Below are 230,686 nucleotides of genomic sequence, written 5' to 3' on the forward strand. Positions count from 1 at the left end.
TGTGATTGTGGATTCTGTTGCTGCTCTTGTGCCAAAGGCAGAGATTGATGGTGATATGGGTGATTCTCATATGGGATTGCAGGCGAGATTGATGAGTCAGGGATTGAGAAAGCTGACAGGAATTATGGCAAAGAGCAATTGCACAGTGATTTTTATTAACCAGTTGAGAGAAAAGATTGGCATTGTGTTTGGAAATCCAGAGACAACTACAGGTGGACGTGCACTGAAGTTCTATGCATCTGTTCGTATGGAAGTTCGAAGGGCAGAGGCTTTAAAGAATAGTGGTGAGGTTGTTGGAAATCGAGTAAAGGTAAAAGTGGTCAAGAATAAGATTGCACCGCCATTTCGTGAGGCAGAATTTGATATTATGTTCGGAAAGGGAATTTCTAGAGAGGGAGATATTCTCGATCTTGCAGCGGCAGAGGACATTATTGATAAGAGTGGTGCTTGGTATGCCTATCAGGGAAGTAAGATTGGTCAGGGAAGAGAAAATGCTAAGCAGTTTTTGCGTGAGCATCCAGAGATTATGGCTGAGGTTGAGACTAAGGTGCGTGCTGCCCATGGACTTGAAGATGATGTCAAGGTTGTAAAAGAAGTACAAGAAGAGACTAAAGAATAATGTTGATTACGCAGATTATTCCGATAGACAAGCGACGCAGTAAGATTTGTGCGGACCAGGATACCTTTGCACTCTATCGGGGGGAGATTTTTCGACTTGGAATTAAGGAGAATGAAGAGTTAAGCGATGAAGATTATGCAATCAAGGTGTATCCTATTTTAAAAAAGCGGGCGAGAGAGAGAATTGTCTACATTTTAAAGGACAGGGATAAGACCGAGGCGGAATTGCGAGGAAAGTTAAGGGATGGTTACTATCCAAACGAAGTGATTGATGAGACTATCGATTGGGCAAAGAAACTCCACTATATTGATGATACACGCTATGTGGACTTTTATATTCGCTCAAATGGAGAAAGAAAGAGTAGAAAGAGGATGATGTATGATCTTCGACAAAAAGGAATATCGCCAGAACTTTTGGAGGAATTTTTATCTTTAGAGAGTGTAGATGAAAGAGGTCAAATTCTTCGATTCCTAGAAAAAAAGAAGTATGATCGACAAAATAGTGATTGGCAACAAAAGAGAAAATTGGTGCAATCGCTCGTGGCTAAGGGATATTCCTATGATGTGATTCTTTCCTGCATGGATGAATAGGGCTTGGCTTTGGTGAAAGTGATTGAAGTTTATTGCAATTTAGGGCATTTTCTGATAAAATTTAAATGTTGTAATCGTACAATGAAAATTTAATAGGGAGGTGCTCCTGTGTCACAAGGTATTATTTTTTTAATTGCAGTTATCCTTACAGCAGTTATTGTGGCGCCTCTGAGTTGGAAAATGGCAATATCACATCGAAAGAAGACTTATGAAGATAAGATCGGTTCGGCAGAAGTCAAGTCCAGAGAAATTATAGAGGAAGCCTTAAAAACAGCGGAGACAAAGAAGCGCGAAGCTCTCTTAGAAGCAAAAGAAGAGTCACTGAAGACGAAGAATGAGCTTGATAAGGAAGTCAAAGAGAGAAGAGCAGAACTGCAGCGTTATGAAAAGAGAGTCTTAATCAAGGAAGAAAACATTGACAAGAAACAGGAAACATTGGAGAAGAAGGAAGAGGCCATAATTGCAAAGGAGGAAAAGCTGAGCGAAAAAAATCGCAAAGTAGAGGAACTCCTAGAGCAGGGTCAGGCAGAACTAGAGAGGATTTCTGGCTTGACTACAGAGGATGCAAAGAAATTTCTCTTGCAATCAGTGGAAGATGACATCAAGCATGACAAGGCAAAGTTAATTAAGGAGCTAGAAAATTCGGCTAAGGAAGAGGCTGAGCGAAAGGCAAAGGATTACATTGTCACAGCTATCCAAAAGTGTGCAGCAGATCATGTGGCAGAGACAACGGTTTCTGTTGTTCAACTGCCAAATGACGAGATGAAGGGAAGGATTATTGGTCGAGAAGGACGCAATATTCGCACATTGGAGCAGATGACAGGGGTAGAATTGATTATTGATGATACGCCAGAAGCTGTGGTTTTGTCAGGATTTGATCCAGTTAGACGAGAAGTAGCTAGAATTGCACTGGAGAGATTGATTGTGGATGGGCGAATTCATCCAGCCAGAATCGAAGAGATGGTGGAAAAGGCACAGAAGGAAGTCGATGTGGTGATGAGACAGGCAGGAGAAGTGGCTACCATGAAAGTGGGTGTGCATGGACTTCATCCAGAACTTGTCAAATTGGTTGGTCGTATGAAGTTTAGAACAAGTTTTGGACAAAATGCTTTACAACATTCGATTGAGGTGGCTGAACTGACAGGACTTTTGGCCGCAGAAGTTGGTGTGGATGTTCGTATGGCCAAGAGAGCAGGGCTTTTACATGATATTGGAAAGGCAATTGACCACGAAGTTGAAGGTTCACATGTGCAATTGGGTTCAGATATTTGTCGAAAGTACAAAGAATCTGCAATTGTGATCAATGCTGTAGAATCACATCATGGGGATGTGGAAGCTGACAACTTGATTTCTTGTTTGGTACAAGCGGCAGATACAATTTCGGCTGCAAGACCTGGTGCAAGAAGAGAAACTTTGGAAAATTATACGACGCGCTTGACACAACTGGAAGAGATTACAAACTCATTTGAAGGTGTGGATAAGTCGTTTGCCATACAAGCAGGACGTGAGGTGCGCATTATGGTTATGCCAGAGAAGGTGTCAGAAGATGATATGGTGATTTTGGCTCATGATGTGGCAAAACGCATTGAGGAAGAGATGCAATATCCAGGACAGATTAAAGTCAATGTCATTCGAGAATCAAGAGTGCAAGATATTGCAAAATAGAAAAGAGGGAGAGTTTTCAAGTTTTGGCTTGAAAACTCTCCCTTTATTTCTGACTTCACAAAAGAGATTTTATTGAAGGACAGATTCCACTCTCTCTTCCACATTTCGATCAAAATTGATGACACTGTGGTCATATGGATTGTTGAGTAGTGGAGAGTGGAGCATAAAATCTGCAGAGGCCTTGTTGATGGCCATCGGAATATCATAGACCTGAGCGATGCGAAGGAGAGCCTTGACATCTGGGTCATGTGGTTGTGCTTCAAGTGGATCAGAGAAAAAGACAACAAAATTAATCTTTCCCTCAACAATCTTTGCTCCTACTTGTTGGTCTCCTCCGAGCGGACCACTATTGTAGCCTTTGACAGGAAGACCTGTTTTGGCAGAGACAAGTCGAGCAGTTGTTCCTGTTCCACACAAGAAGTGTTTGCTCAAAATCTCCTTGTTGGAATTGCACCAATCAATCAATTCTGCCTTTTTGCCATCATGGGCGATGAGAGCGATGGTCTTTTGCTCAGGAATTGTGAAAGTAATAAATTCATTTTTTACAGCCATAAAATACCTCCAAATAAATATAATCTTTCCCTATTGTATCATATTATTAGAGAATAGGTAGAAAAATTGGTTGTCGTTTTCTAAAAATAGTGTATTTTATGAAGCCACAATCGAGTAAAATTTGAGCAACATCATCAAAGTGATGGCCGATATATTCTGGTTGATGGGCATCACTGCCAATGGTCACCATAGTTCCTCCGAGTTCCTTGTATCGACGAATAATATCGGGATGAGGATTTGGCACTCCCAACTGATACTTGTAGCCTGCACTATTGATTTCAAGAGCCTTTCGCTTTTTAATCAATGCCTTTAATAGCGGATCGATATATTCGGCAAAGGCAGCGTAGGAATAGTTGGCATTTTTATTTGGACCATATCGCACGATATAGTCGAGGTGACCAAAGCTATCAAAGTCATCGAGTAAAAGGATTCTCTGTGTAGAAATATCAAAGTAATGTGCGTAGCAATCTTCCTCTCGATGTCCTTGATAGAAGGAAGGATAGTAGAGATCTTGGCGATCAATAAAGTGGCTTGATCCGATGATGTAATCAAAACAGCCGGCATAGTTTTTAGAAAACTCGTCATAATAATCTCTTAGATGCAATTGCAACCCCTGTTCGATACCAATAAGTAATTCAATATCCTTGCGGTATTCGATTTGGAGAGTTTGCATAGCGAGTAAATAGCGCTCGACATCGAGCAAAAAAGTCATTCCCTCTTCATTGATGGCATCATAGTCATTGTGATCTGTGATGCAAATCCTTTCCATGCCAAGAGAGATTGCTCGCTCGATCTGTGCTCTTGGTGGAGTTGTGGAATCAGAAGAGAAATGTGTGTGAATGTGACAATCGTTTAACATATTAAACTCTCCTTATTTGAAATGATATATAAATTATAATAAATAATGTTGAAAAAAGATATAGGTCTATGTTAGAATGCGAATTAGACGGGTAAAAACCTGATCAAAAAAGGAAGAGGAAAAAGAAAAGAGATGGATGTTAAAAACATTGCAAATCTATTTGGGTTTGTGGGCGGTCTGGGTATGTTCTTGTATGGTATGCATATCATGTCAGAAGGTATACAAAAGACAGCTGGAGGAAAGATGCAGCAATTCCTCGGTATGCTGACAAACAATCGCTTGATGGCCATCGGTCTGGGGGCATTGATTACAGCAATTATCCATAGTTCTGGAGCAACAACAGTTATGGTTGTTGGATTTGTGAATGCAGGAATTTTGACATTGACACAGGCTGTGGGTGTCATTATGGGTGCAAACATTGGTACAACGATTACAGCGTGGTTGGTGTCAATGAGCCAGATGGGGGATTCTTTGGCGATTTTGACGCCAGAATTTGATGCACCATTACTTATTGGTGTTGGTGCAATGCTTATCTTGTTTGCCAAGTCAGAGAAAAAGCACTTGATTGGAGAGATTGTCATTGGTGTTGGATTTTTGTTCTTGGGATTAAAGTATATGTCAAGTTCGATCAGTCCATATGCACAGCTTCCCATTTTTTCACAGGCATTTGCCATTCTTGGAAAGAATCCAATTTTTGGTATTTTGGCTGGTGCCATTGTTACGGCACTCTTACAAAGTTCATCGGCATCGGTTGGTATTTTGCAGACTTTGGCCCTCAATGGTGTGGTCAATATGAGTTCAGCCATTTATATTACTTTGGGACAAAATATCGGTACCTGTGTGACTGCCTTGATTTCCAGTGTGGGAAGTTCAAGGACAGCAAAGAGAGCCGCAGTGCTTCATTTTTTATTTAATACATTGGGTGCCGTGGTCTTTGGAATTGGCGGATTTATCTTCTTTAACATTAATAAAAAGTTTGCGACCAGCAATATGACAGCAGTGGATATTTCTATTTTCCATACTCTATTTAATTCGACGATGACCTTAATTTTACTTCCATTTGTCAATCAGTTGGTCAGTCTTTCCGGTGTATTTGTCAAGGGAACAGACGAGATTGCAGAACAAGGTGCTACAGTGGAGTCACCAGTGGATGCCATCAGGCAATTTGATCAGCGTATCTTTGAAACACCAGCATTTGCACTTGAGGCAGCTACATTGGAGATCATCCATATGGGTCATATTACACTGGAAAACACAAGGACAGCCATTGATGCTGTTTTGACAGGAGATAAGGAAAAGATTGCGAAGGTGTTTACGGTAGAAAAGACCATCAATGAAATGGAAGAAGTTTTAATTGAATATTTGATTAAGGTCGATAATCTTCCGCTTGGCGAGCATCAAAAGTTAGTCGTCAATGATTTGTTTTATACCGTCAGTGACATTGAACGGGTGGGCGATCACGCAGAAAATCTGGTTGAAAATATGCAGTACTTGGAAGAGAAAAAACTTCAATTCTCCGAAGTAGCAGTCGAAGATTTAAAGAGAATTTCTGAGAAAGTCTACAAGGCACTGGAGGCAGCCATTGATGCGAGAAGGAACCCGAATATGGATGATGTTCGAAAGGTGAACGAACTAGAAGATCAGGTTGATAATCTGGAAGACGAATTGAGAGAAAAGCACATTGACAGGTTGTCAAAGAAGCAATGTAAAACAGAGGCAGGAGTGATTTTCCTTGATATTGTGAGCAATTTAGAGAGAATGTCAGATCATGCTTCCAACTTGGCAGGCTATATTGCAAAGGAATTATAAGATGAAAAATAGAGAACTTTGTATTTTACATGAGGTGAGAAAAAAATACAGAGGGAGCAAAGAGGCAGCGATAGAGTCTGCCTCTTTCGCTATCCAAAGCGGAGAAATTCTTGGCATTTTGGGAGAGAATGGTGCAGGAAAGAGCACGCTTTTGTCCTTGATTGCGAGGACACAAAAATTTGATGGGGGAAGTATTGAGTATAGGAAGGATGTAAAGAAAAGGCTTTCCTATCTTCCACAGGAATTATCATTGTATCAGGAATTGACAGGAAGAGAAAATATGACTTTTTGGGGGCTTTTAGAGAAGATGAATGGATCTCAGATCAAGGTAGAGAGTGAATCTTTACTAAAAGAACTTGGACTGCTAGAAAAGATTGACAAAAGAGTACAGACCTATTCGGGAGGAATGAAGAGAAGACTGCATTTGGCCACAGCACTGTTGGGAAAGCCGTCACTTTTACTTTTGGATGAACCATTTGTTGGGGCAGATGAAGTTTCCATTGAGCAAATGATAAAAATTTTAAAGGTAAGACGAGATGAGGGTGTTGGCATTGTCTTGATTAGTCATCAGAAGGAGATTGTAGATACTTTAGTTGATCGAAGAATTTATATCAAGAAAGGGAGGATGATGGATGCAGGGCTTTAGAGCAATGCTCTATAAGGATATTCAAATTCTTGTTCGACCGTGGAATCTTTTATTGATCTTTTTGCCCATTTTCTTATTTTTGAGTATGCAAGTGATGAGTGAAAAGGTGGTAGAGGATGGTCTTGCAAAGCCATTTGCAGTTGGAGTCAGAGATCAGGATCAGACAATGATGTCCAAAACGCTAATTAAGCAAATGAAGGATGTTGAACTTTTCTCATCAATAGAAGAAATTGGAGAAGAGGAAGATAATGAAGAGGCATTTCAGCGAGAAATAGCAGCTGTATTTACGATCCCAAAAGACTTTTTCTATGATGCCTATTACTTTCAGGCCAAGCCGGTGGAAGTAGTCAGTAACATCAACATGCCTGTGCAGAGCGAAATTTTTACCTCTATTTTTAGCTCCATTATGAATATTATGCAGACAGATCAGGCAGTGGCCAGAGCGGTGCATAATTTTACAGGGCAAAGTGATGAAAAGATGTATGAAAATGCCTCACTTCAATTATTGTCCGATGCCCTTGGTCGCCAGAGCATTTTCAAAGATACAGCACAAAAGTATGTTCAGGGACAGAGTGCTAGGGTATTGGCAACGGTGCTATTTTTGAGTGCATTTTTATCAGCTCTTGCGATTGCAAGAAATATTCCAAGAGAAATTAACCAATGGATACTCGTCCGCTATCAGGTAAGAGGGGGGAAAATAGGAGCATTTTTTTTATCAAAAATTGTGGTGCTTTTTCTCTGTGCACTTCCTGTGATGTTCTATGTCTCTATTTTCTTTCAAAAACTCCTTCTGCTCTATTTTATCAGTTTGCTATCTAGTTTTATCTTTTTGGCAGGGATATCTGTCTTTTGTAAAAAAGATGTACAAAAGATAGGAAATATGTTGGCTTTACTTTTGTTAGTCAGTGGAGGAACACTTTGGGGAAAGTTTCGAATTCCGTTTCATCCGATTTATGCTTTTATGGCGATGGACGGCACACAGATGAAGGAAAGGTGGATTTTATATCTACCAGCACTGGGGATGATGCTTCTTGGAATATTACTTTTTGGAATTTATTTTTTTGTGGGAAGAAGGAAAGAAAGAGAACATAGGTCAAGTCATTTTTTGTGGGAAATTCGACTTCTTCGCCTAGTTGGTTCAAGAATTTGGCTGGTGATTTGGATTTTAGTGGCAGCGACATTTGGACTAGTGATCAAACAGGTAAATCGCCCCTTAAGCCAGAAAATAAAACTCTATGTAGTCAATGAAAGTGGAGATGAAAAGAGCAGGGAATTATGGGAAGAGTTACAAAAAAATCAGGAATTGGAGTTGATTCAAAAGAAGGAAAATCAGGCTAAAATCGGTGTTTTATTTGGAGAAGCAGAGGGGATGTTTGTCCTTAGAAAGAATGATTATGAGTATATAGGGGTGAGTGGTGGTTTTTCTCAAGAAGCCATTAGGGAAATTATTGCAGGGAAAGTGATTGCCATGCGAAGTAAATATGGGGCAAAAGGGATGGCAGAAAAGATTCTAAAGAGAAAGCTTACAGAGGATGAGAGTCAGGAGCTACTTTTTCGCATAAATCAAGAATTTTCTAATGCTACACCACTATATTCTTTAAAGAACTATCAGGGAGCTACACAGAGGGAAATATTTTCACCAAACGCACTGGCCATTGTGGCAATGGAAATTTTGTTTTTGAGTTTTTCTCTTTCCTTGGCTGCACAGGATCAAGAGGAGATGGATGTACAAAGGCGCCTTTCGATCAGAAAGAGAAGAAAGCATCGGATGAGTATTTTATGTGTGATGGCAAGTTTTTCATTTTTGATTGGTCTAGAAACTATGGTGATTGGAAGTAGTGGACAGGAGAAAATTTTAGCATTGGTATGCTTCTCGCTGTGGGCAACAGGCTTTAGTGCACTACTTTCTATGCTCTTTTCCTATGCCATTGGATTGGAAGGAATGCTGCTCTATTTTGTGTTACTGTTGTGCCTATGGAGTGGTTGTTTTGTGGATATTTCTCATGTTTCCAGAACATTTTCAACAATTTCTCAATATTTGCCGATGGGAATGATATGGGCAAGTCGTACATCTTATTGGCAGTATGCACTTATTTGTGTGCAAATTCTAGTATTTTTCCTTGGCTATATGATAAAGTCTTCGAAAAATAAGTAAAAAAGTAGGGAGATATACGAGGAAAAACTAGTTAATATCACGATAAAATGTGGAAACATAAAATGTATACACATTTTGTGTGGAGATATCAGTCAAAAATGGGTGGAATAGAGACTTGATTGACTAAAAAATGACGAAATAGAAAAAAACAGAGATGGAAGAAGGTACTTGCAATTTTGTATCATTTTGAGTACAATAATAGACGAGATGAAAACTTACATTTCTTACAGGAGGAGTTAATATGTCAGTTAAAGTAGCAATTAATGGTTTTGGACGCATTGGTCGTCTCGCATTTAGACAGATGTTCGAGGCAGATGGTTATGAGGTAGTAGCAATCAATGATCTTACAGATCCTAAGATGCTTGCACACCTTTTGAAGTATGATACAGCACAGGGTGGTTTCTGTGGAAAGATCGGTGAGGGCCTTCATACTGTTGAGGCTGGTGAGGATTCCATCACTGTTGATGGCAAGAAGATTACAATCTACAAAGAGGCAGATGCTTCTAAGCTTCCTTGGGGACAGATTGGAGTAGATGTTGTACTTGAGTGTACAGGATTCTACACATCAAAGGCAAAGTCACAGGCACATATTGATGCAGGTGCTAAGAAGGTTGTTATTTCAGCTCCAGCTGGAAATGATCTTCCAACTGTTGTATTCTCCGTAAATGAGAACACATTGACAAAGGACGATACAATTATCTCTGCTGCATCTTGTACAACAAACTGCCTTGCACCAATGGCAAATGCATTGAACAAGCTTGCACCAATCCAGAGTGGTATCATGAGCACAATTCATGCTTACACAGGTGACCAGATGATCCTTGACGGACCACACAGAAAGGGTGACTTGAGAAGAGCAAGAGCAGGTGCTGCAAATATCGTTCCTAACTCAACAGGTGCTGCTAAGGCTATTGGCCTTGTAATTCCAGAGCTCAACGGCAAGCTCATCGGATCTGCACAGAGAGTTCCAGTTCCAACAGGATCTACAACAATTCTTACAGCTGTTGTTAAGAAGGCTGGCCTTACAAAGGAGATGATCAATGAGGCTATGAAGGCATCTGCTTCAGAGTCATTTGGTTACAACGAGGATCAGATCGTTTCATCTGATGTTATTGGAATGAAGTATGGTTCACTCTTTGATGCAACTCAGACAATGGTAGCTGAATTGGGCGATGACTTATATCAGGTACAGGTTGTTTCATGGTATGACAACGAGAATTCTTACACATCACAGATGGTAAGAACAATCAAGTACTTTGCTGAATTGAACTAATTTATCAGAGACCAAAGAGGTCCGGTCCTAGGACCGGACCTCTTTTTTTGAAGAATGTAAATAAAGGAGAGCTCTATGTTAAACAAGAAGACAGTAGATGATTTAAAGGATATCAAGGGAAAGAAAGTATTGGTGCGTTGCGACTTTAATGTTCCATTGAAGGACGGCGTGATTCAAAACTATAATCGTATTGATGGTGCAATTCCTACATTGAAGAAGTTATTGGATGGCGGTGCAAAGTTGATTCTTTGTTCACATCTTGGTAAGCCAAAGGGAGAGCCTGTAAAGGATTTAAGTCTTGCACCAGTTGCACCAGCTCTTTCAGAGCGTCTTGGTGTTGAAGTAAAGTTTGTTTCTGATCCACAGGTAACAGGTCCAGAGACAAAGGCATTGGCTGACAGCTTAAAGGATGGAGAGGTTCTTTTATTAGAGAACACAAGATATAGAGCAGAAGAGACAAAGTATGGCAAGGACGAGAAGGCTGAGCAATATGCTAAGGAGCTTGCAGATCTTTGTGATGGCATCTTTGTTGACGATGCATTTGGTACAGCACACAGAGCACATTGCTCAAATGTTGGTGTAACAAAGTATTGCAAGGAAAATGTTGTTGGCTACTTGATGGAAAAGGAAATTAAGTTCCTTGGACAGGCTGTAGAGAATCCAGTTCGCCCATTTGTTGCCATCCTTGGTGGTGCAAAGGTTTCTGATAAGATCAATGTCATTAACAACCTTCTTGATAAGGTAGATACTTTGATTATCGGTGGTGGTATGGCTTATACATTCTTAAAGGCACAGGGTCAGGAGATTGGAAATTCTCTCTGTGAGGAAGACAAGCTTGACTATGCACTTGAGATGATAAAGAAGGCTAAGGAGAAGAATGTAAAGCTTCTTTTGCCAGTAGATCATGTTGAGGGCAAGGAATTTTCAAATGATACAGAGCGCAAGGTTGTCGATGTGATCGATGCAGGATTCTCAGGATTTGATATTGGACCAAAGACTATTGCAGCTTACAAGGAAGCACTTGTGGGTGCAAAGACTGTTGTATGGAATGGACCAATGGGCGTATTTGAGTTTGAGAACTTTGCACAGGGTACATTGGAAATTTGCAAGGCTGTTGCTGAGCTTAGCGATGCAACAACAGTTATTGGCGGTGGAGATTCTGTCAATGCTGTAAAGCGTCTTGGATTTGCTGATAAGATGACACACATTTCAACTGGTGGTGGTGCGAGCCTTGAGTTCTTAGAGGGCAAGGAGCTTCCAGGTGTAGCTGCAGCAGATAATAGATAATCAATAGAGGTTAATGAACAAAGGAGATAGATCGATCATGTCTAGAAGAAAGATTATTGCAGGAAACTGGAAGATGAATAAGACACCTTCAGAGGCTGTTGCACTTGTGGAGGAGTTAAAGCCACTTGTACAAAATCCAGATGTTGATGTTGTATTTTGTGTTCCAGCGATTGACTTGATTCCAGTAATTGAGGCAACAAAGGGGAGCAATATTGCAGTTGGTGCTGAGAATATGTACTTTGAGGATGCTGGTGCATATACAGGTGAGATTTCACCAAAGATGCTCACCGATGTTGGTGTAAAGTATGTCATCATTGGTCACTCTGAGAGAAGAGAATACTTTGCAGAGACAGATGAGACAGTAAATAAGAAGGTGTTAAAGGCCTTTGAAGTGGGCATTACACCAATTGTCTGCTGTGGTGAAACATTGGCTCAGAGAGAGCAGGGAATCACAATTGACTGGATTCGCCAGCAGATTAAGATTGCCTTCCAGAATGTAACCGCTGATCAGGCAAAGACAGCAGTTATTGCCTATGAGCCAATTTGGGCTATTGGAACAGGTAAGACAGCGACAACAGCACAGGCACAGGAAGTATGTGCGGCCATCCGTGCTTGCATTGGTGAGGTCTATGATGAGGCAACAGCACAGGCTATTCGCATCCAATATGGCGGATCAGTTGGTGCAGCAAATGCAGCAGAGCTCTTTGCACAGGCGGACATCGACGGAGGTCTCGTTGGTGGTGCAAGCTTAAAGCCAGATTTTGGTAAGATTGTCAACTACTAGAATTGAGTGATGTTTAAATAAATAGATGAGGGAAGTTTTCAAGGATGAGCTTGGAAACTTCCTTTTATTGTATTTTAAAGAGAAAGAGGCTATGAATTTTCCATAGCCTCTTATCATTTATAGCATTATTGTATGGTTACAATTTCATTGTGGTGCACATGGGTAAACATGGTGTTCTTTCGCAATTCATCTGCAATGGCCTCGAGTTCTTGAGCGGTCTTTACATCAGAAAATTCAACCGTATAAGTGTTGATGGAAAGAATATGCGTTACTACTTTTCCATTATATGGAGCAAGTAGTTTGCTGACTTGTTCCTCACTCACATCAGCATTGGCATCGAGGAGCAGTTGATTGACAATAAATTTTGCTCCTGTTTTTGCATCTGTGGCGATTTTATTTGTAAGTGTGGACTTTGTATCTGCGGGTGCTACTTGTTGTACACTTGGCAAATGACTGCTGTAGCCAATATCGGTTCTTTGTTGTAGGTTTCCATTAATGATCCAGCGTCCCTGAGCATCAACAAAATGTCCATCTGGAGTTTTTTTCTTGGTGTCAGTGTGAAGTTTTCCACTGGCATCGAAGTAGTAGCAATAGCCATCAATCCACTGCCAGCCAATGAGTTTCTTTCCAAAGCTACCATCATGCTTGGTGCTAAGGAAATAGCGTGCGTTGTTTAAATCTAGCCAACCATAGTCCATCTGTCCTGTGGACTCATTGAAGTGAAAGTCATCATGCCAGCCCTTGGCTAAGCTGCCATCAGGAAGCTGAAAAGTCCAAGTTGTGGCATTGATACTCTTCCAAATGCCCTTAGAAGATGTCGATTGTGCTGTAGTTGTTGCTGTTGTAGTAGTAGTCGTGTTTTTTGTCGTTGCTTTTGCCTTTCCTTTTTGACTTGGGGCAATGGGGGCAACAGCAGAAGTTTCTTTGAGAGCAGGTCCCTTAAAAGAAACAATATTGCCCGGTCGCTTTGTTGCGGCGAGGACAACACCTGAAGTTGTCACAGAGATTGCCATGACAAGAGTAATGGATAATAATTTTTTACATTGCATTTTTATTCCCCCAATCTAACATATCTATACCATCTCAATTTCCAAATATCTCTCATCACAAGTATAACACAATCTTAATAAAAAAGTCTATTGACAAAATAAAAGAATAGTGATTTAATAAAAAAAAGTTATAATACTAATGAAACCGTTGAAGTGGAGATAAAAACATTTGTGCGCTCACAGAGAGTCTGGGTAGCTGAGAACCAGATAGAAATGCAGTTTGTTAAATGGACCACGGAGGGCATGGTCAAAGGCATTGCTGAGTATTCCATGACGCAGATGCATGCGTAAGTTGCAGAGGATATGTTGGTATCCGATAAGGGCGTATATGAAAATATACGAAGCAAGGTGGCACCGCGAGGAAATGTTGACTCGTCCTTGATAGTTTTTGACTATCGGGACGAGTTTTTTTATTGGAGGAAGAAGATGAATTATAATATTAGCTTAGAAAGAGCAAGGGAAATTGCAAGACAAGAAAAGTATAAAAAGATTCCACTGGCAACAGAAATTTTATCGGATGTTCAAACACCAATTTCTCTACTCAAGATTTTAAAGAATGTGAGCAAGCACTGTTATTTGTTGGAGTCAGCCGAGCAGGACGAACGCTGGGGAAGGTATAGCTTTTTGGGATATGACCCAAAGTTAGAAATTAGTGCGACAAAGGATAAATTGCGAATCGTCACGGACACCATAAGGGAATTTACTTGTAAGGATCCAGCTGTTGAAATTCGAAAAATTATAGAGGAAAATCAAAGTCCAAAATTTGACCATCTTCCGCCATTTACAGGTGGTCTGGTAGGCTATTTTTCCTATGATTTTATTCAATATAGTGAGCCAAACTTAAAACTTGATGCCAAGGATGCAGAAGGGTTTAAGGATGTGGATTTGATGTTGTTTGATAAGGTGATTGCCTATGATAACTACAGGCAAAAGATTGTGCTGATTGTCAACATTTCTACAAAAGATATTGATACAAGTTATATTGCTGGACAAAAAGAATTACAAAAAATGATAACATTAATTCAGACAGGAAACCAGAAGAAAGAAAAGTCTGGAAAGATCACTTCAGATTTTCAGTATTTGTTTGACAAAGAACAATATTGCCATATGGTGGAGAAGGCAAAGCACTATATTCATGAGGGAGATATTTTCCAGGTGGTCTTATCTAATCGAATGACAGCCGACTTTGAGGGAAGCTTACTTGGAACCTATCGTGCACTTCGCACCTTAAATCCATCACCCTATATGTTTTATTTTTCAAGTGATGACATCGAGATTGCGGGAGCATCTCCAGAAACTCTAGTAAAACTTGAGGATGGCGTCTTGCAGACTTTTCCACTAGCTGGAACAAGACCGAGGGGAAAAGATGCCGAGGAAGATGCAAGATTAAAACAAGAACTTCTCGCTGATGAAAAGGAGAGGGCAGAACACAATATGCTCGTTGACCTTGGAAGAAATGATATTGGAAAGTTGAGTAAATTTGGCACAGTAGAAGTGGAAAAGTATATGTGCATCGAGAAGTTTTCTCATGTAATGCACATCGGATCCACGGTGAGGGGAGAAATTCGAGAGGATAAGGATGCATGTGATGCGGTTGCCTCTGTTTTGCCAGCGGGAACACTTTCGGGGGCACCAAAGTTTAGAGCCTGTGAAATTATCAATGAGCTTGAAGATGATAAGAGAGGAATTTATGGTGGTGCCATTGGATATATTGATTTTACAGGGAATTTGGATACCTGTATTGCCATTCGCATTGCCTACAAGAAAAATGGCAAGGTGATGGTTCGCTCAGGAGCAGGAATTGTAGCGGATTCTGATCCAAATAAGGAATATCAAGAATGCATCAATAAGGCAAAGGCTGTAGTGAGAGCCTTAGAAATTGCAGCAGAGGAGGAGTACTAGAGTGATTTTACTAATTGATAATTATGACAGTTTTTCGTATAATTTATACCAATTGATTGGAAAGATCAATCCAGATATCCGTGTGATTCGAAATGATGAATACTGTGTATCTGAAATTGAGAGGATGAAGCCAGAGTATATTATTATTTCGCCAGGACCAAAGGCACCAGCACAAGCAGGAGTTTCGATGGAGGTCATTGAAAAATTGGGAAAACAAATTCCAATTCTTGGCATTTGCCTTGGGCATCAGGCAATCTGCCAAGTCTTTGGGGCAACGGTTTCCTATGCCAAGGAATTAATGCATGGAAAACAATCTATGGCAAAAGTTGATCACAACAGTAAGTTATTTGTAGGACTACCTGATGAAATTGCAGTGGCAAGATATCACTCTCTGGCAGCACTTCCTGAGACGATGCCGAAGTGCTTAAAAGTGACAGCAAAGACCGAAGATGGAGAGATTATGGCTGTGGAGCATGAGAAGTACCCAATTTATGGAATGCAATTTCATCCAGAGTCAATTTTGACACCAGAAGGCGAAAATATTTTAAAGAATTTCTTTACAAATGTGAGATAGGAGGCGGTATTGATGATCGGTGAGGCGATTAAAAAATTAGTACAGAGACAGAATTTAAGCTATGATGAGGCAGTGGCCTGCATGGATGAAATTATGTCAGGAAATACAGACCCCATTCAGACTTCGGCATTTTTGACGGCCTTATCTATGAAGGGAGAGACGATTGAAGAGATTACGGCCTGTGCGGTGGGAATGCGGGCTCATTGCAAGAAGTTGGAAAATGCCATGGATGTTCTAGAGATTGTGGGAACTGGTGGAGATGGCTCAAATTCATTTAATATTTCGACGACATCGGCTATCGTTGTGGCAGCAGCAGGTGTTCCTATTGCAAAGCATGGCAATCGCTCAGCTTCTTCAAAGTCAGGAGCAGCCGATTGTTTGGAGGCTTTGGGGGTAAATATTGTATTGGAGCCAGAAAAGGCGAAGGAACTATTGGAAAAAATCAATATTTGCTTTTTATTTGCACAAAATTATCATCAGTCAATGAAGTATGTGGCCCCAGTGAGAAAAATCTTGGGGATTAAAACAGTGTTTAATCTTTTGGGACCACTTACAAATCCAGCGGGGGCCAATATGCAACTTTTGGGTGTCTATGATGAATCACTGGTAAGACCAATGGCGGAAGTTTTGATGAAGCTTGGTGTCAAGAGAGGAATGGTTGTCTATGGTCAGGAGAGGCTGGATGAAATTTCTGTAACTGCACCGACAACAATTTGTGATTTTACTGATGGAACGATCAAGGAATATGTGATTGAGCCAGAGAATTTTGGCATAGAGCGTTGCAAAAAGGAAGATATTTTGGGTGGAGAAGCAGCAGAAAATGCAAAAATTACCTTAGAGATTTTAAATGGTGAACTTGGAGCAAAGAGAAATGCTGTGTTAATGAATGCAGGAGCAGGACTCTATGTTGCAGGAAAGGTAAAGAGCATTGCTGATGGAATTGCACTGGCAGCCGAGACCATTGATAGCAAAAAGGCAAAGAAAAAATTGGAAGAGTTTATTGCTCTTTCCAATGCATAGGTGGATAAAATGATATTAGATGAATTGTCAAATTATGCGAGAGAGAGGGTAGCTCTTGCAAAGGAGAAGGAGTGCTTAGAAAGCATAAAAAAGCGGGCAATGGAGACAAAAAAGGGAGAACATCGCTTTTTTGCTGCCTTAGAAAAAGAAAATTTGCGTTTCATATGTGAAGTCAAGAAGGCATCACCATCTAAGGGGATTATCTCTGAAGATTTTCCTTATTTAGAGATTGCTAAAGCTTATGAAAAGGCGGGAGCAGATGCCATTTCTGTTCTCACAGAACCAAAGTGGTTTCTTGGAAGTGATGAAATTTTTAAAGAAATCAGAAAAAATGTGTCAACTCCAATGATTCGAAAAGATTTTACAGTAGATGAGTATCAAATCTATGAAGCAAAGCTAATGGGAGCAGATGCAGTGCTTCTCATTTGTGCGATATTGGATACAAAGACAATCAAGGACTATATTCAAATTTGTGATGAATTGGGATTAGATGCTTTGGTAGAGACACATAATGAAGAGGAAATTGCATCGGCACTAGAAGCAGGGGCAAGAATAATTGGTGTCAATAATCGAAATTTAAAGGATTTTAGTGTTGATTTTTCCAATGCCAGCCGATTGAGAGAAAAGATTCCAAGTGATATACTCTTTGTCTGTGAAAGTGGTGTAAAGGATGGAAAAGATATCGAAGTGATTGCCAAGATGGGAGCAGATGCTGCATTGATTGGAGAGACCTTGATGCGAGCAGAGGATAAGAAAACTTTGTTGCAGCAATTTTTTGAGGCGGCTGGACGATGACAAAGATCAAGATTTGTGGATTATCACGGAGAGAAGACATTGAATCTGTCAATATGGTGAGTCCAGATTATATTGGCTTTATTATGGGCTTTCCAAAGAGTCATCGAAATATTACCATCGAGAGAGCAAAGACCTTGAGGGCTGGATTAAAAGAGGAAATTCAGGTTGTGGGTGTATTTGTTGATGCAGAGATTTCTATGATTGTCGATGCCTGTGCCCAAAAGGTGATTGATATTATTCAACTCCATGGCAGGGAAGATATTCGCTATATTGAACGATTAAAGGCCGTGCTTGCATCGGTGGAAGTTCAGGCAAAGATCATCAAGGCCATTCAGGTAAAATCAAAGGAAGATTTAACATTGATAAAAGAAGTGCCAGCGGATATGATTTTACTTGATGCAGGGATGGGCGATGGAAAGCTATTTTCACAAGAACAAATGGAGCTTTTAAAGTCAGTAAATCGAGACTATTTTTTAGCGGGTGGATTAAATCCAGAAAATGTCTCTGAGCTACTTGAAAGTTTACATCCCTTTGGGGTGGATGTCTCCAGTGGTGTGGAGACAGAAAAGAAAAAGGACAGAAAAAAAATAAGAAGATTTGTACAAAATGTTCGCGACTATGACGAACACAGATAGGAGGAAAAATGGGAGAGAATGGAAGATTTGGTGTACATGGTGGACAGTACATTCCAGAAATTTTGATGAATGCAGTTGTGGAATTAGAGGAAAATTATAATCGATATAAAAATGATCCAGAATTTAATGCAGAACTCACAGCGTTGTTGAATAATTATGCAGGCCGCCCATCGAGACTCTATTTTGCAAAACATATGACAGAGGATCTTGGCGGTGCAAAGATTTATTTAAAGAGAGAGGATTTAAATCACACAGGAGCACATAAAATTAACAATGTCCTCGGTCAGGCCCTTCTTGCAAAGAAAATGGGAAAGACAAGATTGATTGCAGAGACAGGTGCGGGTCAGCACGGCGTAGCTACGGCGACGGCAGCGGCTTTGATGGGGATGGAATGCGAAATCTTTATGGGAAAGGAAGATACTGATCGACAGGCACTCAATGTGTATCGAATGAGATTACTTGGAGCAAAGGTCAATGCAGTTACTGATGGAACAGCAACATTAAAGGATGCCGTGTCCGCCTGCATGAGAGAGTGGACGAATCGTGTGGAGGATACCCATTATGTTCTTGGATCAGTTATGGGACCACATCCATTTCCAGTGATTGTTCGAGATTTTCAGGCTATTATTTCAAAGGAGATTAAGGAGCAAATCTTAGAGGCTGAGCATCGACTTCCTGATGTTGTGCTCGCCTGTGTGGGCGGAGGATCCAATGCCATTGGAACATTTTATCATTTTATTGAGGACAAGGATGTCAAATTAATTGGCTGTGAGGCAGCAGGAAGAGGAATTGATACCTTTGAAACTGCAGCTACCATCAATACAGGTCGGCTGGGCATTTTTCATGGAATGAAGTCCTATTTTTGTCAGGACGACAATGGTGGAATTGCACCAGTGTATTCAATTTCTGCAGGATTAGATTATCCTGGTATTGGACCAGAGCATGCTTACTTGCATGATATTGACAGAGCACAATATGTGGGTGTTACAGATGATGAGGCTGTGGAGGCATTTGAATATCTTTCACGCATCGAAGGTATTATTCCAGCGATTGAGAGTGCTCATGCAGTGGCTCATGCGATGAAGATTGCACCAAAGATGGACAAGGATCAGATTATGGTCATTACCATTTCAGGGCGAGGAGATAAAGACTGTGCAGCGATTGCAAGATATAGAGGGGAGAATATCAATGAGTAAGATTGCAAAAGTATTTGAAAATGGCAAGGCATTTATTCCATTTATTACTTGTGGGGATCCAGATTTGGAGACAACAGAGCAGATTGTGTATGCGATGGAAAGAGCAGGGGCAGATATGATTGAGCTTGGAATTCCATTTTCTGATCCAACAGCAGAAGGACCTGTCATTATGCAGGCGGATCTGCGGGCACTTTCTACAGGAGCAACGACAAATAAGGTTTTTGAAATGGTGGAAAGAATTCGAAAGAACACACAAATACCAATTTGTTTCATGACCTATGCCAATGTGGTCTATTCCCATGGCATTGAAAAGTTTGTAAAGGAAGCAGCAGCTCTTGGCATTGATGGACTGATTTTGCCTGATGTTTCCTTTGAAGAAAGTCATGAGTTTTCTGATTATTGTGATCAATATGGCATTGACTACATCAGCTTTGTGGCACCAACATCAGGGGAAAGAATTGATCACATTGTAGAGAATGCAAAAGGATTTATTTATTGTGTTTCTTCTATGGGGGTGACAGGAACAAGAGCACAGATTACGACAGATATCAAACACTTGGTGGAGAGCATTAAGAAAGTGAAGGATATTCCTGTAGCCATTGGTTTTGGTATTTCCAATCCAGAACAAGCTAGTCAGATGGCCGCAGTCTCTGATGGTGTTATCGTGGGGTCAGCCATTGTAAAAATTTGTGCAGAGTATGGCAAGGAAAGTGTAGGAAAGATTGAAGACTTTGTTAGAAGTATGAAGAATGTAATTTCAAAGGGATAAGTATGGAAAATAAAAAGCAAATATTATTGGTCAATGACCTTGCTGGCTATGGAAAGGTTGCACTTTCTGCGATGATGCCTATATTTTCTCATATGGGTTTTGAAATCTTTACGCTTCCCACAGCCTTAGTGAGCAATACTTTAGATTATGGAAAATTTGAAATTCTTGACACAAAAGATTATATTGCGAAAACGATTCAAATTTGGAGAGAGCTTCAATTTTCCTTTCAATCTATTTCCATTGGATTTATTGCCTCAGATGAAGAGGCAGAAATTTTAGCGAATTTTTGTTCCGAACAAAAGAAGAAAAACACCTTTATTTTCGTTGATCCTATTATGGGAGATGATGGTCATCTATATAATGGGATTTCTGAGGAAGCAGTGAAAAATCGAAAAAGATTACTGACCTATGCCGATTTAGTAAAGCCAAATTATACCGAGGCTTGCCTTTTGACAGGAATGGAATACAAAAAAGAGGGTGTCAAAGAGAAGGAATGGAATGAGCTATTAAAGAAGGTTCAGGGAGAAAGGAATACTTCTGTTGTCATTACTTCTGTGCCAGTGGAAGGAAAGAAGTGTTGTATTGGTTTTGACAGAGAAAATGGAGAAAAGTTTTGTCTAGAGTATGACGAGCTGGATGTTCGTTTTCCAGGAACAGGAGATATTTTTTCTGCAATTTTGCTTGGTGGAATTTTGCAGGGGCAATCGCTTTGTCATGCAACAGCACAGGCAATGAAAATTGTCAAAGAGATGATAGAAAAGAATATTGAAAATATTGATAAGTATCGAGGAATTCCAGTAGAGCAATATCTCGATTTAATATAGTAATGGCAGTATGCACACATTTACTGACTTCCTCATCTCTTTGTGCACCAAATCGTTGGGAAATAATGACAGAGAAACCGGAGGAAATTCCAACAAAAAGGTTAATTAAGGTTCCTGTTGTACCTCCGACAGCAGCAAGTGCCTCCTTACTGACATAGCGTCCAACAACCATAGCATCTGCTGTGTTATAGAGTTGTTGGAAAAAGGACAAACAAAATGGGAAAGAAAAAGAAGAGTAATTGTCTGCCGATTGGGCCTTCAGTGATAGAATTGTTTTTTGTTTCCATTTATCTACCCCTTTCAAAAATTATTTTCTGTTATTATAACACAAATAATTAGACAATGGGTATTGACAATGCAAATCAATGGTATTAGTCTTAAGTTAGATTAGACTAACTAACAGTGGGATTAGTAGGCAAAATGATGGATTGAAGAGAGACTGTCTCATTGGGAGGCAGTCTTTATTTGATGTAACTTTTGTAGGCAAAGAAAGGAGTTCATATATGGGAGATGGAAAAAAGACAACCTCTATGGCGTGGCTTCTTGGGCAGATTGGAGGGCATAAGAGAGAGTATGTTTGGAGTGTGATTTTGGAAATTGTTGGTGTAGGGTTTTCAATTGTTCCTTATTTTTTCGCAATTAAGGTGATAAATGGATTTATGAGGGGAGAGAAAAATATAGGTTTTTATTTGCGATATTCTATTTTTATGGCGATATTTTGGTCAGGTCGGGTATTGTTTCATACGTTATCTACATCGACAAGTCACAGAGCAACCTTTGCTGTATTAGGTGAGATGAGAAAAAGATGTATTGAAAAGTTAGCACATATGCCACTCGGAGTGGTGTTAGATAGAGGCACAGGATCATTAAAAAATATCTTGATTGAGAGATATGAAATTAGAAAATGGATATGACACGATGGCAGGCTCCAGTCATCTTTCTGGTGGAGAAAAACAGCGTATTTGTATTGCTAGGGCAATGTTAAAGGCAGCTCCTATCGTTATTTTAGATGAAGCCACTGCCTATACTGACCAAGAAAATGAAGCAATAATTCAACGAGGAGTATCTAAGTTAACAGAAAAAAAGGCATTGATTGTCATTACACATCGTCTATCTACTATAGTGGACACAGACAAAATTTATGTTATTAGAAAGGGAGAGATTGAGGAAAGCGGCACACACAGTGAACTGTTAAAGCATCATGGTCTGTATGAAAGTATGTGGAAGGCCCATATGGAGGTGAAAGATAATGCTTGAAACAATTGGAAATTTTATTCAATTTTGCAATGAAGAAAATCAAAAAAAGCTCAAAAATTCTATTTTTTTGGGTATAGTTAAGGCCATGTTTGATGCACTTAAAATACCTGCAATTGCCTGTATGATTCGAGCATTGATAAGAGGTAAGGTGGAGACACAGGATAGTTTACTTAGCTTTGGCATAATGTCATTGTAAACCATTGGTTCTGGACTTGTGCAATCAAAGAGTATGTTATTGCAGACAGAGGCTGGATATGATGGCTGTGCAAAGAAGAGGATTGAGATTGCAGAGTATATGCGATATATGCCAATGGGATATTTTAATACGGCGTTTTCTTGATTTTTGTATCTTATAACAGTATAATCTATATTGTAAATCAGTCCTATCTAGGTTATAAATACATTACAATTAGATACAAATAATCATTCGGTATTCATGTTACATTATCATCTTATCCTGTGTATCAAATACCGTCATAAAGTGATTGACGATACTATCTCTAACCGTCTGAAAGAGATATTTGTAAAGATTGCTCCTGCATACAACATTATGTTGGAAGAATGGAATCATGATATAGATCATGTTCACATTCTATTCAGAGGGCACCCAAATACCGAAATGAGTAAATTTATCAACACTTATAAATCCGCAAGCAGCCGTATCATAAAGAAAGAATTTTCTACAATACGCCAATCTCTTTGGAAAGAGATGTTCTGGTCACAGAGCTTTTGTCTGCTAACCACAGGCAATGCTACTGTAGATATGATCAAACAATACATTCAATCACAGGGTAGTAAAGATGGCAAACAAAGCAATGAAGTACAGAGTACATCCTACCTCAAGGCGATCCTTTTTTTTACTACTTCAATCTCAGCTTTCATTGCCGCAATTTCTGCTCTTAGTCTGATTAACTCTTCGCGTTCTGATTCAGTTAAAGGCTTGGGCTCAATCGTTTTCTTTTTCATATCAGGGTTCTTGCTCTTGCGACCTTTCTTTTTATTTACAAGACCATTGTAACCTAATTCTTTGTATTTGCGAACCCATGTATATAGCATTCCATCGCTGATACCCGCAGAAATAGCAACTGAATTGTTAGATTGTCCTGCTAATACTTTAGCAACTAATTCATATTTCGCTTCAGGGGTCCACACTTTGTTATTACCTAAGTGCTTTAAAGCGTCTGGTCCATTTTGTTCTCCGATACGAACCCAGTATCAAATCATTTTACGAAATCTTGTTGTTTTTATCCCTTCTGGTGTTTCAGGCCAGATTCCTTGTCGATATAGCTCGATACACTCTAACTTATACTCATGACTGTAACGCATGAAAAATACCCTCCTTACTGGGTGTCCAGTAAAGAGGGTACATATCATCATGCGAAAGGTCCTATTTTTGTGGTAAAATTAACTTGCAATGAAAACTTTACACAGTACTTATTGTAATTCAAAACAAGGATATTTACCACTGTTTCTTTCAGATTGTTTGGATCTGCAGGATCCTGTTTTAACATTTGACAGATTGATGGGAGGAATCGATTTAAACAAGTATCTGACGGATATTCCGGAGTACACAACCGGACGACGCAGATATCATCCGGTCAACATGTTAAAAACAGTACTTTTCGGATTTATGACTAGCGGTTACTGCTCTCTGAGAAAACTGGAAGACAACTGCAAAGTTAATATCAGGTTCATGTATCTCATGGATCACCGGACTCCATCATACAGAACCTTTGGATATTTCATCAATAAAATACTTAAAGATAAGATTGAAAATATTTTTAACGATATCAATCATGCTATCTTTAACGAGGAGCATGTAGATCTGCAACATCTCTACATTGACGGCTCCAAGTTTGAAGCAAACGCAAACAAGTATACCTGGGTATGGAAGAAGACTACCGAAAAGTTTCGTTACAAGCTTTACGAAAAAATCACTGCGGAGATTGAGGAAATTAATACAGAAATTGCATGGAGTGGGGTGCAGATCACAACAAACACAGAGTATGTACCGGATTATCTGAATGAAATCGTTGAGCAGCTGGTACTTTTATGGGAACTGGATACCAGTACATTTGTTTACGGAAGCGGAAAGCGAAAATCCAAAGAACAGCGTCATTATGAACACTTGACTACTTTCTGTCAGAAACTTCAAGAATACATACAAAAAATTGAAATCTGTGGTCCTGACAGAAACAGTTACTCTAAAACAGATACCTCCGCTACCTTTATGCGTATCAAAAAGGATTACATGGGCAATGATCAGCTTCTGCTGGCATATAATGTACAGATTGGTGTAGCGGATGAATATATTGCAGTTGTTGACGTGAACCATTATCGTTCGGATATGGATTGCTTTGTTCCTTTGATGGAGCACTTCAAACAAACTTATGGATTCTATCCCAAATATCCTGTGGCAGATGCCGGATATGGCTCATACAACAATTATATTTTCTGTGAACAGAACGGAATTGAAAAGTATATGAAATTTCCAATGTTTAAAAAGGAAACTAAGGATCGGAAATATCATGAAGATCCATTTCGTGCAGTTAATTTCAGAATTGATGAGCAAGGAGTCATGAGATGTCCTAACGATAAAGCATTCCGTTTTTTATGCAGGAAAAATGTGAGGGGAAATCAGTACGGGCGCAAGGAAGAACTGTATGAATGCGAAGACTGTAGCGGATGTCCATATGTAAAGAAATGTAAGAAGACAGATAAGAATCGAACCGTTCGGATCAATAAGGAACTAACTTCCATGCACCGGGAAGTAATCGAAAACCTGGAAAGTATCCACGGTGCGTTATTACGAATGAACTGTTCGACACAAGCAGAAGGCACTTTCGGAATTATGAAAAACGACCGTTGGTACAAGAGAATTGTCCGAAAAGGTATTCATTCAGTCAAACTGGAAGTTTTACTCGTGGCGATAGGCCATAATTTATATAAATATCAGAAAAAAAAGATGAGAAACAGAACTGCCGCATAGATTCAAAAAAGAATTTCTATGGGGTAGGGGGGAGTGCGCTTTTTTTGCGTATGATTTCAGTCATTTATACACAATAATTGCAAAAAGGGGATGCGAAAAAACTCAATAGAGTTTTTTCACATCCCCAAATTTATTATCTGCTCTGTGTCCAAACACCGCTTCCGTCTACATAGTAACGGTTGTTGTCAACCCACTGGCTTGTAAGCATCTTACCGAGATTGCTTCCGTCTTCTTTGCTGAGCCAGTACCACTTGCCTGAATAAGGGCTCTTTAACCAACCGGTCATCATATAACCTCTGTTGTCGAAGTAGTACCAGTTACCGTTAATCTGCTGCCAGTTGTTTATAGTATAGCTTCTGTCGGCATTTATATACCACCAGCCTACATTGTCCTTTAACCAAGCACCTGTGCTGTTTGAGCTTGCACCGTTAGGACCTGCGTTACCGCCGTTATTGTTGTTACTCTGTCCGCCGAGATTTGATAAGATATCGTCATCTACATCAAATTCATCAGACTCTGTCCAGTTACCCTTAGTACCGTTGCTTGCAACTGCACGAATCTTTACAGTGTAGCTTCCCTTGCCGTTCTCACGGATCTTGCTGCGGAAATCATAGCTTGTTCCTGATGTTGTTACATTATCTTTGATTGAATTGTTACGGTACAGCTTTACTTCGTACTTGCTTGCATAGTCGGCCTTGTCCCAAGATATGATAGGGCTGTCATCGTCACCCCAGTTGATATCGCTTACTTCAAGTGCGCCGTTGTCACCTGCGCTTGTCTTTGGAAGTGTAACTGTTACAGACATGCTTGTTCCGCTTGCAGAAATCTTTGATATTGTAGCGCCCTTGCCTGTTTTATCGTTAAGACTGATATTGCCGTTTGGTGTACCCTTGAAAGTATAGTCCCTTAGACTTAATTTTATCTTACTTAATTGTAACTAAAATTGAATATCTTCAGAAAATGCAGAATAAATTTTGAAGATTTACAGAATATTACTTACAGTAGGAACTTTTATCATAATTATTACAAGTATTAAATATATAAGAGATTATACTTTATTTTATAAAAAATATATCGGTACTTGATTTACTTCTAAAAATGAGGTATAAATATAAAAGTAGTTAGGCAATCCTAATTATAAAAATAAAATAACCTAATTCATTAGGAGGGTATAATATGTTTAAAAGGAATTTGAGTATACTTATTGCAGCCGCAGGAATGGCTTTATCACTTTGTGCATGTGCAGGAGGGAAAACTTCAGATACTCAGACTACTGCACAAAATACAGAGTCAAAGTCAATGGAGGAAACATCAAAAGCAGGTAGTGATACCATGAATAAGAAGAATGTGGTTGTTACAACTTCATTTTTACAGGATATGGTAGAACAACTTGCAGGTGATACCGTTAATGTAGAGCTTATAATACCTGCCGGAGAGGATCCGCATTTATATGTTGCAAAGCCTGAGGACTATACAAAACTTAGTTCTTCAGAACTTACACTTTATCATGGACTTCATTTTGAAGGTAAAATGGTGGAGGCACTTGAAGCTAAAGGCGAGGCTGTGAGCAGAAATTTTCCGAAAGATCGCATAGGGACAATGGATGAAGACGGACAAGTTATTACAGATCCACATTTCTGGTTTGATATAGGACTTTATAAGATGGCTGTAGAAGCTGCAGGCGAATCACTTGAAAATTTGAATCCTGAATATAAGGATAAGTATGAAGAGAATAAGACAAAGTATTTGGAGGAACTTACAAAGCTTGATGAGTATGTAAAGGAGAATATTTCTTCAATACCTAAGGAGAGCAGATATTTGATTACACCTCATGATGCATTTAATTATTTCTCAAGAGCATATGATATAGAAGTAAAAGCACCTCAAGGTGTAAGCACCGAATCGGAGGTGGCAAATCAGGATATACAAGAAACAATAGATTTTATAGTGGAACATAAAATAAAAGCTATATTTGCAGAATCTACAACAGATCCTGCACGTATGGAAAAGTTAAGAGAAGGTGCAGCTGCAAAGGGAGCGGATGTAAAAATCGTAAGCGGTGAAGGAAATGAGTTGTTCTCAGACTCTTTGGCGCCAAAGGGTGAAGACGGAGATACATATATTGATATGTACAAGCATAATGTAAAACTTATTACCGATAATTTAAAATAGTACCTTTGAGGTTTGATATGGAAAAAGTATTGATACATTTGGAAGACTTTACAATGGCATATACGGATATTCCTGTAATATGGGATATGGATCTTGATATTTATGAGGGTAGTATTACTGCAATAATAGGGCCAAACGGCGCCGGTAAATCCACCTTGATGAAGGGAATACTTGGGCTTATGAAGCCTATTTCAGGTAAAGTAAGTATTATGGGTAAGTCTTACAAGGAGGTATATAAGCAGATTGCTTATATACCTCAGACCACCACGGTAAACTGGAATTTTCCCACTACAGTAATTGATGTGGTGACAATGGGAAGATATGCGGGACTTGGCTTATTTAAAAGAGTAAATGCTTCTGAAAAAGAAAAAGCTTTGGAAGCATTGAAAAAAATGAAAATGGAAGATTTTGCATCCAGACAGATTTCAGAACTTTCAGGGGGACAAAAACAAAGGGTATTCATAGCAAGGGCAATTGCTCAGAACGCTCTTATTTACTTTATGGATGAACCGCTTGCAGGAGTTGATAAGAAAACAGAGAATATAATTATAGAAACAATGAGGGAGTTTAAAAAAGAGGGGAAGACCATTATAGCGGTACACCATGATTTAAACACCCTATGCGAATATTTCGATCATGTAATTATGGTTAATAAGCAGCTTATAGCAAGCGGAAGGACCGAGGAAACCTTTGTAAAAGAGAATATAGATGCGACATATGGGGAGTAGGCTATGAATATAAGTATTATTACACAGTATTCGTTTATTGTGGTTGCGATAGGAACAATGCTGCTTGCCATGGCAACAGGTATAGTCGGAACGATAAGTATTTTAAAGGGGCAAAGTCTGATAGGTGATGCTGTAGGTCATGCATCACTTCCCGGAATAATTCTGGCATTTATGATATCCGGAAGAAAAAGTTCTCTTATTTTAATATTCGGTGCAATAGTGGCAGGTATAGTCGCTTTTATACTGATACAGATTATTGCGGAAGGCTCAAAGATAGAAGCGGACACCGCAATGGCTGTCATTTTATCTGCCATGTTCGGTATGGGTATGGTATTAAAAAGTTATATACAGGGTAATCCGAAATATCAGGGAGCTTCACAGTCGGGACTTGCCAGTTATATATTCGGTCAGGCGGCATATATACTAAGGGAGGATGTTTATATAATACTCGCTGTATCTGTCATATCTCTTGCCTTATTTATAGTCTTTTACAAAGAGATAAAGGTATATGTCTTTGATATGGTTTATGCATATACAATAGGGATAAATTCAAGGCTTACCTCTCTTCTTATAATGATAATAACCATGATTTTGATTGCGGCAGGTCTAAAGGCGGTGGGTGCCATTCTTATAAGCAGTATGCTTATAACACCTGCGGTTACAGGTTTGCAATGGAGTAAAAGTTATGAGAAAGTCTTAGTGATTGCGGCGGTAACAGGAGCCGTATCTGCCTTTTTGGGTACTTTTATAAGCAGTGCGGTGAAGGGATTTTCCACAGGACCAAGCATTATACTTATTATGTCTGTCATTGCTCTCTTTTCTGTATTGTTTGCACCGAGAGGTATTGTGAGAATGCTTTTAAATATTAGGAAGATGAGGGTAGGGAAATGATTGAATCTTTGTATATTCTTATAATAACCTCACTTGCCTGTGCTGTTTTGGGAGTGTTTTTAGTGTTAAGAAGACTTTCAATGGTTTCTGATGCAATCTCACATTCCGTACTCCTTGGAATAGTTATAGGATATTTTGTTACTAAAGATATAGGGAGTGTTTTATTAATAATAGGAGCAAGTCTTTTCGGTGTTTTAACGACTGTTTGTATAGAGTTACTGATAAAAAGTAAAAGAGTGACGGAAGATGCTTCTGTAGGTATAATTTTTCCGCTGTTTTTTTCGATAGCCGTTATACTTATTACAAGATATGCAAGAAATGTACATCTGGATACTGAGGTGGTTTTGATTGGAGAAATTATACTGGCTCCACTTCATAGAATAAATTTCCTTGGATTAAGCCTTCCAAAGGCTTTGATACAGATGAGTTTTGTACTTTTGATAAATATTGTATTTATAGCGGTTTTTTTTAGAAAACTGAAAATAAGTTCATTTGATCCTGTATATGCCGGAGTGGCCGGTATTGCAGGTGCAGGTCTTTATTATGTTTTTATGGCTTTGGTTTCATTTACTGCAGTTTCTGCGTTTGAGTCGGTAGGTGCGATACTTACAATATCCTTTTTTATTTCACCGGCTGCAAGTGCATATCTGATTTCAAAGGACCTTAAAATAACAATATTTTTGGCAGCTGTATATGCAGTAGTTAATTCTTGCATTGGTTATTTTCTTGCTGTAAAATTTAATGTATCCATGTCGGGAATGTGTGCTTTGGTTTCAGGATTAACATTTATGATAACCATTGCAGTATATCCAGGTGGAATCATTACTAAGATTATAAGATACATCAAAAACAAAAATCGTTTCAGTAGGGAACTTTTGATTTTACACATAGATAATCATACAGGAAAGAAAAATGCTCTTGGTGAATTGGGATACAGTACAATCAGAGAGCATATTGCCTGGTCTGACAGTAAGCTCAAATATGTTTTGGACAAGCTGATAAAAAAGGGATATGTTTATCGTGCAAAAGAAAGAGGTGTATATTCCCTGACTGAAACGGGTAAAAAATTAAGTGATGATATAAGAAAACATTACGGACTCAGAGTAAGGGAAAATGATATGGCTAAGATAGACACCGGTAGAGATGATTATATTTCAGCAATTTATGAGCTTATTGAAAAAAAGGAAATTGCAACAAATAAAAAGATCTCGGAGATTTTGGGAGTAAAGGCTGCATCTGTAAGTGAGATGTTAAAAAAACTGGTAGAAGAGGGTGAAGTATATACTGAGAACAAGTCGATTCTTTTGACGGAAACAGGTAAAATGAGGGCCAGAGCATTACTGACAAAGCATAGATTGTGGGAATTGTTTCTGGTGGAATATCTGGGTTATTCATGGCAGGATGTCCATGAGGATGCAAAAGCTTTGGAGTATGTCACTTCAAACGGACTAAAGGACAGACTGAATGAATTTCTAAATAAACCTATGCACTGCCCACACGGAAATGAAATATACGAAAATCATCCGGAGACCGATAAATTAAAAAAGCTTTCGGAGGTATCAAAGGGTATTTCCTGCCGACTACATAAAGTTGAAGATGACAGGGATTTGATTGAATATCTGGAAGAAAAAAAGATTGCTTTAGGAGATGAATTTGTGGTAAAGGATATCGATGATTTTGACGATTCGATACTTGTAAGCTCTGCAAGTGAAGATAAGCATATTGCGGGGAAAGCGGCAGTAAGGATGATGGTTGAAATTATTTAATAAAAAGGGGCTGTGAAAAAACTCGATTGAGTTTTTTCACACCCCCTTTTAGGTGTTGATTTTTAGCCATTTTTGTAGTCCACTAAATTTATGCATATAGAAAATAAAGAATAGTGAACTTGTTGTCCAAGAGATTGGATAAGAGGCAATGACCGTTGTGATACTTTGGTGTGTTGGGAAGAAAATGACAAGCCAAAGTATACGAAGCATACATACACCAATTCCTGTGATGACCATAGGAATCCAGCAATCGCCAACGCTGCGAAGTGATCCTGAATAAATCTCAACAAAGACATAGGTAACAAACAAGCTGGCAATATGATGCAAGATATAATTTCCTTGGTGAATAACTTCTTGGTCTTTGGTAAACAGGGAAAAGATATGGCTTCCAAAGAGAAAGAGCAATACACTGATCGAAATGGTCATCACAAAACTAATGAAAAGTGACCAGCGAATACCTTTTTTCACACGATCTGCTTTTCCAGCTCCAAAATTTTGTCCAACGAAGGTTGTGGTGGAAATACCCATAGCCTGAATGGACATCCAAAAGATGGTATCAATTTTTCCATATACTGTCCAAGCTGCAATGGTGTCTGTGCCCAGGGCATTGACATAGGCTTGGATAATAATATTCGAGATGGTATACATCATGGATTGGAGCCCAGCCGCTAGACCGATGTAGACCATTTGTTTTAGAGGCTCGATGTAAATGCGAAGCTTTAGAATATGCAGTTGATAGGAGGTCTTAGTGGTCAAAAGCACAAAAATGACAAGGACGGCACTGACCAATTGAGACACAATAGTGGCAATGGCTGCACCTGCAACTCCAATTTTCAATATGCCGACCAAAAGAATGTCTAATAAAATATTGGTAAATGTCGATGCAATTAAAAAGTAAAGTGGTCGCCTAGAATCACCAATAGCACGCAAAATCGCAGCTCCCATATTGTAAACAAGATTGGCTGTCATTCCCATAAAATAAATTTGCAAATAAATTTTAGCTAGTGGAAAGATATCCTCTGGCACATTCATTAAACTTAGTGCCAATGGGGAGAGAATATAGCCGATGACGGAAAGCAAAAGACCAGTGATAATGGAGAAAGTAATGGCAGTATGCACACATTGACTGACTTCCTCATCTCTTTGTGCACCAAATCGTTGGGAAATAATGACAGAGAAACCGGAGGAAATTCCAACAAAAAATCCAACAAAAAGGTTAATTAAGGTTCCTGTTGTACCTCCGACAGCAGCAAGTGCCTCCTTACTGACATAGCGTCCAACAACCATAGCATCTGCTGTGTTATAGAGTTGTTGGAAAAAGGAGCCAAACAAAATGGGAAAGAAAAAGAAGAGTAATTGTCTGCCGATTGGGCCTTCAGTGATAGAATTGTTTTTTGTTTCCATTTATCTACCCCTTTCAAAAATTATTTTCTGTTATTATAACACAAATAATTAGACAATGGGTATTGACAATGCAAATCAATGGTATTAGTCTTAAGTTAGATTAGACTAACTAACAGTGGGATTAGTAGGCAAAATGATGGATTGAAGAGAGACTGTCTCATTGGGAGGCAGTCTTTATTTGATGTAACTTTTGTAGGCAAAGAAAGACTAACTATTAAAAGTCAAGCCCTAAAATGATATTTTTTAAATAAAGTACAGAAATGTATTTTAGATATATTCGGAATACAGTTAGAGCTCCTTGCACTTTGAAAACTGCATGACAAAAAGAGCATCATGATAGGTGCATGAAAAAGGAGTATTGAATTAGAGTTAATTAAGCTACTTTAATGTATTGCTGATTCGATTTTACAAGATGATAAATAACTCGAACCAGTTTTTTGACGGCATGAGATATTGCAACATTATAATGCTTGCCTTCAGCTCGTTTCTTGGTAAGGTACCTGGCAAATGTCGAATCCCAGTGGCAAACATACTTGGCAGCATTGTACAGAGCATATCGTAAGTATTTGGAACCTCGTTTTTCCATGTGGGAGTATGCTGAGTCAAGCTGCCCTGATTGATATGTTGATGGTGAAAATCCGGAATAAGCCAAGATTTTATCAGGAGAATCAAACCGACTGAAGTCGCCAATCTCGGCAATGATCATAGCGCCCATACGATAGTTGATACCTGGAATACTGAGAATTGGAGAATTAATTTCATCCATGATAATTTTGATTTCATTTTCGATTTCATCAATCTCAGAAGCAAGTTCCAGTATCAACTTGATGGTGTGTTTTAGTTCAAGAGATTTGGCTGGCATATTTGAGCCGATAGAAGCCCTTGCAGCTTCCCTGAAAGTTATGGCGGTATCTTTACCATATCGACCTTTAGATGCATCTGAAAGAAGATTTGTAAGTCTGGTAAGATGTGCACCAGCTACATATTTAGCCCCGGGAAATTCAGAAAGCAATGCATAAATGGATGTCATATGAAGTGTTGGTACAAGTTTTTCTAATTCAGGAAATAAGATACAGACCAGTCTTGAAACGGAAGTTTTTAGTTTGGCACGTTCTTTTACCTTATCAAAACGATAACGAGTTAATGACTTTAATTCTTCGTTGTGGTAAGATGTATCTGAGTAGGACTTCAAGTTCACATCAGACATGAGCATGTAAGCAATCGTGCGGGCATCTACTTTATCCGTTTTCGTGAGTCTAAGGCTTAGACTTTTTCTGTACAGATTTGTATGTAACGGATTGATGACATAGGTGGTCAGACCTTTATCAATGAGATAACCTAAAAGATTGTAATTATAGTGTCCGGTAGCTTCCAGTCCTACTTTTACTTTTGTTATATCTTCCATAACAGATTCTATTCTTTGGTAAAGGTCATTGAAACCATCTTGACTGTTAGAAATGGTAAAAGCTTTAAATAATACTTCTCCATTAGAGTTTGTGATAAAGCAATCATGCTTATCCTTAGCGACATCAATTCCTACATAAATCATAATAATCTCCTTTAAAATGTATTTGATACTGTTTTAGAACCACAGGGACTCCTTGCGATTGTAGCCTCGTTCTAAATAAACCGTCATGCGGTATCTAACTGATTAACAAATGAGCAAAGAGACTGTGGTTGGGGCCTTTCTAAAACCATCAAGTGGTAGGAGTAAATAACCAATCCACAGTATCTTATATATCATAGTCGAACCTACGGAAGAGGTAAAGAAAAGACTATGACTTAATAGTTATAAAGACCTTGGAGAGGGTCTCTAAAAACTACTACTATATAATACGAGGAGTTCATATATGGGCGATGGAAAAAAGACAACCTCTATGGCGTGGCTTCTTGGGCAGATTGGAGGGCATAAGAGAGAGTATGTTTGGAGTGTGATTTTGGCAATTGTTGGTGTAGGGTTTTCAATTGTTCCTTATTTTTTCGCAATTAAGGTGATAAACGGATTTATGAGGGGAGAGAAAAATATAGGTTTTTATTTGCGATATTCTGTTTTTATGGCGATATTTTGGTCAGGTCGGGTATTGTTTCATGCGTTATCTACATCGACAAGTCACAGAGCAACCTTTGCTGTATTAGGTGAGATGAGAAAAAGATGCATTGAAAAGTTAGCACATATGCCACTCGGAGTGGTGTTAGATAGAGGCACAGGATCATTAAAAAATATCTTGATTGAAAGAATTGATAGCATTGAAACAACGCTGGCTCATATTGTACCAGAGGTGACAGCAAATCTTTTGATTCCATTTGCTGTTTTAATTTATATCTTTATCATTGACTGGCGAATGGGATTAGCCAGTCTACTGACAATCCCTATTGGAATGGTTTGTTATAGTTTTATGATTGCAGGGAGTGATAAGTTTTATCAAAAGACAGTAGAAGCGACAAAGGCATTAAATGACACGGCTGTGGAGTATATTCATGGAATTCAAGTTATTAAAGTTTTTGGAAAGACAAAATCTAGTTATGAGCGATTTTCACAGGATGCCTATAATGCCGCACATAGTTTTATTGATTGGATGTATGTTAGCATTTTTCCGATGACATTGATGTTAGTCATTATGCCAGCGACAATGCTTAGTGTACTTCCTATTGGAGGAATCTTGGTTAAATTGGGAAGTTTGAGCTCAGTAAATTTTATCTCTATTATTATTCTTTCTGTAGGTCTCATTACTCCCCTGATTACCGCAGCAAGTTATAGCGATGATATTAGCAAAATGGGCACGATTTTAGAAGAAGTGAGAGATATTTTAGAGGCTGAGGAAATGGAAAGACCATTGCAGAGGGTGGAGATCAAGAGGCGAAATATAGCATTGAAAAATGTTCATTTTCGTTATAAGGACAAGGAGGTATTGCATGGGATATCGATGGATATTCCAGAAGGAAGTTTCATTGCATTGGTCGGACCAAGTGGCAGTGGAAAGAGCACCATTGCTCGCTTAATTGCTTCTCTTTGGGACATCAATGAGGGAAAAATTGAGCTTGGAGGAATGGATATCCGACAAATACCACAAAAAATTTATGCGGATCAGATTGCCTATGTTTCACAGGACAATTATTTATTTAACATGACAGTTCGGGAAAATATACGTCTTGGAAGACAAAGTGCTACAGATGAAGAAGTAGAGGAGGTGGCAAAAAAATCAGGTTGTCATGATTTTATTATAAAATTAGAAAATGGATATGACACGATGGCAGGTTCCAGTCATCTTTCTGGTGGGGAAAAACAGCGTATTTGTATTGCTAGGGCAATGTTAAAGGCAGCTCCTATCGTTATTTTAGATGAAGCCACTGCCTATACTGATCCAGAAAATGAAGCAATAATTCAACGAGCAGTATCTAAGTTAACAGAAAAAAAGACATTGATTGTCATTGCACATCGTCTATCTACGATAGTGGACGCAGACAAAATTTATGTTATTAGAAAGGGAGAGATTGAGGAAAGCGGCACACACAGTGAACTGTTAAAGCATCATGGTCTGTATGAAAGTATGTGGAAGGCCCATATGGAGGTGAAAGATAATGCTTGAAACAATTGGAAAGTTTATTCAATTTTGCAATGAAGAAAATCAAAAAAAGCTAAAAAATTCTATTTTGTTGGGTGTAGTTAAGGCTATGTTTGATGCACTTAAAATACCTGCAATTGCCTGTATGATTCGAGCATTGATAAGAGGTAAGGTAGAGACACAGGATATTTTACTTAGCTTTGGCATAATGTTATTGTCAACCATTGGTTCTGGACTTGTGCAATCAAAGAGTATGTTATTGCAGACAGAGGCTGGGTATGATGGCTGTGCAAAGAAGAGGATTGAGATTGCAGAGCATATGCGATATATGCCAATGGGATATTTCAATAAGAAATCTTTGGGACAGATTATTTCAGTTACCACCAATGGGATGGAAACCTTGGAATCGGTAGCGGTCCGAGTGGTTATGATGGTCTGTGAAGGATTATTGACAACATCGCTGATTATTGTGATGCTATTTTTCTTTGATTGGCGTATTGCCCTTGTTCTCTTGTTTGGATTTCTTCTTTTTTTATATGGCAATCGGATTTTGCAAAAATCTTCAAAGAAGATATCGAACCAAAAAGTGAATGCTGATGAGAAATTAGTGGAAAAAGTGCTAGAATATTTGCAGGGAATGGCTGAAGTCAAAGCATATCATTTGACAGGGAAAAAATGTGGGGAATTAAATGATGCCATTCAAAGAAATGTAGAGATCAATACGGATATGGAGATGACCTTGATTCCTATGATGACATTGCAGAGTTTGATTGCCAAATTAATGGGGGTGGTGATCATTGTGTTGGTCTGTATTTTTTATTGTGAAGGGACAATGAGTGCATTAAATGCAATAACAATGGTTATTGCTGCGTTTATTATCTATACTAGTCTGGAGACCGCAGGAAATTATTCTGCGTTGATAAGAGTTATCGACATCTATGTCCAGCGAGCACAAGAAATTTTAGATACTCCACAGATGAATATTTCGGGCGATTTTCTTGTGCCAAGAACTTGTGATTTATCGACATCAAATATTGAATTTTCTTATGGAGAGAAAAAGGTTATTTGCGGAATTTCTGTCGATATTCCAGAGAAAAAGATGACAGCTATTGTAGGACCTTCGGGAGGTGGAAAGACAACCTTGATTAATTTACTAGCAAGGTTTTGGGATGTGCATCGAGGAAAGGTTACGCTGGGAGGAGTAGATGTCAAAGACTATGATATGGATGCTTTGATGAAAAATTTTTCTTTTGTCTTTCAGAATGTGGTACTGTTTCACGATACAATAGCCAATAATATTCGCTTTGGACGACCAGAAGCTTTGATGGAAGAAGTAATTTGTGTGGCAAAAAAGGCATGTTGTCATGATTTTATTATGTCACTTCCAAAGGGATATGAGATGGTGATTGGTGAAGGTGGAGCTTCTTTGTCAGGTGGAGAAAAGCAAAGAATTTCTATTGCTAGAGCGATGATGAAGGATGCACCAGTAATATTTCTGGATGAGGCCACGGCCAATGTCGATCCAGAAAACGAAAATGAATTGATGAGAGCCATTCAAGAGTTGACGAAGAACAAGACAGTAATTATTATCGCTCATCGCTTAAAGACGGTAAAATATGCAGATCAGATTCTTGTGGTGGAGAATGGAAAGATTGTGCAATGTGGAACACATACTCAGTTAATGAAAGAGGAGGGACTTTATAAAAAGTTTATTGGAGAGAGAAGGGAAGCTGCAAGTTGGAGAGTGAAAAGTACCTAGGAGAAAATTTTTCACAGAAATGTGGGGAATAATTATCTGAAAACAATATATTTTTCACACAATAGAGAAAAATTATAGAAAAATAAAGTTAAAATTACAGAAAAATATATTGACAAAGAGGGAAAATATGTTATAATGAAGTCACAAGGAAGAGATAGATAAATATAAGGAGGTACAGTCCGATGGGAACATAAACTAGCTATAAAAATTACCAACAAGCGATAGAACATGTAAACAGTAAGTTTTTAAATCATGGAATATCAAAGTGTTAATCTTTCATATGAAAGTTAAATTATAGATTTTATCTGGACACAGGTCTATCTGACAAGGTTTCTACTGTTACATCCGCCTTATCTCAGACAGGAGAATAGGGTTGATATGATACAACATAGAAAGTCAAACAGATAGAAGTCACAAAGTGATGGCGTGCAACGATTGGTTAGAAAGCTTGTGGTAAATGTACAACTGAATAGAGGCGGTTTCAAAATGAAGGAAAGCAGAGGTAATGCAATTTGATGGAACCAGAGATAGTATAGAAGGGGCTATGAATCAGGTACAGATTGATAGCCCCTTCTTTTTGCTGTCTGGATGTGGTAAGATAGGGATATCTTTGCGAAATTTAGAGAAAAATAGAGAGGAAGAAGGATGGAAGACAAAGATAAGGATCAATATGAAAAGATATGTTATGTCTGCCGAAGACCAGAGAGTGTGACAGGCCCATTGGTATCTTTACCTGGAAATATCGATATTTGTCACGACTGTATGCAAAAGGCATTTAACTCTATTGGTGATGGCAATTTAGGGAACTTAGATATAAGTAAGATTCAGGGAATGCCATTTATGAATATGAATTTGTCAGATTTAGGAAATTTGGGAAATCTTCCGCCAATGATGGATATTCCAGACAAGAAGAGAGTGAAGAAGAGAGAAAAGAGGGATACCCCAATTTTTACAATGAAGGATATTCCAGCACCCCATAAGATTAAGGAAATGCTCGATCAATATGTTATTGGGCAGGATCAGGCAAAGAAGGTAATGGCCGTTGCTGTCTATAACCACTATAAAAGAGTGTTCTTAGATACATCAAAGGGGCAGGAAGGCGAAGCAAAGATTGAAAAGTCTAATATTTTAATGATTGGACCAACAGGAAGTGGAAAGACATATTTGGTAAAGACCTTAGCTAAGCTACTCAATGTTCCATTGGCCATTGCTGATGCGACATCGTTGACGGAAGCTGGATATATTGGAGATGATATTGAGAGTGTCATCTCCAAATTATTGATGGCAGCAGACAATGATGTGGAGCGTGCAGAATGTGGTATTGTGTTTATCGACGAAATTGATAAGATTGCGAAGAAGAAAAATGTCAATACAAGGGATGTCAGTGGTGAGAGTGTTCAGCAGGAGTTATTAAAATTACTTGAGGGAAGCAAGGTGGAAGTTCCCGTGGGATCCAATCAAAAAAATGCTTTATCTCCACTGACAACAGTGAATACAGATAATATTTTATTTATTTGTGGCGGTGCCTTTCCAGATTTAGACAATATTATCAAGGAGAGATTGCATCAAAAATCCAGTATGGGCTTTAATGCACAGTTGAAGGATGAATATGACGATGAGAAAGACATTCTTCGCTATGTGACGAATGAAGATATTCGAAAGTTTGGTATGATTCCAGAGTTTTTGGGAAGGCTTCCCATTATTGTAACTTTGTCAAGACTTTCAGAAGAGGAAATGGTTCGTGTATTGAAGGAGCCGAAAAATGCCATTTTAAAGCAGTATCAAAGGCTTTTGGCTCTCGATGAGGTAAAGCTTGATTTTACAGATGATGCATTGCTTTGGATTGCAAGAGAGGCACAGAAAAAGAAGACAGGTGCAAGAGCACTTCGCTCAATTATCGAGGAGTTTATGCTCGACATTATGTATGAGATTCCAAAGGATACAAGTATTGGGGCCGTGACCATTACAAGGGATTATTTGGAGAAAAAGGGAGGACCTCACATTCGCATCCGTGGGGAAGAGGAAAGATGATTTGGGCATGGATTTCTTTTGTAGGGGCCTTTTTAGACCTGAGCATTAAACAGGGGATTGAGCGATTGCCCAAGGAGGATTATCCAGCACCATTGAGTGGGAGTGGTGGAATGATTCGCATTCATCAGTTCCATAACCTGGGGCTGCCATTTGGGCATATGCAAGGAAGAGATCGCTTTGTGAAGTATTTGCCACTGATGATGGGAAGTTTGATCCTTGGAAAACTTTCTCTACTCTTGCCACAGAAGGGAAAGAAATTAGAAAAAATTGCATTTTCCAGTTTACTTGCTGGAGCGATGAGTAATTTGACGGATCGCTTTGGAAGGGGATATGTTGTGGATTATTTTAGCGTGGAAATTGGACCGCTAAAAAAGATTATTTTTAATATTGGAGATATATTTGTTTTTATTGGTTCTATACTATTTGTAATCAATAATTTCGTTTTTGGAGGAAAGAAAAAAAGATGAGTAGTTCGGACATAGTGCAGTTTGTCGTGTTGATATTATTGCTATTGACATCAGCATTTTTTTCATCATCGGAGACGGCACTAGCAACAGCCAACAAAATAAAATTGCGCAGTATGGCAGAACATGGAAATAAGTCGGCAGCTTTGGCGATCAAGGTCACTGGAGAGTCCGATAAGATGCTTTCGGCCATCCTCATTGGAAACAATGTGGCAAATTTGACAGCATCTTCTTTGGTGACCACCTTGACAATTAAAGTTGTAGGCAACCGTCTTGTTGGAATTGCAACGGGAATTTTAACAATTGCTATTTTGATTTTTGGAGAGATTATACCAAAGACCTTGGCGGCAAGAAATGCGGAGACAATAGCTCTTCTTTTTGTAAAGCCGATTTACCTTTTGATGACCGTCCTCACACCTGTGATTTTTTTAGTCAATAAGGCAGCAGCGTTGATCTTTTTACTTTTGGGTATGGATTCGTCAACAAAATCGGAAGCGATGACAGAGGAGGAAATTCGTACGATTGTCGATGTTGGTCACGAAGAGGGAATTATTGAAAATGAAGAGCGAAAGATGATCAATAATGTGTTTGACTTTGCGGCAACTGTGGTCAGGGATATTATGATTCCAAGAATTGACATGACATTTATTGATGTCAATTTAAGTTATGAAGAAGTCATAGAAATCTTTAAAAATGATATGTTTACAAGAATGCCTGTATATGAGGAGTCCACGGATAATGTCATTGGCATTATCAATATCAAGGACTTATTGCTTGTCGAAGACAAGGAAAAATTTCAGATTAAAGATTATATTCGTCAGCCACTGTACACCTATGAGTACAAAAAAGTTGCAGAATTGATGGCCGAGATGAGAAAGACCTTCAGCAATATTGTGATTGTACTTGACGAATATGGTGTGACAGCGGGAATGTTGACGATTGAGGATATGCTTGAGGAAATTGTCGGGGATATTCGAGATGAATATGACGAAGAGGAAGATGAAAATTTAGTCAAATTAGGAAAGGGAGACTATCTCATTGAGGGATCAATGCGAATTGACGACTTAAATGACAAGATTGGCACGCAATTGACTTCACAAGAATATGAGTCAATCGGTGGATTAGTGATGGAAATTCTTGGAAAAGTGCCCAAAGAAAAAGATGCCATAGAAGTTGAGGGCATTCGCATTAGTGTGGAAAAGATGGACAAGGCAAGAATTGAGACCGTTCGCTTGACACTTCCAAAAAAGTTGTAAAGACCATAAGAATATGTTATAATTTCAAAAATATGTTTTGTGGAAAGGAGAGTTTACTATGAAGCACGTTAAAACTTTAAATGAGAAGACTTTAAAAGAAAGCTTAAAGCGTGGCGGATGTGGTGAGTGCCAGACATCTTGTCAATCAGCTTGCAAGACTTCCTGCACTGTGGGAAATCAAGGCTGCGAGAATCCAGACAGATAGTCAAAAGGTAACATTGATTGGTGTAAGCCAAGGCGTTGGAGTCCCCTACAGTCAAGTCGATTGTAGGGGGTTTTTCTTTTCAAAGTAATAGAAATAAGGGGAAAAATAGTGATTCATCAGTATATTAATAATGGATATCATATTATTTTAGATGTCAATTCAGGCTCTGTGCATGTGGCAGATCCCATCTTATATGATGCTGTGGCGATTGCAGAGCCAGTGATTGGTGAGATGGAAAAGCCAGAAAAAATCAGCAAAGAGGCTGTTGCAACCATTTGTGAGGAATTGACAAAAAAGGGGTATCCGCAAAAAGAAATAGAAGAAACTTTGTTAGATATGCAGGAATTAATTGATGCAGAAGAGCTCTTTACTCAGGATACTTATGAAAGTTATGTGAGAGATTTTAAGGCAAGAAAGACCGTAGTTAAGGCACTGTGCTTGCATATTGCTCATGATTGTAACTTGGCTTGTAAGTATTGCTTTGCAGAGGAGGGGGAGTATCACGGACGACGTGCATTGATGAGCTTTGAGGTGGGAAAGAAGGCACTTGACTTTTTGGTTGCCAATTCTGGAAATCGAAGAAATCTAGAAGTGGATTTCTTTGGTGGAGAACCATTGATGAATTGGTCTGTAGTAAAGCAATTAGTGGAGTATGGTCGTTCTCTAGAGGAAGCAAATAACAAGAAGTTTCGCTTTACATTGACTACCAATGGAATGCTACTCAACGATGAAGTTATCGAATTTTGTAATCGAGAGATGGCCAATGTTGTGTTGAGCTTGGATGGAAGAAAAGAAATTAATGATATGATGCGCCCAACTAGGGGAGGCAAAGGAAGTTATGATGTCATTGTTCCAAAATTTCAAAAGTTTGCAAAGAGCAGAGGAACCAAAGATTACTATATTCGTGGAACATTTACAAAAAATAATTTGGAATTTTCAAAGGATGTTCTTCACTTTGCAGACCTTGGATTTAAACAGACCAGTATGGAGCCAGTAGTTGGAGCAGAAGACGAACCCTATGCCATTCAATGGGAAGATGTTCCAAAGATTAAAGAAGAATACGACAAGCTGGCCGTGGAGTATGTCAAGAGAAAGAAGGAGGGAAGAGGATTTAATTTCTTCCACTTTAATATTGATCTTACACAGGGACCATGTGTGGCTAAGAGATTATCAGGCTGTGGTTCAGGAACAGAGTATCTTGCAGTGACACCTTGGGGAGATCTCTATCCATGTCACCAATTTGTTGGTCACGAGGAATTCTTACTTGGAAATGTGGATACTGGTGTGGTAAAGACAGAAATTCGAGATGAATTTAAACTTTGTAATGTCTATGCAAAGCCAAAATGCAAGGATTGCTATGCTAGATTTTATTGTAGTGGAGGTTGTGCAGCAAATTCCAACAATTTCCATGGAAATATCACCGATGTCTATGATATTGGTTGCGAATTACAAAAAAAGCGTATTGAATGTGCCATTATGATTAAGGCTGCCATGGCAGATGAGGCATAAGAGTACAAAAGGAGAAAAAATGAAAAGCAAAAAGTCAAAGGGATGGCTGGGGCTATTGATTGTCCTGATTGCTTTGGTTGGTTTTACCTATCTAGCAATCACTTCGGCCAAGCAGATTAAGTTAGGACTCGATCTTGCAGGTGGTGTGAGTATCACTTATCAGGCGAAGGATGAACATCCAAAGCTTGAGGATATGAAGGACACAGTGTATAAATTGCACCAGAGAGTTACACAATATTCGACAGAGGCAGAGGTCTATTTGGAGGGAGATCGAAGAATTAATATCGATATCCCAGGAGTATCCAATGCAGATGCCATTTTGGAAGAACTTGGAAAGCCAGGTTCATTGGTATTTCAAGGACCAGATGGAAAGACGATTTTGACAGGTGATCAGGTGGCCAGTGCAAAGGCCGTGATTGGTGAAGAAAATGGTCAAAAAAAATACTATGTTGCGTTGACTTTTACAGATGAGGCTTCAAAGATATTTGCTGATGTCACAGCGGCAAATGTTGGAAAGCAGATTTCCATTGTCTATGATGGAAAAGTAGTTTCTAGTCCAGTGGTTCGAGAGGCCATCACAGGTGGACAGTGCAGTATTGATGGAATGAAGGACAACACAGAGGCTGAAAATTTAGCTTCTACAATTCGAATTGGTTCTCTTTCTGTAGAGCTTGAGGAGTTGCGCAGCAATGTTGTCGGAGCAAAGCTCGGTCAAGAAGCCATTGCCACAAGTTTAAAGGCAGGAGCGATTGGATTTGGAATTTTGACGGTGTTTATGATTGCCCTCTATTTACTTCCAGGTGTGGCTGCAATTTTGGCATTGATTTTATATGTGGATTTGACCGTATGCTTGATTGCAGCATTTGAGATTACCTTGACCTTGCCTGGAATTGCAGGTGTTATTCTTGCGGTCGGAATGGCCGTGGATGCCAATGTCATTATCTTTACTCGTATTAAGGAAGAAATCGGGCTTGGTCATAGCACAAAGCAGGCCATTAATGCAGGATTTCAAAAGGCCTTGTCTGCGATTGTCGATGGAAATGTGACCACGATTATTGCAGCGGTGGTGCTCTATTTAAGAGGCTCAGGTACAGTCAAAGGATTTGCTTCCACATTGGCACTGGGTATTATTTTGTCTATGATTACCGCACTCTTTGTGACCAGATTTATTATAAATTGCTTCTACAGTATTGGACTTGAGGGCGAGAAATTATATGGCAAGAAGGTCGATAAAAAGCCAATTCAATTTCTTCAAAAGAGAAAGATTTTCTTTGTTATCTCGGCGATTATGATTGTCATTGGCATTGTTGGAATGGGAATGAACAAATCAAAGATTGGAGATATCTTTAATTATGGACTTGATTTTAAGGGTGGTACATCGACCAATGTCACATTTAATGAAGATATGAGTCTCGAGGATATTTCTTCCAAGGTTGTTCCTGTGGTAGAGAGTGTGACAAAGGATGCCTCTACGCAGACACAAAAAGTTCAGGGAACGAATCAAGTGATTATTAAGACAAGAACGCTAAGCAAGGATGAAAGAGAACAATTAAATCAAAGCCTTGTTTCTAAGTTTGGAGTAGATGAGAGTAAGATTACAGCCGAGAGTATCTCTGGTGCAGTCAGTGCAGAGATGAGAATGGATGCCATCTGGGCAACCATTATTGCGACGGTATTGATGCTATTCTATATTTGGTTTAGATTTAGAGATATCCGATTTGCAGCAAGTTCAGTATTTGCATTAATTCATGATGTCCTTGTATTGATTGCCTGCTATGCGGTCTTTAGATGGAGTGTTGGTTCAACCTTTATTGCCTGTATCTTGACCATTGTTGGATATTCCATCAATGCGACCATTGTTATCTTTGACCGTATTCGTGAGAATATGAAGATATTGTCAAAGAAGACAAGTAAGGAAGATATTTTAAATACCAGCATTACACAGACATTGACAAGAAGTATCAATACTTCTTTGACCACTTTTATTATGGTATTTGTGCTCTATATTCTTGGTGTATCTTCTATTCGAGAGTTTGCATTGCCGATTATGGTGGGTGTTGTCTGTGGTACTTACTCTTCGGTTTGCCTTGCTTCAGCATTTTGGTATATTTTAAGTGGAAAGGGCAAAAAGAAGGGCAAGGAGGCCTAGATTTTTATGAAATATGAGGTATTGCACACGGACGGTCGTGCAAAGAGAGCACAGATGGAGACCGTGCATGGAACGATACAGACTCCTGTGTTTATGAATGTTGGAACAGTTGCTGCAATTAAGGGAGCTGTTTCCACTGATGATTTGCAGGAAATTGGCACACAGGTACAGCTTTCCAACACTTATCATCTCCATGTGCGAACGGGAGATGAACTCATTAAGGAATTTGGCGGATTGCATAAGTTTATGCATTGGGACAAGCCGATTTTAACAGATTCTGGTGGTTTTCAAGTTTATTCCCTTGCAGGAATGAGAAAAATTAAGGAAGAGGGGGTGACTTTTCATTCCCACATCGACGGTCATAAGATTTTTATGGGACCAGAGGAGAGTATGCAAATTCAATCCAATTTGGGTTCGACGATTGCAATGGCCTTTGATGAATGCCCACCAGCACTTGCAGATAGAAAGTATATCGAACATTCTGTGGCAAGGACGACAAGATGGCTAAGGCGCTGTAAGAGTGAGATGGCTAGATTAAATTCTTTGGATGATACAGTAAACAAGGAGCAACTTTTATTTGGGATCAATCAAGGTGGAGTAGTGGATGATATTCGCATTCAGCACGCCAAAGAAATTTCTGAGCTTGATCTTGATGGCTATGCAGTTGGTGGCTTGGCCGTTGGCGAGAGCCATGAGCAAATGTATCATATTTTAGATGTGGTGGTTCCTCATCTTCCAAAACATAAGCCAACCTATTTGATGGGAGTGGGCACACCAATCAATATATTGGAGGCTGTGGATCGAGGAATTGATTTCTTTGACTGTGTGTATCCTTCAAGAAACGGCAGACATGGTCATGTGTATACAAATAAAGGAAAAGTCAACTTATTTAATAAAAAACATGAATTAGATCCTCGACCAATAGAAGAGGGCTGTCAATGTCCAGCCTGTCGCTCGTATTCAAGAGCCTATATTCGCCATTTATTAAAGGCTGGAGAGATGTTGGGAATGAGGCTATGTGTATTGCATAATTTGTATTTTTATAATACAATGATGAGTGAAATTCGAGGTGCCATTGAGAAGGGTTGCTATGCAGAGTACAAGGCAGCCAAGATTGCTGGTATAGAAGGTAAAAATTAAGACTTGGGAGGAACAAATGGTAAATTTAGGAGCAGTGGTTGCAGCAGCAGGTGGCAAGGGGGGCACACTCATTATTGTTGCCTATGTCATTATCTTTGCAGCAATGATTTACTTTATGTCTTATCGTCCACAGAAGAAGGAAAAGAAGAGAATGGACGAGATGATGTCTACCCTTGCTGTTGGTGATTCTGTATTGACTTCATCAGGATTTTATGGTGTTGTCATTGATATTACAGAGGATACAGTGATTGTAGAGTTTGGAAATAACAAAAATTGTAGAATTCCTATGCAAAAAGCTGCGATTGTGCAGATTGAAAAGCCAGAATAAGAGTAAAAGGGTGGCAAAACTAGTTGTTTTTGCCATCCTTTTTATGATTTAGTGGGGAGTGTGAGCAGATGATTTTTATTATTTTAGGACTATTGATTGGTGCAATTGTCGGTGTGATTGACACTGTGTTTGGAAGAGTTTTACTTTGGATTGGTGATTTTCGCAATCTCCATTTAAATGAACTCCTTCCTTTTTTGGGGATTGTTGGAATAGGTATTGTGGTTGGATATCAAAAATTTGCGGGAAAAGCAGCTAGGGGGATGACACAGGTATTTATGGTCTCACAAGAGAGTGAGGAAAATATTCCGTTGCGATTAATTCCTTTTGTGACAGTGGCGACATGGCTGACCCATCTTTTTGGAGGAAGCGCGGGAAGAGAAGGTGTTGCAGTACAAATTGGAGCGACGATGGCACATCGCTTTCAAGCTTGGATACCTGAGAAAAGTAAAAAAAAGAGTGGACAAATTCTTCTAGTGACAGGTGTGGCAGCAGGCTTTGGTGGTCTATTTGGAACACCAATTGCAGCAACATTTTTTGGACTAGAACTATTTGCACAGGGGCAATTGGAATTAGAGGCAGCGTTGCCTGCACTAGTGGCCGCATTTACGGCGAGTCAAGTGAGTGCACAGCTAGGGTTAGAAAAATTTGAGCACAATGTGGATGTGGCTGTTGCGATGACACCAAAGAATTTAATTTTTTTGATGATTGCAGGAATTTTGTTTGGTCTTGTTGGAAATCTTTTTATTTATTTACAAAAGAAGACAAAAGCTCTTGCGGGAGAATCTATCAAAAATCCCTATCTTCGAGTATTTGTTGTCGGCGTTGCATTAAGTTTTATTATTTTTTTGTTGCACCATGGTCGCTATGCAGGGCTTGGAACAAATTTGATTTCAGAAAGCCTTGGAGGAAAGCCGATGTATACCTATGATTGGCTGTTGAAGCTACTCCTTACTGTGGTGACATTGAGTGTTGGTTTTCAGGGGGGAGAGGTGACACCACTTTTTGCTATTGGCTCTTCGTTTGGCTGGTTACTTTCTAGTTTTATACCCTTGCCAGGTCAGCTTTTAATGGGGGCGGGATATATGGCGGTCTTTGGAAGTGCGACAAATACTTTGTTGGCTCCCATTTTTATCGGTGGAGAGGTATTTGGTTATCAAAACATTCCCTATTTTGTTATTGTGATGTTATTTGCCTATTTTATTAATCGAAGAGCTTCCATTTATGGATTGCAAAGAGTTGTAAAATAGAGTGATATCTAAAAAGTGGATGTGAAATCAGATTTCACATCCACTTTTTATTATATATGGTTTAGCGAGAGCCAAATAACTGTGTCCAATACACGCCATTGCTATTCTTTACATAGCCGATACCAATTTGTGTGACATTTGGATTTTCAATATTTGCCTTATGTGTTGGGCTATTTAACCAAGAATTCATTACAGCTTCTGGTGTAGGCTGATTGTAGGCGAGATTCTCACCGTAGCTGAGCCAGTGGTAGCCATTGTTCTCAAGGAATGTACCAAGGCCATTGGGATCACTTGCCGTATGAGCAACACCAGGAACGGAATGGCTGAAATTTGTGGTGATGTGCTCAGCCCTTTTTGCTGCGATTTGAGAAAGGGTATTATCGACGGTCAGTGCAGATAATCCCTTGCTCTGGCGATATTGATTGACGAGGTCAACAACACGCTGTGCATAGGAGGAAGAATCCTGTGGATTGGTTGCTGGTTGATTTGTTTTTGGTGAACCATCCCATATACCATTAGAATTTACCCTGTAGCCATCAGGGGTAATGCCGTTGACGAGCAACTGACCGTTTGACTGCAAGTAGTAGGAACTTCCATTCACGCTCACCCAACCGGTCTTCATCTCACCAGTGGATGGATCAAGATAGTACCACATGCTGTCGACATCCTGGAACCAACCTGTATTCATCGTTCCTGTCTTGTCAAAATGATACCATGTGGCAGGTGAAGTCACACCATTTTTTACTGTATAAGTGGCTTCCCAAGTATTGATGGCCTTGACACCATGGTCATCAGTAAAAGTTCTACGACCTCCTTCATTGTGCCAAGTATAGGCATGGCTGGAAAAAGCAGATACAGAAAGAACTGCAGAACCTACGAGCAATGTTCCCAAAATTTTATTCAATTTACGCATAACTACTCCCTTCACTCTCAAAAACAATCCCTATATTCTAACATTTAAACATCACTTGATGTAACCACATTATAGTATAGTTTGAGAAAAAAGTAAATAGATTATTTTAAATTAAATTGCATTCAATTTAAGACATTTTTGAGCAATTATTACTTAGAAATCGCTAATTATTACATTAAGCCCAATATTGAATTTAATCGTGCTATAATTTGTAGGATGTCAGCAGATGAATATCTAATATTGAAACATATTCTTACTAAATTTCCAATCTATTTCTTCTTTTTTCTTTCTTCATCTGCTGGCATTTTACTTGTATTTATGACATTGATATGCTACAATGCAAATATTGCAAAGAAATACAGATTGAATTTGGGAGGTATAGGTAGAATGTTGCATACAATTTTGGCGATCTTGTTCTGCATAGTATGTATTGTATTCTCCGCTCTTGTGTTATCTCAGGAGGGCAATGAGCAGGGGCTCGGTGGCTCTGTTGGAGGAATGGGCGATACATATTGGAGTAAAAATAAGGGACGTTCAGCAGAGGGCTGGAAGGAAAAAGGTGCATTGTTTTGTGCAGTTGCCTTTTTGGTTCTTGCGTTTCTTTTGAATTTAGTTTAATAGCAAACAAGAAAGCACTCTTATACTTAAGAGTGCTTTCTTTCTACCTGTTTACCAAGATAGAGAGGAAATATGGACGAAAATAAATTAGAAAAAAGGAAAAGAGTTATCTTAGACCTTCTTGCAGATCCAATGTATAAGCCAATGAAATTAAAGGAATTGGCCATATTTTTGGATATTCCCAAGGAGAGCAGAAGAGAACTTAAAGAGGTTTTGGATTGTCTTTTAGAAGAAGGATTGGTGAGTGTGTCAACCAAAGGTAAGTTCACCCTGCCAAAAATTTTGCACTATGTGGGCATCTATTTGGCCAATGCTAGAGGCTTTGGATTTGTACAAATTGAGGGAAGGGAAGAGGACATTTTTATTCCTGAAGGATGTGCAATGGATGCACTGCATGGCGACAAAGTACGCATTGTTGTGGATCAGCAGATAAGAGGAATGCGAGCAGAAGGCCATGTGGTTGAAATTTTAGACCATGCCAATAAGACAGTGGTTGGATTTTATAGAAAAAATAAAAAATTTGGTTTTGTATTGCCAGATAATCAAAAAATCTTGAGCGATATCTTTATTCCCGATGGACAGGACATGGGAGCGGTGTCAGGACATAAGGTTGTGGTTGAGGTCACCCATTTTTTTGAAGGAAAGAGGAGAAAACCAGAGGGAAGAATTATTGAGATCTTAGGTCATGCCAATGATCCAGGTGTGGATATTCTCTCCATTGTCAAGATGCTTCACTTGCCAGAACAATTTTCAGAGGAAGTGATGGAAGAAGTTGCCAACATTCCTGAAGAGGTGACGGAAAAGGAAAAGCGAACTCGCTTAGATCTTCGAGATAAGATGACGGTGACGATTGATGGAGAGGATGCAAAGGATCTGGATGATGCCATTACGCTTGAAAGAGATGGAGAAAATTGGCGATTGGGCGTACACATTGCAGATGTCAGCCACTATGTAAGGGAAAACACAGCACTGGATAGAGAAGCTTTTGCGAGGGGAACCAGCATTTATTTGGTTGATCGGGTGATTCCAATGCTACCGCATCGCCTTTCCAATGGCATTTGTTCCCTAAATGAGGGGGTTGATCGCTTGGCACTTTCTTGCATTATGGATATCAATCATCGAGGAGAGATTATTGGACATCAAATTGCAGAGACACTCATTCGAGTCAATCATCGGATGAGTTATACAGAGGTCAATGCCATGATTACACATCACGACCAAGATACGATAGAAAAGTATGCAGAATGTGTGGAAATGTTTGAAAAGATGAAGGAACTCGCCGATCTTATTCGAAAGAAGAGAGTGGAGCGAGGATCAATTGATTTTGACTTTCCTGAGTGCAAGATTCTTCTCGATGAAAAGGGGAGCCCAATAGAAATTAAGGCCTATGAGCGAAATGCTGCAAATATGTTGATTGAAGATTTTATGCTTGCCGCAAATGAGACTGTGGCCGAGGAATATTATTGGTTGGAGTTGCCATTTTTATATCGTGTGCACGACACACCAGATCCAGAAAAAATTCAACAGTTAGCTACATTTATTCAAAACTTTGGGTATACTCTTCATGCGAAGAACAAAGAAGTACATCCAAAAGAAGTGCAAAAATTGTTGGCTAAGATTGCCGGTGAGGAAGTGGAGATGATGATTAGTCGTGTGACCTTAAGAAGTATGAAGCAGGCGAGGTATCAAACAGAGTGCACAGGCCATTTTGGATTAGCTGCAAAGTACTACACACATTTTACCTCTCCCATTCGACGCTATCCAGACTTACAAATTCATCGCATTATCAAAGAAAATTTGGCGGGGAAGTTAAATCAAAGCCGTCAAAAGCATTACAGTGAACATTTGGAAGAGGTAGCTGTGCAAACCTCCGTACTTGAGCGGAGGGCACAGGAAGCAGAGCGAGAGACAATCAAGTATAAAAAATGTGAGTATATGCAAAAGTATATTGGACAAGTCTTTGATGGAATTATTTGTGGGGTTACAAGATATGGATTGTATGTGGAACTTCCGAATACAGTGGAGGGGCTTGTTCACATTCAGGCGATGTGGCAGGATTATTTTGTCTATGTCGAGGAGCGACATATGCTGATTGGAGAGACAACCAATATAAAGTATACCTTGGGACAGAGGGTAAAAGTGAGAGTGATGGCAGTTGATCGGTTGATGGGCACCATAGATTTTCGATTAGAAATGGAAGGGGAAGAAGACGAATGGCTGATGGAGTAAAGGTGATTGCGAATAATAAGAAGGCGTATTTTGATTACTTTATTTTAGATAAATATGAGACAGGAATTGAACTATTTGGCACAGAAGTTAAATCCATTCGTCTCGGACAGTGCTCCATAAAGGAAAGTTGGATTCGCATTGAGCGAGGGGAACTCTATATTATGGGAATGTACATCAATCCCTATGAGAAGGGAAATATCTTTAATAAGGATCCACTTCGAGTGAAGAAACTTTTGATGCACAAGAGAGAAATTGAAAAGCTTTCATCAAAGCTTCAAGAAAAGGGACTCACTCTTGTGCCATTACAGGTCTATTTAAAGGGAAGATTGGTCAAGGTGGAGATTGGTATGGCTAGGGGCAAGAAAAACTACGACAAACGAGATACCATGGCGAAGAAGGATCAAAAGAGAGAAATGGACAAGGCACTCAAGCAAAGAATGCGAGATGTATAGATTGATGTCGTAGGATATGGAATTTTGTGGGAAAGATAAAAAAGTCTTTCCCATTTTTAAAAAGTATGTTACTATAGATACTACTATATACGATGGATATGTAGTTACCGAAGTACTCTGAATTTAGGGGATGTACCGGTTTCGACAGGGATCATGCAGCTGGTGAAGCTATCCGCATGCGATGCGTTAAATGGCAAAATTAAATTAAACGCTGAAGATAATTTAGCATACGCTGCCTAAGTGCAGCTGTCAGCCTTAGAGCACTCACACTTTAAGAATCTGGCATCGACTTTGTGAGAAACGGTATATGTTAAGCTTTGCGCATATAGCCGTATGATGAAGCTACTAAAGTCCTGAGGGTGTTCGTTCTCGCAGGGCGGAGGGAATGTCAAAGAACGAACTATGATAGTAGAAGAACAGGGAATTGGTTTTTGGACACGGGTTCGACTCCCGTCATCTCCACGCTAGAGGTCATGCAGATTATGATTTCGATGGAGAAAGAATTGACCAAAGAAGAAAATGGCGTGGGCTAAGGGGCTTACGCTTTTTTCTTTGTATTGATCGATACAGAAATGTGTTGTAATTTCGTAAGAAATGGGGGAATAGCTATGGTCATCTTGGAAAAAGGTCAAAAGGTAAACTTGAAATAATGCTACCGCAATCCCACTAGCTTTAGATGGTGGGTTAAGGTAGCAAAAAATAGATATTTGTGATACAATAACTAGCGTTATGGGAGTATGGAAATCAAAGAATAGACACAAATATTTATTACAGTATCATATTATTTTTTGTATGTATGTATAGAAAAAAGCTTTTAGTATCAAAAGAAATATAAGATTATATAAAACAATTTTCTTATGAGATATGCACAAAGAGTAATATAATCATAAAATATATGGAAACAGACAAAGACCATATACACTATATGATAGAAACTGAGCCTACAATATCCATAAGTAAAGTGGTTAATCTAATTAAGAGTTATACAACATATCATATATGGAAAAAGCATACAGAATATCTTAAGAATCATTTTGGAAAGAACATACATTTTGGACGGATGGATATTTTGCTTGTAGCGTAGGCAATGTTTCTGAAGAAATGTTAAAGCAATATATAGAAAATCAAGGGTAGAAAGGCGGGTAAGCTTAATGTTAAAGGCATATAGATATCGGATTTATCCAAACAAAGAGCAAGAAATACAGTTAGCAAAGACATTTGGCTGTTGTCGTTTTGTATATAATCAAACCCTTGCGTACAGAAAAGATGCTTATGAAAAAGAAAAAAAGTCTGTCAGTAAGACAGATTGTAATAATTATTGCAATAGAGAGCTGAAAAAAGCTTATGAATGGCTAAAAGAAGTAGATAAATTTGCTTTAACAAATGCAATTTATAATATGGATAGTGCTTATCAAAAGTTTTTCAAAGAACATGCAGGTTATCCAAAGTTTAAGAGTAAGCACAGTAATCGTAAATCATATACAACCAATTTTACAAATGGGAATATAACTGTAGATTTTGATAGAGGAAGAATAAAGCTGCCAAAATTAAAAAGGGTAAAAATAAAATTACATAGAAAATTTTCAGGTCGGATAAAAACAGCAACTATATCTAAGGTACCAAGTGGCAAGTACTATGTGTCTGTTCTTGTAGAAACTGAACATAGTCCACTTGTAAAGACAAACGGACAAATAGGATTGGATTTAGGAATAAAAGATTTATGTATCACATCAGATGGGAAGAAATATGAAAATCCGAAGACAATTAAAAAATATGAGAAAAAGCTTACAAAATTACAAAGACAATTAGCAAATAAAACAAAGGGGAGTAGGAACTATCAGAAAAAAAGGAAACAAATAGCACTATGCCATGAGAAAATAGCTAATACAAGAAAAGATTATCTGCATAAGATTTCAAGCGAAATTATAAACGAAAACCAAGTGATAGTTTCGGAAAACTTACAGATAAAAAATATGGTGAAAAATCATAATTTAGCGAAAACTATAAGCGATGTATCGTGGTATGAGCTGACAAGACAACTGGAATATAAGTCAAAATGGAATGGTAGAAATTATATTAAGATAGATACATTTTATGCAAGTAGCCAGCTATGTTTTAGTTGTGGATATAAAAATACAAATGTAAAAGATCTAAAAGTAAGAGATTGGATGTGTCCTTTCTGCAATACAAAACACGATAGAGATATCAATGCGGCAAAAAATATATTGGCAGAAGGATTAAGACAAGTAGTATAAGAAAAAACAATAGGGCAGGGACTGCCCGAATTAACGCCTGTGGAGATAGTAGGTTGCGAGGTCAGCGAAGCAGGAAGCCCATAGGCTTTAGACTATGGGTAGTTCACAAAGTCACAAGGTGGATTGGGCGAGATTCTAATTAATCTAAATTGGAATGCTAGACCAGTTTCGACAGCAAAAAAGCAGGGATTTTTTTCTCGCCTATTTGGAGAAGGGGAAGGTGGGGGGATTGATTTGGATCTCGGCTGTTTGTGGGAATTAAAAGATGGAAGCAAGGGAAGTGTTCAAGCTCTTGGAAAAAATTTTGGAAATCTTAATTCGGCTCCTTTTGTTGCTCTAGATGGTGATGACCGAACGGGGGAAAATAGTGCGGGAGAGAACTTGAGGATCAATGGAAACCAGCTGTCAAAGATAAAGAGGATTTTAGTTTACACCTTTATTTATGAAGGTGTAGCTAATTGGAAGCAGGCGGATGGAGTGGTTACGATTAAATATCCAAAGGCAGAGGATATCGTGGTAAAGATGAATGAATATGACACCAATAAGACGATGTGCGGACTGGTTTTATTGGAGAACTTAAATAATGAAACTTTTAGTGTGGAGAGAGTCGTTCAGTTTTATTCCGGTCACAGAAGTTTGGACGAGGCATTCCACTGGGGACTTCGTTGGGTAGCAGGAAAAAAAGATTAAATAAAAATCGCCATCACATAGGAAACGCTGATGTGATGGCGATTTCGTTATAGATTGGAAAGGTCATTCCTGTCTTTGAAAGCAAGAAGGAGATAATGGTTCCAATATCCATAGCCAGACAGAGCTGATAGACTGCTGGGGCATACATAGAAACTTCTCTTCTGTGTTTTACTTCTTCTTCGATCAGCATAGAATCATCTTCATAAACAGCTGTTTTAGTCAAATCCTTTTTCTTAATCAAATTATTGGCAAGTGGTCCGCCCATCAATGAACCCGCCACAAGACCAAAGGTTGCTGCCACAGCGGCTAGAGATGATTCCACCGACCACTGCTACAGGGATGCAAAATGTTGTTAAAAATGTAAACTTTTCCTTTAAGAGTACACCGACAAATAAGGCCAGTACAGCAAGTGCTACAGTCTGATACATATCGAGATAGATATTTTATAAAACTGTCAAGTTTGGTCATTGACAGTAAAAGAGAGGTAAAGTAATATAGCCAAAGAAATAAAAAGAATAAGGGGGAAGATATGACACATGATATGACTAAGGGAAATCCCTTGCAGTTAATTTTGCGATTTACGATACCTGTGTTTTTTGGCAATCTTTTTCAGCAAGTGTATAACCTGGCGGATGCACTCATTGCAGGGCGCTATATTGGAGTCAATGCACTGGCGGCCATTGGAAGTACAGGTTCCTTGATTTTTTTTGTGCTTGGTTGGCTGACAGGACTAACAAGTGGATTTGCAATTTTAGTTGCCCAAAGTTTTGGCGCACAGGATATGAAGAGGCTTCGCCACTATTTGGCTATGAGTATTTATCTCATTGGAGCAATGGTACTGGTGATGACAGTAGGGCTAACCTTAGTCAATGTTCCCATTTTGCGATTGATGAATACACCCGAAAATATTTTGCCCGATACTGCTGCTTATATGCATGTAATCTATTTGGGTTTGATTGCCACGGCGGCCTATGATGGACTTGCTGCTGTACTTCGTGCAGTGGGAGATAGTCGTTCACCTCTTTATTTTTTGGTTATTTCAGCAGTTATTAATGTTGTTTTAGACATTGTATTTGTATTGCAATTTCATACAGGCGTGGTGGGTTGCGCCTATGCGACAGTGATTTCGCAGGGAATTTCTGCACTCCTTTGTTTAATCTATATGATAAAAAAATATGAGATTTTGCATTTACATCGAGAAGATATGAAATTTTCATGGTACTCTGCAGTTCAAATGCTCAATTTAGGTGTGCCAATGGGATTACAATTTTCCATCACAGCGATTGGTACAATTATTGTACAGGGAGCCATTAATGTCTTTGGTGAGGCACATATTGCGGGATTTTCTGCAGCGAATAAGGTACAAAATGTCTGCACGACAATGTTTGCAGCCTTTGGAGCAACGATTGCCACCTATACGGGACAAAATTTAGGTGCAGGAAGAATGGACAGAGTGAGAGAGGGAGTAAAGGTGACGCTAAAGACATTGCTTGTTTTTTCTGTTGTCATTGCCATCATCATTTCCGTCTTTGGTGTGCAGATTGCGAGATTATTTGTTGGAGGATTAGATACAGAGGTTCTAGGGGCAGCAAGAAACTACTTCCAAGCAGTGATCTGGTTTTATCCATTTCTTGCCTGCATCTTTTTATATCGAAATACCTTGCAGGGATTGGGATATGGTCTTGTACCGATGCTTGGTGGTGTGTCAGAGCTTTTTGCCAGAGGAATGGTTGTAGTTGTTTTGGCAAGGTTTGGAAAATTTTTCCTTGTCTGTTTGGCTGATCCAGCTGCTTGGATATTTGCACTATTGCCAATTGTTCCATACTATTACTATATCAGTAAAAAAGTATTGACAAACGAATATAAATAGGTATAAAGTACTACTATTAAAGCACCGCAGTGATGGGGTGCTTTACCATTTTAGAAGTAAAGGAGAAAAATGATGAGCATTAGAATTGGTATCATGGGTTATGGTAACCTTGGAAGAGGTATTGAGTGTGCGATTAAGCAGAATCCAGATATGGAACTGAAGGCAGTATTTACAAGAAGAGACCCAAAGACAGTAAAGATTTTGACAGAGGGTGTCAATGTATATCCAGCAGCCGAGGCCGTAGCACACAAAGACGAGGTTGATGTTTTGATCCTTTGCGGTGGTAGTGCGACAGATTTGCCAACACAGACACCAGAGTTTGCAAAGAACTTCAATGTCATTGATAGTTTCGATACTCATGCAAGAATTCCAGAGCACTTTGCAAATGTTGATGCAGCAGCAAAGGCGAGTGGAAAGATTGCAATTATTTCTATTGGATGGGATCCAGGTATGTTCTCACTCAATCGTCTCTATGCAAATGCTGTATTGCCAAATGGAAAGGATTACACATTCTGGGGCAAGGGCGTTAGTCAGGGACATTCCGATGCAATCCGAAGAGTGGAGGGCGTCTTAGATGCAAGACAGTATACTATTCCTGTTGAGTCAGCACTTGAGGCAGTGAGAAATGGAGAGAATCCAGAGCTGACAACAAGACAAAAGCACACAAGGGAGTGTTTTGTTGTTGCAGCTGAGGGCGCAGATCTTGCAAAGATTGAAAATGAAATCAAGACAATGCCTAACTACTTCTCTGATTATGATACAACCGTACATTTCATTTCTCAGGAAGAGTTAGATAGAGATCACAAGGGAATTCCACATGGTGGTTTTGTATTCAGAAGTGGCAAGACGGGCTGGAACAATGAAAACTCACATATTATTGAATACAGATTAAAGCTTGATTCCAATCCAGAGTTTACAACATCTGTTCTTGTAGCTTATGCTAGAGCAGCATATAAGTTAGCTAAGGAAGGACAGACTGGTTGCAAGACAATCTTTGATATTGCACCAGCATATCTTGTCAATATGAGTGCTGAGGATATGCGAGCACATTTATTATAATTTTTTATTGAATAGGAAATGGCATATGTCTTGTACATGTGCCATTTTTTATGAAATTTATTTTGTTTTGGAGGAAGAAGGATGCGAAGACATTTGTCGCAGGGACAATTCATTGCGATTGGCTTTATCTTGATGATATTGATTGGGGCCATACTTCTAGATACCCCGATGGCCTCGAGGTCTGGACAGAGCATTGGATTTTTGAGTGCACTTTTTACAGCTACAAGTGCGAGCTGTGTGACAGGATTGGTTGTGGCAGATACAGCGACGCAGTGGACGCTGTTTGGTCAGATTGTTGTTTTAATTTTGATTCAAATCGGAGGACTTGGATTTATCAGTATTGGTGTGTTCTTTTCCATTATATTGCGAAGAAAAATAGGACTGAGAGAGCGTGGTCTAATGATGGAGAGTACCAATGCATTACAGCTTGGTGGAATTGTAAAATTTGCCAGAAGAATTGTGGCAGGAACAGCCATCGTCGAGGGCGTTGGAGCATTGCTCTTGATGATTCGCTTTATTCCAGAATTTGGTATTTTAAAGGGAATATGGTATGGAATTTTTCACTCCGTATCCGCTTTTTGTAATGGTGGATTTGACCTCATGGGTGCAAAATATGGAAAATATTCTTCTCTGGTTGCCTATTATGATGACCCATTAGTCAATATTGTGATTATGTCTCTGATTGTGATTGGCGGTATTGGCTTTGTTGTATGGGGAGATTTATTAAAAAATCGCTGGCATTTTAAGAAGTATTTGTTACATACAAAGATTGTATTATTGATGAGTACCATTTTAATCTTTGGTGGGGCTTTGCTCTTTTATTGGGCGGAAAGAAATGGTGTGCTCAAGGGAATGAGTGTGTCAGGACAGATTTTATCCAGCCTCTTTGCATCAGTTACGGCAAGAACGGCAGGATTTAATACAGTGGATACAGCAGCAATGTCAGGAGCTTCAAAGTTATTGACAACAGCATTGATGTTTATTGGTGGAAGTCCAGGTTCTACCGCAGGTGGTATTAAAACAACCACGCTCTTTGTACTTTTGATGGGCGTAAAGAAAAATGTGACAGGTGCCTATGGTATTCAGGCATTTGGAAAGCGCTTAGAGGATGATGCTTTGGCAACAGCAAGTATTATTGCGACCTTAAATATGGGGATTACCATTATCACCATCTTTATTGTGATGGGAATGCAACCATTTGCCATGCAGGATGTCGTGTTTGAAGCGTTTTCTGCCAGTGGAACTGTAGGAATTACAGCGGGAATTACAAGAGATTTAAATACAGTGTCTAGGATACTGATGATTATGTTGATGTATCTTGGAAGAGTGGGAAGTCTCTCCTTTGCTTTGGCTTTTATGGAGAGTAAGAAAAAGCCAAAGGTGATGTTGCCAAAGGAATCAATTAGTATAGGTTAGGAGAAGAAAAATGAAATCAATTTTAATCATTGGAATGGGAAGATTTGGTCGCCATCTCTGTAAGGAATTGGCAGAGCTTGGCAATCAAATTATGATCGTTGACCAGGAAGAAGATCGATTAGAGGGAATGTTTCCCTATGTCGTCAGTGCAAAAATTGGAGATTGTACCAATGAAGATGTTTTAAAGAGTTTGGGCATTGGAAATTTTGATATTGTTTTTGTCTGCATTGGAACAAATTTTCAAAGTTCTCTGGAGACTACCTCTTTAGTTAAGGAATTGGGGGCTAAGTATGTGGTGAGTAAGGCCAATCGAGATATCCATGCAAAGTTCTTACTAAAAAATGGTGCGGATGAGGTGATTTATCCAGATAGAGATATTGCAGAAAAAGTGGCCGTAAGTTATAGTTCAGATAGTATCTTTGACTATATTGAGTTGACCGATGAGTTTTCTATCTATGAAATTGCTCCGCTGCCAAAGTGGGTTGGCAAGACATTGAGAGATTTGGACTTGAGAAACACCTATAGTATCTCTGTGTTGGGAACAAAGCAAGGAGAGTATATGAAATTGATGCCACATGCAGACTATACAATCGACGGTCGGGCACATCTGATGGTCATTGGAAGAAAGAAAGACATTGATCGCATTGTAAAGGAGTTAGAGAAGTAGATGATTCGAGCATGTATTTTTGATTTGGATGGCACACTTTTGGATACCTTACATGCATTAAAAGAGACCATTAGTTTGACAATGGAACATTTGGGCTATCAAGCGATTGATGAGGAGCACACAAAGATTTTTGTGGGAGAGGGATATCAAAAATTTATTCAAAATGCATTGATCTACTCAGGAGATACTGAGTGTACACATCAAGAGGAGGCAGAAAAGTTTTATCTGGAAACTTTTGAGAAAACTTGCTTAGATGGGGTAAAGCCCTATGATGGAGTGGTTGAAGCTTTAAAAAAGTTAAAGGAAAAGGGAATACTTCTTGGGGTATTATCAAATAAGTCACAAGACCGTGCAGAGGACAATATCTACTCCCAATTTGGAAAAGATCTCTTTGATCTTGTCTATGGAGAAAGAGAGGGTATTCCCAAAAAGCCAGATCCCACAGCTCTTCTTGCAATGCTTAAGGAGTTGAATGTCTGTCCAGAGGAATGTATGTATTTTGGTGATACTTCGACAGATATGCAGACAGGAAGGGCAGCAAAAGTCCATACTGTGGGTGTATTATGGGGATTTCGAGATAGAAAGGAGCTAGAAAGTTTTTCACCAGAAAAGCTTTTGTCACATCCGTCAGAAATAGGAGAATGACAATGAATAGAGAAAAAGGACCTGTGATAAAGTTTCACAAGTCCTTCTTCTTTTTATAGAAATGATTTTAGTGCTGGATTTGGATTCGCAATGGAGTAATAAAATCCAATCGTTCGGTTGGGAATCGAATGTGGAAGGCGAATTTCAACGAGAGAACCTTGATTTAATTCGTCTTCAACAAATTCTCGAATGACACAGCCGATACCAATGCCAATCTTTGTAAACTCAATGAGAAGCTCCATGTTGGTCACTTCTAATAGCTGATGTGGAGAAATATTATGATTGAGCAAATATTCATCAATATATCTTCTGGTTGTGTTTTTTTTGTCTAACATCATGATATTTCCAACAAGAAGAGGATCGCATTCAATGCTCTCACGTAAATATAAGTGGTTGAGATATTCAGGAGAGGCCACAAAGGTGTCATGAATATCCATTAGTGGGGCAAATGCAAAATTTTTCTTGTTATTTGGCTGGACAACAAGCCCAAGGTCCAAGAGCCCATTGTCTACCATATTGACAGTTTGTGCTGTCGGTTGTGAGGCAATATTGACCATAATATGGGGATAGTTAGCGACAAAATCCTTTAATTTGGGAAGTAGTGTATATTTACACAATGTATTGCTTACACCAATTTTTATTTTTCCGATATGAAAATCCTTAATTCTTCGCAATTGTTGTTCACCAATACTGATAGAATGAAATGCATCTGAGATGTGATTGTAGAGCATTTGTCCTTCCATCGTCAAAGTGACACCTCTAGAGTTGCGCACAAAGAGGGTTACATTTAGGCTTTCCTCGAGCTTAGAAATTGATTTTGAAATTGCGGGCTGGCTGATATAGAGGCCTTTTGCTGCACGAGAGATATTTCCTGCTTTGGCAACTTCATAAAAAATTTTATATTGTGATAAATGTTGTTCCATGTAGCCTCCTTTCATTCTGAATATATATTATATCATTAGTTATAACATAAGGGAATAGAATAATGCGACAGAATATGTAACAATTTGGCTTAAATATAAAGTATCACTAAATATATTAAGAAAATATTTCAAAAATTATGTTATTTATTACAAATATAATTCAAAATATTGACATTCTGTAAAAAGCTCATTTATAATACATCTGGCATCACGGCACGAGCCGAGAAAAGAGGAGTATGTTATGTTAAAGTTAAAATCACTTTTGAAAATGAAGGATATGGACAAAGGTGAAAAAAAGTCGAACTTGAGTAAGCACACCATCAAGGTACTAGTGGGATTTTCTGTAGCTTTAGTTATGGGCATTTATACCAATGTGGGTATTCACCCAAGTGATCAGGTGGGGGCAAGTCTCAATGTCGATGCAGCAACAATAACAGCCCCAGCAAATGCTGATGTTGTTAATGAAGTGGATAAGAAGCAGGAAGATGAAGTTGCCAAATCGATTAGTGATGAGGATTACAACAATCTGTGCCGCATTGTGGAATCAGAATCTGGTGACAGCGATGTAGAAGGAAGAATGTTGGTGGCCAATGTGGTTTTTAACCGCGTAGCGAATGCTGAATTTCCAAACACCATTTCTGGTGTAATTTTGATGAAGGGACAATTTTCGCCAGTGAGCAATGGCTCATTTTATCGAGTAAAGGTTTCGCAAAAGACCATTACTGCTGTGAACAGGGTGTTAGCTGGTGAAGACATTTCACAGGGAGCTTTGTACTTTATGAATAGAGCAGGCTCATCAAAGAAAAATATCCGCTGGTTTGATAGTCATTTGACTTATTTATTTAAACATGGCGGACATGAATTTTTCAAGTAATAGAGGCAAAACCAAATAACGCAGACAGATGGCATACGAAATATTTTGTTTTGTATGCCATCTGTGCTATACTGAATCAAAAATAAGGAGTTGCCTATGAAACATATATTTTTTGATTTGGATGGGACATTAGTGGAATCGGCCTTGGGGATTACCAAGGCGGTGCAAAGGGCATTGGCTCATTTTGGGATTGTGGAGAAAAACTTAGAAAATCTTGAAGTTTTTATTGGTCCACCATTATTTGATAGCTTTCAGAAATATTATCACTTTTCTAAGGAGCAATATGACACAGCCATTGATATTTTTCACGATTACTATCATTCCGTTGGAATTTTTGAATGTAAATTATATGACGGGATAGAGGATGTATTGAGGGAATTAGTGGAAAATGGGAAAAAACTATATGTTGCCTCGTCAAAGCCTGAGGAACAGGCAAGAAAAGTGATCACCCATTTTGGGCTGGATGACTATTTTGTTTTTGTCGGTGGAGCAGATGGCGACCATGGCACAAAAAGGTCGACAAAGGCTGCAGTGATTGAATATGTAATGAGAGAAAACCATTTATCTAATCAAAAGGATATTGCTATGGTAGGAGATCGGTGCCATGATGTGTTGGGAGCAAGAGAAAATCATTTGCCCTGTGTGGGGGTTCTCTATGGATATGGAAATCAAAGAGAGCTTGAACAGGCGAAGGCAACAGTGATTGTTCGTTCACCAGAGCAGATCCCCGCAGCATTGTGTCAATTGTAAATATGCACAAGAGCTTTACTAAAAATCCCAATCGGTGTATACTAAACTTACGACAGATCGAAGGAGACGGAGGTAATAGGATGATTGAACTGGGATATACCAAAAGAAATCTTTTGACATCACTTTGTGAAGGTAGTGATGAACCATTGATTAAGGCCGCTATGGAAGATGCTGTGGGACGTGCGTGGGTGGCTGAGATGGACGAACCAAAATTTTGTGTCATCAAGGTTGGAAATTTTATCTATCTGATTGGTCTGCCACCAAAGGGAAGAAAGGCATTGGACCTTCGCAGCATTTTGCTTCGTGAGTGCAATAATGCCTATATTGTTCCAGAGAATGACCATTGGAAGCACTGGTTGGAGGATAATTTAAATTGCAATTATCGTATGGTAAGTCGCTATACAGTAAAGCGAGAAAAAAATAGCTGTGACCAATCAGCACTCAAGGAATGGATTGAGGCCATTGGAGCAGAGTATAAGTTGAGAAAACTGGATAGGACAGCATTTAAAAAGATTGCAGCCAATGAATGGAGCAGTGATTTTACCTGTAATTGTGATGAGGAAGAATTTTTCTTAAATGGCACAGGGTATGTTGTATATTTGGACAAGGAGATTGTCAGTGGTTGCAGTGTCTATGGATTTAGTGAGGGAAAGGTGGAAGTGACCATCGCCACAAAGCTTGGACACAAGCGAAAGGGATTGGCCATTGCAGCGGCTGCAAGATATATGCTTGATTGTGCTCGTGAGGATCGCTATCCACTTTGGGATACAGGATCGGTGCACTCCATTGAGCTTGCAGAGAAGTTGGGTTTTGTTGCTGATGGGGAGTATCAAGTTTTCCAGATTGCTGTGGATGATGACTTTTAGACTAAAAAGGGCTTGAAAAAGCAAAAAGAAAAAGATATAATGTCTGTGTAAGTACAGGAGAGTAATTCCTGGGGTGAACGACAATCTTATCAATTTTGATCCTACATATTGATTAATGGGATTCCAAAGAACTACAATGGATGTCAGGCCTCAATGGTTTAGTGGAAGGCAGATATTGTGGTGAGGTAACCCACCTAGCACAGCTAGGCGTCAATACATAAGACCGTCATTCTGGGGTTATTCACATAAATAAGACAAAAGCAGCGAGTAATCGCTGCTTTTCTTTCTAGGAGTGAAGAAGATTGAAAGATGAGTTTAAGCCATATTTTTATTGGGGAATGACAGCACTGGGTGTGATTGGTGCGGCTATTGGTATTTCTTTTATTGCCTTGCATGCAAGGGATATCTTTAGTATAGTGAAAAAAATTGCTTCGATTTTAACTCCGATTATCTATGGTGCAGTTTTGGCCTTTTTGATGACAGGACCTTATAATTTTTTTGTGGCATTTTTAAATCGTCATCTCAAAAAGGCAATAAAAAATCAAAAGTTAGCAAAAAAGATTTCAACGGGCATGGCCACTTTTTTATGTGTTATCTTAGTTATTGCTATCATTTCTTTGTTGGTGATGATGATTTTGCCACAGATGATTTCCAATGTAAGTGATATGCTCAATTCATTGCCAAAAGATTTAGCGAGCTTTGAGCCATCATTTTTAGAGCGATTTAAGCACTATCCTGTGGTGGATAAAAACTATGAAAGTGTAAAACTTAGTGTAATTAATTGGTTCAACCAATCCATTGTGCCAAATATCAACAAATATATTGTGGGATTTTCATCGGGCGTGATTACAGCATTTCATATGATTATCAATTTTTTGATTGGTTTGATGGTTATGGTCTATTTGCTCAATATGAAGGAGATTTTAGCTGCACAGGTCAAAAAGATTTGTTACAGTATATTGGAAGTAAAGAAAGCCAATCGGTTGCTTGAGGAGACAAGATATATTCGAAAGGTTTTTTCACAATTTATTGTGGGGAAGATTATTGATTCTTTGATTATTGGTATAATCAATTATGTGTTTATGCTCATTATTCATATGCCTTATGCACTCTTAATTAGTGTGGTTGTGGGCGTGACCAATGTAATTCCATTTTTTGGCCCATTTATTGGTGCGATTCCAAGTGCATTTATTTTACTATTGGTTTCACCAATTTCTTGTCTGGAGTTTTTAATTTGGATTTTAATACTGCAACAGGTCGATGGCAATATTATTGGACCAAAGATTCTTGGACAGACTACGGGGCTGGCAAGTTTTTGGGTGCTCTTTTCCATCTTGCTTTTTGGTGGATTATTTGGCATTGTTGGTATGGTGATTGGTGTGCCGACATGGGCTGTCATTTATCGTTTGACCAAGGAGAGAGTCAACATTAAATTGGGAAAGAAAAAGCTCTCTGTGGACAGCAAGGATTATTGGGGACTTCAAGGTATTGATGAAGAAAATGGGGAGTATATCAGGGAAATCAAAAAAGATTAGATACTTGCAAAACTAGTTTGACTAGGATATAATATCCTAGATATTTTGCAAACAATGAAAGGTGGTCAAAAATGACATTATTGGAGAACTGGAGAAATCTAGCTTATGGCGATGGAACCAATGATAAAGATAAAGAGACTTTGTGGACAAACTACTTCATGGTAGAGAAGGGGATCTATGAGCAAATCCTTAGCAATCCTAAGGAGAAGATTACTTGTACAGTGAAAGAGCTCGCAGAAAAATTCCATACGGATGTACAGACAATTACAGGATTTTTGGATGGCATCAATGAGTCTTTGACAGAGGAAAATCCAATTGAGACAATGGATGAGAATACCACAGTTAATATTGAGATTGTTCCGGAAAAACTCTACTACAACATGGTAGAGGCTAAGGCAGAGTGGTTATATAATCTTCCACAATGGGATAACATTCTCGATGCAGAAAAGAGAAAAGAAATTTACCATGCACAAAAGATCAGTGGTACTGTTGTAAAGCCAAAGAAGATTGGACGCAACGACCCTTGCCCATGTGGTAGTGGAAAGAAGTATAAGCATTGCTGTGGAAAGAATGCATAATGAGTAGAGCTGCCTTTCGTTAGAGAAAGGTAGCTTTCTTTTATTCTATGTGAGGTGATTTATGGGTTCGTATGAAGAATTTGCCTGGGTCTATGACGAATTTATGGACAATGTTCCCTATGAGAAGTGGTGTGATCAGATTTGTTCCGTTTTAAAAAGAGAGGGAATTGAAAGTGGCATTGTGGCAGATTTAGGTTGTGGAACGGGAGAGTTGACAGAATTATTGGCTAAGCAAGGGTATGACATGATTGGCATCGACAATGCACAGGAGATGCTCAATGTGGCGATGGAAAAGCGTTATGTGTCTGGGCTTGATATTCTCTATCTTTTGCAGGATATGCGTTCTTTTGAACTTTATGGAACTTGTCGAGCCATAATTAGTCGATGTGATAGTATCAATTACATCACAAGTTATGAAGACCTTGTTCAGGTTTTTCGTCTAGTTAATAATTATCTTGACCCCAAGGGACTCTTTATTTTTGATTGTAATTCACCATATAAATATAGAGAAGTTCTTGGCGAGACGACCATTGCAGAAAATCGTGAAAATGGAAGCTTTATTTGGGAAAATTCTTATGATGAACAGAGTCATATCAATGAATATGACCTTACACTCTATATTCAGAATGAGGATGGACAGCAATATAGGCGATATGAGGAGACCCATTTGCAGCGTGCATATACCATAGGGGAAATCAAGCAGGCCGCAAAAGAGGCAGGATTAGTTTTTCAATTTTTAGTTGATGCAGATACAGACAATGAGGTGACGAGACATACAGAGCGATATTTATTTTGTATGCAGGAGAATGGAAAGTAGGAAGTAAAATGAAGGATTATATTGTAAAAGCAACAGCGGCACAGGGAATGATCCGTGCCTTTGCGTGCACATCAAAGGATACCGTGGAGAAGGCAAGAGCTTCTCATGGAACAAGTCCTGTGGTCACAGCTGCACTTGGAAGACTTTTGAGTGCAGGGGCGATGATGGGCAGTATGATGAAGGATGAAAAAGATTTATTGACACTAAAGATTCAGGGAAATGGACTGATGCAGGGAGCAGTGGTAACTGCTGATTGCAATGGAAATGTCAAGGGATATCCATTTGAGCCAGTAGTTATGATTCCAGCCAATGACAAGGGGAAATTAGATGTTGCTGGAGCTATTGGTATTGGAATTTTGAGTGTGATTTCTGATATAGGCTTAAAAGAACCTTATGTCGGTCAGGTTGAGTTGATTTCAGGGGAAATTGCAGAGGATATCACCTACTACTATGCGACGAGTGAGCAGACTCCATCGAGTGTGTCTCTGGGTGTATTGATGACAAAGGAAAATACAGTAGATAGTGCAGGTGGCTTTATTATTCAATTGATGCCACATTGTCCTGAGGAGTTGATTGTAAAGTTAGAGGAAAAATTAGCACATATTGAGCCGATGACGACAATGTTACACAAGGGGATGACACCAGAGGATGTCTTGAGAGAACTTCTTAACGATATGGACTTAGAAATTAATGAAAAAATCGACATGCAATTCCATTGCAATTGCACAAAGGAGAGAGTGGAAAAGGCCTTGATTAGTGTGGGCAGGAAGGAATTGCAGGAAATGATTGATGATAAAAAGCCAATTGAGGTAAAATGTCATTTCTGCAATAAGGCGTATCATTTCTCTGTACATGAATTGGAGGAGATGTTAGAAAGAGCATCGAACGAATAGAAATGAGAGATAAGCAGGGGTGTGGTTTCACACCCCTGTATGTATTATAAAATGAAAAGTTGAGGTAATCTACTTATGCAATATGCCAATATATTTAAGCATCTAAGGACCATCACCGAGCATAAACTTGCAGTGATGGAGCTTTGTTTTCGAGTTGGGCTGATTAAGCAGGGCCTATTACATGATCTAAGTAAGTATTCGCCAGAAGAATTTATTACAGGAATTTATTTTTATCAAGGGACAAGAAGCCCAAATGCCGCAGAAAAAATGGTCAGAGGGTATTCGGTGGCTTGGTTACATCACAAAGGTAGGAATAAGCATCACTTTGAATATTGGATTGACTATGCAATTGATCCGACAGAAGGATTGGTGGGAATGAAAATGCCCCTTCGCTATGTATTGGAGATGTGCTGTGATCGCATTGCTGCATCCAAAGTCTACAACAAGGGACATTACACAACGGATATTCCATGGAATTATTATCAAAGAACAGAAAAATTATTGTTGATTCATCCAGATACCAAGAAATTGTTGGAGAAAATATTGTTGATCAACAAGGACCAGGGGGAGGAGCGAGCCATTGCATTTATGCGTTGGATGTTGCGTCATCCAGAACGCTACTAATTAGAGATGGATTCTATTTTGAAGAGAGGAAGAATATGATTTCATATATCAAAGGAAAATTAATGCAGGTGGCACAAAACTTTGTCGTTGTGGATCATCAGGGGATGGGAATTTCTGTCTTTGTACCAACATCAATGATGGCAAGACTTTCTCCAGTGGGAGAGGAGATTTTTTTACATACCTATTTTCGCGTAGGTGAGGATGGTATGCAACTTTATGGTTTTTTGGAGGATAAAGATCTGGAGATATTTAAGCAGTTGATTACAGTCAGTGGAATTGGACCAAAGGGAGCTTTGGGAGTGCTTTCTGCTCTATCTTCTGATGACCTTCGCATTGCTATTTTATCAGGCGATGCAAAAGCGATTGCCAAGGCTCCAGGTGTGGGAATAAAGACGGCACAGCGAGTCATTATTGATTTAAAAGAAAAAGTAAAATTTGAGGATGGAAATTATCTCGCCAATGACAAGGAAGAAAAAAATAGTGTAAGTGCAGATGCCATTTCGGCCTTGGTTTCTCTTGGATATTCGTTGAGCGATGCGACGAGAGCAGTGCATTGTGTAGCAAAAACAAAAGAGATGAAAGTAGAGGATGTGATTAAAATGGCACTGCGCAATTTAATCGGATAGGAGGGGAAGATGGAAAGAAGAGTGATTCAGACAGAGCTTGTGGCTCAAGAGCAACAATTAGAAAGTAGTTTGCGTCCACAGCTTTTGGATGAATATATTGGTCAAGAAAAGATTAAGTCAACGATTAAAATTTACATTGAGGCGGCCAAGCAAAGAGGAGAGAGTCTTGACCATGTCCTCTTTTATGGACCACCGGGACTTGGTAAGACAACATTGAGCACAATTATTGCCAATGAAATGGGGGTCAATTTAAAAATCACTTCTGGACCAGCAATTGAAAAGCCAGGGGATATGGCGGCAATTCTGAATAGTTTGCAGGAAAATGATGTACTTTTTGTTGATGAGATTCATCGCCTAAATCGCCAAGTGGAGGAGATTCTCTATCCTGCAATGGAGGATTTTGCCATCGACATTATGATTGGAAAGGAAGTGAACGCAAGGAGTATCCGCCTAGATTTGCCAAAATTTACTTTAATTGGAGCAACAACAAGGGCGGGGCTTTTAACTGGACCACTAAGAGACCGCTTTGGCGTAGTGCAAAAATTAGAGTTCTATCAAGTTGATGAACTTCAGAGTATTATTCTGCGTTCGGCAAATGTTTTGGGTGTGGAGATTGGTCAAGAGGGGGCCTTGGAGTTGGCAAGAAGAAGCCGTGGAACGCCAAGACTGGCCAATCGCCTGTTAAAGCGAGTGAGAGACTTTGCACAGGTTAAGTATGATGGAAAAATCACAAAGGAAGTCGCAGATTTTGCACTGGATGTCTTAGAGGTGGATAGACTTGGTCTCGATCAAAATGATCGGGCGATTTTGCTGACACTGATTGAAAAATTTTCTGGTGGCCCTGTGGGATTAGAGACTTTGGCAGCAGCACTTGGAGAGGACAGTGCGACCTTAGAAGATGTCTATGAGCCCTATTTATTGATGAATGGCTTGATCAATCGAACGCCAAGAGGGCGAGTGGCCACAGAAAATGCATATCGGCACTTGGGATTACAAAAGTAGAAAGTGGGAATTATGGAAATAGAAGTACTTGCACCAGCAGGTTCATATGAAAGTTTGGTTGCCGCAGTCAATGCGGGGGCAGATGCCATCTATATTGGTGGCGAAAAGTTTGGGGCACGAGCTTATGCAGATAATCCGAAAGAAGATGAGTTACTAAAGGGCATTACCTATGCTCATCACTTTGGTGTGCGTGTGTATATGACGGTCAATACATTATTAAAAGAGAATGAGATGAAAGAGCTCTATGACTATCTTCTTCCCTATTATCGGGCAGGACTAGATGCCGTCATTGTTCAGGATATGGGGGTGTTTCATTTTGTGCATCAATATTTTCAAAATATGGATATTCACATCAGCACGCAGGTAAGCATTACAGGGCCTGAGTCAGTCAAGCAGTTGCAGGCAATGGGAGCAACAAGAGTTGTGCCGGCGAGAGAACTCTCTCTTGCAGAAATTGCAGCCATTGATGCCACAGGGGATATTGAAATCGAGTGTTTTGTCCATGGAGCACTTTGCTATGCCTACTCTGGACAATGTCTGATGAGTTCATTGATTGGCGGAAGGAGTGGAAATCGAGGGCGCTGTGCACAAACTTGCCGCCTGCCCTATAGCCTTTACAATGAAAAGGGAGAAGAAATTAGCAAAAATGGGAAAAATCATCTGCTTAGTTGCAAGGATTTATGCAGCCTAGATATTTTGCCAGACTTAATTGAAGCAGGGGTTGATTCGCTAAAAATTGAGGGAAGAATGAAATCGCCAAGGTATACAGCGGGTGTTGTACGTATTTGGCGAAAGTATGTGGATCTTTATAAGAAGGTTGGAAAAAAGGGATATCAAGTTGAGCCAAGTGATCGAAGGGAATTGCTCGATTTGTTTGACCGAGGCGGACAGACGGATGGTTATTATACTAAGCACAATGGAAAAGATATGATCGCTTTTGGAGAAAAGCCAAAAAAGAGAGAGGTCAATGAAAAACTGTTTGATTTTCTTGATAAAACTTATGTGGAAACACAGAAAAAACACGATTTAGTGGGAAAATTAAGGGTACATACTCAAATGCCGATGATATTGGAACTAAGTTGTGATAAAGCCGTGGTCTGTGTACAGGGAGCGATTCCTGATGTAGCAAAAAGTCGCTCGGCAACGGTGGAAGAGGTCAAAAAGCAAATTCAAAAGATGGGTGGGACATGGTATCAACTCAAAGATTTGGAAGTAGAATTAGACGATGGTTTATTTATTCCTGTAAAAGCTTTAAATGACTTAAGAAGAGAGGCTATTGCAGTATTAGATGAAAAGATTTTGTCTCCATATTATCGAGAGGTAGAGCTACCTTATACTAGAAATATTGAGGAAAAGAAAAAAGCAGAGAAAGAGGAGAAAAAGCCATTTCTTCATGTTGTATGTGAGACAAAAGAGCAACTTCAGGCAATAGCTGAGTGTTCATCAAATCATTTGATGGTAGAGGAAATTAGTTTTGAAGCAGATACTATCGCAGCGAGTGATTGGAAGAATACAGTTGATAATCTCCATCAAAAAGGTTATCGTGTCAACTTATACTTGCCTCATATTTTTAGGTTAGAAGCAAAGCAGTTTTTTAATGAGCATGAAAAGGAATTCGTTGAGGCAGGATTTGATGCACTGATGATTCGCTCCCTAGAAGAAGTGGGCTATGTGGAAGGGATCTTTAAAAAGTATCAAGAAAAGAGACCAAAATTTCTTTTTGACTATACAATGTACAATTATAATCATGAGGCAGCAGATACTTTGAATTTATTGGGGGCAGACAAAGAGACTTTGCCAGTGGAATTTAACCTAAAGGAATTAAAGAAGATGGATTGTGCAGGCAAGGAATTGCTTGTCTATGGACGAATACCTATGATGGTCAGTGCACAATGTTTAAAGAAAAATACTTTGGGCTGTGATCACAAGATGAGTCTATTGACATTACAAGATCGATATAAAAAGGATATGCCGGTAAAAAATCGCTGTACATTTTGTTATAATAGCATCTACAACGCACAGCCATTGTCAACCATTGGCTTGGTCACAGAGATTTCTAACCTAGGTGTCGAGAGTTATCGCCTGTGGTTTACGACAGAAAAAAAGGATGAAGTGCGAAAGATTGTGGACTGCTATGTGGATGTCTATCTTCAAAATCAAAGAAGGGAAGAACCGATCAAAGATTTTACAAGAGGGCATTTTAAGCGAGGAATAGAATAGATGGGTAAGGCTTGATTTCAATTTTTTTATAGGCTATACTATGCTAGTAAAAAACACTTAAACAGGAGGGATTGCAGTGATTGAGGCAACGAGCTGTGGCGGTGTGGTTATTTTTCGAGGAAAGATTCTTGTATTGTATAAAAACTATAAAAATCGATATGAGGGCTGGGTATTGCCAAAAGGAACGGTTGAAAAAGGTGAAACCTATGAAGAGACTGCACTAAGGGAAGTTAAAGAAGAGACTGGCGTGGAGGCCAAAATTGTGGACTACATAGGCAGGAGTCAATATACCTTTAATGTACAAGAGGGTGTGGTGAGCAAGGAAGTACATTGGTATTTGATGTTGGCCGATAGTTATTATAGTAAACCACAAAGGGAGGAGTTTTTTGTTGACTCGGGATATTATAAATATTATGAGGCATATCATCTTCTAAAATTTGCCAATGAAAAATTAATGTTGAGCAAGGCTTATGAGATGTATCAGGTATTCAAAAAGAGTGGAACCTGGAGAGCATAGAAAATGGAGGATTAGTGTGATTGAATTAGAGCGTACATCCGTATTTAATTTAGAAAATGCAATGCGCGGAGCAAGAAATCCAATGAATTCTTGGAATCGAATGGACAGCTACTATGATGAAAATCATGAGTATGTTTTAGGACCGAATGATTTGTCCTTGGCTACGAGACTGAGAAAGGCGGGATCTGATCACAGAAAATTTATTCGTCAAATTATGGTGTCTGTTGACATTACAGCACCACTGTATTGGTGGAAAGAATATGATACTTATAAGGTGGCCACAGTGGCCAATTCTACTTCGACCATGCACAAAATTCATGCAAAGTCATTTGAGCTTGATGATTTTTCACATGATCATTTGAGCGAAAATGGGTTAAGGGTATTGAATTTGATTATTGCGAACTTGGAGGAGATTCGTCTTCGCTATGTTGAAAGCAAAAATAGGGAAGATTGGTATGATATGATTCAACTTTTGCCATCGAGTTACAATCAAATGCGAACTTGTACGCTCAACTATGAGACATTGGTGAATATTTACTATGCGAGAAGAAATCACAAATTGGAAGAATGGCATCATTTTTGTGATTGGATTGGTAAATTACCTTATGCAAAAGAGTTGATTATTGCGGAAGAAGGTCAGTAAAAGATGAATGAAAAAGTAAAAAAGACAATCAAAGAGTATGCAATTATTACAGTGAGTATTTTATTGATGGCTGTTGGTGTGTATTTTTTTAAGTTTCCAAATAATTTTTCATTTGGTGGTGTGACAGGATATTCAAAGATTGTCAGCAAGTTAACGCCATTGTCAGCATCTCGCTTTACCATGATTACCAATATTGTGTTATTGGTTGTTGGATTTTTGATGGTGGGAAGGTCATTTGGAATTAAAACTGTATATGCCAGTGTTGTATTTTCTTATGCACTGGATTTGATGGAGCGATATATCCCTCTGCACACACCAGTGACAAACCAACCATTGTTGGAATTGGTATTTGCCATCTTTATTCCAGGGGTTGCGACGGCAATTTTATTTAATATTGGTGCATCGAGTGGTGGAACCGATATTATTGCATTGATTTTAAAGAAATATACGAGTTTTAACATTGGAACAGTGCTATTGATTGTTGATCTTGTGGCTGTTTTGCTTGCTTTCTTTATCTTTGATATTCAAACGGGACTTTTTTCTTTGCTGGGTCTGTTGGCCAAATCATTGGTAATTGATGATGTTATTGAAAGCATTAATATGTGTAAGTGTTTTACCATTATTTGTGAAAATCCAGAGCCAATTTGTAAGTATATTATTGAAGAATTACATCGTTCGGCGACAACTTATAATGCAGAGGGGGCTTATGCTCACCACAAGAAAAAGATTATTTTGGCGACAATGAACAGTGCACAGGCATTGAAGTTGAGAAATTATATTCGAATTACAGAACCTCATGCCTTTATGATTATCACAAAATCGAGTGAGATTATTGGCAAAGGATTTTTAAATCGTTAGAGGAAATAGAAAGGAAGAGTGAATGAATAATAAAAATGACAAGAACTCCGGCGGACGAGTCGGACAACAACTGGTCATTCTTATGATTGCAATTATTTTATCCGTGGTGGTATTTTCATTGCTGTCTGGAAGATTGAAATCAAGAAGTACCAAGGAAATTTCCTATACAGAATTTATGCAAATGGTAGATGATGGAAAAGTGGAGTCTGCAGTGATTACAGACAGTCAAATTGAAATTAAGGCGAAGCCAAAGTTGACAGATTATTCTTCATCGACCATTTATACAACGGTACGTATGGAAAATGATTTGGATTTGATTAATCGCTTGTACAAGGCTGGCGTCGTTGCAAAACGAAGAAGAAATGACACAGTATCTTTGATGATGTCCTTTGCCAGCATGGTTCTTCCGATTGTTTTGATGTTTCTCTTTATTAATTTTATGATGAGGAGAGTAGGCGGCGGTGGAGTGATGGGTGTTGGAAAAAACAATGCCAAAGTCTATGTGCAAAAGGAGACAGGCATCCGCTTTAAGGATGTTGCGGGAGAAGATGAGGCGAAGGAATCGCTGACAGAGATCGTCGATTTCTTACACAATCCGGAACGCTTTACAAAGATTGGAGCGAAGTTACCAAAGGGAGCCCTACTTGTGGGGCCTCCAGGAACAGGTAAGACCTTGCTTGCAAAGGCTGTTGCCGGAGAAGCCAATGTGCCATTTTTCTCTCTCAGTGGTTCGGATTTTGTGGAGATGTTTGTCGGTGTGGGTGCTTCAAGAGTAAGAGATTTATTTCGACAGGCACAAGAAGCAGCACCATGTATTATCTTTATTGATGAGATTGATGCCATTGGTAAGAGCAGAGATTCTCGCTATGGCGGTGGAAATGACGAGAGAGAACAGACACTCAATCAGCTTCTTTCGGAAATGGATGGATTTGATTCTTCAAAGGGGCTTTTGGTGCTTGGGGCAACAAACCGACCAGAAATTCTTGATCCAGCCCTTCTTCGTCCAGGCCGATTTGACCGAAGAGTTGTGGTGGAGAGACCAGATTTAAAGGGTAGAGTTGCGATTTTAAAAGTCCATTCAAAAAATGTATTGATGGATGACAGTGTGGATTTAGAGGCTGTTGGTTTGGCAACGAGTGGAGCAGTTGGATCGGAGTTAGCTAACATGATCAACGAGGCAGCAATTCTTGCAGTAAAGCATGGAAGAAAGGCGGTTTGCCAGAATGATCTCTTGGAATCTGTCGAGGTTGTCTTGGTGGGTAAGGAGAAAAAGGATCGAGTGATGAATCAAAAGGAGAGAACCATTGTCTCCTATCACGAGGTTGGTCACGCCTTGATTTCTGCTCTGCAAAAAAATTCTGAGCCCGTACAAAAGATTACCATTGTGCCAAGAACAATGGGAGCCCTTGGTTATGTGATGTATGTTCCTGAGGAGGAGACCTATCTAAAGTCAAAGAGCGAGTTAGAAGATATGTTAGTCAGTGTCTTTGGCGGAAGAGCAGCGGAAGAAGTGGTATTTGGAAATGTCACAACGGGAGCTTCCAATGATATTGAAAAGGCAACTTCCATTGCAAGAGCTATGGTCACACAGTATGGTATGAGCGAAAAGTTTGGTCTCATTGGGCTTGAGCGAGTGCAGGATCAATATTTGTCAGGTCACACCGTAATGAATTGTGGCGAGGCGACAGCAGCGGAAGTAGATAAGGAAGTAATGCGTATCCTAAAGGAGGCCTATGCAAAGGCGGTGGCCATATTGCGAGAAAATCGAGAAGTCATGGACAAGATTGCAGAATTTTTAATTAAGAAAGAAACGATTACTGGCAAGGAGTTTATGGAGATTTTGCGGGAAGAAAAAAAGGATATGCCTGATCCAATCAAACCAGTAAAAGCAATACTTGTATAAAAATATAAAGAACTTCATTTCAATAGAAGAAATGGAGTTTTTTTATTGTGAGATATGCTATAATAATATGGAAAAATATTAAAATTGGAGGTCAATTTATGAACAGAGCGTGGTGGAAAGAGAGCGTAGTCTATCAAATTTATCCAAGAAGCTTTTGCGACAGCAATGGAGATGGCATTGGGGATATTCGAGGCATTACAGGAAAGCTCGATTATCTAAAGGAGCTTGGTATTGATGTCATCTGGCTCTCTCCTGTGTACAAATCACCAAATGATGATAATGGTTATGATATCAGTGACTATGAGGACATAATGGATGACTTTGGAACGATGGATGACTTTGACCATATGCTAGCTGAGGCACACAAAAGGGGAATTAAGATTGTGATGGATTTAGTGGTCAATCACACTTCAGATGAGCACAAGTGGTTTATCGAGAGTCGATCCTCTCTCGATAATCCAAAGAGAGATTACTACATTTGGAGAGAGGGAAAAGACGGTCACGAACCAAACAATTGGGGATCTTTCTTTTCAGGTTCAGCTTGGGAATATGATGAGAAGACAAAGATGTATTATTTGCATTTGTTTTCAAAGAAGCAGCCAGATTTAAATTGGGAAAATGAAAAGGTAAGAGATGAAGTCTTTGGGATGATGACAAGATGGCTAGAAAAAGGGATTGATGGATTTCGAATGGATGTCATCAGTTTGATTTCTAAACCAGATGGATTGCCAGACAGTAAGGTCGTTGGACTTTATGGAGACAGTGGTATTTGTGCCAACGGACCGAGAGTTCATGAGTACCTGAAAGAGATGAACCAGAGAGTATTGTCGAAGTTTGACATAATGACGGTGGGAGAGACTGCGGGTGTGAACGTGGAAGAAGCAAAAAAATATGCATCATCAGATGGATCAGAGTTAAATATGGTCTTTCAATTTGAGCATGTGGGACTTGATGACGGAAAAGATTTTAAGTGGTCCACAAGACCTATGCCATTGATTCCACTCAAGAAAAATTTGACCAAGTGGCAGTTGGGACTGCAAAATGTGGCATGGAATAGTTTGTACTTTTGTAATCATGACCAACCAAGAATTGTTTCAAGACTTGGTGATACTCGACCAGAATACAGAGAAAAGTCAGCCAAGTGTATTGCGACAGTCCTCCATATGATGCAGGGAACACCATATATTTATCAGGGTGAGGAGCTTGGAATGACGAATACGGTGTTTAACGGGGTTGAGGACTTTCGAGATATTGAGTCAATCAATGCCTATAAAGAATTGATTGCATCAGGTCGCTATACAAAAGAAGAGCTATTTCCTGCAATTGCCCATAAAAGTAGAGACAATGCCCGCACGCCGATGCCATGGAATGATGGGGAAAATGCTGGCTTTACCACAGGAACGCCTTGGATTCCACTCAATCCAAACTTTAAGGAAATCAATGTTCAGGAGCAATTGAGTAGATCAGATTCTGTGTTCCATTACTATCAAAAATTAATTTCTATTCGAAAGACCAATGATATTGTTGTCTATGGCGATTATCATCTGTTGTGTGAGGATGATGAAACCATCTTTGCTTACACGAGGACATTGGGCAATGAGCAGTTATTGGTGGTTTGCAATTTCTCCACAGAAGATAGAAAATTTGATTTTGGTCAATTCGCACAAGATAATGTTAAAATTTTAATTTCCAATAGCAGTATAGACCCTAGAAAAAGCGGAGTAATGTCTGCTTATGGAGCAATTGTTCTAAAAATAGATTAATTTTCTGTAAAAGATAATTGAAAGTGCATAGAAAATGTGATAGAATTGTGTCTATAAAGAGGGATCTGAAAAATCATCGATCAGACAGGAGGAAATTATGAAAAAAAGATGGTTGGGAGTCGCATTGAGTGCAGTGATGACCGTTGGTCTACTGGCAGGTTGCGGCGGAAAGACAGACAGCACACCAACAGGTAGTGCAGGTTCTTCAAGTGCAGACACAAGCGCAGCGGGAAAGACGGATAATAAGACGGATAATAAGACGGCAAGCTCGACAGGACTTCGCTTGATTAACGGAAAGATTGAGATTGACAAGCAATTGAAAGAAGTTGCTGAGCTGTTTAAGAAGGAGACTGGTCAGGAAGTTACCATTGAATCCCTCGGTGGTGGTGTGGATATTCAGGGGCAGATTAAGAGCTATAAAGCTGCCGACAATATGCCAGACATTTTTGTTATTGGTGGCGATGGCGACTACGCAAACTGGACAGATATGGTTGCTGATTTGAGTGATTCTGAGTTTGCAAAGAATACAGATTTTGCTTACAAAGACAAGACAACGGGTAAAGTTGTTGGTTTCCCATATGCAGTAGAAGGATATGGTATCACATATAATGCTGATATTCTTGAGAAGGCAGGCATTGATCCAAAGACATTGGTTAACTACGATGCATTTAAGGCCGCATTTGAAAAGATTGATGGAATGAAAGATCAACTTGGCATTCAGGCTGTTGCTTCTGTAGCGGCAGAGTCTGGACAGATGTATTGGTCCACAGGAAATCATTTGTTCGGATATTATTACACTGGTGGTCTTCAAAGAGGAGACAACAAGTACTTTGATATGGCGATGAAGGGAGAGCTTGACAAGGACCGACTGGGTGAGTTTGCCGATATGACAGGACTGTTATTTAAGTATGCAGACCCTCAAGTTTTGATTTCAGGAACCTATGATGATCAATTAGCTCTTTGGGCTAAGGGAAAGACCGCTTTTATCACACAGGGAAATTGGGTTGATCCATCTTTGAAAGATTACAATGCAACATTTAAGGTAGGTATTGCACCACTTGCATTTACAAAGACCGATATGACAAGTATCTTGGCAGATTGTCCATCTTGGTGGTGTGTATATAAGGACAGCAAGAACTTAGATGCAGCAAAGAAGTTCCTCGATTTCGTGGCAACAAATGAGGATGCACAAAAGATTCTTGTTGAAGAGGCTGGTATGATTTCACCATATAAGAATAGTAAGGTGGAGCCAAAGACACCACTTGCTATGGATGTAAAGAAGTATGTTGATGAAGGAAAGACATCTTCTTGGGCTTGGTCGAATATGCCAGAAGGTCTTGCACAGAATGCCATTGGATTGGTATTTGAGTCCTATGCAAAGGGCGATATTACAAGAGATCAATTTGTTGAGATGATGCAGACAACAATTGCAGACTATGTGAAGAATAAAAAGAACTAAGTAGGCAAGATGGAGCAAGGGGTGGCTGTGAAAGGTCACCCCTTTTGTATGCCAAAATATTTGGAAAGGAGCAAACACAAACATGAATACAAAGAGTCCAAAATTTTTATCCATGGCATTGATTGTTGTGGGAATTATTTTTACAGTATATGCGCTTGTGTTAGATTTTACGAAAGCAACGGGAGAGTGGAGAGGATATGCACTCATCATTGGAATTTTACTCATTTTATTTGGGATTTTTAAGATGCCAGGTAAAAATCATACACGGATTGTCAAAATTCTTTTCCTGTTTCCGATGATATTTACTTTTGCAGTCACTGTTATTATTCCATTTTTATTGGGAATTTTTTATTCCTTTACTGATTGGAACGGAATTCAATTCAATAAATTTGTGGGATTAGCTAATTATGTCACGATGTTTAAGCAGCAAGATTATCTTTATTCTTTCTTGATCACTGTGATTTACACTGTAATCAATATCATTTTGGTGAATGTTGTAGGATTTGCACTTGCTCTATTGTGTACATCAAAGATTAAGGGAACATCTTTTCTTCGTTCGGCCTATTTCTTGCCAAACTTAATTGGTGGTTTGGTACTTGGCTATGTATGGCAATTTATTTTTAATAAAGTATTTACGGTCATTTTTGCAGGCTCAGCTTCAATGCTGACCAATGCCAATACAGCACTTCTTGCGATTTTAATTGTGAATACTTGGCAATATGCAGGTTATATTATGTTGATCTATTTGACAGGATTACAAACTGTGCCAAGGGATGTCATTGAAGCAGCAGGTGTGGATGGAGCTAGTCCAGTGACGACTCTATTTAAGATTAAGATGCCAATGATTGCCAATACATTTACAGTTTGTATCTTTTTAACTTTGGTCAATTCCTTTAAGCAGTTTGATCTAAACCTTGCCATTACCAATGGTGCCCCAAGCCGTATTATGGGAGCAAAGATTATTCAAGCGACAGAGCTTTTGGCCTTAAATATTTACAATACAGCAATTCGAAAGAACAATTATGCCCTTGGTCAGACAAAGGCCGTGATATTCTTTATTATTTTGGCAGTTGTGTCACTTACACAGGTAGCCATCAGCAAGAGAAGAGAGGTGGAATTATAGTATGAAAGCAGAAAAAAATCGAAATTTGATTGGTACCATTGTTGGCTTTGTCATTGCCATTCTTGTTCTTTGCCCATTTTTCTTAGTTGTCATCAACTCTGCGAAGACAAGTGCAGACATTGTTGTCAGTCCAATTGCCCTTCCAAAGCATTGGGGACAGATGATGGATAATTTTAAAGGTGTAATCAATAACACAAATTTTAGTTATTGGAGTTCATTTAAGAGTTCTTTGATTATCACCATCATTTCGCTTATCCTCTTGACACTATTTTCTTCTATGGCTGCTTGGGTACTCAGTCGTCATCACAAAGAGGGTTGGTCCAATGTAATCTTTATGATGTTTGTTGCTGCAATGGTTATTCCATTTCAGGTAGTTATGCTTCCGATTTTGACTGTATTTAGAAATATTGGAAATTTTACAGGAATTCAAATGCTTTCTAGTTATAAGGGAGTCATCTTTGCGTATCTTGGATTTGGTGGTTCAATGTCTATCTTTGTGTTACATGGCTTTATTAAGGGAATTCCAAGGGAGCTAGAGGAGGCAGCATGGATTGACGGTTGTTCACCAGAGGGTACATTTTTTAGAATTATTATGCCACTTCTTCGCCCAGTGCAGATGACGGTTCTTATTTTGAATGGACTTTGGATTTGGAATGATTATCTTCTTCCATCCATTATGCTCGGACTTAATGGAAAAATTAAGACATTGCCAATTGCGGTGAGTAGCTTTGTTGGATCCTATGTAAAACAATGGGATTTGATTTTGAGTGCAGCGTTCCTTGCAATGATACCGATTGTTATTTTGTTCTTAATTGCACAAAAACAGATTATTCAAGGCATGGTTGATGGCGCAATTAAATAATAAAAAATGGGAGTTTTCAAGTGAGTGACTTGAAACTCCCATTTTGTTTGTCAATTACAAAAGAAGAACAACGGCTTGATAGCCCTCTAGACAAATTTCATCAGAAGTCATAGTAAGGTCGTTTACATTGTTAAGAAGAACCTGTTTTGGCTGACTTGGCAATTTTACTGTCTTTTTAGCTGTCTGGAAATTTCCGAGAACAAGGAGAGTTTCCGTTTCGCCCTTTCGATAAAAGGCCATCAATTTTGGCTCCTCCACTAGGTAAGGGATGACTTCACCGTAAACTACGACATCCTGGTGCTCTGGGTCTTTGCGAAGCTGGATTAATTTCTTGTAGTAAGAAAAGAGAGAATTGGGGTCATTGACCTGGCTCTTGGCATTGATTTCTTTGTAGTTTGGATTTAAAGTTAACCAAGGTTTTCCAGTGGTAAATCCTGCGTTCTCAGAATCATCCCACTGAAATGGTGTTCTTGCATTGTCACGACTGTATTTTTTGACAATGGCAAAGGCCTCCTCTTCAGACAAACCTTCTTCTAGTGCAACACGATATTGGTCACGGCTGGAGATATCATCAATCTGGTCAATGGAAGTGAAATTGACATTTTCCATTCCAATTTCTTGACCTTGATAGATAAAAGGAAGTCCACGCAACATCAACTGCATGGTTGCAAGGAACTTTTTGCTGGTGTCGGAGCACTCGCCCTCTGGAATATAGCGACTGACACCACGAGGCTCGTCATGATTTTCAATAATTGTAGAAATCATACCGATATCCCCAATGCGTTTTTGAGTCTTAAAACAACATTTCTTGTAGTCATCTGGTGTAATCGGCTGTTTTTTATACCAGCCACGACCATTCTCACCAAAAGAAGCACTTTCAAAGTCAAACATAGTGGAAAAATATCCGTCATCGCCAATAAAGAGTGGAATCTCTTCTTCCCGTTCATTAAACACTTCGCCGGCGGTAAAGGCATCATGTGGAGCAAAAGTTTTATTTTTTAATTCGGTCAAGAAGTCTCCAAGACCGATGGTATCTTCCAACATTTTTGTACAATTGGTCAAACCGTCATTTCGATCAGGGGCGTAGGAGAATTTGGTAAATGGCAATGCCTTTTTAATATTGATAATGGCATCAATTCGAAATCCTCCCAATCCTCTGTCGAGCCACCAATTGACCATCGTGTAAATTTCTTCTCTGAGCTTTGGATTTTCCCAGTTTAAGTCGGGTTGTTTTTTGTGGAACAGGTGCAAGTAATATTTATCTGTGCCTGGAATTTTTTCCCATACACTGCCACCAAAGTAGGAACGCCAGTTGTTTGGCTCATGGCCATCAACAGCATCTTCAATATAAAAATAGGAAGCATATTCACCTGTTGGATCAGCAATGGCCTTTTTAAACCACTCGTGCTCATCAGAACAGTGATTGATCACTAAGTCCATAAGGATGTACATATCCCTTTCTTTTGCTTTGGCGATGAGCTCATCCATATCTTCCATAGTTCCAAAGCGAGGGTCGATATTGTAGTAATCAGAAATATCATAGCCTTGATCGGCTAGAGGAGAACAATAACATGGAGATAGCCATATAATGTCCACTCCAAGATCCTTTAGGTAATCCAATTTTTCAATAATTCCTCTTAAATCACCGATACCATTTCCTGTTGTGTCCTTGAAACTTTTTGGATAAATTTGATAGGCCACTTTTTGGTGCCACCACTTCTTTTTCATAAAATAAATCCTTTCGATATGATATTTGTAGTAACTTGACTGTAACATAATCACTGTGCAAATACAATCAAAATATAATCCCTCTAGGGGGTTAACAAGCCTATTTTTTTTGTTTATAATTAGCCCTGTATATAGAATATACCGAAAGTAGAATAGATAGAAAGGTAAAATGAGAAAGGAGGCTTCCAATGGCAGAAAACCAAAGTAGTAATAGCGATGCAGTGAATGCACTCGAAGAGAACAAAAAAGTAGAGCGCAGGGAGCGAGAAAAATTAGAGCGAGAATATGTAGAACGAGAACAGATAGAAAATACGGAGAATGAGGAAAATGGGCGAAATGAACTTCCAGAGGAGAGCCGACCAAATCTCAATGAATTGTTTGAATCTGTTTCAAATACAGATAGTGGTGAAAAGGAAGAAGAGAAAGAAGAAGAGGAAGATAGTGATGAGCTGGAGCATTTGATTGATGAGGGAAATCAGCAAGATATTGATGATTACTATGAGGATATGCAACCAGCTGACTTTGCAGAAGAAGTCGATGATCTTGATGATGAAGATATCAAAAAATTACAAGATCTTCTCGACATCGATCAATTGGCTGAACTTATGGAAGAGGCCGACGATGATTTGCGTCAAAGAATTGCGAGATTATTAAAAGATGAAGTCCTTTTGAAGATTTTTGAAAAGATGTCAAAGGACGATATTGTGGATATTCTCGGAGATATGGAGACGGGAAGAAGAAAGCGTATTCTTAACCAAATGAAATCGGGTGATCGAAGAATTATTCACACTCTATTACAATATCCCGATGATTCAGCTGGTGGAATTATGACCACAGAGTACATTGCACTTCGCGAAGATAGAACATGTGCGGAGGCATTGGATATTATTCGAGATATTGGACCAAAGACAGAGGTTATTGAGGAAATTTTTATTACAGATGAGCATCGCAAATTAGTCGGATATGTCGATTTGCGAGACTTACTTAGTGCTCCAAGAAATACAAAGCTTCGGGAAATTATGGATGATCAAGTGGTTTCTGTCGAGCCAGAGACCGATCAGGAGGAAGTTGCACAAATTGTATCAAAGTATGACTTACAGGCTGTGCCCGTAGTGAGCAAAAAGGCAATGATTTTGGGCATTATTACGGTCGATGATATTATTGATGTCCTTCAGGAAGAGCATGATGAGGATATTGCCCATTTGGGTGGTGTATCAGCAGAGGAAGGAATGGATACAAAATGGATAGACTCTGTTCGGCTTCGCCTTCCTTGGTTGGTAATCAACCTCCTAACGGCTTTTCTTGCCTCATTTACCGTAAAGATATTTGAGGGGACCATTGCAAAGGCCGTGGCTTTGTCCGCAACCATGACGATTGTATCGGGAATGGGTGGCAATGCAGGAACACAGACGATGTCCATTTTGGTGAGAGAGCTGGCCAGTGGCAGCTTGAATTTTAAAGAAGATTGGCGTGCGCTGATGAAGGAAATTTTACTTGGCGTTGTTGATGGTGCAGCCATTGGTCTGATCACAGGTGTTGTCGTTGCTATTTTCTATGGCAATGTCTATCTTGGACTCATTATTTTTTTGGCAATGATTGGAAACTTAGTTGTAGCAGGTATTTTTGGATTTGCTGTTCCCGTTGTTCTTGACCATTTTAAAATTGATCCAGCCCTAGCTTCTTCCATTTTTGTCACGACAGCAACAGATGTCTTAGGATTTTTTATTTTTCTTGGACTAGCAAGTTTGTTTTTGGCAAAGTTAATATAGAAATCGTGTAGTAGAAAGTAGCTGTCGAGAGATAGCTACTTTTTGATTAACACAAAATTAAAAAGGAAAAAAATAAAAACTTATTGGCTTTCAATTGTAAAAGAGTTAGGATGAAGGTGTGAGGAATATCACATCTTGAATCATATCTTAGAGGAATGTAAAAGTTTAGTTTTGCATTGTAATTCGAATCGTACCAGAGTGGAATGTCAATAAATAAGAATTCATTGGATAAGGAGGGAATATTGTGAAATATGTTGTCAAGTTGCGATTGGAACAGCCAAATTTTAAGTCAGATTATAGGAGGACGGTGATTAGTTTTTTTAAGTATGCCATTTCGAAATATATGGATGGTGAGTTTTATGATTTTCTCTATAATAGTGGAGCAAATCAAAAGTCATTGGTTTGGTCTATTCGCTTTGCAGAGCCAAAATTTTTAGGAGAAAATATGGAGCTTGGCGGGACAGAGGTAGAGATGACATTGAAAATGTCTGATGCTCAGACTGCACTTGTCTATTATTCTGCACTGTTAGAGATGAAAGGAAAGGCCTTTCCAGTTGGGGAAGGAAATGCTTTGACTTTAGAGCAAATCAAAATGGTTAGAGAGGAAAAAATTACTCAGCCATTTGCCATGTTTAAGGTATTGTCTCCAATCTGTTTAAAGGAGAGAGAAGAGAAAGAACAGTATTTATCTGTCGAGGATGAGAACTTTTTGGAGGAAATGAAAAGAAAGTTGAGGGAGAGTTTGCCACAACTTTCAAAGGAGATTGAAGAACTTAAGGGTGATTTTAGAGGGTTGAGAAAAACAATAGTGCGTGCATATGGGATGAAAATTCCAGCGAGCGTGGGAACTTTTGCACTGGCAGGGGATGTTCAAATATTGCAATATATTTTAAGTTCAGGAGTGGGATCAAAGAGAAATTCGGGATTTGGATTAGTTGAGTTTGTGATGTAGGGAGGTGAATTTGTGATTGAAATCGGTGACTATGAGATTGAGGGGGAGGCTTTTAACCGCAAGTTAGTGCCAACAGATTGGAGATATGCGGCGGCAGCAGTGGGCATGATTCGATTTTTTCGCCAAGCAAAGTTTCCTTATAAAAAGCAGGGAAGGAAATTATATTATCGCTATGAGGACATTTATCCAGAGGATGAATTGGATCAGAAGTTTTTGCTATTTGTCGAAGATTATTTGAAAGATAATATGCATCATTGTCAGATAGAATATAAGTTAAAAAGGCTAAATGATGTGACAGGTGAACAAAGAGATGCACTGTTGAAAGAGATAAATGACAAGCTAAAGGCCAATACAATATTAAAAAAGATATTTGCTGGAATGGAGTGCAATGGTGAGAATGGGGAAATCATTCAAAGGCGGATTGAAGAGCATCGGCTGGAGCTCATTCGGCAGACTTTTGCGAATGCAAAAGTTGGAGGGTATAGTCAATTTTCTGATGCAAATAAATTGAGAAGTGCACCAGCAGCAACTTGTCGATTAAGTGGCTTCGCTGTTGATGGGGGAAGAAAAACAAAGGCTCTGGGATTTTGCTTTGATAAGGATACTTTTCAAGGTAAGGATGAAGTGGAATTTGACTTTGTTATGTTTGGATTTACAAAGGGAGCAGAAGCAGTATTTATTAATGACAATATTTCGATAGAAAAGTTACTAAATACCAATAATGCTTTACAAACATTCTTGTCCGAAAAGCAGGGGGAGCGAGCAAATTGGGATGCTATGTTTTATAACTATATGGAGACGATGCCTTTTCTTGCCTATGATGTGGAAGTCATTAAAAAAGCATTTAATACAGGCTATTTTGAGACGATTTTTCTTCGAGAGAGCAGATTACATATCTTCCGAGAGATAGAGGAAAAGTGGAAGAATAGAGATTTTTCTTTAGATGCTGCCCTCTATCGTTGGGTTAAGGTGGATCAAGATAGTTCCATAAACATTATGCATGAAGTGACAATGGCCATTTTAAACAATCAAAATTTGGATGACTTGATCGAAAAGTTATTCTTTCTCAATGCAGGGCATGGAATATTGAGAACTTTGATTGAGGTCAATGACATTATGTACAAAATGGATAGGAGATTGGAGGAAGCTATGGAAGAGAAAGTTAGTCTAAAGGGGACATTTGCAGCTGCCAACGCAGTGGTGAAGTATTTTGAGTCGGCTGGAAATAAAAATAAGATTAAGAACTACCGACAAAAGTTATCTAGCGTGCTTGTGGCAAAGGACTATGATCGCTTTATAGAGATTATGTTGCAACTGTCGTCATATACCGACATTTCATTTCGTTTTTTGCACTATTTGATTCAAGATTTTGAATCAAATAAAAACTTAGCTTATAATTTTGTGAATCAGCTTGTAGTTTCAAAAGATGAGAACAAGGAAGAGGGAGGTAAGAAGGATGAAGAATAAGGCACTTACATTGACCGTCATTGCAAACATGACATCAAACTATGGAGAGGGTTTGGGAAATATTGGCGTTGTACAAAAGATTTATCGCTCAGGAAAAACCTATTCCATTCGATCGAGAGAAAGCTTGAAGAATGCGATTATGTTACAGAGTGGTTTGTATGATGATTTAGGGGTGATTGTTGCTGGAGATGGAAAAGTGGCACAAAAGGCTGTATCAGAGGAAGCGAATGCGTCAAATCAGAGAGCCTTAGAAGGAGGCTATATGAATACAGTTCCGACAACGAAAATTAGGAAGAGTTCCTTCTATTTGACAGACGCCATTTCTTTTGTTCCGTTTATCAATACGACTCGATTTCATAATAACTTATTCCAGGCAAAGACTTATGCAGAAGGCGATGAAAATAAGTTAAAGGCTGGATTGATGCCTTATCAGTATGAGTACGAAAAAGCATTAAAGTGCTATAGTATGACTATTGACTTAGATAAAGTGGGCGTGGATGAAAACTATGGCGAAGAGGCAGACAATACGGAAAAAATCTATCGAGTAAGGGCATTATTAGATGCAGTGAAAAACCTCAGCTTGGTTGTCAAGGGAAATATGGACAATGCAGAACCGCTCTTTGTTGTAGGAGGAATTGGAGAGCGAAAGCCCCATTATTTTGAGAATGCAATTCATATGACTGGGAATAAGCTAAAAATTGGGAAAGACTTGAAGGAAAAGTTAAAAGAAGGGTATAGAGCTGGTCTATTGGAAGGAAATACTTTTGAGAATGAAGAGGAAATCATTCAAGAGTTAGAGCCTGTTTCCGTTGTAGAATTTTTTGAAAAGTTGAAAGATGAGGTGGATGCATATTATGAAGGTGCTCAGAATTAAACTGAGGCAGAGTCAAGCATCTTATGCAAAGGAAGAAACAGTCAAAAATAGAATGACCTATCCTCTTCCAGCATATTCAACCATTATTGGAGCTTTGCATGCGGCATGCGGATATGACCATTATCATCAAATGGACATTTCAGTTCAGGGAAAATTTGAAAGTATGCAAAGAAAACTTCAGGTCAATTATACGCTGTTAAATCATTTAGAGGATGACCGAAGCACTTTAATTTGGCTAGAAAATTCGAATGCTTTGAGCAATGGCTACATTGAGGTTGCAAAGGCATTAAAGAAGCAGGGAAATAGCTTTAGAAAAGGAATTACCATACAGATAGCTAGAGAAGATAAGATTCAAGAGTACAGGGCAATAAAAGATCGGGATGATCAACTCAAAAAGATGGAAAAGGAAGAGATTTGTCCCATTGAAGATCTTTGGAAAGCTGAGAAAAAGAGATTAAAGCAGGCAATAAAAGATGCAGGGAAAAAAACAGAGGAGGGGATGGAGCTTATTAAGCGACTCGATGCAGGAGAAGAAAGAGTTAAAAAACTTCGTGCTGATTTTAAGGAGAAACGAGAGAGAGAGGTGGTAGAACCATTGAGCCATTTTGGCACATTGACTAAGGGAGTAAGTTATCAGGAAGTACTTTCAGATGTCGAATTAGTGATTCATGTGCACGCAGATGAAGAGGTTATGCAGGATATTTTGAAACATAAATTTGACCTTGTGGCTTTAGGTAGAAGTGAAGATTTTATCGAATTGGAAGAGATAAAAGAGGTGGAGCTGACAAGAGACATTGATCAAGAATATACTTTGCAAAATGGCTATAGTATGTATGTCAATTATGAACGGATTGATGAAGGAACTTATTTTATTAAAGACAGCAGGAAAAAAATGGGGCGTGAATTGAGTATACAGGGCACACTCTATGAGATATCAAAGAATTATGAAATTCAAGATAAGAAGAGGGTATTTCAAAAAATCTCTTGTCTGTATACATCGACAGTGGCGATTGACAGCGACTCAACAGATGCATGGTTTGATCGAGATGGGGGCTATATTGTAGATTTAAACTAGGAGGTAGAAGAAGATGAGCAAGCAGTTAGAGATTCCAGAGTATTATAAAAATTATTTGGCCAAGGAAGATGAGACCTTGTATGAGCATACAGCAGAGCTCTTAGAATGCTTAGGTGAGCTTTCAAAGTTTTCGGATATCAAAAATTTATGGCTTGTGGAACTTAGCTGCTTGTATCATGATGTGGGAAAAATCAATGCCCTATTTCAAAATCGCTTGAATGCACATAAAAAATTTGATGCAACAAAGGAAGTAGGGCACAATATTTTATCTGCAATTTTAGCGAAAGCATTGTTACAGGATGTAGACAAAGAGCAGATGCGAAAGGTCATCTATGCTATCTTAAATCATCATCATTATGTGGATAATTTTGGTGAACTTGAAGATAAACAGTTACTAATAAAAGAAAATTTAGAGACGGTTCCTTGCACTATTTTGCCACAATCAAGTAGAGACAAAGATTTATCTAAAAGCATTGGCGGGAGAGAAGCCAATGCTTTAAAGAAGTTGGAAGAAGATATTGATAGTCAATTAATTAAAGGATTTTTGCATAAGTGTGACTATAGTGCAAGTGCACATGAAGTCATTGAGATTCCCAATGTAGACTTGGATCAACGAATGGAAAGATATTGGGATAGAAAAGAGTATATTCCCAATGATATGCAAAAATTTGCAAGGGACAATAGAGATAGGCATTTGATTTTAATTGGTTCAACGGGATTGGGAAAGACAGAAGCTTCATTGATGTGGCTTGGAAATCAAAAGGGATTTTATGTATTGCCTCTGAGGAGTGCGATTAATGCAATGTATGAGCGAGTGAAGAGAGACTTTTATCCAATGGATTATTCTTCTCATTTGGGACTTTTGCATAGTGAAGCAAGGAGTGTCTATTTTAAAAACTTAGAAGAGAAAGTTCAAAAAGTTGGAGAAAAAGAACAACAAGAATTTTGGAATTATTATGGAACGACAAAATCCATGGCACTTCCTGTGACCATTACGACACCGGATCAAATTTTTCGCTTTGCATTTAAATATCCTGCCTATGAATTAATGCTGGCGACTTGCAGTTATTCTAAGATAATTATTGATGAGATCCAAGCCTATTCTCCAGATATTTTGGCCACATTGATTTATAGTTTACAATGGATTGATAAAGTTGGAGGGAAGTTTATTCTTACAACAGCTACGCTTCCTCCATTTATCAAGAGTTGGCTGGAAAAGTATATGGGAAAGTCGATCGTTGAAAAAGAGTTTTTGAAAGAGGAGATTAGACATCATGTGCAGTTGTGTGATCGAGAGATAGCGACAGAAGATATTTTTGAGTTTATTGATGTGAATAGAGGTAGAGAAAGTTTAAAAATATTAGTGGTTGTCAATACCGTTCGCACAGCACAAAGAATCTACAAAGAACTAAGAGAAAATATAGGGGATGATATTGTAGTTAAAGTATTGCATTCTCGCTTTACAGTACAAGACAGAAATTTAAAAGAAGAAGAAATTCTAAATGATGGAGCGACAGCTTGTAAAAAGAAAGTGATATGGGTAGCAACTCAAGTTGTCGAAGCAAGCTTAGATATTGATTTTGATGTTTTATTTACAGAGCTTTCTGATTTGAGCGGATTGTTTCAGAGATTGGGGCGCTGTAATCGAAAGGGAAAGAAGTCTATAGATGCAGAAAATGTGTTTGTCTATACAGTGATACCAAGAGCGTTGTATCGAAAATCTTCAGAAAAAAATTCATACATAAAGAAGGGATTGATCTTTGAATCTCTTTTTGAACTGAGTAAGACAGCTTTGCATAATTGGAGTGATGGCCGTATAGATGGGATGATGTCAGAAAAGGATAAAAACAGGATGATTTCCACATATTTTACGCTGGATAAATTGAAAGAATATGAGGAAAGATATCCAGATTCATCCTATATAAGAGAGTTTGAAGATGCTTATCGGGGATTAGAAAGTTTAAGAACAGGTCAGTTGACACTAGATGAGGCAACGAAATCGTTTCGAAATATTACTTCTATTTCCGTGATTCCAACGAAAATCTATTTGGAGAAGTCGGAAGAGTTTGCAAAAATTAGAGATGATATGGAAATGATTATTCAAGATAAGCAAAACAGAGAAGAAAATAAGTTCAAGATGCTTCAACTTCAAAATCAGCTCAATCAATATACCTTGACTGTGGATATGAGTTATAAAATGTATATTCAGTTTCAGTCTCCATTGCAATTTGGCTATGAAAAATTCTATTTGATCAATGCTTCTTATGACAAGAATATTGGATTGTTGAGAGAAAATGAGGAGAGTGGTCTTTTACAATGGTAGATGAGAAAATCACAGGATTGATGGTCTATTATTACTTTGTTTGCAAGAAAAAATTATGGTTGTTCGGCAATGGTCTTGAGATGGAGGAAGAAAGTGAACTTGTGCATATGGGAAAAGTAATTGATGAGACAAGTTACCAGTCAGAGAGAAAGCATATTATGATCAATGAAGAGATTAATATTGACTTTATTGAAAATGCAGGAGTCATTCATGAAATTAAGAAGAGTAGAAAAGTTGAGCAGGCATCCATATGGCAGGTAAAGTATTATTTGTACTATTTAAAAAATAGAGGTGTAGTTGATGTTTTAGCAAAGCTCGATTATCCCTTAATCAAAAAGACAGAGGAGATTTTGCTATCAGAAAGTGATGAGGCACAGATAATAGAAATATTAAGAGACATTGCAAGGATTATTTCAAGTCCGACTGTTCCAGAAGGACAACAAGGTAGGATTTGCAAAAAATGTGCATATTTTGATTTGTGTAAGTTGTAAATAGGGTGATGGGGGAGTGTGGATGAAGAATAGTTTATATATTTATCAAAATGGAGAATTGAGTAGGAAAGATAACACGATAAGATTTACAAGCATAGATGGAACAAAAAGGGATATGCCCATCAATAGTATCTCAGAAATTTATTTTTTTGGAGAGAATACATTCAACACAAAATTAATTACTTTTTTAGCACAGAATAATATAATAGCTCATTTTTTTAATTACTATAGTTTTTATGTGGCGAGCTTGGTGCCTAAGGAAAATAAAGTGGCAGGGAAATTATTGGTACAGCAGGTTGAACATTATATAGATGCCCAAAAGCGTCTGGAGATTGCAAAGAAATTTGTGAAGGCAGCAGGAAACAATATATATAGAAACTTGAGGTATTACAATGGACGAGGTAAAGAAGTCAAGAAAACTATGGATGAGATTGAGTATTTGCTCCGACAAATTAATGAGGCAATGAGCATTCCAGAATTAATGGGCGTGGAGGGAAATATTCATAAGCTCTATTACAGAGAATGGAATACAATTATCAATCAAGAGATAGATTTTCAGACACGAGTGAGGCGTCCACCCGATAACATGATTAACACTTTGATTTCTTATCTCAATTCGCTGGTATATACGACAGTACTAGGAGAAATTTATAAAACACAGCTAAATCCGACAATTAGTTATTTGCACGAACCGGGTACTAGTAGGTTTTCGTTGAGTTTAGATATTGCCGAGATATTCAAGCCATTAATAGCAGACAGATTAGTTTTTTCTCTCTTGAATAGAAATCAAATTCAAGAGAAACATTTTACCAAAGATTTAAATTATTTGCATTTGTCTGAAATGGGATCAAAAATCATACTGGCAGAATATGATAAGCGTTTGAAGCAAACCATTCAGCATAAGGATTTAGAGCGAGAAGTTAGTTATCGCTATTTGATGCGCTTAGAGTGCTACAAATTAATCAAACATTTGTATGGCGAAAAGGAATATAATCCATTTGTGATGTGGTGGTAAGGAATTTAGAGTATGTATGTAATTTTAGTATATGATATTAGCACAGAAGGAAATGGTCAGAAAAGATGGAATCGAGTATTTAAATTGTGTAAGCAAAATTTGATTCATATTCAAAAATCTGTTTTTGAGGGAGAGATTACAGAAGCAAACTTATATAAGTTGAAGAAGGATATCGAAGGAGAGATTGATGAAAGTACAGATTCTGTGGTTATTTTTAAGAGCAGAGATCAACGATGGTTAGATAAAGATGTGATGGGGATGGAACAAGATGACCCGCTATTTATTTGATTGTCGACTATAGAAAGTGCTAAAATAGTAGGGGGTCGACAAAGGGCGTATATTTGGGAAAAAGTGAGAAATATTTGCAAGTTTACAATTTCATGCTAGCGAAATATAGAATGAAATTTGAGGTCGACAGAACAGTACTTGAAAATAGTGTATTTCTGTAGTAGAATAAGGGCCGGGTTAGAATCGTACCAGAGTGGAATGTAAAGAGAACTTTTAAGATTCTTTCTTTGTCGTGCTGGAAATTAGAATCGTACCAGAGTGGAATGTAAAGATACATATATGCCTCTGCCCATACTTGATCTACTTCATTAGAATCGTACCAGAGTGGAATGTAAAGCATCACATAACACAATATAAAGTGGGGCAAGCCCCACATTAGAATCGTACCAGAGTGGAATGTAAAGTATTTCAGCTTTTAAATTGCTTACATCTGCTTTATCGTTAGAATCGTACCAGAGTGGAATGTAAAGACTGTAATATTAAAGGTCTTACGATAACGGCATCTTGTTAGAATCGTACCAGAGTGGAATGTAAAGTCTCAGGTATCACATATAAGTGAAAATGCGGTCTACGTTAGAATCGTACCAGAGTGGAATGTAAAGCAAGATAAAAGAGACACATTTCCTCTTGTAGTAAAGGTTAGAATCGTACCAGAGTGGAATGTAAAGAAGGCACGGAAAGAGTAGTAAAAAGTGGTTACTCTGGTTAGAATCGTACCAGAGTGGAATGTAAAGCTTCATACAAAGTGACCGTAAAAGTATCTTTGTCAAAATTAGAATCGTACCAGAGTGGAATGTAAAGATCAAAATACAAGGCTTGTCAGGTCTGGCATCCATTATTAGAATCGTACCAGAGTGGAATGTAAAGAGACTCATCAATTCCTGTTAATTCCACAATTTTTTTATTAGAATCGTACCAGAGTGGAATGTAAAGTAAAGTGGCTTCACGGTTATTTAAAGCCCTTTCAATTAGAATCGTACCAGAGTGGAATGTAAAGTCATATCCATCAAAGCTGACATTCTTTCCGCCAACAATTAGAATCGTACCAGAGTGGAATGTAAAGGCAAAAGAGGCATCATTTTGGCTTGACAAATTGGGTATTAGAATCGTACCAGAGTGGAATGTAAAGTTTTTAGCCGTTTTAAGCATTAAGCTATATGGATATTAGAATTGTACCAGAGTGGAATGTAAAGCTTGCTGTCGTAAAGTGGCTTCAAGGGCGTTTAAAATTAGAATCGTACCAGAGTGGAATGTAAAGAAGAATTCAGCAATATCTTTTGGTTTGTAATGAGAATTAGAATCGTACCAGAGTGGAATGTAAAGTTGGATGAATCAAACGAAGAGTCAGAAATTACATAATTAGAATCGTACCAGAGTGGAATGTAAAGGTCTCTACAGCTTGAATAGCTGACGCTTCAATGGCAATTAGAATCGTACCAGAGTGACCTTGTAAATATCGTCGGAAATGTTGTAGGCAATGTAGATGTAATCGAAATAGAAAATAAGAACGGAGAAGGCTTTAAGGTGGCAAATTTCTCCGTAGTTTCCAAAGATGATGAGGGTAATAAGGTATATCATAATTGCTCCGCTTATGGAGAAAAGAGTGAACTTCCAAAGGACTTTAAACAGGGAGATTTCGTAAAGTTATTCGGACAAATCAGAACATCCATTGATGATAACGGCAAGGAACACAGCAATGTAAGGATATTCTCCTCAAAGCTCTTAAAGGCAAAAGAACAGATGAAAGGACAGAAGGAAAAGAAAGAATCCGTCCTTGGAGCTATCAAGAAATATCAGGCAGAAGATAAGGAAAAACCTAAAGAAAGTAAAGAAAAGCCAAAAGAAACAGAGAGATAAATTTATGGTCGGTGCGGTCTTCGGATTGCACCGGCTCTTTTTTTTCTAAATATTGACTTTTATTCTTATAAATATTATAATTTAAGAACGAAAAGGCGGTGATAGAAATGAGTAAACGGGAACTGCTGCTAAAAAAAATAAAAGAAAATAATGGGATTATAACTACCAGAGAAGCCTTAAATCTTGGTATTCATAAGGATATCCTAAAAGAATTAACCATAAAAGAAGAACTTGAAAAAATAGCCAACGGACTCTATGCACTTCCGGATGAGAATATTGATGAGTATCTTTATTTCTCATACAGAATACCCAAAGGTATTTTTTCTCACGAAACAGCGGCATATTTACAAGGATTATCAACACGAATGCCCCTTGTTTATGTGATGACTGTAAAGGTAGGAGATAATGTCAGCAGAGTTAAGTCGGCAAGAGATAATATTATTTTTAAGTATGTAAAAAAAGATTATTATGATATTGGGAAAATAACTATAACCAGTCCTTTTGGCAGAGAAATATCAGTGTATGACAAAGAAAGAACCATACTTGATATTATCAAAGATAAGGACAGAATAGATGCACAAGTATTTAGCGAAGCAATAAAATCTTACTTTGCAGGTAAGGAGAAAAATTTATTAAAACTGTCGAAATATGCTATTAAGATGAATATGGAGCAAGCTTTAAAACGATATACGGAGGTGCTATTATGAAAACATCGGAACAGATAAAAGGAGCGATTAGGAACATATCTAAGAAAATGGGAGTTAATCCGAACTCTCTACTTCAGATGTGCTTGTTTGAAGGAATACTTGAAAAACTCTCCAAATCAAAATATAGTGAGAATTTTATATTAAAAGGAGGACTTCTTATCTCCTCTTTTATCGGTGTTGATATGCGTAGTACAATGGATATGGATATCACGATTAGAGGCATTCCGCTAAATGAAGTTTCTATAACAAAAATCTTAAATGAAATATTAGTGATTGAAATTGACGCAGATATTGAATATAAGCTGATTAAATTATCGCCAATAAGACAGGAAGATGTGTATGAAGATTTTTGTGCAAGCATATCCTGCATTTTTGGGAAAATAAATGCAACCTTAAATATAGATATAACGACAGGAGATGTTATTACTCCAAGAGAAATGAATTATTCCTATTCAAAAATCTTAGAGGAAGGTACAATACCAATTATGACCTATACCATAGAAACTATACTCGCTGAAAAATTTGAAACCATTTCAAGCAGAAATATTACCACAACAAGAGCAAGGGATTTCTATGATTTGTATATGATATACAGCATTTATAAAGATAAAATTGATAAAGGCATATTAAGAAAAGCAATAGAAAGAACGAGTAAATATAGAGGTTCTTTTGAAACAGCTTTACAGTACAAGGAAATAGTAGAGTTGTTCCGGGAAAGTGAAACACCAAAAGAACTATGGAAAAAATACACACAGAATAACCCGTATACTAAAGATGTTGATTTCTTAGATACTATATCAATCTATGAAGAAATAGGTACTGTATTAAATGTGAATGATGATACTAAATAGTCTTATGGTTGGTGTGGTCTTTAGGGCTGCACCGGCTCTTTTTTTGTTGCTCAAAAAAAGGAGATAAAGATTATCTCTCCATCTCCTTACCCATGTAGATTCCGTAGTTTTTGCGTATTTTGTAAAGTTCGTCCATTGTGGATTTTGAGGAAGAATACTCTTTCATCAGGGTATTCTTTTTTTCTTGTAATTTATCAAGTCTGTCTAAAATATCCTTTGAATTTGGAAGTTTGGAATAAGACTTTTTAAGCTCGGAAAGAGCATTTTCATAGAGGGTAATATGAGTTTTGTATTCTTCAAAGAATGCCTTATCAGATGGATTAGAGCGATATTCTTTGTAATATCCTCGATATTTTTTGACGGTATGAACTTGCTCCATTGTAGCGGATAACTGTTCCATTTTTTTATCAATCGCTTTGATTTTATCTTGCAGATGTTGTCTTTCATCAGCCATTCTTTGAATGTACTCATCAAGCTGCTGAACGGATTTAATGCCATGTTCTCTGATGAAAATAACAGATTCTGCCATGGTATTCAGATTATGTTTCGTTGCCCAGTATTCATAACCTTTGCTCTCTTTGACCTTGGCATTGGTCTTCATATCAATGATAGTTCCAATGCATTTTTTAACAGGAGGAGTCTTAATCGTTTCTCTTTCTGCTATGCGTTCTTTTAACCGTTCTTCCGTATAATCTTCGCCAATTGTCTTCGATCTTGTAAATTTCGTTTTATCTTTCGGCTTAAAAGCGATGTGTTTGCCATGTTTGATTTCATAGCCAAGCTCAGCCATTTTCTTTAGAAATTCATCCCAATCCTGTGATTGCTTTATTATGCGGTCAATGTCAAATTGAAGCCTACTTTTCCAAGAAGTCCCTTTCTTTGCCTGCTCATTTTCATACCAAGACTTTCCGCTTGTCTTGTATTTTTTCTTAAAGCTTTCGTAGTGTTCATCGATGACGGAAAGGTTATTTTCCTTGCAGAGCTTATCACTCTGGTAACGGATCTTATGATAGCTTTTCTTGTTCGACTGCCATATTTACATTATTGAAGATGATATGATTATGGATATGCCCTTTATCTATGTGCGTCGATAACACAAACTCATACTCATCTTTGAGTATCTTTTTACATAAGTGAACTACCCATAGTCTAAAGCCTATGGGCTTCCTGCTTCGCTGACCTCGCAACCTACTATCTCCACAGGCGTTAATTTGGGCAGTCCCTGCCCTATTGTTTTTTCTTATACTACTTGTCTTAATCCTTCTGCCAATATATTTTTTGCCGCATTGATATCTCTATCGTGTTTTGTATTGCAGAAAGGACACATCCAATCTCTTACTTTTAGATCTTTTACATTTGTATTTTTATATCCACAACTAAAACATAGCTGGCTACTTGCATAAAATGTATCTATCTTAATATAATTTCTACCATTCCATTTTGACTTATATTCCAGTTGTCTTGTCAGCTCATACCACGATACATCGCTTATAGTTTTCGCTAAATTATGATTTTTCACCATATTTTTTATCTGTAAGTTTTCTGAAACTATCACTTGGTTTTCGTTTATAATTTCGCTTGAAATCTTATGCAGATAATCTTTTCTTGTATTAGCTATTTTCTCATGGCATAGTGCTATTTGTTTCCTTTTTTTCTGATAGTTCCTACTCCCCTTTGTTTTATTTGCTAATTGTCTTTGTAATCTTGTAAGCTTTTTCTCATATTTTTTAATTGTCTTCGGATTTTCATATTTCTTCCCATCTGATGTGATACATAAATCTTTTATCCCTAAATCCAATCCTATTTGTCCGTTTGTCTTTACAAGTGGACTATGTTCAGTTTCTACAAGAACAGACACATAGTACTTGCCGCTTGGTACCTTAGATATAGTTGCTGTTTTTATCCGACCTGAAAATTTTCTATGTAATTTTATTTTTACCCTTTTTAATTTTGGCAGCTTTATTCTTCCTCTATCAAAATCTACAGTTATATTCCCATTTGTAAAATTGGTTGTATATGATTTACGATTACTGTGCTTACTCTTAAACTTTGGATAACCTGCATGTTCTTTGAAAAACTTTTGATAAGCACTGTCCATATTATAAATTGCATTTGTTAAAGCAAATTTATCTACTTCTTTTAGCCATTCATAAGCTTTTTTCAGCTCTCTATTGCAATAATTATTACAATCTGTTTTACTGACAGACTTTTTTTCTTTTTCATAAGCATCTTTTCTGTACGCAAGGGTTTGATTATATACAAAACGACAACAGCCAAATGTCTTTGCTAACTGTATTTCTTGCTCTTTGTTTGGATAAATCCGATATCTATATGCCTTTAACATTAAGCTTACCCGCCTTTCTACCCTTGATTTTCTATATATTGCTTTAACATTTCTTCAGAAACATTGCCTACGCTACAAGCAAAATATCCATCCGTCCAAAATGTATGTTCTTTCCAAAAATGATTCTTAAGATATTCTGTATGCTTTTTCCATATATGATATGTTGTATAGCTCTTAATTAGATTAACCACTTTACTTATGGATATTGTAGGCTCAGTTTCTATCATATAGTGTATATGGTCTTTGCCTGTTTCCATATATTTTATGATTATATTACTCTTTGTGCATATCTCATAAGAAAATTGTTTTATATAATCTGATATTTCTTTTGATACTAAAAGCTTTTTTCTATACTTACATACAAAAATAATATGATACTGTAATAAATATTTGTGTCTATTCTTTGATTTCCATACTCCCATAACGCTAGTTATTGTATCACAAATATCTATTTTTTGCTACCTTAACCCACCATCTAAAGCTAGTGGGATTGCGGTAGCACTATTTCAAGACCGATTCGATGTGCCATTTCAGGCGTTGTTTCTCCTGGTAAAAAAGATTGAATCAGATGTCTTGCAAGGACAGTTCCATTAGTTCCCTCCTCCACTCTTGTTCGTAAAAACTGAGTATGAGCAGTTGTCTGATGGCATTTATGCGTATTGACTGAAAGCTGTTCATCTGTTTTATCTCCATTAACAATATAGTCAATAGCAAGATGAAGGGTTGATTTTAGATGTATTTCGGGGTTTTAGGGTCTCCCTAACAAGCTAAAAATTGATAAAAAAAGAAGCAGTTCCCAAAGGGCTGCTTCATCAATTTTTCCGTAAGTGTCCGTACACTTACTGTGCTTGCTCTTATACTGTTAGTAGAAGAGCAACATTAAGCATATAGAAATCTCCATTCCGCGGGCAAGCCGCGGCACAAATAGTAATGAAAGTGTTTTACATCTCAACTCTGTGATTTAAAATATATAACAAGAAGCTATACTACAAAGCACGGGAGGTAAAGTTGTAAAAACTTTCTCTGTTTTAGACAGCATAAAAATCAGTGTAAGTTCTGTCTTTTCAAGCACAAATAAGTGGTATCATGAATCCGTACACTAAGAATTGTTAAAGCTCTTTGTTTTATTGTGTGGCAGTTCAGTCAATGGCTTCTTATCTTTTGCGAAAGGAGTTACACTATGAAAGTTACTTATCAAACCTGTTGTGGTGTCGATGTTCACAAATCTTTTCTTGTTGCCACAATCATCAAAACTACCGCCGGTATTGAACCTTCTTATCAAAAGAAGCGATTCTCTACCTTCAACAATTCTATTTTAGACTTTAAATCGTGGCTTCTTGAAAATAAATGCCATGATGTCTGTATGGAATCCACAGGTAAATACTGGGTTCCTGTCTTTAATCTTCTCGAAGATCAAATCAACGTTACCATTGCTAATCCCAAATGGGTTAAAGCTGTTAAGGGTAACAAGGACGATACAAAAGATTCTAAATGGATTGGAGACTTATTCCGACTGGGACTTGTGAAAAGCAGCTACATTCCTTGTAGGTTGATCCGTATTCTTAGAGAATACACAAGATATCGTTACAAGCTTGTTTCTTGCCGTTCAAGTGAAAAGAATAGATATCAGAATGCTCTTACTGTTTGTAATATCGCATTAGATTCTGTTGTATCCGATATCTTTGGGAAGTCATCCTCATCCATTATCGATTATCTGCTTGAACAATCAGGTACTACGATTAACCATGAAGAAATCGCTTCAAAACTTCTTAAGAGCCTCAAATCCAAAGAAGACGCTGTGATTGAATCTATCGAAGGATATCAGATGACTGATGCCCAGAAATATCGTATGCGCCTAATTCGCGCACATATGGATTATATCACAGCTGAAATCAATGATATAGATAAACAGATTGAATCTTTGATTTCTTCCGATCCTGATTATGATAAAGCTATCCGGTTACTAACTACCATTCCGGGTGGCAAACGTGATAGTGCAATTACTATCATCTCCGAAATTGGTATTGATATGTCTCAGTTTTGTAATTCTAAACGCTTATGTTGTTGGGCAGGTCTTACCCCCAGCAACAATGAATCTGCCGGTAAGAAGAAATCTGTCCGTATTACACGTGCCGGTGTCTACCTCAAACCTGCATTAGTACAGTGTGCTCATGCAGCCGTGAAATCTGACAAGTCTCCTTACTACAAAACGAAATATGAATCCCTTGTTAAACGCCGTGGCAAGAAAAGAGCTGTTATTGCCATTGCCCGTATGATTCTTATAGCCATCTACCGGATGCTGTCTACCGGAGAGGTATGGAATCCAAGCGATCTTTACAAAATCGATATGCCTGCACCTTTAGCTGAAAAACAGAAGGCTAAGGCTATCAAGCAAGCCAAAAAACTTTTACAAAAGGAAGGACTGCTTCCTCCTGATGAACCTTTAGCTTCTTGATCAATCTACTAAATCTATATCCTCAAATAAGTTGCCTACTTAAGACAGCTTATTTAAGTGCGCCGGTTTACGGCTTACCTCTACTTTCTTTCACACTAATATTACTTAAATTATACCAATTTTTCTTAATTGTAGAAAGAGAAAATTATAATCATATGGTATAATATTTAAATATGAGAAAAAATGAGGTGAGAAAAGAAATGGAGTTAAATGAAAACAATGTTATTGAAAATGCTTATGATAAACTCTTTTTTACAGAAAAAAAGCAGACAAAGGATATACAAATATATTGCTTAAACAATGATACAGGAACGGGTGAAATGCGCTGCTATAATCTTTTGGAAGGAATTCAACTCTCTTACAATACTTTGAATATGCAAACTACTTATCAAAAGATAGAGCCTAAGGAGGGTATGTTACAGATTGATCATTGTTTAGAAGGTTGTTATGAATTTATTTTAGAAAATAACGAGCATGCTTTTTTAGGGAGAGGAGATTTAAGTATTGTTGATCTTGGTAAAGTTTCATTTAAAAATTCGTGTATCCCTATGAAGAAATATGTTGGACTTTCACTTTTTATTGATATAAATGTGGCTCAAAAATCAGTTGATAAATATTTCCCATATGGAGACATCAATCTGAGCAGATTACGAGATAGACTGTGTAAAAATGGAGCATCTTTGATTATACGTTCTCGTGAAGGAATAAATCATATTATCAACGAACTTTATGAGGTAGATGAAAGAGTAAAGCTTCCATACTCTATTATAAAAACGATAGAGTTACTTTTGTTTTTAAGCTTGATAGAATCAAAAGATACAGAACAGTTTTCATCATTTTCCGAACCGGTATACAGAGCAACTCAAGAGTGTTATAAAATGATTATAGAAAATCCTTTTGAATGGCTGAAGATAAAAGATTTAGCGAAAAAGTTTGCGGTTTCCGAATCAAGTCTTAAGAATTGCTTTCAATGTATTTCGGGGCAATCGATAGGTGCTTTTATGAGGGAAAACAGAATAAAAGAAGCAGCAATTCTTTTGAATAAAAAACCATACTTAAGTATAGGGAAACTTGCCGAGATGACCGGTTATGAAAATCAAAGCAAGTTTTCAAAGGCGTTTAAAAGTATTATGGGTAAAACTCCAAGTGAATTTAAATGAGAGTAATTTGTCTTTTTGGAGTTAAAAAATACCCAATTGGTTATAGAGAACTTCTAACATTGCAGGTATATTTAACATGAATGGTGATATAAGGCACTGGTGCACCAGTGCCTTAATTTTTTCATCATGGTTAGTTGAAACTAATAAATAAAGAACTGGAATTTAGGAGGGAAGTTCATTATGAAATTAAAAGACATTATTCAAATCACTGTATTTACAGTTATCGCTTTTGTTTTAGGTATGGCTGTATCAATGGGAACAGGAATGTTGGGAACCATTTCTCTTTATGTTGCAAGTGGATTTTCTGCACTTGTAATTGCACCGCCATTTGTTGTAATGGCAAAAAAGATTAAGAAAAAAACTTCAGCATTTATATTTTTCATGTTGCTGGCTATTTTCTGGTCGTTAATGGGATATTGGCCGATGCTTATTATAAATTTAATAGCAGGTATTGTGGCCGAAATTATCATAGGAAGTTATGAAGATGATAAACGAGTTGCAGCGGCAGTGGCGACTGGAATGTTTATCATTTCAATGCATGCTATGACTTTTGTAAAAATTTTAGGCCCTGAAAAATTAGTGGAAGTATTTACTGTTTTTTCTCCGGAGCAAGCTCAATATATGTACACATTTTTTACACCTAAAGCAATGTTGATTTCGATTGCTATAAATATCGTTTTAGTTATTGTGGCCGGCATGTTCGGAATGCATATCAATAATAAATTTTTTGAAAAAAGAAAAGAGAAAGGGATACTTTAATGCAAAAAAACACAATAAAAGAGACTTGCATAGCTAATAGTATAGTTTTGTTTATTCTTATTGTTTCATTCTCTATCACGCTTTTTATTACCGATAAGTTTGGCTATTATATTATGCTGGCGGTTTCGTTTGTTTTATTGCTAACGCATTCAAAAAAAGTATTTCTTAACATGTCTACAAAGTATTTGTTTCTCATACTACTCTTGCACTTATTAGAGAAACTTCCTTATGGACTTGGAGTGGCGTCTTTTATAGGCTTACTTTTAATTGGAATAAAGCTTTTTCCTGTTTTTACTTTAGGCAGGATACTGATTTCTTTATCGCCACTTACTATAATGAGTTCCTTAAGGAAAATCGGAATTCCCAATAATTTTAATCTAAGTGTTGCTACGGGACTTAGATTTATGGGTGAAATGAATATAAGGCTTAAAGAAATACGAAACGGTATGAAAGTAAGAGGCTTAAAAATAAGCCTATTACATCCTGTCCGTTCATTTGAACTTTATCTTATTCCATTGATGTATAAATGTCTTCATGTAAGCGAAACTTTAACATCTTCCATTATTTCAAAAGGTGCAGAATACAACACGGAAAAAACAAGTTACACTTCAACTAAATATAATATCTTTGATCTAATTTGTTTGTGCATTTCTTTTTATTTAGTATGGAGAGTTCTATAAAAATGGGAGAATATTAATGAATATTTTAGATGTCAAAATCAACAAATTTAAGTATAAAAACAGCAAAGAGATTATCTTAAAAAATTTAAGTTTAAGCGTTGAGCCGGGTGAATTGATTGTTATAACAGGGCTTTCAGGATGTGGAAAAACGACCTTAACAAGAATATTAAATGGCTTAATTCCCAATCACTATGAGGGTGATTTAGACGGGGAAGTAAATTTATTCAATAAAAATTTGCTGGACTACGAAAAAGGTGAGCTTGCAAAATATATCGGCAATGTATTTCAAAATCCATCGGATCAGTTTTTTGCTACCATTGCGGAAGAAGAAGTCGCCTTTGTTGGAGAAAACTTAGGAATGCCCATTGAGGAATTAAAACAAAAAACAAAAGAAGCCTTTGAAAAAATGGGAATTAGCGACTTGATGGACAAGAAACTTTCCGAACTTTCCGGAGGACAAAAGCAAAAAGTAGCAATTACTTCCACTTTGCTATATGATACCAAAATTATTTTCTTTGACGAACCTTCCTCCAATTTGGATTATCAAGGGATTGCTCAGTTTAGAGATATTGTTCGCAGTTTAAGAGCGATGGGAAAAACAATCCTTGTTGCAGAACATCGATTGTTCTTTTTAAATGATTTATATGACCGCTTAATCTATATGAAAGACGGGACGATCGAAAGGGTGTTTTTTCAAGGAGAACTCACAGAGAATGACTGCAAAAAATATGGATTGCGAGCAATCAGTTATAGGTCCCTGAAAGCACAAAACTTGGGTGCGGAACAAGAGAAGGCTGCGAGTATCGTGGATTTAAGTATCAATATCGGGAAACAGGAACTCATAAAGAATCTTTCCTTTGATCTTCACTATGGAGAAATCATGGCAATCATCGGGAAAAATGGAATCGGGAAAACAACATTAGGAAGAACTTTGGCGGGACTAATTAAAAATAAAGGGAAAATAAGCTATGGAAAAACGACGAAAGAAAGATTGAAGCAATCATACTATATGATGCAGGATGTGGATTATCAAATTTTCTTTGATACGGTGGAAAATGAACTGATCCCTAAGAATAAAGTGAAAGATAGTGAATATCTGAAAGAAGTCACCTCCTACATTAGGGCGATTGATTTGTGGGATAAAAAAATGGATCATCCGCAAGAACTTTCCGGTGGGCAAAAGCAAAGGCTTGCACTTGCCACTGCCTTTTTAAGTGAAAGGAAAATCATTATATTGGACGAGCCGACTTCAGGGCTTGATTATAAGAGAATGAAAGAAATAGGAGCTATGATAAGAAAATATGCCGCCAAGAGACCGGTGGTCATTATTACCCATGATTTAGAACTTCTCTTTGAGGTGTGCAATACGGTGTTGATGCTGGATGACAAATCTTATAAAAAGCTACCTGTAAAAGGAAATGAAGGTAAAATATCGGATTTCTTATTTGCGCCCATAAGATAAAAATTTTTGGTATAAGAGGAGGATTTAAATTATGAATTTAATCAAACAGTATGTAAAAGAACAGAAGAACACTTACATTCAATCTGTTCTATTGGCAGTTTTAGGAGTGGTATCCGGTCTTGCCGCATATATCATATTAGCAAAAATGATTGTAGGACTGATTGGAAAAAACACAGAATTCGGATTTTATTTGCAATACGGTCTTATGGTATTAGCCGCAATGGTCTTGAAAGAAATCTTTGCGGCGGCTTCCACCTCCATATCGCATCAGGCAACGTTTTATTCCTTAAAAAAGATAAGGGAAGAAATTTCTAAAAAACTGTTTCGGATGCCCCTTGGAAAGGTTATGAATATTTCTTCCGGTAAGCTCAAGAATATTATTGTGGATCAGGTCGATTCCATGGAAACAACCTTAGCACATATTATTCCTGAAATGACTGCCAATATCATCGGTCCGATTCTTTTGCTGATCTATATGTTTATTTTGGATTGGAGATTGGCACTTGTTTCCCTGATTCCTCTTGTGATTGGAATGTTCTGTATGAAATCGGTGATGGCATCTTATGGGAAAAAGTATCAGCAATCGGTGGAAATCAATCAGAAAATGAATAACGCAGTGGTGGAATATATCGGAGGAATTGAGGTCATCAAGATGTTCAATCAAAGCGAAGCCTCCTATCAGAAATACAGTGAAGCAGTCCATGAAAATGCGGCATTTTATTATCATTGGATGAAAGAAACGATGATTGGTGTGTCTGCATACAGAAAAATTTCACCTATGTCCCTGCTCACAATCCTGCCGTTAGGAATTTATTTTTATTTAAATGGCTCTTTAACAATAGCGACCTTTATAACCATCATTGTACTTTCCTTTGGAACGGTGGAAAATATATTGACGGCGACCAATTATATGGACGATCTGTCCAGAATAGGGACGATTACAAAGGAAATCGGATTGATTTTGGATGCCCCTGATCTTGAGCATGGTAAAGTGAATGTTTCGTTATCCGGTAGTGCTATTGAACTGAAAAATGTAGATTTTTCCTACGTGGAAGATAAGAAGATATTAGAAGGAGTCAGCTTATCTATTGGAGAAAATCAGGTAACGGCATTTGTCGGTCCGTCAGGAGGCGGAAAATCGACCATTACAAAACTGATTGCAGGTTTTTGGAATGCAGATGCCGGAGAAGTAAGTATTGGAGGAAAAAACATCAAAGAGATTCCGCTGGAACAGTTATCCGAAACCATCTCTTATGTATCGCAGGATAACTATCTATTCGATATGTCTGTCAGAGAAAATATAAGAATCGGAAAGCCATCGGCAAGTGATAAAGAAGTAGAAGAAATAGCAAAATTATCCGGCTGTGATGAATTTATTAGAGGACTATCAAATGGCTATGATACGGTTGCGGGTGAAGGCGGAGGGCATTTGTCCGGAGGAGAAAAGCAAAGAATTTCTATCGCAAGAGCCATGCTGAAAGATGCACCAATCGTCATTTTAGATGAAGCAACCTCCTATATGGATACCGAAAATGAGAGCATCGTTCAGGAAGCCATCAGCAATTTGGTGAAAGGAAAAACATTGATTTTAATTGCACATAGGCTTAGAACTGTTGTTAATGCAGATAAAATATTTGTGGTCGAAAACGGGAAGATTGAAAGCTGTGGAAAGCATGAGGAGCTTTTAGAAACATCAAAAGTCTATTCCTCTTTGTGGAAAGCTGCGGGAAAGGAGGAGCGTTATGATTACAGTATTTAAGAAAATATGGAACTTTGCGGAAAAGGAACAATCGAATATACGAAAGTCCATTATTGTCGGCTTCCTTTGTGCGGCGTTTAACGCAATGCAAATGGGCGGTGTGTATTATGTTCTTGTTAAAATATTTGACGAAACTCTTTCCGTGAAGGATATAGCCGTTGTCTTAGGGATTCTTCTTGTCAGCTTAGTCGGAAAGATTATCACGCAATATGTTTCTCAGCTGGAACAAACGCATGCCGGATATTTTATGGCAGCAGATAAAAGAATTCGTATTGGAAACAAGCTGAAAAAAGTACCGATGGGATTTTTCAGTGAATTCAGCTTAGGAAAGATTACAACAATGAGTACAACCACTCTCAGCCAGATTGAAATGCAGGTACCGATGTTGCTTGTGCTTGTTTTAGGCGGATTACTCAATACTTTTGTTTTTGCCTTAGCCTTGTTTTATTTGCATATAATGGTGGGAATCACCGCAGTTTTAGGAATCCTTGCATTTTTTATTATCACTTATTTTATGGAGAAAAAGTCAAGAGAAAATGCAAGTGAAATTGGCATCGCTCAAACGCATTTGACAAAACAGGTACTGGAAACCGTACAGGGAATGCAGGTGATTAAATCATACAATTTAGGCGGCAAAAATAATAAAGAACTTAGCAATGCATTTGAAGAAAACTGTAATATTACAATGAAACTTGAAAAAACTATGACTCCATATATCGCCTTGCAGAGAATTGTCCTTGGAATCAGTATTGCCGCTATTATTATTTTATCTGCCAAGTATTACATGGAGGGAAATATGATTTTGGCAGATGCCATTATGTCGATGATTGCCGGTTTTATTATCTTTGAGGGAATCAAGGCGGCAGGAAGTTCTATGGCAATACTGAGAATTGCGGAAAACTCCATTGACAGCTTGAAATATTTGGAACAGATTCCTGAAATAAAAGAAGGACAGGAAACAAGTCCAATCCGTCACCCTAATATTGAATTTAAAGATGTTTCTTTCGCTTATGATGAAAAGACGATTTTAGATCATATTTCCTGTGAGATGAAGAAAAATACCATTACTGCCATTGTCGGTCCATCCGGAAGCGGAAAGACGACTTTTTGCAATCTGATTGCAAGATTTTGGGATGTGAATACAGGAGAAATCTTAATAGGTGGGAAGAACATCAAAGAGTATACTCTGCCCCATCTGATGAGTCATATCGCTATGGTATTTCAGAGTGTCTATCTCTTTGAAGATACGATTGAAAATAATATCAAGTTCGGTGTGCCAAGTGCTACAAGAGAAGAAGTCATAGAAGCTGCTAAAAAGGCGATGTGCCATGATTTTATAGAAGCCTTGCCGAATGGGTACGATACATTGATTGGTGAAGGTGGAGCCACTCTTTCCGGTGGAGAAAAGCAGAGGATTTCTATTGCCAGAGCTATGTTGAAAGATGCCCCGATTGTCATTTTTGACGAAGCCACAGCAAATATTGATCCGGAAAATGAAGATAAGCTAAAGGCTGCTATTGAAGAACTGACAAAGAACAAAACCATTATTATGATTGCTCACAGGCTTTCTACCATACGAAACGCCGATCAGATTTTAGTTTTAAATAACGGAAAAATAGAACAACGAGGAAATCATGAAGAACTAATAAAGCAAGGCGGTTTGTATAAAACATTGATCAATATGAAAAATAAAGCAACTGTTTGGAAGATTGCTAATTAGTGTGAAGGAGATGGTTAAAATGAAACAAAACATGAAAGAGCAATTGTTAACCAAGACACCGTTATCACTAATGTTCCAACTATCCATTCCGGCAGTGATTGGATAGTTGGTAATTGGACTGTACCCTTGAATATCAGGATTTCTGTAGGGAATATCCGTTTAGAAAGATAAGATTCCAAAGATCCGGTGGAGAGTTTCATGACAGATACATTTTCATCGACTGGAATACCGAACATCAGCGAATCTATCATTGCGGAGCGTCTTCCAAAGATGCAGGACAAAGAATCACAAGCATAACGGAAGTGGTCGATCAGATGATTTATACAGACCTTATCAAAAATCTCTTGAAAAATCCGGTGTTGAAGTTAAAATAGAAGTAAAAAATGGATTGGAAATTTGAAAAAATATCTATCCAATACTTGACACAAGGGTGGAATGTAAAGTTCTTTACCTAAAATGGCAAGGAATGTGGACTTACCATTAGAATCGTACCAGAGTGAAATATATATCATAAGTCTAATGAGTTGAGAAGTTATTAGTAAAAATTTGCATTAGATATTTTTTTATGGTATAGTCTTTAAGGCGAGTGAGATATGAATTGTTTTCCGTTGAAGGGTTGGAATGTGTAGATACTGTTACATTACTAATTTCTACAATAAAATTTAGGAGGAGAGAACAATGATTAGAGATGAAGTTTCAAGATTACTACAGTTAGAGGATAGTGGAAAATTCAATGAAGAATTCGGCGATGGAATGATGACTCCAATGGAATTGGGAGAAGCAGTAAGAAATAGCTTACAGCAGATCAGTAAATCAAGTGGCATTTCTTATAACAGAGCATTGGAGTATGCAAATGTCTTTATGACAGAGTTAAATCCACATATTGTAAATGACACAGAGCAGGAGGTACTTGAGGCTGTCAGTCCATTGATTGTGTTGAAGGAGACCTATGGCATGAGTCGCAATAGAGCCTATTGTTATAGTCGCTATATTACATTCAGAGATAAGTCAGATAGTGAATCCACACATAAACTTTTAAAAGAGGTTATAGGATTGAGAGACAAGGCAACTGAGGAGTTCTATAACGAAGTCAAGCAACTTGTGTGGATGCAGTAGGAGTGATGTTATTGTAGTATTGTAGGTTGTTTTATTGTAATTTAAATTTTAATACGTTATGAGCAAGCCCCAGCGATAAGAAAGCTGGGACAATTGCCCAGCGTATGATTTTTTATTAATCTTTTATTCTATATTTATCCATTTCAGGTTATCTATATCTCTTAAAATCAGAATATTTCCATCATCAGTTTGAAGTTTTACTTCTTCATCAATAGTTATATGAGGATAATAGTGATCTAGTTTTGCGTATTTTCCTGTGTGGATGTTGATGAGAGTACTTGTTATTGGAATCTGTGTATTTTTGTCAACGATTTCAGTTAATAAATAGTATGCATCTAAAAATATTAGCTGTTCACCAAAAATCCAAAATGGAAGCTCTACATTTAGTATCGGCAGTTTTGCAGAGAAAATAAGTTTGCCATTGGAAGACTTTGTTTCATAATGTAATTCTATTTCACTTCCATAATATGCAATTGTTGTATCTTCACAACCAATGGTTAGAGGGATTCCCTCCTCAGCTATATAAAAATCCATAGTGTTGTCCTCTTTAATTTTAGTCAATTTAGTCAATTACTCAATTACTCAATCACTTAATTACTCAAATTTTTTTCTAATATCATACCTTCAGCCTTTATTCGAATGGCAAAAAATTCTTTAAACACATTGGATATAGATTCATCTTTTTCAATCGTTCTTCTGATTGAAGTCAATCTTCTTTTTCCAACTCGTCTATCTAAAATTGCAAATATTCTTACCAGCAAGTTTTCGCTATTTAGACTCATTTCGATACTTTGATTGTCAAATTCATAGAAGGCAGTATAAAAACAGCGTTGATCAAATATGCCCAATTTGATTGCAGTGTCGTCGATAAATGCAAATTCCTCTCTCATACGCTTTTTATATTTTTCGTCTTTTGGGAATTGATTTGCTTTTGTCCAATTATTGTAATAACAGCCCTTGATTATTTCTTTTCCATCATATCTGATAGCTGCTCTTCCTTCGTGATCTGGGCTTTTACTATATGATGTTGCGTAGTATTGGATATGTCCCTGTAGACATGGAGCTAGATATTCCTTTTCTAGCTTTTTTCGTATTCCACTCCAAGTTAGCATTTTGTCTCCTTATCAGTAGTTTCCATAAAGTACATATCTAAATGATGATATATTTCCATATCTTCATCAGAATGGTTTCGTAAAATCAACCATTTTTTTTGATTTTTATCATTTGTAAAGATAAAATTGTATTCGCCATAATAGGCTTGATATCCTTGATTGCCTAATTTCCAAATTTCTCCGCTTGTAAATGAAAAGATATCTTTTTTGATGAGATAAGATTTGCCTAATTCCATTTTTTGTTTTTATTCTCCCTATGATAGTATGTATTCATTTTTTAAAAGTAAACATAATGATACTATACTATTGTACTCCTATTTTCTTGGGATAAAAAGAGAAAGAATATTCATTTTGTTTGAAAAACCGTATTGACACAGAATAAGATAACGAGTATAATCTATTGCTGTAACATTAGAGATTGATGCTTCTTCCAATGCCCCGGAAAGCATTTATCCATACATTACGTCAATAAATAGAAAAACTAACTGTTCAAGTTAATGGAGGTCAATGATGAATACTTTTATGGCTAATCCGGATAAGATCGACAGAAAGTGGTATGTTGTCGATGCCGAGGGATGTACTTTGGGACGCCTTGCTTCAGAGGTGGCAAATGTATTACGTGGAAAGAATAAGCCAATCTACACACCACATGTTGATTGCGGTGATTATGTAATTGTTGTAAATGCAGATAAGATTAAGGTAACAGGTAAGAAGTTAGACCAGAAGATCTACTACAGACATTCAGAGTATGTTGGTGGTATGAAGGAGACAACACTTCGTGAACTCTTAGCTAAGAAGCCAGAGAGAGTTATCGAGCTCGCTGTTAAGGGAATGCTTCCAAAGGGACCACTTGGAAGATCTTTATACACAAAGCTTCATGTATACGCTGGTGCTGAGCATACACACGCTGCACAGAAGCCAGAAGTTATGGAAATCAAAGGCTAATAACGGTTCAAAAAGGAGAATAGAGTAATGGCTAACGATAAGTTTTATGGAACAGGTAGAAGAAAAAAGTCTATCGCCAGAGTATATTTAACACCTGGTACAGGTAAGATCACAATTAATAAGAGAGATATTGACAGCTACTTCGGTCTTGAGACACTCAAGGTTGTAGTTCGTCAGCCACTTGTAGCAACAGAGACAGTTGACAAGTTCGATGTGCTTGTAAATGTTCACGGTGGTGGATTTACAGGTCAGGCAGGTGCTGTAAGACATGGTATCTCAAGAGCACTTTTGCATGCAGATGCTGAGTACCGTCCAGTTCTTAAGAGAGCAGGATATCTCACAAGAGATCCTAGAATGAAAGAGCGTAAGAAGTACGGTCTCAAAGCCGCTCGTCGTGCTCCACAGTTCTCAAAGAGATAATCGAAAATTTCAAAATGCTAAAAAAGCTCGGAAAATATGCCATTTTTCGGGCTTTTTCTATGCCCAAAATTCTGTCTGGACTGTTCGGTTTTGATGGAATTTGAACGGAAATTTATGGGTTTATAGTGGTCAAATTACTGGTGGACAAGCCCATTTTGACCTCTTATGGGTCAAATTACTGGTGGACAATAGGAGCAAATGCAATCCAATTTTGCCATCGACGGACGAACACATACTTGACTGATTTACATAGAGCCTTGGCTCATTCTTTGAAAACGAGAATGGGTCGAGGCTCTATTTTTTTCGCCCGAAATCCGGCGAGACAAATTTGAGTAGGAGGTAACAGGTATGACGGATTTCAATCAGAAGTCCCATGACACCGATGTGGGCAGTCATGGCGGACAGTCGAGGCAGATGATGGAGGTGTTTGAGAACCAGGAGTTTGGTTCGATCCGGTTGTTACAGGAGGCAGGCAAGACCTTCTTCTGCGCAAGCGATGTGGCGAAAGCGTTGGGGTATGTGAATCCCTACGCCGCTGTGAAACGCCATTGCAGAGGCCTCCTAATGAAACGCAAGGGGGTCGTTCAGAAGGTGAATCAGTATGGGGATGCTGGAGAGCAGGTCGTTGAAATCTCCTTTATTACGGAAGGCGATGTTTACCGGCTGATCGTCCACAGCAAACTGCAATCGGCAGAACGATTTGAGCACTGGGTGTTTGATAAAGTTCTCCCGTCCATCCGAAAGTATGGAGTGTATATGAGCGATTCCATTTTGGATCAGGTGATTCAGCATCCGGAGGTCATCTACACCCTGGCAAAGGAGCTTGTAGCCGAGAGGGGGCAGCTTGAGGGTATCCGCAAACAGCTGGATGCGGCGCAGCCCAAGGCAGACTACTTCGATACCTTTGTGAATTCGGAGGGATGAATGCGCTGTCCAACAACCTGATTATGGTTGACCGGAAAAAGCTCAAAAACCCCAATGGGCTGATCCTTGGTACCCCCCGGTTCCGGTAAATCCTTTTCTGCCAAGCGTGAAATCGCCAATGCGTTTCTGGTGACGGATGATGATGTAATCGTGTGCGATCCGGAAGCCGAGTACACGGCACTGGTGCAGAAATTTGAGGGGCAGGTTATTAAAATCAGCCCTTCCAGTACGCAGTATATCAATCCGATGGACATCAACGCGAATTATTTGGAAGAGGATAATCCGATTGCCCTGAAAGCAGATTTTATCCTGTCCCTGTGCGAGCTGATCGTGGGCGGCAAGGAAGGCTTGCAGCCGGTAGAAAAGACAGTCATCGACCGCTGTGTTTATCAGATTTACCAGACCTATTTTGAGAACCCGGTGCCGGAGAATATGCCGGTGTTGCAGGACTTGTACGAGGCACTGCTTCGGCAGGATGAAAAGGAAGCACACCATGTGGCAACAGCAGATGAGAAATTCCGAAAGATGATTACCGAAGCAGAGAAATATCTCGGTTATCCCTATGTCTGGGGCGGCAGTTCACCGAGCACGAGCTTTGATTGCTCCGGTTTTGTCAGCTGGGTCATCAACCACTGCGGCAATGGCTGGAATGTAGGCAGGCAAACGGCCAACGGTCTGATGGGGAAATGCGACATTATCCCAAAGAGTGAAGCAAAGTCCGGAGACCTGATCTTCTTCCAGAAAACCTACAACACCAGCGGAGCATCCCATGTGGGCATTTATGTCGGCAACGGGATGATGATCCACTGCGGAAACCCAATTTCCTATGCTTCCATTGAGACGAGCTGCTGGCGGCAAGAACCTTTACGACTACTGCATTTGCCTATACGGGTGAGGATGGGCAGAAGAATACGTTTGTCAGTACTGCTGCTCAGGAAGCAGATGTGGCGGAAAGCGCAAATGCAGGGAAAACAGACTGTGACGGCAACATCGAAATCGACCCGGATATGCAGGTGCTGCCGGATGGCTACGAAGTCGCTACGGATGCGGATGGGAACCTGATCGTTACGGTGGGCGGCAAAGAATACAACATCGGCGGCGAAAAGTCCTAAAAGCAGACTGGTACGGTGGTGCCGGGTATCACCAGCCTGCATTTTCGTTCCGGTCCCGGCATGGATCAGGAGATTATTGGGTATCTGCATTCCGGCGATACAGTGGAGATTGTCGAAAAATGCGGTGACTGGTATAAGGTGAACTTCAACGGCAAAACCGGGTATGCACATGAAAAGTACCTGAATGTCACGGATTCTGCAAAAGACAGCAGCATGTTCAGTGAAGATGCTCTGAAGCTGTTTCTGGATCTGACGCAGAGCGGACTGTCATCCGAGAGTGAAAAGGAATCCAGTACAGCTTTGACCCCGGAAGGCAATATGACGCTGGTGGACGATATCGGTGAGGAAGAAGATAAATCCAGCCAGCAGTTCATCACGCTGGTGACAAAGGCGGGCAACACCTTCTATCTGATTATCGACCGCGATAAAGACGGCAACCAGAATGTGCATTTCCTGAATATGGTGGATGAGGCCGATTTGCTTGCGCTGATGGATGAAGAGGAAGCCGCCAAGTATCAGGAGAAGGAGCCGGAAGTCACGGAACCTGCGGAAACCGAAAAGCCGCAGGAGACGGAGCCTGCACCGGAAGAGCAGAAAACAGAGAGTGAGCAGAAGACGGAACCTGCACCAGAAGAAAAGAAAACAGAGAGCGAGCAGAAGAAAGCTTCTCCGCTTCCGATGATTATGCTGCTTCTGTTTGTAATTGGAGCAGCCGGTGTCGGCGGCTATCTCTATATCAAGATGAGGGGCGTAAAGCCTGCATCCAAGAAAAATTAGCCAGACCCTGATGCAGATTATCATGATGAGGATGAAGATGCACTCCAGCTGCCGGAGGATGATGGTGACGAGGACGAAGAAGTGGATGCCAACGAGGATTACGAAGCAGAATCGGACGATGAACCTGTCTGATTAACGCAGCGTTGACCGGTGGGGCGGCTGAGAAGCCGTCCCTTTTACATAGCTAAATGTTTTGCGAATGAACTATTTTGAGCTATGAAGCTATGGAATCCGTAGGCGATATCTGATAAAATAGAAAGTAAGAACAGCGATACAAATCGGAATTTATCAGAAAATGAGGAATAGTTGAAATGGAGGCGCTATAATAACATGAAGATTGAAGGGAAACAGAAAGAACTGGATGCAATGGTAGAATTTCATAAGGGAAACCGTGTCGAGGGGCTGAGACTGCAAGAAGAATTTGCAGCGGAATTTCGTAAGGAGTATAAAGACAAAGATCACTGTCCTTGCCTGAAAGCCTGTCGTTATCACGGAAACTGTAAGGAATGTGTAGCAATCCACAGAGCGCATCAGGAACATGTTCCTAATTGTATGCGACCATTGATTAATAAAAAATTGAAATTGATGTCAGAATTAACAGAGCATACCTTGGCAAATGAAATAGAAGCTCCACATGAGATTTTAAGAAAATAGGCAAGTCAAATTCCAGTTTGTAAACCTAAAACAGAATACCATTCCTTACATAGCAGTCATGCGCTTCGGTGTTTGGCTGCTAATTTTTTTGCGAAAGGAGCAGTATCGAATGAAGCTTGTATTAGCGGAAACGCCCTCGGTTGCCATGAGTCTCTCGAAGGTGATCGGGGCAAATCAGCGAGGGGACGGTTATATGGAGGGCAATGGCTACCTTGTCAGTTGGTGTGGGCATCTGGTGGAACTTTCCCAGCCGGAAGCCTATGATGAAAAGTATGCCAAGTGGAGGTATGATGATCTTCCAATTTTGCCGGAACATTGGCAGTATCAGGTGTTCGCCAGCACGAAAAAGCAGTTTGGAATCCTGAAAAAGCTCATGCAGCAGAAAGATGTGGAGAGCCTGATCTGTGCAACCGATGCAGGGCGTGAGGGAGAACTGATTTTTCGATTGGTTTACCATCAGTGTGGCTGCAAAAAGCTGGTGGAACGCCTTTGGATTTCCTCAATGGAGGACAGTGCTATCCGGGAAGGCTTTCAGAAGCTCAGACCGGGAACTGAATATGATGCCTTATATGAGGCGGCTTTATGCCGGGAGCGTGCCGACTGGATTGTCGGAATCAACGCCACCCGGCTTTTCTCATGTCTGTATGGGCAGACCTTGAATGTGGGGCGCGTGATGACACCAACGCTTGCGATGGTGGTCATGCGGGATGCAGCTATTCGGGCGTTCAAGTCGGAACCATTCTACTCGGCAGAATTAAAATTCCGGGATTTCCAAGCGGGCGGTGAGCGGATGAAAGAAAAAGCAGAAGCAGAAAAACTGGTGGCAGAGTGCTGTCAGGCGGGAAGTGCCATCATTACTAAGGTGGAGCAGAAAGAAAAATCAGAGAAGCCCCCGGCCTTGTTTGATCTGACCTCGCTTCAGAGAGAAGCAAACCGGCAGCTGGGATTCACTGCCCAGCAGACCCTGGATTACACACAGGCTCTGTACGAGAAGAAACTCGTAACCTATCCCCGTACCGACAGCCGGTATCTGACGGATGATATGGCACCGCTGGTACCGGAACTTGTTTCTGTGATCCAGCAGAGCTTTCAGATTCAGCCGGATGTGTTGGCACCGGTGAATGCAGCGCAGGTCATCAATTCCAAGAAAGTCACCGATCACCATGCCATTATTCCTACAAAAACAGCGGCAGGTTATGATATTTTCTCTCTTCCCAGTGGAGAACAGGCGATTCTTACTCTGTTGGCGGTGCGGCTGATTTGTGCAGTCGGAACACCTTGCCTCTATGCAGAAACCGTAGTAGAAGTGGAGTGCGCCGGTCAGAAGTTCCGTACAAAAGGCAAAACAGTCACGGATATGGGCTGGAGACGATATGCAGGAAAGCCAAGTGAAGAGGCTGAGAAGAATGCGGAGGCAGGTGAACTGCCGGAGCTTTCGGAAGGCATGACAGTGGAACTTGCCCGTGTCGATTTGAAAGAAGGTAAGACCAGCCCACCCAAGAGGTTTACCGAAGATCTTCTGCTTTCAGCGATGGAGAGTTCCAGCTCGGATGAATTTCCGGCCGGCGTAGAGCGAAAAGGCATCGGCACACCAGCCACACGCGCTGCCATTATCGAAAAAATTGGTACAGAAAGGCTTTATCGAGCGCAGGGGTGATAAGAAAACGAAATACCTTTGCTCTACGGACAAGGGAAATGCGCTGGTGACGGTGGTGCCGGAACAGATTCAGTCCCCATCTATGACGGCAGACTGGGAGGAAAAACTGCTGAAAATAGAACACGGCGAGTATGACAGTGATGCCTTTATGGACGAAATCAGCAGCATGGTCAACGGACTTGTTAAAACCTACGAGGCTGTAAAAGGAGCCGATGTGCTGATGCAGCAGCCGGAACGCAAAGTCATTGGTTCCTGCCCGGCCTGCGGCAGTGATGTCTGCGAAACGGCAAAGGGATGGTTTTGCAGGGATAAGAGCTGTAAATTTGCGCTCTGGAAGGATAATAGATTTTTTCAGACACTGGGCAAGTAGATGACGGAGGAACTGGCAAAGCAACTGGTAAATCAGGGAAAAGCACGGCTTACACATTGCTATTCCAAGAAGTCCAATCGTTACTATGACACAACCGTTCATGTAGAGACCGGCGAGGACGGTGCAGCAGCATTTAAGCTGGAGTTTGGAGGTAAAAAATGAGCATGAAAATGATGAATGCAGCTTATCTGGTGGATAATGTCGCTCTGCTTTCCTTGCAGGAAAAGCAGGAGGGCGTGGAATTCCATTGCTTTGATATGGACAGAAAGGTGCAGATTGCCGAGGGATACATTGGCTGGGATATGTTGGATAAACAGCCGTTTTCTACTCTCGAAGAAAGTGCGAGGGTGGCAGCACTCAAGGAGATTCCCCAGCTGGACGGTCTTACTGTTGCACCGGTAGCCCCGGAGATTCTGGAGTAGATGCACGGCGGCAGAAAGGTTCTTTGGCAGATGAAAAAGGCTGATCCTGAACTGGAGAATGCTAAAAATATCCGGTTTATCACCAGCAGCTACGAGGATCGGTTCAAAATCCCGGATGGCAGCGCGGTGGAGATCGAGTATCCGAATCGGAAATTCTCAGCCCGCTGTGAATATATGGACGAATATCATCTGCGCCTGGGGTATGATGTTCTGCACATCTGCCAGCTGGCAGAAATGCTGGAACGCGGCGAGGGCACATGCCGCCCGGAGCCGTTGATTACGGAGGAACACAGCGCATGGGATTTGGGAAGCAAGGGCTTTCTTGCCATTCAGACCTGTGAGGACGGTTACGACTATACCTTATATCATAAGGACTTCACGGAAATTGACGGTGGACAGATCGACAACCCGGAAATCAGCATGAATGCAGCCAGAGACCAGATCCTTTCGGATTATGGATTCGGTGGACGCACCATGACGCGGATTGACTATGATGAACTTTGTGATCGTGCAGAGGATGCAGAAATCAGCAGACGGGAATCTGTGCTGGGTAAACTCTCGGATTTGTCTTCCAGAACGGATACGCCGGTGAAAGCTGCTAAGGCGAAGGAGGCGGAGCGATGAAATATAATCTTACGAAGGCAGAGCAGGAAACCGTCATCAATTTTGACAATGAACTGGATACTGCCAGTATTTACACCCATGACAGCCGCCTGATTAAGAAGCTCCGGGAACTGAGAAAACAGTATCCGGAGCAGTTTGTTTTAGAGCATCGGGAGCATGGGTCGGTCACTTATACGATTCCGAAACGCTGCGTCGGTATCCGACCGCCTTACAGTGAAAAGCGTCGGGAACAGCAGCGACAGGAAGCAAAGGAAAATGGACTGCCGTTTATGGAGAAGGGAGAAATGAATGATGGCAAGAATTGAAAAATGGGATGAAGTGCATGGAAATCAGGCACCAGATGAGAAGATGATGGCATTTCTCGACAGTACTACCGACCAGTATGCAATTTTGCAGCTTCGCCGCAGCGAGGATACGGTATATGAACGCTTTTCGTCTATGCGCGAACTGGAACGGATGGGGCTGGAGCCGGATATTGACCATTACGAGGTGGTTTATACGGCTCCGCTACTTCCCTACAAGGATCAGAATACGATGTTGGAGGAACTGTATGCGAAATTCAATGTTTCCCACCCTGATGATTTTACTGGGCATAGTCTTTCTGTGTCTGACATCGTGGCTTTACGGCAGAATGGTGTTGTAAGCTGTCACTATGTGGATTCCATCGGATTCAAGGAACTACCCAGTTTTTTGAAACCGGAGAATTACCTGAAAGCTGCAGAAATGGCAATGGAAGACGATTATGGCATGGTTGACAGAGTGATCAATAACGGAAAGAAGGAAGAACCGGCAGAGAAAGCATCGGTTCTGGATCAGCTGAAGGAAAAGCAGGAGGCGGTGCCGCCTGCACTGCCTCGCAGGTGCTGCGAAGAAAAGGAGTTATAAATGCGTTTTACGGATGACGAATGGATGCTCATGATGCTTTACAGCCCTGGCGCACAGACAGGACTGATCGAAAAGCTTCAAAAGATGCAGAAAAGTCTGACCGGCAGAGACAGAAACCTGCGCAGGTGGATGGCCTCACTGCTTGCGAAACTGGCAGAGATGACAGATGCAGAATATGAGGCACTGGATTTGTATCCGGACGAATAAGCGAGAGGAGGAAAAAGACAGATGATGACAAAAACGGCTTATTGTATGTAGATGGCGCAGGAAGCAGCGGCGCAGATCACTGGCAGCAAAGAACAGTGGACAGCGTTTCTAACCACATCCGCCCGGCTTTATAAGTATCCGTTTGCGGAGCAGTTGATGATCTATAAGCAGAGGCCAGAGGCAACGGCCTGTGCAGAGTACGATCTCTGGAATGACCGGATGAACCGCTATGTAAAGCGTGGCTCCAAGGGCATTGCTCTTTTGGATATGCGTGGGGAGCAGCCGAAACTGCGGTATGTATTTGATGTGGCAGATACCGGAGAACGGAAAAATTCCCGTCCGGTACAGCTCTGGAAAATGAATGCGGAGCATGAGCAGCCGATCATTCGGGCACTGGATGCTGCGTTTGATGTTCCTGCCGGTGCCGGGTCTCTGGAGAATCATATCATGGAAGCGGCAGAACGCCTTGCAAGGGATTACTGGGAGGAAAAACGCAGGCAGATTAGTGACATCGTTGCAGATTCCTATCTGGAAGGGTAGAGCAGTGTCTGGCTGACCGTACTGATTATTCTGAGAATGCAGCAAAGACGGAAGATGGAAAATATATCAGCGCGTATGCCTGTGACGCAAAGACCTGTGATGAAGAATTTCTGCTTTCTAAACGGCAGTATGAGCATATCACCGGTAGAACCCAGGCGCATGATGTGATTGCATATCAGATTCGGCAATCTTTTAAGCCTGGGGAAATCACGCCGGAGGAGGCGAACAAGGTTGGGTATGAGACAGTCATGCGATTCACCAAGGGAAAACACGCATTTATCGTGGCTACCCATGTTGATCGTGCGCACATTCATAACCACATTATTTTTAATTCGACTACATTAGACTGCACCAGAAAATTCCGCGATTTTCGTCTGTCAGGTCTTGCGTTGGCGAGGCTCAGTGACATCGTCTGCCTGGAACACCGGTTGTCGGTCATTATCCGGAAGCCCTATGGAGAACGGCAGAAGAGAACGGAATACCCGGAGAAAAAATCGCAGCGGGATGAAATCTGCGAGTCCATTGATGCAGCATTGGCAAGAAAACCAAAAGACTTTCGGGAACTGATTGGAATTTTGCAAGAGGCAGGATACGAGTATAAAGATGGAAAACAGCCTGCCCTACGGGGAAAAGGTTATGTCAGATTTGCTCGTTTCCGCTCTCTGGGCAAAGGATATTCGATTGAAGAACTCTGCGAGGTGATTGCAGGGAATGCGGTTCATAAAAGCAAATTTGCAGAGAAAACCCGCACAAGTGCACGGTCGGCACAGGTGCATCAGAAGGAGGAGTTGTCGTTCCTTATTGATGTCCGTGCCAAAATGCAGGAGGGCAAAGGCGCGGGATATGCGCGCTGGGCAAAAGTCTTTAATCTGAAACAGATGGCGAAAGCGATGATGTTCATGGAAGAGCATGGAATCAAGAGCTATGCAGAGCTGAAAGAAAAGGCAGATGGAATTTCTGAAAAATGTGATGCGTGCTGGAATCTGTAAAGGCAGATGAGGCACGGATGTCGGAAGTGTCGGTGCTGCGGAAGCATCTAATCAATTATGCCAAGACAAAAGATGTTTTTGCCGCTTATAAAGCATCCGGTTACAATCGGGAGTTCTATGAAGCCCATCGGGATATGCTGGCCTTGCGCAGCGCAGCAAAAAAGGCGTTTGATGCCTATAAGAAAGAGAACGGTTCTGACAAAAAGCTTCCACGCATCAGCGAGCTGAACGCAGAGTATGCGATGCTCCTGGAACGAAAGAAAAGCTCCTATGCAGAGTACCGCAAGACCAAATCGGAAATGCAAGATTGGCTCGTGGCGCAGAAGATTGTGCAGGAAATCCTGAAAGAGGACGAACAGAAGAAAGAGCAGCTGCATGAGCAGGAAGTGTGGCAAGAAGAAAATAAGGAGAATAGTAGATGATGGAATGTCCGGTGCAGTGTGGGCGTAATGCTCATACTGCACCGGACTTTTTTCTTTGGCAGGAACTGCCGTTAAAGCATCCAGAACGGATGCGCAGCCCGATGCCGTAGGCAGCGTTCTATGGGGATTGGGGAGTTTCCCCAACAAGCAGAAAATCGCTTTCGTGTCACGAAAGCCCTGCTTGCAGAAGAGTGACACTTGCGAGAAGTCGGCATTTTTTATTTACTCTTAAAGCGCGTTGTGCTATAATGCCAATAGAGTTTTTTGATGGCTTGGAAACCACTTAGAAAGATAGAAGGCGAGGAAAAATGGCAGTATCATACAACAGATTATTCAAACTTATGATTGACAGAAAGATGCGAAAAAAAGATTTATAATCGCTGCCATTTGATCGGTTATCAGCTCACTGCAGAAAATGCGAATGAGAAGAACTTAATCACTGGGACCAGATATCTGAATGTTCAGGGAATGCTGCCGTTTGAGAATATGGCAGCGGACTATGTAAAAGAAACTGGAAATCATGTGCTGTATCGGGTGACTCCGGTTTTTGAAGGCAGTAATCTCGTAGCATCCGGCGTACTAATGGAAGCGGAATCCGTAGAAGACAAAGGCGAAGGTATTTTGTACTGCGTTTACGTTTATAATGTTCAGCCGGGAATTAACATCAATTATGCGACGGGGGACAGCTCGGCTTCTGGAACAAACAAGACGGCAGAAACAGAGCAGGCCACACAGGCTGTTACGCAGGCAGCTTCTCAGCAGACCAGCACGGAATCCTATATCCTCAATACCAATACAAAGAAATTTCATCGGCCGTCCTGTTCATCGGTCAAACAGATGAAGGAGAGCGATAAAAAATCCTCATCAGAGAGTAGGGATGCGCTGATTGCTGCAGGTTATGATCCGTGTAAAAAATGCAATCCATAAAAATGTGTCAGATATTTAAAAAATATGGAAGAGGAAGGTTGTAGTTCTATATTGCAATACTTCTTCTTTGCGCATATTGGATATGTTGTTGAGGGCGACTGTTGCACGCAGAAGATAAGTTGCGCCGGTCTGCGATAATGTGCTGTTTGTATAAGGAAAAGGACAAGGAGTTATGATGAATTTTAGTGGCATATTGATTGGTGTGCTTACCTTTTTTCTGATTGGATTGTTTCATCCTATTGTTATATATACGGAGTATTACTTTGGAAGCCGCTGTTGGCCGGTATTTTTGCTGTTGGGCATTTTGTGTATGATTCTATCCGTAAGAATGCAGAAAATACTTTGGTCGGTTTCCCTGGGTGTTTTGGGCGTCAGTTGCTTTTGGAGCATTAAGGAACTGAAAGAACAGGAAATAAGAGTGGCAAAAGGATGGTTCCCGAAGCGGAAGGTGGATAAGCACTAAAGAAGAAAGCGGGGAGATGAGAAGATGGCGGTATGGAGATTACAGGTGAATACTGGAGGAGCGAACGTTGCGGATTATTGCTTGCAAAACCATGTTGCAGCACTTTGGGGCTGGCAAGGTACTTGCTATGGAGAGTTTACGATGTTAGGCTGATAATTGTGCAGACGGCATCTGCACAATTTGCAAAAAAAAGAGGAGCCGGTCAAGGCTCCTCGAAGATACGTTATTTCAAAAAGTTGCTTTTATGTTCCAGTGCGTGCAGATTATATCCAAGTGTGGCCAGGTGTGCTACCTTCAGCGCAACCAGATTGATGTCAGTGGACATCGCACTGGCGATCTGCTCGGCGGTGTACCCATACTCATAGATGTAGCGAAGGACTTCATCGCTGTCCATCAGGATCTCTGCTGCTACGATATTGGCTTCATATTCCGGCTTGGATTTCATGTCGTAGAGCATGAACTCATGAATCGGGGTGGTTTTCGCCATATTCCGGTGAAGCTGGTCATGCCCTAATTCATGTGCGCACACGATGCGCAGCATATTTTCATTCAGACTGTTATTCAGGAAAATAAAGCGATTTCGTTTAATCACTCGGTACATTCCCTTCAGGGAACCGAGGTTTTCACAAAGCATGACATGGACACCAAGCTGCCTTGCAATTTCAAAAGGGTCTCTGGAACCGCAGCGTTTTACCAGTTTCTCACCGACCCGTGAAAGCTGTTCCGCATTCATCATACCACCTCCAGTTTACAGTATAGCGAAAAGTGTGTACGATAAATATCACTGATCGGATTTTTTACGCCTCGTTTTCGGGGCGTATTTTTTATTGTTCTCTTTGGCAATCCAGTAGGCATCGGTCAGAGTTTTATAGGCTCCCTCGATGGCATCTTCGCTTAATTCGCCGCCAGTGAACATACCGGTCACTTCACTGACCAGTTCTTCAATATCCTTCGCTGCTTTTGCGCCGCCTTTTTCGTGAGCTTCTACGACATAGGTGCCGCTGCTTCCCAGCAGGTACTCAGTAGTAGTATTCAGCGCATCCGCAATCTTCTGGATCGTAACCATATTGGATGGTTTGCGGCTGCCAAGCTCATAATTCTGAATTGTGCGGGCGGTTACACCGGCCTTCTCTGCAAGTTCTACCTGAGTTAAATTGGCTTCTGTTCTTTTTTCTTTCAACCTTTCTTTGAAGACCATAGAAATGGTGCCTGTCGGCTGCTCAAGCTGCCGCACCGCATTGCAGCACCTGCCGGAATGATCGGCGCATCCAACTTCTTTGAATTGGCGGTTGCAGTAGCCGTTGCCCTGTTCGGAACAACCTCTCCTGCCGCACTTGCCACAACGGTTGGCGTGTTGACCGAAGTGCCGGTGATGCTGTTCCTTGTAAAAATCGCAAACAAAACGAAAGGCAGGTTCCCCGCATGACAAAGCCAAAGGTTGCATTTATCTGCGTCCACAACTCCTGCCGCAGCCAGATTGCAGAGGCATTGGGCAGAGCGCTGGCGTCCGACGTGTTTGAAAGCTATTCTGCCGGAACGGAAACAAAACCCCGGATCAATCAGGATGCTGTCCGACTGGTGAATGAGCTTTATGGCATCGACATGGAGCAGACGCAGTATTCTAAGCTGATTTCTGCGATTCCTGAACCGGATTTTACAATCTCGATGGGATGCAATGTAGGATGCCCTTTTATTGGTAGACCATTTGATGATAACTGGGGATTGGAAGACCCGACTGGAAAAGATGATGCTGCGTTTAAGGATGTGATCATGCAGATCCATCAAAATATCATAGCATTGAAAAATCGCCTTCAAACTATATAAATTTGCTTGTCAAGAGGGCTGGCACCGTCCAGCCCTCTCTCTTTTTGCAAAAGTTTCCCTCAATTTTTCTTGCAAGCTGCCGAAAATGACACGCTTTCAAAACTTTTTGCTGACACAGCTCGATTTTTGTGGTAATCTATCCCAACAATTGAATATAACATATTTTTACATATTCGTTCCGGCCCTGCGGGGCTGAACATCTTGGCTTTCAGCCGTTACATAACCGACTAGCATGACCTTCCAGAAAAAGCGAAGGCAGGGGTGGTCTGTTTTGTGACGGCTTTTTTGTTGCCGTTTTGCACGTTGCACCTTGAAAACCGCATGACCGTCTGCATGGGATACCAGGCGATGACCCTGAGAAGGAGAGCCGGAAAACGCCGCCGGAAGGGGGCAGGAAAGCCATGCAGGGAGAATGGCAGGACGTTGATTTCCCAGTTGCGGAGAAAAACGATGTGCTCAAAATGAGCATATCGTTTTCCGTAACGCCGATGAAAGGATGGAATGCCTAACTGCTGACGGCGTAGAATCTTGGTGGCTAACTTGGTGGATATCTTGATGGGTGTCATCCTCTAAGTTATCATGGGTTGCATCATAGGACTTATCATTGGCTGTGCCTGTCTTATGTTGCTGATGGAACATCCGCGTCGGTTATCCACAGATATTGATATTATTGCCGAGCTAGGGACAGATTTGGATAAGTATTTAGATCGTGCATCGGAGATTTTTCCTTTTAAGGATGTTGAGGAACAGAAGCGGATTGGAAAGAACAATATCGAAAAAAGGCATTTTAAGTTTACCTATGATTCACCGATCAATAACAGGCCATTCTATATTCTTTTGGATGTTTTGTTTGAACACAATCATTATTCGGAGTTGGTTCAAAAAGAAATTCAGAATGATCTTCTCTTGACAGAACCGGAATACCTTACTGTTTCCCTACCGTCAGCAAACTGTATGAAGCTGTAAGGATTTAGCTTGGATATTACATTCCGGAACAAGCAGAGATAATGTGGAACGTCATGCAGATGGAAGTGTGACAAGAAAGCCAAAACGGTATACTGGGAAAAAAGATTAAGAAAAGAATAAAGAGCTGGTTTTAATTGTAAAATTTATGGGGAACTAACATCAGCTTATTGACATGAATTTAAAAATAAGTATAATAATAGTTGAGTAATTGTTCAACTATTATTATTTGGAGGTGAATATATGCCAAAAACGTCTTATATTTGTAATTGCGATGTAATTCATGAGGATATTGTGAATGATGTGAAATCCAAGATGCAGCCAAAAGATGATTATATCCAGTTGGCTTCTTTGTTTAAGCTATTTGGAGATGGAACTAGAGTACAAATCTTACACGCTCTAGAACAGAGTGAGATGTGTGTATGTGATCTTGCAGTGCTACTGGGGGTAACAAAATCTGCAATTTCGCATCAGTTAAAGGCATTACGTCTTGCGAATCTGGTAAAATTCCGTAAAGAAGCACAGATAGTTTACTACTCGCTGGCAGATGATCATGTGAAAGAGATTATTGACAAGGGATTTGAGCATCTTTGGCAGAAATAATATTTTTTAACATTATAGTTGAGTAATTGAACAATTAAACAAATTATAAGGAGATTATCATGAAACGCATATTTCTATTAAAAGGGTTGGACTGTCCAAATTGTTCTGCAAAAATTGAAAAAGAAGTCGGAGAGTTGGATGGAGTGCAATCCTCAGTGGTAAATCTCATGAAGCAGACGCTTACAATCAATGTTACTCAGACAGCCGCAGATACGATAGCCAGTCAGATTGAAACGATTGTTCATAGTCATGAGCCAGATGTGGAAGTTCAGGAAGAAACCGTTATGAATGTTACACAGAGTTATTCGTTAAAAGGGTTGGACTGTCCGAATTGTTCCGCAAAAATTGAAAAAGAAGTCGGAGAGTTGGATGGAGTGCAATCCTCAGTGGTAAATCTCATGAAGCAGACGCTTACAATCATTGTTGCTCAGACAGCCGCAGATACGATAGCCAGTCAGATTGAAACGATTGTTCATAGCCATGAGCCAGATGTGGAAGTTTCTGAAATTGTACAGGAATCTTATATACCGGAAAAAAAGCAGGAGGCCAATGAATCCTATAACAATGAGGATAAGAAGTTGACAGTTCGTTTAGCGACTGGTGCAGCAATCTATGCCATTGGTATGGCATTGACTGTTTTTGCGAAAGTGTCACTGCCTATCGAGTTAGCTTTTCTCATTGTTTCTTATGTTATTCTTGGTGGAGATGTTGTATGGCAGGCTGTGAGGAACATTTCAAAGGGGCGTGTATTTGATGAACATTTTTTGATGAGTGTTTCTACGATTGGGGCTTTTGTCATTGGTGAATATCCAGAAGCAGTTGCTGTTATGCTATTCTATCAGGTAGGTGAATTTTTTCAGTCATTGGCTGTTAAGCGTTCAAGAAAATCTATATCAGACTTAATGGATATACGTCCAGATTCTGCTACAGTAAGAAGAAATGGGGAATTGATTACCATATCTCCAGAAAATGTCTCCATTGGTGAGATTATTATTGTAAAGCCTGGTGAAAAAATTCCATTAGACGGTGTGGTATTGGATGGAGATTCTATGCTGGATACAAGCGCCTTAACAGGAGAATCAGTTCCGAGAAGTGTTCATAAAGGAGACGAAGCACTTTCCGGTTGTATGAATCAGACGGGTGTCTTAATGATTAAGACAACAAAAGCATTTGGTGAATCTACGGCTTCAAAGATTATTGATCTTGTGGAAAATGCGTCAAGCCGAAAAGCACCAACAGAAAATTTTATTACTACATTTGCACGTTATTATACACCTGTGGTTGTAATCTTAGCAGCTTTTCTGGCGATTCTGCCACCGATCATTCTTGGCGGAGGCTGGACAGAGTGGATTCGCAGAGGATTTGTTTTCCTTGTGGTATCTTGTCCATGTGCATTGGTTATTTCAATCCCGCTGACTTTCTTCGGCGGCATTGGTGCAGCATCTAAACGAGGTGTTCTTGTAAAAGGAAGCAATTATTTAGAGGCACTTAATAATGTCAGCGTTATTGTGTTCGATAAAACCGGAACACTTACAAAAGGTGTTTTCAATGTGACGGATATTTTGCCTGCAAATGGATTTTCAAAAGAACAGGTTCTGGAGTATGCGGCAGAGGCAGAGAGTTTTTCTAACCATCCTATTGCAAAATCCATTCTTGCTGCTTATGGAAAAGAAATTGATCAGTCAGTGATTTCTGATTATAAGGAAATTTCAGGATATGGAATCAGTGTAATGGCAGGGGAAAAGAAAGTTTTTGCTGGCAATACGAAACTTATGGATACAGAATGTATAGAGTACACAACCTGTGAAAACGCAGGTACAAAAGTTTATTTGGCTGTAGATGGTCAATATGCAGGATGTATTTTGATAACAGATGAAGTGAAGCCGGACAGTAAAAAAGCAATTTCTGACCTGAAACATATCGGCGTGGAAAAAACAGTCATGCTTACCGGTGATGATGAAAAAATTGGGAAGTCCGTTGCAGAAGAATTGCAGTTGGATGAATATTATGCACAGCTGCTTCCTGACCAAAAAGTGGAAAAGGTTGAGCTTTTAGATAGTAAAAAGAGACCGGGAAGCAAATTGGCTTTTGTTGGTGATGGTATCAATGACGCTCCTGTCCTTGCCCGTGCAGATGTTGGTATTGCAATGGGTGGGCTTGGTTCGGATGCGGCCATTGAAGCAGCAGATGTAGTTCTGATGACAGATGAACCGTCTAAGCTGGTGGACGCGATTGAAGTAGCAAAAGCGACAAAACAGATTGTCATGCAGAATATAGTGATTGCTCTTGGGATTAAGAGTGTGTTCCTGATTCTTGGTGCTCTTGGTATTGCGGGAATGTGGGAAGCTGTATTTGGTGATGTAGGCGTTACCATAATTGCTGTTTTAAACGCAATGAGAATTTTGAAAAAATAGGAAATGAGGTGGGAATGTGAAACGAAAACTGATTCTGTTAGTTGTTACGATTGTTTTTCTTGTAGGGTTTGGTGCCATTTTACATTCACCGCCTTCTATGATTGATGTAGTCACAGGAGCAACACCGAAGTCAAAAAAGGCGGCTCAAGCCTCCGCACAGTTGGAAGGCTCTTATGTTCTCGGTATTAATATGATGTCAGATGGTCTCGACAACGAGAACACCCGGAATAAATTAAAAGAATTGGCACTGGACGATTCGGAAACAAATGAAACAGATCTCATGAAAACGGACATTAGTTTTTGGTTATATGTATCTGAGACGGATTATCCGCTTGTCAGTTATGCTAAGAAACTCTGTGACAGGTTGAAACAGGCCGGTTTCTCCGTAGATCTGAAAGAGTACAGTAACACAATGATGCTATCAAGAGTGGTAAGTGGAAAGTATGATGTATTCCTGGCATCGGATGATTTTATTGACGTTACAACGCTAACACAGATGGACTATATGATCATGGACAGCGAAGAAATGAGGTGAGCGGGAATTTATGAGAAAATGGAATACGATTTTGTCTGTTTTAATGCTTCTCATTTTTATGATTCATGGAATCATGGGCAGCTTTATGCTGAACGGAGTTGGAAGTAGCGCAGGGAAACTTCTTGCATGGATTGGTGTTGGTATTCTTGTTGTGCATACGGTGATTGGTGTCATCCTGACAGTTCAGAGTTTACAGACGGCGAAGCAATCCGGAAAAATGTATCTGAAACAGAACGCCATATTCTGGGCGAGACGAGCCAGTGGGCTGGCAATACTGATCCTGCTGTTCTTCCATATTGGCTTGTTTGGAAAGGTGCAGAATGGGACATATATTTTGTTCCCTTTTACAACGGTAAAGATGGTAACTCAGCTTTTGTTCGTGGCGGCAATCTTTGTTCATATTTTTATCAATATCCGCCCATTGCTCGTATCGCTGGGAATCATCAGTTATAAAGAACGAAGGGGTGATATTTATTTGATTCTTTCGGTGCTCCTTCTGTTTATAGCGGGCGCAGTTATTTTCTATTATATTGGGTGGCAATATCTATGAGTAAGACAATTATTATTATAGGTGCTGGACTGGCAGGACTTTCAGCGGCTTTGCAGGCAGCGGAAAATGGATGCAATGTAAAACTGGTTTCCTCCTTTCCATCAGAGCGGGCGCAGTCTGTTATGGCGGAGGGCGGTATCAACGCAGCTTTGAATACAAAAGATGAAAACGACAGTCCCGAAGAACATTTCACAGATACAATAAAGGCGGCTTGCGGTCTGGCAGACCCAAATGCAGTTTGGGGAATGACACAGGCAGCACCGGAGCTGGTGCACTGGCTGTTAAAACTTGGAGTTCAATTTAACATGAGCGGCTATGATAATGTGGATCTGCGGAATTTTGGCGGGCAGAAAAAGAAAAGGACTGCTTTTGCGCAGAGTGATACCGGGAAGCAGATCATGACAGCTATGATAGACGCTGTTCGCAGGAAAGAAGCATCTGGTATGGTAGAACGGTTCAGACATCATTCTTTCTTAACACTTCGTCTGTGTGACAATATTTGTTGTGGCTGCGTAATCAGGGATGAATACAGTCAGGAGACTGTGGAATTATCGGGGGATGCGGTTATTGTTGCCACCGGTGGTATGCACGGATTGTTTGGAAATACAACGGGTTCGCTGAGCAATACAGGAGAAGTCACCGCAGAATTGTTCCGGCTTGGTGTTTCTCTGGCAAATGGCGAGATGATCCAGTATCATCCGACAACTGTGAAATGTGGTGGAAAACGCATGCTCATCAGCGAGGCGGCCAGAGGGGAAGGTGGCAGGTTGTTTGCCATGAAAGATGGAAAACAATGGTATTTCATGGAGGAAAAATACCCGGAGCTTGGAAATCTGATGCCACGAGATATTACCGCCAGAGAGATATGGAAGGTCAGCCATGAATCAGAGGTATTTCTTGACATGACGGAAATATCGGACGAGATTATTTCAAATAAGCTATCTGGTCTGGCAGACGATTGTATGACCTATCTGCATAAAGATATACGAAAGGAACCGGTGTCTGTTTTACCGGGAATTCACTATTTTATGGGAGGCATTCTGGTGGATGAGCAGCACAGAACGCCGATTCAGAATCTTTACGCTGCCGGAGAATGCTGTGCCCAATATCATGGTGCCAACCGTCTTGGTGGAAATTCTCTGTTAGGAGCGTTATACGGAGGACGTGTTGCGGCAAAATCAGCATGCGAACAGGCAGATGTAGTAGATCTATCTTGTGCGACACAGATAGATTTTCCACCAGCGTCCCAAATTTCAGAAATAAAGCAATTAAACAAAGTGATGCAGGAGACTATGGGCGTTGTCAGAAATGAGAATACGTTGTTAAATGGGATTCAAACGGTACAAGCGCTGACAGGAAATCTTCCATTGCTTGGCATGGCAGTTCTAAAGAGTGCTCTTGCAAGAAAAGAAAGCCGTGGTGCACACTGGCGGGAGGATTATCCGAAGAGCAATGATGATGATTACCTTAAAACAACGGTAGCCAGATTTGATGGAAAGCAGATACAGATTTCCTTTGTACCTGTTCCAGAAAGGCGGTGATTCACTTGGTATATAAAATAAGAATCAGGCGGCAGGAGAGTCAGAAAGCAGACAGTTATTGGCAGGAATTTGAGTTTGACGGAAGCAGAAACAGCTCTGTTGCTACTGTTCTAAAGGAATTGAACAGTAGAACCCCTTTGAAAGATAACTCAGGGAATATAGTTACTCCCATCAGCTGGGAATGTAGCTGTATGGTGCGAAAGTGTGGGGCTTGCGCCATGCTGATTAACGAACGTCCGAGGCTGGCATGCTCTACATTTCTACATACGTTAAAAGGTTCTACAATTACCTTGGAACCTTTAAGCAAATTTCCGCTTGTAAGAGATTTGATCGTTGACCGGTCAAATCTGTTTGAAAATTTGAAAAAACTGAACCTTTGGCTTGAAAGTGAAGCTTATATGAGTTCGTGGACACATGAACCGAGATACCAGTCGGCACGCTGTCTGATGTGTGGCTGCTGCCTTGAAGTGTGTCCTAACTTCTCTGCAAATGGGACTTTTGCAGGCGCTGTTGCTGCAGTCAACGCATTTCGGATTCTGAATGAAGAACAGGAAAGCACTCATTTGAATGAGATTTCTGCTGAATATAAGAAGAAATATTTTGAGGGATGCGGGAAGTCGTTATCTTGTCATGATATTTGTCCGATTGGTCTGCCTGTGGAAGAACTGCTTGTAAGGTCGAATGCAGCGGCTGTTTGGGGCAAATAAAATGGATGATAAAAGCTATAATGAATGTATGAAGGGGCTGTTGCACAAGGAAAAAAGTCCAAGTGCAGCAGCCCCTTTACGGTTAAATGCCTCCAAAAGCACAAAAACGCTCGCTATAGACCCCCTAATTTCCCAAAAGCAGATAACTCAAACAGGCCCTTCTGAATAACGATTGTTTTCCAGAGGAGCCTGTTTTCCAATTTTTCAAAAATCAGAAATTCAGGTATGCTTTCCTATACGAATGTGAATGTGCTTCCATTTACCGAAGATATTCCATTGGAGGTAATTGCATTTCTCGATCCGACCATTGAGAAATTGTGCTTTGAGCAGACAGAGGGAAAAACATTTATCCACTTGAAGTTTAAGGATGAAGAAGAGATTATCCTGAATAATGCGGCAGACCTTGAGCAGTATCTGTCCTCTGGTACGATTAAGGGCATTATTACATTCTCGATGGCAAAGGAAGTTCTTCATTCAGGTGGTTATCTTCTGGTAGATGAAATAGAGAATCATTTCAACAAGGAAATTGTAACGACCTTAGTGCGCTTCTTTATGGACAGCCGACTGAACAAAAATGGCGGAACGCTTATTTTCACTACGCATTATCCGGAACTGCTGGATGAATATGACCGAAATGACGGAATTTGTATTGTAAGAAACTATAATGGCATTACAGCAGAAAATTTGAGCTATATATTGAAACGTAATGATATTAAAAAGAGTGATGCCTACCAGAGCGGTTTCCTTGAGGGAACAACGCCAGCATATGAAGCGTATATGCGCTTGAAGAAAAGCCTGGCTGCTTCGATCAATTAAGGAGGCGGCAGAATGAAATTAGCAAAATACAAGGCGTGTATATGTGAAGGCTCTGCCGAAGAAGCTATTATCGACATACTGGTTGATAATGATCTTCTGATTTTCAACAGAGAAGAAATGTTGGAAGAACGTGTTATCCGTTGCAGAAGTGCTAAACGATTCGAGGAGCGATACTTACGGAAAGGATTCGATGAGCAGATTTCTGTGATACGGATTTTGGATTCTCGCAGAGAGGAATTTCGATTGAGTAAAGCATATGAGCAGAAAATTGACGTGGTAAATGTCATTACTGCTCCAGAAATTGAAATGCTGATTATTCATGCGGAAGGAGCATATGATAAGTTTAAGCGTTCTGGAAAAAACCAAGCGAATTTTGTAAAACAAATCTTCGGATGCATGATGTGAAGTCGTATGATTTTGTGAAGCAGTATTTCAGTAACCCACAGCTCTTGGTGAAAGCCATAAAAGGGTATCGCAGAACAGCAAATATCCCCAAAGAAGAATACAGCTTGTCTGATTTGCTGAGATGAGCTTTGCTTTTTTGATACCAGGGCGGTGTTCGTCCTGTTGTGGTTCTTCAGAATGATGTTGGCAATTATTATGCGCCGACGATCACGATTGCTCCGCTGACATCGAAAATTGAGAAGAAGCGAAAGCAGCCAACGCATTTCTTTCTCCGTAAAGCAAAGGGACTGGCAAAACCGTCTATGGTATTGGCAGAACAGCTCGACACCTGTGACAAGGTATGCGTGATTCGCTATCTTGGGCGGGTAAGTAAGGGGCAGATGCGTGGGATTGATGAAGCTGTAAGGATTCAGCTTGGTTATTACATTCCGGAACAGGCAGAGAAAAAAAGACAGGGCAAATGCCGAAAGGATGGCGAAGAAGGCGATGGATAAACTGATTACAAGGAAGGAAGCAGCCAGTATACTGGGAATCAGCGTAAAAACACTGGATGCTGCAAGAACAGACGGTTTGATCTCCTATGTTCAGTATGTGGAAAACGGCTGCGTTTATTTCACGGAAGTGGGGATTCAGGAGTACATTGCAAAATGTACACACCGTGCAAAACCGATGGAACGTGCTGTGACATATCGCAAACCTCGAAGCTTTCGGTGGTGAAAATCGACATCGTTGAGTATGGACGATGAATCCGCAATAATGAAAGCAAGAACAGAATTGGAGGTAATGATATGGCGGCAAGAAGAATGATGCTTCCCGATTATGGTACGGTGAGTATGAAAGGAACGCAGTATTATCGAACCCGTGTAACAGATCAGCAGGGGCGGCGGGTTTCCTTATATGCAAGAACGAGAGAGGAACTGTACCAGAAGGAACAGGAAGCGATCCAGCAGATTGAGAACAAGACATATCGCCGCAGTACACCTACAGTGGAGGAGTATTGCGAGAAATGGCTGCTGATGCAGTCGGCACAGATCAGGATGACAACGCTGATTGACTATACATCGAAAGTGAAGAACTACATCATTAAGCCATTGGGCGATATGCATATGGGAGATGTAACAGCAGATGACATTCGCCTGGCACTGCTGGCGGCATCAAAAAAGTCGGCATCCGTGTACAAATCGGTGAACGTTATATATAAGTGTATTTTTACGGCAGCAATGGAGAGCAAGATCATTGATGAGAATCCGACCATCTATCTGAAGAAGAATGTGGGAGGAATTCCCCAGAAGGAACGCCTCCCGCTTACGGATGAGCAGGTGGATAAGCTGCTGGATGCCATTTACGGCTTGCCGCCGTATGTGTTTGTAATGCTGGGGCTGTACGCAGGATTGCGGAGAGAAGAAATCCTCGGACTTCAATGGGATTCGGTGTATCTTGATTGCGAGGCTCCGTACCTTACCGTTCGGAGAGCCTGGCATACGGAGCATAATCGTCCGGTGATTCTGACAGAGCTGAAAACAAAGGCAGCGCATCGGAATGTCCCTCTGCCGGACAATCTTCTGGAATGTCTGAAAGAGGCGAAGAAGACATCGACATCGGATTATGTGGTTGCAAACCGGGATGGAGACCCATTGTCCTATACGCAATTCAAGAGATTATGGCAGTATATCGTAACCCGTACCACCAAGGAACGCTGCTATTATCGCTATGAAGATGGTAAGAGGGTAAAGCATACGGTGAAGCCGGTTCTGGGGCAAAAGGCGGCACACCTATATTACGAATCTGATTCATGCTTCGGTTGATCCGAAGACAGTTCAGTATCTTGCCGGTCATGAAAGCAGCAAGATCACCATGGATATTTACGCCAAGGTGAAATACAATCGCCCAGAGCAGCTCGCAGGAGTGCTGGAAGATGCTTTTGCATCGTGGGATTAAGAGTAAATCAGAAAAAACTTGGGGCAGGGATGGTCAAAAATCCCTGCCCTTTTTACATACATTCGACATCCTTGAAGGAAGTGGTGTACGCCATGATAATAAAAGTGACAACACGCAATGTATGAAGATAGACGAGGAGGAGAACACATGGCTAAAGGAAAAAAGCGTCCTGCTGAACTTCCGGAATACAGAACAGTGATGATGAAAGGGGTACAGTATTATCGTACCCGAATTACAGATGCAGACAGAAAGAGAGTGGCAATCTATGGGCTAACACGCGAAGAATTGTATGACCGGGTGGAAGATGCCCGAAAGAAAATTGCAGAAGTGGTTTTCCACAGAGAGAATCCGACCGTGGAAGAGTACTGCGGAAAATGGCTGCTGATGCGGTCTGGAACGGTAAGAACCAATACGTTGGAGGGATACGAGCGGATGGTGAATCGGTACATCGTGGGTCCAATTGGACAGATGTATATGGATGAGGTGACCACAGATGACCTGCGGCTGCTGATGGTTCCGCTATCAAAAGGTTCTTCCGGAATGTATGGTCAGCTCAATATGCTGATTAAGAACATTTTTAATTCGGCAGAAGAGAGCAGGGTGATCAAAGAGAATCCATCCAAAACGATTTGCGCAAGAGGAGGAAAGCCTGCGAAACGGCGCGAAGCTTTGACGGATGAACAGACTGCCATTTTGCTGGATAGTATTCGTGAGCTACCACCGTATGTTTTCGTAATGATCGGCTTGTACGCGGGATTGCGTAGAGAAGAGATTCTTGGATTGAAATGGGACTGCGTATTCCTGGATGAAAAAACGCCGTACATTTCTGTAAGGCGTGCATGGCATGTGGAAGGCGGTGAGCCGGTGGTCAACACACTTTTGAAGACTCCGGCAGCGAAGCAAGATGTTCCGATTCCCAAATGCCTGGTAGCCTGTCTCAAGGAAGCAAGGGAAAAATCAGAATCGGAATATGTGATCTCCAATTCAAAAGGGTTAACCTCATAGGGACAGAGAAAATAATAAGAACTTGGAAAGGAGGTAATTCTCATGTCAAATACGAAAAGAACAGGACAAACAGCCCTTTATGAGCGTTTAAGTCGTGATGATGAAATGCAAGGAGAGAGCAATTCTATCACCAATCAAAAGCAGCTACTTGAAAGCTATGCCAAAAGAAACGGCTTTGTAAATATTTATCACTATACAGACGATGGAGTAAGCGGAACAACCTTTGATAGAGAGGGATTTCAAAAAATGATAAAAGCAGTAGAAGAAAACAAAGTATCTACTGTGATAGTAAAAGATATGAGTAGGTTTGGCAGAGATTACCTCAAAGTAGGCTTTTACACCGAAATACTTTTCAAAGAAAAGGGAGTAAGATTTATCGCCATCAATAACGGAATAGATAGCGAGAAACAAGCAGAAAGCGACTTCACCCCATTTCTAAATATCATGAACGAATGGTATGCAAGAGATACCTCAAGAAAAATACAATCTATCTTCAGAGCAAGAATGGAAGAGGGCAAAAGAGTATCCCCAAGCGTTCCATACGGCTATTATAGAAACCCAAAGAACAAACAGCAGTTACTTGTCGATAAAGAGAGTGCAAAGGTCGTAAAACGCATTTACCATCTTGTTATAGAGGGATATGGAGTAACACAGATAGCAGATATACTAACCAAAGATAAAGTCCTTATTCCATCAGCCTATGCAGAAATACATTATCCTGAAAATAACCATAGTTCTAAGAAAAGAGGAATAGAAGACCCGTATTTTTGGACACCGACCACAATAGGCTATATCTTAGAAAAAAGAGAATATATGGGTCATACTGTTCTTGGTAAAACAATATGCGTTGATTACAAAACTAAGAAACGCAGAAAGGCGAAAGAAGATGAACTCATTATCTTCAAGAACACTCATGAAGCCATCATTGACGAAGAAACATGGAACAATGCTCAACGATTAAGAAAAACAGTGAGAAGAAGTCCAAAGTATGGTACAACCTCACACCCGTTTACAGGACTTTTAATCTGTGCAGATTGTGGAGGAAAATTAAGTTACAGAGAGCCGGCAGAACATAAAGAAAAGAAATATGATAGTGATTACTCTTTTGTATGTCAACATTACCGACACAGAAAAGGCACTTGCAGTATGCACTACATCAAAGTAAAAACAGTAAATGAAATTCTATTAAAATCAATCAAAGAAATCACAGACTTTGCCAAAGAAGAAAAGCAAGAATTTCTAAAAGTGATGAACAAATTATCCGATGAAAAAAGGGAAGAAAAGTATCAAGATGATAAAACGAAATTAGAAAAATTATCTTCAAGAAATGAAGAACTAACAACCCTTATTACAAAGCTATATGAAGACCATGCACTTGGAAAAATTCCTGTAAAACACTTTGATAGATTATTTAACACCTATGATACAGAGCAACAAGAATTAGAAAAGCAAATACAGTATTTTGAAAATGAAATAGAAAGCTATCATCAGAGAAAAGTTGACACCGATAAATTCCTAAAGATGATAGAAAAATATACCGATATTGAAGAACTGACAGTCCCAATGATAAATGAGTATATAGAAAAAGTTGTAGTCCATGAAGCCACAGGGGGAAGAAAAGGAAAAGATAGAAAACAACAAGTTGATGTGTATTTTAACTTTATAGGCAACTGTCAAGTACCACAAAAAGCCGATATAGAAAAAATGGCTTAAAAATGGTATAATATTGTTAATTATTTAGAGAGAAAAATTAGAATTTACAGAGGAAGAGTATGAGTAAAAAATTGGAGGAAATGAGCTTAAAAGAACTTTGGCAATTATTTCCGATATTTTTAGTTGAATATAATAAAAAGTGGATAATATGGTATGATGAAGAAAGAAAATCGATTTTATCAGCGGTTCCAAATATGTATATAAAAAGAATATCTCATATCGGTAGCACCGCTATATTGGGTATATGGGCAAAAAATATTGTGGATATATTGGTTGAAGTAAACAATAAAGAAGAATTAGATGTTGTTAAAAATATACTCATAAATAATGGATGGCTATGTATGAATGTGGCTGAAACTCGTACCACATTAAATAAAGGGTATACGGAACAAGGATTTGCGGAAAAGGTATTTCCTCTTCATATTAGAATTGCCGGAGATAATGATGAATTGTATTTCAGAGATTATTTGAATGAGCATAAGAAAATAGCTAAAGAATATGAAACTTTAAAACTATCTCTTTGGAAAGAATTTGAACATGATAGAGATGGATATACAAATGCAAAAGCGGAATTTATAAATAAATATACAAATTTAGCAAAAAATGAATATGGAGGAAGATATTAAATAACTTCCAGTTTGTCGAAGTAAAACAATTAAATACAAGCTATAACATAGCAGTTCACGAAACAGTAAATCAAATCGGTTTACTGTTTTTTTTATTGCTCAAAATTAGAAAGAGAGGAAAAGAGAAAATGAAAAATATAGACAAAAAAATCTTAATGGCGGAAGAAGAAATCAAGCAGTTACAAAACAAAAGAAAGAAACTCATCAGTCAGCAGAAACAGGAAGAGCGAAAGAAAAGAGATAGACGTCTTTATGAAAAAGGAGCAGTCTTTGAAAGTATCTTTACCGAAAGCAAGGATTTTACCAAAGATGAATTCTATCAGCTAATCACATTCCCAAAAATCAAAGAAGAAGTCAATCAAAAAATCCTAAAAATCATAGAGAAGCGAGAACAAAGCGAAAATCGAAATACAGGAACACAAGAGGAAGAAATGGAAACAGAGGAATAATCCCTTGTTAACAAGGGCGCACTTATACACCCTAAAGGGTGTGTGCGTTCTCCGAAGGCTCTTAGCAGAGGGCATATCAGCTAACGCTGATACAGGGGAGCTACACTCCCCTACGGAAATAAATTTCCTACCCCTTGTGTACTTCCCAAAAGAAATCGGATAAAAAGCAATCCGATTTTTTTAGGAAGTCTTTATCATCGCCACCATATCCATATCAGAAAAGAGAGGAGGTTTTTTCTTATGGCGATATATCATCTCAGTATAAAGATTATCTCAAGAGGAAAAAATAAAAGTGCAGTAGCAGCTTCCGCTTATCGTAGTGGCGAAAAAATAAAAAACGAATATGACGGCATAGTCCACGACTTTACAAGAAAAGGAGGAATAGCCCATACAGAAATCCTATTGCCACAAAATGCACCACAGGCATTTTTAGACAGGGGAACATTATGGAATAGCGTAGAGAAAATAGAAAAGAGTAAAAACTCACAGCTTGCAAGAGAAATCGAAATTGCTTTACCTAAAGAACTAAATCGAGAAAAACAGATTGAACTTGTTAGGGAGTATGTAAAAGATAATTTTGTAAATGTTGGTATGTGTGCCGACATTGCCTTACACGATAAAAATGATGGAAACCCACACGCACATATCCTACTAACAATGCGACCGTTAAATGAAGATACAACATGGGGAGCAAAATCAAAAAAGGAATATATCCTTGATGAAAACGGAGAAAAAGTAAAACTTAAAAACGGCAATTACAAAACAAGAAAGATAAATACAACGGACTGGAACGAGCAAGAAAAGGCTGAGCAGTGGAGGAAAGCATGGGCAGGTATTACAAACAAATATCTTGAAGGAAACAGCATACAGGAAAAAGTAGACCATCGTTCCTATCAAAGACAGGGCATAGAGCAAATACCGACAATTCATTTAGGAGTATCAGCAACTCAAATGGAGAAGAAAGGTATTGTTACAGACAGAGGAAATATCAATCGGGAAATCAGATATCAGAACAAAATATTAAGAGAAATCTCAAGAAGAATAAAAGCCTTATTAAATTGGATAAGGGGAATTGGAAAAGAAGAAAAAGCAGAAACGGAAAACATAAAATCTACCCTCCCACCAAAAGAAAACCTATTATCTGTTTTTGAAAACCTTATCCGTAACAATGCAGATAACTATAATGCAGACTTAGAAAAATATATTGAGAGTTATCAGCTACTTAAAGAGAAAAACATCACTTCATTATCGGAGTTAAAAGGAAATATACTTGCTTTAAGAGATAAGAACTACAAGACTACAAGAGTCTTAAAAGATGTTGAAAAGAAAGTGGATGATAACACCAAACTTATCGAACAAGCAGAGAAGTATTTGAAGCATAAAGACATCTACAAAGCCTATACAAAATTGAAGAAAAGCAAACAGGAATATTTTTACAACGAACATGTCGCAGAGCTTATTTTGTTTGAGAGTGCTAAGAAATATCTGAAAGAGCATTTAGGAGAAAACAAGACCTTAGCCATCAGTAAATGGAAATCAGAACTTATCACTTTGAAGAAAGAGAAAAAGAGCCTATACAATCAAATATTAGAAATACGAGAAGAAGTTGAACAAGCTGAAAAAGTTAAGACTTGTATTGAACAGTTACAGGAACATTCAAAGCAACTAACACAGGTAAAATGGAACGAGTTAGACCTATAAAATCAAGCGAAAAAATGGTATAATATTAAACAAGTATTTGATTTTGGAGGTGCTTAAATTCATGGATGAAAGAGAGAAAATCATTCGTTTATGGTTTGATATGTGGCTTACACAACAAGACTTAGGAATAGATGATATTTTTTTGGATGATGTGATTTATATTGAGAGTTGGTGTCCTAAGTATGAAAATCGGCAAACAGTAAAGCACTGGTTTAATGAGTGGAATACAAGAGGAAAAGTTCTTGCGTGGGATATAAAGCAATTTTTTCATAAGGATAATCAAACTATTGTAGAATGGCACTTCAAAAATAAAATGAATGAGGGGAAAGTTGAAGAATTTGACGGTATCTCTTTGATTGTTTGGACAGCCGATAATAAGATAAAAGCGTTGAAAGAGTTTGGTTGTAATTGTAACAACTACAATCCTTACAAAGAGAGTGAAACACCATTATTTAGAGATGAAAAAGTAAATTGGTTTTGAGGAGATAAAATATTGATGGAAAGTAGACCTGAGTTTGACAAAATTACATCGTTTGATGAATTTACTAAATACTATTGGTATCGTGAAGAACTTTCACAGATATGCAAGTCATTAGGATTAGAATATAGAGGCACAAAACAGGAACTCAATTATATTATTGAGCAATACTTTAAGGGCAATTTGATTAAAAAATCATCAATAAAAAATGAAAAGAAGCAAGTGGAAAATATTACTTTAGATACACCATTACTTGAATGTGGTTTTTCTTTTAATGCAAAGTTCAGAGAATATTTCACTGTTTTAACAGGTATCTCACCATTTAAATTTACTGCTGATATGGCAACAGTTTGGAGAAAAGTAAAAAGAGAAAATGATTTGAGTTTTACAATTCAAGATATGCTAAAAGTTTATTATGGGAAATCAGATTATGCAAAGTATGATAATTCGGTTTGTCAATGGAATCAATTTTTAAAGGATTTCTGTGCAGACGAAAATAGTTGCAACTACTCAAACAAATTAAAAGTAGCTTCTATTCTTTGGAAAGAAGTCAGAAATTCAAGAAATGAAAAAATTTATTCAAAGAATCTTTTGACTGAATATGCCGATAAAATAAAAGAGTATTGCAAGTAGGATATTTTTAGCTTGCTAAACTAACAATTCAATAAAAGCTAACACGAAAGCAGTAAATCAAAAAGGTTTGCTGTTTTTTCTTTGCTTAAAAACGGAAAGGAGGACACATGGAAGAAGAAAAAAGAGTAATAAAAGAACCACAACATAAACAGTTAATAATGGATATTGGAAAAACAAAATACACCGTAAACTTACATTTCAAGCAAGGTACAGGGGAAACATACAAGGATAAAATACTAAAGCTAATCAAGAGAGAAACAGAGAAGATATAAATTTATCAAAAAAATTTTGTTTATGTCCTTGACAAATCTTCCCAAAGGGAACTGTTTTGACGGAAACACAGTTTGTGAGGGTCTGGAAGTACATAACAGTCCGTTCCACCGCAGAACGCTGTTATTACACCTATGTAAGTGGGCAGTCCATCAAGCATAGAATAAAGCCAAGGCTTGGTGAGCATCAGCCGAACAATCCCAAGCTGGTGTATACGATGGACTTCAAGGTGACTCCGCACATGCTGCGGCACACCTACATCACCAATCTGATTTACAAAGGTGTTGATCCAAAGACGGTGCAGTATTTGGCAGGCCATGAGAACAGCAAAACGACTATGGACATCTATGCGAAAGTCAAGTATAATAAACCTGAGGAATTAAGCAGCGTTGTGAATGCTGCATTCGGGCTGCGTTAAACTGCACCAAAAATTCCTCGATTTCGTGGGTTTACCTATGGGTTTACTGAGAGAGGGAAGCCCGAAAACCCGCATGAATACTGGACTTTTTGGATCAAGGTCAGGTGAGTACGGTCTCAAAGCCGCTCGTCGTGCTCCACAGTTCTCAAAGAGATAATCGAGAATTTCAAAATGCTAAAAAAGCTCGGAAAATATGCCATTTTTCGGGCTTTTTCTATGCCTAAAATTCTGTCTGGACTGTTCGGTTTTGATGGAATTTGAACGGAAATTTATGGGCTTATAGTGGTCAAATTACTGGTGGACAAGCCCATTTTGACCTCTTATGGGTCAAATTACTGGTGGACAATAGGAGCAAATGAAGTCCAACTTTGCCATCGACGGACGAACACATACTTGACTGATTTACATAGAGCCTTGGCTCATTCTTTGAAAACGAGAATGGGTCGAGGCTCTATTTTTTTTCGTCCGAAATCCGGCGAGACAAATTTGAGCAGGAGGTAACAGGTATGACGGATTTCAATCAGAAGACCCATGACACCGATGTGGGCAGTCATGGCGGACAGTCGAGGCAGATGATGGAGGTGTTTGAGAACCAGGAGTTTGGTTCGATCCGGTTGTTACAGGAGGCAGGCAAGACCTTCTTCTGTGCAAGCGATGTGGCGAAAGCGTTGGGGTATGTGAATCCCTATGCCGCTGTGAAACGCCATTGCAGAGGCCCCCTAATGAAACGCAAGGGTGTCGTTCAGAAGGTGAATCAGTATGGGGATGCTGGAGAGCAGGTCGTTGAAATCTCCTTTATCACAGAAGGCGATGTTTACCGACTGATCGTTCACAGCAAACTGCCATCGGCAGAACGATTTGAACACTGGAGGTTTGATGAAGTTCTCCCGTCCATCCGAAAGTATGGAGTGTATATGAGCGATTCTATTTTGGATCAGGTGATTCAGCATCCGGAGGTCATCTACACCCTGGCAAAGGAGCTTGTAGCCGAGAGGGGGCAGCTTGAGGGTATCCGCAAACAGCTGGATGCGGCGCAGCCCAAGGCAGACTACTTCGATACCTTTGTGAATTTGGAGGGCTGAATGCGCTGTCCAACAACCTGATTATGGTTGACCGGAAAAAGCTCAAAAACCCCAATGGGCTGATCCTTGGTACCCCCGGTTCTGGTAAATCCTTTTCTGCCAAGCGTGAAATCGCCAATGCGTTTCTGGTGACGGATGATGATGTAATCGTGTGCGATCCGGAAGCCGAGTACACGGCACTGGTGCAGAAATTTGAGGGGCAGGTTATTAAAATCAGCCCTTCCAGTACGCAGTATATCAATCCAATGGACATCAACGCGAATTATTTGGAAGAGGATAATCCGATTGCCCTGAAAGCAGATTTTATCCTGTCCCTGTGCGAGCTGATCGTGGGCGGCAAGGAAGGCTTACAGCCGGTAGAAAAGACAGTCATCGACCGCTGTGTTTATCAGATTTACCAGACCTATTTTAAGAACCCGGTGCCGGAGAATATGCCGGTGTTGTAGGACTTGTACGAGGCACTGCTTCGGCAGGATGAAAAGGAAGCACACCATGTGGCAACAGCAGATGAGAAATTCCGAAAGATGATTACCGAAGCAGAGAAATATCTCGGTTATCCCTATGTCTGGGGCGGCAGTTCACCGAGCACGAGCTTTGATTGCTCCGGTTTTGTCAGCTGGGTCATCAACCACTGCGGCAATGGCTGGAATGTAGGCAGGCAAACGGCCAACGGTCTGATGGGGAAATGCGACATTATCCCAAAGAGTGAAGCAAAGCTCGGAGACCTGATCTTCTTCCAGAAAACCTACAACACCAGCGGAGCATCCCATGTGGGCATTTATGTTGGCAACGGGATGATGCTCCACTGCGGCTCACCCATTTCTTATGCTTCCATTGAGACGAGCTACTGGAGGCAGCATTACTACTGTATGGGAAGAATTCGATAAAACAGGGCGATTATTCGCCCGGAAAGGACACTATATGAGCTTGAAACTGGAAAAAATTGCTGCGGAGCGTGAGAAAGCCCGCAGAAAACGCGATGAGTGGGAGGAGCGCAGAAAGGAATGGGACAGAAAGTACCATGAGCAGGAAAACAGCGAAATCTGTGAAATGGTATATGCCCAGAGTCTGACTCCGGAACAGCTGGCAGTCATCATTCAGATGGTGCAGGCTGCGGTTCCCAACCCGGAGAACCTGAAACTGGATGAGAAAGAAACGGAGGATATGGAGTGAAAAAGATGATAGCAATGCTGCTTGCCAGTGTGATGGCGGCAGGAACCTTTACGACCACTGCATTTGCCTATACGGGTGAGGATGGGCAGAAGAATACGTTTGTCAGTACTGCTGCTCAGGAAGCAGATGTGGCGGAAAGCGCAAATGCAGGGAAAACAGACTGTGACGGCAACATCGAAATCGACCCGGACATGCAGGTGCTGCCGGATGGCTACGAAGTCGCTACGGATGCGGATGGGAACCTGATCGTTACGGTGGGCGGCAAAGAATACAACATCGGCGGCGAAAAGTCCCAAAAGCAGACTGGTACGGTGGTGCCGGGTATCACCAGCCTGCATTTTCGTTCCGGTCCCGGCATGGATCAGGAGATTATTGGGTATCTGCATTCCGGCGATACAGTGGAGATTGTCGAAAAATGCGGTGACTGGTATAAGGTGAACTTCAACGGCAAAACCGGGTATACACATGAAAAGTACCTGAATGTCACGGATTCTGCAAAAGACAGCAGCATGTTCAGTGAAGATGCTCTGAAGCTGTTTCTGGATCTGACGCAGAGCGGACTGTCATCCGAGAGTGAAAAGGAATCTAGTACAGCTTTGACCCCGGAAGGCAATATGACGCTGGTGGACGATATCGGTGAGGAAGAAGATAAATCCAGCCAGCAGTTCATCACGCTGGTGACAAAGGCTGACAATACCTTCTATCTGATCGTCGACCGCGATAAAGACGGCAACCAGAATGTGCATTTTCTGAATATGGTGGATGAGGCCGATTTGCTTGCTCTGATAGATGAAGAGGAAGCTGCCAAGTATCAGAAGAAGGAGCCGGAAGTCACGGAACCTGCGGAAACCGAAAAGCCGCAGGAGACGGAACCTGCACCAGAAGAAAAGAAAACAGAGAGCGAGCAGAAGAAAGCTTCTCCGCTTCCGATGATTATGCTGCTTCTGTTTGTAATTGGAGCAGCCGGTGTCGGCGGCTATCTCTATATCAAGATGAGGGGCGTAAAGCCTGCATCCAAGAAAAATCAGCCGGATCCTGATGCAGATTATCACGATGAGGATGAAGACGCGCTCCAGCTGCCAGAGGATGATGGTGACGAGGACGAAGAAGTGGATGTCAACGAGGATTACGAAGCAGAATCGGATGATGAACCTGTCTAATTAACACTGTGTTGACCTGAGGGGCGGCTGAGAAGCCGTCCCTTTTACATAGCTAAATGGTTTGTGAATGGAGTTTTTTGAGCCATGAAGCTATGGAAACTGTAGGTGATATCTGATAAAATAGAGAATAAGAACAGTGATACAAATCAGAATTTATCAGAAAATGAGGAATAGTTGAAATGGAGGCGCTATAATAACATGAAGATTGAAGGGAACCAGAAAGAACTGGATGCAATGGTAGAATTTCATAAGGGAAACCGTGTCGAGGGGCTGAGACTGCAAGAAGAATTTGCAGCGGAATTTCGTAAGGAGTATAAAGACAAAGATCACTGTCCTTGCCTGAAAGCCTGTCGTTATCACGGAAACTGTAAGGAATGTGTAGCAATCCACAGAGCGCATCAGGAACATGTTCCTAATTGTATGCGACCATTGATTAATAAAAAATTGAAATTGATGTCAGAATTAACAGAGCATACCTTGGCAAATGAAATAGAAGCTCCACATGAGATTTTAAGAAAATAGGCAAGTCAAATTCCAGTTTGTGAGGATGAATATAGAAATGCTTGTTGATAAAACTTTTTCTAGAAAACTGTATGAATACAAAGATGCTTGTTATCTAATGAGAACAGCATTTCCCACAAATGAGCAGATACCGATGTGGCTGTTGAGAGTGTTGGCATTTCGCAAAAATGTCAATTTCAGAGCCTTTTATGATGATGACCAGTTCTGTGGAGTTTTGTATACAGCTGAGGATAATAAATATATTTTTGTGCTTTATCTGGCAGTAGATGACCGAATCAGATCAAAAGGCTATGGTACGAAGATACTTGACTGGTTGAAACAGAATACAGAAAAAGAATTTCTTTTTATAATCAGAAAGGAATTTTTGATACTGAATGTAGATTTATTGATGAAGGCGAAACCTATTCTGTACTCGCATCTGATATTGAGCACTTTAACTCGAAAGAGTACGAAACGCTCCTGAGCAGATTTTCTTTTAGAACATATAAAAAACACATTACAAGATGATAAATTAGAAGTTGAGGAGCTGGAAGATGGGCATTAAATTTGAAAGAGGGATCAATAAAAATAATATTGAACTTTTATGTCGTTGGTCCAATGAACTAGGCTCAGCGTTTCAGGAGCAATGGATGGGCTCTCAAATTCCTTATCCATTGACCTATGATAAAATTAAAAAATTGGAAAATAAGTTTTCTATCTTTAATGAGGAAGAGTTCATTGGAATGATACAAGAGGTGCGAATCGAAGAAGATAACATCCATATAGGAAGATTTATATTAAATCCTCAAAAAACAGGATTGGGTTTTGGGACAGAAGCGTTGAAAGAATTTATAGATTTTATTTTCAAAGATGAAAATATTAGAAGTATTTCCTTAAGCGTTTTTGATTTTAATAAAAATGCAAAGCAGGTTTATGATAAGCTTGGATTTGAAGTTGATGAAGTGATTGAAACTCCAAAACTAAAATATATTATGAAAAAACACAGATAAATCGCAATTTGTAGACCTAAAACAGAATATGCTTCCTTACATAGCAGTCATGCACTTCGATATATGGTTGTTAATTTTTGCGAAAGGAACAGTATCGAATGAAGCTTGTATTATCGGAAAAGTTGGTGAAACATCTGCGGATTTTCTTGATGGAGAACAGAGAAAGCTGTTTAAAACTGAGGGTATAAGGAGTGTTATGAAATTATTTAGTGGTGCAGATTTAGTTATCTATTTCTTTATATACGGGCTTTTGGCTTGGATACTGAATACGGTTATATATAGTTTAAAAGAACAAAAGTATATAAATACTGGGGAACTGAATGTTCCAATTCTTGGATGTCCTGCTTTGATTATGATTTTGATGATTATAGTGTCTTCAGGCAGGAATGTTAGCTATTATGGAATGCTATTGTAGAAACTGTGTATGTACTAATTGTAGGGCATCAATTTATGAGACGCTCAAGTTTTGTACTTGGGCCTTTTAGCTTGGTGTGGGGACTTGGTGCGGTAATACTTACCTTGGCACTTTCAAAGGTAAGAAAGTAAAATACTCTCTCCATATTTTTATCTGGATTCTTTTTTGGTGGTGTGTTTGAATATCTTTGTTCTGTATTTACAGAAGTATTTTTCGGTATGAAGTTTTGGGACTATTCCTATATGCCTTTTAATATTGATGGCAGAACCAATCTTTTGTTTATGTTCTTTTGGGGCATAGTGGCACTTATATGGTTTAAATTTATATATCCACCTTTTTCTAAATTCATAGAGAGGATCCCACCTGTCACAGGTTCAGTCCTTGCCGTTTTTATATCACTGTTTTTTATTTGTAACGGAATAGTAACTTCAATGGTGATGATAAGAACTACAGACAGAAAAAATCACCCTGAGGCAAGGAATGTGATCGAGCAGTTCATAGATGAGGAGTATCCGAATGGGGTGGTAAAAAAAATGTGGCCAAATATGGATTTTTTGGAGGATTAATCATATATGAATAAGAGTGGAAAAACAATGGCGGTAATTATGGCATTAGTGGCAGCAACATTCTATGCGATAAATACTCCGTTTTCTAAAGTCCTCTTGGAAAAAGTGACACCGACATTTATGGCTTCATTTTTGTATCTTGGAGCTGGAATTGGTGTAGGTATAATGTATCTGTTTCATTCAAAGTCAGAGAAGAATATTGAAAAGTTGACAAAGGCAGATTTGCCATACACTGTCGGAATGATTGTCCTTGATATTTTGGCACCTATATTCTTGATGATTGGAATAAATATAGGTTCAGCTTCAAATGCATCATTACTTGGAAACTTTGAAATTGTAGCAACCACACTCATTGCTCTTTTTATATTTAAAGAGGTGGTAACATCAAGGCTGTGGGTTGCTATAGGATTTATTACATTGTCAAGCATAGTTCTTTCATTTGAAGGAAGCGGAAGTTTTAAGTTCTCTTTGGGTTCATTGTTTGTAATACTGGCAACATGTTGTTGGGGACTTGAAAATAATTGTACTAGAATGATTTCCGATAAAAGTACCTATGAGATTGTGATCTTAAAAGGAATATTTTCAGGTACAGGCTCATTTATAATTGCAATTCTTCTTGGAGAAAGTATACCTGATATAAAATATATTTTGATTTCAATGTTACTTGGATTTGTGGCCTACGGACTCAGTATATTTTTATATATCAGAGCACAGAGGGATTTGGGTGCAGCCAAAACCAGTGCATACTATGCCATAGCTCCTTTTATAGGCACCTTCTTATCATTTGTGGTGGACGGTGACAGGCTGACAAAAGTTTATTTTATTGGACTTATCTTTATGATAATCGGGAGCGTGATTGTCGTATATGATACAATGTTAAAAAATCATATACATTACCATGTACATACGATTGTTCACACACATAATGGTTCAACACATAAGCATATAATTAAGCATGAGCATACTCACTCCCATCTGGGTTCGGATGAAAAACATAATCATCATCATGATGATTATATAAACAGTGATGAGCATAAGAGAATACATGAGGAAAAGTAGAATAATTCTTAAAGTAATGATACAGCCTATTTAATGTAAATGTTGACATTACATTAAATAAGCTATATTATTTTACTAAAATAACAGAGGGAGTATACAAATGCAGATATCAAGCAGATTTACAATAGCATTACATATTTTTGCATGTGTAGAATATTTTAAAGATAAAGAGAAGATAACCAGTGACTTTCTATCAGGCAGTATAAGGTCAAATCCGGTAATTATCAGAAACATTCTTTCTCAGTTAAAGAAAGCCGGACTGATAAATGTAGTCAGAGGAACCGGAGGTATAGAGATTATAAAAGAGCCGTCTGAGATAACATTTTATGATGTTTATAAGGCGGTTGAAGTGGTTAAAGAAGAGGGACTGTTTCATTTCCATGAGGAGCCAAATCCTGCTTGCCCTGTAGGGAAAAATATACATAGCATATTGGACAGTAAGCTTAGTGAAATACAGGATGCTATGGAAAATAAGATGAAAGGCTATACTCTTTTGGATATTGAAAAGGGTATAAAGGAGATTTCAGACTAAAAGATGCTTAGACCGGCATCTTTTTTAATTTAAAGTATTGACAAGTTTGATGTAATTATTTATATTACAACTATCATGTGTTCTGTTTTTGAAGGAGGTAAGTATGAATCAAAAAGAAAAACTTGATTATCTCATAGAGGCTTTTAAAGAAGATTCTGGAGAGTACAAGAACTTAAAAGTACCTGTTGATACAGACGGAAAGAAAAGAATACTACGTTCTCTTATGAATATCAGAATGCCAAGGGAAATGAATACTGAGGTATTAAAAATACAAGATGAGTATCTAAGAGAAGCTATAAATGAAAATGGTATAGTAAAGCTTTCCGATATAGATACAGTGGAAGATTCTATCTCTATATGGCAGGGAGATATTACCAGGCTAAAGGTGGATGCAATAGTCAATGCTGCAAATTCACAAATGCTCGGTTGCTTTATTCCTATGCATACCTGTATTGATAATTGTATACATACATTTGCTGGTGTGGAGCTTAGAAATGAATGTAACAAAAAAATGAATCAGCTACGGATTCGTTATGGCAGGGATTATGAACAACCTACAGCAATTCCTATGCTCACAGATGCTTATAATCTTCCGGCAAAAAAGGTGATTCATATCGTCGGCCCTATTGTACAGGGGGGACTTAGCAAAAGGAATGAGGAAGATCTTAAAAACTGTTATAAAAACACTTTAGATCTTTGCGTTGAAAACAGATTGAAAAGCGTGGCATTTTGCTGTATATCCACCGGAGTATTTCATTTTCCGAATAAAAGAGCAGCCGAAATTGCAGTAGCAACTGTAAGAGAATGGCTAAAAGAAAATCAAGGTAAAATGGACCTTGTAATATTTAATGTGTTTAAGGATGAAGATAAGAAATATTACGAGAAAGAAATTTTGGTATAAATTTGTAGAAGGAGGACTGTGCTATGACTAAGATTTTTGCTAAAAGACCAAATGGTTATCAAGACTCAATATCTAAGGGAATAGCTGCGGCACACTACTTTAGAGGTAGAGCTTCATATGGTAAAGGCAGTAGGGATGATCAGATAAAAAAATTTAAAGAAGAAATAGAAAATGCCGATGCGATTTTGATTGGAGCCGGTGCAGGTCTCTCCACATCTGCAGGCTTTACATACACAGGTGAAAGATTTGATAAGTATTTCTTTGATTTTGCAAAGGCTTTCGGTATAAAAGATATATATTCAGGTGGTTTTTATCCGTTTCCAAAGAAAGAGATATTTTGGGCATGGTGGGCAAGGAGTATTTATTTTAACAGATATGTTGATGCTCCAAAACCTGTATATAAGGATTTACTTGACTTGGTTAAGGATAAGGACTATTTTGTAATTACGACAAATGTAGACCATCAGTTCCAAAGAACAGGATTTGATAAGAAAAGACTTTTCTACACTCAGGGAGATTACGGACTTTTTCAAAGTATAAATCTGGATTGCAAAGATACCTTTGATAATAAAGTGTGGGTAGAAAAAGCCTTGGAAGCACAGGGGTTTATTAAAGATGAAAGCGGTGTATTTATCGTACCTAATGATAGAGAGATTCTTATGGAAATACCTACTGAGCTTATACCGAAGACTCCGAAAGGTGAAGATGTGATTACAAATCTTCGAGCTGATGATACTTTTGTAGAGGATGAAGGCTGGCATAATGCCTCAAGTAATTATGCGGATTTTTTAAGAAGACATGAAAACTTGCATATACTCTTTTTGGAACTTGGAGTAGGTGCAAATACACCTGTCATTATAAAATATCCTTTTTGGCAGATGACATATGACAATAAAAAGGCGATATATGTATGTTTAAATTATGGAGAAGCTTTCTGCCCGGAGAAGATAAATGATAGAAGTATATGTATTGATGGGGATATTGGTGAAATTCTGTCAAAGCTTAAATAAAAGTGAATTTTTTGACATGGGCGTTTAACTTTAACTGTTCGACGCCCTTTTTTCATACCAATTCTCACCAAAAAGGAGTGAAAAGCAATGAGTATAAGGAGTATATTGAAATTATGTCACGAATATTATATAATATTAGTGACATAATAAAAGGAGGGGGTAGGTATGAACAATGGATATATGCAGGAAATACGAGATCGGATTCTTGCTGCTGAGGAAGGTTCAGTTTTTGTTGCTCCTGATTTTGCAGACATTGCGGACACTGCAACAATCCGCCAAGGATTGAAGCGCCTTTATCAATCCGGAATTATTCGAAGAATTATCAGAGGTGTCTATGAAAAACCTAAGTACAGCAAGCTGCTTGATGAATATGTAGCGGCCAACCCGAATGCTGTTGCTAAAGCATTGGCACGGAGCTACCACTGGACTATTGCTCCATGTGGAAATACGGCCCTGAATCTGCTGGGTCTCTCTACACAGGTAACGGCTGTCTGGTCCTACATCAGTGACGGTCCATATAAGACCTATGAGTGGAATAACACTAAACTGGAATTAAAGCATAGGACTAATAAGGAAATTACCGGACTGTCTTATATGACAAGTTTGGTTATTGGGGCGCTGAAAACTTTGGGAAGGGCAAATGTGACGCCGGAGATTATACATACACTTTCTAAAAAGCTGTCCGATGACGAAAAGAGTGCTTGCTTGAAAGAGGCAAAAGAATCTACGGATTGGGTTTACGATACGATACGAAAAATATGTGGAGGTGATATTCAATGAAAAATGTAGCACGCTTGCCGGAAAACGACCGGCGTGAGCTCTTCCGAAATACAGCTGATAAAATGGGATTGAATGATGCCATCATAGAAAAAGATTTTTGGGTATGCTTTACTCTGGATTATCTTTTCCACCGATGCTATTGGAAGGACACTATTACTTTCAAAGGCGGAACAAGTCTTTCCAAGGCATTCAATTTGATTAGCCGCTTTTCCGAAGATATTGACCTGATTTTGGATTGGAGGGTGTTGGGATACGGTAAGGACGAGCCGTGGGAACAGCGCTCTAATACTAAGCAGGATGCCTTCAACAAAGAAGCTAATGCACGGGCAGAGGTTTTCCTTGCTGAGCAGTTTTGCCCCACCATTCAGTCAGAACTCTCTCAGGAGCTTGGTTGTGAAGCAAAAATATATATAGATGAAAAGGACAAGCAGACCGTTATATTTGCCTATCCGCACCTATTTACAAATTCTGCTACCATGCAGGTCATTCGTTTGGAAATCGGTGCGCTGGCCGCTTGGACACCTGCAAAAACAGCCCGGATAGAGCCATATGTTGCAACCTATTACCCGAAAGTTTTTACACAAAAGGATACGGCTATTTTGACTGTTGCGCCTGAGCGAACTTTTTGGGAAAAGGCAACGATCCTACACCATGAGGCCAATAGACCGGAGAAATTAGAAATGCCGCAGCGTTATTCAAGACATTACTACGACCTTTACCGTATGTCAATATCGCCGGTGAAGGAATCCGCCTTTGCCGAGGTGGAATTGCTGAAAACAGTGGTAGACTTCAAAATGAAGTTTTATCCGAGAGCTTGGGCAAAGTATCCGGAAGCTGTTCCCGGCACTTTGAAACTGGTTCCCCCGGAGTATCGATTTGTGATATTGGCTGCAGATTATGAAGCAATGAAGGATATGCTCTATGGTGATGTTCCTACATTTGATACTGTCATGAGTGCAGTCAGTGAATTAGAAAAAGAAATCAACGCACTGTAAAAACTTAATAAGATAATTCTACCTTAATACAGATAAAATATCCTTTTTGGCAGATGACATATGACAATAAAAAGGCGATATATGCCTGTTTAAATTATGGAGAAGCCTTCTGCCCTGAGAAGATAAATGATAGAAGTATATGTATTGACGGGGATATTGGTGAGGTGCTGAAAAAGATAAACTAAGCTAAGGAGGAAAATTTATGAGTATACTTACACTTAATTCAACATTTAATGATATAAAGAATCTTTTGAAAGATGAGGATATTTGCTTTAAGAAAACAATTGAAAAGACTTTTGAAGAAGTATCAAAAGATGAAGAGCGAAAAAATGCATTTTGCTTTTTTATGGCAATGGCTCTGGGGGGCGTGGGAACTCTTGGTGATAAATACAGAGTTGTAGATAATAGTGAAATTCAGAGTAAGTTCTTGGATATAGTCGGAATAAGTATAGTGGTTCAGTTGTCTAGACAAAAATCTAAGCATTTTATAATGAACTGATATATGTAACTGGGTAGGGGAGAAACTCCCCCCTCAGGCTGCATGATCATCCAGTAACAGGATTGGATAATAGCAGGATGCCGGTGTCTGATTATTGAGTGCTGAATGACAACGTTCAAAGTTGTATGTATGCACATATTTCCCAATAGCCTTCCTTGCTTCTCGGATATTGTTGTATTGGGTCAGATATGCTTCCTCGTACTTGAAGCTCCGGAACCATCGTTCAATCATGATATTATCAGCCCAGCGGCTTTTACCATCCATGCTTTGACGGATCTGGTTCTCTTTGAGGAAATTCATGTACTCATTGCTTGTAAACTGACAGCCCTGATCCGAATTCAGGATAATAGGTTTTGCTACCATAAACGCCTTTTTTAACGCAGTTATGACCATTCTGGTATCTAGAGTATCATCGACTTCCCAGCCAACAATACAGCGGCTGTACCAGTCGATCACAGCGGTCAGATACAGGAATCCGTGCTTGATGGGGATGTATGTAATGTCGATTGACCATGCCTGATTAGGACGGTCGATAACGGCGTTTCGTAGCAGATACGGGCAGACTTTAGCCTGTTGCATACGTTTAGAAAGGTTCATTTTTGGATAGATTGGATCCATCCCCATTTCATTCATATAACGGCGCGTTTTCCGGCGGCCAACCTGATGCCCACGCTTCTTCAGCTGAGCAGACAGCTGTCGTGCTCCCCAGGCCGGGTTATCTGTGTGTAATCGATCTATGATCGATTTGCAATCTAACTCCTCCTGAGATATGGGCGTGCCCTTGTAATACACACTGGTACGGTTGATATCAAGAAGCGCAGCTCCTGTTTTAACTGGAAGTTCTTTAGTCTTCAAAAGGTTTTGGACTAAATTTACTCTCGTAGTCAGGTCCAAGTGTTTCTTCAGATTTTTTTTTCAACCAATCCACCTGCATGGTGAGCTGGCCAACTTTTTTCGCATATTCAGCTTTTTCCTTGCGCTCTAAAGCGAGTTTTTCTTTCAGATTATCCTCTCGTGTGTCATCAAAAACCACGGATGCTTTATCGAGGAACTCCTTCTTCCAGTTGCGGAGAAGATTTGGCTGAATATTGTTTTCGGTTGCGATTGTATTTAAGTCTTTTTCTCCTTTGAGCAGTTCAATCACTAATTCTGATTTGAATTTGGCGGAGAAATTTCTTCTTGTTCGAGACATAATAAAAATCCTTCTTTCTGTAGTGTTTACAGTATATCAGATTCATTAAGAAATGTCTCTTGAAGTGTCTTAAATTACGATACCATTATAAAGTGGTGATGACTGGTCAAGATATACAAGAAAATTTGTGAAGCCAAACAAAGACGAGAATCTAAGGGGTGACTACAATAATTGCTTATCAGGAATACATAATAGCAGCCTTAAAGACATTTATGTAAAGGGGATTGAAAGCTTAAAATATGGTAATGGACTAGGTTTATTTGATGAAAAAGACTGGTACTTTGCAACACAAAAAGCAGGCGAAGAAAAAAAAGTTTCTTCTACAAATGGCAAAATACCTGAAAGAGTAAAACAAGGAATAAACGATATAATTGACTGTCTTATTAAACAGATGCAAAAAGAGTATAAAGAATATAAAGAATCTAAAATAGAAGATACTCCTCAGTATAGTTTACTATTATCGAATAAGCAGCTTATTATGAACGGTGCACCGGGAACCGGAAAGACATACTCAGCAAGAAATATTATAGCAGATATACTGTTTGATACCCTATGCGAAAGTGAAAATAAAAAAGAAGAAATCAAGAAAGTCAGAATGGATATGGTACAGTTTCATCCGTCATATGACTATACAGACTTTATAGACGGTATCAGACCCAACTTGTCAGGTAATGAGCTGAAGTATTCACTTAAAAATGGTTCTTTCAAATCTTTTTGTCGTAGGGCAGGTGTAATAGAAAGAATACTTGCAGCAGGTAAAAAGGTTGATGCCGGCAGTATAGAGGATTTTTTGATTGGAGAAGATGAGTCAATCAAAAAGTTTTGGGAGTCGGAAATAGAGAAAGGGGAACTGAAAAAAGAAATTGATAAGGTAGATGAAAGTAAAGATATTGTAGAGTTTGACCCAAGTAAACTTCCAAGTTTTCTCTTTATTATTGATGAAATAAATCGTGCAGAAATTTCAAAGGTATTAGGGGAGATTATGTACTGCCTTGATCCGGATTACAGAGGAATAAAAGGTATGATTTCAACACAATATTCTGCATTGGCAACGGATGAAACATTTTTTATAAATAAGGATAACGATAAATTCTTTATACCTTCAAATGTCTATATTATCGGTACTATGAATGATATAGATAGAAGCGTCGAGGTGTTTGATTTTGCACTGAGAAGACGTTTTGCATGGTATGAGGTAAAGCCTGATAAAGTGATGGATGATGTGTTAAAGTCTATGGGAATAGAAACCTTACTTGAGCAAAATTATGAAAATTATAAAACTAAAATAGACGATCTTAATGATGCTATTGTGGACAAATTAAAGCTTAGCAAGCATTATTATCTTGGTCCTTCATACTTTGCCAAAATTAAGCTGTACTATGATGAGGGTAAAGATTATAAAGAGGCTGTAGAAAAAGTTTGGGACAATCATATTTCACAGATTCTAAATGAGTATGTCAAGGGCAGAGGCAAAGAAAATGAGGTTGAAAATATTAGAGAAAATTTTATTTCTAATATTTCTAATTCAGGAGAAGGCGATGAAAAATAAAGGGGCAAATACTCTTGAGGCAATTACTCTTGAAGATAATCAACACCCAAACAAATACTATACTTTTGTTTCTGAGAGTAAAGATGGAGGAATAGAAGATGGTCATATACCTGAGGTGTACAAAAGTTATATAGAATCTGTTGGTTCTGTAAACAAGCTTATAAAAGAGCATAATGCTATCATTGTACCCAAAAGAGAGAGTTTTGAAAAAGATATGGCTATAGAGATAAGAAACAGTAAGATATACACTTATAACTGGGTTGGAGTTATCTCTACTCCAACACAAGATGAAAACAGTAGGAGAATAGAAATTACTTCTCGATTTGATACCAGTGAAAAGCAATATTTTCTTCTTTACTTATTGAGCAGTGTTTACGGTGTGAATATTTTTAATATTGATGTCAACAGTAAGGAAGAAAGTAATTATATCATCATTTTGATCATCCTTTTTCTGAGCAAAATTGTGGAAGCGTACGGCAGCGGACTGTATAAAGAATACAATAGAAGTAAGTACAATGACTACAATTTTAAGGGCTCAATAGATATTGACAGGCATATAAGGCTTAATACACCTTTTATGGGCAAAACAGCTTATAAAATAAGAGAGTATAGCTATGACAATGAAATATTATACTTAATGCGTCAGGTGCTGGATTATATTATCTGTAATCATTTTGAAGTGTGGGAAGCGTGTTTAAATAATGAACTGATGTTGAATGAGATAGTGAACGTGATAGAAAATGCCACTCCATCATATAGAATGAATATCAACTATGCCGATACTATAAGTTGCAGAAGAGAAATCACTCATCCAATGTATCGGGACTATGAAGAAGCGAGAAAACTTGCAATTATGATATTGAGCGAATCAGGACAAAATATATTTGACAATTCTAAAGAACTGTCATTTAGTCTGTTGATTGACATATCGTGGCTTTGGGAGGAATTTGTTGCAGAAAAGCTCTTGAAAGAATGTAATTACAAGCATTTGTTGACGGACGGATCTGCAGGAACATTAGAATGGTCAAATAGAGAATATTGGTATCCTGATTTTATTGAGGAAGGAGATGAACATAAAAGAAGAAATATATTTGATGCCAAGTATAAGTTTTGGGATTGGAATAAAAATGACGACATTCATCAACTGCTATCCTACCTGCTTATATCAGGCGGAAATAACTGTGGTATAATTTACCCGGATAATAAGTCAAAGACATGGAGTTATCAAGAGATACATTCATATGAAAAATTCTATGGAAATGAACATCCTAAAATATATAAAATGCCTATGTATATTTACGATGGTAAGGACATGGGATATTTGGAATATTGTAGGGTTGTGGAGGAATCTATAAAGAAATGGAAGGAGAACTTTCAAAACCTATTATTTGAAATTTAGGAGGCAATGAATGAAAAATATCAAATACAGCCTTGATATCATTAAGTATCAAGGCTGTATTTTTATTAAAGATACCCTCTACCTCCCTGTCTTTATATCAGTACTGTTCAGATAAAGCAATCCTATGGCAAAAGAAATAAAAATATAGAGTAAACAAGTTATTATTACAACAGGCAGATTTATTTCACCGGTTATATTTGTGCTTCCCATAGAGTATATCAGCATTGAAAAAGGTGTTGCATAGAAAAATCCCTTTACGGTGAGAAGAAGCCCTAAAATATTTCCAAGGAAGGCAAGTCCGACAGGTATTGCAAATGAAGGTATGATCAGTGAAAGCATACACTGAAAGCTTGAAATAGCAATGATACAAAGTATACTTGCAAAGATTCTTAAATAGAATTCTTTCGGTATGCTTCCTGTAATTCCAATAATCTTTCCTGAAACAATATAGATAAATGCAATCCATATCATACAAATAGATGACATTGTGGCTACGGTAAGCCATTTATCTTTTAATACTTTGAAACGCGAACTCGATGTAAGTATTATATTCCAGTTGGTTCCAAGATGCTCCATACGAAAATCAAGGCTTGCAAGTATGGCAATTAAAGGTGATAGGAAAAACATACCTAAAAACAATGACTCCTGTGTCCAAAGATCCGCCCAGTCCAATGACAACACTCCTTGATTTGAAAGAAAATTTATAATACCGATACCAGCAGAAATTAACGGAATCAAAACAAAGGGAATCCATACAGGGTTTCTCTTTATCTTGATAAGTTCTACAGGCAATAGGGTATGAGCACTTTTGCTTTTTCTATTTACAAGAGCAATCTTAAAATTACCTGTTTCAGGATTATTAAATACCAATAGACTCACCTTATGTGTAACAAAGAAATATAACAAGCTTATCAATATCGCTTTTATATCTATTGCATTCCATGAAAGCAGCATTTCTCTTGTGGCAGAGTCATAATCCATAGTAACGGTACTTAAAGAAAAAAGTACGGACCATGGAGTAAGTGCCGATTTACTTACAAAAGCAATGAATACACCTGCAAGTGTGCCTCCGAATGCAATGGAAAGTGCTGCAAATTGATTCCTGAATTTTAAGGACAGCAGACATTGAAGCTGAAATATAATCATTCCGAAAATAATCTCTGCAAATTCAGTCTGCAATAATGCAAAAATTGGGAATCCTCCCCCAATCATAAATTTAATACCTAAATATAAAATCATTATTGTCTGTATAAAACAAAATAAAGCTATATGTATTAAGCCGAATAAAAGCTTGGAAGAAAAGAGTTTTTTCCTGCTTTCCAGTGTAGGTAGAGTATTCCACATATTTCCTTTATTTTCTATATCTATACATCTGCTGGCCAGTACAGACATCATAATAGAAATCAACATTGTATTCAAAAACGGAATCGAGCTGAAGATCCTTTGCCATTCCTGTCCTTTTGGAAAGTCTTCATATGAAAGGTAGAAATAGTTTAATGCTGTTACAATAAATAATAAGAATACGGAAATCAGGTATTTATTTTTTGTAAATTCAATGGATATTGACTTATTTAAACTGATTTGTTTCATAATGACTCCTTTTCTCCGGTAAGCTCAAGGAAAATCTGCTCCAAACTCTTACCTGATGATTCAAGATTTGAGAGCTTTCCCTGGTACAGCATTTGACCATGATTTATAATACCTACATAGTCAGCCATTTGTTCTATCTCATTGAGCAGATGGCTTGAGATAAGTACAGTCATCTCTTTTTCTTTCGGTAGGGAAGTTATAAGTTTTCTAATCTCCATTATTCCGGCAGGATCAAGGCCGTTGGTAGGCTCATCCAATATGAGTAATTTTGGATCTCCAAGAAGTGCCATAGCGATACCAAGCCTTTGCTTCATACCAAGTGAATAAGCGGCAAGCTTTTTATCTCTTTGTTCATACAGTCTTACTGTTTGCAGAGCTTTTTCTATTTCAGTTTCTTTGACACCTTTTAACTTTGCTATGATTTGCATATTTTCAAGTCCTGTTAAATGAGGATATCCTCCGGGATTTTCTATAAGACTACCTGTTTGACGAAGCAGATTTAAAAGATTCTTGTTTGAAACTTTTTCACCAAAGAGTTTAATCTCTCCTGAGTCTTTTTTTATAAGTCCTAAAATCATTTTCAATGTAGTGCTTTTTCCTGCTCCGTTCGGCCCAAGAAATCCGTATACACAGGATTTCGGCACACTCATGGATAAGTCATGTACACGATTTTTTTTAGTTAAATTTTTTGTTTCAAGTATTGTATCCGTCATTGTTTTTCTCCTTTTGCTTGATATGTGAGTATGATAATAACTGAAGATTAAACGAAGATTATCGCTACATTATGATTACCTTAAGAAAAGTATTTTTATATAGCGACTTTACTTAAATAAGATATAATAAGAAAACAAAATGATTTAGGAGTATATATGGAAAAGAAAGATTGTAAAATCCTGATAATTGATGATGAAACAGAATTGTCAAAGGTTTTAGGAGATATTTTAAAAAATGACGGATATACAGATATAGAATATGCTAAGAATCTAAAGGAAGGAAGAGAAAGAGTGAATAGTTGTCAGATTCATCTTATTTTACTTGATGTAATGCTTGGAGACGGCAACGGGTTTGATTTTTATGAGGAATTAAAAAGAGTAGGTATATTTCCAAAACTGCCGGTTATCTTCCTGTCGGCAAGAGATGAGGATGAAGACAGACTTCACGGTCTTGGACTGGGGGCGGATGACTATATAACAAAGCCCTTCCTCCCGAAAGAATTGTTGCTCCGTATCGGTGCGGTACTTAGAAGATGTTACTCGCTTGATGAAAACACTTCAGATATTGTTTTAGGTGAAAGTACAGTTTCTATAGAGGGAGGTATTGTAAAAAAGAATGGAAGTATCATAACTTTGACAGCTAAAGAACTCGCATTATTTTCAATTCTTTATAGAAATAAGGGTAGGATAGTAACTACAGATATACTTTGTGAAGAGCTTTGGCCGGACGGCAGCTTCGGACTTGAAAATTCTTTAATTGTACATATGCGTCATTTAAGAGAAAAGATAGAAAAGGATCCTTCAAAACCGATTTTCTTAAAGACAGTAAGAGGTCTGGGATATAAGATGGAGAAGATATGAGAAAAAGTTTAGAGAGAAGATTGCAATTTATACTATGGGTACTTGTTTTTGCCATAGCCATATTGTTTGTGGATTTTATAATCTGTATGGCGGTGATGTACAAAAGCTCATATACAAACTATACAGATGCAAGCGAAATAATGGACAATTTATCATACAATACCAGTGAGTATGTTTTAAGTGATGAAGAAAGCACACAGTTACAGAAGAATAATGAATTTGCTTTTTTACTGGATAATAACGGGAATATTGTATGGTATGAAAATATGCCGGAATCTTTGAAAAAATCAAAGTATACTTTACAGGATGTAGCGAAGTTTACAAGGTATTATCTGGATGACTATCCTGTACGCACTTATATAGTCAGTGAAGACCGATTGCTGATTGTCGGAAAGTTGAATGTGGATATATGGAAATATACTCTGGAATATGATGCGAATAATGTTTTGACATTCTTAGAAATAACACCTGTATTATTTATTTTTAATATCATTTTGTTTATCTTTGTTTCGATAAGGATGTATAAAGCAAGACAAAGAAGAATTGAGGAAGAAAGAGTAGAGTGGATTGCCGGAGTTTCTCATGATATCAGGACACCGCTTGCTGTTATTTTAGGCAATACACAAATGATTCCTAAAGAAAGTGATATGGATGAGATAAAAAGAAAAGCTGAGATTATTGAAAGTCAAGGGCTACGCATCAGAGCATTGGTAGAGAATTTAAATATTACAAGTAAGCTTGATTTCGGTACAAAAAGATTTGAAAAAAGTAAGATTTGTTTAAGTACACTAATCAGAAAGATTGTAAGTAATGCGATAAATTCACTTGATATTGATGCACAGTCTAAGTATGATTTTGAACTGAATATAGAGGATGAGTTGCAAAAATATGAAATTTCATTAAACGAAGAACTTTTTGAAAGAGCCGTTATAAATCTTTTAAACAATGCTTTTCGCCACAATCCTGACGGATGCCAAGTATATATAAATCTATATAAAGAAAATAAAAAAATGATTTTGGAGATAGGAGATAGCGGAAGCGGAGTACCGGCTGAAATTTTGCAAAGATTGAATCAAAGTTCATATGCCGAGAGCAAAAGCATTGGAAAACATGGACTTGGACTTAAGATAGTTAAGAAAGTAGTGGAGTTTCATAGATGGAAGGTGAGATTTACTAATGGTGAGAATGCAGGATTTGTTTGCAGGATGGAAATAAAATAAGAGGGCAAGTACCCTCTTATTCTTCTTCCCAGAATAATTCATCCAAAGTCTTATCAAGTGTGTGGCAGATGGATAGGCAAAGACGAATTGTGGGATTGTAGTCTCCCTTTTCTATCGCATTTATTGTTTGACGGCTGACACCGACCAGATCTGCAAGCTGCTGTTGGGAGAGGTCTTTGGCGGCTCTGGCGGATTTTAATTTAAGGTTTTTCATAGTTCCCCCTTATTCTTCCTCTTTTTTATATCTGTCTATTACCAATTTTACCACCAAGTTTAGAATTAAAACAATAAAGGATATAGCCACAATAAGGTTGATACCTTCTCTAAATTGAAGTACTCCGTCCTTAAACAATGTGTGATCTACGATGGACCTGATCAGGTAGCCGCCATTTAACAAAAATATAAAGATGTAAGCGATAAATTGCTTTTTACAATTATTATTTTTATAGATGTAATAAGCATCATGAAAAACAATATAGATGTTGAGTACAATACCTGATATAAAAAGTATGATAAGACTGATAAGTTCATTTGAAACGGGCAATGAGATCATATCTTTTGTGAATATATGTAAAATTGAAAGTATCATTACAGTGAAGTAAGCGTAAGTATAGCCTCGTCCTCTGACAGCCAACTGCCTTTCATCGTATCCTTTTTTTGACTCTTTTGAATTGAAAGTCAATACTCCAAATACACCTACAATAAATAAACCAATAAATAAACCAATCCTCAGATCTTCCATAAAAACTCCTTTCAGACAAAATGTCATATATATATTACATCATCAATATAACTCTGTTATTCCATTATGTCAAGTATATTTTACTTTATGTAAGATCATATACTTGCTTAAAGTATTTAAAATTGATATAAATATAATGTATCAATATAGAAAGGATCTTTTCTTATGAAGAAATTTAGATTTACTGCTTTAGCTGTCATAGGGTGTTTTGTTTTTTTCCTTTTTGGCAGAACTTTTTTTGCACAGGAGAAATTTTATAGTGGCAAATCTTATGGTGTATTTATCGGCATGGGTAAAGAAGAGGGGATGAAACTCAATAATTACGAAGTTCTTGTGCTTGAACCAAGTGAATTTGATAAAGATAATATCAAGAAATTGCATGAGAAGAATAAAAAGATATATGCCTATCTCAATATAGGATCTTTGGAAAACTATCGCCCATACTATGAGAAGTTTAAAGATAAAGTCTTGGGGAATTATGAGAACTGGGAAGATGAGTACTGGATGGATGTGTCCAATAAGGAATGGCAAAATCTAGTTGTAGATGAACTTGGGAAAAATATCTCCTATAAAGGCTTTGACGGATTTTTTATAGATAACTGTGATGTGTATTATCAGTTTCAGGATGAAAAGACATTTGACGGACTTTGTTCTATATTGAATGGACTTAGAAAATATCATCTTGATACGATCATCAATGGCGGAGATACATTTGTAAGCAAATGTATTGATGACAAAATGGCAAAGAAAATGTTTGATGGAATCAATCAGGAATGTGTATTTACAAGTATTGATTTTGAAAACAAAAAATATGGTGAAAAATCAGCCAAAGACTCTGAATATTTTATTCAATATTTAGATAAAGTAAAAAAAGATGCTATGGAAGTATTTTTAATTGAGTATGGAGCTGATGACATTCTTTCAAAAAAGATTGAAAAATATTGTAATGACAACGGATTTCATTGGTACAATGCAAGGAGTATGGAACTGAAATAGAATGTTAAAAGCGGTTAGGTATATGGGTATATTGCCTAAAATTTAATTTTATATGTTGACTTTTTTGCAGAAAATGTTAGAATGACAAAAAGTCAAGAGTTGATATTCATAGAAGGGGGAATTATGAAAAAGTTAGCAATATTGGTAGGACTTTGTATTACAGCAGTGAGTATGTCCGCCTGCAGTTCTCAAAAGAGAGTAGTCGGTTCCAAGGGGGATCAGTTCTCTGTGAAAAAGGATGTGGAGAAGGTCAGCAATGAGGCACAGTCCGGTGATAAAGCTTATGAGCCGTATACAATCACGCTAAATCTTGAGCGGTCGGGTGCCGGTCAAAATATGGAGGAAACATTTACTTCTGCACCAAAAAGAGTAGTGGTAGACGGTGACCAGATGGTTGATTTCTTTCTGGATCTTGGGCTTGAAGACAACATTGTCGGATATACAAGAGGAGCTTGTCTTGACACTGTAAATGATTTTCCTGCAAGAGACAAGCTGAACAAAATACTTCCTGACGGCCAGAATCTAAGCAAGGCATCAAAGGAGCAGATTCTTGCACTGAAACCTGACTTTATGATGGGGTGGGATTCCCTTTTCTCAGATACCAACTTCTCTGTAGACTGGTGCCTTAAGAATCATATTATTCCATATTTCCCATACTCATGTTCTGATAAGGCGACGATGGAGGATGTATATAAAGACTATGATACATTGGGTCATATCTTTGGTGTCACAGACCTTGCGAATCAGAAAGTACAGGCTATGAAGGACACAGTTGAAGAGGTAAAAAAGACACTTGGTGACGATGTATATAAAAAGCCGATATCTGTCTTTGTATATGATTCGGGTGAGGACGCACCTTTTACAGCTTGTCAGGGAATACCGGGAGATATGATCAAGCTTGCAGGCGGTCTTTCAATATTTAGTGATATAGATAAGGGCTGGGCTACACCTTCATGGGAAGAGGTTGTTGCAAGAGATCCAGATGTCATTCTTATACTTGACTATGATCATGATACTGAGAAGAAGAAGCAGTTCCTTGAGACGAATAAGTTTACAAAGAACCTTCGTGCTGTAAAGGAAGGAAAAATCTACAGTGCTTGCTGTTCAGATATGCAGGGTTCATCAGGCTCTGCAAATACTGTAAAGATAATGGCACAGCAGTTTTATCCTGATAAATTCAAATAAGTTTTAGATTAAGAGGGCTGCCACTTTTGTGGCAGTCTTGTTTTAGGAGACAGTATGAAAAAATTTAAAAGGCATTTGTTGCCACTTGAGTCAAACGGCACATACTTGTTTTTTATATTTATAATGCTTGCTGTGTTGATTTTATCTATTGCGATATCTATTGTGTTTGGTAGCGTAGAGATCAAATTTGATGATGTTATCGGATTTTTGGCAAATAAAATCAGCGGTAAGCGAGTAGTAGCACCTACATGGGATAACAGTATGGAGTCAATTATTTGGGATATCCGTACGCCAAGAGTTTTGACTGCGTTTATTGTAGGAGCTGGACTTACACTCTGTGGTATTGTGATGCAGGCACTTACAAAGAATACTTTGGCAGATCCGTATGTCCTTGGCATTTCACAGGGTGCATCATCAGGTGCCGTGTTTATGATTATGTACGGATCAATGTTTTTTTACGGACAATATGGTACAGTGCTGGGTGCATTTATCGGTGCCGTTATCTCTATAGTAATTGCACTGCAAATAGCTAAAATCAGAAACAAGGTGACAGCAACGCAACTTATTCTTGCGGGTATTGCTGTGGCGGCAATGTTTGGAGCTTTGACCAATATAATGATTTATTTACAAAGGACAGGATCGGATAAGGTAAAGACTGCACAGTATTGGATGATGGGTTCACTCAGTGGATCTACATGGGAAAGACTGGTCTATGTAGCGATTGTATTTGTTATATGTTTTATTGTGATTTATGCAATCAGAAAGATGCTCGATGCTATGCTTTTAGGTGATGATGTTGCACTTACACTTGGAGTCAACACAGGCAGACTGAAGTTCATTATGATTTTGGTAGCAACATTACTTACAGGGGCCATAGTGTCTATCAGTGGAGTCATTGGTTTTGTCGGACTTACGATTCCACATATCACAAGGTCTGTAGTGGGAAGTAAACATACCAGACTCATACCAGCGGCTACATTGGTGGGAGGCACGTTTTTAGTGTTGGCGGATGTGATTTCAAGGGTACTTATCTCTCCTGAGGAGTTACCAATCGGCGTTGTATCGGCATTCTTTGGTGCACCGTTTTTTCTTTATTTGATTAGAAAATCGAGAATGGGAGGAAACGGCTGATGAAACTGGAAACAAGGGGGATTACCTATTCCATCGACGGAAAGATTATTATCGACGGCATTGATATAAGCGTAAAAGAGGGCGAGTTTGTAGGAATAGTCGGACCGAATGGTTGCGGCAAATCCACACTTTTAAAAAATATCTATAAGGTTTATACTCCGGACAGTGGTGTTGCATATATAGACGGCGAAGAGATTTTTAAAATGTCCAACAAAAAGACTGCAAAGAAAATGTCTGTCATGCAACAGGAAAATCTTGTCGATTTTGATATGACAGTATATGATATGGCAATGCTTGGACGATTTGCCTATCAGAAGATGTTTTCAGGGAACAGCGACGAGGACAGAGAGATTGTGCTTGAGTACCTTAAGGAGGTCGGTCTTGAAGGCTATGAAAAGAGACATTTTCTTTCACTTTCAGGCGGTGAAAAGCAAAGGACATTACTTGCAAGAGCCTTAAGTCAAAAAGCACCACTTATTATACTGGATGAGCCGACCAATCATCTGGACATCGGGTATCAGTATCAGATAATGAATATATTAAAACGACAAAAGCTCACTATGCTTTGCTGTGTCCATGATTTGAATATTGCGGCTACCTATTGTGACAGAATCATACTGATGAAAAAGAGAGAAGTATTCAAGGTTGGAACGCCAAGGGAGATGCTTACAAGTGAGAATATAAAAGAACTTTTTCACATCGACACTCAGGTAGTAGAAAATGAAAGGACGGGCAGTGTAAATATTATTTTTTTGCCTGAACTATAGAGATAAGAAAAAGTTGTGAAATTCAAAATGCAAAAAAGTCCGAGAATATGCTATTTTCGGGCTTTTCCTATGTATAAAATTTTGTTGGAACTATTTTGATGCAGAGGAAAAATAAGTAAAGTTATGAAACTATGCTTGTGCTTTCAGACAAAAAGAAGAAATTTATGAAGGAGTAGGATAATGTCAAAAGATGAGTATTTAATTACGGATGCACCTCTTAAGGCGTTGACTGTTTTTACAATGCCACTGATTCTTGGTAGCTTTTGTGAACTACCCATAGTCTAAAGCCTATGGGCTTCCTGCTTCGCTGACCTCGCAACCTACTATCTCCACAGGCGTTAATTCGGGCAGTCCCTGCCCTATTGTTTTTTCTTATACTACTTGTCTTAATCCTTCTGCCAATATATTTTTTGCCGCATTGATATCTCTATCGTGTTTTGTATTGCAGAAAGGACACATCCAATCTCTTACTTTTAGATCTTTTACATTTGTATTTTTATATCCACAACTAAAACATAGCTGGCTACTTGCATAAAATGTATCTATCTTAATATAATTTCTACCATTCCATTTTGACTTATATTCCAGTTGTCTTGTCAGCTCATACCACGATACATCGCTTATAGTTTTCGCTAAATTATGATTTTTCACCATATTTTTTATCTGTAAGTTTTCCGAAACTATCACTTGGTTTTCGTTTATAATTTCGCTTGAAATCTTATGCAGATAATCTTTTCTTGTATTCGCTATTTTCTCATGGCATAGTGCTATTTGTTTCCTTTTTTTCTGATAGTTCCTACTCCCCTTTGTTTTATTTGCTAATTGTCTTTGTAATCTTGTAAGCTTTTTCTCATATTTTTTAATTGTCTTCGGATTTTCATATTTCTTCCCATCTGATGTGATACATAAATCTTTTATTCCTAAATCCAATCCTATTTGTCCATTTGTCTTTACAAGTGGACTATGTTCAGTTTCTACAAGAACAGACACATAGTACTTGCCGCTTGGTACCTTAGATATCGTTGCTGTTTTTATCCGACCTGAAAATTTTCTATGTAATTTTATTTTTACCCTTTTTAATTTTGGCAGCTTTATTCTTCCTCTATCAAAATCTACAGTTATATTCCCATTTGTAAAATTGGTTGTATATGATTTACGATTACTGTGCTTACTCTTAAACTTTGGATAACCTGCATGTTCTTTGAAAAACTTTTGATAAGCACTATCCATATTATAAATTGCATTTGTTAAAGCAAATTTATCTACTTCTTTTAGCCATTCATAAGCTTTTTTCAGCTCTCTATTGCAATAATTATTACAATCTGTTTTACTGACAGACTTTTTTTCTTTTTCATAAGCATCTTTTCTGTACGCAAGGGTTTGATTATATACAAAACGACAACAGCCAAATGTCTTTGCTAACTGTATTTCTTGCTCTTTGTTTGGATAAATCCGATATCTATATGCCTTTAACATTAAGCTTACCCGCCTTTCTACCCTTGATTTTCTATATATTGCTTTAACATTTCTTCAGAAACATTGCCTACGCTACAAGCAAAATATCCATCCGTCCAAAATGTATGTTCTTTCCAAAAATGATTCTTAAGATATTCTGTATGCTTTTTCCATATATGATATGTTGTATAGCTCTTAATTAGATTAACCACTTTACTTATGGATATTGTAGGCTCAGTTTCTATCATATAGTGTATATGGTCTTTGTCTGTTTCCATATATTTATGATTATATTACTCTTTGTGCATATCTCATAAGAAAATTGTTTTATATAATCTGATATTTCTTTTGATACTAAAAGCTTTTTTCTATACTTACATACAAAAAATAATATGATACTGTAATAAATATTTGTGTCTATTCTTTGATTTCCATACTCCCATAACACTAGTTATTGTATCACAAATATCTATTTTTTGCTACCTTAACCCACCATCTAAAGCTAGTGGGATTGCGGTAGCATTATTTCAACAAGTGTATAATATGGCTGATTCAATTATCGTCGGCCAGTTTGTTGGTTCTTCAGCACTTGCAGCAGTTGGTGCCTGTGCTGCACTGACAAATGTTTTTATTTGTGTGGCATTGGGGGCTGGTGTTGGTGCTGGTGTGCTGGTGAGCCGCTATTTTGGTGCCCAGAATTATGAAAAAATGAAAACCATTGTGTCAACATCACTGATTAGTTTTTTGATTTTAAGTCTATTCCTTGGTGCTTTTGGCTTTGGGTTTTCTCGTTTGATGATGAGCACATTGCAAACACCTGCCGATATATTGGATGAGGCCGTGCTGTATCTGCGAATCTATTTTGTGGGCTTTCCATTTCTGTTTATGTACAATATTCTCTCGACCATGTTTACTTCGATTGGTGAATCAAAAATCCCGTTGGTACTTTTGATTTTTTCATCTATCTTAAATATTTTTATGGATCTTTGGATGGTCGCAGGTCTTGGGCTTGGTGTATTCGGTGCGGCCCTTGCCACTCTGATTGCACAGGGGATTTCTGCAATATTTTCGCTTTTGCTTTTCTTTTATCGGATGCGTCGATATCGGAGTCCATTTACTTGGTTTGATCGGTGTGCACTACATTCCATGCTCCAAATTGCGATACCGTCCGTTCTTCAGCAATCTACCGTGTCTGTTGGCATGATGATTGTACAGGCCGTTGTAAATCCCTTTGGCACACAGGCTCTCGCAGGTTATGCGGCGACGATGAGAGTGGAAAATGTTTTTTCACTCATTTTTGTATCGATTGGCAATGCAGTTTCACCATATGTGTCACAGAATCTTGGGGCAAATAAAAAACAACGCATCAGAAAAGGCTATCATGTGGCACTGGTGTTAGATATGGCTTTTGCAGTTCTTGCTTTTATAGTTATTGAGACACTCCATACCGTAATTTCTTCCCTGTTTCTCGGCAAAGACGGAACGGCTTTGGCCTATCAAGTATCGGGGGATTACATGAAATGGATCGGCTACTTTTTCGTTTTCATGGGAATCAAGATGACAACTGATGGAGTACTTCGTGGGCTCGGAATCATGCGACCATTTCTCTTTGCCAATATAGTTAACCTTGCAATTCGATTGTCTGTTGCTTTGATTTTTGCACCAAAGTGGGGCATTGCATTTGTCTGGCTTGCTGTGCCAGCTGGTTGGCTTGCAAACTTTTTGATTTCTTATGTGGTGCTAAGAAAATCATGGTCAAAGGATGGGATGTACCAGTAAATCAGCAGACAAAAGTATTACAAAAATACTTGACCACAACAATTTATGGGGATATCTTTTATATAGCATTGAGTTAATTCTCAATGAATTTTATATTTGTTTAAAAGAAGGAATTGATATTATGAACAACAAATGTGTGGTATTGAATGCAAAGAAAATAAACTTTGATGGAAAGATAGATTTTTCCATCTTATCTTCTGATGTTAGAGTATATGATGATACAACAGAACAGCAGATGTTAGAGCGTATTCAGGGGGCAGATATTATTGTCACAAAGGAGATGCCTGTGAGTGCCAAAATGATACAGAAATTTCCGGAATCTGTTCAACTGATCTGTGAGGCAGGTACAGGATATAATAATATTGATCTTGAAGCAGCACGAAAGAGAAAGATTACAGTCTGCAATATTCCGGCATATAGCACAGAACGTGTGGCACATACTACAATCATGATGATATTGAATTTGAGTTCTACAATGCAAGTACAGATGAAAATGCTAGGATGTGGAAATCATGACAATTTCACCCAAAATCTTCAGGTTCCCCATGTTGAGGTAAACGGTAAAACTCTTGGTGTTATAGGTGCAGGACATATTGGTAGGAAGGTTATACAGATCGCACAGGCATTGGATATGAATATACTGGTATATAGCAGGACACCAAGAGAGGATGAAAAGGGTATCCACTATGTATCGCTTGAGGAATTACTTAAGAATAGTGATTATGTTTCATTGCATTGTCCATTGACAGAAAGTACAAGACATATGATCAACAAAGAGACTTTATCACTGATGAAGCCTTCAGCATTTCTCATTAATACTTCAAGAGGTGCACTGATTGATGAGGTCGCTCTTATAGAAGCATTGGAAAATGGTACAATTGCAGGAGCTGGACTTGATGTTCAGGAAACAGAACCACCAAAAGCAAACAGCCCTCTTTATACGCTAGACAATGTCATTTTGACGCCTCATATGGGATGGAAAGGACTGGAGACAAGAAAGCGATTGGTTTCCATTTTGGCAGATAATATAAAGAGCTTTATCGAGGGCAATCCAATCAATGTTGTATCCAATCTATAGTATCTAGTACATATCAAAGAGGCGTATAAATATGAGTGCAAGGCTTGTGTTTCTCTTATTATTTATAGGGATAGGGATTGTTTTTGTGAGATTTGTCATGAAAGTGTATCGCTACTATAGTGCAAGCACAATGGCAGAAAATGGCAAGAGTGGGTTGGACGCAGCAATCAATCCGCAGACGAGAAAGGAAAAATTGAGATTTGGGGAGTTATTGGTTTATTTGCTGCCAATAATTTCATTTTTGCTATTTTATTTTAGAATTTCGCAGAAGATACATGGCAATCTTGCTCCCTTTGCCTCTGCCGTTTTGACCCCTATGATTTTGGGGATATTTAATGCAAGACAACGCAATGGGCGATCTATGGTGAGGGTGGCGGGTGTTCTTCTTTTGTGTGTCTATATCGGATTGATCTATGCTATTGTGGGACTTCCACCCATCGCACCTACATTTTCTATTGACCAAACAAAGATTATACCAGATCAAACAACAGTCTCTGATCTTCTAAAGGATGGTTTTGACATTTATATTGGGAAAAAGCCCCAAATGGGGATAAAATATAAAGAACTCCTGGGAGAATTTCGCAAGTATCCAGAGGATAGAAGTGTTGTTGTTAAAAAGGGACTTTCTATGAATAATACTGCCTTGGAATATTCTCCATATCTACTCGTAAAGGATGGGGTTGTACTCTGTTCTGTGGGACTTTATGGGAGTGAGAAAAAGGATACCGTACTAGAAGACTGTAAAATTGTTCATTTGAAATTCAATGAAGATAGCATACAGGCAGTGAGACAAAAGAAAATACAGTGTACATTCAATGGAATCGACATCTTTGCTCCGCTCAATAGAAAGGAGATGGCAAAGACATTTGGCAAAAAAATTTGGCTTTTTCCCTCAGAGAATTCGGTAGATAAAAATGAGCATTATGGAATATCGTGGAGAAATAGAATGTTTTATTTGTTTTGGAATGAATATGATGCATCGATTGATCTTGATGAAGAAAATAGGGCGGTTAGTTTCACATTGTCAACAGACATTGCAAGGGATTTCAAAGTTTTTAGGAAATAAGAACTTGTAAGTAAAGCTATATTTTTCTACTCATTATGCTATAATTTAGCTTATATAAAAAGTGAAGCAGCGGAATGTATGAGGTAAAATTATGAATGGAGAAGTGTATCAAATCGCATCGATCGTATCTGCAGCAAAAAAGGCGTTAAAGGAAAATAGGGATATCACCTATTCGCCACAAAAGTATGTCCAAGATATTTTATTTCGCTTTGTTTCTGTCAATGGGGAGGAACATTATATTGCAAAAAATGTTTCTGAATGGTTTGAGCAGTTAAAGCAAAGGAAGATAGAAGAGATAAAATTACTTTTGCCATATGAAGTAAAGGACAGGTCGAGATTGGGATTTTCTAATCAAAGTGGAAGTATGATTTTGTGTTTTTATCAAGACGGACAGGTCACCTTCTTTAAGCCATATTGGGAGTTTGGTGACAAGGCTAGAATGTGGACAATCTATTACACAGAGAATGTATGGGAAAATCCGCCAGCCAATAAGCCAAATTTTCCAAATAATGAAAATGAGTTGAAAAAATGTTTGGAGGAAGCAAGAGATTTAGCTGAAAAAATAGATTGCGGACATTTTGCAACTATCTTTGCAAAGGCAATTGAAGTATTGGAAAAGAAGGACGAGGGACCAGATCGAGGATATGGTCTTGTGTTGCCACAACTGCCAGAGGAGCATCTAAGAATCTTTGAGGCGGTGAGCCAGGCAGATGTATTTGGCGCTATGGGATCATGGAATGATGAACCTCCCTATATGGCACAGCAAAAGGGACTTGGAGATGAGTATGACAGAATATCACAAGAACTACTTAAAAATAATCGGTTGGCATTGTTGTATGCAGTGAATGAATGGTAATGCGTTAGAAATTGCAATCGATTGTGCTATGCGATGTTTTGCTATACAGGAGGAGAACACAATGCAAAGAATGGACACAAAAGAGCCAAGACCTTTTGAAAAGGTGGGGATTGAAGCAGTACGAAAAGCAGCACCAGAGTGCATGGTACTATTAAAGAATGAGAAAAATATCCTGCCTTTGAATAAGCCAAAGGAAATTGCACTGTATGGCAGTGGCGTTCGGCATACAGTCAAGGGGGGAACAGGATCTGGTGATGTGAATGTGAGGCATTTTGTCACAGTGGAAGAAGGAATCGAAAATGTAGGAATAAAGGTGGCAAGTAAGCCATGGTTAGATGAATATGATAAAGTTTGTGACGCAGAAACAAAAGCGTTTTTTGAACGAGCATATGAAAAGGCGTTGGAAAATCATGAGACTCTATTTGATTCCTTAGTGTGGCTGACAGCACCTCAACCGGAGTATGACATTCCATTTGATGATGAAAATACAGACACGGCCATCTATGTTTTGTCAAGAAACAGTGGCGAAGGAAAAGATAGGAGTGTAGAGAGCGGAGATATTGCTCTAAGTCACAGTGAAATTCGAGATATTTTAGAGCTAAATAGAAAGTATAAAAAATTTGTACTTGTGCTCAATGTCGGTGGTGTAGTTGATTTGACACCAGTGTTAGAAGTGGACACTATACTCTTGATGAGTCAAGTTGGCATTGCCAGTGGCGATGCACTCTGTGATGTATTATTTGGAAAGGCGTATCCATCAGGAAAACTGACCACGACATGGGCAGAGATCAATGACTATCCAAGTACAAAAGGATTTGGAGCTAGGGACGACACCTACTATCATGAGGGGATTTATGTGGGCTATCGATACTTTGATACTGTTGGTTATCAGCCGATGTTTCCATTTGGCTATGGACTTAGCTATACAAAATTTGAAATAACAGAAAGTAAGGTGGTCACAGAGAATGATGTGCTCAAAGATGGCAGCGAGATTACCGTAGAGGCTGTGATAAAAAATATTGGAAAATTTCCAGGAAAAGAAGTTGTACAAGTCTATATCTGTGCACCACAGACAGAACTTGACAAACCTTATCAGGAATTGAAAGGCTATAGAAAGACGAAAGAGCTTTTGCCAAATGCCACAGAGAAGGTTTCCATTCAAATACCAATAGAGAGTTTAGTCTCATTTGACAGCAGGCTAAATGCATATGTGCTGGAAGCAGGTAACTACGAGGTGAGAATAGGCTTTTCGTCAAGAGATATAAAAGCAGTCGTAAAGCTTACATTAGCTGAAGATGTCGTGCTAAAAAAGGTCAAGACGATCTGTGAAAATAAGAATCTCACAGATACTTTTTCAGATTTTACACCGAAATTTGTTGGTCTACAAAATCAAAAAGTGGTGGCAGAAAGTATAGAGTGGAAAGTGAAAAAATCTTCGCCTATTGAAGTAAAGTACTCTGAAGAAGCAGTGGAATATCCAAAGACAGGAAAATATTCTTGGAAAGATGTCACTAGCAAGAGAATCAGCATAGATAGCTTTGTGGCAGGACTTACAAATGAAGAACTGGCACATATCTGTGTGGGAAATTTTGATGAAACCACGGGCGATTCTATTGTTGGAGATGCGTCAGCGAAGGTGGCAGGTGCAGCAGGTGAGACAACACATTTTGATAGAAAGTATGGTATTCCTGAAGTAGTCATGGCAGATGGACCCGCAGGGTTGCGACTTTCACCAATCTACAATCTCAAGAGCGACGGTTGTGTACGATCTAAGGGATCAAGTTTTGATAATGCCTGTATGAAGGTCTTGACAGAGGAACAGCTAAAAAAATTGGGATGGAATTCCGAAAGTGATACAGATGAAAATGTAGATGCCAGTGTAGATTATTATCAATATGCCACGGCAATACCGATTGGCACCGCATTGGCACAGAGCTGGAATGATCAACTTGCATATGAACTTGGTGACTTAGTGGGAAGTGAGATGGAGATATTTGGCATTGATCTGTGGCTTGCCCCCGCATTGAATATTCATAGATCTGTGCTCTGTGGAAGAAACTTTGAGTATTATAGTGAGGATCCTCTGATCAGTGGAAAGATGGCCGCAGCGATCACTAGAGGTGTGCAGTCACATCGGGGAAAGGCGGTTACCATCAAGCATTTTGCTGCAAACAACCAAGAGACAAATCGAAATGCCTCCAACAGTGTAGTCAGTGAGAGAGCGTTGAGAGAAATCTATTTGAAGGGCTTTGAAATTTGTGTGAGGGAAGCCTCTCCAAAGGCTGTGATGAGTTCTTATAATCTTGTCAATGGAGAGCATACTTGTCAAATAAAGGATTTACAGACCTATGTCTTGCGTGATGAATGGGGATTTGATGGATTTGTTATGACGGATTGGTCGGTGACAAAAGGTCTAGCAAAGGGAGATAAGAAGTATCCTGTAGCATATGCATCTGGAATTGTGAAGGCTGGAAATGATATGACTATGCCGGGGAACAGAAACGATGTCATGGACATATTGAAAGCATTGGAGGATCAAAGACATCCATATTCCATAACAAGAGCACAATTACAGTTGTCAGCGAAGAGAATTTTGAGCACGATTTTGTCTATGTGCATATAAAAGGAACAAAGTAAAGAAAGGATGATTTATGAGAATTTCCGTAAACTATGATAATGGAGAAGTTTTTCAACATTTTGGACACACAAAGACATTCAAAATCTACGACATAGAAGATGGGAAAATTGTAAATGTAGAGATGTTACAGAGTGTGGCAGGTGGACATGGAGCAATTCCACAGCAACTAAAGGAGCATCATGTAGATGTTGCTATTTGTGGTGGTCTCGGTGAGGGAATGTTGAAGGCATTGGAGGCAGAAAAAATTGAAATAATGCTACCGCAATCCCACTAGCTTTAGATGGTGGGTTAAGGTAGCAAAAAATAGATATTTGTGATACAATAACTAGCGTTATGGGAGTATGGAAATCAAAGAATAGACACAAATATTTATTACAGTATCATATTATTTTTGTATGTAAGTATAGAAAAAAGCTTTTAGTATCAAAAGAAATATCAGATTATATAAAACAATTTTCTTATGAGATATGCACAAAGAGTAATATAATCATAAAATATATGGAAACAGACAAAGACCATATACACTATATGATAGAAACTGAGCCTACAATATCCATAAGTAAAGTGGTTAATCTAATTAAGAGTTATACAACATATCATATATGGAAAAAGCATACAGTAAGAATCATTTTTGGAAAGAACATACATTTTGGACGGATGGATATTTTGCTTGTAGCGTAGGCAATGTTTCTGAAGAAATGTTAAAGCAATATATAGAAAATCAAGGGTAGAAAGGCGGGTAAGCTTAATGTTAAAGGCATATAGATATCGGATTTATCCAAACAAAGAGCAAGAAATACAGTTAGCAAAGACATTTGGCTGTTGTCGTTTTGTATATAATCAAACCCTTGCGTACAGAAAAGATGCTTATGAAAAAGAAAAAAAGTCTGTCAGTAAAACAGATTGTAATAATTATTGTAATAGAGAGCTGAAAAAAGCTTATGAATGGCTAAAAGAAGTAGATAAATTTGCTTTAACAAATGCAATTTATAATATGGATAGTGCTTATCAAAAGTTTTTCAAAGAACATGCAGGTTATCCAAAGTTTAAGAGTAAGCACAGTAATCATAAATCATATACAACCAATTTTACAAATGGGAATATAACTGTAGATTTTGATAGAGGAAGAATAAAGCTGCCAAAATTAAAAAGGGTAAAAATAAAATTACATAGAAAATTTTCAGGTCGGATAAAAACAGCAACTATATCTAAGGTACCAAGTGGCAAGTACTATGTGTCTGTTCTTGTAGAAACTGAACATAGTCCACTTGTAAAGACAAACGGACAAATAGGATTGGATTTAGGGATAAAAGATTTATGTATCACATCAGATGGGAAGAAATATGAAAATCCGAAGACAATTAAAAAATATGAGAAAAAGCTTACAAGATTACAAAGACAATTAGCAAATAAAACAAAGGGGAGTAGGAACTATCAGAAAAAAAGGAAACAAATAGCACTATGCCATGAGAAAATAGCTAATACAAGAAAAGATTATCTGCATAAGATTTCAAGCGAAATTATAAACGAAAACCAAGTGATAGTTTCGGAAAACTTACAGATAAAAAATATGGTGAAAAATCATAATTTAGCGAAAACTATAAGCGATGTATCGTGGTATGAGCTGACAAGACAACTGGAATATAAGTCAAAATGGAATGGTAGAAATTATATTAAGATAGATACATTTTATGCAAGTAGCCAGCTATGTTTTAGTTGTGGATATAAAAATACAAATGTAAAAGATCTAAAAGTAAGAGATTGGATGTGTCCTTTCTGCAATACAAAACACGATAGAGATATCAATGCGGCAAAAAATATATTGGCAGAAGGATTAAGACAAGTAGTATAAGAAAAAACAATAGGGCAGGGACTGCCCGAATTAACGCCTGTGGAGATAGTAGGTTGCGAGGTCAGCGAAGCAGGAAGCCCATAGGCTTTAGACTATGGGTAGTTCACGTTTGTGCCAATGTTACAGGAGATGTAGACAAAGCTGTGCAGGATTATCTTCAAGGCACATTGAAGTACTCAAAGGAGGCACATCATTGTGGTGGTCATCACCACTAAAGAATATTGGAAACGCATACAGGATATGCAAATAGGGGGGATTTATGGATGTAATAGATGAAAATACTCCCACATTGGCAGGGCTTAGTAAGTCCGAAGTGGCCGACAGAGTGGCTAGGGGAGAGGGAAATAAGGCCGACATAGGAACAGATAAGACGACAAGAGAAATTATTTTATCTAATCTATGTACCTACTTTAATTTGATATTTTTGGTTATTTCTATTTTGTTGATTTTGGTAGGATCGTATAGAAATCTTACATTTTTGCCAATTATTATTGGAAATACAGTGATTGGAATTGTGCAGGAGCTTCGCGCAAAGAAGACATTGGAAAAGATGAATCTTTTGAGTGCTCCGCATGTCGATGTCCTCAGAGATGGGAAACTAGAAAATCTCTTGTCAGAAGAGCTTGTCAAAGATGATATTGTTTTGTTTTCGGCTGGAAAGCAGATTTGTGCAGATGCTAGAGTTGTAGAGGGAAGCATCAATGTAAATGAATCATTGCTGACAGGTGAGGTAGATGAGATTGAAAAGAATGTTGGCAGTGCGTTGATGTCAGGAAGTTTTGTGGTGTCAGGAGAGTGCTATGCAAAAGTTGAAAAAGTAGGTGCCGATTCTTATATTTCAAAGCTGAGCATAGAAGCAAAGTCGATGAGTGGTAAAGAACAGTCAGAAATGATACGCCAAATCAATTTGATTGTTAAGGCCGTAGGTATTATTATCATACCGATTGCTATTATTTTGTTTTGCCAAAGCTATTATGTCAATCATGATACATTGAGCAAAAGTGTGACTTCAACAGTGGCAGCGATTATTGGTATGATTCCAGAGGGACTCTATTTATTGACTACTTTAGCCTTGGCCATCAGCACAGTGAAGCTAGCTAGAAGGAAGGTGCTACTCCATGATATGAAGAGCATTGAGACTTTGGCTAGAGTTGATGTGCTGTGTGTGGATAAGACAGGAACCATTACAGAGCCGGATATGAGGGTAGAAGAGGTATTCCTTTGTAAAAGTGGTTCAAAGCCTGAGCTAAGTGAGGAGGATTTAAAGAGGACACTGGCTGACTATGTTTTTGCTTCTAAAGATAACAATGCAACAATGAAGTCGCTCAAGGAATATGCAAGTAATATTAAGATCTATGGGGACAAAATACCAAAAAAGATTTTGCCCTTTTCCTCTGCACTAAAATATGGAAGCATCACTTTTGAAGATGGTTGCTATTTGCTTGGAGCACCAGAGTTTATTATGAAAGAGAATTTCGTAAAATTTGAAAATGATGTTTTTCCCTATACACAAAGGGGCAGTCGTGTTTTACTTTTTGCAAAGTATGAGGGAGATGATATTGAAAAAGGGATTACTCAAAATGTCATACCACTAGGATTTGTTGCTTTTTCAAATCCAATTCGTGCAAATGCAGAAAAAACATTTAACTACTTTAGGAGTCAAAATGTTGGCATCAAGGTGATATCGGGAGATAATCCACAGACAGTGTCACAGGTTGCCATTCAAGCAGGAATAGAAAATGCCGAAAATTACATTGATGCAAGTTTACTCGACAGCGACAAGAAAATAGAAGAAGCTATGTCAAATTATACCGTGTTTGGGCGTGTGACACCAAAGCAAAAGCAAAAGATTGTAAAGGCCTTACAAAGGCAGGGGCATACAGTGGCGATGACAGGAGATGGTGTCAATGATATCTTGGCAATGAAAGATGCAGATTGCAGTGTGGCCATGGCCTCAGGAAGCGAAGCCTGTGCACAGGCAGCACAGGTCGTACTATTGGATTCTGACTTTGCCCATATGCCAGACCTCGTGTATGAAGGACGAAGAGTGGTCAACAATATTGAGCGTTCCGCAAGTCTATTCCTAGTGAAGAATATCTTCTCCTTACTTTTGTCTGTGCTGTCGGCAGTATTTTTATTTACTTATCCGCTCGAACCTGCACAAATTTCCTTTGTGAGTATGTTTACCATCGGAATTCCAGGATTTCTTTTGGCGTTGGAGCCAAATAAGAATCGAATTCAAGGAAATTTCCTCAAAAATGTGTTGATTAAGGCGTTGCCGGGAGGACTGACGGATGTGATTGCTGTATTTGCCATTGTGGTTGCCGGAAGTGTATTTAGAATATCCGAAGATAGCATAGGAACGATTGCCACCTTGGTCATGTCTGTTGTCGGATTTATGATTTTGACAAAGATCAGCGAACCACTGGACTATCGGAAGTATCTAGTGATTGCAGTGAATGTTGTCGGGTTGCTATTTTCGGGACTCCTTCTTAGAAGATTGTTTGCATTGACTGACTTGTCAAAAATCAGTATTTTACTTATGGTAATTTTTGGATTTGCAGCGGAGTCTGTATTTAGAAATTTGACTTTGTTGGTAGAGAAGGTAGAAATTTTCTATTTGCAGGCAAGGGAAAAAAGTATAAAAAGCAAAAAGTAATGTAAAAAGAGTTGTGCACAAAAGCTATCAAATTGGATTGTAGATGATCTGATTTGATAGCTTTTGTCATGTTGCTATTGGTAGACTTCTAAAGACTTCTTGTGAAAATCAATAATTCTATCTCTGAGAGAAGGAGGTGATTCTACGATGGCCTCCCCAGGATTAAAGCGGCGAAAGTAGCGATATAACTGTTCCTCAGAGCAATTGAAAGAGTATCGAAAACAGCCATTAGGGGCAGGCTTTTTTTCCTTTATCTTTGGTCTTCCAAAGTAAATATGTCGAAAAGAAGACAGCCCTTTTTTTGTTAGAAGGACACAACTTGTTTCAGGTGGAGTATTGATGGCATAGGAAGCACCAAGGCTTTGGGTAAGTGAAAAGTTTTTTTCAATATCTTCAGGGCAAGGGATAAACAAAGAAGTTCCTTGAATCTGTGACATTCTACTTAATCGAAATGAATAATTTTTTATTGTGTTATTTTCATCCAATCCATAGCAGAAGACATAATTAAACATCTGCTCCTTGCCAAGAAAAATTTTATATGGCATTACAGTGTACCATTGATTATCGGATAAATTGTAAAATTTAATACATTTTTTCTGACAACGACAGGAAATATTCTCATACTCAGACTGGAATATAATCCGTTCGCGCTGGTACAAAGGTTTCTTAAAGTAGAGCTTGAGAATTTTACATATAAATCCTGATCGACTCATATCATGGGGACAATCCTTGTCAATTTCTTCGTATATATTTGTGGTATAGTTTTTTTGAGTCGGCTTAAATGACAAGCGATTTTTTTCAGGTGTATCCTCTGTGTTATTGCTGTGACGAGGCAATAGCTCGTCTGCTTCGTTGTCTAGTATCATGTCGATTAGCTTACGAATATCTTTAGCAATCATAGGGTAGGTATCCAATAATTTTGTAAATTCCTCCATTTCGTCCTTATATTTGTCTTTGTTAAAGTATACATAGAGCAGTCGATTGAGAAAGGCATTGGTGTTTCCTTTCGTTGGTTCGCTGTTCTTATTGTCTTTGAATATTTCAAATAGTTCGATATCGTTGTCCATCATTTTGCGGATCTTAGGTGAAGGATAGATATCAATTTTTGCATTCTCCATTCATTTTCCTCCTTTACCTCCTTTACCCATAAAAGGTGGGTGTAAATTATTGCGATATAGCCATTATAATACTTGTTTTAAGCTAATACAAGGGGGGTGGATTGCTTTTTATAAATACGAATTTTAAATAAAAATTAAAAGTGCTATATTATAGGTGTAACGAAGAGAAAACAAGTTGAAAAGAGTGAGCCGTGAGGCATAGGAGGGTATTATGATGAAAGATGTATGTAGAGCATGTGGAGCTATTGCGGTAAAGGCTATAGAGGAAGGTAAATTGGGGGGCTGGCAAATCACTACTATTGTATTGGGTTTGGGAGTGATTGGTCTGATAGCATATAAAGATACTCTGAATTACAACTATAAGTTACAGTCACTAGGAATTGGTACTCAGGCTATGCGATTGAGTGACACAAGTATTAGGGGATAAAGTAGATGCATAAAACTGGATGTAGTAAAGGAGAAAGCGATGAAAAATGAAGTTGTGACACAAAAACAGCAAGAGCAGGGAATGCAATGGCTGGATGTCGCCTATGGTCAAGCGATAAAAGGCATTGGTCTTGGCGACACAAGTGTAGAAAAAATGGCAGGGGATTATCTTGCAAAATATTCAAGTGCAGAAGAAGCTTGCAAGGCAATGTTAAAAAATCAAGTTAAAAAATGTACATCCAGTGGAGTTATCACAGGTTTTGGGGGTTTTACAACACTTCCATTTACTCTTCCGCTCAATGTCACCAGTGTATTGTATATGCAAATGAGAATGATTGCCTGCACAGCGCATTTGGCTGAGTATTCTCCATCGAGTGATCAGACGGAAACACTTGTCCTTGCCTGCCTTGTTGGGGAGCCATTGACTCAGGTAGCAAAGCAAGCGGGTGTAAAACTGGGAACAAGAGTTGCCACAAATGCAATCAAAAAAATTCCAGGCAAAACACTGACAAAAATCAATCAGGCGATTGGCTGTCGGTTTATTACCAAGTTTGGCACAAAGGGAATTGTAAATCTTGGAAAGGCCGTGCCACTGATTGGAGCAGGTGTGGGCGGTGCATTCGACTATTTTGGAACTCGCACCATAGCTGACAGAGCCTATAAGGCATTTTTTGAAGGAAGGTGGTAGAAAAAAGAAAAAACAATAAGATATTGACAAGATATTGAATAGAAATGAAAAATACCTTACACTACATATAGGAAGGTATGGAAAACATTGAGAACAGATAGTTACAAATGACTAGGAGGTCAAAAATGAATATACTTTTTTCACCAGTTGGAGGAACAGATCCAGTATCAGAGCGCAATTTATATGATGGTTCGATGTTGCATATTTGCAGACATTGTGATATTGACAAGGTTTATCTGTATATGACGAAGGAAATATGGGAAAAACATGTAAAGGACAATCGCTATCGTTTCTTTATTGAGAAATTAGCTGAGCAAAAGAATAAGAAGATCGAATGTGTTATTATTGCAGACAAGGATCTTGAAAATGTACAAGTATATGATCAATTCTTATTTAGATTTGAGAAGGAAATCAATTCGATTGTCAAGGAGTTGAAGGAAGGGGATCAATTTTTTATTAATATTTCTTCTGGAACTCCAGCAATGAAAAATGCGTTAGTTATTTTGCAGGACTTAAATGAATATAACTGCAAGTTTATTCAGGTTTCCACGCCAGAAAGGAAAATGAATCAACAGATCCATGAGAAAAATCTTGATTTGGAATTGATGTGGGAGTTAAATGCAGAGCTAGAACGAGATGGCGAGAATCGATGTGCTGAAAATGTATGCCCATCGCTATCGAGACTTAGAAAAGAAGAGATCATCAAAAAGCATATCGACGAGTATGACTATAGAGCGGCACTTTCTGTAGCAAGGAGCATGGAAAAACACAGCATCCAAAATTATATTGAAGAATTGCAGCGAGCAGCAAATCGCTATAATTTGAATATGAAGAAGGTGGATCGTGACTACAAGAAAGATGGATTTGACATCACACCAGTAAAGTCTGGAGATGCGAGAAAGCTTTTTGAGTACGCATTGTGGTTGAATATCAAGGAAAAAAGGCAGGAGTATATTGACTTTGTCAGAGGTATTACACCAATTGTTGTCGAGCTATTTGAAGTTGTGTTAAAGAGCAAAGGAAAGTTGGACATCAATGACTATTGCAAGGTAAATAAGTATGGTGTCAGAAAGTGGGATCAAGACAAAGTTACACGGAATTTGCCAGGTAGATCGGATAGTATCAGTGAGATCACGGACAGGGAGCATAGAGAAAAGCACAGTGAAGATGCAAATCCATCTAGGTTTAATTTGTCCAATGTATATTCAGAGGCCCTATTGTATCTGTTGAGAAATTTGGCCGATGATACGACACTTCTAGATATTGCAAATAATCTCAGAAGTGTGGAGGAGAAAGTGAGAAATCTTGCTGCACATGATATTGTTTCACTCGATGGCAATGACATCAAGAATAGGACTGGATTTACTCCTTCTCAGATTATGGATATGATAAAGAAGCTTTTTGCCTATACGAATTTTGGCATTAAACCAGAGTATTGGAATTCCTATGAGGAGATGAATAGGGAGTTAAAGAGAAGGATTAGCGACCATGCAAAAAGAAGCTAGATCCATTCAATAGATGAGTGAATATCAAATGAAATGGATGAGGAAGGTAAGTAGAGGAATTTACTTGTCTTCCTCTTTCGAGGATGGTGTAAGGGATGGGGATATGGACGATAAATTTATATTATTAAGGCGAGATGGAAAAGAATTAGAGTATAGCAAAAATTGTGACTGGATCAAGGTCTTAGTGAAAATAGATGCGGCGATGGCACTAGCACCGATTGATGACGATTGTATTGAAAAGATAAATAATGATTTCTATCATGAACTTGTGTTATTGAAACAGCAACTTGGAAGAAATAAATTTGAAAGCAAGGAATGGCATAGTTGTATAAAAAAAGCACTATCTGGACATCCAGAAGTGGCCGATGTGTTTCTTTTTGCAACTAAGGAAGTCAATGCAGGAATTTACGAGCAGATTTGTACTCAAATGAGTAAGATTACCTATGATGGTGATACGAGTAATGGAAGTATGGATAGCAGTTTGGTATCCAGTAAGAGAGCACTTATTGTGGATGCAGTAGAAAAAATCACATATAGCAATTATCATCTTACACCGGAACAGAGAGAAGCTATCAATGATGGATATATTTATATTCATGACATGGGATTTCGAAGAGATACGATCAATTGTTGCCTCTTTGATATGGAAACCGTACTCAATGGTGGATTTGAAATGGGTGAAATGTGGTATGACGAACCAAGCACATTGTCAGAGGCCTTTGATGTCATTGCAACAGTGTCGATGAATGCAGTCGCACAAATTTATGGTGGTTTTACCATTGCACAGATTGATGAGCTATTCGTCAAATATGCAAAAAAGAGCTATGATGTTTATTTGAAAGAGTTGGTAGAAGTTGGAATAGAGATAGAAAAAGCGGATCAACTGGCAAATCAAAAGGTTGAAAGAGACTTTGAAAATGGATTTTTTGCATTGGAAGCAAAGTTCAATTCTCTCATTTCGCCAAGAGGAGACTATCCATTTATTACCATATCATTTGGCATTGGCATGGACAAATATGCCCAGATGGCAACCATTGCTGCGTTAAAGGTTAGAAAAGAGGGACATGGCAAGGAAGGATTTAAGCGACCTGTGCTCTTTCCTAAATTAGTTTTTCTTTATGACAAGAATCTTCATGCCAAAGGCAAACCATTATACTCCCTTTTTCAAGACGCTCTATCGTGCTCGAGCAAGGTGATGTATCCAGAATATTTGAGCCTAACGGGAGATAGAGGGATTGTCTCTGAAGTCTATAAAAAATATGGCAAAGTCATTAGCCCGATGTGTTGTAGAGCTTTTCTTACCAAGTGGTTTGAAAGAGGGGGAGAGATACCAGCAGATGAATATGATACCCCTGTATTTATAGGTAGATTTAATATTGGCGTTGTGTCCTTGAACCTTCCAATGATTTTGGCAAAGAGCAGAGAAGATCATGAGAACTTTTATAATGTACTTGATGATTATTTACATTTAATTAGGAAAATTCATAAGAGAACCTATAAGTTTTTGGCAGAAAAGAAGGCCTATACCAATCCATTGGCCTTTATGCAAGGTGGTCTATATGGTGGTCATCTCAAGCGAGATGACAAGATAGAGCCACTGCTAAAGAGTGCGACGGCTTCTTTTGGAATTACCGCACTCAATGAATTGCAATACTTATACAATAGTAGATCAATTACAGAAGATGGTGAATTTGCCCTAGAAGTTGTGGAGTATATTAATAAAAAGATAGCTGAATATCAAGCTGAGGATCATATACAATATTCTGTCTATGGTACACCAGCCGAGAGCCTTTGTGGAAAGCAAGTTAAATCATTTAGAAAAAAGTTTGGAATAAAGAAAAATGTTAGTGACAGAGATTATTTTTCAAATTCATTTCACTGCCATGTCTCAGAAGATATAACACAGCTAGATAAGCAAAGTTATGAGGCAAGATTTTGGGATTTATTTAATGGTGGAAAGATTCAATATGTGCGTTTTGATGTCCCACATAATATCGAAGCACTAGAAGCTTATGTCAACCATGCAATGGATTTAGGGCTCTATGAAGGCATCAATATTTCACTAGCGTATTGTGATAATTGTGGCTTTCAGTGGAATAACAAAAAGACAAATAGACCAGATGTTTGTCCTAGATGTGGCAAAAAGGAAATGACACTTATCGACCGAATGTGTGGTTATATTGCCTTTTCAAAAATACATGGAAAGTCAAGGTTAAATGAAGCGAAAATGGCAGAGGTCTATGATCGGATTTCTATGTAAGTTGTGTTTGTGAATATGTGAATATGGGTAAAAGCAAAAAAGATGGGAAGACAAGATGCTCTCATCTTTTTGGTTTTATAAAATTTGTCACAAAATAAAGTGTTTGCAAAAGCTCTTTTTTGTGTTATACTTACTAAGGCAATTGAGGAAAATTCCATTTTGCCCCGATGGCTTAAAATGGTGCTTTTTGGGGTATGTGGGTTGATTTTCACTTGATTTAAGGGCAAAAAAGTACTTGTTAAATTTTTAGCCCGAAAAGTGCCTCGCAACCCATGGAATTTACAGGGTTTGCAGGGATAGGGTTTAGAAAATGATTCCCCGTCTAGGGGACGGAAACGACAGCCTACAACTTAGATGGCGGTGGCTCAGTTTAGAAAATGATTCCCCGTCTAGGGGACGGAAACCATCTCTTATCATCATACTTCTTACTGAGATGGTTTGTAAGTTTAGAAAATGATTCCCCGTCTAGGGGACGGAAACTATGGTAGAAGATGGTGAAGTATCAGATGTTATTCTCGGTTTAGAAAATGATTCCCCGTCTAGGGGACGGAAACCATTAACTGATTCATACCATTTAACATATTTGGACTAATCTGTTTAGAAAATGATTCCCCGTCTAGGGGACGGAAACTAGAGAGGCAGCTTTTTTCATTTTACTTGACATTTTTGTTTAGAAAATGATTCCCCGTCTAGGGGACGGAAACATTGATTTAGCTATGTCATCAATACTAAATTCGTACTGGTTTAGAAAATGATTCCCCGTCTAGGGGACGGAAACGGCAAGAAAAGGACTTGGTAAGGGGCTGGGTGCGATTTTTGGGTTTAGAAAATGATTCCCCGTCTAGGGGACGGAAACTTAAATCAAATTGCTTACCTTTATCCTCAGTATATTCGTCGTTATGTTTAGAAAATGATTCCCCGTCTAGGGGACGGAAACAGCTACAGCCGACCTCGACAACATTGATCCTGATAAACTCGTTTAGAAAATGATTCCCCGTCTAGGGGACGGAAACCTCATAATGGTTTCCTTTCTCCCCGTATAGCCGTTGTTTAGAAAATGATTCCCCGTCTAGGGGACGGAAACCAAATGGTAGTATTTTGTTTAAAGGGTGAAGATGCACTAGAGTTTAGAAAATGATTCCCCGTCTAGGGGACGGAAACAATGGCGAGAGCGTTCTTAGCCATCTCGACTTTCGTTTAGAAAATGATTCCCCGTCTAGGGGACGGAAACTTTGAGACTCCAGCTCAAGAGCAAGATCAAGTTCAGTTTAGAAAATGATTCCCCGTCTAGGGGACGGAAACTATAGTAAAAAGCGTATAATCAGTATATCTGATTATATAGTTTAGAAAATGATTCCCCGTCTAGGGGACGGAAACGTTGATCTGTTCACACACTTCTTCTCTATAATCTTGTTTAGAAAATGATTCCCCGTCTAGGGGACGGAAACATAATTTATAGATAGTCGATTCAAAGGTGCCCTCAAAGTTTAGAAAATGATTCCCCGTCTAGGGGACGGAAACTTCTTTAACCAAAGTATTTCCTCCTTTCAATTATATTACAGTTTAGAAAATGATTCCCCGTCTAGGGGACGGAAACCTTGCACTGTCCATTCTCCTGGTGTTCGATTTGATGGATAAAGTTTAGAAAATGATTCCCCGTCTAGGGGACGGAAACCCATATAAGATCTGTTGCTGCCTTTGAATGTCTTGTTGAACGTTTTAGAAAATGATTCCCCGTCTAGGGGACGGAAACCTACAAAATATTTATTAAATGCTGATTTATCTTGTTTAGAAAATGATTCCCCGTCTAGGGGACGGAAACACCTATAAAGGTATCGACTTAAGATATTCATCATTCTCGTTTAGAAAATGATTCCCCGTCTAGGGGACGGAAACATAGGTGATAATCCAGAACCAATAAAGCATACTACGTTTAGAAAATGATTCCCCGTCTAGGGGACGGAAACTTGATATTGAATATGATTACTCTAGGTCTAAGAAGAAGTAATAATGTTTAGAAAATGATTCCCCGTCTAGGGGACGGAAACTAAAGGAGAAGTTTGTTATGAGTAAGATCAGTAAGGAAGTTTAGAAAATGATTCCCCGTCTAGGGGACGGAAACGCTTAATAACAAAAAATTGATTCACTAGAGTTCTAGTAATAGGAGTTTAGAAAATGATTCCCCGTCTAGGGGACGGAAACGGAGATCTCCTTCTTAGGTGTGCCATCTTTGTTATAGAGTTTAGAAAATGATTCCCCGTCTAGGGGACGGAAACTGAGAGGTAGGAAATCATTCCATCTCTCATCAGAATACTTCGTTTAGAAAATGATTCCCCGTCTAGGGGACGGAAACCATTGTAGAGATTATTGTGCTTTGTCCTCCAGTCAGCCAAGTTTAGAAAATGATTCCCCGTCTAGGGGACGGAAACCATAACGAATCTCTTCGTTCATGTCCTAATCCTCCGTTTAGAAAATGATTCCCCGTCTAGGGGACGGAAACGAACTCCATTTCAATTTCGTTGCATCTTGTAACAAGTTTAGAAAATGATTCACCGTCTAGGGGACGGAAACACTGAGTCTTCCAATTACTAACGAGTGTCAAGTATTCAAGTTTAGAAAATGATTCCCCGTCTAGGGGACGGAAACCTCATCTCTTCGATTGATGTCTCTGGGATTACACCACGTTTAGAAAATGATTCCCCGTCTAGGGGACGGAAACCCTGAAGCAGACTCATGAATGTAAGAGTGAAGTCTACCAGTTTAGAAAATGATTCCCCGTCTAGGGGACGGAAACTTCTCTCTAACGAATGTGCCATTGCTACTTCCACTGTTTAGAAAATGATTCCCCGTCTAGGGGACGGAAACTTAAATTTAGATCATTTTAGGTAATTGCCTACTCTTACCAAGTTTAGAAAATGATTCCCCGTCTAGGGGACGGAAACATAAAGAATTCCCTATGGCTAAGAAAGTGCATAATCAGGTTCCTAGTTTAGAAAATGATTCCCCGTCTAGGGGACGGAAACTTCTACCCACGCCTACTGTTGGATCCGCAGGCACACTTACAGTTTAGAAAATGATTCCCCGTCTAGGGGACGGAAACAAGAGCTGGAAAGCTGGAATCGGCAACTGGACAGAACCATTTAGAAAATGATTCCCCGTCTAGGGGACGGAAACTTTCTGGACATTGGTTGCAGCACAACCTGTGTTCTTCGTTTAGAAAATGATTCCCCGTCTAGGGGACGGAAACAATGCGACTATACAAACTCGTTTTAAGGGATTAGGTTTAGAAAATGATTCCCCGTCTAGGGGACGGAAACCCAATACCCATCGTCCCCTTGGACGATTTTGCCCGCTTTTAGTTTAGAAAATGATTCCCCGTCTAGGGGACGGAAACGGTCATGAAGAGCCTTCCACTTAGCATCTTCATAGAGAGCGTTTAGAAAATGATTCCCCGTCTAGGGGACGGAAACCATTATACATGCAGTGAGCATCAACCCAGCAATTGTTTAGAAAATGATTCCCCGTCTAGGGGACGGAAACGATGACCTCCTACATCGGAAGCAACTGGTTATAAAAGTTTAGAAAATGATTCCCCGTCTAGGGGACGGAAACTCTGGTCAGTGCCGATACATGGATTCAAACTTCCGAACATGGTTTAGAAATTGATTCCCCGTCTAGGGGATGGAAACTATCCAAATGTGACATTATCTAATCTAATAGACTCTATAGAAGTTTAGAAAATGATTCCCCGTCTAGGGGACGGAAACATATATCTTCTGATATTTGGATAGGTTATATAAGTGATGTTTAGAAAATGATTCCCCGTCTAGGGGACGGAAACTGAGCAACGCCTACGCAAATACATCCGCTCATCGTTTAGAAATTGATTCCCCGTCTAGGGGACGGAAACTCAAGCTCTATGATCTTATACATCATGTCGACTATGTAGTTTAGAAAATGATTCCCCGTCTAGGGGACGGAAACCCATTTGCCTTGGCGGCATTGGCAGTGATTACCGACACGATTAGAGTTTAGAAATTGATTCCCCGTCTAGGGGACGAGCACATATATGAAAGGAGTAAAATTCTATGGCTATTGCAACAATTATCTACCTCATTGGGATCATCCTATTTATCAGCTCAGGCATTAGAGCTTTTGCATCGGATATCGAATATAAAAGAACAGGTGAAAGAAAAACCAATTTTCATTTTTCCATTCGATTTATTCTATCTGTTTTATGCTTTATCATCGGTACTTATATTGTGACTCATCTTTATTAAGCAGTAGGGGAGGAAACTTTGCAGATCGAATGATAATATAAGCCAACTTCATCAAACGCATTTATATCCAGTTCTTTTCAACTTAAAATTTTTGCCATAATATCCAATCTTCAAAACAAAAACAATGATTTATAGTGTCAACCGAAGTATTGAATTTTTGTACTATTTGTTATAGACTTAAAAAAGTAACCAGTATACGAGATATACGAAAGGAAAAACTCATGATAGATAATATTTTTGACCACACAAATGATGACTTTTGGGGCGATTTAGGTCTGGATGAAACAAATGATTTTAATGATGATATGCTTTTATGTGAGAGATCAAATGTTGAGCCAGATTATATAGATATCACTCAAGAAATTTTTACACCTGAAGAATAACGAAAAATAAATATCTTTATTTTAGATTAGGTAAATTGATTGTAGATTGATTGATTAGTCTAAAATGCAAAAACTCCAAATTTGAGAGATGTCACACACTGTGTGCTCTCTCTTTTTTATTGCCTGTTTATGTCCATTGGCAATTGGTAACTGCTAAGATTGAAAAATTGATTCTTTGTCTCGGAGGTGAAAGTCTTAGGTTCAATGAAAAAGACAAGAAAAGGTACTATTTGCACAAAAAAATAGTAAAATTAAATAATTTTTTATTTATTATTTAGAAAAAACCTATTATAATATAAATAATATGAAGGAGATTAAGCAATTTTTTCTTTGGCTAAAGGAGGGATAAATGATGAGGAGAAAATATTTTGTTGTTTTTGCTGTAGCGTTGTTTGGATTGAGTGCGTGTGGCAGTAAAGATGCAAAGAGTACAGAAAGTGTAAAGCAGGTTTCAACTTCTGTAGCTCAAAAAAATACGAGTGAAAAAAGTAGGGAGAGCAGGGAAAATGGGACAGCAGAAAGCTCTAGTGCGACAGCAACAGCAGAGACACTAGCAGCAGTCCATAGGATGAAGGCGGATATTATTGCCTATTCATCCGATTATCAAAATGAAGTGATTACATTTGGGAATAACTATGATATCAATACGCAGGGATTTAAGTATGCTTATTATATTGACCCGTCGGTAGCAAAAAAAGAGGGAGTGAAGTATAAGTATGTGCGTGAGGACGGAAAAGAAGTGAATATAACAATGGGGGGATTTGCATTTAATCCGACCACGCCAGAGGTATTGCTTGGAAAGGACAGTCCGTTTTGGGCAGTGGCGATTGATGATTTAGCAACAGACATTAATACTAAGGAAAAGAGAAATGGAAAATACACCGATGCGGGTGATGGTTGGGGGTATTATGTATTGGAACAAAAGTTAGGGAATAGGGTCTATTTGATTACCTACAATGCAGGAGAGAAGGGATTTTATGTGCTCCTATTGTCTCCAGACAGTGAGATTAATGGAGAAGATTTGGCAAAGATCATTGAGAAGATAAAATCGGGGCTTGTTTGCAGTGAAGATGTTGTGGTTATGGATTGGGATACCATTGTCCCAAAGCAAAAAGCGACAATCAACATAGAAGATGTTGGAAGGTATGCAAACAGTATTGAAAATTATGATTCTTATCTTGATTCAATAACATGGAGAGAGTTTGATTTGAGGGAGAAAATTTATCCAAGATTTAAATCATTTTCAATTACAACAAAAAAAGAAGATGCACCAGAAAATGCACAAAAACTTGTAGGTGGTGACAATGTGGCAGAGGGCATTTATAAACGAAAAGATGATTATCAGGGGTATGTTGCTGTGACCTATTGGGTTGTTGGACCAAAACAGGCGAAAGAGCCAGGATATCAAGTAAATATGGAGTACCCAAAGGTAGATGAAGAGTTTATTTTGCCAGAGCTTAGTGAGTTTGAAACTCGATTAAATAATCTAAATTTTTATTAGAAATAAGACGAAAAGAAAGGAAAAGAAGGGAAAAATAGAAATAGGCGGCATTGACCGCCTGTTTTTTATGCAAATTTTTATGTTGATTTTTTAAATTTTTTGTTCTAAAATGAAAATGGTTTTCAAATTAGGGAGGGAACATATGCGCAGTAAGTATCAAACAAAACAGCGTGTGGAATTACTTGCTTATCTGGAAAGGATGTCTGGACAACACATTACAGTCAATGATGCGTGTGAATATTTTAAAGCTCAGGGAAAATCGGTTGGAACGACGACCATCTATCGTCAATTGGAAAAGATGGTGAATCAGGGAATTGTGACAAAGTATATGATTGATTTGAAAAGTCCTGCGTGCTTTGAATTAGTAAGGGAAGAAGGAGAAGATGAAGATCATTGCTATCACTGTAAATGCGAAATTTGTCAAAAGGTGATTCATATTCATTGTGACGAGATTCCACAGATGCAAGAACATGTGAGGGAGCATCATGGATTTATTATTAATCCCAAACGCACAGTTTTTTATGGTGTATGTGACGAGTGTTCAGCACAATTATCAAAGAAGGAATCAATATAAAGGAGGAGAAGGTTATGAATAAAAATTGTAAAAAAATGCATTGGATGATTGGGGTGCTTTTGGCTGTACTATTTGCATTTGGATTTGTTGGTTGTGGGGCATCAAAGCAAACACAGTCTTCACAATCGGGGGATTCACCATCATCTACTGCAACCGCACAATCTACAACCGCACAATCTACAAGTGCACAATCTGCAGGTGCACAGCCTGCAAATTCAAAGAAGCTTTCCGTTGTCACAACAATTTTTCCAGAGTATGACTGGGTAAGGCAGATTATTGGAGACACGAATAGTGCAGATATTACGATGCTCTTAGATAATGGCGTTGATTTGCACAGCTATCAGCCAACTGCAGAGGACATTATGAAGATTTCTAATTGTGATCTGTTTATTTATGTGGGCGGTGAATCTGATGCATGGGTAAAGAAGGCACTTTCTGAGGCAACAAACAAAAATATGAAAGTCATCAATTTGATGGAAATTATGGGAGATAGTGCAAAGGAAGAAGAAGTCGTTGAGGGCATGCAACCTGAAAAGGAAGAAGAGGGAAAGAAAGAAGAGGAAGAGCCAGAGCAGGATGAGCATGTCTGGTTATCACTTAAAAATGCACAAAAGTTTTGCAAGGTGATTGCAGATGATTTGGCAGAGCTTGACCCGGCAAATGCACAAAAGTATCAGGAAAATGTGACTTCTTATTGCAACCAGTTAGCTTCTCTTGATACAGAGTATGCCAATACAGTTAAGTCAGGAAAAAAGAATACAATTCTTTTTGCTGATCGTTTCCCATTTCGCTATTTGGTTGACGACTATGGATTAAAATATTATGCGGCCTTTGTTGGCTGTTCTGCAGAGACAGAGGTCAGTTTTGATACCATTGCATTCTTGGCAAAGAAAGTGAATGAATTGGGACTTTCTTCCATTTTGCAGATTGAAAGCGGAAATGGTCGCATTGCAGATACAGTAAAGAAAACAACTTCTGCAAAGAATCAAAAGACCTTGACTATGGATTCTATGCAATCCACAACAACAAAAGATGTAAATGATGGTGCAACCTATCTTTCTATTATGAAAAAGAATTTAGAGGTATTGAAGGAAGCACTAAACTAAGGAGGACATTATGGCACAAATCACCTGCCAAAATATTACACTGGGATATGAAGGGCACGCAGTCGCAAGAGATATTAGTTTTACTGTAAATTCGGGCGATTATCTTTGTATTGTTGGAGAAAATGGCTCTGGAAAATCGACATTGATGAAAACAATCCTTGGACTTTTGCCACCACTTGCTGGAAAGATTCTGACAGGTGATCACTTAAAGCAGACAGAGATTGGATATTTGCCACAGCAAACGGAGGTGCAAAGGGATTTTCCCGCCTCGGTGGCAGAAATTGTTTTGTCAGGCTGTCAGGGAAGAATGGGACTTCGACCATTCTATGGGGCAAAGGAAAAGGAATTGGCAGAAAAGAATATGGATCGAATGCGGATTCGAGAATTTTCTAAGAGATGCTACCGAGAATTGTCGGGTGGTCAACAGCAACGAGTGCTCCTTGCGAGGGCATTGTGTGCGACACAGAAGTGTTTGCTTTTGGATGAACCTGTGTCGGGGCTTGATCCGAAGGTCACAGCAGAGATGTATGCGACAATAGAAGAATTAAATAAAGAGGGGACGACGATTATTATGATATCTCATGATATTTCAGCCGCTGTGCGATATGCCAGTCATATTTTGCACATCAGTCAAAATATTTTCTTTGGGACAAGAGAAGAATATCTAAAAAGTCCAGCAGGAAGAATCTTTCTGGAGCAAGAAGGTGGTGAAAGATCATGAATATAGTTGAGAAGTTATTTCTCTATTTGAATTATCCATTTGTGCAATATGCCTTGATTGTTGGTGTTTTGATTGCACTTTGCTCCTCTTTGTTGGGGGTAACCTTGGTATTAAAACGATTTTCTTTTATTGGTGATGGCTTGTCCCATGTTTCTTTTGGAGCCTTGGCAATTGCTTCGATTTTAAATTTGACGGACAAGATGATGTTAGTGTTGCCCATTACCATTATTTGTGCCATATTACTGCTTCGGACGGGGCAGAATACAAAGATCAAGGGCGATGCGGCCATTGCAATGATTTCTGTGGGGGCCTTGGCCTTTGGATATTTATTGATGAATTTGTTTGCAAAATCCTCAAATCTTTCGGGCGATGTGTGTAGCACATTGTTTGGTTCGACATCCATTCTCACTCTGAGTAAGGGAGAAGTGTGGATATGCACCATTTTGTCCATTATTGTGTTGTTGATTTTTATTTTCTTTTATCATAAAATTTTTGATGTGACATTTGATGAAAACTTTGCGAGGGCCGCAGGAACGAAGGTCGACAATTATAATTTGCTCATTGCGATTGTTATTGCGATTATTATTGTATTGGCAATGAAATTAGTAGGTTCACTTTTAATTTCAGCTTTGATTATTTTTCCTGCCTTGTCAGCAATGAGAATGTTTCATAGTTTTAAATCTGTAACCATTTGTTCGGCTATTTTTTCTGTGATCTGTGCTACGATTGGAATGGTGATTGCCATTGTGGCAGGGACGCCTGTCGGATCGACGATTGTTGCGGTGGATGTGGTAGCCTTTTTCCTTAGCTATATTGCAGGAAATGTGATGGGAGGTAGAGCGTAGTTATGAGGAAGAAATTTCTTTTTTTGGCAGTAGGCATGATGATGCTTCTCTTTGGATGTGGCGTGAAAAATAACGCAGTGGCATCATCTTTGAATAAAGGAGCTTTTTTGGCAGAGACTTCTCAAGCATCTCTGACGGCAACTTCTCAGGCAGAAAGTTCTTTGTCAGAGACTTCTCAGGCGGAAAGTTCTTTGTCAGAGACTTCTCAAGCAGCATCAGTTCAGGATGACTCCTCGGTGTCAGCACAGGCATCGGGCGATGTAGTTGATCTGACGAAATTAAATGGTACAATGATGTATTCCCAGGTATTTGATATGATGTCGAATCCTCAAAAGTATATGGGAAAGAGAGTTGTGATGAGGGGACAATTTTCTTTCTATCAGCCTATGGATGGAGATGGAAAGCCAATTCCCGATCGAATTTATTGTTCCTGTGTCATTGCAGATGCCACGGCTTGTTGTTCGCAGGGACTGGAGTTTGATCTTGCCAATAAACCTGCTTCCCTAGAAGATTATCCTGCAGCGGGAGATGATATTGAGGTGTCGGGCACTTTTTCGACCTATGACGAGGGAGGCTTTACCTATTGCCGTTTGATCAATGCAGCGATGAAAACATTGGATGAGAAAAAATAGATTTGCAAAAAAGGGGTACTGGATTAGCCAGTAACTCCTTTTTTTGATTCCACCATAAACATTGGAGTGGAAGCATTATTGATTCTCTCCTGCCTTGTCCACACCCGTTGCCAAATGTTGGCATCGGTCTTTACCTGCATATGAAGAGAGGATAGGATTTCTTTGTCCCATTTTGGACGGGAGAGTGCAGACAGTGGGGTCTGTCTGGCAATGGCTTCCATTGCATCGACATTGGTACCGGCACATTCGTCTTCCACATCAGAGGCTGCAATATTGGCACGGTCAATGAGATGAGCCGACCTTGCCTCTTCGTCGTGGAGATAGTGATACCAGTTGGCATCGAAGTTCAGGAGAAGACCACCATCTTTTAGTACACGAACCCAGTGAGTGTAGGCTTTTTGTGGATGGGGAAGATTCCAAGTCAGATTTCGGCTGACAATGACATCAAAGCTCTTGGAGGGAAAGGTGAGTTCTTCGGCATTCATCTGTAAAAAGTGAATCTCATTGGAAAGATGTTTGGCATTTTTCTTTGCTTCTAAAAGCATGGACTTGGTGTAATCAATTCCTGTGACATGGTAGCCAAGTTCTCTTAGAATGATGGCAAAAAATCCAGGACCAGTGCCGATATCAAGAATATGAATGTCTGCTCTATCTCTATTTTGAAAATGCTTTTGAATGCGTTCGTCAAGAAGCGTAGACCATACACTTTTTTGATTGGAAGTGAGTTCTTCTTTGTTGACATCGGAATAGCCACTGGCACGGTTACTCCAATAGTGAATATTTTCTTCTTCATAGTTATGAAATGAATGGTTCATTTTAATGACTCCTTTGCTTTATTTAATTGCATATATGCCAAACATTGGGGCATCATCGAGGTCTAATTTGCCCAAGATACGCTTTCCAACATCGAGGTCAATGTCACAGGACGAAAATCCAGTGGAAAGCAGGACTTCTTTGTCCCAATGGGGGCGGTCCTGTTTGCTGATATCCATAAATAGTGTGATTAAAGTATTTTCCTTGGCAAGAGCATCGGTAATGCCAAGATGTCCATAGGGACTGTCTGCTGAGACCTGTCGGTTTTGCAGGCTGTGCCCTCGCTCGTGTGTGCCATAATTGGCATCAAAATTGAGTAAGATTCCCCCTGGCTTTAATACACGAAACCACTCAGCATAGGCTTTTTTTGCATCGGGCAATGTCCAAGTGAGGTTGCGACTGAGAACAAGGTCAAAGCTTTCATCTTCATAGTCAAGATTTTGGGCATCCATGGCAAAAAAGGGGATATCTACATTTTCCTCGTTGGCGAGTGCACGGGCCTCAGAAAGCATAGCCTCAGTTAAGTCAATACCTTCCACCGAAATTCCCGCCTTTGCCAGCAATATGGAAAAAAATCCGCTACCTGTCCCGATGTCCAGTGCACGGATGGGAGAGGAGGTGGGAAGGTGAGCACTCAATTCCTGTAGCCACGCCACACGAAGGTGATTTTTTAATTCATTTTTTCGCACCGTACTAAAATCGTGAGCACGCCGAGTCCAGTAGCGTTTTATGCGGTCTTCAATCATATCAATAACTCCTGTAAATCTAAAATAAATATTACTATAACATATTTAAGAGGATTTGGTAACAAATGTTATCGTCTTTTATAAAGAAGGACGATAAGATCTTGAAAAGAGTAGAAAGAGAACAAAGGGAGGAAGGAATGTGATGGACAAGAGAGTAGAAAAGATTAAAGAATATTTGGATAGAATCAGCAGAGGGGAGGATTTTGATCGCATTCGCACAGAGTTTGTGAGAGATTTTCAAGATGTTGATTCTAATGAAATTATGCGTGCGGAACAAAAAATTTTGGCGGAAGGAACACCAGTGGAAGAATTACAAAAGCTCTGTGATGTGCATTCGGCACTCTTTCATGAGCGAACGACAAAAATAGATTCGATGGAAAAGTTAACGGAAGTTGTAGGTCATCCACTCTACACTTTGACAAGGGAAAATGACGCTTTAGAGGAGTTACTATCCAAAGCAAAGGTAGAAATACAAAAAGGAAAAGTCGAGGACAGCCTCATTTCTGAACTTCGAAGTGTTGCTATCCACTATGCAAAGAAGGGAGATTTACTCTATCCTGTGCTAAAGGTCAGATACCACATCGAAGGCCCAGCGAGTGTGATGTGGTCGGTGGACAATGATATTCGAGAGGAACTTCGTGATCTTGGCAAGGAAAAGAATAAAAATCAGCTATGGTTTGAGCGATTGGATGCGGTGGTCACTCGAATGGAGGAAATGATCTATAAGGAGAGGAATATTCTTTTTCCGACCTGCGCCTCCAATTTTAGCGCGGAAGAATGGATGGGAATCTATCACGATGCAAAGGACTACGAAGATTGCCTTGGTGTAGAGTCTATGATTTGGCCAGAGGCTGAGAAAGTAGATACGAAGAAGGCAGTGACAGAAAAAAATTCGGAAGAAGTGATGATGGTTGGCGGCCATATGACCGTGGAACAGATTCAGGCCCTTTTGAATACCATTCCGCTAGAGATTACCTTTGTCGATGGAGAGGATATCAATCGCTTCTTTAATGAGGGGCCAAAGGTATTTAAGCGTCCAGCAATGGCGATTGGGCGAGAGGTCTTTTCTTGTCATCCACCGAAAGTAGAAAAGAAAGTCAGGACGATTATTGAGGAATTTAAAAAGGGTACACTGGACGAAGTTCCCATTTGGATGGAGAAAAATGGCAAGGTTTTTTTGGTTCGCTATATGGCAGTGAGAGATGGCGAGGGAAAATATATTGGTGCGGCAGAATTTGTGCAAGATATGGAATTTGCAAGGGAATATTTTATTGGAAAGGCGAAAAATTACGGAGAAGACTAAATATTTGAAACTATTTTAAATATTTGACATACGAAAAGAGCCACCGTATAATAGAGATATAATCTTGAAAGTGAGGATGGTGGGGAATATGAAGATTGATAAAGTAAAGGATATTGATCAGCTATTTGAGGTGGTTGATGGTTGTGATGGCGGGGTGACTTTAGTGACAACGGAGGGCGATCGACTGAATATAAAGTCAAAATTGACACAATATGTGGCACTTTCTTATATCTTTACGGCGGGTTCTCGCATTGGAGAGATGGAGTTGCTGGCCGATAAGCCTGAAGATGAGGCAAAACTTAAAGCATATATTGACAGTCAGAGTAAGTAGTTAAGACATCGGATAACTGTATAGCTATCCGATGTCTTTTGCTGAACTATTTAATAAAACATTCCTTGGCCAGTTCAATAAATGATTTGCTTGCGTCAGTGAGAATTTTCCCTCGTATGTAGTTGATTGCCAGAGGGCGGCTTTCTAAATTGGTTTGTAGTTTGATGCAGGTGACAGAGGCAATGTTTAAATAGGGATGATTGTAATATTCATATTCGGTCAACATCGGAAGGAAGGTCGAAGCAATGGTACAGGCTCCGGCACCAGAAATGCAGAGGTTTAACTCCGTCAAAATATTTTGTACCGTGTAGAGAATATTGGGAACAAAATCTGCTTCGTTACATAGGTCAAAGAAAAATTCGCCACCGACTGTTGTTGTTTCTTGAGCAATAAAGGGAAAGTCACGAAAGAGTCCAATGGATGGCGGATGGACCAGCATATCCTCGATTTCTTCCTTTGAAAAGGCATTGTAGAGAAGGTCATTGGGAACCACAAGCATATAGGTCTCTTTATACAGCGGAACACTCACAATGTGATTTGGAATGACAGGGGCATGGGTGATGGACAGATCAACCATAGAATCGTTGAGTGCCTGGTCGACATCGGTGGTCATTTGCCCCTCAAAGATGGAAATGTGAATATTGGGATAGAGGCGATGAAACTTTGGAAGAATCTGTGGAAGAAGGACGGTGCCACGAGTGACGGAGATGCCAATAGAGAGATTTCCTCTAGTAAAATCCTTGATTTCTTGTAAGCGGCGAGTGCATTCGTCCATATTAATTAAGATTTTTTTTGCAGATTGATAAAAAACCTGACCTGCGGTGGTCAGTCGAAGGGGAGTACTTCGGTCAAAGAGAGCAATCCCCAATTTTTCCTCCAGTTTAGAAATCATTTTACTTAGTGCCTGCTGAGAGATATAGAGTTTTCGTGCTGCCTGTGTAAAATTTAATTCTTCTGCCAAAGTGACAAAATATTCTAAATTTGTGCTATTCATATGACCGCCTCACTTTCTTTTTTCAAGAGTTTAGCATAGAAGGAGAAAGTTTGAAAGATTTAAATAAGAAGTTTGTTCACTATGTCTCCCAAGATATTGTGGGGATGATTGGGATGTCTGCCTATATTCTTGCAGACACCGTATTTATTGGTCAGGCTAAGGGAGCTGATGGTATCACAGCTCTCAATTTGATTTTGCCAGTCTATAGCTTGATCTATGCCATTGGCTCAATGCTGGCTGTGGGTTCGTCGACAAGATTTCGAATTGCCAGAGCAAGAAAGGATAAGGATAGTGATTTATTCTTTTCCAACGCCATCTTTGTGGCACTGATCCTCAGTCTTTTCTTTATTATTGTGGGTCTTTTGATGCCTGAAAAAGTAGTTCGCTTTATGGGGGGAGATGAAGAGATTGTAGCTGTTGGAAAGTCCTACACACGCATATTTATGGCATTTGCCCCATTTTTTATGTTGAATTCTATTATGAATTCCTTTGTGAGAAATGATGATGACCCGACAGGGGCTATGCTTGCGACATTTACCAGCAGTATTTTTAATATTGTGATGGACTATATTTTGATGTTCCCAGGAAAAATGGGAATGAATGGAGCCGCACTGGCTACAGCACTTTCGCCCATTGTGGGAATGATGATGTGTATGCGTCATTTTTTGTCTAAGAAAAACACGGTGCGTTTTGTGTTTTCAATTCCTTCGATTGGGAGAACGCTCTATTCTGTACAACTTGGTGTTGCTGCATTTATGGGAGAGACGGCCACAGGAATTACAACGGTGATTTTTAATACATTGATTCTTCGTCTGGCAGGAAATACGGGGGTGGCGGCCTATGGAGTGATTGCGAATATGTCCATTGTGGCAGTGGCGATTTTTAATGGAATTTCGCAGGGAAGTCAACCATTATTTAGCGAATACTTTGGAAAAGGAGATGAAAAATCGTCTCGCCATTTGCTCCATATGGCCGTGGGAACTGCCTTTGGAGCAGCAGTGATGATTTTGTTGATTACAAATTTTTTGTCAACACCAATAATTAGTCTATTTAATGGCGAGAATGACCCCAATATGGCAAAATATGCCACAATGGGAATTCGCTACTACTTTGTGGGAATGATCTTTGCAGGATATAATATTGTGGGCGGTGGCTTTTTGAGTGCCACAGCAAAGGCCAAGTGGGCTTCCATTGTTTCGATTTTGCGAGGCTTTTTTGCAACATCCATTTCAGCAATAATTTTGTCCTTTTTTTTGGGAATGCGAGGGGTTTGGCTTGGTTTTGTCGTTGGAGAACTACTGATTTCTAGCTTAATGAGCTATGCACTTAGGCAAAAGCAATAGTAAACAAAAGGAGAGCTTTCAGGTAAATTACCTGAAAGCTCTCCTTGATTTGTCTTTATGGCCTATCTTTTATTTTTTTTAAAATTTTGATAGTAATCATTTTTAAGTCCAACGATAATCTTGGTCAATGCGAACAGACCAATGATATTTGGAAGAACCATCAATGAGTTGAATAAGTCGGCCATATTCCAAACTAAATCTACCTCTGCAAGTGAGCCTGCGAATACACAGAGTGCAACGAGGAAGGAATAAGGTTTAATGGCTTTATTGCCAAAGAGATATCGAATGTTGGCAGCACCAAAGAAATACCAACCAATAATTGTAGAAAATGCAAAAAATAGCATACAAATGGCAATAAAAATATCACCGCCCTTGTGATAGAGGGTAGAAAATGCCACTTGGCTGAGGGCAGCACCTGTATAACTAGCACCTGAGGCATCTCGCAGAGACAGCGACTGTGTGGTAATAATGACAAGTGCAGTGAGGTTTAGGATGACAAAAGTATCAATAAATACACCGATCATCGCTACAAAACCCTGCTCTGCTGGGTGATCTACCTTGGCAATGGCGTGGGCATGAGGTGTAGAACCCATACCAGCTTCATTGGAGAAAAGTCCTCTAGCTACGCCCTTAGAAAGCGCTTTTTTGAGGGTTGCACCAACAGCACCGCCGACAATGGCCTCTGGACGAAAAGCACCAACAACGATAGAGTAAAATGCATAAGGAATGTGCTTCACATTGGCAAAAATAACAATGAGTGAACCGATGATGTAAAATGCTGCCATAAAAGGCACGATATTTTCTGTCACTTTGGCAATTCTTTGGATGCCACCGACAAAGATAAATAAGGCGGCAATCGCAATAATAATGCCCATAATATATTGTGGAATACCAAAGGCCTTATTAAATGCTGCTGCAATGGAATTGGATTGTACCGCATTGCCCATAAATCCAAGGGCAAAGATAATTAACACGGCAAAAATACCTGCCAATGTGCGACCAAAATTTCCTTTAAATGCTGCACGAATGTAGTACACAGGACCGCCAGTGACAGATCCATCTTCTGCAACATGCTTAAATTTTTGAGCAACAACAGCCTCTGCAAAGATTGTGGCCATACCAAGAAAGGCAGCAACCCACATCCAAAAGATGGCACCAGGACCACCGACAGCAATGGCTGTTGCGGCACCTGCAATATTTCCTGTACCTACTTGAGCAGCAATGGCTGTGGCCAGTGCCTGAAAGGATGACATTCCATCGTGTCCTGCCTCGCCTTTCTTTGAAAAAAGTCCGCCAAAAGTTCGACGCATTCCTTCACCAAAGCCTTTGAGCTGAATAAAACGCAATTGGAAGGAAAACCAAATACCACCACCGAGCAATGCGATAATTAGGACATAATTGCTTAAATACCCATTGAGTATTTGTACAATATTATTTAATTTTTCCATAAACTCCTCCTAAGAAAAGAAATACATACAATAATCCAATGGCATATTAAGTATATACTATAAAAAGTGCTTATACAATCAAAAAAGTATCCAATAAAAAGGGAATTAAATGGAAGCTATTTATATAGAAGAAATTAATTTTTAATTTGTGCAATATATAAAAATTATCAATTTTTTATAAAAAATATTGAAAAATCAAATAATGAATGCTAATATGTACAAACAAGAGTTGCGGAGAGTACAGAAACTATAGCAATATGTCTTGGAGGCGGAAGAAATGAAGAAGTTAATTGTAACAAATAATCCAATGGTAAGGGAAAGATATTCTCAACAATATGATCTGAAATACGAAGAGACTTCATTTGTAGGGGTACTTAAACAGGTGAGAGATCTTGTACATCGAGGATACCGATTGTTGACACATCCGCTTTCGGGAAGCATTAAGCCAAATGAAACACCCTATAAGTCTGTACTTTTAGAAGAATCGACAGGAAAAATTGATGAGTTTTCCGTGCGGGTGATTGAAGAGGCAGTTCTTACTTGTGACAAATTTTCTCAGAAAAAGTATCCATATAAAAAAGATGTCACAAGAGATTTTCAATTTGTTGATCTGACTTTGTTCGAAAGTGGACTTGAGTCAGATATGATTTCAAGGAGGTAGCAGAGTGAAACTGGAATTGGGTAGAATATGGATCAAAGACATTTGTTTTGCAGATACTTCCAAGGTTGAGGATGGAATCTTGTATGTCGATAAGAAGGCGATTGAAGAGATTGCATTGGCCGAAGAAAAGATTGCAAAAGTGGAAGTAGATATTGCAAAGCCAGGAGAGAGCGTGAGAATTACACCTGTAAAGGATGTAATTGAACCTCGTGTCAAGGTGGAAGGTCGAGGTGGGATTTTCCCAGGTGTGGTTTCCAAAGTGGACTGCGTTGGCGAGGGAAAAACTTATGCACTAAAGGGAATGGCTGTCGTGACAGCAGGTCCAATTGTTGGATTCCAAGAAGGTATTATTGATATGAGTGGCGTGGGTGCTGACTATACACCATTTTCAAAATTATTGAACTTGGTTGTTGTGTGTTCACCAGTAGAAGATGTTAAGCCACATGACTATGAGCAGGCTGTTCGTATGATTGGTTTGAAGGTGGCAAATTATCTTGGAGAACTGGCCAGAGAACTTACACCAGATGAGACACAGGTGTATGAGACAAAGAATTTAAAGGAAAGTTTTTCGGAGTACCCAGATTTGCCAAGAGTGGCCTATGTACAAATGTTACAAAGCCAAGGTCTTTTACACGATACCTATGTCTATGGAGTGGATGCAAAGAAGATTATTCCAACCATTATTTATCCTACGGAAGTTATGGATGGAGCAATTTTATCAGGAAATTGTGTGTCTGCTTGTGATAAGAATCCGACCTATGTTCACCAGAACAATCCAGTTGTTGAAGAACTTTATGCTTTGCATGGAAAGAAGTTTAACTTTGTTGGACAGATTATTACAAATGAGAATGTCTATCTTGCCGATAAGGAGCGCTCGTCCAATATGACAGCTAAGCTTTGTAAGATGCTTGGACTGGATGGCGTTATTGTATCTCAAGAGGGATTTGGAAATCCAGATACTGACTTGATGATGAATTGTAAAAAGATTGAGGATGAGGGCATTAAGGTTGTATTGATTACGGATGAGTATGCTGGAAGAGATGGAAAGTCGCAATCCCTTGCAGATGCGGATGCCTCAGCGGATGCCGTAGTGACAGGAGGCAATGCCAATGGCGTGATTATTTTGCCAAAACTTGACAAACTGATTGGAACACTTGCCTATGTAAATAAGATTGCAGGTGCCAATGAGCACACATTGCGTGAAGATGGAACATTGGAAGTTGAGATTCAGGTTATGACGGGTGCGACCAATGAGACAGGTTTTCACAACTTGAGTGCAAGATAGGAGGATGTTATGGCTAAATTTAGAGTTGTTCAATATATCAATCAGTTTTTTGCTCAAATCGGTGGTGAGGAAAAGGCCGATTACCCTGCGACACTAGAAGAGGGCAAGGCACTTGGACCAGCACTGGCATTTGTTCAGCAATTTGGTGATGAAGCTGAGATTGTGGGCACAGTGGTCTGTGGAGATGGATATTTTAATGAAAATATTGACAAGGCAACAGCAGATATTGTGGAGATGGTAAAGGGCTTAAAGCCAGACCTCTTTATTGCTGGACCTGCATTTAATGCTGGTCGATATGGAGTAGCTTGTGGAACAGTAGCGAATGCAGTGCAGGAGAGTTTGCATATTCCTGTGTTGACAGGTATGTATACAGAAAATCCTGGTGTAGATATGTTTAAGGACAAAATCTATATTGTTTCTACCAAGAATTCTGCGGCAGGTATGAGAGATGCAGTCAAGAAAATGGCAGCACTTGCGTTGAAATTATATCGAAAGGAAAAGATTGGTGCATCAGTTGAGGAAGGATATATTCCTCAGGGAATACGTGTCAACTTCTTTGAGAAGGAAAGAGGAGCAAAGCGTGCGGTCGATATGCTTGTAAAGAAGCTTGCAGATAAGCCATTTGTGACAGAGTATCCAATGCCTTGCTTTGACAGAGTAGAACCTGGAGCAGCACTTAAGGATTTAAGTAAGGCAAAGATTGCCCTTGTGACCTCTGGCGGTATTGTTCCAAAAGGAAATCCAGACCATATTGAAAGTTCCAATGCTTCTCACTATGGCGAGTATGATATTACAGGAGTTAATGATTTGACATCCGATGCCTATGAGACAGCACATGGTGGATATGATCCAACTTATGCCAATGAAGATGCAGATCGTGTTTTGCCTGTGGATGTCCTTCGTGATCTAGAAAAAGAAGGCAAGATCGGAGAGTTATATCCTTATTTCTTTACTACGGTAGGAAATGGTACAGCTGTTGCTTCGGCCAAGGCTTTTGCTAAGGAGATTGGTAAAAAATTGATTGATGATCATGTGGACGCTGTGATACTCACTAGCACCTGAGGCACCTGTACACGTTGCGGTGCAACGATGGTTAAGGGCATTGAGGAATACGGAATTCCTGTAGTTCACATTTGTACAGTTACACCAATTTCGCTCACGGTAGGAGCAAACCGCATCGTTCCAGCGGTTGCAATTCCTCACCCATTGGGTAATCCTGCACTTGATGCACAGGAGGAAAAGAAGTTGCGTAGAAAACTGGTAGAAAAGGCATTAAAGGCATTGACGATTGAAGTGAAAGAGCAAACAGTATTTGACAATCTTTAATAAATATAGTACAATATAAGGGTTTCAAATATATGATGTAGGCGGATAGGTAACTGGTGTGCCTCCTGGTCTTCAAAACCTGTGTTGGGCGCGTTGCGTCCTAGGTGAGTTCGATTCTCACACGCTTACGCCAACAATTCTCGGCATAGCCGTATACATAGAGGGGAGCGATTTTCGCTCCTCTTTTTGTGTATTTTGTCTTGATGAATTTTATTTATATTATACAAAGCTTATAAAAATAATAAATATTTTACAATAAATATTGACATTTCTTAATAAAATTTGTATAATTGAGGTAAATATAAATAATAAAGTGCGGTTGAAAAAATAAAAAATATAAAAAATGCACTAATATTTCGCTAGGAATGACATTGAAGGGAGATAACAAAATGGATAAGTTGTATGATGTCATTATCCTTGGTGCAGGCCCGGCAGGACTTGCGGCAGGACTATATGCAGGAAGAGCAAGGCTCTCCACTTTGATTATTGAAAAGGCACAGGATGGTGGTCAGATTTCCATTACAGATGAGATTGAAAATTATCCGGGTCAGGCAGTGCTGGGCGAGAGCGGTCCATCTCTCATTGCAAGAATGACAAAACAGTGTGAGAATTTTGGTTGCGAGCGAATGGCAGACACAGTAAAGAGTGTCGACTTCAGTGGAAAAGTAAAGAAGGTCATTGGAGAAAAGGGCGAGTATCAAGCAAAAGCGGTGATTATTGCCACAGGTGCACACCCAAGACCAATTGGCTGTGAAGGAGAAAAGGAGTTCTTGAGTAAGGGTGTTTCCTACTGTGCAACCTGCGATGCCAACTTCTTTGAAGATTTTGAGGTATTTGTTGTGGGCGGTGGAGATTCCGCAGTTGAGGAAGCAATGTACTTGACAAAGTTTGCAAGAAAAGTTACTTTGATTCACAGAAGGAATGAACTTCGAGCAGCAAAGTCTATTCAGGAAAGGGCCTTTAAAAACGATAAGTTACACTTTATGTGGGACACAGTTGTAGAGAAACTTGAAGGCGATGACATCTTGCAGAAGATGACAGTCAAAAATGTAAAGACAGGCGAAGAGACTGTGATTGAGGCAGATGAGGATGATGGAATGTTTGGACTATTTGGATTTATTGGAATGCTTCCAAACTCAGAGCTTTACAATGACACGGGGCTTGAGATGGATCATGGATATATTCCAACGGATGCGGATATGCACACCAATATTCCTGGAGTATTTGCCGCTGGAGATATTCGAGTAAAGAGCCTTCGCCAAGTAGTAACAGCAGCCGCAGACGGAGCAATTGCTGCAACACAGGCAGAACATTATATCAATGAATGGGAGGAATAAAGGATTATGTTAGATGTAGATAAGACAACATTTGAAGCTGAGGTTTTACAGGCACAGGGATATGTATTTGTGGACTTTTATGGAGATGGTTGTGTTCCTTGTCAGGCATTGATGCCATTTGTACATAGTCTTGCAGAGAAGTATGCAGATAAAATGAAATGGTGTTCGCTCAATACCACAAAGGCTCGCCGTTTGGCTATTGGACAAAAGGTCTTGGGACTTCCTGTTATGGCCATTTATAAAGATGGTGCCAAGGTTGAAGAATTAGTGAAGGAGGCCTGCACAGAGGCCGCCATTGAAGAGATGGTTAAGAAATATATTTAGTATTGGCAATTTGCTCAATGAGCATTGCATATAGGGTTTAAATTTGAAAGGAGAAGAAAAATGGCTATTTTAAAAGACAAAAAAGTAGTTATTGTTGGTGACCGTGATGGTGTACCTGGTCCAGCAATTGCTGCCTGCGTCGAAACAGCCGGTGGAGAAGTTGTCTATATGTCCACTGAATGCTTTGTCTGAACGAGCGCAGGTGCAATGGATCTTGAGAATCAAAAGAGGGTAAAAGATTTTGCTGAGAAATTTGGCCCTGAGAACTTAGTTGTTGTTCTCGGTGCTGCTGAGGGTGAGGCTGCAAGCCTTGCTGCAGAGACAGTAACAGCAGGTGACCCTACATTCGCAGGTCCATTGACAGGGGTCCAGCTTGGACTTACGGTTTATCACTGTTGCGAACCAGAACTCAAGGAGGAGTTTGATCCAGCTGTCTATGATGAACAGATTGGAATGATGGAGATGGTTCTGGATGTTGACGATATTGTCAACGAGATGACAGCAATCAGAGACGAGTATTGTAAATATTTATAAATAGTTGTTTCACAGGAGGGGAGCGGCGAGGTGTAGCAGCCTCTTCGCTCTCCTTTGTGATTTTCTTTTACTTTAAAATGAATAAATAGATTAGAGAAAGGAGAGACTACCCTGTTTTGGGGTAGCAACATCGCAATGAACAGTATTATTAAAGGGGCCAGTTATGTTTTAGCACATACACCACAGATGGTGATTCACAATGGATCCACTCAGATTACAGAGCGTATTGTCAATCCTGATGGAGATTACTTGAAGGAATTGCCATCTCACCTTCGTTCTTTTGAAGACTGTGTAAATTATTGGCCAAATCAGGTGTATATTGGAAATGCCACACCAGATGCTCTTGCTGGCGTAGAGTTCCCTTATTACGATAAGAAAATGGAAGGGGCAAGTCGCTACGGAAAATTTGGCGAGATTATGCCAGAGGATGAGTTTTTATTGCTGGCCCAGACTTGTGATGTATTTGAAGTATATTTGCTAGAAAAGAGCTTTGTTGCAGATACAAGAAAGAAATTAGAGCAAGATCCAATGATCACAGAGGAGATCAAGGCAAGAATTTTGGAGGGCTTTGATATTGCCGAAATTGAAAAATATGTCAATGAGGAACATGCCGAAGGACTATATCACGATGGAAAGCTTGTTGGCTGCGTGAAGAGAGCGCATGACATTGATGTCAATCTCTCCGCAGAAGTTATGCACGAGAATTTAATGAACAAGGCGACCAGTGTTCTCTCCCTTCTCTATGCAGTAAAAAATGCAAAAATTTCTCCAGACGATATTGAGTATGTGATTGATTGTTCAGAGGAGGCCTGTGGCGATGTCAACCAGCGTGGTGGCGGAAACTTTGCAAAGGCAGCCGCAGAAATTGCAGGATTAAATCATGCCACAGGTTCAGATGCCAGAGGTTTTTGTGCTGGGCCATCACATGCCATGGTTGAGGCCGCAGCACTGGTAAAGGCCGGGGCATACAAATGTGTGGCTGTTGTGGGTGGTGGCTGCACAGCAAAACTTGGAATGAATGGAAAAGACCATGTGAAGAAGGGGCTTCCTGCACTGGAAGATTGCTTGGCAGGTTTTTGTATTATTGTTGGCGAAAATGATGGTGTCAGCCCAGAAATCAACTTGGATATTCTTGGACGTCATACAGTGGGTACAGGCTCTGCACCACAAAATGTTATCAGTTCATTAGTTTCTGAGCCACTGGAGAGAGTGGGACTAAAGATTACAGATATTGACAAGTTTTCACCAGAGATGCAAAACCCAGATATCACTAAGCCAGCAGGTGCAGGTGATGTGCCAATGGCAAATTATAAGATGATTGCAGCACTTGCAGTAAAGAAGGGCGATATCCAAAGGGCAGATATTGCAGACTTTACTGTAAAGCATGGTTTGACAGGATTTGCACCGACACAGGGACATATTCCATCAGGTGTGCCATATCTTGGATTTGCCAGAGAGGATATTTTATCTGGAAAAATTAAGAATGCCATGATTATTGGAAAGGGATCACTCTTCCTTGGAAGAATGACCAATCTCTTTGATGGTGTTTCCTTTGTTGTTCAGGCAAACACTTCTGCAAACGAGCAGACAGGTGGTGTTTCAGAGGAAGAGGTAAAGAGTTTGATTGCCAAGGCCATGAAGGATTTTGCAGCATCATTGCTTCAACAGTAGAGGAGGGAAAGTTATGGTAAATACAGTCGAAAAAATGATTGCCAATACTTTTCTGACCATGGCAAAGGGACTAGAAAGTGGAAGCTTTGGGGAGCGTCCAAAGATTGCTGTGACAGGTATGGGCAGTGAGCACGGCGAAGAAAATGTAATGGAAGCAGCAAAAAAAGCAGCAAAAGCTGGAATTGATGTCTATTACATTGGCAGTCTGAGTGCCGAGGGCGTGAACACAGTTTTTGTGGCTGATGACGAAGAAGGTCACAAGAAAATGGAGAGTATGCTAGAGAATGGCGAGGTAGATGGTGCAGTTACTATGCATTTTCCATTTCCGATTGGGGTATCTACAGTCGGTAGATCCATTACCCCAGCAAAAGCAAAGGAAATGTTTATTGCCAATACTACGGGCACATCAAGTACTGACCGAGTGGAAGCAATGATTAAGAATACTATCTATGGCGTTATTACAGCAAAAGCCTGTGGAAATCCAACTCCTAGCGTGGGCATTCTCAATGTCGATGGAGCAAGACAGACAGAAAAAGCACTAAAAAAGCTGGTAGAAGGCGGGTATGAACTACATTTTGCTCAGTCTTCAAGGGCAGATGGTGGCTGTGTAATGCGTGGAAATGACATCTTGCAGGCAAGTGCTGATGTGATGGTTATGGATTCCTTGACAGGAAATGTGATGAGCAAAATGCTTTCTTCCTTTACTACAGGTGGAAGTTTTGAGGCAACAGGTTATGGCTATGGGCCTGGTATTGGAGAAAATTACAACAAGTTGGTGATGATTGTATCCAGAGCATCAGGAGCACCTGTGATTTACAATGCCATTTGTTATGCAGCAGAGCTTGTCAAAGGCAAGGTCTTTGAAGTGGCTAAGGCAGAGTTTGAAAGTGCAAATAGAGCGGGATTAAAGACAATTTTAGAGGAAATTAAGGGAGCATCAAAGCCAAGCTCTAGTGAAGAGGTAAAGCCACCAAAGAAGGAAATTGTAACTGCGGCCATTGCAGGAATTGAAGTGATGGACTTAGAGGATGCGGTCAAAGTGTTGTGGAAACAGGGCATCTATGCAGAAAGTGGAATGGGTTGTACAGGGCCAATTATTCTTGTGTCTGAGGCAAATTGTGAAAAAGCGATAGAAGAATTGAAAAAAGCAGGATATGTAAGTTAATTTATGGTATAATGCCAAGGGGGAGTTCTGGTGAAGGCACCGGAACTCCTATTTCGTATTAAAGATTGGGAGGAATGATATGGCAGTGAAATTGACCCAGATGAGTAAAACTTCTGGTTGAGCAGCAAAAATAGGTCCTGAGACCCTTGCCCAGGTTCTGGGTAAGTTACCAAAATTTGAAGACAATAATTTAATGGTTGGCATCGACACCGCAGATGATGCAGCCGTATATCAATTATCAGATGAAATTGCCATGATTCAGACGGTGGATTTCTTTACACCGATTGTAGATGACCCCTATACATTTGGAGAAATCGCAGCAGCCAATGCGTTGAGTGATGTCTATGCGATGGGCGGAGTTCCCAAAGTTGCACTCAATATTGTCGGTTTCCCAAATTGCCTAGATATTTCTGTATTGGGAGAAATTATGGCAGGTGGAGCAGCCAAGGTAAAGGAATCTGGTGCAGTTTTAGTTGGTGGTCATTCGGTTCAAAATGACCAACCTCTGTATGGACTATGTGTGTCGGGCATTGTTCATCCGAAGAAGGTATTGAAAAATTATGGTGCAAAACCAGGGGATGCCTTGATTTTAACCAAGCAGATTGGAAGTGGAATTATTAATACAGCTTTAAAGGGAGGAATTGCAGAACAATCCTCTATTGATGAGGCAGTAACCGTAATGAAATCACTCAATCGAAAGGGCAAGGAAGTGATGGACCATTTTGATGTGCACGCTTGCACAGATATTACAGGATTTGGTCTTTTGGGCCATTGTGTAGAGATGGCCGAAGCAAGTAAGGTAACTTTTGATTTAAATGTCCGTCGAGTTCCTTATATTTTTGGGGCAGAAGATTTTGCCAAAATGGGTGTGATTCCAGAGGGAACCTACAATAATCGAAGATATTCTATGAACAAAGTGGATGCTAGTGGTGTAGAAGAATTTTATCTTGATTTACTCTATGATCCACAGTCTTCGGGTGGGCTCTTGTACAGTGTAAGTGAGAGCGATGTGCCAGCAGTTCTTTCAGAATTTTCAAAGGCAGGAATGGACACTACGGTGGCAGTGATTGGTTATGTGTCGGAAAAGGGAGATAAATTAATTAGATTACATAGGTAAAGAGGGGAATAATGGATAAAAATAAGTTATATCGAAATATTCCAAAAGTAGATCTTTTGTTGGCAAAAGAAGAAATTCAAGAAGCGGTCAAAAATTATGGTCATAAGATTGTGATGGAGGCGATTCGAAAGGAGCTGGCTGCATTGCGAAATGCTATTGCTATTTGTAATGATGCAGAAGAGCTGAAGAAAAAGAGCGATGGCTTGGTGGAAAATATTTGTCTACGTGTGAGAAAGATGCATAGATTTCATGTGCAAAAAGTAATTAATGCGACGGGTACAATCTTACACACAAATTTGGGCAGGGCCCCAATGGATGTAGGGCATGCCAAGCATTTAGTGGATGTTGTCAGTGGGTATTCTAATCTTGAATATAATTTAAAAGAGGGCGTGCGTGGAGAGCGCTATGCTCATTTTGAGGAACTTCTTTGCAAAATTACAGGGGCAGAGGCCGCTATGGCAGTAAACAATAATGCTGCAGCAGTCATGCTTGTTCTCAATGCGATGGCCAAGGGGGGAGAAGTGATTGTTTCCAGAGGAGAACTCGTCGAAATTGGTGGAAAATTTCGCATTCCCGATGTGATGGAGGCAAGTGGAGCAAAACTGGTAGAGGTGGGAACGACCAATAAGACGCATCTTTTTGATTATGAGGAGGCCATTACACCTGATACCAAAGCTTTATTAAAGGTTCACACAAGCAATTATCGGATTGTGGGATTTACAGAGAGTGTATCTTCTGCTCAGCTTTGTCCAATGGCAAAAGAAAGAGAAATTCCAGTCATTGAAGATCTTGGCAGTGGAAGTTTGGTTGATTTGAGCCGATTTGGACTAAACTATGAGCCTACAGTGCAAGAGGTAGTGGCCTCGGGTGTGGATGTGGTGACTTTTAGTGGGGATAAACTTCTTGGCGGACCACAAGCTGGAATTATTGTGGGAAAGAAAAAGTACATCGACAGGATGAAGAAGAATCAATTGACCAGGGCACTGCGCATTGATAAATTTACAGTGACTGCCCTAGAGGAAGTTTTGATCGAATATTTGGATGTGGAAAATGCAATTCAAAAGATTCCTGTTTTATCTATGATTTCGGCAACGCCAGAAGAAATGAAAGAAAAGGCAGAAATATTGGCAAACAGACTAGAAAATTTGCCAATAGATGTTCGTGTGCTTGAATGTGAATCACAAATTGGTGGTGGTTCATTTCCTATGGAAAGATTAAAAAGTTTTGCTGTCTGCATACGAGCAGATCATATGTCTGTTGTAGACCTTGAATTGGCACTTCGCAGGGGAGAGGTTCCTGTGATTGTTCGCACAGCCGAGGATATGCTGTGGCTTGATGTGAGAACAATTTTTAGTGATGAATTTGATCTTGTAGTCAGAATGCTGAGGGAGGCATTGGAAGGCGAATGAAAAACATCATTATTGGAACGGCAGGACACATTGACCACGGAAAGACAACTTTAATTCGTGCATTGACGGGAAGAAATACAGACCGCCTAAAAGAAGAAAAAGAGCGAGGAATTACGATTGAACTTGGCTTTACTTGGTTTGATATGAAAGATGGAACTCGGTGTGGAATTATTGATGTGCCAGGGCATGAAAAGTTTATCAACAACATGGTTGCTGGTGTTGTGGGAATGGATTTAGTCTTGCTTGTTGTGGCGGCGGATGAGGGCATTATGCCACAGACAAGAGAGCATTTGGATATATTGGAACTTTTGGGCATTGAAAATGTAATTTTGGTTATCAATAAATGTGATCTTGTTGATGCAGAGTGGCTGGAAATGGTCGAGGAAGAAATAAAAGAGGAGTTAAAGGGCACTATTGTTGAAAATGCACCTGTAGTTAAAGTTTCTTCCGCAACTGGGGAGGGCATTGAGGCACTCAAGGATGAGATTGCGAAGATGCAAAAGGAGCTGTCCAAAGAAAAGGATGAAAATGGAATTGCAAGACTTCCTATTGACCGAGTATTTTCACTCACAGGATTTGGCACAGTGGTGACAGGAACTTTGCTTTCTGGAAAAATTCAAAAGGGAGAGAGCTTTTGCATCTATCCCAGTCAAAAAGAGTGCAAGGTAAGAAATATTCAAGTGCATGAAAAAGACCAAGATCGCTGTAGTGCAGGGCAGAGAGTGGCCTTAAATCTTGTGGGCGTAAAGAAGGAAGATTTACACAGGGGAGCAGTCATTGCCCCACAGGGGAGCATGAAAAATACGGATCGAATTGATGTGCGAATGAGCGTATTAAAAGACAGTAGCCGAACACTCACGAATCGAGAACGATTACATCTATTTACAGGGACAAGTGAAGTTTTATGTAGAGCTGTGCTATTAGACCAAGAAGAAATTGCACCAGGGCAGAGTGGATTTTGCCAATTATTGCTTGAAGAGGAAATTGTAGTCAAGCGAGGAGATCACTTTATTGTTCGCTTTTATTCCCCACTAGAAACAGTGGGGGGCGGTGTTATTCTTGAGCCAAATCCAAAGAAGAAAAAGCGTTTTCACGAGGATGTTATTGAGGAATTAGAGCAAAAGGAATCGGGGTCTTTGGCCGATGTCTGTGCATTGCACATTCAGAGTGAAATGTTAATGACCTTGACAAAGCTCACACAATTGATGTCTCACTCTAAGGAAGAAATTTTACCTTATCTGGAGGAACTGGAACAAGAAGGAAAAATTATCAAGATAGATATGAAGCGAGAAATTTATTATTGGCACATAGTCAATAAGTCTGCTTTTGAGGAAGAATTAAAGGTAAGACTTTTAAAGTATCACCAGAATTATCCTTATCGCTTTGGAATGAAAAAGGCCGAGGTATACCATAGCTTAATGAAACAGATAAAACCTAATGTCTTTGAGGAGTGCCTTCTTTTGTTGGTCAAGGAAAAGTTTATTCGCCTTGTCGATGAATTTGTCTGTCTCAATGAATTTAAAATAGTAAAGGATCAAACTTATATCAAGGTAGAATGCACGGTTTTGGATGCTTTGAAGGTGGCAGGTTATGACTTAATAAAATACACAGAGATTTCGGGGCTACATGAAAAGGAAGAAGTGGTGTTAGATATCTTCCGTTTGATGAGCTATGAAAAGAAATTGGTGCGTCTTTCGGATGAGATCTACACATTGAAGAGTTTGATTGATGACTTGCACGAAAAAATAGAAGAATATTTTGAAAAGAATGAGGTCTTGACGATTGCTCAAGTGCGTGATATGTGCAATACAAGCAGAAAATGTGCAAAAATTCTTATTGAATATTTTGATGAACAAAAGTTTACCCAAAAGGTCGGTGCAGAGACCGAAAGAGTGCATTACTAGGCATTATAGGTGATAGTTTACTTGACAGATGAAATGGTGAGTGTTACCATAATTTGAGCAATAGACTAGGGAGAGTATATTATGGAAAGAGAAGAGTTTTTAAAGGTATATCGTCACTCCATGGCCCATATCCTTGCCAAGGCAGTGATTGAAATTTTTGGAAAAGACAATGTGCAATATGCCATTGGCCCAGAGATTGCCGATGGTATGTATTACGATTTCTTGTTGCCAAGAGGAATTTCAGAAGATGATTTTCAGGCGATTGAAGATAAGATGCGTGAGATTATCAAGCGTCGAGAAGATTGGACAGTGGCACAGGTATCAAAGGAAGAGGCCTTAAGTATTTTTAAGGATCAGAAGTTTAAGGTTGAATTGATCAATGATATGCCAGAGGATGAAATTATTACTACCTATAAGACAGGGGATGATTTTATTGATTTGTGTAGAGGACCACATATTGCCAATTCACAGGAATTGATGAATGTGGCTTTTCAGATTAAGTCAGTTTCAGGATCTTATTGGAAGGGCGATGAGCACAGAGATCAATTGCAAAGAATTTATGTGTATGTGTTCCCAGATAAGAAACAATTGAAGGAGCACTTACAACTAATTAAGGAAGCAATGGAAAGAGACCACAAGAAACTGGGGCCACAGCTTGACTTATTTATGTTTGATGAGACTGCACCAGGTATGCCATATTGGTTGCCAAGAGGTTGGAAGGTGTTTAATACTTTGCTTGATTGGTGGAGATGTATTCATGAGGTTCATGGATATCAGGAGATTTCTGCACCAATTATCAATAGCAAAAAGCTCTGGTTAATCAGTGGTCACTGGGCACATTATGTCAATAATATGTTTATTGTTCCAGGTAAGGATGGAGATATCCAAGCTGAGGATACAAGAGCGGCAAAGCCAATGAACTGCCCAAATGCGATGATGACCTATAAGAGAAAGGTTCACTCCTATCGAGACCTTCCTATTCGATATTCAGAGACCGATGTGGTGCACAGAAGAGAAAAGACGGGGCAGTTAAATGGTCTCTTTAGGGTGCAGATGTTTAGACAGGACGATGATCATACTTTTGTTATGGAAAGCCAAATTGAAAATGAGATTGATGATATTCTTTCCATTGCAGATAAAATTTATTCTACTCTTGGCTTGACTTACCGAGCAGAACTTTCCACAAGACCAGATGACTTTATGGGAGATATTGAACTTTGGAATGAAGCAGAGGCTTCATTGAAAAAGATTCTTGACAAAAAGTATGGAGAGGGCAACTATGAAATCAATGAGGGCGATGGTGCATTCTATGGACCAAAAATTGATTTGCAGATTAAGGATGCTCTTGGAAGAGAATGGCAGTGTGGTACAGTTCAGCTAGATTTCCAGTTGCCAAGAAACTTTGGCTTGACTTATACTGCAAGTGACAACACAGAGAAAATTCCAGTTGTTCTTCACCGTGCAATTTTTGGATCTTTGGAGAGATTTATTGGCATTTTGATTGAGAACTTTAAGGGAGCGTTTCCATTCTGGCTCTCACCATATCAAGTGGGTATTGTTCCAATTCATGAAGAGCACAATGAGTATGCGAAGAAGGTGGCTGATAAGTTGGTTTCAAATCGAATCCGCATTGAGGCAGATTACTCCGACAAGAATATGAAGGAGAAGATCAAGTACTTTAAGACCTACAAGACACCATATACGATTGTTCTCGGTGACAAGGAAGCAGAGAATGAGACGGTCTCTATTAATATGAGAGGTTCAAATAAGCAGATCAATAATGTTCCATTAAAGGATTTTATTGAGATGTGCAATTATATGAATAGGGAGCACACTTTGGATTTAGTTGACCATGTGATTGAGGAATAAGGAATTGGGAAAATAAAGGTTCTTTGTCAAATATTGGGGTGGGTTGATTTTTAACCCACTCTTTTTGAAGGAATTGCATAGTTTTTGCTAACAGATCTATGGAATACTCTATATCTGTTTTGTTTAGGTATATTTTTGCACCACAAAAAAACCTCGTCCCCAGTTCTTTTTAAGCCATAGCCATTAAAATTCTGTTTCTAAAATATTTAAAGTTTCGTACGCCATAAGATATTCTTTTCAGCACCTTTATCTTATAGTTATTTCTAAATGCGGTTATTGCTGCTCTGAATTCTTCAATTCCTGAATTTTCTACCTCACGGAGCCATTCACTAAACAAAGTTCTTTGCTTTGAATAGGAGTTTTCATCAAGAATATCAACGAATAACTCTTTAATAAAATGTGCTTTTCTTAAATCTTCTGAATATTCAAGCATTCATTCAAGTGCCACTCGGTTATCGTTCGATAGCTTTGCTTTTCTCTTTGTAATTAAGCTCTTACTTCGTTTGTAGTACTTCCTAAGAGAAGGCAACATTCTTTTTTGAATTCTCTTTCGTACATTTTCAAGAGCCCAATAGACTTGTCTGACGAAATGATACCGATTAATAACGATCTTTGCATTGGGAAAATATATCCTAGCCAAGTCGATGAAGGTTTTATTCATGTCACAAGAAAAGTATTGGACTTTCATACGTTTATATTGATCAAGCGATTTAAAATAGTCGACCAGACAAGTTCCTTTTCTGGAATAGAGTACATCGAATATCATATGAACACCTCCTCTAAGTGTAGTTGTGATGAACTGGGGACTTGGAGGTTTTTTTATTTATAATAATAAAAAATGTTGAGATTAGCAATTGCCAACCCCAACATTAATTATAGAGCCTATTTAAGTTATTGCTATTATGTTGTATGAATATATGAAATGTGGAAATACTACAAATGATAAAGAAAAATTAAAGAAATTTTCTTGACTTTTTCTTTTCTATTGCATATACTATAAGCAAGAAAGGAGTGTTGTATATGTCACAGACAGTTAATGTTAATTTCAAGTTGGATGCAGATGTAAAAAAGAGCATGGAACAGGCGTGTTCTGAATTAGGTCTTTCCATGAGTGCGGCGTTCACTGTGTTTGCTAAAAAAGTAGGCAGAGAAAAGCGTATTCCTTTTGAGGTGTCGGTAGACCCGTTTTATTCTGATAGCAATATCCGTTATTTGGAAAATATCGTGCGTGATATTAAGGACGGTAAAGCCCATTTCGCAGAGCATGACTTGATAGAGTTGGACTAATGAGGTTGCTATGGGAAGATAGAGCGTGGAGTGATTATCTGTACTGGCAGACGCAGGATAAGAAAACATTGAAAAGAATTAACGGACTTATCAAGGATATTCAGAGAAGCACCTTTGAAGGTATCGGGAAGCCTGAACCGCTAAAGGAAAATCTAAGCGGTATGTGGAGCAGGCGTATTGATGATACCAATAGGATTGTTTATTATGAAAAAGACGAGATAATCTATATCGTTTCATGCAAAGGACATTATGAAGATTGAAAGGGGGACGGGCAACCACCCTCTTTTTTTACTCACGGTGAGTAAAAAAAGTCCTTGACTATTGGTGGGAATACCAACACTTCTTAAAGGGAACAGCCAAAGAGCGAGACAAAAATGAATGATTTTATCATGGTGATAGAAGAAAGCAGGGCTTATGCCCTGTTTTCTTGCTTTCTTAAAAATAGATTTTCTTGCTCAATCAAGATGTTGAATAGTTTTAATTCTTTTTCCGATATATTATATATATCTATTGAAAAACCACCATTTATACTTATGAGAGATTTTTCAGCATCTCCAAAAATAATTTGAACAGAAGATACATCATTGATTATTACATGAGAAATGAGTTTATCCAATTCTGTGAGTGGTATATTTCGTATATCTTCCCCAACAGGATATAATGATATGAAATTATTATCACTTTGATCGGGAAATTCAGTCAAATATATTTGTGCAGGATAATAACCAAGAATTTTCACTATAATTCGGACAATTTTTTTTGAAAAATCTTTGATATAAGTGGTGTAGAAGAATTCTTCGATTTCAAAATAATTAGAACCGTTCATTTTTTCAGGAAGAAAATCTACGTAGTAACAATCCGTGGTTTCTTGTAACTGGTCTATAAGTGTGAACATAGTTATAAAAATCACTCCTATACATTTATTTACCTAATACCTTACCATTTTCATCAAGGGAAGCTACCGTAACTAAAAATAGTGAAAATTCAGAAGTCGTATTCTTAGATTAGTTTTAGGGTTTTTCAACCAAAGGTTCTACGGTTAACCTCATCCACCATACCTCATGCTATTTCGATATAACACCAATACAATAGCACTTATTGGCATCGCTTCTAAATTGATAACCATATAGGGAAATGCGGACTTGTCTTGCAGTTCTACATCTGTCTATGGTCATTTTTTCTTAGACTTTATCTCTAAAGCCTTGTCCACGTCGTGCAATAACAAATGAAGCTCCGACATGAGTATTTAGCTTCATTTGCGGACAGTATTTATTTTTAGCAATCCAACTTGTCCATGCGGGATTGACTTTATTGAGATAAACATTGTTGCGATAAGTAATGGATTCCATTGTTTCAACGAACTGACGGTAAGCTAACGAGTGTATCATTTCATTATACTTCTTCCCATACTTGGATTCTGTTTTAGCTTTCGTACGCTTAAAATTAAGGTCCTCAATCGTCACATCTTTGCCAGTAGTTAAAGCAAGTTTAACAATATCGTTGGCGATAGCTTGTAAGTCAGACTTTGTAGCATGTCCTTGTTGAAACCTGTATGGTAAGAATTGGTTTTGAATCATGTGTCCAAACGCATTCGTTTCGGTTAAGGTCACAAACCCCTTATTAAAATCAAGACCAATGACACCATGAGTGCTGCGAGTCATTATATCAGTACCCTCTTGTTGGATTTCAAAGGTGCAATAGAGATAGTATCGTCCATAACGCTTGATAATCTTATACGAAAGAGGACTATTCTTTTGTTCTAAAATGGAAATAATCTCTTGTTTATGATGATTAAAATATACTTTCCCAAAAGCGTATTTATCATTCCCTTGAGTCGTCTTGAAACCACCAAAGTCCTTACGGAGCTTAATATTGAACTGGTTATTAAGTTTGTTATAGTTCAACTGTAAGAGTTGATTACCAGAGGTTTCCGTTTTTGTTCCAACAAATGACATCTGATTATCACGACGTTCAATGAACCCGGCGTAATCTTTATTTAATAAGTTTTTCGTACCAAAACAAATTTTGACTTGACCTGATTCTAGTTGGTAATCGAGATTACTTAGCTTCTGTTTCATGCGATTGAGCTTGTTTTTCTTAGCAACCAGCTTTCGTTTGAGATTACGATGTTTGGTTAGATTGACAAACAAACCAGCTCGTAACATCGCACAGTTATCGTCATGTTGTTCTTGCAATTGAGGGATAACTTTTGTCTCAAAATAATCAATCTTATGTTCAAGAACCTGTTTTTCGTGTCGTTTCAACTCAATTAAAGCACTCAATCGTCCTTGTGCATCAGATATAATAGAATTAGCAGTACGCTTAGTAATACTGTATTGATTTTGTAAATATGTGTTATAAGCTGACTTATTAAAATTGTCTGTATGCTTAATGTGTTGAAAGGTTTTTCTCATAGCGTGAGCGTAAGTCGCACGAGAATTTTCAACATATTCAATAATTTGAGAATTGTTCTTATCGTGTAGTTGAGTTACAACTGTAAACTTACGTTTTTGCATGAATGAGTGCCTTTCTATTCCATAATATCGTCTAAATTAAGATGATCAGCTAGTTTTACCTTTTGATTATCTTTACCTACAAGAGTTAGATAATGTTCTAAGAACAAACGTTCAACTTGTTCTTTCCCTAACCATTCCTCTAGTTCCTTTAGCGTCATTTCTTTATGATTTTGGGTCATTGCTTTGTCCTTTCTTATTTTCCTGTTTACCTTTTGACCGCATACCATAGAGCTTGCCTGAAAACGATGCGATAAGTGACATCATATCGTTCATAAGCTCCTGTTCGACAGACATTGTTTCCGTTTGTTGTTTGACAATAACGATTTCGACACCTTTAGCATTAAACATGGTTTCGAGATAATGAAAACCGAAACGAGTTAAACGGTCACGATAGGTTACAAATACACGATTTACTTCATCATTCATAACCATTTTAAGTAACTGTTGTAATTTCTTACATTTATCATTCAAACGCCTTTTAGATCCATCCGCCATCCATTTGAATGACTTGACCAGTGAGATAAGTTCCCTTGTAGCCAAGGTGATAGACAAAATCGGCCACTTCCTCTGGAAGACCGAGGCGACCTGCAGGAATTTCTTCTGTGAGAGATGTAATTTCTTGATCGCTAAAGCAAGAATTCATATCTGTATCAATGGCACCACAGGCAATGGCATTGACTTGAATATTGCTTGGAGCTAATTCTTTGGCCAGAGCTTTTGTAAAGGAATTGATCGCTCCCTTTGTTGCAGAATAGGCCACTTCACAGGAGGCACCACATACGCCCCAAACAGAGGAAATATTGATAATTTTTCCATGATTTTCCTTGAGCATGAGAGGGATTGCCAGCTTGGAGCAGTGAAATACACTGGTTAAATTGTTATTGATCATATGATTCCATTCATCTTCCGACATATCCTGCAATAGACCGATGTAGGAGATGCCAGCATTGTTGACAAGAACATCAAGGCTTTGCCAAGTGGATTGAATTTTGGAAAAGAGTTTCTGACAATCATCTACCTTGCCCATATCTCCAACATAGGCAAGGCATTCGACATGGTGGCTTTCAATTTCTTTTTGGACATCGAGCAGTTTTTCTTTATTGTGGATGCAGTTGATAGCAACATTATATCCCTTTTGTGCAAACTTTAGGGCAATGGCTCGACCAATTCCTCGAGATGCCCCCGTAACTAAAATACTCTTTTTACGCATAATTGCCTCCAAATGTAGTCATTTGTCTGTAGCATACAGGATATTGTAACAAAGTACAAGTACAAAAAGTAATAAAAATGTCATTTTTAAGTATGAAAAATGTCAGTTTTTTGAAATTGAAGTATTTTTATTGTAACTATATTATTGTTTTGTTATACTAAGTAGGCTAATGAGATGGACTTGAAAATAATAAAAAAGATGGAAGATAGAGAGAAATTGGAGGTAGTAATTCATGCAAAATAAGTTATGGACAGCAGGGGCATCGGCTATTTTAACCGCTGCACTGGCCTTTACGTCCTATGGAGCCGGAGATAAGAGTCTTCCGGATGCAGTTGTAGTAGGAGAGGCACCAGGATCAGACAGTAATAGTGACAGTGGGAATAATATAAGAATTACAGGAAAGACAACAGCGACAAAGAAAAATACAACTCAATCAGAAGGTTCTGGACCATCTGTGGAATCGGTAACACAAAATAAAGCAATTATGGTGACATTGGATGCACAGCCAGAGGTAATTAAGGCGGATGCAGCACCAGAAGAATCAGAGGTTCACATTGTAGAAGACAGTGTGCAAACAAATAATAATAATGATAATGATAATGCAACAGTAGAGGCAGTGCCTTCCACTGTTGAGGAGACAGAGACAGCGCCACCGTCAACGACAGCAGCTCCTAAACAGACAACCGCAGTACAGGGACCATCTGCTGCAAAGAAGACCACAAAGCCTGAGGTTGGACCTGGCGTAAAGAAGGAAACCCCTGCACCAACAACGGCAGCGTCGACAACAGCACCTGCGGCCACAGCAAAATCGTCTGCTGATGGCAAGGACTACGATGCACTGCGTCAGGATATTGTCAATTATGCAAAGCAATTTATTGGTATTCCTTATGTATGGGGAGGAACTAGCTTGACAAAGGGTGTGGATTGTTCTGGTTATACCATGCAGATTTATGCACATTTTGGAATTAATACAGGTAGAACATCGAGAACACAGGCGGTAACCGGACGCCAGATTCCAATTAGTGATGTAAAGCCAGGAGATTTGTTATTCTATGCGACAAGGGGAAGAATTGACCATGTTACAATGTACATTGGAAATGGAAAATTAGCCAATGCCAGCTCAAAAAAAACAGGTGTGATTATCTCCGATATCTCTTATCGACAGCCAGTGAAAGCGGTGAGATTTCTTCCAGATTAAAATAAAGAAATACTAAAAGCAGGCGCATTTGCGTCTGTTTCTTCTATATATAGGGGGAGTTTGAAAATATAAATTGGAGAGGTGATACTTGTGAAAAGTAAAGGTTGGTTATCTAAACTTTTTCGTTGGCCATTATTTTCATTTGTTCTTGTAGCCTTGTTGCTAACAGCTTGTGCAATACAGGGACAAATGCCAAGTCAAAAGTCAATGCCTGATGTTTATATCACATCACAGGAAGTGTCAACGGATGTGACGACGCCAGATGTGATGACACAGAAAAGATCGAGTGATTCTTCTGGGCAGAAGAAAAAGTTGGCAATAGAGGCGAGTGGTCACTACACGAGCAAAGAAGATGTGGCACTCTATATTCATACCTATAAAAAATTGCCACAAAATTATATTACAAAACAGAAGGCTCAAGAAAAGGGATGGGATTCCAAGGCTGGAAACTTAGATAAGGTTTTGCCAGGAATGAGCATTGGCGGAAGTGCATTTGGAAATTATGAGGGACAACTGCCAAAGGCTAAGGGCAGAAAGTATTATGAATGTGATATTGACTATACAGGGGGATATCGCAATGAAAAGCGTTTGATCTATTCCAATGATGGTCTTGTTTTTTATACTCAAGATCACTACAAGACTTTTGAACAGTTATATTAGGAGGAGAGAGATGAAAAAGGTGATTGTGGATTTGCATGGAAAAAATAGTGCAGAAAAAATTCATGAGCAATTGGCAAAATGTTTGGATTTTCCTCCACACTATGGAAAAAACTTAGATGCCCTCTATGATTGTTTGACTGAGATTAGTAGAGACACATGCATTGGTCTTTTTTATGATCCAAATGCAAAAAATGCAGAATATATTGAGAAGATATTGTGCGTGTGCTATGATGCAGAGGAGGAAAATGAGCATATTGCGATTATTTCTTCTCAACTTAGTGACAATGTATAGAGGTAGAGATGGAAAGTAGATGGATGTTATATACAAAGCGAGCTGATTTTCAAAAAATTTCAGCTCGCTTTTTGATTTCTCCAGTGACCGCCAGAGTGATGGTCAATCGAGATATTCAAGAAAAAGATATGGAAAAATATTTGCATGCAAAATTGGAAGATTTGCATGATGCAAAGAAATTGAAAGATGGAGATAGAGCAGTAGAAATTATTGCTAGGGCAATTGAGCAAAAAAAGAAGATTCGTGTGGTGGGAGATTATGATATTGATGGCGTGTGTGCTAGTTATATTCTAGTTACAGGATTGCACCGCATTGGTGCACAGGTAGATTGTGATATACCAGATCGAATCAAGGATGGTTATGGCATTAATGCACAAATTATTGAAAAGGCAGCAGCGGATGGGATTGCTCTCATTATTACTTGTGACAATGGAATTGCTGCATTTGAAGCTATGGAATATGCTCATCAAATGGGAATAGATGTCATTATTACTGACCATCACGAAGTATTTAAGGAGGAAGGCAAGGATAGATTGCCATTGGCTAAGGCCATTATCAATCCAAAGCAAGCAGATTGCCATTATCCTTTTGATGGCATTTGTGGTGCCGTGGTGGCATGGAAATTGGTGGAACTTTTCTATCGCTTTTTTGATGTATCCTATGAGGAATGGAAGTTATTACTTTCTGTTGCTGCGATTGCGACGGTGGGTGATGTGATGCAATTAAAAGATGAAAATCGCATTATTGTGCGATATGGATTGCGAGCATTGGAAAAAACAAAAAATTTGGGACTTCGTGCACTCTTGCAGGTGTGTGAACTAGAAAATAAGGAGCTCACAGCCTATCATATTGGATTTATTATTGGACCTTGTCTCAATGCAAGTGGAAGATTAAAGACAGCAAAGCTAGCTCTTGAACTGTTGATGAGTAAGGATATGGAGACAGCAAAGCAAAGGGCTATGGAGTTAAAAAGGTTAAATGATGAGCGTAAGGATATGACACAGCAGGGGGTAGATCAGGCCATTGAAATCGTAGAAGCTGCACCTGAGGAAAAGGTGCTCGTGGTTTATTTGAGTGATTGTCATGAGTCACTTGCAGGGATTATTGCGGGAAGACTCAGGGAAAGATATCAAAGGCCAGCAATTGTCTTGACGGATGCACAGGAAGAGGGAATGCTCAAGGGCTCTGGTCGCTCCATTGGGGCATATCCTATGTTTGAAAAACTCTGTGAAGCAGATGGATTTTTAAAAAAATATGGTGGTCATCCAATGGCAGCGGGGTTGAGCTTAAAAAAGGAAAATGTGGAAGCCTTTCGCCGATTTTTAAATGAGCATTCTAAACTTGTAGAAAGTGATTTTGTCAAAGAAGTTTGGATTGATGTTGCCATGCCCTTTGGCTATATTTCAGAGGACTTAGTTGCACAACTTGCACAACTTGCTCCCTTTGGACAGGGCAATGAAAGTCCAACTTTTGCACAAAAAGATGTGGAAATTTTGAATGCAAGAGTGCTTGGAAAAGACCACAATGTTGTTCGACTTTCCTTAAAAGATAGTGCGGGCACAAGAATGGAAGGACTAGTGTTTACAGATGGTGATGCATTTATAGAAGAAGCAAAAAGATTCATCGATATCATCTATGCTCCACAGGTCAATGAGTATATGGGGCAGAGAACATTGCAGGTGGTAATTAGAGACTGGAAATTCAAATCAAAATAGGCTATACTGTTAGCGATATAATTATTTAGGAGGTTTGAAATTATGGTGAATCAGGTTATGGAATTCATTGCACAATATGATCCAGAAGTCGGAAAGGCAATTCAAGCAGAGTGCGCAAGACAGAGAAGAAATTTAGAGCTGATTGCGTCAGAGAATATTGTGTCTGAGCCAGTGATGATGGCTATGGGCACGGTATTGACCAATAAGTATGCGGAGGGCTATCCAGGAAAGCGATATTATGGTGGCTGTGAAGATGTCGACGTGGTGGAGAGTATTGCAATCGAAAGAGCAAAGAAATTGTTTGGAGCAGACTATGCCAATGTGCAGCCACATTCAGGGGCACAGGCCAATATGGCGGTATTCTTGGCAATGTTAGAGCCAGGTGATATGGTGATGAGCATGAGCCTTGACCAAGGCGGACATCTTTCTCATGGTTCACCAGTAAATTTTTCTGGAAGATATTTTAAGATTGTGTCATATGGTGTTGACCCAGCAACAGGATATATTGACTACGACAAGATGGAAGAAATTGCCATGGAGTGCAAGCCAAAACTATTGATTTCTGGTGCAAGTGCCTATGCGAGAAAGATTGACTTTAAGAGAATTCGAGAAATTTGCGACAAGTGTGGGGCCTATATGATGGTCGATATTGCTCACATTGCAGGACTTGTGGCTGCAGGTGTTCATGAGAGCCCAATGCCTTATGCCGATGTGGTGACAACAACGACACATAAGACATTGCGTGGACCAAGAGGTGGTTTGATTTTGGCTAATCAGGCTGCAGCGGATAAGTTTAATTTTAATAAGGCGGTATTTCCTGGAATTCAGGGTGGTCCACTTGAACATGTGATTGCAGCAAAGGCCGTGTGCTTTGGAGAGGCACTAAAGCCGGAGTTTGTTGAGTATCAAAAGCAGGTGGCAAAGAATGCCAATGCCCTTGCAAAGGCGATGATTGCCCAGGGATTTAAGATCGTTTCTGGTGGAACAGACAATCATTTGATGCTTCTTGATTTAACAGGATTAGATGTGACAGGAAAGGAATTACAAAGAAGATGTGATGAAGTCTATATCACATTAAACAAGAATACAATTCCAAATGACCCACAGAGTCCATTTGTGACCAGTGGTGTTCGCATTGGTACACCAGCGATTACATCAAGGGGATTAAAGGAAGAAGATATGCCAAAGATTGCTGAGCTTGTATGGCTTGCCGCAACTGATTTTGAGGCAAAGGCAGATTATATTCGTGAGGAAGTAACAAAGCTTTGCGACAAATATCCAATTTATCAATAGGGGGCATTAGATAATGAAGAAACTGGAAGATTATGTCATTAGCATTCCAGATTTTCCAGAGCCAGGGATTATCTTTCGCGATGTGACCAGTATTTTGCAGGATGCAGAGGGGTTAAAATTGAGCATCGATGGTCTGTGTGATCTTGTAAAAGATATCGATTATGATCTTGTGGTGGGGGCAGAGTCGAGGGGATTTATTTTTGGTGTTCCTGTTGCTTATGCTCAGCACAAGGCCTTTGTTCCCGCAAGGAAAAAGGGAAAATTGCCAAGAGAGACCGTGTCTATGGACTATGACTTAGAGTATGGAAAGGCTACAGTGGAGATACATCGAGATGCCATTTTGCCAGGGCAAAAGGTAGTGATTATTGATGATCTCATTGCAACAGGGGGAACCATTGAGGCCATTGTCAAATTAGTGGAAGAACTTGGTGGCAAAGTAGTAAAGATTTGCTTTGTAATGGAGCTTGCAGGTTTAAGGGGAAGAGACAAGCTAAAGGGCTATGATGTATCCTCTTTGATTACTTACGAAGGAAAATAGAATGTGAGAGCGACTGCCTGTATTATTGTGGCAGTCGTTCATTTTTTATATTGTAGAAATGGAGAAAAATGGACGGAAAAATTCATATTTACACTGGGGATGGAAAGGGAAAAACAACAGCAGCTATGGGGTTAGCTGTTCGTGCAGCTGGCAGTGGAATGAAAGTCTATATTGCACAATTATTAAAAGACGGCTCGTCGAGTGAACTCAATATTTTGAGAACGATTGAAAATATTACTTGCCATTCTTGTAAAAAAAATTTTGGTTTTATTAAGTATATGGATCAGGAAACATTAAAAGAGGCAAAGGAATATTACAGGAAGTATTTTCGAGAAGTGATTGATGGGGCGAAGAGCGTTGATCTTTTGGTTTTAGATGAATTTATGGCAGCTTATCAATATGATATGATTGATCGAGAAGAGGCACTTTACTTTTTAAAAAACAAACCAGAAAATCTAGAAATTGTACTTACGGGAAGAAATGTGCCATCAGAGATTGCCCATTTGGCCGATTATCTTACAGATTGTAAGATGGTCAAGCATCCC

Annotated in this window: 205 protein-coding genes, 1 tRNA gene, 2 other RNA genes, 31 pseudogenes and 2 CRISPR repeat arrays (2 of these 241 only partly in view); of the genes and pseudogenes, 198 read left to right on the forward strand and 41 right to left on the reverse strand. The window is 39.1% G+C overall.

Going from position 1 to position 230,686, the window contains the following annotated elements; genetic code table 11:
• The 3 genes from recA to rny form a co-directional block, all read left to right on the forward strand.
• Nucleotides 1-619, forward strand: the 3' portion of a protein-coding gene (gene recA, locus J5A74_05775; protein QUI94944.1) for a recombinase RecA. Its footprint begins 422 nt before the window's first position; only the last 619 of its 1,041 coding nucleotides appear in the window; its start codon lies off the left edge, out of view; it ends in the stop codon at nt 617-619.
• A complete protein-coding gene (locus J5A74_05780; GenBank protein QUI94945.1) occupies nt 619-1,209 on the forward strand; it encodes a regulatory protein RecX in 591 nt (196 codons plus the stop codon). Before recA ends, J5A74_05780 begins: the two co-directional genes overlap by 1 nt.
• Nucleotides 1,210-1,317: 108 nt before the next feature.
• Nucleotides 1,318-2,874, forward strand: coding sequence for a ribonuclease Y (gene rny, locus J5A74_05785; protein QUI94946.1), 1,557 nt, complete (start codon nt 1,318-1,320; stop codon nt 2,872-2,874).
• Between the two features lie 69 nt (nt 2,875-2,943).
• On the opposite strand, the gene J5A74_05790 is transcribed toward rny, so the two are convergent.
• Both J5A74_05790 and J5A74_05795 read right to left on the reverse strand, forming a co-directional pair.
• Nucleotides 2,944-3,426, reverse strand: a complete 483-nt coding sequence (locus tag J5A74_05790) for a methylglyoxal synthase (GenBank protein ID QUI94947.1) — start codon at nt 3,424-3,426, stop codon at nt 2,944-2,946.
• Nucleotides 3,427-3,472: 46 nt separating this feature from the next.
• On the reverse strand, nt 3,473-4,285 hold the full coding sequence (locus J5A74_05795; GenBank protein QUI94948.1) for a histidinol-phosphatase HisJ family protein: 813 nt from the start codon (nt 4,283-4,285) through the stop codon (nt 3,473-3,475).
• Between the two features lie 132 nt (nt 4,286-4,417).
• On the opposite strand from J5A74_05795, the gene J5A74_05800 reads away from it, so the two are divergent.
• The 6 genes from J5A74_05800 (at nt 4,418) to tpiA (ending at nt 12,239) form a co-directional block, all read left to right on the forward strand.
• Nucleotides 4,418-6,094: a Na/Pi cotransporter family protein gene (locus J5A74_05800; protein QUI94949.1), complete on the forward strand. Its 1,677-nt coding sequence runs from the start codon at nt 4,418-4,420 to the stop codon at nt 6,092-6,094.
• A 1-nt stretch (nt 6,095) separates the two neighbouring features.
• Nucleotides 6,096-6,740 carry an ABC transporter ATP-binding protein gene (locus tag J5A74_05805; GenBank protein QUI94950.1) on the forward strand — a complete coding sequence of 215 codons (645 nt, stop codon included), beginning with the start codon at nt 6,096-6,098 and terminating at the stop codon, nt 6,738-6,740.
• Nucleotides 6,727-8,895, forward strand: a complete 2,169-nt coding sequence (locus J5A74_05810) for an ABC transporter permease (protein ID QUI94951.1) — start codon at nt 6,727-6,729, stop codon at nt 8,893-8,895. Before J5A74_05805 ends, J5A74_05810 begins: the two co-directional genes overlap by 14 nt.
• 241 nt (nt 8,896-9,136) lie before the next feature.
• Nucleotides 9,137-10,168, forward strand: a complete 1,032-nt coding sequence (gap, locus tag J5A74_05815) for a type I glyceraldehyde-3-phosphate dehydrogenase (GenBank protein QUI94952.1) — start codon at nt 9,137-9,139, stop codon at nt 10,166-10,168.
• Between the two features lie 75 nt (nt 10,169-10,243).
• Complete coding sequence (locus J5A74_05820; GenBank protein QUI94953.1) at nt 10,244-11,455, forward strand: phosphoglycerate kinase; 1,212 nt, start codon at nt 10,244-10,246, stop codon at nt 11,453-11,455.
• Nucleotides 11,456-11,492: 37 nt separating this feature from the next.
• Nucleotides 11,493-12,239, forward strand: a complete 747-nt coding sequence (gene tpiA, locus J5A74_05825) for a triose-phosphate isomerase (GenBank protein QUI94954.1) — start codon at nt 11,493-11,495, stop codon at nt 12,237-12,239.
• A gap of 125 nt (nt 12,240-12,364) precedes the next feature.
• Here tpiA and J5A74_05830 read toward each other — a convergent pair whose 3' ends face one another.
• A complete protein-coding gene (locus tag J5A74_05830) occupies nt 12,365-13,288 on the reverse strand; it encodes a hypothetical protein (GenBank protein ID QUI94955.1) in 924 nt (307 codons plus the stop codon).
• A gap of 426 nt (nt 13,289-13,714) precedes the next feature.
• Here J5A74_05830 and trpE point away from each other — a divergent pair, with 426 nt between their 5' ends.
• Genes trpE through J5A74_05870 form a run of 8 tightly spaced genes read left to right on the forward strand, consistent with a single transcriptional unit; the run spans nt 13,715 to nt 21,003 of the window.
• Nucleotides 13,715-15,190: an anthranilate synthase component I gene (gene trpE, locus J5A74_05835; GenBank protein QUI94956.1), complete on the forward strand. Its 1,476-nt coding sequence runs from the start codon at nt 13,715-13,717 to the stop codon at nt 15,188-15,190.
• Between the two features lies 1 nt (nt 15,191).
• On the forward strand, nt 15,192-15,764 hold the full coding sequence (locus J5A74_05840; GenBank protein QUI94957.1) for an aminodeoxychorismate/anthranilate synthase component II: 573 nt from the start codon (nt 15,192-15,194) through the stop codon (nt 15,762-15,764).
• A 12-nt stretch (nt 15,765-15,776) separates the two neighbouring features.
• Nucleotides 15,777-16,784, forward strand: coding sequence for an anthranilate phosphoribosyltransferase (gene trpD / locus J5A74_05845; GenBank protein ID QUI94958.1), 1,008 nt, complete (start codon nt 15,777-15,779; stop codon nt 16,782-16,784).
• Between the two features lie 9 nt (nt 16,785-16,793).
• The gene (gene trpC / locus J5A74_05850; GenBank protein QUI94959.1) at nt 16,794-17,579 is read left to right on the forward strand and encodes an indole-3-glycerol phosphate synthase TrpC; all 786 of its coding nucleotides are present in this window, start codon (nt 16,794-16,796) and stop codon (nt 17,577-17,579) included.
• A complete protein-coding gene (locus tag J5A74_05855) occupies nt 17,576-18,214 on the forward strand; it encodes a phosphoribosylanthranilate isomerase (protein QUI94960.1) in 639 nt (212 codons plus the stop codon). Before trpC ends, J5A74_05855 begins: the two co-directional genes overlap by 4 nt.
• An 8-nt stretch (nt 18,215-18,222) precedes the next feature.
• Complete coding sequence (trpB, locus tag J5A74_05860) at nt 18,223-19,410, forward strand: tryptophan synthase subunit beta (protein QUI94961.1); 1,188 nt, start codon at nt 18,223-18,225, stop codon at nt 19,408-19,410.
• Complete coding sequence (locus tag J5A74_05865; protein ID QUI94962.1) at nt 19,403-20,179, forward strand: tryptophan synthase subunit alpha; 777 nt, start codon at nt 19,403-19,405, stop codon at nt 20,177-20,179. Before trpB ends, J5A74_05865 begins: the two co-directional genes overlap by 8 nt.
• 2 nt (nt 20,180-20,181) lie before the next feature.
• On the forward strand, nt 20,182-21,003 hold the full coding sequence (locus tag J5A74_05870; GenBank protein ID QUI94963.1) for a pyridoxamine kinase: 822 nt from the start codon (nt 20,182-20,184) through the stop codon (nt 21,001-21,003).
• Here J5A74_05870 and J5A74_05875 read toward each other — a convergent pair.
• Nucleotides 20,921-21,290, reverse strand: a pseudogene (locus J5A74_05875) (hypothetical protein). The gene J5A74_05870 and the pseudogene J5A74_05875 sit on opposite strands and share 83 nt — an antisense overlap.
• A 216-nt stretch (nt 21,291-21,506) precedes the next feature.
• On the opposite strand from J5A74_05875, the gene J5A74_05880 reads away from it, so the two are divergent.
• From J5A74_05880 to tnpA (J5A74_05895), 4 genes and pseudogenes are all read left to right on the forward strand, one after another.
• Nucleotides 21,507-21,917 carry an ABC transporter ATP-binding protein gene (locus tag J5A74_05880; GenBank protein QUI94964.1) on the forward strand — a complete coding sequence of 137 codons (411 nt, stop codon included), beginning with the start codon at nt 21,507-21,509 and terminating at the stop codon, nt 21,915-21,917.
• Nucleotides 21,895-22,260, forward strand: coding sequence for an ATP-binding cassette domain-containing protein (locus J5A74_05885; GenBank protein ID QUI94965.1), 366 nt, complete (start codon nt 21,895-21,897; stop codon nt 22,258-22,260). The genes J5A74_05880 and J5A74_05885 overlap by 23 nt, the downstream gene beginning before the upstream one ends.
• Complete coding sequence (locus tag J5A74_05890; GenBank protein QUI94966.1) at nt 22,253-22,456, forward strand: hypothetical protein; 204 nt, start codon at nt 22,253-22,255, stop codon at nt 22,454-22,456. Before J5A74_05885 ends, J5A74_05890 begins: the two co-directional genes overlap by 8 nt.
• 198 nt (nt 22,457-22,654) lie before the next feature.
• Nucleotides 22,655-23,059: pseudogene (gene tnpA / locus J5A74_05895) on the forward strand (IS200/IS605 family transposase).
• 35 nt (nt 23,060-23,094) lie between these two features.
• Here the strand turns inward: tnpA (J5A74_05895) and J5A74_05900 are convergent.
• Nucleotides 23,095-23,586: pseudogene (locus tag J5A74_05900) on the reverse strand (helix-turn-helix domain-containing protein).
• Between the two features lie 88 nt (nt 23,587-23,674).
• On the opposite strand from J5A74_05900, the gene J5A74_05905 reads away from it, so the two are divergent.
• On the forward strand, nt 23,675-25,249 hold the full coding sequence (locus J5A74_05905; protein QUI94967.1) for a transposase: 1,575 nt from the start codon (nt 23,675-23,677) through the stop codon (nt 25,247-25,249).
• Nucleotides 25,250-25,382: 133 nt separating this feature from the next.
• On the opposite strand, the pseudogene J5A74_05910 reads toward J5A74_05905, so the two are convergent.
• Nucleotides 25,383-26,153: pseudogene (locus J5A74_05910) on the reverse strand (cell wall-binding protein).
• A gap of 272 nt (nt 26,154-26,425) precedes the next feature.
• On the opposite strand from J5A74_05910, the gene J5A74_05915 reads away from it, so the two are divergent.
• Genes J5A74_05915 through J5A74_05930 form a run of 4 tightly spaced genes read left to right on the forward strand, consistent with a single transcriptional unit; the run spans nt 26,426 to nt 30,806 of the window.
• Nucleotides 26,426-27,421: a zinc ABC transporter substrate-binding protein gene (locus J5A74_05915; GenBank protein QUI94968.1), complete on the forward strand. Its 996-nt coding sequence runs from the start codon at nt 26,426-26,428 to the stop codon at nt 27,419-27,421.
• Between the two features lie 17 nt (nt 27,422-27,438).
• Nucleotides 27,439-28,149 carry an ABC transporter ATP-binding protein gene (locus tag J5A74_05920; GenBank protein QUI94969.1) on the forward strand — a complete coding sequence of 237 codons (711 nt, stop codon included), beginning with the start codon at nt 27,439-27,441 and terminating at the stop codon, nt 28,147-28,149.
• A 3-nt stretch (nt 28,150-28,152) separates the two neighbouring features.
• Nucleotides 28,153-29,040 (forward strand): metal ABC transporter permease, encoded by an 888-nt coding sequence (locus tag J5A74_05925; GenBank protein QUI94970.1) that lies wholly within the window; start codon nt 28,153-28,155, stop codon nt 29,038-29,040.
• On the forward strand, nt 29,037-30,806 hold the full coding sequence (locus tag J5A74_05930; protein QUI94971.1) for a metal ABC transporter permease: 1,770 nt from the start codon (nt 29,037-29,039) through the stop codon (nt 30,804-30,806). Before J5A74_05925 ends, J5A74_05930 begins: the two co-directional genes overlap by 4 nt.
• 48 nt (nt 30,807-30,854) lie before the next feature.
• Here the strand turns inward: J5A74_05930 and J5A74_05935 are convergent, their stop codons facing one another.
• A complete protein-coding gene (locus tag J5A74_05935; protein QUI94972.1) occupies nt 30,855-32,210 on the reverse strand; it encodes an MATE family efflux transporter in 1,356 nt (451 codons plus the stop codon).
• Between the two features lie 373 nt (nt 32,211-32,583).
• Nucleotides 32,584-33,759, reverse strand: coding sequence for an IS110 family transposase (locus J5A74_05940; GenBank protein QUI94973.1), 1,176 nt, complete (start codon nt 33,757-33,759; stop codon nt 32,584-32,586).
• 301 nt (nt 33,760-34,060) lie between these two features.
• On the opposite strand from J5A74_05940, the gene J5A74_05945 reads away from it, so the two are divergent.
• The 11 genes from J5A74_05945 to J5A74_05995 all read left to right on the forward strand — a co-directional run bounded on the left by J5A74_05945 (nt 34,061) and on the right by J5A74_05995 (nt 47,861).
• Entirely contained in the window at nt 34,061-35,797 is a 1,737-nt protein-coding gene (locus tag J5A74_05945; protein ID QUI94974.1) for an ABC transporter ATP-binding protein, read from the forward strand.
• Nucleotides 35,790-37,532: an ABC transporter ATP-binding protein gene (locus tag J5A74_05950; protein QUI94975.1), complete on the forward strand. Its 1,743-nt coding sequence runs from the start codon at nt 35,790-35,792 to the stop codon at nt 37,530-37,532. Before J5A74_05945 ends, J5A74_05950 begins: the two co-directional genes overlap by 8 nt.
• 645 nt (nt 37,533-38,177) lie before the next feature.
• Nucleotides 38,178-39,563 (forward strand): ATP-dependent Clp protease ATP-binding subunit ClpX, encoded by a 1,386-nt coding sequence (clpX, locus tag J5A74_05955; GenBank protein ID QUI94976.1) that lies wholly within the window; start codon nt 38,178-38,180, stop codon nt 39,561-39,563.
• Nucleotides 39,560-40,030: a signal peptidase II gene (locus J5A74_05960; protein ID QUI94977.1), complete on the forward strand. Its 471-nt coding sequence runs from the start codon at nt 39,560-39,562 to the stop codon at nt 40,028-40,030. Before clpX ends, J5A74_05960 begins: the two co-directional genes overlap by 4 nt.
• Nucleotides 40,027-41,283: an HlyC/CorC family transporter gene (locus J5A74_05965; GenBank protein ID QUI94978.1), complete on the forward strand. Its 1,257-nt coding sequence runs from the start codon at nt 40,027-40,029 to the stop codon at nt 41,281-41,283. The genes J5A74_05960 and J5A74_05965 overlap by 4 nt, the downstream gene beginning before the upstream one ends.
• 58 nt (nt 41,284-41,341) lie before the next feature.
• Complete coding sequence (gene scfA, locus J5A74_05970; protein ID QUI94979.1) at nt 41,342-41,488, forward strand: six-cysteine ranthipeptide SCIFF; 147 nt, start codon at nt 41,342-41,344, stop codon at nt 41,486-41,488.
• A 108-nt stretch (nt 41,489-41,596) separates the two neighbouring features.
• Nucleotides 41,597-42,997, forward strand: a complete 1,401-nt coding sequence (gene scfB / locus J5A74_05975; protein QUI94980.1) for a thioether cross-link-forming SCIFF peptide maturase — start codon at nt 41,597-41,599, stop codon at nt 42,995-42,997.
• 19 nt (nt 42,998-43,016) lie between these two features.
• The gene (gene secD / locus J5A74_05980; protein QUI94981.1) at nt 43,017-45,146 is read left to right on the forward strand and encodes a protein translocase subunit SecD; all 2,130 of its coding nucleotides are present in this window, start codon (nt 43,017-43,019) and stop codon (nt 45,144-45,146) included.
• A gap of 6 nt (nt 45,147-45,152) precedes the next feature.
• On the forward strand, nt 45,153-46,286 hold the full coding sequence (gene tgt, locus J5A74_05985) for a tRNA guanosine(34) transglycosylase Tgt (GenBank protein QUI94982.1): 1,134 nt from the start codon (nt 45,153-45,155) through the stop codon (nt 46,284-46,286).
• A gap of 16 nt (nt 46,287-46,302) precedes the next feature.
• Nucleotides 46,303-46,614, forward strand: coding sequence for a preprotein translocase subunit YajC (gene yajC / locus J5A74_05990; GenBank protein QUI94983.1), 312 nt, complete (start codon nt 46,303-46,305; stop codon nt 46,612-46,614).
• Between the two features lie 68 nt (nt 46,615-46,682).
• The gene (locus J5A74_05995) at nt 46,683-47,861 is read left to right on the forward strand and encodes a chloride channel protein (GenBank protein QUI94984.1); all 1,179 of its coding nucleotides are present in this window, start codon (nt 46,683-46,685) and stop codon (nt 47,859-47,861) included.
• A 61-nt stretch (nt 47,862-47,922) separates the two neighbouring features.
• Here the strand turns inward: J5A74_05995 and J5A74_06000 are convergent, their stop codons facing one another.
• The gene (locus tag J5A74_06000) at nt 47,923-48,774 is read right to left on the reverse strand and encodes a hypothetical protein (GenBank protein QUI94985.1); all 852 of its coding nucleotides are present in this window, start codon (nt 48,772-48,774) and stop codon (nt 47,923-47,925) included.
• A 387-nt stretch (nt 48,775-49,161) separates the two neighbouring features.
• Here J5A74_06000 and secG point away from each other — a divergent pair, with 387 nt between their 5' ends.
• The 7 genes and pseudogenes from secG to J5A74_06035 all read left to right on the forward strand — a co-directional run bounded on the left by secG (nt 49,162) and on the right by J5A74_06035 (nt 55,018).
• Entirely contained in the window at nt 49,162-49,392 is a 231-nt protein-coding gene (gene secG, locus J5A74_06005) for a preprotein translocase subunit SecG (protein ID QUI94986.1), read from the forward strand.
• 72 nt (nt 49,393-49,464) lie between these two features.
• Nucleotides 49,465-51,621: a ribonuclease R gene (rnr, locus tag J5A74_06010; protein QUI94987.1), complete on the forward strand. Its 2,157-nt coding sequence runs from the start codon at nt 49,465-49,467 to the stop codon at nt 51,619-51,621.
• Nucleotides 51,606-52,073, forward strand: coding sequence for an SsrA-binding protein SmpB (gene smpB / locus J5A74_06015; GenBank protein ID QUI94988.1), 468 nt, complete (start codon nt 51,606-51,608; stop codon nt 52,071-52,073). Before rnr ends, smpB begins: the two co-directional genes overlap by 16 nt.
• Before the next feature lie 126 nt (nt 52,074-52,199).
• Nucleotides 52,200-52,538: a transfer-messenger RNA gene (gene ssrA, locus J5A74_06020) on the forward strand.
• Between the two features lie 264 nt (nt 52,539-52,802).
• Nucleotides 52,803-53,207 (forward strand): annotated as a pseudogene (gene tnpA, locus J5A74_06025) (IS200/IS605 family transposase).
• 17 nt (nt 53,208-53,224) lie between these two features.
• Nucleotides 53,225-54,328 carry an IS200/IS605 family element transposase accessory protein TnpB gene (gene tnpB, locus J5A74_06030; protein QUI94989.1) on the forward strand — a complete coding sequence of 368 codons (1,104 nt, stop codon included), beginning with the start codon at nt 53,225-53,227 and terminating at the stop codon, nt 54,326-54,328.
• 123 nt (nt 54,329-54,451) lie between these two features.
• The gene (locus tag J5A74_06035) at nt 54,452-55,018 is read left to right on the forward strand and encodes a Tellurium resistance (GenBank protein QUI94990.1); all 567 of its coding nucleotides are present in this window, start codon (nt 54,452-54,454) and stop codon (nt 55,016-55,018) included.
• Between the two features lie 49 nt (nt 55,019-55,067).
• Here J5A74_06035 and J5A74_06040 read toward each other — a convergent pair.
• Nucleotides 55,068-55,458: pseudogene (locus J5A74_06040) on the reverse strand (hypothetical protein).
• An 89-nt stretch (nt 55,459-55,547) separates the two neighbouring features.
• Between J5A74_06040 and J5A74_06045 the strand changes: the two are divergent.
• From J5A74_06045 to J5A74_06065, 5 genes are all read left to right on the forward strand, one after another.
• The gene (locus J5A74_06045; protein ID QUI94991.1) at nt 55,548-56,888 is read left to right on the forward strand and encodes an MATE family efflux transporter; all 1,341 of its coding nucleotides are present in this window, start codon (nt 55,548-55,550) and stop codon (nt 56,886-56,888) included.
• A gap of 72 nt (nt 56,889-56,960) precedes the next feature.
• On the forward strand, nt 56,961-57,947 hold the full coding sequence (locus J5A74_06050) for a diaminopimelate dehydrogenase (GenBank protein QUI94992.1): 987 nt from the start codon (nt 56,961-56,963) through the stop codon (nt 57,945-57,947).
• An 81-nt stretch (nt 57,948-58,028) separates the two neighbouring features.
• Entirely contained in the window at nt 58,029-59,363 is a 1,335-nt protein-coding gene (locus J5A74_06055; GenBank protein QUI94993.1) for a TrkH family potassium uptake protein, read from the forward strand.
• Nucleotides 59,364-59,373: 10 nt separating this feature from the next.
• The gene (locus tag J5A74_06060; GenBank protein QUI94994.1) at nt 59,374-60,030 is read left to right on the forward strand and encodes a TrkA family potassium uptake protein; all 657 of its coding nucleotides are present in this window, start codon (nt 59,374-59,376) and stop codon (nt 60,028-60,030) included.
• Nucleotides 60,031-60,675, forward strand: a complete 645-nt coding sequence (locus J5A74_06065) for an HAD family hydrolase (GenBank protein QUI94995.1) — start codon at nt 60,031-60,033, stop codon at nt 60,673-60,675.
• A gap of 53 nt (nt 60,676-60,728) precedes the next feature.
• Here the strand turns inward: J5A74_06065 and J5A74_06070 are convergent, their stop codons facing one another.
• Entirely contained in the window at nt 60,729-61,598 is an 870-nt protein-coding gene (locus J5A74_06070) for a LysR family transcriptional regulator (GenBank protein ID QUI94996.1), read from the reverse strand.
• Between the two features lie 241 nt (nt 61,599-61,839).
• Between J5A74_06070 and J5A74_06075 the strand changes: the two genes are divergently transcribed.
• From J5A74_06075 to J5A74_06170, 20 genes are all read left to right on the forward strand, one after another.
• Nucleotides 61,840-62,472: a cell wall hydrolase gene (locus J5A74_06075; GenBank protein QUI94997.1), complete on the forward strand. Its 633-nt coding sequence runs from the start codon at nt 61,840-61,842 to the stop codon at nt 62,470-62,472.
• 90 nt (nt 62,473-62,562) lie between these two features.
• On the forward strand, nt 62,563-63,222 hold the full coding sequence (locus J5A74_06080; protein ID QUI94998.1) for an HAD-IA family hydrolase: 660 nt from the start codon (nt 62,563-62,565) through the stop codon (nt 63,220-63,222).
• A gap of 80 nt (nt 63,223-63,302) precedes the next feature.
• Nucleotides 63,303-64,088 (forward strand): GNAT family N-acetyltransferase, encoded by a 786-nt coding sequence (locus J5A74_06085; protein QUI94999.1) that lies wholly within the window; start codon nt 63,303-63,305, stop codon nt 64,086-64,088.
• A 62-nt stretch (nt 64,089-64,150) separates the two neighbouring features.
• Nucleotides 64,151-64,330, forward strand: a non-coding RNA gene (gene ssrS, locus J5A74_06090) — 6S RNA.
• A 60-nt stretch (nt 64,331-64,390) separates the two neighbouring features.
• Nucleotides 64,391-65,623 carry an AI-2E family transporter gene (locus J5A74_06095; protein ID QUI95000.1) on the forward strand — a complete coding sequence of 411 codons (1,233 nt, stop codon included), beginning with the start codon at nt 64,391-64,393 and terminating at the stop codon, nt 65,621-65,623.
• 71 nt (nt 65,624-65,694) lie between these two features.
• Nucleotides 65,695-66,201 (forward strand): SEC-C domain-containing protein, encoded by a 507-nt coding sequence (locus J5A74_06100; protein QUI95001.1) that lies wholly within the window; start codon nt 65,695-65,697, stop codon nt 66,199-66,201.
• A gap of 61 nt (nt 66,202-66,262) precedes the next feature.
• Entirely contained in the window at nt 66,263-67,018 is a 756-nt protein-coding gene (locus J5A74_06105; GenBank protein QUI95002.1) for a class I SAM-dependent methyltransferase, read from the forward strand.
• Between the two features lie 8 nt (nt 67,019-67,026).
• Nucleotides 67,027-67,911 carry an Hsp33 family molecular chaperone HslO gene (gene hslO / locus J5A74_06110; GenBank protein ID QUI95003.1) on the forward strand — a complete coding sequence of 295 codons (885 nt, stop codon included), beginning with the start codon at nt 67,027-67,029 and terminating at the stop codon, nt 67,909-67,911.
• A 75-nt stretch (nt 67,912-67,986) separates the two neighbouring features.
• The gene (locus tag J5A74_06115; GenBank protein QUI95004.1) at nt 67,987-68,535 is read left to right on the forward strand and encodes a catalase; all 549 of its coding nucleotides are present in this window, start codon (nt 67,987-67,989) and stop codon (nt 68,533-68,535) included.
• A 35-nt stretch (nt 68,536-68,570) separates the two neighbouring features.
• Complete coding sequence (gene ruvA, locus J5A74_06120) at nt 68,571-69,161, forward strand: Holliday junction branch migration protein RuvA (protein QUI95005.1); 591 nt, start codon at nt 68,571-68,573, stop codon at nt 69,159-69,161.
• 9 nt (nt 69,162-69,170) lie between these two features.
• On the forward strand, nt 69,171-70,163 hold the full coding sequence (gene ruvB, locus J5A74_06125) for a Holliday junction branch migration DNA helicase RuvB (GenBank protein ID QUI95006.1): 993 nt from the start codon (nt 69,171-69,173) through the stop codon (nt 70,161-70,163).
• 9 nt (nt 70,164-70,172) lie between these two features.
• On the forward strand, nt 70,173-72,383 hold the full coding sequence (locus tag J5A74_06130) for a U32 family peptidase (GenBank protein ID QUI96837.1): 2,211 nt from the start codon (nt 70,173-70,175) through the stop codon (nt 72,381-72,383).
• 76 nt (nt 72,384-72,459) lie between these two features.
• Nucleotides 72,460-72,900: an NUDIX hydrolase gene (locus J5A74_06135; GenBank protein QUI95007.1), complete on the forward strand. Its 441-nt coding sequence runs from the start codon at nt 72,460-72,462 to the stop codon at nt 72,898-72,900.
• A 16-nt stretch (nt 72,901-72,916) separates the two neighbouring features.
• The gene (locus J5A74_06140; protein ID QUI95008.1) at nt 72,917-73,543 is read left to right on the forward strand and encodes a hypothetical protein; all 627 of its coding nucleotides are present in this window, start codon (nt 72,917-72,919) and stop codon (nt 73,541-73,543) included.
• 3 nt (nt 73,544-73,546) lie between these two features.
• Nucleotides 73,547-74,401, forward strand: coding sequence for a YitT family protein (locus tag J5A74_06145; protein ID QUI95009.1), 855 nt, complete (start codon nt 73,547-73,549; stop codon nt 74,399-74,401).
• A gap of 22 nt (nt 74,402-74,423) precedes the next feature.
• Nucleotides 74,424-76,304: an ATP-dependent zinc metalloprotease FtsH gene (ftsH, locus tag J5A74_06150; GenBank protein ID QUI95010.1), complete on the forward strand. Its 1,881-nt coding sequence runs from the start codon at nt 74,424-74,426 to the stop codon at nt 76,302-76,304.
• A gap of 98 nt (nt 76,305-76,402) precedes the next feature.
• Complete coding sequence (locus J5A74_06155) at nt 76,403-78,067, forward strand: alpha-glucosidase (GenBank protein ID QUI95011.1); 1,665 nt, start codon at nt 76,403-76,405, stop codon at nt 78,065-78,067.
• 97 nt (nt 78,068-78,164) lie between these two features.
• Nucleotides 78,165-79,526 (forward strand): ABC transporter substrate-binding protein, encoded by a 1,362-nt coding sequence (locus J5A74_06160; protein ID QUI95012.1) that lies wholly within the window; start codon nt 78,165-78,167, stop codon nt 79,524-79,526.
• A gap of 82 nt (nt 79,527-79,608) precedes the next feature.
• Nucleotides 79,609-80,649, forward strand: a complete 1,041-nt coding sequence (locus tag J5A74_06165) for a sugar ABC transporter permease (GenBank protein ID QUI95013.1) — start codon at nt 79,609-79,611, stop codon at nt 80,647-80,649.
• Between the two features lies 1 nt (nt 80,650).
• Complete coding sequence (locus J5A74_06170) at nt 80,651-81,511, forward strand: carbohydrate ABC transporter permease (protein ID QUI95014.1); 861 nt, start codon at nt 80,651-80,653, stop codon at nt 81,509-81,511.
• 54 nt (nt 81,512-81,565) lie between these two features.
• Here J5A74_06170 and J5A74_06175 read toward each other — a convergent pair whose 3' ends face one another.
• Entirely contained in the window at nt 81,566-83,239 is a 1,674-nt protein-coding gene (locus J5A74_06175; GenBank protein QUI95015.1) for an alpha-glucosidase, read from the reverse strand.
• A gap of 188 nt (nt 83,240-83,427) precedes the next feature.
• Between J5A74_06175 and mgtE the strand changes: the two genes are divergently transcribed.
• From mgtE to J5A74_06235, 12 genes are all read left to right on the forward strand, one after another.
• Entirely contained in the window at nt 83,428-85,008 is a 1,581-nt protein-coding gene (gene mgtE, locus J5A74_06180; GenBank protein QUI95016.1) for a magnesium transporter, read from the forward strand.
• A gap of 244 nt (nt 85,009-85,252) precedes the next feature.
• Nucleotides 85,253-85,960 carry a CRISPR-associated endoribonuclease Cas6 gene (cas6, locus tag J5A74_06185; protein ID QUI95017.1) on the forward strand — a complete coding sequence of 236 codons (708 nt, stop codon included), beginning with the start codon at nt 85,253-85,255 and terminating at the stop codon, nt 85,958-85,960.
• A gap of 12 nt (nt 85,961-85,972) precedes the next feature.
• Nucleotides 85,973-87,427: a type I CRISPR-associated protein Cas8a1/Csx8 gene (gene cas8a1 / locus J5A74_06190; protein QUI95018.1), complete on the forward strand. Its 1,455-nt coding sequence runs from the start codon at nt 85,973-85,975 to the stop codon at nt 87,425-87,427.
• Nucleotides 87,417-88,301, forward strand: a complete 885-nt coding sequence (cas7i, locus tag J5A74_06195) for a type I-B CRISPR-associated protein Cas7/Cst2/DevR (GenBank protein QUI95019.1) — start codon at nt 87,417-87,419, stop codon at nt 88,299-88,301. The genes cas8a1 and cas7i overlap by 11 nt, the downstream gene beginning before the upstream one ends.
• Nucleotides 88,282-89,376 carry a CRISPR-associated protein Cas5 gene (gene cas5 / locus J5A74_06200; GenBank protein ID QUI95020.1) on the forward strand — a complete coding sequence of 365 codons (1,095 nt, stop codon included), beginning with the start codon at nt 88,282-88,284 and terminating at the stop codon, nt 89,374-89,376. Before cas7i ends, cas5 begins: the two co-directional genes overlap by 20 nt.
• Nucleotides 89,377-89,389: 13 nt before the next feature.
• Entirely contained in the window at nt 89,390-91,699 is a 2,310-nt protein-coding gene (gene cas3 / locus J5A74_06205) for a CRISPR-associated helicase Cas3' (GenBank protein QUI95021.1), read from the forward strand.
• Entirely contained in the window at nt 91,693-92,190 is a 498-nt protein-coding gene (locus J5A74_06210) for a CRISPR-associated protein Cas4 (GenBank protein ID QUI95022.1), read from the forward strand. The genes cas3 and J5A74_06210 overlap by 7 nt, the downstream gene beginning before the upstream one ends.
• 22 nt (nt 92,191-92,212) lie before the next feature.
• Entirely contained in the window at nt 92,213-93,205 is a 993-nt protein-coding gene (gene cas1b, locus J5A74_06215) for a type I-B CRISPR-associated endonuclease Cas1 (GenBank protein QUI95023.1), read from the forward strand.
• Nucleotides 93,206-93,217: 12 nt separating this feature from the next.
• Complete coding sequence (cas2, locus tag J5A74_06220) at nt 93,218-93,493, forward strand: CRISPR-associated endonuclease Cas2 (protein ID QUI95024.1); 276 nt, start codon at nt 93,218-93,220, stop codon at nt 93,491-93,493.
• Nucleotides 93,494-93,670: 177 nt separating this feature from the next.
• Nucleotides 93,671-94,947: a CRISPR direct-repeat array (repeat unit 29 nt; unit sequence TTAGAATCGTACCAGAGTGGAATGTAAAG).
• 70 nt (nt 94,948-95,017) lie between these two features.
• A complete protein-coding gene (locus J5A74_06225) occupies nt 95,018-95,350 on the forward strand; it encodes a single-stranded DNA-binding protein (protein QUI95025.1) in 333 nt (110 codons plus the stop codon).
• A 107-nt stretch (nt 95,351-95,457) separates the two neighbouring features.
• Nucleotides 95,458-96,057 (forward strand): abortive infection protein, encoded by a 600-nt coding sequence (locus J5A74_06230; protein ID QUI95026.1) that lies wholly within the window; start codon nt 95,458-95,460, stop codon nt 96,055-96,057.
• Nucleotides 96,054-96,908, forward strand: a complete 855-nt coding sequence (locus J5A74_06235) for a nucleotidyl transferase AbiEii/AbiGii toxin family protein (protein ID QUI95027.1) — start codon at nt 96,054-96,056, stop codon at nt 96,906-96,908. Before J5A74_06230 ends, J5A74_06235 begins: the two co-directional genes overlap by 4 nt.
• Nucleotides 96,909-96,978: 70 nt before the next feature.
• Here the strand turns inward: J5A74_06235 and J5A74_06240 are convergent.
• The 4 genes and pseudogenes from J5A74_06240 to J5A74_06255 form a co-directional block, all read right to left on the reverse strand.
• Nucleotides 96,979-98,047, reverse strand: a pseudogene (locus J5A74_06240) (relaxase/mobilization nuclease domain-containing protein).
• Between the two features lie 101 nt (nt 98,048-98,148).
• Nucleotides 98,149-99,252, reverse strand: coding sequence for an IS200/IS605 family element transposase accessory protein TnpB (gene tnpB / locus J5A74_06245; protein QUI95028.1), 1,104 nt, complete (start codon nt 99,250-99,252; stop codon nt 98,149-98,151).
• Between the two features lie 17 nt (nt 99,253-99,269).
• Nucleotides 99,270-99,674 carry an IS200/IS605 family transposase gene (gene tnpA, locus J5A74_06250; protein ID QUI95029.1) on the reverse strand — a complete coding sequence of 135 codons (405 nt, stop codon included), beginning with the start codon at nt 99,672-99,674 and terminating at the stop codon, nt 99,270-99,272.
• Nucleotides 99,675-99,754: 80 nt separating this feature from the next.
• Nucleotides 99,755-99,991, reverse strand: a pseudogene (locus J5A74_06255) (relaxase/mobilization nuclease domain-containing protein).
• A 441-nt stretch (nt 99,992-100,432) separates the two neighbouring features.
• On the opposite strand from J5A74_06255, the gene J5A74_06260 reads away from it, so the two are divergent.
• The 8 genes from J5A74_06260 (at nt 100,433) to J5A74_06295 (ending at nt 110,363) form a co-directional block, all read left to right on the forward strand.
• Complete coding sequence (locus tag J5A74_06260; GenBank protein QUI95030.1) at nt 100,433-101,707, forward strand: IS110 family transposase; 1,275 nt, start codon at nt 100,433-100,435, stop codon at nt 101,705-101,707.
• A 200-nt stretch (nt 101,708-101,907) separates the two neighbouring features.
• Nucleotides 101,908-102,867 (forward strand): helix-turn-helix transcriptional regulator, encoded by a 960-nt coding sequence (locus J5A74_06265; GenBank protein ID QUI96838.1) that lies wholly within the window; start codon nt 101,908-101,910, stop codon nt 102,865-102,867.
• A gap of 180 nt (nt 102,868-103,047) precedes the next feature.
• Complete coding sequence (locus J5A74_06270; protein ID QUI95031.1) at nt 103,048-103,626, forward strand: MptD family putative ECF transporter S component; 579 nt, start codon at nt 103,048-103,050, stop codon at nt 103,624-103,626.
• A complete protein-coding gene (locus tag J5A74_06275) occupies nt 103,626-104,306 on the forward strand; it encodes an energy-coupling factor transporter transmembrane protein EcfT (GenBank protein QUI95032.1) in 681 nt (226 codons plus the stop codon). The genes J5A74_06270 and J5A74_06275 overlap by 1 nt, the downstream gene beginning before the upstream one ends.
• A 16-nt stretch (nt 104,307-104,322) precedes the next feature.
• Nucleotides 104,323-105,768 carry an ABC transporter ATP-binding protein gene (locus J5A74_06280; protein QUI95033.1) on the forward strand — a complete coding sequence of 482 codons (1,446 nt, stop codon included), beginning with the start codon at nt 104,323-104,325 and terminating at the stop codon, nt 105,766-105,768.
• Between the two features lie 31 nt (nt 105,769-105,799).
• Nucleotides 105,800-107,527, forward strand: a complete 1,728-nt coding sequence (locus J5A74_06285; GenBank protein QUI95034.1) for an ABC transporter ATP-binding protein — start codon at nt 105,800-105,802, stop codon at nt 107,525-107,527.
• Nucleotides 107,511-109,247 (forward strand): ABC transporter ATP-binding protein, encoded by a 1,737-nt coding sequence (locus J5A74_06290; protein ID QUI95035.1) that lies wholly within the window; start codon nt 107,511-107,513, stop codon nt 109,245-109,247. Before J5A74_06285 ends, J5A74_06290 begins: the two co-directional genes overlap by 17 nt.
• A gap of 678 nt (nt 109,248-109,925) precedes the next feature.
• On the forward strand, nt 109,926-110,363 hold the full coding sequence (locus J5A74_06295) for a hypothetical protein (protein ID QUI95036.1): 438 nt from the start codon (nt 109,926-109,928) through the stop codon (nt 110,361-110,363).
• A 123-nt stretch (nt 110,364-110,486) separates the two neighbouring features.
• Here J5A74_06295 and J5A74_06300 read toward each other — a convergent pair whose 3' ends face one another.
• The 3 genes from J5A74_06300 to J5A74_06310 are packed head-to-tail and all read right to left on the reverse strand — an operon-like array spanning nt 110,487 to nt 111,711.
• Nucleotides 110,487-110,897 carry a hypothetical protein gene (locus J5A74_06300; GenBank protein ID QUI95037.1) on the reverse strand — a complete coding sequence of 137 codons (411 nt, stop codon included), beginning with the start codon at nt 110,895-110,897 and terminating at the stop codon, nt 110,487-110,489.
• A gap of 56 nt (nt 110,898-110,953) precedes the next feature.
• Nucleotides 110,954-111,475 carry a hypothetical protein gene (locus J5A74_06305; GenBank protein QUI95038.1) on the reverse strand — a complete coding sequence of 174 codons (522 nt, stop codon included), beginning with the start codon at nt 111,473-111,475 and terminating at the stop codon, nt 110,954-110,956.
• On the reverse strand, nt 111,469-111,711 hold the full coding sequence (locus tag J5A74_06310; GenBank protein QUI95039.1) for a phosphohydrolase: 243 nt from the start codon (nt 111,709-111,711) through the stop codon (nt 111,469-111,471). Before J5A74_06310 ends, J5A74_06305 begins: the two co-directional genes overlap by 7 nt.
• A gap of 274 nt (nt 111,712-111,985) precedes the next feature.
• Here J5A74_06310 and rplM point away from each other — a divergent pair, with 274 nt between their 5' ends.
• The 17 genes and pseudogenes from rplM to J5A74_06395 all read left to right on the forward strand — a co-directional run bounded on the left by rplM (nt 111,986) and on the right by J5A74_06395 (nt 123,813).
• Complete coding sequence (rplM, locus tag J5A74_06315) at nt 111,986-112,420, forward strand: 50S ribosomal protein L13 (GenBank protein QUI96839.1); 435 nt, start codon at nt 111,986-111,988, stop codon at nt 112,418-112,420.
• A 27-nt stretch (nt 112,421-112,447) separates the two neighbouring features.
• Nucleotides 112,448-112,840, forward strand: a complete 393-nt coding sequence (gene rpsI, locus J5A74_06320; protein QUI95040.1) for a 30S ribosomal protein S9 — start codon at nt 112,448-112,450, stop codon at nt 112,838-112,840.
• A 348-nt stretch (nt 112,841-113,188) separates the two neighbouring features.
• Nucleotides 113,189-113,758: pseudogene (locus tag J5A74_06325) on the forward strand (Bro-N domain-containing protein).
• Nucleotides 113,758-114,271 (forward strand): annotated as a pseudogene (locus J5A74_06330) (DUF87 domain-containing protein). Before J5A74_06325 ends, J5A74_06330 begins: the two co-directional pseudogenes overlap by 1 nt.
• Before the next feature lie 18 nt (nt 114,272-114,289).
• A pseudogene (locus tag J5A74_06335) lies at nt 114,290-114,622 on the forward strand (C40 family peptidase).
• A pseudogene (locus J5A74_06340) lies at nt 114,610-115,785 on the forward strand (DUF4366 domain-containing protein). Before J5A74_06335 ends, J5A74_06340 begins: the two co-directional pseudogenes overlap by 13 nt.
• A gap of 198 nt (nt 115,786-115,983) precedes the next feature.
• Nucleotides 115,984-116,307 (forward strand): LPS biosynthesis protein, encoded by a 324-nt coding sequence (locus J5A74_06345; GenBank protein ID QUI95041.1) that lies wholly within the window; start codon nt 115,984-115,986, stop codon nt 116,305-116,307.
• A 109-nt stretch (nt 116,308-116,416) separates the two neighbouring features.
• Nucleotides 116,417-118,496, forward strand: a pseudogene (locus J5A74_06350) (DNA topoisomerase 3).
• Nucleotides 118,493-119,380 (forward strand): annotated as a pseudogene (locus J5A74_06355) (hypothetical protein). Before J5A74_06350 ends, J5A74_06355 begins: the two co-directional pseudogenes overlap by 4 nt.
• Nucleotides 119,377-119,685, forward strand: coding sequence for an immunoglobulin (locus tag J5A74_06360; GenBank protein QUI95042.1), 309 nt, complete (start codon nt 119,377-119,379; stop codon nt 119,683-119,685). Before J5A74_06355 ends, J5A74_06360 begins: the two are co-directional and overlap by 4 nt.
• The gene (locus J5A74_06365) at nt 119,672-120,265 is read left to right on the forward strand and encodes a DUF4316 domain-containing protein (GenBank protein QUI96840.1); all 594 of its coding nucleotides are present in this window, start codon (nt 119,672-119,674) and stop codon (nt 120,263-120,265) included. The genes J5A74_06360 and J5A74_06365 overlap by 14 nt, the downstream gene beginning before the upstream one ends.
• The gene (locus tag J5A74_06370; protein ID QUI95043.1) at nt 120,266-120,472 is read left to right on the forward strand and encodes a transposon-transfer assisting family protein; all 207 of its coding nucleotides are present in this window, start codon (nt 120,266-120,268) and stop codon (nt 120,470-120,472) included.
• Nucleotides 120,473-120,493: 21 nt separating this feature from the next.
• Nucleotides 120,494-121,009: pseudogene (locus tag J5A74_06375) on the forward strand (hypothetical protein).
• Nucleotides 121,010-121,020: 11 nt separating this feature from the next.
• Nucleotides 121,021-122,423, forward strand: a pseudogene (locus J5A74_06380) (relaxase/mobilization nuclease domain-containing protein).
• Nucleotides 122,423-122,617: pseudogene (locus tag J5A74_06385) on the forward strand (hypothetical protein). The pseudogenes J5A74_06380 and J5A74_06385 overlap by 1 nt, the downstream one beginning before the upstream one ends.
• 151 nt (nt 122,618-122,768) lie before the next feature.
• Nucleotides 122,769-123,350: a DNA/RNA non-specific endonuclease gene (locus tag J5A74_06390; protein QUI95044.1), complete on the forward strand. Its 582-nt coding sequence runs from the start codon at nt 122,769-122,771 to the stop codon at nt 123,348-123,350.
• A gap of 175 nt (nt 123,351-123,525) precedes the next feature.
• Entirely contained in the window at nt 123,526-123,813 is a 288-nt protein-coding gene (locus tag J5A74_06395) for a DUF4491 family protein (GenBank protein QUI96841.1), read from the forward strand.
• A 223-nt stretch (nt 123,814-124,036) separates the two neighbouring features.
• Here the strand turns inward: J5A74_06395 and J5A74_06400 are convergent, their stop codons facing one another.
• Complete coding sequence (locus J5A74_06400) at nt 124,037-124,546, reverse strand: ImmA/IrrE family metallo-endopeptidase (GenBank protein QUI96842.1); 510 nt, start codon at nt 124,544-124,546, stop codon at nt 124,037-124,039.
• A 48-nt stretch (nt 124,547-124,594) separates the two neighbouring features.
• Nucleotides 124,595-125,011, reverse strand: coding sequence for a helix-turn-helix transcriptional regulator (locus J5A74_06405; GenBank protein ID QUI96843.1), 417 nt, complete (start codon nt 125,009-125,011; stop codon nt 124,595-124,597).
• A 224-nt stretch (nt 125,012-125,235) separates the two neighbouring features.
• On the opposite strand from J5A74_06405, the gene J5A74_06410 reads away from it, so the two are divergent.
• Nucleotides 125,236-125,637 carry an arsenate reductase ArsC gene (locus tag J5A74_06410; GenBank protein ID QUI95045.1) on the forward strand — a complete coding sequence of 134 codons (402 nt, stop codon included), beginning with the start codon at nt 125,236-125,238 and terminating at the stop codon, nt 125,635-125,637.
• Nucleotides 125,638-125,864: 227 nt separating this feature from the next.
• Here J5A74_06410 and J5A74_06415 read toward each other — a convergent pair whose 3' ends face one another.
• A complete protein-coding gene (locus tag J5A74_06415) occupies nt 125,865-126,203 on the reverse strand; it encodes a hypothetical protein (protein QUI95046.1) in 339 nt (112 codons plus the stop codon).
• A 49-nt stretch (nt 126,204-126,252) separates the two neighbouring features.
• On the opposite strand from J5A74_06415, the pseudogene J5A74_06420 reads away from it, so the two are divergent.
• From J5A74_06420 to J5A74_06600, 37 genes and pseudogenes are all read left to right on the forward strand, one after another.
• Nucleotides 126,253-126,594, forward strand: a pseudogene (locus tag J5A74_06420) (nucleotidyl transferase AbiEii/AbiGii toxin family protein).
• Between the two features lie 249 nt (nt 126,595-126,843).
• Nucleotides 126,844-127,203: a helix-turn-helix transcriptional regulator gene (locus J5A74_06425; GenBank protein ID QUI95047.1), complete on the forward strand. Its 360-nt coding sequence runs from the start codon at nt 126,844-126,846 to the stop codon at nt 127,201-127,203.
• Between the two features lie 59 nt (nt 127,204-127,262).
• A complete protein-coding gene (gene cadA, locus J5A74_06430; protein QUI95048.1) occupies nt 127,263-129,617 on the forward strand; it encodes a cadmium-translocating P-type ATPase in 2,355 nt (784 codons plus the stop codon).
• A 16-nt stretch (nt 129,618-129,633) separates the two neighbouring features.
• A complete protein-coding gene (locus J5A74_06435) occupies nt 129,634-130,152 on the forward strand; it encodes a hypothetical protein (GenBank protein ID QUI95049.1) in 519 nt (172 codons plus the stop codon).
• A 10-nt stretch (nt 130,153-130,162) separates the two neighbouring features.
• A complete protein-coding gene (locus tag J5A74_06440; protein QUI95050.1) occupies nt 130,163-130,702 on the forward strand; it encodes a pilus assembly protein PilX in 540 nt (179 codons plus the stop codon).
• Nucleotides 130,699-132,243, forward strand: a complete 1,545-nt coding sequence (locus J5A74_06445; GenBank protein QUI95051.1) for an FAD-binding protein — start codon at nt 130,699-130,701, stop codon at nt 132,241-132,243. The genes J5A74_06440 and J5A74_06445 overlap by 4 nt, the downstream gene beginning before the upstream one ends.
• Nucleotides 132,244-132,248: 5 nt before the next feature.
• Nucleotides 132,249-132,950 (forward strand): succinate dehydrogenase, encoded by a 702-nt coding sequence (locus J5A74_06450; GenBank protein QUI95052.1) that lies wholly within the window; start codon nt 132,249-132,251, stop codon nt 132,948-132,950.
• 225 nt (nt 132,951-133,175) lie between these two features.
• A pseudogene (locus tag J5A74_06455) lies at nt 133,176-133,766 on the forward strand (ATP-binding protein).
• Between the two features lie 12 nt (nt 133,767-133,778).
• A pseudogene (locus J5A74_06460) lies at nt 133,779-134,296 on the forward strand (hypothetical protein).
• An 18-nt stretch (nt 134,297-134,314) separates the two neighbouring features.
• Nucleotides 134,315-134,665: pseudogene (locus J5A74_06465) on the forward strand (type II toxin-antitoxin system PemK/MazF family toxin).
• Complete coding sequence (locus J5A74_06470) at nt 134,658-134,888, forward strand: DNA-binding protein (protein ID QUI95053.1); 231 nt, start codon at nt 134,658-134,660, stop codon at nt 134,886-134,888. Before J5A74_06465 ends, J5A74_06470 begins: the two are co-directional and overlap by 8 nt.
• A 71-nt stretch (nt 134,889-134,959) precedes the next feature.
• Nucleotides 134,960-136,109, forward strand: a pseudogene (locus J5A74_06475) (site-specific integrase).
• 147 nt (nt 136,110-136,256) lie between these two features.
• Nucleotides 136,257-137,102 (forward strand): annotated as a pseudogene (locus J5A74_06480) (site-specific integrase).
• A gap of 54 nt (nt 137,103-137,156) precedes the next feature.
• Nucleotides 137,157-138,827, forward strand: a complete 1,671-nt coding sequence (locus tag J5A74_06485) for a recombinase family protein (protein ID QUI95054.1) — start codon at nt 137,157-137,159, stop codon at nt 138,825-138,827.
• A 59-nt stretch (nt 138,828-138,886) separates the two neighbouring features.
• Nucleotides 138,887-139,453, forward strand: coding sequence for a GrpB family protein (locus J5A74_06490; protein ID QUI95055.1), 567 nt, complete (start codon nt 138,887-138,889; stop codon nt 139,451-139,453).
• A 128-nt stretch (nt 139,454-139,581) separates the two neighbouring features.
• Complete coding sequence (locus J5A74_06495; protein ID QUI95056.1) at nt 139,582-139,902, forward strand: DUF3847 domain-containing protein; 321 nt, start codon at nt 139,582-139,584, stop codon at nt 139,900-139,902.
• A gap of 240 nt (nt 139,903-140,142) precedes the next feature.
• Entirely contained in the window at nt 140,143-141,603 is a 1,461-nt protein-coding gene (locus J5A74_06500; protein ID QUI95057.1) for a MobA/MobL family protein, read from the forward strand.
• A gap of 61 nt (nt 141,604-141,664) precedes the next feature.
• Nucleotides 141,665-142,084: a nuclear transport factor 2 family protein gene (locus tag J5A74_06505; protein ID QUI95058.1), complete on the forward strand. Its 420-nt coding sequence runs from the start codon at nt 141,665-141,667 to the stop codon at nt 142,082-142,084.
• 12 nt (nt 142,085-142,096) lie between these two features.
• Nucleotides 142,097-142,714 carry a hypothetical protein gene (locus J5A74_06510; protein ID QUI95059.1) on the forward strand — a complete coding sequence of 206 codons (618 nt, stop codon included), beginning with the start codon at nt 142,097-142,099 and terminating at the stop codon, nt 142,712-142,714.
• A 107-nt stretch (nt 142,715-142,821) separates the two neighbouring features.
• The gene (locus J5A74_06515; protein QUI95060.1) at nt 142,822-142,986 is read left to right on the forward strand and encodes a transposon-encoded TnpW family protein; all 165 of its coding nucleotides are present in this window, start codon (nt 142,822-142,824) and stop codon (nt 142,984-142,986) included.
• Between the two features lie 56 nt (nt 142,987-143,042).
• Nucleotides 143,043-143,402 (forward strand): annotated as a pseudogene (locus J5A74_06520) (tyrosine-type recombinase/integrase).
• A gap of 506 nt (nt 143,403-143,908) precedes the next feature.
• Nucleotides 143,909-144,472: pseudogene (locus tag J5A74_06525) on the forward strand (phage antirepressor Ant).
• A 5-nt stretch (nt 144,473-144,477) separates the two neighbouring features.
• A pseudogene (locus J5A74_06530) lies at nt 144,478-144,990 on the forward strand (DUF87 domain-containing protein).
• Between the two features lie 18 nt (nt 144,991-145,008).
• Nucleotides 145,009-145,371 (forward strand): annotated as a pseudogene (locus J5A74_06535) (C40 family peptidase).
• 34 nt (nt 145,372-145,405) lie between these two features.
• Nucleotides 145,406-145,657: a DUF4315 family protein gene (locus tag J5A74_06540; GenBank protein QUI95061.1), complete on the forward strand. Its 252-nt coding sequence runs from the start codon at nt 145,406-145,408 to the stop codon at nt 145,655-145,657.
• Nucleotides 145,654-146,817, forward strand: coding sequence for a DUF4366 domain-containing protein (locus J5A74_06545; GenBank protein ID QUI95062.1), 1,164 nt, complete (start codon nt 145,654-145,656; stop codon nt 146,815-146,817). Before J5A74_06540 ends, J5A74_06545 begins: the two co-directional genes overlap by 4 nt.
• Nucleotides 146,818-147,015: 198 nt before the next feature.
• Nucleotides 147,016-147,339 carry an LPS biosynthesis protein gene (locus J5A74_06550; GenBank protein ID QUI95063.1) on the forward strand — a complete coding sequence of 108 codons (324 nt, stop codon included), beginning with the start codon at nt 147,016-147,018 and terminating at the stop codon, nt 147,337-147,339.
• Nucleotides 147,340-147,436: 97 nt separating this feature from the next.
• Nucleotides 147,437-147,802: a GNAT family N-acetyltransferase gene (locus tag J5A74_06555; protein ID QUI95064.1), complete on the forward strand. Its 366-nt coding sequence runs from the start codon at nt 147,437-147,439 to the stop codon at nt 147,800-147,802.
• A 70-nt stretch (nt 147,803-147,872) separates the two neighbouring features.
• A complete protein-coding gene (locus J5A74_06560; protein ID QUI95065.1) occupies nt 147,873-148,328 on the forward strand; it encodes a GNAT family N-acetyltransferase in 456 nt (151 codons plus the stop codon).
• Between the two features lie 196 nt (nt 148,329-148,524).
• A pseudogene (locus J5A74_06565) lies at nt 148,525-149,309 on the forward strand (putative ABC transporter permease).
• Between the two features lie 6 nt (nt 149,310-149,315).
• Nucleotides 149,316-150,368, forward strand: a complete 1,053-nt coding sequence (locus J5A74_06570; GenBank protein ID QUI95066.1) for an EamA family transporter — start codon at nt 149,316-149,318, stop codon at nt 150,366-150,368.
• 100 nt (nt 150,369-150,468) lie between these two features.
• Nucleotides 150,469-150,900: an Rrf2 family transcriptional regulator gene (locus J5A74_06575; protein ID QUI95067.1), complete on the forward strand. Its 432-nt coding sequence runs from the start codon at nt 150,469-150,471 to the stop codon at nt 150,898-150,900.
• A gap of 103 nt (nt 150,901-151,003) precedes the next feature.
• Nucleotides 151,004-151,801 carry a protein-ADP-ribose hydrolase gene (locus tag J5A74_06580; protein QUI95068.1) on the forward strand — a complete coding sequence of 266 codons (798 nt, stop codon included), beginning with the start codon at nt 151,004-151,006 and terminating at the stop codon, nt 151,799-151,801.
• A gap of 23 nt (nt 151,802-151,824) precedes the next feature.
• Entirely contained in the window at nt 151,825-152,811 is a 987-nt protein-coding gene (locus tag J5A74_06585) for a hypothetical protein (protein QUI95069.1), read from the forward strand.
• A gap of 165 nt (nt 152,812-152,976) precedes the next feature.
• Entirely contained in the window at nt 152,977-153,591 is a 615-nt protein-coding gene (locus tag J5A74_06590) for a hypothetical protein (protein QUI95070.1), read from the forward strand.
• On the forward strand, nt 153,588-154,586 hold the full coding sequence (locus J5A74_06595; protein ID QUI95071.1) for a nucleotidyl transferase AbiEii/AbiGii toxin family protein: 999 nt from the start codon (nt 153,588-153,590) through the stop codon (nt 154,584-154,586). Before J5A74_06590 ends, J5A74_06595 begins: the two co-directional genes overlap by 4 nt.
• A 202-nt stretch (nt 154,587-154,788) precedes the next feature.
• On the forward strand, nt 154,789-155,085 hold the full coding sequence (locus J5A74_06600; protein QUI95072.1) for a hypothetical protein: 297 nt from the start codon (nt 154,789-154,791) through the stop codon (nt 155,083-155,085).
• 33 nt (nt 155,086-155,118) lie between these two features.
• Here J5A74_06600 and J5A74_06605 read toward each other — a convergent pair.
• Nucleotides 155,119-156,277, reverse strand: a pseudogene (locus J5A74_06605) (IS3 family transposase).
• Nucleotides 156,278-156,404: 127 nt separating this feature from the next.
• Here J5A74_06605 and J5A74_06610 point away from each other — a divergent pair.
• Both J5A74_06610 and J5A74_06615 read left to right on the forward strand, forming a co-directional pair.
• Nucleotides 156,405-157,826: an AAA family ATPase gene (locus J5A74_06610; protein ID QUI95073.1), complete on the forward strand. Its 1,422-nt coding sequence runs from the start codon at nt 156,405-156,407 to the stop codon at nt 157,824-157,826.
• Nucleotides 157,816-159,225, forward strand: coding sequence for a hypothetical protein (locus tag J5A74_06615; protein QUI95074.1), 1,410 nt, complete (start codon nt 157,816-157,818; stop codon nt 159,223-159,225). The genes J5A74_06610 and J5A74_06615 overlap by 11 nt, the downstream gene beginning before the upstream one ends.
• Nucleotides 159,226-159,303: 78 nt before the next feature.
• Here J5A74_06615 and J5A74_06620 read toward each other — a convergent pair whose 3' ends face one another.
• Together J5A74_06620 and J5A74_06625 are read right to left on the reverse strand one after the other, a co-directional pair.
• On the reverse strand, nt 159,304-160,815 hold the full coding sequence (locus J5A74_06620) for an ABC transporter permease (protein ID QUI95075.1): 1,512 nt from the start codon (nt 160,813-160,815) through the stop codon (nt 159,304-159,306).
• A complete protein-coding gene (locus J5A74_06625) occupies nt 160,812-161,528 on the reverse strand; it encodes an ATP-binding cassette domain-containing protein (protein QUI95076.1) in 717 nt (238 codons plus the stop codon). The genes J5A74_06620 and J5A74_06625 overlap by 4 nt, the downstream gene beginning before the upstream one ends.
• Before the next feature lie 156 nt (nt 161,529-161,684).
• On the opposite strand from J5A74_06625, the gene J5A74_06630 reads away from it, so the two are divergent.
• Both J5A74_06630 and J5A74_06635 read left to right on the forward strand, forming a co-directional pair.
• Complete coding sequence (locus J5A74_06630; GenBank protein ID QUI95077.1) at nt 161,685-162,389, forward strand: response regulator transcription factor; 705 nt, start codon at nt 161,685-161,687, stop codon at nt 162,387-162,389.
• Nucleotides 162,386-163,609 (forward strand): HAMP domain-containing histidine kinase, encoded by a 1,224-nt coding sequence (locus J5A74_06635; protein QUI95078.1) that lies wholly within the window; start codon nt 162,386-162,388, stop codon nt 163,607-163,609. The genes J5A74_06630 and J5A74_06635 overlap by 4 nt, the downstream gene beginning before the upstream one ends.
• A 16-nt stretch (nt 163,610-163,625) precedes the next feature.
• On the opposite strand, the gene J5A74_06640 is transcribed toward J5A74_06635, so the two are convergent.
• On the reverse strand, nt 163,626-163,823 hold the full coding sequence (locus tag J5A74_06640) for a helix-turn-helix transcriptional regulator (protein ID QUI95079.1): 198 nt from the start codon (nt 163,821-163,823) through the stop codon (nt 163,626-163,628).
• A 9-nt stretch (nt 163,824-163,832) separates the two neighbouring features.
• Complete coding sequence (locus J5A74_06645) at nt 163,833-164,378, reverse strand: hypothetical protein (GenBank protein ID QUI95080.1); 546 nt, start codon at nt 164,376-164,378, stop codon at nt 163,833-163,835.
• Between the two features lie 138 nt (nt 164,379-164,516).
• Here J5A74_06645 and J5A74_06650 point away from each other — a divergent pair, with 138 nt between their 5' ends.
• From J5A74_06650 to J5A74_06665, 4 genes are all read left to right on the forward strand, one after another.
• Complete coding sequence (locus J5A74_06650) at nt 164,517-165,347, forward strand: endo alpha-1,4 polygalactosaminidase (protein QUI95081.1); 831 nt, start codon at nt 164,517-164,519, stop codon at nt 165,345-165,347.
• Between the two features lie 123 nt (nt 165,348-165,470).
• On the forward strand, nt 165,471-166,532 hold the full coding sequence (locus tag J5A74_06655) for an ABC transporter substrate-binding protein (GenBank protein ID QUI95082.1): 1,062 nt from the start codon (nt 165,471-165,473) through the stop codon (nt 166,530-166,532).
• Between the two features lie 54 nt (nt 166,533-166,586).
• Entirely contained in the window at nt 166,587-167,663 is a 1,077-nt protein-coding gene (locus tag J5A74_06660; protein QUI95083.1) for an iron ABC transporter permease, read from the forward strand.
• Complete coding sequence (locus tag J5A74_06665) at nt 167,660-168,430, forward strand: ABC transporter ATP-binding protein (GenBank protein ID QUI96844.1); 771 nt, start codon at nt 167,660-167,662, stop codon at nt 168,428-168,430. The genes J5A74_06660 and J5A74_06665 overlap by 4 nt, the downstream gene beginning before the upstream one ends.
• 372 nt (nt 168,431-168,802) lie before the next feature.
• Here J5A74_06665 and tnpB (J5A74_06670) read toward each other — a convergent pair whose 3' ends face one another.
• Both tnpB (J5A74_06670) and tnpA (J5A74_06675) read right to left on the reverse strand, forming a co-directional pair.
• Nucleotides 168,803-169,906: an IS200/IS605 family element transposase accessory protein TnpB gene (gene tnpB / locus J5A74_06670; protein QUI95084.1), complete on the reverse strand. Its 1,104-nt coding sequence runs from the start codon at nt 169,904-169,906 to the stop codon at nt 168,803-168,805.
• A gap of 17 nt (nt 169,907-169,923) precedes the next feature.
• Nucleotides 169,924-170,328 (reverse strand): annotated as a pseudogene (gene tnpA / locus J5A74_06675) (IS200/IS605 family transposase).
• A 100-nt stretch (nt 170,329-170,428) separates the two neighbouring features.
• On the opposite strand from tnpA (J5A74_06675), the gene J5A74_06680 reads away from it, so the two are divergent.
• The 9 genes and pseudogenes from J5A74_06680 to J5A74_06720 all read left to right on the forward strand — a co-directional run bounded on the left by J5A74_06680 (nt 170,429) and on the right by J5A74_06720 (nt 181,813).
• Nucleotides 170,429-171,664, forward strand: coding sequence for an MATE family efflux transporter (locus J5A74_06680; GenBank protein ID QUI95085.1), 1,236 nt, complete (start codon nt 170,429-170,431; stop codon nt 171,662-171,664).
• Nucleotides 171,665-171,785: 121 nt separating this feature from the next.
• Nucleotides 171,786-172,742, forward strand: a complete 957-nt coding sequence (locus tag J5A74_06685) for a D-2-hydroxyacid dehydrogenase (protein QUI96845.1) — start codon at nt 171,786-171,788, stop codon at nt 172,740-172,742.
• 97 nt (nt 172,743-172,839) lie between these two features.
• Nucleotides 172,840-173,808, forward strand: a complete 969-nt coding sequence (locus tag J5A74_06690) for a hypothetical protein (protein QUI95086.1) — start codon at nt 172,840-172,842, stop codon at nt 173,806-173,808.
• A gap of 610 nt (nt 173,809-174,418) precedes the next feature.
• A complete protein-coding gene (locus J5A74_06695) occupies nt 174,419-174,664 on the forward strand; it encodes a hypothetical protein (GenBank protein QUI96846.1) in 246 nt (81 codons plus the stop codon).
• A 61-nt stretch (nt 174,665-174,725) separates the two neighbouring features.
• The gene (locus J5A74_06700) at nt 174,726-177,287 is read left to right on the forward strand and encodes a glycoside hydrolase family 3 C-terminal domain-containing protein (GenBank protein QUI95087.1); all 2,562 of its coding nucleotides are present in this window, start codon (nt 174,726-174,728) and stop codon (nt 177,285-177,287) included.
• Nucleotides 177,288-177,315: 28 nt separating this feature from the next.
• A complete protein-coding gene (locus J5A74_06705; GenBank protein QUI95088.1) occupies nt 177,316-177,576 on the forward strand; it encodes a hypothetical protein in 261 nt (86 codons plus the stop codon).
• A 59-nt stretch (nt 177,577-177,635) separates the two neighbouring features.
• A pseudogene (gene tnpA, locus J5A74_06710) lies at nt 177,636-178,033 on the forward strand (IS200/IS605 family transposase).
• 17 nt (nt 178,034-178,050) lie between these two features.
• Complete coding sequence (gene tnpB / locus J5A74_06715) at nt 178,051-179,154, forward strand: IS200/IS605 family element transposase accessory protein TnpB (protein ID QUI95089.1); 1,104 nt, start codon at nt 178,051-178,053, stop codon at nt 179,152-179,154.
• Between the two features lie 259 nt (nt 179,155-179,413).
• Nucleotides 179,414-181,813, forward strand: coding sequence for an HAD-IC family P-type ATPase (locus J5A74_06720; protein ID QUI95090.1), 2,400 nt, complete (start codon nt 179,414-179,416; stop codon nt 181,811-181,813).
• A 74-nt stretch (nt 181,814-181,887) separates the two neighbouring features.
• Here the strand turns inward: J5A74_06720 and J5A74_06725 are convergent, their stop codons facing one another.
• Nucleotides 181,888-182,931, reverse strand: coding sequence for a WYL domain-containing protein (locus J5A74_06725; protein ID QUI95091.1), 1,044 nt, complete (start codon nt 182,929-182,931; stop codon nt 181,888-181,890).
• A gap of 211 nt (nt 182,932-183,142) precedes the next feature.
• On the opposite strand from J5A74_06725, the gene J5A74_06730 reads away from it, so the two are divergent.
• The 12 genes from J5A74_06730 (at nt 183,143) to J5A74_06785 (ending at nt 197,852) form a co-directional block, all read left to right on the forward strand.
• On the forward strand, nt 183,143-183,358 hold the full coding sequence (locus J5A74_06730) for a hypothetical protein (protein QUI95092.1): 216 nt from the start codon (nt 183,143-183,145) through the stop codon (nt 183,356-183,358).
• A 39-nt stretch (nt 183,359-183,397) separates the two neighbouring features.
• The gene (locus J5A74_06735) at nt 183,398-184,045 is read left to right on the forward strand and encodes an EcsC family protein (GenBank protein QUI95093.1); all 648 of its coding nucleotides are present in this window, start codon (nt 183,398-183,400) and stop codon (nt 184,043-184,045) included.
• 125 nt (nt 184,046-184,170) lie between these two features.
• Entirely contained in the window at nt 184,171-185,550 is a 1,380-nt protein-coding gene (locus J5A74_06740; GenBank protein QUI95094.1) for a CRISPR-associated protein Csm6, read from the forward strand.
• A gap of 103 nt (nt 185,551-185,653) precedes the next feature.
• The gene (gene nrdD, locus J5A74_06745; GenBank protein QUI95095.1) at nt 185,654-187,810 is read left to right on the forward strand and encodes an anaerobic ribonucleoside-triphosphate reductase; all 2,157 of its coding nucleotides are present in this window, start codon (nt 185,654-185,656) and stop codon (nt 187,808-187,810) included.
• 301 nt (nt 187,811-188,111) lie between these two features.
• A CRISPR array of direct repeats spans nt 188,112-191,875; the repeat unit is 36 nt; unit sequence GTTTAGAAAATGATTCCCCGTCTAGGGGACGGAAAC.
• Between the two features lie 23 nt (nt 191,876-191,898).
• Complete coding sequence (locus tag J5A74_06750; protein QUI95096.1) at nt 191,899-192,090, forward strand: hypothetical protein; 192 nt, start codon at nt 191,899-191,901, stop codon at nt 192,088-192,090.
• 221 nt (nt 192,091-192,311) lie between these two features.
• On the forward strand, nt 192,312-192,473 hold the full coding sequence (locus J5A74_06755) for a hypothetical protein (GenBank protein QUI95097.1): 162 nt from the start codon (nt 192,312-192,314) through the stop codon (nt 192,471-192,473).
• 349 nt (nt 192,474-192,822) lie between these two features.
• A complete protein-coding gene (locus J5A74_06760; protein QUI95098.1) occupies nt 192,823-193,974 on the forward strand; it encodes a hypothetical protein in 1,152 nt (383 codons plus the stop codon).
• A gap of 109 nt (nt 193,975-194,083) precedes the next feature.
• Nucleotides 194,084-194,548: a transcriptional repressor gene (locus tag J5A74_06765; GenBank protein ID QUI95099.1), complete on the forward strand. Its 465-nt coding sequence runs from the start codon at nt 194,084-194,086 to the stop codon at nt 194,546-194,548.
• A gap of 35 nt (nt 194,549-194,583) precedes the next feature.
• A complete protein-coding gene (locus J5A74_06770; protein ID QUI96847.1) occupies nt 194,584-195,654 on the forward strand; it encodes a zinc ABC transporter substrate-binding protein in 1,071 nt (356 codons plus the stop codon).
• A gap of 10 nt (nt 195,655-195,664) precedes the next feature.
• Nucleotides 195,665-196,375 carry a metal ABC transporter ATP-binding protein gene (locus J5A74_06775; GenBank protein QUI95100.1) on the forward strand — a complete coding sequence of 237 codons (711 nt, stop codon included), beginning with the start codon at nt 195,665-195,667 and terminating at the stop codon, nt 196,373-196,375.
• Nucleotides 196,372-197,220 (forward strand): metal ABC transporter permease, encoded by an 849-nt coding sequence (locus J5A74_06780; protein ID QUI95101.1) that lies wholly within the window; start codon nt 196,372-196,374, stop codon nt 197,218-197,220. Before J5A74_06775 ends, J5A74_06780 begins: the two co-directional genes overlap by 4 nt.
• Before the next feature lie 2 nt (nt 197,221-197,222).
• Nucleotides 197,223-197,852: a hypothetical protein gene (locus tag J5A74_06785; protein QUI95102.1), complete on the forward strand. Its 630-nt coding sequence runs from the start codon at nt 197,223-197,225 to the stop codon at nt 197,850-197,852.
• Between the two features lie 23 nt (nt 197,853-197,875).
• On the opposite strand, the gene J5A74_06790 is transcribed toward J5A74_06785, so the two are convergent.
• Both J5A74_06790 and J5A74_06795 read right to left on the reverse strand, forming a co-directional pair.
• A complete protein-coding gene (locus tag J5A74_06790) occupies nt 197,876-198,667 on the reverse strand; it encodes a class I SAM-dependent methyltransferase (GenBank protein QUI95103.1) in 792 nt (263 codons plus the stop codon).
• A gap of 18 nt (nt 198,668-198,685) precedes the next feature.
• Nucleotides 198,686-199,411, reverse strand: coding sequence for a class I SAM-dependent methyltransferase (locus J5A74_06795; GenBank protein ID QUI95104.1), 726 nt, complete (start codon nt 199,409-199,411; stop codon nt 198,686-198,688).
• Between the two features lie 142 nt (nt 199,412-199,553).
• On the opposite strand from J5A74_06795, the gene J5A74_06800 reads away from it, so the two are divergent.
• Both J5A74_06800 and J5A74_06805 read left to right on the forward strand, forming a co-directional pair.
• Nucleotides 199,554-200,714 carry a DUF438 domain-containing protein gene (locus tag J5A74_06800; GenBank protein QUI95105.1) on the forward strand — a complete coding sequence of 387 codons (1,161 nt, stop codon included), beginning with the start codon at nt 199,554-199,556 and terminating at the stop codon, nt 200,712-200,714.
• A gap of 88 nt (nt 200,715-200,802) precedes the next feature.
• Complete coding sequence (locus J5A74_06805; protein QUI95106.1) at nt 200,803-201,045, forward strand: polya polymerase; 243 nt, start codon at nt 200,803-200,805, stop codon at nt 201,043-201,045.
• A gap of 46 nt (nt 201,046-201,091) precedes the next feature.
• On the opposite strand, the gene J5A74_06810 is transcribed toward J5A74_06805, so the two are convergent.
• The gene (locus J5A74_06810) at nt 201,092-202,039 is read right to left on the reverse strand and encodes a LysR family transcriptional regulator (GenBank protein QUI95107.1); all 948 of its coding nucleotides are present in this window, start codon (nt 202,037-202,039) and stop codon (nt 201,092-201,094) included.
• 104 nt (nt 202,040-202,143) lie between these two features.
• Here J5A74_06810 and J5A74_06815 point away from each other — a divergent pair, with 104 nt between their 5' ends.
• Nucleotides 202,144-203,382 (forward strand): polysaccharide biosynthesis C-terminal domain-containing protein, encoded by a 1,239-nt coding sequence (locus J5A74_06815; GenBank protein QUI96848.1) that lies wholly within the window; start codon nt 202,144-202,146, stop codon nt 203,380-203,382.
• Between the two features lie 62 nt (nt 203,383-203,444).
• On the opposite strand, the gene J5A74_06820 is transcribed toward J5A74_06815, so the two are convergent.
• A complete protein-coding gene (locus J5A74_06820; protein QUI95108.1) occupies nt 203,445-204,830 on the reverse strand; it encodes a sodium:alanine symporter family protein in 1,386 nt (461 codons plus the stop codon).
• A gap of 277 nt (nt 204,831-205,107) precedes the next feature.
• On the opposite strand from J5A74_06820, the gene J5A74_06825 reads away from it, so the two are divergent.
• From J5A74_06825 to thrS, 13 genes are all read left to right on the forward strand, one after another.
• Complete coding sequence (locus J5A74_06825; protein QUI95109.1) at nt 205,108-205,491, forward strand: GrdX family protein; 384 nt, start codon at nt 205,108-205,110, stop codon at nt 205,489-205,491.
• Between the two features lie 4 nt (nt 205,492-205,495).
• The gene (locus tag J5A74_06830) at nt 205,496-206,776 is read left to right on the forward strand and encodes a glycine/sarcosine/betaine reductase component B subunit (GenBank protein QUI95110.1); all 1,281 of its coding nucleotides are present in this window, start codon (nt 205,496-205,498) and stop codon (nt 206,774-206,776) included.
• A 9-nt stretch (nt 206,777-206,785) separates the two neighbouring features.
• Nucleotides 206,786-208,102 (forward strand): glycine reductase complex selenoprotein B, encoded by a 1,317-nt coding sequence (gene grdB / locus J5A74_06835; GenBank protein QUI95111.1) that lies wholly within the window; start codon nt 206,786-206,788, stop codon nt 208,100-208,102.
• A 37-nt stretch (nt 208,103-208,139) separates the two neighbouring features.
• A tRNA-Sec gene (locus tag J5A74_06840) sits at nt 208,140-208,235 on the forward strand.
• Nucleotides 208,236-208,491: 256 nt separating this feature from the next.
• Nucleotides 208,492-209,439, forward strand: a complete 948-nt coding sequence (gene trxB, locus J5A74_06845; GenBank protein QUI95112.1) for a thioredoxin-disulfide reductase — start codon at nt 208,492-208,494, stop codon at nt 209,437-209,439.
• Nucleotides 209,440-209,445: 6 nt separating this feature from the next.
• Entirely contained in the window at nt 209,446-209,763 is a 318-nt protein-coding gene (locus J5A74_06850) for a thioredoxin (GenBank protein QUI95113.1), read from the forward strand.
• Between the two features lie 60 nt (nt 209,764-209,823).
• Nucleotides 209,824-210,297 carry a glycine/sarcosine/betaine reductase complex selenoprotein A gene (locus tag J5A74_06855; GenBank protein ID QUI95114.1) on the forward strand — a complete coding sequence of 158 codons (474 nt, stop codon included), beginning with the start codon at nt 209,824-209,826 and terminating at the stop codon, nt 210,295-210,297.
• 135 nt (nt 210,298-210,432) lie between these two features.
• The gene (locus J5A74_06860) at nt 210,433-211,968 is read left to right on the forward strand and encodes a glycine reductase (GenBank protein QUI95115.1); all 1,536 of its coding nucleotides are present in this window, start codon (nt 210,433-210,435) and stop codon (nt 211,966-211,968) included.
• 13 nt (nt 211,969-211,981) lie between these two features.
• A complete protein-coding gene (locus tag J5A74_06865) occupies nt 211,982-213,133 on the forward strand; it encodes a glycine reductase (protein QUI95116.1) in 1,152 nt (383 codons plus the stop codon).
• A 79-nt stretch (nt 213,134-213,212) separates the two neighbouring features.
• Entirely contained in the window at nt 213,213-214,250 is a 1,038-nt protein-coding gene (gene selD, locus J5A74_06870; GenBank protein QUI95117.1) for a selenide, water dikinase SelD, read from the forward strand.
• Between the two features lie 11 nt (nt 214,251-214,261).
• Nucleotides 214,262-215,659 (forward strand): L-seryl-tRNA(Sec) selenium transferase, encoded by a 1,398-nt coding sequence (gene selA / locus J5A74_06875; GenBank protein ID QUI95118.1) that lies wholly within the window; start codon nt 214,262-214,264, stop codon nt 215,657-215,659.
• A complete protein-coding gene (gene selB, locus J5A74_06880; protein QUI95119.1) occupies nt 215,656-217,563 on the forward strand; it encodes a selenocysteine-specific translation elongation factor in 1,908 nt (635 codons plus the stop codon). Before selA ends, selB begins: the two co-directional genes overlap by 4 nt.
• Before the next feature lie 81 nt (nt 217,564-217,644).
• Nucleotides 217,645-219,432: a threonine--tRNA ligase gene (gene thrS / locus J5A74_06885; GenBank protein QUI95120.1), complete on the forward strand. Its 1,788-nt coding sequence runs from the start codon at nt 217,645-217,647 to the stop codon at nt 219,430-219,432.
• A gap of 169 nt (nt 219,433-219,601) precedes the next feature.
• Here thrS and J5A74_06890 read toward each other — a convergent pair whose 3' ends face one another.
• Together J5A74_06890 and J5A74_06895 are read right to left on the reverse strand one after the other, a co-directional pair.
• Nucleotides 219,602-219,865, reverse strand: a complete 264-nt coding sequence (locus J5A74_06890) for a transposase (protein QUI95121.1) — start codon at nt 219,863-219,865, stop codon at nt 219,602-219,604.
• Nucleotides 219,866-220,198 (reverse strand): transposase, encoded by a 333-nt coding sequence (locus J5A74_06895; protein ID QUI95122.1) that lies wholly within the window; start codon nt 220,196-220,198, stop codon nt 219,866-219,868.
• A gap of 254 nt (nt 220,199-220,452) precedes the next feature.
• Between J5A74_06895 and J5A74_06900 the strand changes: the two genes are divergently transcribed.
• The gene (locus J5A74_06900) at nt 220,453-220,719 is read left to right on the forward strand and encodes a type II toxin-antitoxin system RelB/DinJ family antitoxin (protein ID QUI95123.1); all 267 of its coding nucleotides are present in this window, start codon (nt 220,453-220,455) and stop codon (nt 220,717-220,719) included.
• Nucleotides 220,719-220,979, forward strand: a complete 261-nt coding sequence (locus tag J5A74_06905; GenBank protein QUI95124.1) for a Txe/YoeB family addiction module toxin — start codon at nt 220,719-220,721, stop codon at nt 220,977-220,979. The genes J5A74_06900 and J5A74_06905 overlap by 1 nt, the downstream gene beginning before the upstream one ends.
• Before the next feature lie 152 nt (nt 220,980-221,131).
• On the opposite strand, the gene J5A74_06910 is transcribed toward J5A74_06905, so the two are convergent.
• The 5 genes from J5A74_06910 to J5A74_06930 all read right to left on the reverse strand — a co-directional run bounded on the left by J5A74_06910 (nt 221,132) and on the right by J5A74_06930 (nt 224,445).
• Nucleotides 221,132-221,614: a hypothetical protein gene (locus J5A74_06910; GenBank protein ID QUI95125.1), complete on the reverse strand. Its 483-nt coding sequence runs from the start codon at nt 221,612-221,614 to the stop codon at nt 221,132-221,134.
• Between the two features lie 286 nt (nt 221,615-221,900).
• Complete coding sequence (locus J5A74_06915) at nt 221,901-223,235, reverse strand: IS200/IS605 family element transposase accessory protein TnpB (protein QUI95126.1); 1,335 nt, start codon at nt 223,233-223,235, stop codon at nt 221,901-221,903.
• A 14-nt stretch (nt 223,236-223,249) separates the two neighbouring features.
• A complete protein-coding gene (locus J5A74_06920; protein ID QUI95127.1) occupies nt 223,250-223,414 on the reverse strand; it encodes a hypothetical protein in 165 nt (54 codons plus the stop codon).
• Nucleotides 223,398-223,661 (reverse strand): recombinase family protein, encoded by a 264-nt coding sequence (locus J5A74_06925; protein QUI95128.1) that lies wholly within the window; start codon nt 223,659-223,661, stop codon nt 223,398-223,400. The genes J5A74_06920 and J5A74_06925 overlap by 17 nt, the downstream gene beginning before the upstream one ends.
• A 52-nt stretch (nt 223,662-223,713) precedes the next feature.
• A complete protein-coding gene (locus J5A74_06930) occupies nt 223,714-224,445 on the reverse strand; it encodes an SDR family oxidoreductase (GenBank protein QUI95129.1) in 732 nt (243 codons plus the stop codon).
• Between the two features lie 232 nt (nt 224,446-224,677).
• Here J5A74_06930 and J5A74_06935 point away from each other — a divergent pair, with 232 nt between their 5' ends.
• The 7 genes from J5A74_06935 to J5A74_06965 all read left to right on the forward strand — a co-directional run.
• Nucleotides 224,678-225,643, forward strand: coding sequence for a C40 family peptidase (locus tag J5A74_06935; GenBank protein QUI95130.1), 966 nt, complete (start codon nt 224,678-224,680; stop codon nt 225,641-225,643).
• Nucleotides 225,644-225,832: 189 nt separating this feature from the next.
• Nucleotides 225,833-226,303 carry a ribonuclease gene (locus J5A74_06940; protein QUI96849.1) on the forward strand — a complete coding sequence of 157 codons (471 nt, stop codon included), beginning with the start codon at nt 225,833-225,835 and terminating at the stop codon, nt 226,301-226,303.
• Between the two features lie 10 nt (nt 226,304-226,313).
• Nucleotides 226,314-226,595, forward strand: a complete 282-nt coding sequence (locus J5A74_06945; protein ID QUI95131.1) for a barstar family protein — start codon at nt 226,314-226,316, stop codon at nt 226,593-226,595.
• Between the two features lie 8 nt (nt 226,596-226,603).
• A complete protein-coding gene (gene recJ / locus J5A74_06950; protein ID QUI95132.1) occupies nt 226,604-228,310 on the forward strand; it encodes a single-stranded-DNA-specific exonuclease RecJ in 1,707 nt (568 codons plus the stop codon).
• Between the two features lie 42 nt (nt 228,311-228,352).
• Nucleotides 228,353-229,603 carry a serine hydroxymethyltransferase gene (locus tag J5A74_06955; GenBank protein ID QUI95133.1) on the forward strand — a complete coding sequence of 417 codons (1,251 nt, stop codon included), beginning with the start codon at nt 228,353-228,355 and terminating at the stop codon, nt 229,601-229,603.
• A gap of 13 nt (nt 229,604-229,616) precedes the next feature.
• On the forward strand, nt 229,617-230,141 hold the full coding sequence (locus J5A74_06960; protein ID QUI95134.1) for an adenine phosphoribosyltransferase: 525 nt from the start codon (nt 229,617-229,619) through the stop codon (nt 230,139-230,141).
• 68 nt (nt 230,142-230,209) lie between these two features.
• Nucleotides 230,210-230,686, forward strand: partial view of a cob(I)yrinic acid a,c-diamide adenosyltransferase gene (locus tag J5A74_06965; GenBank protein ID QUI95135.1) — the 5' portion only. It continues 42 nt past the right edge of the window; 477 of the gene's 519 nt are visible here — the first part of the coding sequence; it begins with the start codon at nt 230,210-230,212; the stop codon falls past the right edge of the window.

The sequence above is a fragment of the Lachnospiraceae bacterium oral taxon 096 genome, assembly GCA_018141845.1.
In the GTDB taxonomy this organism is placed as follows: Bacteria; Bacillota; Clostridia; order Lachnospirales; family Lachnospiraceae; genus F0428.

Coding starts and splice junctions, on each gene's coding strand:
- tnpB (QUI94989.1), top strand. CDS start 53,225: ATGTTAAAGGCATATAGATATCGGATTTATCCAAACAAAGAGCAAGAA.
- J5A74_06405 (QUI96843.1), bottom strand. CDS start 125,011: ATGGTCTTCAAAGAAAGGTTGAAAGAAAAAAGAACAGAAGCCAATTTA.
- J5A74_06580 (QUI95068.1), top strand. CDS start 151,004: ATGAATCAAAAAGAAAAACTTGATTATCTCATAGAGGCTTTTAAAGAA.
- J5A74_06045 (QUI94991.1), top strand. CDS start 55,548: ATGACACATGATATGACTAAGGGAAATCCCTTGCAGTTAATTTTGCGA.
- J5A74_06700 (QUI95087.1), top strand. CDS start 174,726: ATGCAAAGAATGGACACAAAAGAGCCAAGACCTTTTGAAAAGGTGGGG.
- tnpB (QUI95089.1), top strand. CDS start 178,051: ATGTTAAAGGCATATAGATATCGGATTTATCCAAACAAAGAGCAAGAA.
- J5A74_06365 (QUI96840.1), top strand. CDS start 119,672: ATGGCAAGAATTGAAAAATGGGATGAAGTGCATGGAAATCAGGCACCA.
- cas7i (QUI95019.1), top strand. CDS start 87,417: ATGAAGAATAAGGCACTTACATTGACCGTCATTGCAAACATGACATCA.
- J5A74_05915 (QUI94968.1), top strand. CDS start 26,426: ATGTTTAAAAGGAATTTGAGTATACTTATTGCAGCCGCAGGAATGGCT.
- trxB (QUI95112.1), top strand. CDS start 208,492: ATGGATAAGTTGTATGATGTCATTATCCTTGGTGCAGGCCCGGCAGGA.
- rplM (QUI96839.1), top strand. CDS start 111,986: ATGAATACTTTTATGGCTAATCCGGATAAGATCGACAGAAAGTGGTAT.
- J5A74_06630 (QUI95077.1), top strand. CDS start 161,685: ATGGAAAAGAAAGATTGTAAAATCCTGATAATTGATGATGAAACAGAA.
- J5A74_05890 (QUI94966.1), top strand. CDS start 22,253: ATGCTTGAAACAATTGGAAATTTTATTCAATTTTGCAATGAAGAAAAT.
- J5A74_06285 (QUI95034.1), top strand. CDS start 105,800: ATGAATTTAATCAAACAGTATGTAAAAGAACAGAAGAACACTTACATT.
- J5A74_06280 (QUI95033.1), top strand. CDS start 104,323: ATGAATATTTTAGATGTCAAAATCAACAAATTTAAGTATAAAAACAGC.
- J5A74_06640 (QUI95079.1), bottom strand. CDS start 163,823: ATGAAAAACCTTAAATTAAAATCCGCCAGAGCCGCCAAAGACCTCTCC.
- J5A74_06550 (QUI95063.1), top strand. CDS start 147,016: ATGAAGATTGAAGGGAACCAGAAAGAACTGGATGCAATGGTAGAATTT.
- J5A74_06615 (QUI95074.1), top strand. CDS start 157,816: ATGAAAAATAAAGGGGCAAATACTCTTGAGGCAATTACTCTTGAAGAT.
- J5A74_06725 (QUI95091.1), bottom strand. CDS start 182,931: ATGGAGAATGCAAAAATTGATATCTATCCTTCACCTAAGATCCGCAAA.
- trpD (QUI94958.1), top strand. CDS start 15,777: ATGATCGGTGAGGCGATTAAAAAATTAGTACAGAGACAGAATTTAAGC.
- J5A74_05925 (QUI94970.1), top strand. CDS start 28,153: ATGAATATAAGTATTATTACACAGTATTCGTTTATTGTGGTTGCGATA.
- J5A74_06625 (QUI95076.1), bottom strand. CDS start 161,528: ATGACGGATACAATACTTGAAACAAAAAATTTAACTAAAAAAAATCGT.
- J5A74_05905 (QUI94967.1), top strand. CDS start 23,675: ATGAAAACTTTACACAGTACTTATTGTAATTCAAAACAAGGATATTTA.
- J5A74_06865 (QUI95116.1), top strand. CDS start 211,982: ATGGTAAATACAGTCGAAAAAATGATTGCCAATACTTTTCTGACCATG.
- J5A74_06595 (QUI95071.1), top strand. CDS start 153,588: ATGAAAAATGTAGCACGCTTGCCGGAAAACGACCGGCGTGAGCTCTTC.
- J5A74_06740 (QUI95094.1), top strand. CDS start 184,171: ATGAATATACTTTTTTCACCAGTTGGAGGAACAGATCCAGTATCAGAG.
- J5A74_06590 (QUI95070.1), top strand. CDS start 152,977: ATGAACAATGGATATATGCAGGAAATACGAGATCGGATTCTTGCTGCT.
- J5A74_06160 (QUI95012.1), top strand. CDS start 78,165: ATGAAAAAAAGATGGTTGGGAGTCGCATTGAGTGCAGTGATGACCGTT.
- J5A74_06645 (QUI95080.1), bottom strand. CDS start 164,378: ATGACATTTTGTCTGAAAGGAGTTTTTATGGAAGATCTGAGGATTGGT.
- J5A74_05855 (QUI94960.1), top strand. CDS start 17,576: ATGACAAAGATCAAGATTTGTGGATTATCACGGAGAGAAGACATTGAA.
- J5A74_06680 (QUI95085.1), top strand. CDS start 170,429: ATGGCTGATTCAATTATCGTCGGCCAGTTTGTTGGTTCTTCAGCACTT.
- J5A74_06415 (QUI95046.1), bottom strand. CDS start 126,203: ATGACACCCATCAAGATATCCACCAAGTTAGCCACCAAGATTCTACGC.
- J5A74_06930 (QUI95129.1), bottom strand. CDS start 224,445: ATGCGTAAAAAGAGTATTTTAGTTACGGGGGCATCTCGAGGAATTGGT.
- J5A74_06360 (QUI95042.1), top strand. CDS start 119,377: ATGAAATATAATCTTACGAAGGCAGAGCAGGAAACCGTCATCAATTTT.
- J5A74_06805 (QUI95106.1), top strand. CDS start 200,803: ATGAAGATTGATAAAGTAAAGGATATTGATCAGCTATTTGAGGTGGTT.
- tnpB (QUI95084.1), bottom strand. CDS start 169,906: ATGTTAAAGGCATATAGATATCGGATTTATCCAAACAAAGAGCAAGAA.
- J5A74_06705 (QUI95088.1), top strand. CDS start 177,316: ATGAGAATTTCCGTAAACTATGATAATGGAGAAGTTTTTCAACATTTT.
- selA (QUI95118.1), top strand. CDS start 214,262: ATGGATAAAAATAAGTTATATCGAAATATTCCAAAAGTAGATCTTTTG.
- J5A74_06730 (QUI95092.1), top strand. CDS start 183,143: ATGATGAAAGATGTATGTAGAGCATGTGGAGCTATTGCGGTAAAGGCT.
- J5A74_06310 (QUI95039.1), bottom strand. CDS start 111,711: ATGGAATTAGGCAAATCTTATCTCATCAAAAAAGATATCTTTTCATTT.
- J5A74_06540 (QUI95061.1), top strand. CDS start 145,406: ATGAGCTTGAAACTGGAAAAAATTGCTGCGGAGCGTGAGAAAGCCCGC.
- J5A74_06575 (QUI95067.1), top strand. CDS start 150,469: ATGCAGATATCAAGCAGATTTACAATAGCATTACATATTTTTGCATGT.
- J5A74_06400 (QUI96842.1), bottom strand. CDS start 124,546: ATGAATGCGGAACAGCTTTCACGGGTCGGTGAGAAACTGGTAAAACGC.
- J5A74_06910 (QUI95125.1), bottom strand. CDS start 221,614: ATGTTCACACTTATAGACCAGTTACAAGAAACCACGGATTGTTACTAC.
- trpB (QUI94961.1), top strand. CDS start 18,223: ATGGGAGAGAATGGAAGATTTGGTGTACATGGTGGACAGTACATTCCA.
- J5A74_05830 (QUI94955.1), bottom strand. CDS start 13,288: ATGCAATGTAAAAAATTATTATCCATTACTCTTGTCATGGCAATCTCT.
- trpC (QUI94959.1), top strand. CDS start 16,794: ATGATATTAGATGAATTGTCAAATTATGCGAGAGAGAGGGTAGCTCTT.
- J5A74_06265 (QUI96838.1), top strand. CDS start 101,908: ATGGAGTTAAATGAAAACAATGTTATTGAAAATGCTTATGATAAACTC.
- J5A74_06490 (QUI95055.1), top strand. CDS start 138,887: ATGAGTAAAAAATTGGAGGAAATGAGCTTAAAAGAACTTTGGCAATTA.
- ruvB (QUI95006.1), top strand. CDS start 69,171: ATGGAAAGAAGAGTGATTCAGACAGAGCTTGTGGCTCAAGAGCAACAA.
- J5A74_06770 (QUI96847.1), top strand. CDS start 194,584: ATGCATTGGATGATTGGGGTGCTTTTGGCTGTACTATTTGCATTTGGA.
- J5A74_06600 (QUI95072.1), top strand. CDS start 154,789: ATGAGTATACTTACACTTAATTCAACATTTAATGATATAAAGAATCTT.
- J5A74_06900 (QUI95123.1), top strand. CDS start 220,453: ATGTCACAGACAGTTAATGTTAATTTCAAGTTGGATGCAGATGTAAAA.
- J5A74_06275 (QUI95032.1), top strand. CDS start 103,626: ATGCAAAAAAACACAATAAAAGAGACTTGCATAGCTAATAGTATAGTT.
- J5A74_05790 (QUI94947.1), bottom strand. CDS start 3,426: ATGGCTGTAAAAAATGAATTTATTACTTTCACAATTCCTGAGCAAAAG.
- J5A74_06000 (QUI94985.1), bottom strand. CDS start 48,774: ATGCGTAAATTGAATAAAATTTTGGGAACATTGCTCGTAGGTTCTGCA.
- ftsH (QUI95010.1), top strand. CDS start 74,424: ATGAATAATAAAAATGACAAGAACTCCGGCGGACGAGTCGGACAACAA.
- J5A74_06395 (QUI96841.1), top strand. CDS start 123,526: ATGAATTTTAGTGGCATATTGATTGGTGTGCTTACCTTTTTTCTGATT.
- J5A74_06795 (QUI95104.1), bottom strand. CDS start 199,411: ATGATTGAAGACCGCATAAAACGCTACTGGACTCGGCGTGCTCACGAT.
- J5A74_05800 (QUI94949.1), top strand. CDS start 4,418: ATGGATGTTAAAAACATTGCAAATCTATTTGGGTTTGTGGGCGGTCTG.
- J5A74_06290 (QUI95035.1), top strand. CDS start 107,511: ATGATTACAGTATTTAAGAAAATATGGAACTTTGCGGAAAAGGAACAA.
- J5A74_05870 (QUI94963.1), top strand. CDS start 20,182: ATGGAAAATAAAAAGCAAATATTATTGGTCAATGACCTTGCTGGCTAT.
- J5A74_06800 (QUI95105.1), top strand. CDS start 199,554: ATGGACAAGAGAGTAGAAAAGATTAAAGAATATTTGGATAGAATCAGC.
- J5A74_06820 (QUI95108.1), bottom strand. CDS start 204,830: ATGGAAAAATTAAATAATATTGTACAAATACTCAATGGGTATTTAAGC.
- J5A74_05950 (QUI94975.1), top strand. CDS start 35,790: ATGCTTGAAACAATTGGAAAGTTTATTCAATTTTGCAATGAAGAAAAT.
- J5A74_06940 (QUI96849.1), top strand. CDS start 225,833: ATGCCAAGTCAAAAGTCAATGCCTGATGTTTATATCACATCACAGGAA.
- J5A74_06345 (QUI95041.1), top strand. CDS start 115,984: ATGAAGATTGAAGGGAAACAGAAAGAACTGGATGCAATGGTAGAATTT.
- J5A74_06170 (QUI95014.1), top strand. CDS start 80,651: ATGAAAGCAGAAAAAAATCGAAATTTGATTGGTACCATTGTTGGCTTT.
- J5A74_06660 (QUI95083.1), top strand. CDS start 166,587: ATGAAAAAATTTAAAAGGCATTTGTTGCCACTTGAGTCAAACGGCACA.
- J5A74_05795 (QUI94948.1), bottom strand. CDS start 4,285: ATGTTAAACGATTGTCACATTCACACACATTTCTCTTCTGATTCCACA.
- J5A74_06960 (QUI95134.1), top strand. CDS start 229,617: ATGAAGAAACTGGAAGATTATGTCATTAGCATTCCAGATTTTCCAGAG.
- J5A74_06650 (QUI95081.1), top strand. CDS start 164,517: ATGAAGAAATTTAGATTTACTGCTTTAGCTGTCATAGGGTGTTTTGTT.
- J5A74_06145 (QUI95009.1), top strand. CDS start 73,547: ATGAATGAAAAAGTAAAAAAGACAATCAAAGAGTATGCAATTATTACA.
- J5A74_06785 (QUI95102.1), top strand. CDS start 197,223: ATGAGGAAGAAATTTCTTTTTTTGGCAGTAGGCATGATGATGCTTCTC.
- J5A74_06515 (QUI95060.1), top strand. CDS start 142,822: ATGGAAGAAGAAAAAAGAGTAATAAAAGAACCACAACATAAACAGTTA.
- J5A74_06850 (QUI95113.1), top strand. CDS start 209,446: ATGTTAGATGTAGATAAGACAACATTTGAAGCTGAGGTTTTACAGGCA.
- J5A74_06755 (QUI95097.1), top strand. CDS start 192,312: ATGATAGATAATATTTTTGACCACACAAATGATGACTTTTGGGGCGAT.
- tpiA (QUI94954.1), top strand. CDS start 11,493: ATGTCTAGAAGAAAGATTATTGCAGGAAACTGGAAGATGAATAAGACA.
- J5A74_06815 (QUI96848.1), top strand. CDS start 202,144: ATGATTGGGATGTCTGCCTATATTCTTGCAGACACCGTATTTATTGGT.
- J5A74_06825 (QUI95109.1), top strand. CDS start 205,108: ATGAAGAAGTTAATTGTAACAAATAATCCAATGGTAAGGGAAAGATAT.
- J5A74_06485 (QUI95054.1), top strand. CDS start 137,157: ATGTCAAATACGAAAAGAACAGGACAAACAGCCCTTTATGAGCGTTTA.
- J5A74_06235 (QUI95027.1), top strand. CDS start 96,054: ATGAAAACATCGGAACAGATAAAAGGAGCGATTAGGAACATATCTAAG.
- yajC (QUI94983.1), top strand. CDS start 46,303: ATGGTAAATTTAGGAGCAGTGGTTGCAGCAGCAGGTGGCAAGGGGGGC.
- J5A74_06555 (QUI95064.1), top strand. CDS start 147,437: ATGAGAACAGCATTTCCCACAAATGAGCAGATACCGATGTGGCTGTTG.
- gap (QUI94952.1), top strand. CDS start 9,137: ATGTCAGTTAAAGTAGCAATTAATGGTTTTGGACGCATTGGTCGTCTC.
- recJ (QUI95132.1), top strand. CDS start 226,604: ATGGAAAGTAGATGGATGTTATATACAAAGCGAGCTGATTTTCAAAAA.
- J5A74_06920 (QUI95127.1), bottom strand. CDS start 223,414: ATGACCCAAAATCATAAAGAAATGACGCTAAAGGAACTAGAGGAATGG.
- J5A74_06560 (QUI95065.1), top strand. CDS start 147,873: ATGGGCATTAAATTTGAAAGAGGGATCAATAAAAATAATATTGAACTT.
- cadA (QUI95048.1), top strand. CDS start 127,263: ATGAAACGCATATTTCTATTAAAAGGGTTGGACTGTCCAAATTGTTCT.
- J5A74_06085 (QUI94999.1), top strand. CDS start 63,303: ATGATTGAACTGGGATATACCAAAAGAAATCTTTTGACATCACTTTGT.
- J5A74_06440 (QUI95050.1), top strand. CDS start 130,163: ATGAGAAAATGGAATACGATTTTGTCTGTTTTAATGCTTCTCATTTTT.
- J5A74_06300 (QUI95037.1), bottom strand. CDS start 110,897: ATGGATTTTTATATAGCTGAGGAGGGAATCCCTCTAACCATTGGTTGT.
- J5A74_05960 (QUI94977.1), top strand. CDS start 39,560: ATGATTTGGGCATGGATTTCTTTTGTAGGGGCCTTTTTAGACCTGAGC.
- J5A74_05810 (QUI94951.1), top strand. CDS start 6,727: ATGCAGGGCTTTAGAGCAATGCTCTATAAGGATATTCAAATTCTTGTT.
- J5A74_06635 (QUI95078.1), top strand. CDS start 162,386: ATGAGAAAAAGTTTAGAGAGAAGATTGCAATTTATACTATGGGTACTT.
- J5A74_06500 (QUI95057.1), top strand. CDS start 140,143: ATGGCGATATATCATCTCAGTATAAAGATTATCTCAAGAGGAAAAAAT.
- J5A74_06445 (QUI95051.1), top strand. CDS start 130,699: ATGAGTAAGACAATTATTATTATAGGTGCTGGACTGGCAGGACTTTCA.
- J5A74_05880 (QUI94964.1), top strand. CDS start 21,507: ATGGGAGATGGAAAAAAGACAACCTCTATGGCGTGGCTTCTTGGGCAG.
- J5A74_05805 (QUI94950.1), top strand. CDS start 6,096: ATGAAAAATAGAGAACTTTGTATTTTACATGAGGTGAGAAAAAAATAC.
- J5A74_06760 (QUI95098.1), top strand. CDS start 192,823: ATGATGAGGAGAAAATATTTTGTTGTTTTTGCTGTAGCGTTGTTTGGA.
- tnpB (QUI95028.1), bottom strand. CDS start 99,252: ATGTTAAAGGCATATAGATATCGGATTTATCCAAACAAAGAGCAAGAA.
- J5A74_05930 (QUI94971.1), top strand. CDS start 29,037: ATGATTGAATCTTTGTATATTCTTATAATAACCTCACTTGCCTGTGCT.
- secD (QUI94981.1), top strand. CDS start 43,017: ATGAAAAGCAAAAAGTCAAAGGGATGGCTGGGGCTATTGATTGTCCTG.
- hslO (QUI95003.1), top strand. CDS start 67,027: ATGAAGGATTATATTGTAAAAGCAACAGCGGCACAGGGAATGATCCGT.
- J5A74_06305 (QUI95038.1), bottom strand. CDS start 111,475: ATGCTAACTTGGAGTGGAATACGAAAAAAGCTAGAAAAGGAATATCTA.
- ruvA (QUI95005.1), top strand. CDS start 68,571: ATGATTTCATATATCAAAGGAAAATTAATGCAGGTGGCACAAAACTTT.
- J5A74_06895 (QUI95122.1), bottom strand. CDS start 220,198: ATGATATTCGATGTACTCTATTCCAGAAAAGGAACTTGTCTGGTCGAC.
- J5A74_06905 (QUI95124.1), top strand. CDS start 220,719: ATGAGGTTGCTATGGGAAGATAGAGCGTGGAGTGATTATCTGTACTGG.
- J5A74_06425 (QUI95047.1), top strand. CDS start 126,844: ATGCCAAAAACGTCTTATATTTGTAATTGCGATGTAATTCATGAGGAT.
- selB (QUI95119.1), top strand. CDS start 215,656: ATGAAAAACATCATTATTGGAACGGCAGGACACATTGACCACGGAAAG.
- J5A74_05780 (QUI94945.1), top strand. CDS start 619: ATGTTGATTACGCAGATTATTCCGATAGACAAGCGACGCAGTAAGATT.
- cas5 (QUI95020.1), top strand. CDS start 88,282: ATGAAGGTGCTCAGAATTAAACTGAGGCAGAGTCAAGCATCTTATGCA.
- J5A74_06495 (QUI95056.1), top strand. CDS start 139,582: ATGAAAAATATAGACAAAAAAATCTTAATGGCGGAAGAAGAAATCAAG.
- J5A74_06945 (QUI95131.1), top strand. CDS start 226,314: ATGAAAAAGGTGATTGTGGATTTGCATGGAAAAAATAGTGCAGAAAAA.
- J5A74_06065 (QUI94995.1), top strand. CDS start 60,031: ATGATTCGAGCATGTATTTTTGATTTGGATGGCACACTTTTGGATACC.
- J5A74_06075 (QUI94997.1), top strand. CDS start 61,840: ATGTTAAAGTTAAAATCACTTTTGAAAATGAAGGATATGGACAAAGGT.
- J5A74_06935 (QUI95130.1), top strand. CDS start 224,678: ATGCAAAATAAGTTATGGACAGCAGGGGCATCGGCTATTTTAACCGCT.
- J5A74_06175 (QUI95015.1), bottom strand. CDS start 83,239: ATGAAAAAGAAGTGGTGGCACCAAAAAGTGGCCTATCAAATTTATCCA.
- secG (QUI94986.1), top strand. CDS start 49,162: ATGTTGCATACAATTTTGGCGATCTTGTTCTGCATAGTATGTATTGTA.
- J5A74_06780 (QUI95101.1), top strand. CDS start 196,372: ATGAATATAGTTGAGAAGTTATTTCTCTATTTGAATTATCCATTTGTG.
- J5A74_06295 (QUI95036.1), top strand. CDS start 109,926: ATGATTAGAGATGAAGTTTCAAGATTACTACAGTTAGAGGATAGTGGA.
- J5A74_06775 (QUI95100.1), top strand. CDS start 195,665: ATGGCACAAATCACCTGCCAAAATATTACACTGGGATATGAAGGGCAC.
- trpE (QUI94956.1), top strand. CDS start 13,715: ATGAATTATAATATTAGCTTAGAAAGAGCAAGGGAAATTGCAAGACAA.
- cas3 (QUI95021.1), top strand. CDS start 89,390: ATGAGCAAGCAGTTAGAGATTCCAGAGTATTATAAAAATTATTTGGCC.
- smpB (QUI94988.1), top strand. CDS start 51,606: ATGGCTGATGGAGTAAAGGTGATTGCGAATAATAAGAAGGCGTATTTT.
- J5A74_06690 (QUI95086.1), top strand. CDS start 172,840: ATGAAAGTGTATCGCTACTATAGTGCAAGCACAATGGCAGAAAATGGC.
- J5A74_06100 (QUI95001.1), top strand. CDS start 65,695: ATGACATTATTGGAGAACTGGAGAAATCTAGCTTATGGCGATGGAACC.
- J5A74_06620 (QUI95075.1), bottom strand. CDS start 160,815: ATGAAACAAATCAGTTTAAATAAGTCAATATCCATTGAATTTACAAAA.
- J5A74_05940 (QUI94973.1), bottom strand. CDS start 33,759: ATGATTTATGTAGGAATTGATGTCGCTAAGGATAAGCATGATTGCTTT.
- J5A74_05945 (QUI94974.1), top strand. CDS start 34,061: ATGGGCGATGGAAAAAAGACAACCTCTATGGCGTGGCTTCTTGGGCAG.
- J5A74_06720 (QUI95090.1), top strand. CDS start 179,414: ATGGATGTAATAGATGAAAATACTCCCACATTGGCAGGGCTTAGTAAG.
- J5A74_06165 (QUI95013.1), top strand. CDS start 79,609: ATGAATACAAAGAGTCCAAAATTTTTATCCATGGCATTGATTGTTGTG.
- J5A74_05820 (QUI94953.1), top strand. CDS start 10,244: ATGTTAAACAAGAAGACAGTAGATGATTTAAAGGATATCAAGGGAAAG.
- J5A74_06060 (QUI94994.1), top strand. CDS start 59,374: ATGAAATCAATTTTAATCATTGGAATGGGAAGATTTGGTCGCCATCTC.
- J5A74_06750 (QUI95096.1), top strand. CDS start 191,899: ATGGCTATTGCAACAATTATCTACCTCATTGGGATCATCCTATTTATC.
- J5A74_06915 (QUI95126.1), bottom strand. CDS start 223,235: ATGCAAAAACGTAAGTTTACAGTTGTAACTCAACTACACGATAAGAAC.
- J5A74_05865 (QUI94962.1), top strand. CDS start 19,403: ATGAGTAAGATTGCAAAAGTATTTGAAAATGGCAAGGCATTTATTCCA.
- J5A74_06105 (QUI95002.1), top strand. CDS start 66,263: ATGGGTTCGTATGAAGAATTTGCCTGGGTCTATGACGAATTTATGGAC.
- cas2 (QUI95024.1), top strand. CDS start 93,218: ATGTATGTAATTTTAGTATATGATATTAGCACAGAAGGAAATGGTCAG.
- J5A74_05965 (QUI94978.1), top strand. CDS start 40,027: ATGAGTAGTTCGGACATAGTGCAGTTTGTCGTGTTGATATTATTGCTA.
- J5A74_06370 (QUI95043.1), top strand. CDS start 120,266: ATGCGTTTTACGGATGACGAATGGATGCTCATGATGCTTTACAGCCCT.
- J5A74_06260 (QUI95030.1), top strand. CDS start 100,433: ATGAAAGTTACTTATCAAACCTGTTGTGGTGTCGATGTTCACAAATCT.
- rpsI (QUI95040.1), top strand. CDS start 112,448: ATGGCTAACGATAAGTTTTATGGAACAGGTAGAAGAAAAAAGTCTATC.
- J5A74_05995 (QUI94984.1), top strand. CDS start 46,683: ATGATTTTTATTATTTTAGGACTATTGATTGGTGCAATTGTCGGTGTG.
- rnr (QUI94987.1), top strand. CDS start 49,465: ATGGACGAAAATAAATTAGAAAAAAGGAAAAGAGTTATCTTAGACCTT.
- J5A74_06570 (QUI95066.1), top strand. CDS start 149,316: ATGAATAAGAGTGGAAAAACAATGGCGGTAATTATGGCATTAGTGGCA.
- scfA (QUI94979.1), top strand. CDS start 41,342: ATGAAGCACGTTAAAACTTTAAATGAGAAGACTTTAAAAGAAAGCTTA.
- mgtE (QUI95016.1), top strand. CDS start 83,428: ATGGCAGAAAACCAAAGTAGTAATAGCGATGCAGTGAATGCACTCGAA.
- J5A74_06410 (QUI95045.1), top strand. CDS start 125,236: ATGACAAAGCCAAAGGTTGCATTTATCTGCGTCCACAACTCCTGCCGC.
- J5A74_06860 (QUI95115.1), top strand. CDS start 210,433: ATGAACAGTATTATTAAAGGGGCCAGTTATGTTTTAGCACATACACCA.
- J5A74_06270 (QUI95031.1), top strand. CDS start 103,048: ATGAAATTAAAAGACATTATTCAAATCACTGTATTTACAGTTATCGCT.
- J5A74_06810 (QUI95107.1), bottom strand. CDS start 202,039: ATGAATAGCACAAATTTAGAATATTTTGTCACTTTGGCAGAAGAATTA.
- J5A74_06470 (QUI95053.1), top strand. CDS start 134,658: ATGGATAAACTGATTACAAGGAAGGAAGCAGCCAGTATACTGGGAATC.
- J5A74_06925 (QUI95128.1), bottom strand. CDS start 223,661: ATGAATGATGAAGTAAATCGTGTATTTGTAACCTATCGTGACCGTTTA.
- J5A74_06230 (QUI95026.1), top strand. CDS start 95,458: ATGAGTAAACGGGAACTGCTGCTAAAAAAAATAAAAGAAAATAATGGG.
- J5A74_06765 (QUI95099.1), top strand. CDS start 194,084: ATGAAAATGGTTTTCAAATTAGGGAGGGAACATATGCGCAGTAAGTAT.
- J5A74_06505 (QUI95058.1), top strand. CDS start 141,665: ATGGATGAAAGAGAGAAAATCATTCGTTTATGGTTTGATATGTGGCTT.
- J5A74_06210 (QUI95022.1), top strand. CDS start 91,693: ATGGTAGATGAGAAAATCACAGGATTGATGGTCTATTATTACTTTGTT.
- clpX (QUI94976.1), top strand. CDS start 38,178: ATGGAAGACAAAGATAAGGATCAATATGAAAAGATATGTTATGTCTGC.
- J5A74_06955 (QUI95133.1), top strand. CDS start 228,353: ATGGTGAATCAGGTTATGGAATTCATTGCACAATATGATCCAGAAGTC.
- J5A74_06050 (QUI94992.1), top strand. CDS start 56,961: ATGAGCATTAGAATTGGTATCATGGGTTATGGTAACCTTGGAAGAGGT.
- nrdD (QUI95095.1), top strand. CDS start 185,654: ATGGACGATAAATTTATATTATTAAGGCGAGATGGAAAAGAATTAGAG.
- J5A74_06685 (QUI96845.1), top strand. CDS start 171,786: ATGAACAACAAATGTGTGGTATTGAATGCAAAGAAAATAAACTTTGAT.
- J5A74_06790 (QUI95103.1), bottom strand. CDS start 198,667: ATGAACCATTCATTTCATAACTATGAAGAAGAAAATATTCACTATTGG.
- J5A74_05920 (QUI94969.1), top strand. CDS start 27,439: ATGGAAAAAGTATTGATACATTTGGAAGACTTTACAATGGCATATACG.
- thrS (QUI95120.1), top strand. CDS start 217,645: ATGGAAAGAGAAGAGTTTTTAAAGGTATATCGTCACTCCATGGCCCAT.
- tgt (QUI94982.1), top strand. CDS start 45,153: ATGAAATATGAGGTATTGCACACGGACGGTCGTGCAAAGAGAGCACAG.
- J5A74_06890 (QUI95121.1), bottom strand. CDS start 219,865: ATGCTTGAATATTCAGAAGATTTAAGAAAAGCACATTTTATTAAAGAG.
- J5A74_05935 (QUI94972.1), bottom strand. CDS start 32,210: ATGGAAACAAAAAACAATTCTATCACTGAAGGCCCAATCGGCAGACAA.
- cas1b (QUI95023.1), top strand. CDS start 92,213: ATGAAGAATAGTTTATATATTTATCAAAATGGAGAATTGAGTAGGAAA.
- J5A74_06735 (QUI95093.1), top strand. CDS start 183,398: ATGAAAAATGAAGTTGTGACACAAAAACAGCAAGAGCAGGGAATGCAA.
- J5A74_06115 (QUI95004.1), top strand. CDS start 67,987: ATGCAATATGCCAATATATTTAAGCATCTAAGGACCATCACCGAGCAT.
- J5A74_06585 (QUI95069.1), top strand. CDS start 151,825: ATGACTAAGATTTTTGCTAAAAGACCAAATGGTTATCAAGACTCAATA.
- J5A74_06155 (QUI95011.1), top strand. CDS start 76,403: ATGAACAGAGCGTGGTGGAAAGAGAGCGTAGTCTATCAAATTTATCCA.
- J5A74_05885 (QUI94965.1), top strand. CDS start 21,895: ATGAAATTAGAAAATGGATATGACACGATGGCAGGCTCCAGTCATCTT.
- J5A74_06055 (QUI94993.1), top strand. CDS start 58,029: ATGCGAAGACATTTGTCGCAGGGACAATTCATTGCGATTGGCTTTATC.
- tnpA (QUI95029.1), bottom strand. CDS start 99,674: ATGGGAGTATGGAAATCAAAGAATAGACACAAATATTTATTACAGTAT.
- J5A74_06070 (QUI94996.1), bottom strand. CDS start 61,598: ATGGAACAACATTTATCACAATATAAAATTTTTTATGAAGTTGCCAAA.
- J5A74_06655 (QUI95082.1), top strand. CDS start 165,471: ATGAAAAAGTTAGCAATATTGGTAGGACTTTGTATTACAGCAGTGAGT.